This window comes from Pseudomonas sp. ACN5, from assembly GCF_002303975.1.
Lineage (GTDB): Bacteria > Pseudomonadota > Gammaproteobacteria > Pseudomonadales > Pseudomonadaceae > Aquipseudomonas > Aquipseudomonas laurylsulfatiphila.
In genome coordinates this window covers 1-223,287 of sequence record NZ_MRCP01000012.1, presented here as the reverse complement: position 1 = coordinate 223,287, position 223,287 = coordinate 1, and the positions used below count along the sequence as shown (strand labels likewise).

General features: G+C 60.4%; 198 protein-coding genes, 4 tRNA genes and 1 pseudogene. 120 read left to right on the top strand and 83 right to left on the bottom strand.

All coding sequences use genetic code 11. The features are described from left to right. Nucleotides 1-782, top strand: a pseudogene (locus BSF40_RS22295) (AMP-binding protein); the annotation flags it as partial. A 32-nt stretch (nucleotides 783-814) separates the two neighbouring features. On the opposite strand, the gene BSF40_RS22290 reads toward BSF40_RS22295, so the two are convergent. Together BSF40_RS22290 and BSF40_RS22285 are read right to left on the bottom strand one after the other, a co-directional pair. Continuing rightward, the gene (locus BSF40_RS22290) at nucleotides 815-1,588 is read right to left on the bottom strand and encodes a hypothetical protein (protein WP_095966771.1); all 774 of its coding nucleotides are present in this window, start codon (nucleotides 1,586-1,588) and stop codon (nucleotides 815-817) included. Between the two features lie 16 nt (nucleotides 1,589-1,604). After that, a complete protein-coding gene (locus tag BSF40_RS22285) occupies nucleotides 1,605-2,423 on the bottom strand; it encodes a DUF2092 domain-containing protein (protein WP_095966770.1) in 819 nt (272 codons plus the stop codon). A gap of 339 nt (nucleotides 2,424-2,762) precedes the next feature. Here BSF40_RS22285 and BSF40_RS22280 point away from each other — a divergent pair, with 339 nt between their 5' ends. Next, the gene (locus BSF40_RS22280) at nucleotides 2,763-3,830 is read left to right on the top strand and encodes an alpha/beta fold hydrolase (RefSeq protein WP_095966769.1); all 1,068 of its coding nucleotides are present in this window, start codon (nucleotides 2,763-2,765) and stop codon (nucleotides 3,828-3,830) included. A 456-nt stretch (nucleotides 3,831-4,286) separates the two neighbouring features. Here the strand turns inward: BSF40_RS22280 and BSF40_RS22270 are convergent, their stop codons facing one another. Further along, nucleotides 4,287-5,018, bottom strand: a complete 732-nt coding sequence (locus tag BSF40_RS22270) for a hypothetical protein (RefSeq protein ID WP_095966767.1) — start codon at nucleotides 5,016-5,018, stop codon at nucleotides 4,287-4,289. Nucleotides 5,019-6,674: 1,656 nt separating this feature from the next. Here BSF40_RS22270 and BSF40_RS22255 point away from each other — a divergent pair. Beyond that, the gene (locus BSF40_RS22255; protein ID WP_015095071.1) at nucleotides 6,675-6,920 is read left to right on the top strand and encodes a type II toxin-antitoxin system ParD family antitoxin; all 246 of its coding nucleotides are present in this window, start codon (nucleotides 6,675-6,677) and stop codon (nucleotides 6,918-6,920) included. Beyond that, nucleotides 6,913-7,203 carry a type II toxin-antitoxin system RelE/ParE family toxin gene (locus BSF40_RS22250; RefSeq protein WP_007980938.1) on the top strand — a complete coding sequence of 97 codons (291 nt, stop codon included), beginning with the start codon at nucleotides 6,913-6,915 and terminating at the stop codon, nucleotides 7,201-7,203. Before BSF40_RS22255 ends, BSF40_RS22250 begins: the two co-directional genes overlap by 8 nt. Nucleotides 7,204-7,308: 105 nt before the next feature. Here BSF40_RS22250 and BSF40_RS22245 read toward each other — a convergent pair. From BSF40_RS22245 to fdnG, 7 genes are all read right to left on the bottom strand, one after another. Beyond that, nucleotides 7,309-7,404: transfer RNA gene (locus BSF40_RS22245), tRNA-Sec, on the bottom strand. 19 nt (nucleotides 7,405-7,423) lie between these two features. Continuing rightward, the gene (gene selB, locus BSF40_RS22240) at nucleotides 7,424-9,331 is read right to left on the bottom strand and encodes a selenocysteine-specific translation elongation factor (RefSeq protein WP_095966766.1); all 1,908 of its coding nucleotides are present in this window, start codon (nucleotides 9,329-9,331) and stop codon (nucleotides 7,424-7,426) included. Further along, entirely contained in the window at nucleotides 9,328-10,758 is a 1,431-nt protein-coding gene (selA, locus tag BSF40_RS22235; protein WP_095966765.1) for an L-seryl-tRNA(Sec) selenium transferase, read from the bottom strand. The genes selB and selA overlap by 4 nt, the downstream gene beginning before the upstream one ends. Nucleotides 10,759-10,809: 51 nt before the next feature. Beyond that, nucleotides 10,810-11,736: a formate dehydrogenase accessory protein FdhE gene (gene fdhE / locus BSF40_RS22230; RefSeq protein ID WP_095966764.1), complete on the bottom strand. Its 927-nt coding sequence runs from the start codon at nucleotides 11,734-11,736 to the stop codon at nucleotides 10,810-10,812. 3 nt (nucleotides 11,737-11,739) lie between these two features. After that, entirely contained in the window at nucleotides 11,740-12,405 is a 666-nt protein-coding gene (locus tag BSF40_RS22225) for a formate dehydrogenase subunit gamma (RefSeq protein ID WP_095966763.1), read from the bottom strand. Beyond that, nucleotides 12,402-13,337, bottom strand: coding sequence for a formate dehydrogenase subunit beta (gene fdxH / locus BSF40_RS22220; protein WP_095966762.1), 936 nt, complete (start codon nucleotides 13,335-13,337; stop codon nucleotides 12,402-12,404). The genes BSF40_RS22225 and fdxH overlap by 4 nt, the downstream gene beginning before the upstream one ends. Next, nucleotides 13,338-16,403: a formate dehydrogenase-N subunit alpha gene (fdnG, locus tag BSF40_RS22215; RefSeq protein ID WP_141249782.1), complete on the bottom strand. Its 3,066-nt coding sequence runs from the start codon at nucleotides 16,401-16,403 to the stop codon at nucleotides 13,338-13,340. 356 nt (nucleotides 16,404-16,759) lie between these two features. On the opposite strand from fdnG, the gene BSF40_RS22205 reads away from it, so the two are divergent. Both BSF40_RS22205 and BSF40_RS22195 read left to right on the top strand, forming a co-directional pair. Further along, nucleotides 16,760-17,914 carry a MalY/PatB family protein gene (locus tag BSF40_RS22205; RefSeq protein ID WP_095966760.1) on the top strand — a complete coding sequence of 385 codons (1,155 nt, stop codon included), beginning with the start codon at nucleotides 16,760-16,762 and terminating at the stop codon, nucleotides 17,912-17,914. Between the two features lie 696 nt (nucleotides 17,915-18,610). After that, nucleotides 18,611-19,972: a sodium:proton antiporter gene (locus tag BSF40_RS22195; protein ID WP_095966758.1), complete on the top strand. Its 1,362-nt coding sequence runs from the start codon at nucleotides 18,611-18,613 to the stop codon at nucleotides 19,970-19,972. Here the strand turns inward: BSF40_RS22195 and BSF40_RS22190 are convergent. The 3 genes from BSF40_RS22190 to BSF40_RS22180 are packed head-to-tail and all read right to left on the bottom strand — an operon-like array spanning nucleotide 19,950 to nucleotide 25,820. Then, nucleotides 19,950-21,869 (bottom strand): PAS domain-containing sensor histidine kinase, encoded by a 1,920-nt coding sequence (locus BSF40_RS22190; protein ID WP_095966757.1) that lies wholly within the window; start codon nucleotides 21,867-21,869, stop codon nucleotides 19,950-19,952. The genes BSF40_RS22195 and BSF40_RS22190 overlap by 23 nt on opposite strands. 16 nt (nucleotides 21,870-21,885) lie before the next feature. Beyond that, complete coding sequence (locus BSF40_RS22185; protein WP_095966756.1) at nucleotides 21,886-24,171, bottom strand: ATP-dependent DNA helicase; 2,286 nt, start codon at nucleotides 24,169-24,171, stop codon at nucleotides 21,886-21,888. Next, the gene (locus tag BSF40_RS22180; RefSeq protein WP_095966755.1) at nucleotides 24,168-25,820 is read right to left on the bottom strand and encodes a VRR-NUC domain-containing protein; all 1,653 of its coding nucleotides are present in this window, start codon (nucleotides 25,818-25,820) and stop codon (nucleotides 24,168-24,170) included. The genes BSF40_RS22185 and BSF40_RS22180 overlap by 4 nt, the downstream gene beginning before the upstream one ends. Before the next feature lie 211 nt (nucleotides 25,821-26,031). Here BSF40_RS22180 and BSF40_RS22175 point away from each other — a divergent pair, with 211 nt between their 5' ends. Both BSF40_RS22175 and BSF40_RS22170 read left to right on the top strand, forming a co-directional pair. Further along, nucleotides 26,032-26,256 carry a YgdI/YgdR family lipoprotein gene (locus tag BSF40_RS22175; protein WP_095966778.1) on the top strand — a complete coding sequence of 75 codons (225 nt, stop codon included), beginning with the start codon at nucleotides 26,032-26,034 and terminating at the stop codon, nucleotides 26,254-26,256. Nucleotides 26,257-26,393: 137 nt separating this feature from the next. After that, nucleotides 26,394-27,065, top strand: a complete 672-nt coding sequence (locus BSF40_RS22170) for an MliC family protein (RefSeq protein ID WP_095966754.1) — start codon at nucleotides 26,394-26,396, stop codon at nucleotides 27,063-27,065. A gap of 46 nt (nucleotides 27,066-27,111) precedes the next feature. On the opposite strand, the gene BSF40_RS22165 is transcribed toward BSF40_RS22170, so the two are convergent. From BSF40_RS22165 to BSF40_RS22150, 4 genes are read right to left on the bottom strand one after another with little or no spacing between them, the layout of a single operon-like run. After that, nucleotides 27,112-28,197, bottom strand: a complete 1,086-nt coding sequence (locus BSF40_RS22165; RefSeq protein ID WP_095966753.1) for a polyamine ABC transporter substrate-binding protein — start codon at nucleotides 28,195-28,197, stop codon at nucleotides 27,112-27,114. A gap of 44 nt (nucleotides 28,198-28,241) precedes the next feature. Beyond that, nucleotides 28,242-28,583, bottom strand: coding sequence for a cupin domain-containing protein (locus BSF40_RS22160; protein ID WP_015095054.1), 342 nt, complete (start codon nucleotides 28,581-28,583; stop codon nucleotides 28,242-28,244). A 43-nt stretch (nucleotides 28,584-28,626) separates the two neighbouring features. After that, on the bottom strand, nucleotides 28,627-30,033 hold the full coding sequence (locus tag BSF40_RS22155) for an FAD-binding oxidoreductase (protein WP_095966752.1): 1,407 nt from the start codon (nucleotides 30,031-30,033) through the stop codon (nucleotides 28,627-28,629). A gap of 51 nt (nucleotides 30,034-30,084) precedes the next feature. Next, complete coding sequence (locus BSF40_RS22150; RefSeq protein ID WP_095966751.1) at nucleotides 30,085-30,900, bottom strand: AraC family transcriptional regulator; 816 nt, start codon at nucleotides 30,898-30,900, stop codon at nucleotides 30,085-30,087. 264 nt (nucleotides 30,901-31,164) lie between these two features. On the opposite strand from BSF40_RS22150, the gene BSF40_RS22145 reads away from it, so the two are divergent. Then, nucleotides 31,165-31,437 (top strand): DUF1652 domain-containing protein, encoded by a 273-nt coding sequence (locus tag BSF40_RS22145; RefSeq protein ID WP_095966750.1) that lies wholly within the window; start codon nucleotides 31,165-31,167, stop codon nucleotides 31,435-31,437. Nucleotides 31,438-31,599: 162 nt separating this feature from the next. Here the strand turns inward: BSF40_RS22145 and BSF40_RS22140 are convergent, their stop codons facing one another. After that, the gene (locus BSF40_RS22140; RefSeq protein WP_095966749.1) at nucleotides 31,600-34,074 is read right to left on the bottom strand and encodes a UvrD-helicase domain-containing protein; all 2,475 of its coding nucleotides are present in this window, start codon (nucleotides 34,072-34,074) and stop codon (nucleotides 31,600-31,602) included. Nucleotides 34,075-34,353: 279 nt separating this feature from the next. Between BSF40_RS22140 and BSF40_RS22135 the strand changes: the two genes are divergently transcribed. Then, nucleotides 34,354-35,049: a pirin family protein gene (locus BSF40_RS22135; protein ID WP_095966748.1), complete on the top strand. Its 696-nt coding sequence runs from the start codon at nucleotides 34,354-34,356 to the stop codon at nucleotides 35,047-35,049. Between the two features lie 174 nt (nucleotides 35,050-35,223). On the opposite strand, the gene pgm is transcribed toward BSF40_RS22135, so the two are convergent. The 4 genes from pgm to BSF40_RS22115 form a co-directional block, all read right to left on the bottom strand. Continuing rightward, complete coding sequence (gene pgm / locus BSF40_RS22130; protein WP_095966747.1) at nucleotides 35,224-36,870, bottom strand: phosphoglucomutase (alpha-D-glucose-1,6-bisphosphate-dependent); 1,647 nt, start codon at nucleotides 36,868-36,870, stop codon at nucleotides 35,224-35,226. A gap of 111 nt (nucleotides 36,871-36,981) precedes the next feature. After that, entirely contained in the window at nucleotides 36,982-38,382 is a 1,401-nt protein-coding gene (locus BSF40_RS22125; RefSeq protein WP_095966746.1) for a PLP-dependent aminotransferase family protein, read from the bottom strand. A gap of 40 nt (nucleotides 38,383-38,422) precedes the next feature. Then, nucleotides 38,423-39,913 carry a hypothetical protein gene (locus BSF40_RS22120; protein WP_095966745.1) on the bottom strand — a complete coding sequence of 497 codons (1,491 nt, stop codon included), beginning with the start codon at nucleotides 39,911-39,913 and terminating at the stop codon, nucleotides 38,423-38,425. Between the two features lie 568 nt (nucleotides 39,914-40,481). Then, nucleotides 40,482-41,504, bottom strand: coding sequence for a zinc-dependent alcohol dehydrogenase family protein (locus BSF40_RS22115; RefSeq protein WP_095966744.1), 1,023 nt, complete (start codon nucleotides 41,502-41,504; stop codon nucleotides 40,482-40,484). A 269-nt stretch (nucleotides 41,505-41,773) separates the two neighbouring features. Here BSF40_RS22115 and BSF40_RS22110 point away from each other — a divergent pair, with 269 nt between their 5' ends. From BSF40_RS22110 to BSF40_RS22035, 16 genes are all read left to right on the top strand, one after another. Beyond that, entirely contained in the window at nucleotides 41,774-42,688 is a 915-nt protein-coding gene (locus BSF40_RS22110; protein WP_053160139.1) for a LysR family transcriptional regulator, read from the top strand. A 181-nt stretch (nucleotides 42,689-42,869) separates the two neighbouring features. Then, a complete protein-coding gene (locus BSF40_RS22105; protein ID WP_256585637.1) occupies nucleotides 42,870-43,541 on the top strand; it encodes a GntR family transcriptional regulator in 672 nt (223 codons plus the stop codon). Nucleotides 43,542-43,655: 114 nt separating this feature from the next. Continuing rightward, nucleotides 43,656-44,588: a 4-hydroxyproline epimerase gene (locus tag BSF40_RS22100; RefSeq protein WP_095966742.1), complete on the top strand. Its 933-nt coding sequence runs from the start codon at nucleotides 43,656-43,658 to the stop codon at nucleotides 44,586-44,588. Next, the gene (locus BSF40_RS22095) at nucleotides 44,585-45,700 is read left to right on the top strand and encodes an FAD-binding oxidoreductase (RefSeq protein WP_095966741.1); all 1,116 of its coding nucleotides are present in this window, start codon (nucleotides 44,585-44,587) and stop codon (nucleotides 45,698-45,700) included. Before BSF40_RS22100 ends, BSF40_RS22095 begins: the two co-directional genes overlap by 4 nt. Beyond that, nucleotides 45,693-45,929 (top strand): 2Fe-2S iron-sulfur cluster-binding protein, encoded by a 237-nt coding sequence (locus tag BSF40_RS22090; RefSeq protein ID WP_095966740.1) that lies wholly within the window; start codon nucleotides 45,693-45,695, stop codon nucleotides 45,927-45,929. Before BSF40_RS22095 ends, BSF40_RS22090 begins: the two co-directional genes overlap by 8 nt. Continuing rightward, nucleotides 45,926-47,182, top strand: a complete 1,257-nt coding sequence (locus BSF40_RS22085) for an FAD/NAD(P)-binding oxidoreductase (protein ID WP_095966739.1) — start codon at nucleotides 45,926-45,928, stop codon at nucleotides 47,180-47,182. The genes BSF40_RS22090 and BSF40_RS22085 overlap by 4 nt, the downstream gene beginning before the upstream one ends. A 74-nt stretch (nucleotides 47,183-47,256) precedes the next feature. Beyond that, nucleotides 47,257-48,006, top strand: coding sequence for an AraC family transcriptional regulator (locus BSF40_RS22080; protein WP_033052353.1), 750 nt, complete (start codon nucleotides 47,257-47,259; stop codon nucleotides 48,004-48,006). 408 nt (nucleotides 48,007-48,414) lie between these two features. After that, on the top strand, nucleotides 48,415-49,233 hold the full coding sequence (locus BSF40_RS22075; RefSeq protein WP_095966738.1) for a transporter substrate-binding domain-containing protein: 819 nt from the start codon (nucleotides 48,415-48,417) through the stop codon (nucleotides 49,231-49,233). Nucleotides 49,234-49,243: 10 nt separating this feature from the next. Beyond that, on the top strand, nucleotides 49,244-51,022 hold the full coding sequence (locus tag BSF40_RS22070) for an aconitase X (protein WP_095966777.1): 1,779 nt from the start codon (nucleotides 49,244-49,246) through the stop codon (nucleotides 51,020-51,022). Then, on the top strand, nucleotides 51,015-51,680 hold the full coding sequence (locus tag BSF40_RS22065) for an amino acid ABC transporter permease (protein WP_007997725.1): 666 nt from the start codon (nucleotides 51,015-51,017) through the stop codon (nucleotides 51,678-51,680). Before BSF40_RS22070 ends, BSF40_RS22065 begins: the two co-directional genes overlap by 8 nt. Nucleotides 51,681-51,690: 10 nt before the next feature. Next, nucleotides 51,691-52,341 carry an amino acid ABC transporter permease gene (locus BSF40_RS22060; protein ID WP_095966737.1) on the top strand — a complete coding sequence of 217 codons (651 nt, stop codon included), beginning with the start codon at nucleotides 51,691-51,693 and terminating at the stop codon, nucleotides 52,339-52,341. Next, nucleotides 52,334-53,056 (top strand): amino acid ABC transporter ATP-binding protein, encoded by a 723-nt coding sequence (locus tag BSF40_RS22055; protein ID WP_047530195.1) that lies wholly within the window; start codon nucleotides 52,334-52,336, stop codon nucleotides 53,054-53,056. Before BSF40_RS22060 ends, BSF40_RS22055 begins: the two co-directional genes overlap by 8 nt. 117 nt (nucleotides 53,057-53,173) lie before the next feature. After that, on the top strand, nucleotides 53,174-54,202 hold the full coding sequence (locus BSF40_RS22050; RefSeq protein WP_007997730.1) for a proline racemase family protein: 1,029 nt from the start codon (nucleotides 53,174-53,176) through the stop codon (nucleotides 54,200-54,202). A 126-nt stretch (nucleotides 54,203-54,328) separates the two neighbouring features. Then, a complete protein-coding gene (locus BSF40_RS22045; RefSeq protein ID WP_095966736.1) occupies nucleotides 54,329-55,246 on the top strand; it encodes a dihydrodipicolinate synthase family protein in 918 nt (305 codons plus the stop codon). Nucleotides 55,247-55,318: 72 nt separating this feature from the next. After that, nucleotides 55,319-56,713, top strand: coding sequence for a fosfomycin efflux MFS transporter AbaF (gene abaF / locus BSF40_RS22040; protein WP_095966735.1), 1,395 nt, complete (start codon nucleotides 55,319-55,321; stop codon nucleotides 56,711-56,713). A gap of 153 nt (nucleotides 56,714-56,866) precedes the next feature. Next, complete coding sequence (locus BSF40_RS22035) at nucleotides 56,867-58,447, top strand: aldehyde dehydrogenase (NADP(+)) (protein WP_095966734.1); 1,581 nt, start codon at nucleotides 56,867-56,869, stop codon at nucleotides 58,445-58,447. A 248-nt stretch (nucleotides 58,448-58,695) separates the two neighbouring features. Here the strand turns inward: BSF40_RS22035 and BSF40_RS22030 are convergent, their stop codons facing one another. After that, entirely contained in the window at nucleotides 58,696-59,703 is a 1,008-nt protein-coding gene (locus BSF40_RS22030) for an Ldh family oxidoreductase (protein ID WP_095966733.1), read from the bottom strand. Between the two features lie 450 nt (nucleotides 59,704-60,153). Here BSF40_RS22030 and mexE point away from each other — a divergent pair, with 450 nt between their 5' ends. Genes mexE through BSF40_RS22015 form a run of 3 tightly spaced genes read left to right on the top strand, consistent with a single transcriptional unit; the run spans nucleotide 60,154 to nucleotide 66,020 of the window. Continuing rightward, on the top strand, nucleotides 60,154-61,407 hold the full coding sequence (gene mexE / locus BSF40_RS22025) for a multidrug efflux RND transporter periplasmic adaptor subunit MexE (RefSeq protein WP_095966732.1): 1,254 nt from the start codon (nucleotides 60,154-60,156) through the stop codon (nucleotides 61,405-61,407). 12 nt (nucleotides 61,408-61,419) lie between these two features. Continuing rightward, a complete protein-coding gene (locus tag BSF40_RS22020; RefSeq protein ID WP_095966731.1) occupies nucleotides 61,420-64,599 on the top strand; it encodes an efflux RND transporter permease subunit in 3,180 nt (1,059 codons plus the stop codon). Next, entirely contained in the window at nucleotides 64,599-66,020 is a 1,422-nt protein-coding gene (locus tag BSF40_RS22015; RefSeq protein WP_095966730.1) for an efflux transporter outer membrane subunit, read from the top strand. The genes BSF40_RS22020 and BSF40_RS22015 overlap by 1 nt, the downstream gene beginning before the upstream one ends. A 219-nt stretch (nucleotides 66,021-66,239) precedes the next feature. Here the strand turns inward: BSF40_RS22015 and BSF40_RS22010 are convergent, their stop codons facing one another. From BSF40_RS22010 to BSF40_RS21995, 4 genes are all read right to left on the bottom strand, one after another. After that, a complete protein-coding gene (locus BSF40_RS22010) occupies nucleotides 66,240-67,205 on the bottom strand; it encodes an HlyD family secretion protein (protein ID WP_095966729.1) in 966 nt (321 codons plus the stop codon). 4 nt (nucleotides 67,206-67,209) lie between these two features. After that, entirely contained in the window at nucleotides 67,210-67,410 is a 201-nt protein-coding gene (locus BSF40_RS22005) for a DUF1656 domain-containing protein (RefSeq protein WP_095966728.1), read from the bottom strand. Next, nucleotides 67,400-69,535 (bottom strand): FUSC family protein, encoded by a 2,136-nt coding sequence (locus tag BSF40_RS22000; RefSeq protein WP_095966727.1) that lies wholly within the window; start codon nucleotides 69,533-69,535, stop codon nucleotides 67,400-67,402. The genes BSF40_RS22005 and BSF40_RS22000 overlap by 11 nt, the downstream gene beginning before the upstream one ends. A gap of 85 nt (nucleotides 69,536-69,620) precedes the next feature. After that, nucleotides 69,621-73,745 carry a hypothetical protein gene (locus tag BSF40_RS21995; protein WP_141249777.1) on the bottom strand — a complete coding sequence of 1,375 codons (4,125 nt, stop codon included), beginning with the start codon at nucleotides 73,743-73,745 and terminating at the stop codon, nucleotides 69,621-69,623. Between the two features lie 386 nt (nucleotides 73,746-74,131). On the opposite strand from BSF40_RS21995, the gene BSF40_RS21990 reads away from it, so the two are divergent. The 3 genes from BSF40_RS21990 to BSF40_RS21980 all read left to right on the top strand — a co-directional run bounded on the left by BSF40_RS21990 (nucleotide 74,132) and on the right by BSF40_RS21980 (nucleotide 78,468). After that, nucleotides 74,132-75,187: a tetratricopeptide repeat protein gene (locus tag BSF40_RS21990; protein ID WP_095966725.1), complete on the top strand. Its 1,056-nt coding sequence runs from the start codon at nucleotides 74,132-74,134 to the stop codon at nucleotides 75,185-75,187. Between the two features lie 111 nt (nucleotides 75,188-75,298). Next, entirely contained in the window at nucleotides 75,299-76,801 is a 1,503-nt protein-coding gene (locus BSF40_RS21985) for an ATPase domain-containing protein (protein ID WP_095966724.1), read from the top strand. Continuing rightward, nucleotides 76,798-78,468: a response regulator gene (locus BSF40_RS21980; protein WP_095966723.1), complete on the top strand. Its 1,671-nt coding sequence runs from the start codon at nucleotides 76,798-76,800 to the stop codon at nucleotides 78,466-78,468. The genes BSF40_RS21985 and BSF40_RS21980 overlap by 4 nt, the downstream gene beginning before the upstream one ends. 4 nt (nucleotides 78,469-78,472) lie before the next feature. Here BSF40_RS21980 and BSF40_RS21975 read toward each other — a convergent pair whose 3' ends face one another. The 5 genes from BSF40_RS21975 to BSF40_RS21955 all read right to left on the bottom strand — a co-directional run bounded on the left by BSF40_RS21975 (nucleotide 78,473) and on the right by BSF40_RS21955 (nucleotide 84,999). Further along, nucleotides 78,473-78,850, bottom strand: coding sequence for a response regulator (locus BSF40_RS21975; RefSeq protein WP_007970583.1), 378 nt, complete (start codon nucleotides 78,848-78,850; stop codon nucleotides 78,473-78,475). Between the two features lie 77 nt (nucleotides 78,851-78,927). Next, on the bottom strand, nucleotides 78,928-80,109 hold the full coding sequence (locus BSF40_RS21970) for a hybrid sensor histidine kinase/response regulator (RefSeq protein ID WP_095966722.1): 1,182 nt from the start codon (nucleotides 80,107-80,109) through the stop codon (nucleotides 78,928-78,930). Next, complete coding sequence (locus BSF40_RS21965) at nucleotides 80,103-80,696, bottom strand: chemotaxis protein CheB (RefSeq protein WP_095966721.1); 594 nt, start codon at nucleotides 80,694-80,696, stop codon at nucleotides 80,103-80,105. The genes BSF40_RS21970 and BSF40_RS21965 overlap by 7 nt, the downstream gene beginning before the upstream one ends. Continuing rightward, on the bottom strand, nucleotides 80,693-81,508 hold the full coding sequence (locus tag BSF40_RS21960) for a protein-glutamate O-methyltransferase CheR (protein ID WP_095966720.1): 816 nt from the start codon (nucleotides 81,506-81,508) through the stop codon (nucleotides 80,693-80,695). Before BSF40_RS21960 ends, BSF40_RS21965 begins: the two co-directional genes overlap by 4 nt. Next, the gene (locus BSF40_RS21955) at nucleotides 81,508-84,999 is read right to left on the bottom strand and encodes a response regulator (RefSeq protein ID WP_095966719.1); all 3,492 of its coding nucleotides are present in this window, start codon (nucleotides 84,997-84,999) and stop codon (nucleotides 81,508-81,510) included. Before BSF40_RS21955 ends, BSF40_RS21960 begins: the two co-directional genes overlap by 1 nt. A 257-nt stretch (nucleotides 85,000-85,256) precedes the next feature. Between BSF40_RS21955 and BSF40_RS21950 the strand changes: the two genes are divergently transcribed. The 15 genes from BSF40_RS21950 (at nucleotide 85,257) to BSF40_RS21880 (ending at nucleotide 100,476) form a co-directional block, all read left to right on the top strand. Next, complete coding sequence (locus BSF40_RS21950; protein WP_095966718.1) at nucleotides 85,257-85,619, top strand: response regulator; 363 nt, start codon at nucleotides 85,257-85,259, stop codon at nucleotides 85,617-85,619. A gap of 74 nt (nucleotides 85,620-85,693) precedes the next feature. Then, nucleotides 85,694-86,989: a glycosyltransferase gene (locus BSF40_RS21945; protein ID WP_095966717.1), complete on the top strand. Its 1,296-nt coding sequence runs from the start codon at nucleotides 85,694-85,696 to the stop codon at nucleotides 86,987-86,989. A 212-nt stretch (nucleotides 86,990-87,201) separates the two neighbouring features. Then, nucleotides 87,202-88,077 carry a phospholipase gene (locus BSF40_RS21940; RefSeq protein ID WP_095966716.1) on the top strand — a complete coding sequence of 292 codons (876 nt, stop codon included), beginning with the start codon at nucleotides 87,202-87,204 and terminating at the stop codon, nucleotides 88,075-88,077. A gap of 177 nt (nucleotides 88,078-88,254) precedes the next feature. Further along, nucleotides 88,255-89,133: a phospholipase gene (locus tag BSF40_RS21935; RefSeq protein ID WP_095966715.1), complete on the top strand. Its 879-nt coding sequence runs from the start codon at nucleotides 88,255-88,257 to the stop codon at nucleotides 89,131-89,133. A 108-nt stretch (nucleotides 89,134-89,241) separates the two neighbouring features. After that, on the top strand, nucleotides 89,242-90,147 hold the full coding sequence (locus BSF40_RS21930; protein WP_095966714.1) for an AraC family transcriptional regulator: 906 nt from the start codon (nucleotides 89,242-89,244) through the stop codon (nucleotides 90,145-90,147). 95 nt (nucleotides 90,148-90,242) lie between these two features. After that, the gene (locus BSF40_RS21925; protein WP_095966713.1) at nucleotides 90,243-90,662 is read left to right on the top strand and encodes a hypothetical protein; all 420 of its coding nucleotides are present in this window, start codon (nucleotides 90,243-90,245) and stop codon (nucleotides 90,660-90,662) included. Between the two features lie 190 nt (nucleotides 90,663-90,852). Further along, entirely contained in the window at nucleotides 90,853-92,163 is a 1,311-nt protein-coding gene (locus tag BSF40_RS21920) for a sugar ABC transporter substrate-binding protein (RefSeq protein ID WP_095966712.1), read from the top strand. Nucleotides 92,164-92,308: 145 nt separating this feature from the next. Continuing rightward, the gene (locus BSF40_RS21915) at nucleotides 92,309-93,235 is read left to right on the top strand and encodes a carbohydrate ABC transporter permease (protein WP_095966711.1); all 927 of its coding nucleotides are present in this window, start codon (nucleotides 92,309-92,311) and stop codon (nucleotides 93,233-93,235) included. Nucleotides 93,236-93,243: 8 nt separating this feature from the next. Beyond that, entirely contained in the window at nucleotides 93,244-94,074 is an 831-nt protein-coding gene (locus BSF40_RS21910; RefSeq protein WP_095966710.1) for a carbohydrate ABC transporter permease, read from the top strand. 176 nt (nucleotides 94,075-94,250) lie between these two features. Then, nucleotides 94,251-95,354: an ABC transporter ATP-binding protein gene (locus tag BSF40_RS21905; protein ID WP_095966709.1), complete on the top strand. Its 1,104-nt coding sequence runs from the start codon at nucleotides 94,251-94,253 to the stop codon at nucleotides 95,352-95,354. 16 nt (nucleotides 95,355-95,370) lie between these two features. Continuing rightward, entirely contained in the window at nucleotides 95,371-96,843 is a 1,473-nt protein-coding gene (locus BSF40_RS21900) for a mannitol dehydrogenase family protein (protein WP_095966708.1), read from the top strand. A gap of 152 nt (nucleotides 96,844-96,995) precedes the next feature. After that, nucleotides 96,996-98,492, top strand: a complete 1,497-nt coding sequence (gene xylB / locus BSF40_RS21895; protein ID WP_095966707.1) for a xylulokinase — start codon at nucleotides 96,996-96,998, stop codon at nucleotides 98,490-98,492. Nucleotides 98,493-98,505: 13 nt separating this feature from the next. Next, nucleotides 98,506-99,450 carry a carbohydrate kinase gene (locus tag BSF40_RS21890; RefSeq protein ID WP_095966706.1) on the top strand — a complete coding sequence of 315 codons (945 nt, stop codon included), beginning with the start codon at nucleotides 98,506-98,508 and terminating at the stop codon, nucleotides 99,448-99,450. Between the two features lie 272 nt (nucleotides 99,451-99,722). After that, a complete protein-coding gene (locus tag BSF40_RS21885; protein ID WP_095966705.1) occupies nucleotides 99,723-99,989 on the top strand; it encodes a DUF2790 domain-containing protein in 267 nt (88 codons plus the stop codon). 91 nt (nucleotides 99,990-100,080) lie between these two features. Beyond that, nucleotides 100,081-100,476 (top strand): hypothetical protein, encoded by a 396-nt coding sequence (locus BSF40_RS21880; protein WP_095966704.1) that lies wholly within the window; start codon nucleotides 100,081-100,083, stop codon nucleotides 100,474-100,476. Here BSF40_RS21880 and BSF40_RS21875 read toward each other — a convergent pair. After that, on the bottom strand, nucleotides 100,473-100,739 hold the full coding sequence (locus BSF40_RS21875) for a DUF1652 domain-containing protein (RefSeq protein WP_095966776.1): 267 nt from the start codon (nucleotides 100,737-100,739) through the stop codon (nucleotides 100,473-100,475). The two genes, BSF40_RS21880 and BSF40_RS21875, sit on opposite strands and share 4 nt — an antisense overlap. 294 nt (nucleotides 100,740-101,033) lie before the next feature. Here BSF40_RS21875 and eco point away from each other — a divergent pair, with 294 nt between their 5' ends. After that, complete coding sequence (eco, locus tag BSF40_RS21870; RefSeq protein ID WP_095966703.1) at nucleotides 101,034-101,516, top strand: serine protease inhibitor ecotin; 483 nt, start codon at nucleotides 101,034-101,036, stop codon at nucleotides 101,514-101,516. Between the two features lie 31 nt (nucleotides 101,517-101,547). Here the strand turns inward: eco and ilvA are convergent, their stop codons facing one another. After that, nucleotides 101,548-102,561: a threonine ammonia-lyase, biosynthetic gene (gene ilvA / locus BSF40_RS21865; RefSeq protein ID WP_095966702.1), complete on the bottom strand. Its 1,014-nt coding sequence runs from the start codon at nucleotides 102,559-102,561 to the stop codon at nucleotides 101,548-101,550. 247 nt (nucleotides 102,562-102,808) lie between these two features. Here ilvA and BSF40_RS21860 point away from each other — a divergent pair, with 247 nt between their 5' ends. Next, the gene (locus tag BSF40_RS21860) at nucleotides 102,809-103,144 is read left to right on the top strand and encodes a DUF2834 domain-containing protein (RefSeq protein ID WP_095966701.1); all 336 of its coding nucleotides are present in this window, start codon (nucleotides 102,809-102,811) and stop codon (nucleotides 103,142-103,144) included. Nucleotides 103,145-103,270: 126 nt separating this feature from the next. On the opposite strand, the gene BSF40_RS21855 is transcribed toward BSF40_RS21860, so the two are convergent. Beyond that, on the bottom strand, nucleotides 103,271-104,422 hold the full coding sequence (locus BSF40_RS21855) for a PQQ-dependent sugar dehydrogenase (RefSeq protein ID WP_095966700.1): 1,152 nt from the start codon (nucleotides 104,420-104,422) through the stop codon (nucleotides 103,271-103,273). A 65-nt stretch (nucleotides 104,423-104,487) separates the two neighbouring features. Further along, nucleotides 104,488-104,835, bottom strand: a complete 348-nt coding sequence (locus BSF40_RS21850) for a hypothetical protein (protein WP_095966699.1) — start codon at nucleotides 104,833-104,835, stop codon at nucleotides 104,488-104,490. Between the two features lie 193 nt (nucleotides 104,836-105,028). Between BSF40_RS21850 and BSF40_RS21845 the strand changes: the two genes are divergently transcribed. After that, nucleotides 105,029-105,889: a Ku protein gene (locus BSF40_RS21845; protein WP_095966698.1), complete on the top strand. Its 861-nt coding sequence runs from the start codon at nucleotides 105,029-105,031 to the stop codon at nucleotides 105,887-105,889. A 50-nt stretch (nucleotides 105,890-105,939) separates the two neighbouring features. On the opposite strand, the gene lpxO is transcribed toward BSF40_RS21845, so the two are convergent. After that, nucleotides 105,940-106,839: a lipid A hydroxylase LpxO gene (gene lpxO, locus BSF40_RS21840; protein WP_095966775.1), complete on the bottom strand. Its 900-nt coding sequence runs from the start codon at nucleotides 106,837-106,839 to the stop codon at nucleotides 105,940-105,942. 488 nt (nucleotides 106,840-107,327) lie between these two features. Between lpxO and BSF40_RS21835 the strand changes: the two genes are divergently transcribed. After that, entirely contained in the window at nucleotides 107,328-108,914 is a 1,587-nt protein-coding gene (locus tag BSF40_RS21835) for an ABC-F family ATPase (protein WP_033044478.1), read from the top strand. Between the two features lie 262 nt (nucleotides 108,915-109,176). Next, nucleotides 109,177-110,364, top strand: coding sequence for an MFS transporter (locus BSF40_RS21830; RefSeq protein ID WP_095966697.1), 1,188 nt, complete (start codon nucleotides 109,177-109,179; stop codon nucleotides 110,362-110,364). Nucleotides 110,365-110,377: 13 nt separating this feature from the next. On the opposite strand, the gene BSF40_RS21825 is transcribed toward BSF40_RS21830, so the two are convergent. Both BSF40_RS21825 and BSF40_RS21820 read right to left on the bottom strand, forming a co-directional pair. Next, nucleotides 110,378-111,415 carry a dienelactone hydrolase gene (locus BSF40_RS21825; RefSeq protein ID WP_095966696.1) on the bottom strand — a complete coding sequence of 346 codons (1,038 nt, stop codon included), beginning with the start codon at nucleotides 111,413-111,415 and terminating at the stop codon, nucleotides 110,378-110,380. Between the two features lie 166 nt (nucleotides 111,416-111,581). Then, nucleotides 111,582-112,193 (bottom strand): FMN-dependent NADH-azoreductase, encoded by a 612-nt coding sequence (locus BSF40_RS21820; RefSeq protein WP_095966695.1) that lies wholly within the window; start codon nucleotides 112,191-112,193, stop codon nucleotides 111,582-111,584. A 131-nt stretch (nucleotides 112,194-112,324) separates the two neighbouring features. Between BSF40_RS21820 and BSF40_RS21815 the strand changes: the two genes are divergently transcribed. Together BSF40_RS21815 and BSF40_RS21810 are read left to right on the top strand one after the other, a co-directional pair. Beyond that, a complete protein-coding gene (locus BSF40_RS21815; protein WP_095966774.1) occupies nucleotides 112,325-113,233 on the top strand; it encodes a LysR substrate-binding domain-containing protein in 909 nt (302 codons plus the stop codon). Beyond that, entirely contained in the window at nucleotides 113,230-113,589 is a 360-nt protein-coding gene (locus tag BSF40_RS21810) for an MmcQ/YjbR family DNA-binding protein (protein ID WP_095966694.1), read from the top strand. The genes BSF40_RS21815 and BSF40_RS21810 overlap by 4 nt, the downstream gene beginning before the upstream one ends. 8 nt (nucleotides 113,590-113,597) lie before the next feature. On the opposite strand, the gene BSF40_RS21805 is transcribed toward BSF40_RS21810, so the two are convergent. Together BSF40_RS21805 and BSF40_RS21800 are read right to left on the bottom strand one after the other, a co-directional pair. After that, entirely contained in the window at nucleotides 113,598-114,029 is a 432-nt protein-coding gene (locus BSF40_RS21805) for a DUF1294 domain-containing protein (RefSeq protein ID WP_095966693.1), read from the bottom strand. Continuing rightward, nucleotides 114,026-114,856 carry an undecaprenyl-diphosphate phosphatase gene (locus BSF40_RS21800; protein WP_095966692.1) on the bottom strand — a complete coding sequence of 277 codons (831 nt, stop codon included), beginning with the start codon at nucleotides 114,854-114,856 and terminating at the stop codon, nucleotides 114,026-114,028. Before BSF40_RS21800 ends, BSF40_RS21805 begins: the two co-directional genes overlap by 4 nt. Before the next feature lie 233 nt (nucleotides 114,857-115,089). Here BSF40_RS21800 and pnuC point away from each other — a divergent pair, with 233 nt between their 5' ends. The 8 genes from pnuC to BSF40_RS21760 all read left to right on the top strand — a co-directional run bounded on the left by pnuC (nucleotide 115,090) and on the right by BSF40_RS21760 (nucleotide 121,358). Further along, on the top strand, nucleotides 115,090-115,653 hold the full coding sequence (gene pnuC, locus BSF40_RS21795; protein WP_095966691.1) for a nicotinamide riboside transporter PnuC: 564 nt from the start codon (nucleotides 115,090-115,092) through the stop codon (nucleotides 115,651-115,653). Further along, nucleotides 115,650-116,174, top strand: coding sequence for an AAA family ATPase (locus BSF40_RS21790; RefSeq protein ID WP_015095001.1), 525 nt, complete (start codon nucleotides 115,650-115,652; stop codon nucleotides 116,172-116,174). The genes pnuC and BSF40_RS21790 overlap by 4 nt, the downstream gene beginning before the upstream one ends. Nucleotides 116,175-116,520: 346 nt before the next feature. Then, nucleotides 116,521-116,967 carry a hypothetical protein gene (locus BSF40_RS21785; RefSeq protein WP_095966690.1) on the top strand — a complete coding sequence of 149 codons (447 nt, stop codon included), beginning with the start codon at nucleotides 116,521-116,523 and terminating at the stop codon, nucleotides 116,965-116,967. 1 nt (nucleotide 116,968) lies between these two features. Next, the gene (locus BSF40_RS21780) at nucleotides 116,969-117,583 is read left to right on the top strand and encodes an adhesin (protein WP_095966689.1); all 615 of its coding nucleotides are present in this window, start codon (nucleotides 116,969-116,971) and stop codon (nucleotides 117,581-117,583) included. A 64-nt stretch (nucleotides 117,584-117,647) separates the two neighbouring features. Then, nucleotides 117,648-118,475 carry a heme utilization protein gene (locus tag BSF40_RS21775; RefSeq protein ID WP_095966688.1) on the top strand — a complete coding sequence of 276 codons (828 nt, stop codon included), beginning with the start codon at nucleotides 117,648-117,650 and terminating at the stop codon, nucleotides 118,473-118,475. A 61-nt stretch (nucleotides 118,476-118,536) separates the two neighbouring features. After that, nucleotides 118,537-119,217 carry a C39 family peptidase gene (locus BSF40_RS21770; RefSeq protein ID WP_095966687.1) on the top strand — a complete coding sequence of 227 codons (681 nt, stop codon included), beginning with the start codon at nucleotides 118,537-118,539 and terminating at the stop codon, nucleotides 119,215-119,217. A gap of 26 nt (nucleotides 119,218-119,243) precedes the next feature. Further along, nucleotides 119,244-120,005 (top strand): hypothetical protein, encoded by a 762-nt coding sequence (locus tag BSF40_RS21765; protein WP_095966686.1) that lies wholly within the window; start codon nucleotides 119,244-119,246, stop codon nucleotides 120,003-120,005. Nucleotides 120,006-120,050: 45 nt separating this feature from the next. Then, on the top strand, nucleotides 120,051-121,358 hold the full coding sequence (locus tag BSF40_RS21760; RefSeq protein ID WP_095966773.1) for a transporter: 1,308 nt from the start codon (nucleotides 120,051-120,053) through the stop codon (nucleotides 121,356-121,358). 386 nt (nucleotides 121,359-121,744) lie between these two features. On the opposite strand, the gene BSF40_RS21750 is transcribed toward BSF40_RS21760, so the two are convergent. Next, a complete protein-coding gene (locus BSF40_RS21750; protein ID WP_095966685.1) occupies nucleotides 121,745-123,070 on the bottom strand; it encodes a sigma-54 dependent transcriptional regulator in 1,326 nt (441 codons plus the stop codon). A 342-nt stretch (nucleotides 123,071-123,412) separates the two neighbouring features. Between BSF40_RS21750 and BSF40_RS21745 the strand changes: the two genes are divergently transcribed. The 3 genes from BSF40_RS21745 to nhaB all read left to right on the top strand — a co-directional run bounded on the left by BSF40_RS21745 (nucleotide 123,413) and on the right by nhaB (nucleotide 126,835). Beyond that, nucleotides 123,413-123,679, top strand: a complete 267-nt coding sequence (locus BSF40_RS21745; RefSeq protein ID WP_057714735.1) for a hypothetical protein — start codon at nucleotides 123,413-123,415, stop codon at nucleotides 123,677-123,679. Nucleotides 123,680-123,964: 285 nt separating this feature from the next. Further along, nucleotides 123,965-125,254: a hypothetical protein gene (locus tag BSF40_RS21740; protein ID WP_095966684.1), complete on the top strand. Its 1,290-nt coding sequence runs from the start codon at nucleotides 123,965-123,967 to the stop codon at nucleotides 125,252-125,254. 78 nt (nucleotides 125,255-125,332) lie between these two features. Beyond that, nucleotides 125,333-126,835 (top strand): sodium/proton antiporter NhaB, encoded by a 1,503-nt coding sequence (gene nhaB / locus BSF40_RS21735; RefSeq protein ID WP_095966683.1) that lies wholly within the window; start codon nucleotides 125,333-125,335, stop codon nucleotides 126,833-126,835. Nucleotides 126,836-127,079: 244 nt separating this feature from the next. On the opposite strand, the gene zwf is transcribed toward nhaB, so the two are convergent. Both zwf and gnd read right to left on the bottom strand, forming a co-directional pair. Then, the gene (zwf, locus tag BSF40_RS21730; RefSeq protein WP_095966682.1) at nucleotides 127,080-128,594 is read right to left on the bottom strand and encodes a glucose-6-phosphate dehydrogenase; all 1,515 of its coding nucleotides are present in this window, start codon (nucleotides 128,592-128,594) and stop codon (nucleotides 127,080-127,082) included. Beyond that, nucleotides 128,591-129,571 carry a phosphogluconate dehydrogenase (NAD(+)-dependent, decarboxylating) gene (gene gnd, locus BSF40_RS21725; protein ID WP_095966681.1) on the bottom strand — a complete coding sequence of 327 codons (981 nt, stop codon included), beginning with the start codon at nucleotides 129,569-129,571 and terminating at the stop codon, nucleotides 128,591-128,593. Before gnd ends, zwf begins: the two co-directional genes overlap by 4 nt. Before the next feature lie 273 nt (nucleotides 129,572-129,844). On the opposite strand from gnd, the gene BSF40_RS21720 reads away from it, so the two are divergent. The 3 genes from BSF40_RS21720 (at nucleotide 129,845) to BSF40_RS21710 (ending at nucleotide 132,325) form a co-directional block, all read left to right on the top strand. Continuing rightward, nucleotides 129,845-130,027 (top strand): DUF6026 family protein, encoded by a 183-nt coding sequence (locus tag BSF40_RS21720; protein ID WP_095966680.1) that lies wholly within the window; start codon nucleotides 129,845-129,847, stop codon nucleotides 130,025-130,027. Nucleotides 130,028-130,225: 198 nt separating this feature from the next. Next, nucleotides 130,226-131,962, top strand: a complete 1,737-nt coding sequence (locus BSF40_RS21715; protein WP_095966679.1) for a phosphoethanolamine transferase CptA — start codon at nucleotides 130,226-130,228, stop codon at nucleotides 131,960-131,962. A gap of 153 nt (nucleotides 131,963-132,115) precedes the next feature. Then, nucleotides 132,116-132,325, top strand: a complete 210-nt coding sequence (locus BSF40_RS21710; RefSeq protein ID WP_095966678.1) for a hypothetical protein — start codon at nucleotides 132,116-132,118, stop codon at nucleotides 132,323-132,325. Between the two features lie 715 nt (nucleotides 132,326-133,040). Here BSF40_RS21710 and BSF40_RS21700 read toward each other — a convergent pair. The 3 genes from BSF40_RS21700 to zapE form a co-directional block, all read right to left on the bottom strand. Then, nucleotides 133,041-133,532 carry a GNAT family N-acetyltransferase gene (locus BSF40_RS21700; RefSeq protein WP_015094987.1) on the bottom strand — a complete coding sequence of 164 codons (492 nt, stop codon included), beginning with the start codon at nucleotides 133,530-133,532 and terminating at the stop codon, nucleotides 133,041-133,043. A gap of 117 nt (nucleotides 133,533-133,649) precedes the next feature. Further along, a complete protein-coding gene (locus BSF40_RS21695; RefSeq protein WP_095966677.1) occupies nucleotides 133,650-134,231 on the bottom strand; it encodes a DinB family protein in 582 nt (193 codons plus the stop codon). A 15-nt stretch (nucleotides 134,232-134,246) separates the two neighbouring features. Then, nucleotides 134,247-135,365 carry a cell division protein ZapE gene (gene zapE / locus BSF40_RS21690; protein WP_095966676.1) on the bottom strand — a complete coding sequence of 373 codons (1,119 nt, stop codon included), beginning with the start codon at nucleotides 135,363-135,365 and terminating at the stop codon, nucleotides 134,247-134,249. Nucleotides 135,366-135,523: 158 nt separating this feature from the next. Here zapE and BSF40_RS21685 point away from each other — a divergent pair, with 158 nt between their 5' ends. Beyond that, nucleotides 135,524-136,576: an aldo/keto reductase gene (locus tag BSF40_RS21685; RefSeq protein WP_095966675.1), complete on the top strand. Its 1,053-nt coding sequence runs from the start codon at nucleotides 135,524-135,526 to the stop codon at nucleotides 136,574-136,576. A 131-nt stretch (nucleotides 136,577-136,707) separates the two neighbouring features. Here BSF40_RS21685 and speB read toward each other — a convergent pair whose 3' ends face one another. Both speB and BSF40_RS21670 read right to left on the bottom strand, forming a co-directional pair. Then, a complete protein-coding gene (gene speB / locus BSF40_RS21675; protein ID WP_095966674.1) occupies nucleotides 136,708-137,667 on the bottom strand; it encodes an agmatinase in 960 nt (319 codons plus the stop codon). 17 nt (nucleotides 137,668-137,684) lie between these two features. Next, on the bottom strand, nucleotides 137,685-138,776 hold the full coding sequence (locus tag BSF40_RS21670) for a polyamine ABC transporter substrate-binding protein (protein ID WP_095966673.1): 1,092 nt from the start codon (nucleotides 138,774-138,776) through the stop codon (nucleotides 137,685-137,687). A 101-nt stretch (nucleotides 138,777-138,877) separates the two neighbouring features. On the opposite strand from BSF40_RS21670, the gene BSF40_RS21665 reads away from it, so the two are divergent. The 3 genes from BSF40_RS21665 (at nucleotide 138,878) to BSF40_RS21655 (ending at nucleotide 142,194) form a co-directional block, all read left to right on the top strand. Further along, complete coding sequence (locus BSF40_RS21665) at nucleotides 138,878-139,768, top strand: LysR family transcriptional regulator (RefSeq protein ID WP_095966672.1); 891 nt, start codon at nucleotides 138,878-138,880, stop codon at nucleotides 139,766-139,768. Nucleotides 139,769-139,932: 164 nt separating this feature from the next. Then, nucleotides 139,933-141,039 (top strand): enoyl-CoA hydratase/isomerase family protein, encoded by a 1,107-nt coding sequence (locus tag BSF40_RS21660; protein ID WP_095966671.1) that lies wholly within the window; start codon nucleotides 139,933-139,935, stop codon nucleotides 141,037-141,039. 3 nt (nucleotides 141,040-141,042) lie between these two features. Beyond that, on the top strand, nucleotides 141,043-142,194 hold the full coding sequence (locus tag BSF40_RS21655; RefSeq protein WP_095966670.1) for an acyl-CoA dehydrogenase family protein: 1,152 nt from the start codon (nucleotides 141,043-141,045) through the stop codon (nucleotides 142,192-142,194). A gap of 116 nt (nucleotides 142,195-142,310) precedes the next feature. Here the strand turns inward: BSF40_RS21655 and BSF40_RS21650 are convergent, their stop codons facing one another. The 6 genes from BSF40_RS21650 to BSF40_RS21625 form a co-directional block, all read right to left on the bottom strand. Then, nucleotides 142,311-143,084 (bottom strand): enoyl-CoA hydratase, encoded by a 774-nt coding sequence (locus tag BSF40_RS21650; protein WP_095966669.1) that lies wholly within the window; start codon nucleotides 143,082-143,084, stop codon nucleotides 142,311-142,313. Between the two features lie 125 nt (nucleotides 143,085-143,209). Continuing rightward, entirely contained in the window at nucleotides 143,210-144,337 is a 1,128-nt protein-coding gene (locus BSF40_RS21645) for an acyl-CoA dehydrogenase (RefSeq protein WP_095966668.1), read from the bottom strand. A 141-nt stretch (nucleotides 144,338-144,478) separates the two neighbouring features. Continuing rightward, nucleotides 144,479-145,672, bottom strand: coding sequence for an acetyl-CoA C-acyltransferase (locus BSF40_RS21640; RefSeq protein ID WP_095966667.1), 1,194 nt, complete (start codon nucleotides 145,670-145,672; stop codon nucleotides 144,479-144,481). Nucleotides 145,673-145,684: 12 nt separating this feature from the next. Continuing rightward, nucleotides 145,685-146,446, bottom strand: coding sequence for an SDR family NAD(P)-dependent oxidoreductase (locus BSF40_RS21635; RefSeq protein WP_095966772.1), 762 nt, complete (start codon nucleotides 146,444-146,446; stop codon nucleotides 145,685-145,687). Between the two features lie 13 nt (nucleotides 146,447-146,459). Further along, nucleotides 146,460-148,124, bottom strand: a complete 1,665-nt coding sequence (locus tag BSF40_RS21630) for an AMP-binding protein (RefSeq protein ID WP_095966666.1) — start codon at nucleotides 148,122-148,124, stop codon at nucleotides 146,460-146,462. Nucleotides 148,125-148,260: 136 nt separating this feature from the next. Beyond that, nucleotides 148,261-149,184, bottom strand: a complete 924-nt coding sequence (locus BSF40_RS21625; RefSeq protein WP_095966665.1) for a carbon-nitrogen hydrolase family protein — start codon at nucleotides 149,182-149,184, stop codon at nucleotides 148,261-148,263. Between the two features lie 84 nt (nucleotides 149,185-149,268). On the opposite strand from BSF40_RS21625, the gene BSF40_RS21620 reads away from it, so the two are divergent. Continuing rightward, on the top strand, nucleotides 149,269-150,177 hold the full coding sequence (locus BSF40_RS21620) for a LysR family transcriptional regulator (RefSeq protein ID WP_095966664.1): 909 nt from the start codon (nucleotides 149,269-149,271) through the stop codon (nucleotides 150,175-150,177). A 9-nt stretch (nucleotides 150,178-150,186) separates the two neighbouring features. On the opposite strand, the gene BSF40_RS21615 is transcribed toward BSF40_RS21620, so the two are convergent. After that, nucleotides 150,187-150,441, bottom strand: coding sequence for a hypothetical protein (locus BSF40_RS21615; RefSeq protein ID WP_007970091.1), 255 nt, complete (start codon nucleotides 150,439-150,441; stop codon nucleotides 150,187-150,189). Nucleotides 150,442-150,605: 164 nt separating this feature from the next. On the opposite strand from BSF40_RS21615, the gene BSF40_RS21610 reads away from it, so the two are divergent. After that, a complete protein-coding gene (locus BSF40_RS21610; protein ID WP_015094973.1) occupies nucleotides 150,606-150,923 on the top strand; it encodes a YqjD family protein in 318 nt (105 codons plus the stop codon). A gap of 135 nt (nucleotides 150,924-151,058) precedes the next feature. Here the strand turns inward: BSF40_RS21610 and BSF40_RS21605 are convergent, their stop codons facing one another. Beyond that, nucleotides 151,059-152,099 carry an Ldh family oxidoreductase gene (locus tag BSF40_RS21605; RefSeq protein ID WP_015094972.1) on the bottom strand — a complete coding sequence of 347 codons (1,041 nt, stop codon included), beginning with the start codon at nucleotides 152,097-152,099 and terminating at the stop codon, nucleotides 151,059-151,061. A gap of 235 nt (nucleotides 152,100-152,334) precedes the next feature. Between BSF40_RS21605 and BSF40_RS21600 the strand changes: the two genes are divergently transcribed. Both BSF40_RS21600 and BSF40_RS21595 read left to right on the top strand, forming a co-directional pair. Then, nucleotides 152,335-157,161, top strand: a complete 4,827-nt coding sequence (locus BSF40_RS21600) for a DUF6543 domain-containing protein (protein ID WP_095966663.1) — start codon at nucleotides 152,335-152,337, stop codon at nucleotides 157,159-157,161. Between the two features lie 236 nt (nucleotides 157,162-157,397). Continuing rightward, a complete protein-coding gene (locus tag BSF40_RS21595; protein WP_095966662.1) occupies nucleotides 157,398-158,399 on the top strand; it encodes a FecR family protein in 1,002 nt (333 codons plus the stop codon). 57 nt (nucleotides 158,400-158,456) lie between these two features. On the opposite strand, the gene BSF40_RS21590 is transcribed toward BSF40_RS21595, so the two are convergent. Next, nucleotides 158,457-160,805 carry an acylase gene (locus tag BSF40_RS21590; protein WP_095966661.1) on the bottom strand — a complete coding sequence of 783 codons (2,349 nt, stop codon included), beginning with the start codon at nucleotides 160,803-160,805 and terminating at the stop codon, nucleotides 158,457-158,459. A gap of 249 nt (nucleotides 160,806-161,054) precedes the next feature. Here BSF40_RS21590 and BSF40_RS21585 point away from each other — a divergent pair, with 249 nt between their 5' ends. Then, entirely contained in the window at nucleotides 161,055-161,426 is a 372-nt protein-coding gene (locus tag BSF40_RS21585) for a hypothetical protein (protein WP_015094968.1), read from the top strand. An 8-nt stretch (nucleotides 161,427-161,434) separates the two neighbouring features. On the opposite strand, the gene BSF40_RS21580 is transcribed toward BSF40_RS21585, so the two are convergent. Further along, the gene (locus BSF40_RS21580) at nucleotides 161,435-161,623 is read right to left on the bottom strand and encodes a hypothetical protein (protein WP_015094967.1); all 189 of its coding nucleotides are present in this window, start codon (nucleotides 161,621-161,623) and stop codon (nucleotides 161,435-161,437) included. A 562-nt stretch (nucleotides 161,624-162,185) separates the two neighbouring features. Between BSF40_RS21580 and BSF40_RS21575 the strand changes: the two genes are divergently transcribed. The 7 genes from BSF40_RS21575 (at nucleotide 162,186) to BSF40_RS21545 (ending at nucleotide 167,264) form a co-directional block, all read left to right on the top strand. Continuing rightward, nucleotides 162,186-162,632: a DUF411 domain-containing protein gene (locus BSF40_RS21575; protein ID WP_095966660.1), complete on the top strand. Its 447-nt coding sequence runs from the start codon at nucleotides 162,186-162,188 to the stop codon at nucleotides 162,630-162,632. Continuing rightward, nucleotides 162,632-163,066, top strand: a complete 435-nt coding sequence (locus BSF40_RS21570) for a YqaA family protein (RefSeq protein ID WP_095966659.1) — start codon at nucleotides 162,632-162,634, stop codon at nucleotides 163,064-163,066. Before BSF40_RS21575 ends, BSF40_RS21570 begins: the two co-directional genes overlap by 1 nt. An 85-nt stretch (nucleotides 163,067-163,151) precedes the next feature. Further along, on the top strand, nucleotides 163,152-164,189 hold the full coding sequence (locus tag BSF40_RS21565; RefSeq protein WP_095966658.1) for an alpha/beta fold hydrolase: 1,038 nt from the start codon (nucleotides 163,152-163,154) through the stop codon (nucleotides 164,187-164,189). 13 nt (nucleotides 164,190-164,202) lie between these two features. After that, nucleotides 164,203-165,156: a D-2-hydroxyacid dehydrogenase family protein gene (locus tag BSF40_RS21560; RefSeq protein WP_095966657.1), complete on the top strand. Its 954-nt coding sequence runs from the start codon at nucleotides 164,203-164,205 to the stop codon at nucleotides 165,154-165,156. 261 nt (nucleotides 165,157-165,417) lie between these two features. Then, nucleotides 165,418-165,954: a tetratricopeptide repeat protein gene (locus tag BSF40_RS21555; protein ID WP_095966656.1), complete on the top strand. Its 537-nt coding sequence runs from the start codon at nucleotides 165,418-165,420 to the stop codon at nucleotides 165,952-165,954. A 66-nt stretch (nucleotides 165,955-166,020) separates the two neighbouring features. After that, nucleotides 166,021-166,503, top strand: coding sequence for an RNA polymerase sigma factor (locus tag BSF40_RS21550; RefSeq protein ID WP_310650742.1), 483 nt, complete (start codon nucleotides 166,021-166,023; stop codon nucleotides 166,501-166,503). Then, the gene (locus tag BSF40_RS21545; protein ID WP_095966655.1) at nucleotides 166,503-167,264 is read left to right on the top strand and encodes an anti-sigma factor; all 762 of its coding nucleotides are present in this window, start codon (nucleotides 166,503-166,505) and stop codon (nucleotides 167,262-167,264) included. The genes BSF40_RS21550 and BSF40_RS21545 overlap by 1 nt, the downstream gene beginning before the upstream one ends. A gap of 46 nt (nucleotides 167,265-167,310) precedes the next feature. On the opposite strand, the gene BSF40_RS21540 is transcribed toward BSF40_RS21545, so the two are convergent. The 3 genes from BSF40_RS21540 to BSF40_RS21530 all read right to left on the bottom strand — a co-directional run bounded on the left by BSF40_RS21540 (nucleotide 167,311) and on the right by BSF40_RS21530 (nucleotide 169,701). Continuing rightward, on the bottom strand, nucleotides 167,311-167,586 hold the full coding sequence (locus BSF40_RS21540; protein ID WP_095966654.1) for a hypothetical protein: 276 nt from the start codon (nucleotides 167,584-167,586) through the stop codon (nucleotides 167,311-167,313). 110 nt (nucleotides 167,587-167,696) lie between these two features. Continuing rightward, nucleotides 167,697-168,995 (bottom strand): ATP-binding protein, encoded by a 1,299-nt coding sequence (locus tag BSF40_RS21535; protein ID WP_095966653.1) that lies wholly within the window; start codon nucleotides 168,993-168,995, stop codon nucleotides 167,697-167,699. Nucleotides 168,996-168,999: 4 nt separating this feature from the next. Beyond that, on the bottom strand, nucleotides 169,000-169,701 hold the full coding sequence (locus BSF40_RS21530; protein ID WP_095966652.1) for a response regulator transcription factor: 702 nt from the start codon (nucleotides 169,699-169,701) through the stop codon (nucleotides 169,000-169,002). Between the two features lie 294 nt (nucleotides 169,702-169,995). On the opposite strand from BSF40_RS21530, the gene BSF40_RS21525 reads away from it, so the two are divergent. From BSF40_RS21525 to BSF40_RS21480, 10 genes are all read left to right on the top strand, one after another. Next, nucleotides 169,996-171,153 carry an efflux RND transporter periplasmic adaptor subunit gene (locus tag BSF40_RS21525; RefSeq protein WP_095966651.1) on the top strand — a complete coding sequence of 386 codons (1,158 nt, stop codon included), beginning with the start codon at nucleotides 169,996-169,998 and terminating at the stop codon, nucleotides 171,151-171,153. A 15-nt stretch (nucleotides 171,154-171,168) separates the two neighbouring features. Beyond that, nucleotides 171,169-174,267, top strand: coding sequence for an efflux RND transporter permease subunit (locus BSF40_RS21520; RefSeq protein ID WP_095966650.1), 3,099 nt, complete (start codon nucleotides 171,169-171,171; stop codon nucleotides 174,265-174,267). Between the two features lie 178 nt (nucleotides 174,268-174,445). Beyond that, nucleotides 174,446-175,087 (top strand): DUF1345 domain-containing protein, encoded by a 642-nt coding sequence (locus BSF40_RS21515; RefSeq protein WP_095966649.1) that lies wholly within the window; start codon nucleotides 174,446-174,448, stop codon nucleotides 175,085-175,087. A 76-nt stretch (nucleotides 175,088-175,163) separates the two neighbouring features. Next, entirely contained in the window at nucleotides 175,164-176,003 is an 840-nt protein-coding gene (locus BSF40_RS21510; RefSeq protein WP_095966648.1) for an AraC family transcriptional regulator, read from the top strand. Between the two features lie 53 nt (nucleotides 176,004-176,056). Then, nucleotides 176,057-176,665 carry a LysE family translocator gene (locus BSF40_RS21505; protein WP_095966647.1) on the top strand — a complete coding sequence of 203 codons (609 nt, stop codon included), beginning with the start codon at nucleotides 176,057-176,059 and terminating at the stop codon, nucleotides 176,663-176,665. Between the two features lie 140 nt (nucleotides 176,666-176,805). Next, entirely contained in the window at nucleotides 176,806-177,831 is a 1,026-nt protein-coding gene (locus tag BSF40_RS21500; RefSeq protein ID WP_095966646.1) for a LacI family DNA-binding transcriptional regulator, read from the top strand. A gap of 145 nt (nucleotides 177,832-177,976) precedes the next feature. Then, complete coding sequence (locus BSF40_RS21495; RefSeq protein WP_095966645.1) at nucleotides 177,977-178,759, top strand: sugar phosphate isomerase/epimerase; 783 nt, start codon at nucleotides 177,977-177,979, stop codon at nucleotides 178,757-178,759. Next, a complete protein-coding gene (locus BSF40_RS21490; protein WP_095966644.1) occupies nucleotides 178,752-179,780 on the top strand; it encodes a sugar kinase in 1,029 nt (342 codons plus the stop codon). The genes BSF40_RS21495 and BSF40_RS21490 overlap by 8 nt, the downstream gene beginning before the upstream one ends. A gap of 48 nt (nucleotides 179,781-179,828) precedes the next feature. Next, nucleotides 179,829-181,127 (top strand): MFS transporter, encoded by a 1,299-nt coding sequence (locus BSF40_RS21485; RefSeq protein ID WP_095966643.1) that lies wholly within the window; start codon nucleotides 179,829-179,831, stop codon nucleotides 181,125-181,127. A gap of 21 nt (nucleotides 181,128-181,148) precedes the next feature. Beyond that, nucleotides 181,149-182,126, top strand: coding sequence for a D-glycerate dehydrogenase (locus tag BSF40_RS21480; RefSeq protein WP_095966642.1), 978 nt, complete (start codon nucleotides 181,149-181,151; stop codon nucleotides 182,124-182,126). A gap of 145 nt (nucleotides 182,127-182,271) precedes the next feature. On the opposite strand, the gene BSF40_RS21475 is transcribed toward BSF40_RS21480, so the two are convergent. From BSF40_RS21475 to BSF40_RS21465, 3 genes are all read right to left on the bottom strand, one after another. Further along, nucleotides 182,272-183,459: a pyridoxal phosphate-dependent aminotransferase gene (locus tag BSF40_RS21475; protein WP_095966641.1), complete on the bottom strand. Its 1,188-nt coding sequence runs from the start codon at nucleotides 183,457-183,459 to the stop codon at nucleotides 182,272-182,274. Between the two features lie 227 nt (nucleotides 183,460-183,686). Beyond that, complete coding sequence (locus BSF40_RS21470) at nucleotides 183,687-184,829, bottom strand: glycerate kinase (RefSeq protein WP_095966640.1); 1,143 nt, start codon at nucleotides 184,827-184,829, stop codon at nucleotides 183,687-183,689. A gap of 239 nt (nucleotides 184,830-185,068) precedes the next feature. Beyond that, nucleotides 185,069-186,190, bottom strand: a complete 1,122-nt coding sequence (locus BSF40_RS21465) for a sugar diacid recognition domain-containing protein (RefSeq protein WP_095966639.1) — start codon at nucleotides 186,188-186,190, stop codon at nucleotides 185,069-185,071. Between the two features lie 170 nt (nucleotides 186,191-186,360). On the opposite strand from BSF40_RS21465, the gene BSF40_RS21460 reads away from it, so the two are divergent. From BSF40_RS21460 to rarD, 3 genes are all read left to right on the top strand, one after another. After that, entirely contained in the window at nucleotides 186,361-187,671 is a 1,311-nt protein-coding gene (locus BSF40_RS21460) for an MFS transporter (RefSeq protein ID WP_095966638.1), read from the top strand. A 184-nt stretch (nucleotides 187,672-187,855) separates the two neighbouring features. After that, nucleotides 187,856-188,869, top strand: a complete 1,014-nt coding sequence (locus tag BSF40_RS21455; protein ID WP_095966637.1) for an aldo/keto reductase — start codon at nucleotides 187,856-187,858, stop codon at nucleotides 188,867-188,869. A 212-nt stretch (nucleotides 188,870-189,081) separates the two neighbouring features. Next, on the top strand, nucleotides 189,082-189,963 hold the full coding sequence (gene rarD / locus BSF40_RS21450; protein ID WP_095966636.1) for an EamA family transporter RarD: 882 nt from the start codon (nucleotides 189,082-189,084) through the stop codon (nucleotides 189,961-189,963). 125 nt (nucleotides 189,964-190,088) lie between these two features. Here rarD and hppD read toward each other — a convergent pair whose 3' ends face one another. Together hppD and BSF40_RS21440 are read right to left on the bottom strand one after the other, a co-directional pair. Continuing rightward, the gene (hppD, locus tag BSF40_RS21445) at nucleotides 190,089-191,165 is read right to left on the bottom strand and encodes a 4-hydroxyphenylpyruvate dioxygenase (RefSeq protein WP_095966635.1); all 1,077 of its coding nucleotides are present in this window, start codon (nucleotides 191,163-191,165) and stop codon (nucleotides 190,089-190,091) included. Between the two features lie 250 nt (nucleotides 191,166-191,415). Beyond that, nucleotides 191,416-192,360 (bottom strand): DMT family transporter, encoded by a 945-nt coding sequence (locus BSF40_RS21440; RefSeq protein ID WP_095966634.1) that lies wholly within the window; start codon nucleotides 192,358-192,360, stop codon nucleotides 191,416-191,418. A gap of 78 nt (nucleotides 192,361-192,438) precedes the next feature. Between BSF40_RS21440 and BSF40_RS21435 the strand changes: the two genes are divergently transcribed. The 3 genes from BSF40_RS21435 (at nucleotide 192,439) to BSF40_RS21425 (ending at nucleotide 195,564) form a co-directional block, all read left to right on the top strand. Beyond that, on the top strand, nucleotides 192,439-193,311 hold the full coding sequence (locus tag BSF40_RS21435; RefSeq protein WP_095966633.1) for a LysR family transcriptional regulator: 873 nt from the start codon (nucleotides 192,439-192,441) through the stop codon (nucleotides 193,309-193,311). Between the two features lie 124 nt (nucleotides 193,312-193,435). After that, complete coding sequence (locus BSF40_RS21430; protein ID WP_095966632.1) at nucleotides 193,436-194,968, top strand: EAL domain-containing protein; 1,533 nt, start codon at nucleotides 193,436-193,438, stop codon at nucleotides 194,966-194,968. 233 nt (nucleotides 194,969-195,201) lie between these two features. Beyond that, entirely contained in the window at nucleotides 195,202-195,564 is a 363-nt protein-coding gene (locus tag BSF40_RS21425; RefSeq protein ID WP_008065377.1) for a histone-like nucleoid-structuring protein, MvaT/MvaU family, read from the top strand. A 164-nt stretch (nucleotides 195,565-195,728) separates the two neighbouring features. On the opposite strand, the gene BSF40_RS21420 is transcribed toward BSF40_RS21425, so the two are convergent. Beyond that, nucleotides 195,729-196,247 (bottom strand): DUF4946 domain-containing protein, encoded by a 519-nt coding sequence (locus tag BSF40_RS21420; protein WP_095966631.1) that lies wholly within the window; start codon nucleotides 196,245-196,247, stop codon nucleotides 195,729-195,731. A 144-nt stretch (nucleotides 196,248-196,391) separates the two neighbouring features. On the opposite strand from BSF40_RS21420, the gene gloA reads away from it, so the two are divergent. Then, complete coding sequence (gene gloA, locus BSF40_RS21415; RefSeq protein WP_095966630.1) at nucleotides 196,392-196,913, top strand: lactoylglutathione lyase; 522 nt, start codon at nucleotides 196,392-196,394, stop codon at nucleotides 196,911-196,913. A gap of 163 nt (nucleotides 196,914-197,076) precedes the next feature. Here gloA and ahpF read toward each other — a convergent pair whose 3' ends face one another. The 3 genes from ahpF to BSF40_RS21400 form a co-directional block, all read right to left on the bottom strand. Then, nucleotides 197,077-198,639 carry an alkyl hydroperoxide reductase subunit F gene (gene ahpF / locus BSF40_RS21410; RefSeq protein ID WP_095966629.1) on the bottom strand — a complete coding sequence of 521 codons (1,563 nt, stop codon included), beginning with the start codon at nucleotides 198,637-198,639 and terminating at the stop codon, nucleotides 197,077-197,079. Between the two features lie 133 nt (nucleotides 198,640-198,772). After that, on the bottom strand, nucleotides 198,773-199,336 hold the full coding sequence (gene ahpC, locus BSF40_RS21405; protein ID WP_007975937.1) for an alkyl hydroperoxide reductase subunit C: 564 nt from the start codon (nucleotides 199,334-199,336) through the stop codon (nucleotides 198,773-198,775). Between the two features lie 138 nt (nucleotides 199,337-199,474). Then, nucleotides 199,475-200,413 carry a site-specific integrase gene (locus BSF40_RS21400; protein WP_095966628.1) on the bottom strand — a complete coding sequence of 313 codons (939 nt, stop codon included), beginning with the start codon at nucleotides 200,411-200,413 and terminating at the stop codon, nucleotides 199,475-199,477. A gap of 291 nt (nucleotides 200,414-200,704) precedes the next feature. Between BSF40_RS21400 and BSF40_RS21390 the strand changes: the two genes are divergently transcribed. Next, nucleotides 200,705-201,715, top strand: a complete 1,011-nt coding sequence (locus BSF40_RS21390) for a DNA-binding protein (RefSeq protein WP_095966626.1) — start codon at nucleotides 200,705-200,707, stop codon at nucleotides 201,713-201,715. On the opposite strand, the gene gorA is transcribed toward BSF40_RS21390, so the two are convergent. Together gorA and galU are read right to left on the bottom strand one after the other, a co-directional pair. Beyond that, a complete protein-coding gene (gorA, locus tag BSF40_RS21385; RefSeq protein ID WP_095966625.1) occupies nucleotides 201,712-203,070 on the bottom strand; it encodes a glutathione-disulfide reductase in 1,359 nt (452 codons plus the stop codon). The genes BSF40_RS21390 and gorA overlap by 4 nt on opposite strands. Before the next feature lie 130 nt (nucleotides 203,071-203,200). Then, nucleotides 203,201-204,040, bottom strand: coding sequence for a UTP--glucose-1-phosphate uridylyltransferase GalU (gene galU / locus BSF40_RS21380; RefSeq protein ID WP_007975949.1), 840 nt, complete (start codon nucleotides 204,038-204,040; stop codon nucleotides 203,201-203,203). Between the two features lie 290 nt (nucleotides 204,041-204,330). Here galU and BSF40_RS21375 point away from each other — a divergent pair, with 290 nt between their 5' ends. From BSF40_RS21375 to BSF40_RS33595, 3 genes are all read left to right on the top strand, one after another. Next, nucleotides 204,331-204,519, top strand: coding sequence for a hypothetical protein (locus tag BSF40_RS21375; protein WP_095966624.1), 189 nt, complete (start codon nucleotides 204,331-204,333; stop codon nucleotides 204,517-204,519). A 137-nt stretch (nucleotides 204,520-204,656) separates the two neighbouring features. After that, complete coding sequence (locus BSF40_RS21370) at nucleotides 204,657-204,938, top strand: hypothetical protein (RefSeq protein ID WP_015094930.1); 282 nt, start codon at nucleotides 204,657-204,659, stop codon at nucleotides 204,936-204,938. A 17-nt stretch (nucleotides 204,939-204,955) separates the two neighbouring features. Continuing rightward, nucleotides 204,956-205,150: an amidohydrolase family protein gene (locus BSF40_RS33595; protein WP_141249773.1), complete on the top strand. Its 195-nt coding sequence runs from the start codon at nucleotides 204,956-204,958 to the stop codon at nucleotides 205,148-205,150. A 102-nt stretch (nucleotides 205,151-205,252) separates the two neighbouring features. On the opposite strand, the gene BSF40_RS21360 is transcribed toward BSF40_RS33595, so the two are convergent. Further along, complete coding sequence (locus BSF40_RS21360; protein ID WP_095966622.1) at nucleotides 205,253-205,609, bottom strand: hypothetical protein; 357 nt, start codon at nucleotides 205,607-205,609, stop codon at nucleotides 205,253-205,255. A gap of 201 nt (nucleotides 205,610-205,810) precedes the next feature. On the opposite strand from BSF40_RS21360, the gene BSF40_RS21355 reads away from it, so the two are divergent. The 5 genes from BSF40_RS21355 (at nucleotide 205,811) to ada (ending at nucleotide 208,962) form a co-directional block, all read left to right on the top strand. Then, a complete protein-coding gene (locus BSF40_RS21355) occupies nucleotides 205,811-206,113 on the top strand; it encodes a DUF1883 domain-containing protein (protein WP_007912251.1) in 303 nt (100 codons plus the stop codon). 37 nt (nucleotides 206,114-206,150) lie between these two features. Then, nucleotides 206,151-206,318 (top strand): hypothetical protein, encoded by a 168-nt coding sequence (locus tag BSF40_RS32750; RefSeq protein WP_007985513.1) that lies wholly within the window; start codon nucleotides 206,151-206,153, stop codon nucleotides 206,316-206,318. A 117-nt stretch (nucleotides 206,319-206,435) separates the two neighbouring features. Next, nucleotides 206,436-207,140, top strand: coding sequence for a 2OG-Fe(II) oxygenase (locus tag BSF40_RS21345; protein ID WP_095966621.1), 705 nt, complete (start codon nucleotides 206,436-206,438; stop codon nucleotides 207,138-207,140). Further along, nucleotides 207,130-207,810, top strand: coding sequence for a DNA oxidative demethylase AlkB (alkB, locus tag BSF40_RS21340; RefSeq protein WP_095966620.1), 681 nt, complete (start codon nucleotides 207,130-207,132; stop codon nucleotides 207,808-207,810). Before BSF40_RS21345 ends, alkB begins: the two co-directional genes overlap by 11 nt. Before the next feature lie 87 nt (nucleotides 207,811-207,897). Continuing rightward, on the top strand, nucleotides 207,898-208,962 hold the full coding sequence (ada, locus tag BSF40_RS21335; RefSeq protein WP_095966619.1) for a bifunctional DNA-binding transcriptional regulator/O6-methylguanine-DNA methyltransferase Ada: 1,065 nt from the start codon (nucleotides 207,898-207,900) through the stop codon (nucleotides 208,960-208,962). On the opposite strand, the gene BSF40_RS21330 is transcribed toward ada, so the two are convergent. Then, on the bottom strand, nucleotides 208,963-209,946 hold the full coding sequence (locus tag BSF40_RS21330) for an MDR family oxidoreductase (RefSeq protein ID WP_095966618.1): 984 nt from the start codon (nucleotides 209,944-209,946) through the stop codon (nucleotides 208,963-208,965). A 213-nt stretch (nucleotides 209,947-210,159) separates the two neighbouring features. Between BSF40_RS21330 and BSF40_RS21325 the strand changes: the two genes are divergently transcribed. From BSF40_RS21325 to BSF40_RS21290, 8 genes are all read left to right on the top strand, one after another. Further along, a complete protein-coding gene (locus BSF40_RS21325; RefSeq protein WP_095966617.1) occupies nucleotides 210,160-211,227 on the top strand; it encodes a nitronate monooxygenase family protein in 1,068 nt (355 codons plus the stop codon). Nucleotides 211,228-211,351: 124 nt separating this feature from the next. Further along, on the top strand, nucleotides 211,352-212,119 hold the full coding sequence (gene modA, locus BSF40_RS21320) for a molybdate ABC transporter substrate-binding protein (RefSeq protein ID WP_095966616.1): 768 nt from the start codon (nucleotides 211,352-211,354) through the stop codon (nucleotides 212,117-212,119). A gap of 1 nt (nucleotide 212,120) precedes the next feature. Beyond that, nucleotides 212,121-212,801: a molybdate ABC transporter permease subunit gene (modB, locus tag BSF40_RS21315; RefSeq protein WP_015094922.1), complete on the top strand. Its 681-nt coding sequence runs from the start codon at nucleotides 212,121-212,123 to the stop codon at nucleotides 212,799-212,801. A 3-nt stretch (nucleotides 212,802-212,804) separates the two neighbouring features. Then, the gene (gene modC, locus BSF40_RS21310) at nucleotides 212,805-213,884 is read left to right on the top strand and encodes a molybdenum ABC transporter ATP-binding protein (RefSeq protein WP_095966615.1); all 1,080 of its coding nucleotides are present in this window, start codon (nucleotides 212,805-212,807) and stop codon (nucleotides 213,882-213,884) included. A gap of 75 nt (nucleotides 213,885-213,959) precedes the next feature. Continuing rightward, entirely contained in the window at nucleotides 213,960-214,985 is a 1,026-nt protein-coding gene (locus BSF40_RS21305) for a DNA topoisomerase IB (RefSeq protein WP_095966614.1), read from the top strand. 72 nt (nucleotides 214,986-215,057) lie between these two features. Continuing rightward, nucleotides 215,058-215,279 carry a hypothetical protein gene (locus BSF40_RS21300; protein ID WP_095966613.1) on the top strand — a complete coding sequence of 74 codons (222 nt, stop codon included), beginning with the start codon at nucleotides 215,058-215,060 and terminating at the stop codon, nucleotides 215,277-215,279. A gap of 129 nt (nucleotides 215,280-215,408) precedes the next feature. Continuing rightward, nucleotides 215,409-215,639 carry a hypothetical protein gene (locus BSF40_RS21295; RefSeq protein WP_007975977.1) on the top strand — a complete coding sequence of 77 codons (231 nt, stop codon included), beginning with the start codon at nucleotides 215,409-215,411 and terminating at the stop codon, nucleotides 215,637-215,639. A gap of 207 nt (nucleotides 215,640-215,846) precedes the next feature. Continuing rightward, nucleotides 215,847-216,131, top strand: a complete 285-nt coding sequence (locus BSF40_RS21290; RefSeq protein WP_007975979.1) for a hypothetical protein — start codon at nucleotides 215,847-215,849, stop codon at nucleotides 216,129-216,131. Nucleotides 216,132-216,164: 33 nt separating this feature from the next. Here BSF40_RS21290 and BSF40_RS21285 read toward each other — a convergent pair whose 3' ends face one another. Beyond that, a complete protein-coding gene (locus BSF40_RS21285; protein WP_095966612.1) occupies nucleotides 216,165-216,821 on the bottom strand; it encodes a TetR/AcrR family transcriptional regulator in 657 nt (218 codons plus the stop codon). Nucleotides 216,822-217,000: 179 nt separating this feature from the next. Here BSF40_RS21285 and BSF40_RS21280 point away from each other — a divergent pair, with 179 nt between their 5' ends. Beyond that, nucleotides 217,001-217,843 (top strand): NAD(P)H-binding protein, encoded by an 843-nt coding sequence (locus tag BSF40_RS21280; protein WP_095966611.1) that lies wholly within the window; start codon nucleotides 217,001-217,003, stop codon nucleotides 217,841-217,843. 93 nt (nucleotides 217,844-217,936) lie between these two features. Beyond that, nucleotides 217,937-218,131 carry a hypothetical protein gene (locus tag BSF40_RS21275; protein ID WP_095966610.1) on the top strand — a complete coding sequence of 65 codons (195 nt, stop codon included), beginning with the start codon at nucleotides 217,937-217,939 and terminating at the stop codon, nucleotides 218,129-218,131. A 122-nt stretch (nucleotides 218,132-218,253) separates the two neighbouring features. On the opposite strand, the gene BSF40_RS21270 is transcribed toward BSF40_RS21275, so the two are convergent. The 7 genes from BSF40_RS21270 to BSF40_RS21235 form a co-directional block, all read right to left on the bottom strand. Then, complete coding sequence (locus BSF40_RS21270) at nucleotides 218,254-218,859, bottom strand: hypothetical protein (protein WP_095966609.1); 606 nt, start codon at nucleotides 218,857-218,859, stop codon at nucleotides 218,254-218,256. Between the two features lie 526 nt (nucleotides 218,860-219,385). Then, nucleotides 219,386-220,933: a phospholipase D family protein gene (locus BSF40_RS21260; RefSeq protein ID WP_095966608.1), complete on the bottom strand. Its 1,548-nt coding sequence runs from the start codon at nucleotides 220,931-220,933 to the stop codon at nucleotides 219,386-219,388. Between the two features lie 251 nt (nucleotides 220,934-221,184). Then, nucleotides 221,185-221,271 (bottom strand) — tRNA-Leu (locus BSF40_RS21255). A 195-nt stretch (nucleotides 221,272-221,466) separates the two neighbouring features. Then, nucleotides 221,467-221,540 (bottom strand) — tRNA-Cys (locus tag BSF40_RS21250). A gap of 47 nt (nucleotides 221,541-221,587) precedes the next feature. Further along, nucleotides 221,588-221,663, bottom strand: a tRNA-Gly gene (locus BSF40_RS21245). 63 nt (nucleotides 221,664-221,726) lie between these two features. Beyond that, nucleotides 221,727-222,287, bottom strand: coding sequence for a CDP-diacylglycerol--glycerol-3-phosphate 3-phosphatidyltransferase (gene pgsA / locus BSF40_RS21240; RefSeq protein ID WP_007992985.1), 561 nt, complete (start codon nucleotides 222,285-222,287; stop codon nucleotides 221,727-221,729). 32 nt (nucleotides 222,288-222,319) lie between these two features. After that, nucleotides 222,320-223,287: excinuclease ABC subunit UvrC (locus tag BSF40_RS21235; protein ID WP_141249771.1), on the bottom strand; the 968-nt coding region annotated here is incomplete at its 5' end.

Sequence of the window (223,287 nt, the reverse complement as noted above, 5' to 3'; positions counted from 1 at the left end):
CGGAAGCCTGGGACTGGTACTACAAGAACGTCGGCAAGTCCCGTTGCCCGATCGTCGACACCTGGTGGCAGACCGAAACCGGCGGCAACATGATGAGCCCGCTGCCGGGCGCCCATGCCCTCAAGCCGGGCTCGGCGGCGCGTCCGTTCTTCGGCGTGGTGCCGGCCCTGGTGGACAACCTGGGCAACATCATCGAAGGCGAGGCCGAGGGCAACCTGGTGATTCTCGATTCGTGGCCGGGCCAGGCGCGTACGCTGTATGGCGACCACGACCGCTTCGTCGACACCTACTTCAAGACCTTCCGCGGCATGTATTTCACCGGTGACGGCGCCCGTCGCGATGCCGATGGCTACTACTGGATCACCGGCCGGGTGGACGACGTGCTCAACGTCTCCGGCCACCGCATGGGCACCGCCGAGATCGAAAGCGCGATGGTCGCACACCCGAAAGTCGCCGAAGCGGCGGTGGTCGGTGTGCCGCACGACATCAAGGGACAAGGCATTTATGTCTACGTCACCCTGAAAAACGGCGAGGAGCCGAACGAGCAACTGCGTCTGGAACTGAAGAACTGGGTGCGCAAGGAGATCGGGCCGATTGCTTCGCCGGATGTGATTCAGTGGGCACCGGGGCTGCCGAAGACTCGCTCGGGCAAGATCATGCGGCGGATTCTGCGCAAGATTGCGGCGGCTGAGTACGAAGGGTTGGGGGATATCTCCACCCTGGCGGACCCGAGTGTGGTGCTGAACCTGATCAATACGCACCGCAGCATGAACGTCGCCTGACAGTTCGGGCCCCATCTATGAGCGCCCGGGGCTCAAGGCATCGGCACGACGGTGTAATAAACGCCGTTGGCGCCAAAGGACGGTCGCAACCAGGAATTGCCGCACTGGTAGTACGTGGTATTGGAGAAACTTATCAGGCCACAACCTGGGGGCAGTGAGGCGTACGTCGCGCCCATGGGCATTGTCGGTGGTGCGGAGGCCACCATGCCGGCGTTATAGCTGGCGTTCTGGTCGGCGACCGTCGCTGCTGCTTCACCGACGACCACGCCCGCCGCAGCGGCAGCGGCCGGATTGACGCCCTCGTTATAGCCACAGTTGTAGCAGCCACTGCTGGCAATCACGGCGGTTGGCGGATGGTAGTAAGCGGTCCCGTAAGGCACGGCACGGTAGGCGGTTGTGCCATAAACGGGGGGACGGTAAGCCGTCGTGCCATAGCCATCCGCGTGATAGCCGGCGGCGGTAGCGCCATTTTCACCTTGCGCATGCCAGGCACCTTCACCACCCGACGCCGTTCCACCTTCCGCGCCCGTGCCGTGCCAGGAGCCCTCGCCACCGGACGCCGAGCCGCCGCGATAGCCGGTGCCGCTCCAGCTCCCATCACCTCCGGAAGCCGAGCCGCCGCGATTGGTTTCGCCACTCCAACTGCCGCCACCGCCCGAAGCCGAGCCGTATTCACCCGAATGACTCCATGAGCCCCCTCCTCCGTACGTGCGCCCGAAGCCGGAAGCGTGGGACCAGGCCGCTGCCTGGTCGCAGGTGAGCACAGCGACAAGCAGGCCGGCGAATTTCAAGGTAGATCTGTTCATGGGTCAGTCTCCTTGTTCAGGGTTTCGCCACGGGTTCTTTTACCCCCTGCGGGGCACGAAGATCGGGCGGTGGGGCAAACTCAATGCGGTGGGCCGTTTCGATGTGGTCAGGCCTGAAAAAATCGACAGGCATCGCCGACTGGAGCTTCCAGTCACTGAAATCGACTTGATGCCGGGATCGTGTCGGATCATCGAGAAACACGGCGCGCAACCGGCGTGGCAGCTTGTCCTGCACGCCGATCCAGGCCTGCACGAACACGCTGTCGCTGGTGTAGGCGATCACATCGGTGGTGGTGTCACCGACCACCGTGCTTTGGCCGACGTAAAACGCCACACGCAGGTCCCGGGACAAATCCTTGTAGGGATCGGCGACGATCACGTCGGTAAACGGAAAATAGATCGCGGCACCCTGGTACGCGGCCTCCAGGGTTGCATCAAGGGTAGGCGGTGCGTCCGCCTGGGCCAGCAAGTCGCCTTTACGTTCGAAGGCATAGGCTTTTTTGCCATCGTAGTAAAACTCGGTGGCGGGGCCGTCGCCGGAAGTCAGCACACGAAGGCGATCCGGTCGTTGCACGTTGACCAGGTCCACCGTGCCATAGGCCAGGGGAGGCCCTAGCCGGCTGGGCTTTTCGTAGGTCGTGACGGCTTTGAAACTCATGCCCTGAGTGCCTGCGAGCCTGGCACTCATGCCCTTTAGAACCTCCAGCGCCCTGGGTTCCAATTGCACCGCAGGCGGATTGGCAGAGGGAGCTTGTGCGGCGTGCAGCGGGATGGCGAATAGACCTATGGCTAGACCGAGACAGAACAACCGGACAGGCGTTTGGAAGCTAGGCATCGATTGTTCTCCACGGAAACCTGCGGGGCGATCACGGGTCGTCAGACTCAGTAGCAAAGCTCAGTTACAGGGTGACTGCCATGCATTCGGGAAAATAGTTTGAACAAATCCGGTCAGAAACCCGCGCATAAGCTTCAGCAGCGCGAACCTCGCGAGGCAGTACGACTTACGCATGACGCCGCTGTGTATCACACTGTGTCAGCTCGACGTCCCGATACACAGTCTTTCATCCAGCCGGTGATTGGACACAGGCCGGATACGTTGCCGCGTTTCAATGCAAGCAAGGTTCGCAGGGGCTCAGACCGATCCCTGCCCCATGGCTGGTAATGGAGACATCCCATGAAGATGGCACTGCGCAACAGCAACACCGGCAAGACTCGCCGCCACCTGGTCGGCCCATCGATCCTCGCCCTCACCCTGTTCGGTGTGCTCGGCGCAGCCCATGCGCAAACGGCCACCACCGTGCAGCCGGCTGCGACCCCTGCCCAAGCCACTCAGGCGGCGCCCTCGCCGTTCGGCCCGCTCAAGCATGTCAACGCCGGGCTGCTGGACGTGGCGTACGCCGAAACCGGCCCGGCCGACGGACCGGTGGTGATCCTGCTGCACGGCTGGCCGTACGACATTCACAGCTATGACGAAGTCGCGCCGTTGCTCGCCGCCAAGGGCTACCGGGTACTGATGCCCTATGCGCGCGGCTATGGCGATACGCATTTCCTCTCCGACAAAACCCTGCGCAATGGCCAGCCGGCTGCGCTGGCCAGTGATGTCATCGACTTCATGGATGCGCTGAAGATCAAGCAAGCGGTGCTCGGTGGTTATGACTGGGGTGCGCGTTCGGCCGGCATTGTCTCGGCGCTGTGGCCGGAGCGGGTCAAGGCGCTGGTCTCGGTCAGCGGTTATCTGATCGGTAACCAGGCGGCCGGCAAGAATCCGCTGCCACCCAAGGCTGAACTGCAGTGGTGGTATCAGTTCTACTTCGCCACCGACCGCGGTCGCGCCGGATACGCGAAAAACACCCACGACTTCGCCAAGCTGATCTGGCAACTGGCTTCGCCGAAATGGGCGTTCGATGACGCTACCTTCGACCGCAGCGCCAAGGCGCTGGACAATCCGGACCATGTCGACATCACCGTGTTCAACTACCGCTGGCGCCTGGGCCTGGTCCAGGGTGAAAGCCGCTACGAAGTGCTTGAGCAGAAGCTGGCCACGGCGCCGTCCATCAGCGTGCCGACCATCACCCTTGAAGGCGATGCCAACGGCGCACCGCACCCGGCCCCCGAAGACTATGCCAAGCGCTTCACCGGCAAATACGAATTCCGGCTGATCAACGGCGGCATCGGCCACAACCTGCCGCAGGAAGACCCGCAGGCGTTCGCCAAGGCTGTGACCGATGCGGATCATCTTTAACCTTCGCGTATTTATCCAGTAGCAAACGCGGTGCACTTGAGTCCATCGCCAGCAGGCTGGCTCCTACAGTTTCAGCGTGGGCGCGGTCCCTTGTGGGAGCTGGCTTGCCAGCGATGGGCGTTAACGATAACGCGTGTTGACTGAATAAACGCGGTGCACTTGAGACCATCGCGAGCAAGCTCGCTCCTACAGTTTCAGCGTGGGCGCGGTCCTTTGTGGGAACTGGCTTGCCTGCGATGGTCGTTAACGATAACGCGGGTGAACTGGATGAACGCGGCGCATTTGAGTCCATCGCGAGCAAGCTCGCTCCTACAGTTTCAGCGTGGGCACGGTCCCTTGTGGGAGCTGGCTTGCCTGCGATGGTCGTTAACGATAACGCGGGTGAACTGGATGAACGCGGCGCATTTGAGTCCATCGCCAGCAGGCTGGCTCCTACAGTTTCCTGCCATTCGTTTGCTACGAGTAATGGATCTCGCTCAAGTCGATCGACACCAGCAACGCCTCCTTGTTGACCTGCCCATCGGCCTTGCGCCGATAGGCTCGTCGCTTGCCCGGCATGTGCAAGCCGTCGGCCTGGACGTAGTCATAAACCAGTTGGGCAGCGGGCATGCCACCGCTCACATCGACGTTGTAGTCGTGGCGGCGCAGCAGAAAGTCATCGCCGAAATAGAAGTCCTGGATGGCGCTATGGGTTGCGATGCTGTCGGGGAAGTGCACCCGCAAATGCCGCCAGAGCTCGGCGCCCTCTTGCAAGGGATCGATTTCCTCGCTGGTTACGCCCGGCAAGGTGAACAGGAAGGGCATGGTCAGGTAGGACCACATCGCATAGCCGTTGAAGTAGGCCCGGTGCAACGGGTCCCAGGCCGTGTGTTCACCATGGCCCTTGAAGGATGCCCGGGGTGCCTGGCGCTCGGCAATCACCTTGCCCGCGGTATTCTCGATGGCGATCCGGTTCGGCGTATAGGCCGTGAATTGCCCCGGTGCACCGAAGGGTGTCACCGAGGCTCTTTGTTCATGCAGCCACACGGTCATCTGGCGTGGCGCGCTGTCCTGGGTCAACCCTTTCATGCCCCAGAGCGACCCGCCGGTGACGATCGTGGCGCAGACCTTATTGAAACTGTTCCAGCGCGCCAGGCCGCCATGAGCGGTCAGTATCCGGTCCAGCAGTTCGCGATCCTGGGCAGGCATGATTGCGTCCCCTCCTCGTCCGTTGGCGCTTGCATCACTTTCAGAATAATGGATCGCCGGCCGCGTGCCGGACCGGCCGATGGACAGCCGGATTGAGACGAGCGCATCGTTGGTCCGGCGTTGTCGGCGATTGACCAGTCTGTAGGAGCGAGCTTGCTCGCGATGGTCTCAAGAGCGCCGAGTTGAGCCAGTAAACAAGCGTTATCGTTAACGACCATCGCTGGCAAGCCAGCTCCCACAGAAGACCTCGTCTGTAGGAGCGAGCTTGCTCGCGATGGTCTCGAGAGCGCCGCGTTGAGCCAGCAAACAAGCGTCATCGTTAACGACCATCGCTGGCAAGCCAGCTCCCACAGAAGACCGCGCCTGTAGGAGCGAGCTTGCTCGCGATGGTCTCGAGAGCGCCGCGCTTACCCAGAAAACAAGCGTTATCGTTAACGACCATCGCTGGCAAGCCAGCTCCCACAGAAGACCGCGTCTGTAGGAGCGAGCTTGCTCGCGATGGTCTCGAGAGCGCCGCGCTTACCCAGAAAACAAGCGTTATCGTTAACGACCATCGCTGGCAAGCCAGCTCCCACAGAAGACCGCGCCTGTAGGAGCGAGCTTGCTCGCGATGGTCTCGAGAGCGCCGCGTTTACCCAGAAAACAAGCGTTATCGTTAACGACCATCGCTGGCAGGCCAGCTCCCACAGAAGACCGCGCCTGTAGGAGCGAGCTTGCTCGCGATGGTCTCGAGAGCGCCGCGTTGAGCCAGCAAACAAGCGTCATCGTTAACGACCATCGCTGGCAAGCCAGCTCCCACAGAAGACCGCGTCTGTAGGAGCGAGCCTGCTCGCGATGGTCTCGAGAGCGCCGCGTTGAGCCAGCAAACAAGCGTTATCGTTAACGACCATCGCTGGCAAGCCAGCTCCCACAGAAGACCGCGCCTGTAGGAGCGAGCTTGCTCGCGATGGTCTCGAGAGCGCCGCGTTTACCCAGAAAACAAGCGTTATCGTTAACGACCATCGCTGGCAGGCCAGCTCCCACAGAAGACCGCGTCTGTAGGAGCGAGCTTGCTCGCGATGGTCTCGAGAGCGCCGCGTTTACCCAGAAACAAGCGTTATCGTTAACGACCATCGCTGGCAAGCCAGCTCCCACAGAAGACCGCGTTTGTAGGAGCAAGCTTGCTCGCGATGGTCTCAAGAGCGCCGCGTTTACCCAGAAAACAAGCGTTATCGTTAACGACCATCGCTGGCAAGCCAGCTCCCACAGAAGACCGCGTCTGTAGGAGCGAGCCTGCTCGCGATGATCTCGAGAGCGCCGCGTTTACCCAGAAAACAAGCGTTATCGTTAACGACCATCGCTGGCAAGCCAGCTCCCACAGAAGAGCGCGTCTGTAGGAGCGAGCCTGCTCGCGATGATCTCGAGAGCGCCGCGTTTATCCAGAAAACAAGCGTTATCGTTAACGACTATCGCTGGCAAGCCAGCTCCCACAGAAGACCGCGTTTGTAGGAGCGAGCTTGCTCGCGATGGTCTCGAGAGCGCCGCGCTTACCCAGAAAACAAGCGTTATCGTTAACGACCATCGCGAGCAAGCTCGCTCCTACAGTAGACCTGCTCGATACCGCACCAATAGTATGATAAATTTCACACAGTCGACCATCTCGTGGAGGGCCCGATCATGGGAACCGTACGAAAAACCATCACCGTGACTGACCAGCAAGACAACTGGATCAAAGCGCAGATAGAAGCGGGCCATTACACCAACGACAGCGAATATATTCGCGATCTGATCCGTCGTGAACAGGAGCGCAGCGCTGAACTCGAAACGATTCGTGCCGCCCTTCGGGAAGGTGAATCCAGCGGAAAACCCCGCCCATTCGATCCAGTTGCATTCAAACAGAGAATGTTAGCCGCGCATGGCTGAATATCGTCTAACGCCTGCCGCAGAGGGCGACCTTGAGGCAATCTGGAGTTATACCGCTCGCCAGTGGGGCCTGGACCAGGCCAATCGCTACATTGACATCCTTACCTCAGCATTTGCGCAATTGGCCGAGCACCCAAAAAAAGCGCCGGCCTGCGACACTATCCGTCCTGGCTACCGGCGCTGCAGTGTAGAGCGGCACATGATCTATTTTCGAATCACGGCGTACGGAATTGCGATCATCAGGGTCCTTCATGATCGGATGGAAGCGCAGCGCAATCTCTAACTCTCCATTTCGCACCCCATGTAAGAACTGGACGAATGTATTGCTTCGACCAACCGCCATCGCGAGCAAGCTCACTCCTACAGAGTCAGCAAGCCTGGGGTTGTTTGGCGGAAGGCAGCCGGAGTCGAACCTGCCCGGGAACGGATGCCGTCCCCAACCGGGTTTGAAGCCCGGCCGCGCCACCGGGCGCGATTGCCTTCCTTGAAATCCTGCCCCTGAATCAGGGCTCATTGCGCTGGGCCAACGCATTGTCCGGGCGAACCAGGCGACGATCGCCAAATCGCCGGGTCAGGCCGATGCGGTCGAAGTATTCCAGTATCTGGATACTGCGCTTGCGCCCCAGGCCCACCGCATCACGAAACGCCGCCACCTGAATCACCGGGTTGGCGTCCGCCAGTTGCAACAGCATAGCCGCCAATCGGCGAATCATGCTGTCGGTGTAAAACAGGTCGCGCACCACTTGATGCATCAGGCCCAGGCGCGCCATCTTGCGCAGCAGCCCGCGCACGGCCGCTTCCTCATGCCCCAGGTCGCGCACCCACGGCGGGGCGAATGCGGCCTGTTCGAACAGCGGTTGCAATTGCAGCCACAGGGCTTCGTCCTCTTCGCTCAAGCGCACCTGGTGCCCGGGCAGATGCAACCACGGGCCACTGCTGGCGATGTCGCCGCTGGCCAGCAACTCATCGAGCAGGCTGATGAATGTCCCGCGCCCTTGAGTGCTGCCGGCAAATCGGCGCAAGCGATCGCGGTCCGGCCCCATCTGGTCCGGTTCCAGTTGATGAAAGCGTGCGAGGTGCTCCAGCACGGCGGCCTTCAAGCCCTGCCAGCGGCTGGCACTGAACAGCAACGCGCCCTGGCGGGTGTCGATCAAGCGCACGTCAGCGGGCAACACCCAACGGCTGCGCGGTCGGTTGAACTGCCGCTCCAGTCGCTGCGGATCGAGCCCGGTGTCGCTGTGGGCCAACAATGCCGGTAAAACATCCTCCAGCTTCGTGCTGCTCGCCAGTGCCACCAGCTGCGCCAAGCGTTCGGGGCTGCGCCGTTGCCGGGTGGGTGCAAACGGATCGAGTACCCGACCGCCGCCCAAGGTACGTTGGGCACTCTGGTCGCGCAGGATCAGCCGATCGCCTTTCACCGCGTGCACCGGCGTATTGAGCAGCAGTTGTGCAAACATCCGCCCACCGGGCGCCAGGCTGGCGCCTTCAAGCAAGGCGACTCTGCCGGTGACGTCCTGGGTGCCGAGGTGCACGTGCACTGGTTGAAAGTGTTCGAAGGCCCGGGATTCGCCGGCAAGCAACTGCATGTCGATGTCCAGCCGCTGGGTGGGTGCGTACAAGCCGTCGGCCAGCAACCAGTGACCGCGATGAATGTGCTCCAGCGCCAGCCGCTCGGCACTCAGGTTCAGCGCCACGCGCTGGCCGGCACAGGCGTGTTCGGCGGCCTGGTTTTGTGCGTGCAGGCCGCGAATGCGCACCGGTTTGCCTTGTGGCCCCAACAGCAAGGTATCGCCCACCGCGACCTGGCCGGACAGCGCCGTGCCGGTCACCACGATACCGGCCCCGGCCACGCTGAAGGCCCGGTCGATCGCCAGGCGAAAACCACCTTCGGTGTTGCGTTGCGACACTTCACGCTGAGCATCGAGCAACGCCTTGCGCAAGGTTTCGATGCCCTCGCCGGTCACGCTCGACAGTGCAATCAGCGGCGCATCGGCATAGGGTCCGGGCGCCAGCAAGGTACGGATCTGCTCACGCACGTCTTGCACCCTGGCGCTGTCGACCCGATCGCACTTGCTGATCGCCACCAGCGCCTGCGGGATGCCGAGCAACTCGACGATCGCCAGGTGCTCGCGGGTCTGCGGCATCACCCCGTCATCGGCGGCCACTACCAGCAACACCAGATCGATGCCCTGTGCCCCGGCCAGCATGTTGTGGGTGAAGCGCTCATGGCCGGGAACGTCGATGAAACCGGTCAGTGGCGCCTCCGGCTCCAGCGCGGCATACAGGTAGCCGAGGTCGATGGTCATGCCGCGCTCACGCTCTTCCCGGCGCCGGTCGCCCGCCTGCCCCGTCAGCGCCTGGAGCAGCGCCGTCTTGCCATGGTCGATGTGTCCTGCGGTGCCGACAATCACCCTGCCCGGCCCTCCACCTGCAATTGATCGAGCTGCGTCAGCCAGGCCGGTTCGTCGTCCAGTTGCCGCAGGTCCAGCCACAGGGCGTCATCGTCAATGCGCCCGAGCACTGCAATCGGCAAGGCGCGAAAGGCCTCCTCCAGATTCAGCAAGGATCGCCCGCGCAAACGCTTCGACGTGAGTGGGCGAATACACAGCGCCGCGCTGGCCAGCCGCGCCACCGGTTGGCTGCCGCTGCCGATCATGCCCAGTGACGGCATGGCACTGACGCTCCAGCCGTCGCCCAACACGTGGGCCAGCGCCGGTTGCAAGCGCTCAGCCTGGGCGATGATATCGGCCTGTGGTCGGGTCAACAGGCGCAGGCTTGGCAGACGCTCGGCCAGTCGGTCCGGGTTTCGGTATAGACCCAGCACCGCTTCCAGGGCGGCCAAGGTCATTTTGTCGACCCGCAGCGCACGCTTGAGCGGGTTTTTCTTGATCCTGGCGATCAGGTCCTTGCGGCCGACAATCAGCCCGGCTTGCGGGCCGCCGAGCAGTTTGTCGCCACTGAAGGTGACAATGTCCGCGCCATCCAGCAGCGCCTGACGCACCGTCGGCTCGGCGGGCAGCCCCCAGCGGGTCAAGTCCAGCAGGCTGCCGCTGCCGAGGTCTTCGAGCAGTGGCAAGCCGTGCCGGTGTGCCAGTTGCGCCAGTTCAGCGGTCGGCACGCTGGTGGTGAAGCCTTGAATGCTGTAGTTGCTTGCGTGCACCCGCATGATCAAACCGCTGCGCGGGCCGATGGCAGCCTCGTAGTCGCGGGCATGGGTGCGGTTGGTGGTGCCCACCTCGACGAGCTTTACACCGGCACGGGCCATGATGTCGGGAATGCGGAAGGCGCCGCCGATTTCAATCAGTTCGCCCCGGGAAATAATCCCTTCCTTGCGCGCCCCCAGGCTGTTGAGGGTCAGCAGTACCGCGGCGGCATTGTTGTTGACCACGGTCACCGCTTCGGCGCCGGTCAACTCGCGAATCAAACCTTCGATCAGGTCGTCTCGATCGCCGCGCTTGCCGCTGCGCAGGTCAAATTCCAGGTTGAGCGGATAACGCGCGGCCATTTGCACCGCCTCGATCGCCTCTTCGGGCAACAACGCCCGCCCGAGGTTGGTGTGCAGCACCGTGCCGGTGAGGTTGAACACCCGCCGCACATGGCTGCGATGTTGGATCGCCAATCGCTCGCCGACCCGGCCTGCCAACACCTCGGCGCTGACTTCTTCAGGTTCGAGCAAACCCTGCCGTGCCCCTTCGCGCAACTCATCCAGCAACAGCCGCAAGGCACCCAGCAAGGCGTCGCGTCCATGGCGCTCGGCCAGCGGCCGGCACGCCGGGTGACGCAACAGACTGTCGATGGAAGGTAGACGCAGGGGTTGGCTGGCACCGCGTGCAGACATCTGGCACTCCTGGAAACGAATGACCCTCGCGCCAGAGTGTAGACGCTGCGTTTATTCGTCTCCCGGCGCCAGCAGCAGATTCGGCGCCAGGCGCTGATAACCGTCCTGGGCCAGGCGCATGTCGAGCATCAGGCTGGACAGGTCGGCCGATAACGCTTCGGCATCCGCATCGTTTTCCAGGTAGAGCAACTTCAGATAGCTGTTGCAACCGGGACAGACTTCGGCGCGCAACGGCGCCTGGTTGGCGGCATGGCGATCATCTTCGAGGCTGAGGTATTCCAGGCCCTTGCTCTGCTCGCAATACACGCACTTGACCCGCACCACGTGCCACTCGCAGGCGCACAGCGAACAGACCAGATAACGCAAGCCGTTGTGCTTGCCGCGATGGCGGATGACCCCGGCCATGGCCGGCGAGCCACAGGCCGGGCACTGGCTGAGGCTGTCGCCGGGGGTCAGTGCCAGGTTCAGCGTACTCAACAGCCAGTGGCTCCAGGCGGTTTGCAGCGCCGCACCGAGAAACGGCACCAGCGCCGCCGGTACCAGCGAATACTGGCCGCTGACCAGTGCCACCGCCCAGGCGCGGCGTTGCCCGGCACCGGCCAGGCGCAGGGTGTCCACGGCATCGGCCACGGCGGATTGTGGCGGTGCGCCATAGCGTTGCAACAAGGCATCGAGGTAAAGCTGCCAGTCGTCTTCGCGCGCCAGGCTGTCGGCCGCAAAGGGCGGCAAGCCGTGCTGCTGGCACAATTCGATGCGCTGCCGGTCCAGAGGCTCGCCAAGCGGCGGATCGTCCAGCACCTGTTGCTGCACCCGGCACAACCCGGCAATCAGGCGCAGATAATCGGCCAGCGGGTGCCCTTCGGCCAGGGTTTCCAGACGCTGGGCGCGCAGGCCGAACAGGTCAGGCGGTGGCAGGTACAGAAACGGCGGCGAACTGGCCGCCGCTTCGATTTCTCCAGGTTCGAGGATGGTTGGCAAAGGTCAGCCCTTTTTGGTGATCGGTCGCGTAGGCGCTTCGTCGCGGGTCTCATCTTGAGTCACTTGGCGATACCAGAGTTCGTGGTGCTTCCTGGCCCAGGCGCGGCTGACCCGGCCGTGCACCATGGCGCTGACCGAGCCTTTGATCCAGATGCCGGCGTAGATGTGCACGATGATGCTCAGGATCAGCACGAAACCGGCCAGCGCATGCAGCAACATCGCCCAGCGTATAGCGGTGATGCCGAAATACTCGCTGAAGTAGGCACGCCAGATCACCAGCCCGCTGAACAACAGCACCAGCATGCACAGCAGTAAAGTCCAGAACAGCAGCTTCTGCCCGGGGTTGTATTTGCCGATGGGCGGGACACCCTCCTCTTCATTTTTCATCACCCGGTCGATGCGCCTGAGCCACAGGCGATCGTTGGCGATGAAGTAGTTGGCACGCCAGAAGCGAAACACCAGGCCAAGGAACAACAGGAACATCAGCACGCCCATGAACGGGTGCAGGATGCGTGTCCATGGCCCGCCGCCGAACAGGTTGCTCAGCCAGAACAATGCCGGGTGGAACAGTGCCAGACCGGACAGCCCCGCCATGAGGAACAGAATCGCCACCAGCCAGTGATTGGTGCGCTGGTTGCTGGTGTAGCGCAGGATCGTCTTGTCGCTCATGGCCTGCCCTCCCCACGGGGATCGAAGGTATGCACCGACGGATCGACTTCGTGCACGGCGTTGTCCGGCGGCTCGGGATGTTCATCCTCTTCGACGATTTGCGGGCCGACCCGCACGTAGTGGAAGAACCCGGCCAGCACCGCCGCGCCCATGGCCAGCAGCGCCAGGGGTTTACTGATGCCTTTCCACAGCCCCACCAACGGGCTGATCGCCGGGTGATCGGGCAAGCCGGCGTACAACCTTGGCGTATCGGCATGGTGCAGCACGTACATCACGTGGGTGCCGCCGACGCCTTCGGGGTCGTACAGGCCGGCGTTTTCAAAGCCTCGGGTTTTCAGATCGACGATGCGTTCGGCTGCGTGCTCCTTCATGTCGTCCTTGGAGCCGAACACGATGGCGCCCGTCGGGCAGGTTTTCACACAGGCCGGTTCCAGCCCGACCGCCACCCGGTCCGAGCACAGGGTGCACTTGTAGGCCTTGTGATCCTTCTGCGAGATCCGTGGAATGTTGAACGGGCACCCGGTGATGCAGTAGCCACAGCCGATGCAGTGGTCCTGATCGAAATCGACGATGCCGTTGGCGTGCTTGATGATCGCCCCGGGGCTGGGGCATGCCGCCAGGCAACCGGGCTCGGCGCAGTGCATGCAGCCGTCCTTGCGAATTAGCCATTCCAGGTTGCCGGCATCGGTCTCGTGCTCGGTGAAGCGCATCAGCGTCCAGGTTTCCGCGCTGAGGTCCTGCGGGTTGTCGTAGGTGCCGTGGTTATGGCCGACCTCATCGCGCAGCTCGTTCCATTCCGAGCAGGCAACCTGGCAGGCCTTGCAGCCAATGCATTTGGTGGTATCGATCAGCTTGGCGACTTCCTCCATGCCGCGCACCGAGGGCGCGGGTGTGGTGGTGGCCGAGCGGGCAATGATGTCTTGGCTGGCCATTTAGACTTTCTCCACGTTGACCAGGAATGACTTGGATTCCGGGGTCTGTGTGTTGCCATCGCCGAGGAACGGCACCAGGGTGTTGGTCAGGTAGCCGTGTCGCGTGAGCCCGGTGAAGCCCCAGTGCAGCGGAATGCCGATCTGGTGCACCACCTGGTTGTTGACCTGCAGCGGACGAATCCGCTTGGTCACCACTGCCACCGCTTCGATGAAGCCACGCTTGCTGCTGACCCGTACCTTATCGCCTGCGACTATGCCTTTTTCCTTGGCCAGCACTTCGCCGATCTCGACGAACTGCTCCGGCTGGGTAATCGCGTTGAGCTTGCAATGCTTGCTCCAGAAGTGGAAATGCTCGGTCAGCCGGTAACTGGTGGCGGCGTACGGGTAATCCTTGGCCACGCCGAGGGAGTCCCACACCGAATCGAAGATTCGCGCTGCCGGGTTGCTGGTGGCTTTCTTGTTTTGCGGGTGCAGCGGATTGATGCCGATCGGTGTCTCGAACGGCTCGTAGTGCTCGGGAAACGGGCCTTCGTTCATCTTGTCGACGGCGAAGAATCGCGCCACGCCTTCGGGGTTCATGATGAAGGGGTTCATCCCGGCTTCCGGCGGCACGTCGGCCTTGTAGTCCGGCACATCGGTGCCGGCCCAGGCTTTGCCGTTCCACCACACCAGGCGTTTTTTCGGATCCCACGGCTTGCCTTGCAGGTCCGCCGAGGCGCGGTTGTAGAGAATCCGCCGGTTGGCCGGCCAGGCCCAGGCCCAGCCCTGATGCTGGTGCATGCCATACGGGTCGTTGTTGTCGCGGCGGGCCATCTGGTTGCCCAGTTCGGTCCAGCTGCCACAGAAAATCCAGCAACCGGAGGCCGTACTGCCGTCATCCTTGAGCTGGCCGAAACCGGCCAGTTGCGCGTTGGCCTTGATCGCCGCGCCGGTGGCGTCGGTGAAGTCGGTCGTCGCCGAGCCGTTGATTTCCTTGGCCAGCTCCTCCGGCGAAGGTTCGTCGGCGATCTTGTACGGCCACGTCAACTTGAGCAGCGGGTCGGGATACGCGCCGCCATTGGCCTGATAACGCTGGCGCAGACGCAGGAACAATTCGCTCATGATCCGCACGTCGGTGCGTGCTTCGCCAGGGCCGTCGGCGCCTTTCCAGTGCCATTGCAGCCAGCGGCTGCTGTTGACCAGCGAACCGTCTTCCTCGGCAAAACAGGTGGTGGGCAGGCGGATCACTTCGGTCTGGATGTCGGCGCTGTTCACGTCGTTGTACGGCCCGACCTTTTGCCAGAACTCGGAAGTCTCAGTGGCCAGTGGGTCCATCACCACCAGCCATTTAAGCTTGGCCAGTGCCGCCATCACGCGATTTTTATCGGGCAGCGCGGCGATAGGGTTGAAGCCCTGGCACATGTAGCCGTTTACCTTGCCTTGCCCCATCAGGTCGAACACCTTGAGGATGTCGTATTGGGGGATGTCCAGTTTCGGCAAGTACTCGTAAGCCCAGTTGTTCTCGGCGGTGGCGTTGGCGCCGTACCAGGACTTCATCAGGCTGACATGGAACTTGCTGTAGTTCTGCCAGTAGGACAGTTGCCCCGGCCGCAACGGCTTCTGGGTGCGCTTGACGATGTAGGCGTTGTAATCCTGTTCGGCATCGCCAGGTAGCGTGAGGTAGCCCGGCAGTGAGTTGGACAACAGCCCCAGGTCGGTCAGCCCCTGGATGTTGGAGTGCCCGCGCAAGGCGTTTACGCCGCCGCCCGGCATGCCGACGTTGCCCAGCAGCAGTTGCACCATCGCCGCGCTGCGGATCATCTGCGCGCCAACCGAGTGCTGGGTCCAGCCCAGTGCGTAGAGGATGGTCATGGTCTTGCCCGGTTGCGAGCAAGTGGCGATTTCCTCCCAGATTTTCTGCATGGCATCGACCGGCATGCCGCAGATCTGGCTCGCCAGTTCCTTGGTGTAACGGCTGTAATGCTGCTTCATCAACTGATAGACGCAGCGCGGGTCCTGCAGGGTCGGGTCGACCTTGGCAAAACCGTCTTCACCGAGCTCATAGCCCCAACCGGACTTGTCGGTGTAGAGGCGCTTGGCCGCGTCGTAGCCGCTGAAAATCCCGTCCTCGAAGCCATAGCCGGCTTTGACGATGAACGACACGTCGGTGTAGTTGCGCACGTACTCGTGCTGGATCTTGTCCTCGGTCAGCAGGTAGTTGATCAGCCCGCCCATGAAGGCGATGTCGGTGCCGGTACGGATCGGCGCGTAATAGTCGGCCACCGAGGCGGTACGGGTAAAACGCGGGTCGACCACGATCAGCCGCGCCTTGTTGTGCGCCTTGGCTTCGGTCACCCATTTGAAGCCGCACGGGTGCGCTTCTGCTGCGTTGCCGCCCATCACCAGAACCAGATTCGCGTTGGCGATATCGGTCCAGGTATTGGTCATGGCACCACGGCCGTACGTCGGGGCAAGACTTGCCACCGTCGGGCCGTGTCAGACACGCGCCTGGTTATCGAACCCCAGCATGCCGAGGCTGCGCACCACCTTGTGGGTGATGTAGCCCGCTTCGTTGGACGCCGCCGATGCCGCAAGGAAACCGGTGGTCAGCCAGCGGTTCACCGTTTGACCCTGCTCGTTCTTCTCGATGAAGTTGGCGTCGCGGTCGGCCTTCATCAGGTCGGCGACGCGATCGAGGGCTTCATCCCAGGAGATGCGCGTCCACTCGGTGCTGCCGGGCTTGCGCACCTGCGGGTATTGCAGGCGGCCGGGACTGTGAATGAAATCCAGCAGGCCGGCGCCTTTGGGGCACAGGGTGCCGCGGTTGACCGGGTGGTCGGCGTCACCTTCGATGTGGATGATGTTTTGCGCGACATTCTTTGCCGCATCGCCCTGGCTGTACATGATCAAGCCGCAACCGACCGAGCAATACGGGCAGGTGTTGCGGGTTTCATGGGTGTGGGCGAGCTTGAAATGACGCACCTGTTCGGCAAAGGCAAGCGTCGGGGCCATGCCCAACGCACCCAGGCTAGAGCCTGCAAGGCCGATACCGGCGACCTTGAAGAACTGACGACGGCTGAGATCCATCGTGCACTCCTGATCAGGTGGAACCCGGTACATGGCCGGGCTTTTTCGAACAACCACGGTAGCGGCAGTCTGGCTGCCGACAGTTGAACTTTAGTCAATGCTGTCGAATCTGCGATGAAACCCGACCGTCGGGCGTTAGTCGGCGTTCCCGGCTATTGGCACAAAACCTGTGGGAGCGGGCTTGCCCGCGAAGGCGTAGTGTCAGCCAACACTCATGCTGGATCTGCCGGCCCCTTCGCGGGCAAGCCCGCTCCCACAGGGGGTGTGGTGTCAGTCATCGCGAGCAAGCTCGCTCCTGCAGGGCATTGGCGCTTATCATGGCGGGCATGATTAACCGGCCTTTACGAGATTTGCGCATGACTTTCGATTTTGATCAGGTGTTCGACCGCCACAATACCGGCAGTACCAAGTGGAGCCGCTACCCGGCGGACGTGTTGCCGATGTGGGTCGCCGACATGGATTTCGCCGCGCCGCCGGTGATCATCCAGGCCCTGCAAAAACGACTGGAACACCCGATGGTCGGTTACAGCGTGGCCCAGAATGACCTGCGCGAGGCTATCGTGGCCGACCTCTGGAACAAATACGCCTGGCGTGTCGAGCCCCAGGAGCTGATTTTCCTGCCGGGCGTCGAGTCGGGCTTCAACATGGCGTTGAAGGCCCTGGTGCAGGCGCCACAGAACGTCGTTGTGCAGGTGCCGAACTACCCGCCGCTGCGCCATGCCCCCGGACATTGGGGCCTGAACAAGGTCGAACTGAATTTCGAAGCGCAGGCCGATGGCACCTACAGCACGCCGCTGGATACCCTGAGCCAGTCGCTGCAGGGCGGTGGCGCACTGCTGCTGAGCAATCCGCATAACCCGCTGGGCAAAGCCTTCCCCCGCGCAGAGCTGCAAGCCATTGCCGACATTTGCCTCGAGCATGATGCCTGGATCATTTCCGACGAGATCCACGCCGAGTTGTGCTTCGACGGCCGCCAGCACATTCCGATGGCCACGCTGAGCCCGCAAGTCGCCCAGCGCACCATCACGCTGATGTCGGCGAGCAAGGCCTACAACATCGCCGGCCTGAAGACCTCGTTCATGATCATCCAGGACCGCCACCTGCGCGAGAAGGTCAACCACGCCCGTTGCGGCATGGTCGACAGCGTCAACCCGCTGGGCATGGAAGCCACCCGGGTCGCCTACAGCGAAGCTGCGCCATGGCTGGCCGAACTGAAGGTCTATCTGCAGGGCAACCGCGATTTCCTCGCCGAAGCGGTACGCACCCGCCTGCCGGGCATCACCATGAACCTGCCGCAAAGCACCTACCTGGCGTGGCTTGACTGCACGGCACTGGGGCTGGACGACCCGCAGCAGTTTTTCCTGGAACAGGCCAGGGTCGGCTTGAGCGCCGGCCTGGATTTCGGCGATGACTGCAAGCAGTTCGTACGCCTGAATTTCGGCTGCCCACGCTCGCTGCTCGAAGAAGGCATCGCGCGGATGGAGCTCAGCTTGCGCCATCTCAAGGCCTGACCTCCCCCTCAACAACACCCCGGATCCGTGTAGGAGCGAACTCGCTCGCGATGAACGCCAGCGCAACGCGTTTATTCAGACAGAACGCGTTATCGTTTACGTCCATCGCGAGCAAGCTCGCTCCTACAAGTCATCTGCATCGCGCGGATGGAGCGCAGCTTGCGCCATCTCAAGGCCTGATCCAGCCCTCGACAACCACCCGGATCCCTGTGGGAGCGGGCTTGCCCGCGATGAACGCCAGCGCAACGCGTTTATTCAGACAGAACGCGTTATCGTTTACGTCCATCGCGAGCAAGCTCGCTCCTACAAGTCATCTGCATCGCGCGGATGGAGCGCAGTTTGCGCCATCTCAAGGCTTGATCCAGCCCCTCGACAACGACCGGGGTCCCTGTGGGAGCGGGCTTGCCCGCGATGAACGCCAGCGCAACGCGTTTATTCAGACAGAACGCGTTATCGTTTACGTCCATCGCGAGCAAGCTCGCTCCTACAAGTCATCTGCATCGCGCGAATGGAGCGCAGTTTGCGCCATCTCAAGGCTTGATCCAGCCCCTCGACAACGACCGGGGTCCCTGTGGGAGCGGGCTTGCTCGCGATGAACGCCAGCGCAACGCGTTTATTCAGACAGAACGCGTTATCGTTTACGTCCATCGCGAGCAAGCTCGCTCCTACAGTAATGGTTGTTTCGAGATCCGGACCATGAGCTTCATTACCTGGGTGGCGGTGTTGGGGGCTGTGTTGCTGACGCTGGCACTGACTTCGTCGTACCTGCGCTGGATGCCGGTCACCACTTCGGCGGTGTGTCTGGTACTGGGCGTCGCCATCGGTCCGGCGGGCTTGGGCTTGCTCAGGCTTGATATCAAGGATGCCGCTTTCTGGATGGAGCATCTGTCGGAAGTAGCGGTACTGTTTTCGCTGTTTGTCTGCGGGTTGAAGTTGCGCCTGCCCCTGGGCGATCGCCGATGGCGGGTGGCATTTGCCCTGGCGGGACCGATGATGATCCTGACCATTGCCGGTGTAAGCCTGTTGCTGCATTTCGGGTTTGGGTTCCCGTGGGGGCCGTCGCTATTGATCGGGTCGATTCTGGCGCCCACCGATCCGGTCCTGGCCTCTCTGGTACAGGTCAGCGATGCCAAGGATTACGACCCGGTCAGGTTCGGGCTAACCGGTGAAGCCGGTTTCAACGATGGCATTGCATTCCCCTTCGTGATCCTCGGCTTGTTGTTTCTGCAACACAGCGACAATACAGGTGCCTGGCTCGACGACTGGATCCTCAAGAGTCTGCTATGGGCCGTGCCCGCCGGACTGCTGACCGGCTACTGGATGGGGCGCGGCATTGGCCGCCTGACCTTGTTCATGCGCATCAAGAACGCCGACAGCACCTTCTCACCCAATGATTACCTGGCCCTGGCCCTGATCGCACTGGCCTATGTCGTGGCCGAAACCATTCAGGGCTACGGGTTTCTCTCGGTGTTTGCCGCCGGCCTGGGCTTGCGCCAGGCCGAGGTCAAGACAAGCGGTGGCACCCACGCACCGGCCGAACACCTGGTCCAGGCGGTGGTCGGTCATCAGCATGTCGAACCCGAAGCGGCCGTGGCCGGTAACGTGGACCACCTGCAAGACACGCAAGTCGCTGCCGGGATCATGATGGGCGACATGCTGTCGTTCGGCAGCCTGGTGGAACGGGCCATGGAAGTGTTTCTGGTCACCTTGCTCGGAGTCGTGCTGGTTGCACACTGGGACTGGCGGGCGCTGGTGCTCGCGCTGGTGCTGTTCGGGATGATTCGCCCGCTGGCAGTCTGGCTGATGCCCTGGGGTTCGCTGCTCAACGGCCCGCAGCGCTGGTTGATCGGCTGGTTCGGCATTCGCGGCATCGGCAGTTTTTACTACCTGTTCTACGCCTTGAACCACGATCTGTTGCCTTCGGTGGCCACCTTGTGTGCCGACCTGACGCTCTCGGTGGTGGCCCTGAGCATTCTGGTCCACGGCATCAGCACCCAGCCAATGCTGGCCCGCTATGAACAGCACAACCGCCGCGTCACTTCATCGCCAAGGCAATGATTTCCACCAGGTTGAGTTGGGTAAAAGGTTTCGACAAACGCGGCAGATGGGTGGCAAAGCCTTCCAGCCGCTCGGCATAACCGGTGGCGAGGATGATCGGCACGTCCGGTCGCATGCTCCTGATGGCATTGGCCAGTTGTGCGCCACTCATCTGTGGCATGGCCATGTCGGTGATGACCAGATCGATCTGCGGTTCACTGCTGAACAGTTCCAGCGCCCTGGCACCGCAAGGCGCACTGATGACCCGATGCCCGAGGTCCTCGAGCAGCAGGCAGGTGCTGGTCAACACCAGGCTGTCATCGTCCACCACCAATACGCTCAGGCCGGGTCCGGTCACGGCCGGCGTTTCGGCTACCGGTTGCACGGGCGAATCCCCGGTGGCGACCGGCAACCAGAGTTCGGCGGTGGTGCCATGGTCCTTCTGGCTTTTGAGGATGAATCGTCCGCCCAGTTGTTCAATAAAACCGTGAACCATCGACAACCCCAGGCCCGTGCCTTTGCCGACGCCCTTGGTGGTGAAAAACGGGTCCATCGCCGAAACCAGCGTGGTTTCATCCATGCCCTCGCCGGTATCGGCAATGCTCAGGCAGACGTAGCATCCCGGGGCCAGTGATGAGGTGGTGCTGTCGGTCACTTCGCGGTTTCTGGCGCTGAAGTTGATGGTCCCGCCGTTGGGCATGGCGTCACGGGCGTTGGTAGCCAGGTTCAGTACGGCCAGTTCCAGCTGATTGAGGTCCGCCATCACCGGTTCGAGATCTTCGGGGAAGTGCGTTTCGATTTTCACCAAAGGTCCCAGGGAGCTGCGCAACAGCCCGGAAATGCCTTCCACCAAGGCCGGTATCCGCACAGGTTCCGACTTGAGTTCCTGGCGTCGGGCAAACGCCAGCATGCGCTGGGTCAGGGAAACGCCGCGCAAGGCACCCTGGGTAGCGTTGTCGATCAAGCGGGTTAATTTGGGATTGTCCGTCACCCGTTTGCGCACGATTTCCAGATTGCCGAGGATCACCGTCAGCAGGTTATTGAAATCGTGAGCGATCCCGCCACTGAGCTGGCCGATGGCCTGCATTTTCTGCGCCTGGAACAAGGCCTCCCGGGTTTGCTCCAGCACCTGCTGCGCTTGCGTGACGTCAGTGATATCACGGGTAATCTTGGCAAAACCGAGCAAGGTGCCGGTGTCACCCCAGATCGGATCGACGATGACGTGGGCGAGGAACCGCGTACCGTCCTTGCGCATCCGCCAGCCCTTGTTTTCAAAGCGCCCTTCACGCACGGCGATGTCCAGCGTCCTTTGTGGCTCGCGGGCTTCGCGATCCTCCGGGGTATAGAAGATCGAAAAATGCTGGCCAATGACTTCTTCCGGCAAGTAACCCTTGATGCGCTGGGCACCAAGGTTCCAGTTGCTCACGCGTCCGTCCGGCGAAAGCATGTAGATCGCATAGTCGGTCACGCTCTGCACCAGCAGGCGGAACTGCTGTTCGCTTTGCTTGAGGATTTCCTCGGCCACCCGGCGGTCGGTCAGGTCGCGGGTGATCTTGGCGAAACCCAGCAAGGTGCCCGACGGGTCGAAGATCGGATCGATGACCACATGGGACCAGAAATGGCTGCCGTCCTTGCGCACCTGCCAGCCTTCGCCCTCGAAACGCCCTTCACCAAGCGCCGTGTCCAGTGTCCGCTGGGGCAAGCCGGCACGGCGATCCTCATCGGTGTAGAAGCGCGAGAAATGCTCACCGAGGATCTCGGCCTCTTCATACCCCTTGAAACGCCTGGCGCCGGCATTCCAGCTGGTAATGATGCCGTCTGGATCAATCATGTAGATCGCATAGTCGATCACCGCATCGATCAATAGCCGAAAACGACCGTCTTCGATGGCACTGACCTTGGTTCGATCTTCGCTCATGGATCCCACCGCTTCATTATTTCTCTGGAGTATGCGTCATGTCGGGAATTTGGAAAGCCCACCAACGCGGCAACAATTGTTTGACCTTGCTCTGGCCAAAACGGTCGTCGATCAACATCACCACCCCTTGATCCTGTTGCGTACGGATGACCCGTCCGGCGGCCTGCACCACTTTCTGTACACCGGGAAACAGGTAGGTGTAGTCGTAACCGGCGCCAAAGATGGCGGCCATGCGCCGTTTCAGTTGCTCGTTCACCGGATTGAACTGGGCCAGCCCCAACGTGGCGATAAATGCACCGATCAACCTGGCACCGGGCAAATCGATGCCTTCACCAAAGGCCCCGCCCAGTACTGCGAAGCCGACCCCCTGGCCGTCGGCGTGGAATTGGTCGAGAAACTGCTGGCGTTGCGCCTCGCCCATGCCTCGGGACTGCGACCACAGGCTGATGTGCGGATGTTTCTCGGCGAGTAGCTGCGCCACCTGCTGCAAATATTCGAAACTGCTGAAAAACGCCAGGTAATTACCGGGACGCTTGCAGAACTGCCTGGCGATCAGGTCCACGATCGGTTCGAGAGAGGACTGGCGATGCACGAACCGCGTGGAGATCTGGTTGACGATGTGCACTTGCAGTTGATCGGCATGAAACGGCGACTCGACGTCGATGCACACCGTGTCCGCCGGCGTTCCCAGTAAATCGGCGTAATAGTGCCTTGGGCTGAGGGTCGCGGAAAACAGCACGGTGCTGCGCGCGGCAGTCAGGCGCGGGCGGATGAACCCTGCGGGTACCACGTTGCGCAGGCACAGCAGCGAGAGATTGCGCTTGCGTTCGAGGTCGCGCTTGCTGATGTCGAACAGGAACTGCTCATCGAACAGTTCGGCCACCCGGCAAAACTGCAGCATGTCGAAGTAGAAGCCTTGCAGTGCGCTGTCCAGCCCTTGTGGATGATCGTTCAGGTAGTCACCGATGCTGGCGCTGCACGATGACAGTGCCTGAAGGAGCTTTTCCGGCGCCTTGTCATAGGCTTGATAGGCGCCGGTTTGCGCTTCATGCAGGGCATTCCACTCGCGGTTGATTCGCTGCATCGGCTTTTTCAGCACCTCGGGTGCGGTTTTGCGCACAGCGTTGAAGGTCGCCTGATCGAGGCTGGCGCTGTACATCTGCCGGCCGCGCTCCACCAGGTTGTGGGCTTCGTCGACCAGCACCGCGACCTTCCAGTGATTGGCCTGGGCCAGACCGAACAACAAGGCGCTGAAATCGAAGTAATAGTTGTAGTCGGCAACCACCACGTCGGCCCATCGCGCCATTTCCTGGCTCAGGTAATAGGGACAGACATCGTGTGCCAGGGCAACCTCGCGCAGGGCGCCCTGGTCCAGCAGGCTCAGTTGACTGGCCGCCTGCCGCGCAGCCGGCAGGCGATCGTAGAAACCCCGGGCCAGTGGGCAGGACTCGCCGTGGCAGGCTTTGTCCGGATGTTCGCAGGCCTTGTCCCGGGCAATCATTTCCAGCACCCGCAACGGTGGCGCATCGGCGCTGGCCAGCAGCACTTGCGCGGCGTCCAGGGCCAGCTTGCGTCCCGGGGTTTTCGCTGTCAGGAAGAACACTTTGTCCAGCTGCTGCGGTGCCAGTGCCTTGAGCATGGGAAACAGGGTGCCCAGGGTCTTGCCGATTCCCGTGGGCGCCTGCGCCATCAGGCAGCGCCCTGTGCTGACGGCCTTGAACACCGACTCGGCCAGATGGCGCTGCCCCGGCCGAAAATCGGCGTGAGGAAAGGCCAGGCGCTGCGCCGCGAGATTGCGTCCGTCACGATGGACGACTTCCTGTTGCGCCCATTGCAGGAAGCGCGCGCATTGCCGTTCGAAGAACTGTTGCAGCTGCGCGGCCTCGTGGGGTTCGACCAGGCAGGTTTCCTTTTCACTGACGATGTCGAAATACACCAGCGCCAGGTTGATCCGGGGCAGATCCAGTTGGCGGCACATCAACCAGCCGTAGATTTTCGCCTGGGCCCAATGCAGCTGACGGTGGTTGGCCGGTTGTTTGCTCAAGTCACCGCGGTAGGTCTTGACCTCTTCCAGGCAGTTTTGCCCCGGGTCATAGCCATCCGCCCTGCCCTTGACCGTCAGGGTCTGAAACTGGCCCTCAAGGGCGACTTCACTTTGGTAACCCTCGCTGCGCCGCGAGGCCACCGTACGGTGCCCGACAATGCCCTCCAGCGCAGTGGGCGACGGCGTGAAGCGCAGGTCGAGGTCGCCGGTCTTGGCGGTGAACTCACACAGCGCCCGCACCGCAATGCTGTAGCTCAAGCGTCCTGCTCCGCCCATTGCACGTAGCACACGGCGATGGGCATCTGGTGTTCGTGGCAGAACTCCAGCCAGCGCAACTGGTTGTCCTGCAGGCGATCGCCCGGGCCCTTGACTTCGATCATGCGGTAGGTCTTTTGCTGCGGCCAGAACTGGATCAGGTCCGGCATGCCGGCGCGATTGGCCTTGATGTCCAGCAAGAGGCGATTGAACCAGTGCTTGAGATGCTCGGCGGGGAGGCAATCGAGGGCTTGCTCCAGCAACTCTTCGCTGAGCACACTCCAGAACACGAACGGCGACTGCACGCCCCACTTGGCGGCATAACGTTGGCGGATGGTCTGCCGATAGCGCCCGTCTTCCAGTTCGGCCAGGCACGCCTGGAACAGTTCGGCCCGGCGGGCCTGGAAATCTTCGCTGAGCAAATCCACCGGCCCGCGCTGGAACGGGTGAAAAAACGCACCCGGCAAAGGCGCGAAGATCGCCGGCCAGCACAACAGGCCGAACAGCGAGTTGATCAGGCTGTTTTCGACGTAGTGGATCGGTGCCGAATCCTCAGCCAGATGCGCCTGAACGTAAAACTCGACCGACACTGCCGGATCGACTCTTGGTAGTTGCAGGTCCAGACGCTGCATTTCCCGAGGCGCCGCCCGCTTGATCGGCGGCCCGCCGAGCTTGCGTCGCAGGCGCGGCAGCACGCGGTGCAACTGCTGGTGTTCGGCGGCACTCTCCGGTGCCTGTTCGGCCTGCTCGGCCAGATCCAGCGCCAACTCGAACTCCCCGCTGCGCTCCAGCACGCGAATGAGCCGCGCCCGCGCACCCGGATAAGCGCATTCACGGTAGAGATCCAGGGCCATGGCGAAATCCGCAATGCGTTCGCAATGCTGGCCCATCTGGAACAACAGCTTGCCGCGCCGGCGTTGCAACCAGGGATTGTCCAGCGCCAGGCCCTTGATGCGCCCGGCCACCTCTTCCAGCGCTTCACCGGCTTCGAACTGTTGCTGGTACGCGTGCAGCAGGACACAGGCATCCACGTCCTCGCGGCTGCGCAAGCCGCGGGACTCGGCGCTGAATTCGACTTTTTCGTAGGTGTAGATACCCAGGTCGGCCAGCACGAACTCCGACCAGTCCTGATACAGGTTGCCGAAGAACATCAGGCGCAGGCGATCGCACAACTCCATGATGGTCAGGCTGAGCAGGCGCTCATCGAGCCACGGGCACCAGTCGTTGAAGCTTTGCGCCTGGGGAAATTGTTCGCTCAGTGCTGGCAGCCAATCGGTTTTCCTGCCTTTGGGTTGATCGATGACAGCGCCAAAGGTCTGGAGGATTTCACCCTTGAGCAGCAGTTCGAACAGTTCCTCGACCGCCAGCGGCATGCGCTCATCGACCCAACCGAGTGCCAACAGCGGGCCGGAGGCGCTGAGGATATCGCCGATTTCGTCGTAATGCAGTTTGCCGGCCCTGAAATGAATGCCCTTGCGCATGACCATTCTGACCAGTAGTGCCTGCGATTCACGGGGCAACCGCTTAAACTCATTAATGAAACGCAACTCGTCAACGCTCAGTACATCGGCAAAGCGCTGCTCAAGCCAATCAAGCACTTGCAGGAAGTTGTTCAAGTAGTAGAACGGATCGTCGAGGGGATTTGCGGTCACAGGAAATGGGCCATGGCGAGCGAGTACTGGTTATGCGTACAGATACCAGTTCCACCCTGCCCGGTGCAATCGGAAAAGGATAAATGGAGGCGCTGTACGGAATATTTCCCGGGCAGTAGAACTTTCTGCCCCCAGGCGGCACCAACCGCCATAGGCATGCAGTGACAGGCGCGAATGGATGGCACTGCTTCACAACGAACGGGAGGTGATCATGGACATCAAGACTTTGGGCTTACCCCTGGCCGTCGCGGCCCTGCTGATGCTGGCCGGTTGCTCGACGCCCACGGTGGTGACCCTGCAGAACGGCACTCAGTACCTGACCAAGGACATGCCGAAGACCAAAACCAAGGACGGATTCTTTGAGTTCGAGGACATTTCGGGAGCGATGGTGAAAGTCAGGGCCGACGAAGTGGCGACGATTCGTGAGGAAGACTGACGTTTCTCCTGGCACGATGTGGCAGGTTTCGAGCACTGCCTTACACTCGATAGACCCCGTGCGACCGAATGAATGTGCAACGCCTGGACACAGGCGTTGCAATACGGGCATCACGCATAGACTCAGGTGACGCCGAAATGAAAATGGTCATGCCACTTCTGGCCTCTGTGCTCGCTGTCAGCGCGTGCGTGACGGCGAGCCTTTGTGACGCCGCGACAAAGGCAAAGCCAAAACCCTTGCCAACTTACAAAACCAGTTTCGATTGCACCACGCCCCAGGCATCCACCGAAAAGCTTATCTGTCACGACGCTCAGCTGGCGCGCATGGACCTGGAACTCGATCGTCTTTATCGCCTGGCGCTCACCGACGAACATTCAGTGCCGCGCCCGAATAAAGTCGAGATAGATCATCGGTTCTGGATGGAGTCCCGTAACCAGTGTGGTGCCGGGCCGCAAGCCAAGGGGTGCGTCATCGCCAGTTATGCCGAGCGTGCGTTCCAACTGCGCCAGGGTTCGGCCATTGCCAGAACCAAGGACCCCAGCAGGCTCTCCGAAGGCCCCTTGGCTTATCGTTGCGCAGGGTTCAACGCATTGGTTGCCGCGACCTTCTTTACGGTCGAACCGGGCGTGGTGTTCCTCAAATGGGCCAACGCCTCGGTGACGCTGAACCAGGTGCCGAACAATTCCGGAACCCAGTACAGGGGCAAGGATTACAAAGGCAGCTACAGCTTCTGGCAAATCGGCGATGAGGTTTTTTTCCAGATACCCGGCTCAGGCCAGATGAGTTGCGCAGCCGAGCCGGTCGGCTGACAAGGATGGCAACGGGACATCCTGTCCCGATTGCCTGATCAGGCCTTCAGCTGCCGGTGCGAATCTTGTTCCACACGCGTGTGCGAACCCGGTCGATGTTCAATGGCATGGCTTCCAGGGCAAACAGTTTCCCCATCATTTCCGGGCTTGGGTAAACCTTGGTGTCGTTCTTGATCGCCGGGTCGATCAGGCTGTCAGCCTGCTCGTTGCCATTGGCGTAGTGCACGTAGTTGCTGACGCTGGCCATGACCTCCGGGCGCAGCAGATAGTTCATGAAGGCGTAACCGGCCTTTTCGTCGGGAGCGTCGACCGGCATCGCGACCATGTCGAACCAGATGGCGGCGCCTTCCTTGGGAATCGCATAACCGATGTCGATGCCATTGTTGGCTTCCCTGGCACGGTTTTCCGCCTGCAGGATGTCGCCGGAGAAACCGACCGCGACGCAGATATCGCCGTTGGCCAGGTCACTGGTGTACTTGGACGAGTGGAAATAGCTGACATAGGGCCGCACTTTCAACAGTAAGGCTTCGGCCTTTTTGTAGTCGTCCGGGTTCTTGCTGTGAGGCGCCAGCCCGAGGTAATTCAACGCCGCCGGCAGCAGTTCGGGACCGTTATCGAGGATGGCCACGCCGCACTTCTGCAACTTCTGCATGTTCTCGGGCTTGAAAATCAAGTCCCAGGAGTCCACCGGGGCGTTGTCGCCCAGCACCGCCTTGACCTTGGCAATGTTGTAGCCGATGCCAGTGCTGCCCCACAGGTACGGGAAGCCGTGCTCGTTGCCCGGATCGTTGGTCTGCAAGGCCTTGAGCAATACCGGGTTGAGGTTTTTCCAGTTCGGCAACTGGCTCTTGTCGAGCTTCTTCAGTGCGCCGCCCTCAATCTGCCGCGCCATGAAGTGGTTGGACGGAAACACCACGTCGTACCCGGATTTGCCGGTCATCAGCTTGCCATCGAGGGTTTCGTTGCTGTCGTAGACGTCGTAGGTGAAGCCGATGCCGGTTTCTTTCTGGAAGTTTTTCGTGGTGTCCGGCGCGATGTAATCCGACCAGTTATAGATTTTGACGGTTTCGGCCGCCTGACTGATCGATGCAACAAGCAGCAGCGGAGCCAGGGTCAGTGTCTTTCGGAGCATGAGTCGATTCCTGTAGGTTGTTTTTGTTGGCAGGCAATCAAGGATCAGAAAATCAGGACGTAGGTCTTGCGCACGGTTTCCTGGATATCCCAGATCCCGAGGCTGTTGGCCGGCAACATCAGTGCGTCGCCCGCTTCTATGTGCAGCGGTTCACCGCCGTCCGGGGTGAAGGTGCAGCGGCCCTGGATGAAGTGGCAGAATTCCTGGGCGACGATCTGCCGCCGCCAGCGCCCCGGGGTGCATTCCCAGACGCCGGTCTCGACGCCGTCGTCGCGTTCGACGCTGGTGGTCGAAGCCACGGCCACGGGCGTGCCGAGGGGCACGGCGACCGGGTTGGATTCCTCCAGCTTCAGGGTTGCGGTGTGTTTGAATTGCGTGATGCTCATGGGATTACCTGTCGATATGGCCTGTCGATGAAGAGCGCGCCGTTTAGTGCATGAAACCTTCCATGAAACCGGCCACCCCGCTGGCCAGCTTGCGCCGCCAGGGCGCGGTAGCCGGGTTGGCCAGGGTCTGGTCCTCATGGACAAAGCTGCGGATGATTGCGTTGTAGCCAAGCCAGCGGATCGGTTCCGGCTCCCAGGCCCTGAGCGCGTCGAGGCCCCGCTGCGGGATGACCCACGGCTGGCGCACCAGATCGGTGTCGCGCCCCAGGATCAGGTCGGCCAGCGTTCGTCCACCGAGGTTGCTGGCGCCAACGCCCTCCCCGCCGTAGCCGCCAGACAAGGCGATGCCTTTGGTCCGGTCGCAGAGCATGTGCGGCTTGAAGTGACGGGACATGCCCAGGTTGCCGCCCCAGGAATGAGTGATCTGCACGTTCTTCAACTGCGGGAACAGTTCGCCGAACAGGTAGCGCCGCAGGTCCTTTTCATCCGTGGTCAGCTCGAAGTCATGGCGCAGCTTGCCGGCGAACTGATAGCCGCCACGGGCGCCAAAGATCAAACGGTTGTCAGCGGTGCGCTGGCCGTAGGTCACCTGGCGACTGGCCTCGCTGAATGCCTGGCCACGGCTCAGGCCGATTTCATCCCAGGTGGCCGCCGACAAGGGCTCGGTCGCGACGATCAGGCTCTGTACCGGCATCTGATAACGCCCCAAGGGCGGCAAGGTGACGGCGTAGCCTTCTACTGCCGGAACGACCCAGTGACAGCGCACCGACGCTTTCGCCGTGCGCAGGCTGCCGGATTGCCAATGGGTGACCGGGCTGTTTTCGTAGATCCTGACCCCCAGGCGCTCCACCATCCGGGCCAACCCGCGTACCAGCCTGGCCGGGTGGAGGGTCGCCACGTGTGGCGCATAGATGCCGCCATAGGGTTTGGCGACGCGGATCTGCTGCGCCAGTTGTTCCGGGCTCAGCCAGCGATAGTGGTTGTCGTCGAGGCCCTGGCGATGGAGATCGTCCAGGTGGTGACGCAGGCTGGTCGCCTGCTCCGGATAACGCGCAGCGCAATACAGCACCCCGCCTTTACGGAAATCGCAGTCGATGCCCTCACGTTCGAGGACAGTCTCCACTTCATTCGGAATGCCATGCAACAAATCATAGGAAGCGCGGCGCTCTTCGACCGGCAAACCGGCCAGCAGACGATCTTCACCCAGCAAGTTGCCCATCAGCCAGCCGCCATTGCGCCCCGACGCGCCGAAACCGGCGGTCTGCGCTTCGACAATGGCGATGTTCAGCTGCGGTTTCTGCTGCTTGAGGTAGTACGCGGTCCAGAGACCGGTGTAGCCCGCGCCGATGATCGCCACGTCCACATCCAGGTCCCGCTCCAGCGCCGGACGCGCCAACAAAGGCTCGTCGAGCTGGTCCATCCACAAACTGATAGTGCGCCACGCCGGCATGCAAGACTCCGCCACTGAAAACTTCGATGGCGTCGATCCTAGTGCGTGGGCTCAGGCGCTGTCTTGCGCGCGTGCACGCAAAGAAATTTGTTTGACGTAAGCCTTGGGTGACTGACCGGTGTGCTGGCGGAAACAGCTGTAGAACGCCGACAGCGAATTGAATCCGGCGGCGAACGCCAGTTCATCGATACGCAGCGGTGGCGTGGCGCCATCCAGTGCCGCGAGCAAGTGTTGCAGGCGCGCCTGGTTGACGTAGCGGTAGAAGCTCTGGCCCAACACCTGGTTCAACAGATAGGAAATCTGGTTACGGCTGTACCCGCACTCCTTGGCCACCCGTTGCAGGTCGAGTTCCGGGTCGAGATACGGCTGCTGGCGCTGGAAATACTGCTGCAGGTCATCGGCCATGAAGCTCAACTGACGAGGCGACAGGCCCAGCCGGCTGACCGCCGGGCGTTGGCTGTGGGTGGCTTTGCTGACGGGTTGCTCATGCACCAGCGAAGCGTATTCATTGACCCGCCAGATCAGCCCGTCCTTGACGGTGATCGCCTCGCTGGCGCGGAACGACACCAGTCCTTCACCACCGCGCAGGGTGATGCGGTACTGAATGAAGGCGGTGTTGCCGTCCAGTCGAATGCGGTCGGAGTGCTCCAGCGCTTCATCCGGATCCCGGGGCATGCTGCTGCGCACATAGTCGCGCAATTCGGCCAGGCCCATGACCCGGTTCTGGAAAAAGTCGTTGTACTGGACTTCAGGGTGATAGAGCGCCATGACGCCGTCCAGGTCCCGGTGTTTCCAGCGCAAGTGATAGCGCATGACCGTCTCGCCCGTGGCCTGGGTTTGCAGCGGGCCATCATCCTCGGCGTGCATTGAAAGTCTCGACGCAAAAAACCGAGCTTGCCCAACTTCCGCTTTGTCTTCAACGACTAAACGGATGTGGGTTTTGGGCCGCCAATATCAAGGAAGCGTGACCTGAATCAAAAAAAGGGCGGCAATCGCCAAACGACCTGAAAAAACCACATTCTTTTCACATCCGGATGCTACTTTTAAAGACTGTCACTGGTTGAGCCATTGAAGGTTCTTCCCTCCTACCATGAGCTAAAGGAAGCGCTCGATAATGAAGGCGGGCAACACATGAATAGAGGGTTCAGTAAGGTCACGTTTCCAAACGCCTGCCAGCTGATGCGCTGGCATTTTCATCCCATGGGTTTCGAGGCGAGCATGGACGCGCCGGGCAGCATGATTGCCCGTCTTTTCGATCGTGCCACTGGCGAGACCATGATCGCCATTGCCGGTATTCCTTGCGCCACCGTCATGAATGCCGCGGATGTAGAACGAATAATCGAAGCGGTGGAGGATGAACTTGAAGCCTTCGTTCCACCAGAGGCCCTCAGGAGTTATGCCTGAAGCCTGTCCACTCCCAAAAGAGCCCACATCACGTGGGCTTTTTGTTGAGCGCTATTCCCTGTAGGAGCGAGCTTGCTAGCGATGGACTCAAGAGCGCCGCGTTTAGCCAGTAAATACGCGTTATCGTTAACGACCATCGCGAGCAAGCTCGCTCCTACAAAATCAGGCCGTGGTTTGGCTTTTACGATGATCGACAAAGAACGCCTTGCCCTTGCCGATCCGGTCGGACGCCTTGGGCAGGTTCGCGGCCTGGGTATCTTGCGCATCGACGTACCAGTAGCAATGGCTGACGGCACGGGTAATACCCACGTACGCCAGGCGCAGGATCTCGTCCTTCTGGGCATTGTCGTAGGGTTCGCTGTCACCGGCCTTGCCCAGGCCCGCCATCCGGTAAACCTGATTCTTGTAGGGCGAACTGGTCAGGTGTTGGCAGTCACCCAGCAAAAACACCGCATCGGCCTGGAGGCCCTTGGCACTGTGATACGTCAGTTGTTTGAGCCTGCGAGCTGTATGGGGCAAGCTCGAATCAGCATTAAGCACTGGCTGAATATGCTCTTCTATCAATGACTTATCGCTACTTTTTCGATAAAGCATCAAGATTGAATCACCCTTTCGGTAATGCTCCATCAGGCGCTGCGCCATGCCCTGGTCATCACGATCGAGGACGTTCACCGGCAGCAATGCCTTGGGCTCACCGCTGGCCTTGGCTTTCTTCCCGGCAATCGCCGGTGCTGCGCGCACGATGTGCTCGGCGGCATCGATGATGTGCTGATGGCTGCGGTAGTTGTCACTGAGCATGACCTTGGTGGTGCTCGGCGACGGGAACTCCTTGTTGAACTCCATGAAGTAGCTCGGCGAACTGCCGCGCCAGCCATAGATGGATTGCCAGTCATCGCCCACACAGAGCAGCGAGGAACGCTGGGCACCGCGTCCGACGTGCATGGCCGGCCCGCGACTGCGGATCTCCGCCAGGCTGGCCCTGATCCAGGAGACGATTTGCGGCGAGACGTCCTGGAATTCGTCGATCATCAGGTGCGACAGCGGCCGCAGCAGCTCATCACTCAGCAGCTTGAGGTTCTCCGGCGAATGCTCGCTGAACAGGGCGAACATCCGGTTGTAGGTCATGATTGGCGGTTTCTGGTCGAGCAAATGATCTTCCAGCGCCCGCCAGTAAAGGCTCAGGGCCTCGAAGAAGAACCGGTCGGGATCGTCCTTGGCGAAGCTCATCTGTCCCACCGCACTCGGCACATCCAGCCCGAGGTTTTCGATGAACCCGGCGGCGGCGACAAAGCAATCGAGCAACGGCGCGGAAGCGAGCTCGCCCTTGACCTTGTAATCGAAGCCCGGCCCGGCGCTGGCATCGCCGGCGAGCGATGCCAAAACACGCTTTGATGATTCGTAACTATCCAGCCATATCAAAGGTTTACGGCAGAAAGCTTGAAACAGGGTGCGCTTTACTGCCCATTCTGCGCGCACCGTCAGCTTGGCATTGGGCCGCGTGACCTGCGGGTTCTCCCGAGGATCGAACCCCAGCACCACCCAGGCGTCCAGCGTCGGGATGTAGCCGTGACAGTGGAATGTCGAGCCGTTGATATCGAACGACTGGCGATTCGGTTCGATGCCCTTGATGGGCCAGGCACCGGCACGAAACCACAGGTCTTCAATGGCGTCGCACAACTCTTCATCACGCTTGGCCGCCAGTTCGGTGACGCCCATGCGTTTCTGCACATCCGGATGATCCCGCTCCAGTTCCTTGAGTTGCAAGGCATGCCGGGACAAAGGCTTGATCAGCTCGCGAAAACGCTCGTCGTTACTGTGCAGGCGGTGATAGCAAGCGTTGAACTGTTGGCGCTGAGCGTCGTTGATACGCAGGTCGAACGGATTGCTGTCGACCTCCTCGTCACCCTGTGCAGCCCGCAGGCTGAGGTTCTCGAAGGCCTGTAGTCGCTCGAAACCCGGAAGACTGCGCACCATCGGCAGGATCCGCGAGTGAAAGGTGCGCACCAGGTCCCGTGCCTCCTTGAAACTGATCGCGCGGCCCCAGAGCGCAAACAGTTCGATCAGCTTGTTGATGAAGTCCTTGCGCGATTCACGGGTGAAGGTCACCACCGTCATCGAACTCAGCTCGAAGCCCAGGTAATGGCTCAACAGCAAGATGCGCAGCACCAGCGTGGTCGACTTGCCTGCGCCGGCACCGGCGATCACCGAGGTGGATGGCGTGTCGCTGAAGATCATTTTCCACTGTGCGGCGCTGGGCTGGGCATGGGCCGGCAACAACCGGGCGACATCTGCCTTCATGCGCTTCTTCAACTCGGCGCTCAACGGCAGGCGCCAATCGTCGAACAGCAGGTCATCGACATTCGGGGGCCGGTGTTCAGTGGAGCGCGCGTCGCGGATCAGCAGGACCTGCCGCCCCTCCTCCAGCCCCTCGAGCTTGCCTTCCCTGTAGCCGTAATCGACCCCGGCGCTGTGACCACTGCGAAAACCGTCGGCCTGGCCATGCAACCACGACGCACGATGCTGTGCGTGCAGGCGGGTCAGGCTGTAACCGAAGAATCGGGCTAGCAGTCGCTTGATCAGCGGCATCTCGGCCAGGGGGCGAAGTTCAGGCGGAAGATCGGGTGTGTGTTGCGGCACGCGGACTGACTCCAGGGTGTGAGGCTGTTGGGCGCTATGGTGTCTGCATTTGCCATTGAGTTCTAGTCAATTGCTTATGACTCATTGGCTTATGCGATGAAGTGAAGGTGGGATGAGAAAGTTTTGAGCCTACTTCATATCAAATCATTCGATGGGAATGCCGCATTTTTTACGCTTTTTATCGATTGTTTCCTGTTGGATGATGGCCGTCATCAACCACCGGTCTCGCTTCGTGGCTCAGGCGCCCCGCCCCATGACGAACCTTTTCTGGAGACGATCATGCTTGAACTCAGACCTTTCAAAACCCTTGGCGGTGCTCACCACGGCTGGCTGGATGCGCATCACCATTTTTCGTTCGCCGAATACTACGATCCACAGCGCATGAACTGGGGCAACCTGCGGGTCTGGAATGACGACGTGATCGCTCCCGGCACCGGCTTCCCGCAGCACCCGCACCGGGACATGGAAATCATCACCTATGTCCGTGAAGGCGCCATTACCCACCAGGACAACCTGGGCAACAAGGGCCGGACCGAAGCGGGCGACGTCCAGGTCATGAGCGCCGGTACCGGGATCGCCCACAGCGAGTACAACCTGGAAGCGACGCCGACCCGGATTTTCCAGATCTGGATCATCCCGAATGAGACCGGCCTGGCACCGTCCTGGGGCGCCAAGCCGTTCCCGAAAGGCGATCGCGAAGGTTTTGTCACCCTGGCCAGCGGTAAACAAGGCGACGAGCAGAGCCTGCGCATCCGCGCCGATGCCCGGCTGGTGGCAGCCAATCTGAAGGCCGGTGAAACGGCCGAATACTTGTTGGACAGCGGTCGTCGTGCCTACCTGGTCCCGGCCACCGGGGTCATTGAAGTCAATGGCTTGCGCGCACAAGCTCGAGACGGTGTCGCGGTAGCCGATGAGCAGGTGCTGCGGGTGACGGCCATCGAGGACAGTGAGATCGTGTTGGTGGACCTGGCGTGACCTGCTGAGGGCAATCGCAAAAAAAGGGGCGACCGTGTTGGTCGCCCCTTTTTTATTGTTGCAGCGAATCCTTTGTGGGAGCGGGCTTGCTCGCGAAGGCGGTGTTTCAGTCAGCATTGATGTTGAAGCTGATACCGCTTTCGCGAGCAAGCCCGCTCCCACAGGGTTGAGTGTTTATTTCGCGGAGATGGCACCATCCACCAGCGTTTGCGCCTCGGCCACCAGCTGCTTGAGGTGGTCGTCGCTGACAAAGCTTTCGGCGTAGATCTTGTAGATGTCTTCCGTGCCCGACGGACGCGCTGCGAACCAGCCGTTTTCGGTCATGACCTTGAGACCGCCAATGGCCTGATCATTGCCCGGCGCATGGCTGAGGATGCTCTGGATCGGCTCGCCGGCCAGTTGGGTCGAGGTGACCTGTTGCGGCGACAGCTTGCTCAACAGGGCTTTCTGCTCCGGGTTGGCCTTGGCGTCGACCCGTACCGAGAACGGTTCACCCAGTTCATCGGTCAAGGCACGGTACGCCTGGCTCGGGTCGCGACCGGTCCGGGCCGTCATCTCGGCAGCCAGCAGGGCCGGAATCAAACCGTCCTTGTCGGTACTCCAGACGCCGCCGTCCTTGCGCAGGAACGAGGCACCGGCGCTTTCTTCGCCGCCGAACCCCAGGGAGCCATCGAACAGTCCATCGGCAAACCACTTGAAACCGACCGGCACTTCGTACAGGCGACGGCCCAGGCGTTTGGCCACGCGATCGATCAAACCGCTGCTGACTACGGTTTTACCTACGGCAGCATCGGCGCGCCATTGCGGACGATTCTGGAACAGGTAGTCGATGGCAACGGCCAGGTAGTTGTTCGGTGCCAGCAAACCACCGGACGGCGTGACGATGCCATGGCGGTCATGGTCAGGGTCGCAGGCAAACGCCACGTCGAAGCGCTCTTTCAGGCCGATCAGGCCTTGCATCGCATGGCTGGACGATGGGTCCATGCGGATCTGGCCGTCCCAGTCGACGGTCATGAAGCGGAAGGTCGGGTCGACCTGTTTGTTCACCACATCCAGGTCCAGACGGTAATGCTCGGCAATCGCCGACCAGTAGCGCACCCCTGCTCCACCCAGCGGATCGACGCCCAGGCGCAGCTTGGCATCACGGATGGCGTCGAAGTCGATCACGTTGATCAGGTCGGCGACATAGGTGTTGAGGTAATCGTGACGATGGGTGGTGCTGGCCTTGAGTGCCTGCTCGTAGCTGATGCGCTTGACGCCTGCGAGCTTGTTGGCCAGCAATTCGTTGGCCTTGGCTTCGATCCACTTGGTGATGTGGGTATCGGCCGGACCACCGTTGGTGGGGTTGTACTTATAGCCACCGCTTTGTGGCGGGTTGTGCGACGGCGTGATGACGATGCCGTCCGCCAGGCCGCTGGTGCGACCACGGTTGTAGCAGAGAATCGCATGGGAAATGGCCGGTGTCGGGGTGTACTCGTCGCCAGCGGCGATCATCACGGTCACGCCGTTGGCCGCCAGCACTTCAAGGGCGCTGGCACCGGCCGGCGTGGACAGCGCATGGGTGTCGATACCGACAAACAGCGGGCCATCGATGCCCTGAGCTTCACGATACAGGCAAATGGCCTGGCTGATCGCCAGCACGTGCCATTCGTTAAAACTCAAGTCGAACGAGCTACCGCGGTGCCCCGACGTGCCGAAGGCAACGCGCTGGGTCGAAATGGCGGCATCAGGCTGGCCGGTGTAATAGGCCGTGACCAGTCGCGGGATATCGACCAACAGTTCTGCCGGTGCCGGCTTACCCGCAAAAGGACTGAGTGTCATGCAAAACCTCTGGAATTGAGTGGTTCAGGAATTGAGTCGCAGTTTACTGGCAGTTTGACCGCAACGCGATGGGATCGATCCAGCACAGTGGAGGTTGTTATTTTTTGTCACTCACTCGATCGATTCCAGGCGCAGCGCATCCCCCAGCAATCCCAGCGCGGCCGCCAGGTTGTGATCGCCGCCGAAGGTATGACTGAGGCGCAAATGCTGCCCGTGCAGACCGTGGAGGCTGAACAGTTCGCCCGGCGCGATGACCACCTGTTGCGCCAGCAGGCGCTGGAACACACGGCGCACATTGACCCGGCGCAACGAACGCACCCAGATCGTTGCACCGCCTTGCGGCTCGACTAAATGCAAGGCATCTCCCAGTCGCTCCTGCAACAACTGGGTCATTTGACTCTTGCGCTCCTTGAGTAGCCGTCGCAGCACCAGCAGGTGTTGATCGATGCGACCGCTGCTGTACAAACGGGCGATGGCTTTCTGGCGAATCGGCGACAGTCGAAACGAACGCAGCAGGAAGTGCCGTTGCAGCTCGGCGCTCAAGTGCCTTGAAAGCAGGTAGCCGTAGGGCGCTTCCGGTCCAATGATTTTCTCGAACGCGGAAAACACCATCAGCCGTTCAGGATCCAGCAAGTCGCGAAAACGCAGGCCGCCCGGGTCGAATCCGAGCTCGCCATAACAATCGTTTTCCAGTACCCAACTGTCATGCGCGGCCAACAGCCGGGCAATGGCCTGCCTGTTTTCCTCAGGCGCCAGGCTGCCACGGGGCATGTTGAGGGCCGATGACAGTATCACCAGTCGTACCGGCTCGGTCTCCAGCAAGGTTTTCAGCCGGTGCGGATCCAGGCAACCATCGGCTTGCACAGGCCACTCGATCACCCGCACACAGGCGGCTTGAAACAAACGCAGGATCGTCCAGTCGCACGGTGATTCAACCACTACCGTGGCGTCTTTCAAGCCCAGCACGGCGATGAGGATTTCCAGGACGCCGCGCAGGTCGGCACCGATGTAGACATCATCGGCATGCCAGTAACGCATGGGTGACGTGGTGTAGCGTGCGGCCAGGGCGGTGCGCAGCTCGAGCTCGCCGCAGGGTTGCGAGGGCGACTGCGGCTGCCTTGGATACTGGCGCAGCATCTCTCGCTCCAGCAGCAACAAGGGACTGTCGAGCGGCTGCAACAAAGCCGGCTCATCGGCGCTCAGGACCAGCATCCCCGGACGCCTGGCATTGACATAGACAGCTTCGAGCAGATCGCTGCCGCTGTCCTGCGGGTTGAAAGACGACACTGGCAACGCGTAATAACCCGACTTGGCCACCGAAAACACGCGCCCTTCCTTCTCCAGCAGCGAATAGGCGTACTGAATGGTCGAGATCGACACATTGAGGCGCTCTGCCAGCTGCCGCAGCGACGGCAGGCGGATGCGTGAATCCCCTTCGGACTCATTGATCAAGCTGCCCAGATACCGATAAACGGCCTGATAGGCGAAATCCGTTTCTCGTGGACCTTTCATGGCTGAAGGCCGACCGCACTGGCTGATAGTCCGCTCACCCTCAGTGACCCGCTGACCATTCATCCACCAACGTGTTGCCAGTGTCAGGATCGCCCGCTGCCTCTTGCAACGCGGCGCACTGGATCTGCGCTTCGAGCCCCCCTTCGTCGCTGCCTGGCGCCCGTTCCATGCGATAAAGCCGGCCAATCAGGCTGACGGGCAATCCGCTGACATCAATCATCCATTGCATGATCTGTTCGGCGACCGGCTGCCCCTGCATGGCCCGGTGCAACTCGGGCATGGCCACCAGCATGCCCGGATGGCACTGACGCAAAAATCGCTCAAGCCCCGCACCCTCTTCGATAAACGGCGCAAAAAGCAGACACACCAGTTGTGCTTCGCTCAGGCCCAGGTTCTTTTGCGCCTCGGCCGCCGCTCGGGCACGCTGATCGCCCAGTGTCGCCGGGTTGCCGAACACCTCGATGGCCTGCTCGCACAAACGCTCGGGCAAACGCTTGCGGCGCATCATCACCAGGGCGCGTTGCAGGTATTGCGCAACGCCTGACTCATAATCGCGGCCCTGCACGAAGCTCGCTTGCAACCCACGTACGTGCGCCGAGATCGACGCGCTGACGAATTCGTTGTCGCTGATCTGCGCGGACAGTTCGTCAGGCTGGAAGCCGAGAAATTCAGTCAGCAATGACCAGCGCTCCTCCAGGTTGCTGACCAGCAGGTCGTGAATCTCGATGCAGGTGGTACGACGGCAGGTCTCAAAGCGCTCTTCAGGACGCCATCGGGCCTGGACGTCATCGGCATAGAACGCCTGATAACAGTCGCTGCCCAGCTCATCAAGCAATGCAAACAACCCCGTGTGGCCGGCCTCGCCCACCGGCGAAGGCTTGAGCCCTGCCTTGGTGGCGGCACGCTTCAAGCCGTCGATGAACTGTTTCTGCTGACGCGGCGTGTCACTGACGAGCAAAGCGTCGACGCCACCGTCCCAGCGGGCGATTTGGCCGTAGAACTCGCCCGTGGCCAGATATCCGTCATCCCACAGGTCGAACCCGCCGTGCCACGCCCGGCGATGACCGATCAGCAACAGGTTCAGGCGGCTGGATTCGCGACCAGCGTCGGAGATCCGCGTCAGGTGATCGAACGGCAACACTTCCCGATCATCGACCATCAACACCTCGACCCGAGGATCGTCATAGACGAACAGTGCGCTGTTGGTCCGGTGCATGTTTTCCACGGCCGCCCGGCTTGTCCCGTTCAACCGCAACGAGGCGATGCGCAACTGAAATGTCGCCGGCGCCCGCGTGGCGATGGTCAATTGCGCCGCACGCAACAGCGCCAGGCTGTAGCAGTTGTCGCGGGCCCCGGACTGAACCGCCAACACCTTGAAATCGCCAATGCGCTCCATGCCCCCCGCCGCCACTGCCAGACGCTGAATCAACAACTGCAATGCAGTGCGCTCGGCACGGGAGAAGAAACCCAGCAATCGCTGCAGCACTTGTTGATAGACATAGTTCATCGCTTGGTCATGGATGCTGGTCATCTTTATTTACCTGGTACTCGTAAGTTCAATATCGCGCGGACAACACATTCCGCTGGACTGTCTGCACAAATGGAGTCATCGACTTTATTGCCAAATGCTAGCACTTGAATTGTCTGGCAATCATTTGAATTGATCGTAACAGTCCTGCTTTCGCAAACTGCAGACATGACTGTAACGCGCGGCTGGCAAGGGTTTTATCAACTGAAGGCGGCGTCCTAGGAAGCGTCCTACAACGTCCCACAGACACTTAACACAAGAAATAAGGAAAGAAGTTGTTGCTGTCTTTCTGGCTATTACACAACAACTAACTAAATTGGAGGCGTGCACCGAGGGCGCACATTGAAAAGTTTTAGCCTGACACCCAGCCATGACTCATTCCTTGAGATGAAAGTAATCATTCAATTATCAGGGCTTAGTGGCTGATTAGAAGCTACAGATTACGGGCAAAAACCAGTTCAGTTGCTGGACCGGCCTGCGGATCGACGGTTTTTTTGGGGGGGGCACAAACGAAAGAGTCCGTGTGGGCACGGACTCTTGGGGGGGGGTGCGTCGACTCTTGGGGTAAGTGCTATGCCGGTTCGACCTGTAGGGCGACCCGCTCGCGACAAGGGCATTCGTCCATGTAGCGGTGTGCCTCGACCACCTCGGCAAACGGGAAGACCCGAGTCTTGAGCGGCAGCAGCACGCGGTCAGCGGTCAACTGGTTGATGTCGCGCAAGGCGCGTTGCAGTGCGACCTGGTCCTGGATGATGCCCAGTTCCGGCTTGCCGGTGAAGTTGCCGATGCAGTGCACGAAGAACTGAATGTTTTTCTGGAACGCCGCGCAGGCCGGGAATGGCGTCTGGTTGCCACCTTGCAGGCCGTACAGCACCAGGCTGCCGCGAGGCGCCAGCACATCGCCCAGCAACGACATCTGAGGACCGCCCAAACCATCGAAGACCACATCCACACCGCGGTTATCGGTGATCTTGTTGATCCGTATCAGCAGATCTTCTTCCTCGGTAACGATGACTTTTTCGGCGCCCAGCGACAACAGATACTCACGTTCCTCCGCTGACTTGGTTGCGGCAATCACACGAACACCCAAGGCCTTGCCCAGTTGTACGAACGAAGGTCCGGCGCAATGGCTGGCGTCGGTCACCAGGGCGAATTGCCCGGGCTTGACCCGTGCCAGGTCGGCATAAGCAAAATAGGCGACCAACAGCGGCGTGTAATGCACGCTGGCTTCGATCGGGCTCAGCACGTCCGGGTAACGGGTCAGCGACGAGCGCGGCAGGACAATCAGTTCTCCGTAGACCGGATAGTCGTTCGGGCTTTGGGCCGGGAAACTGGCGACCTTGTCACCGATCGCCAGGTCATCCACACCCTCACCGACAGCCGTGACGATACCGGCCATTTCCTGGCCAAGGCCCGAAGGCAGACGGGCGTGGGACGACGCCAGGTTCTGGCGCCAGAGCGTGTCGTACCAGCTGATGCCAATGGCCTCGACGCGCACCTGCACTTCGCCCGGTGCAGGCAGAGCCGCCGCATGCTCTTCGCATTTGAGCACCTCGGCTGGACCAAACTTGTGAAAACGGATCGTGCGGGACATCACAAACCTCGCCAAATGAACCTCTAATGCCATGAACTCTAGCTGGGCTTTCAACCCAACACTATCAGTGGGTATTAATAGTCGACATGCCTGTCATTGATTCCGCAGCGGCGGCGACATTGTCAAATGCCGCAAGATACCGAAGCCTCCTTTGCAGGAAATCTGAATTACCCGGTGCAGAGTACCAGCCTTTCCCCTTAATATTCCTGCTGGCCATTGTTCTCATATGGCCGCCCACGTCAAGTTTGCTGACTCTGCCAGGACTCCAGATGAATCGTAATGACCTGCGTCGTGTCGACCTGAACCTGTTGATCGTTTTTGAAACATTGATGCACGAACGCAGCGTGACCCGTGCTGCGGAAAAACTGTTCCTCGGCCAGCCGGCCATCAGTGCGGCGCTCTCGCGCCTGCGCGGGTTGTTCGATGACCCGTTGTTTGTGCGTACCGGCCGCAGCATGGAGCCGTCCGCCCGGGCGATCGAGATCTTCGCCCTGCTCTCGCCGGCTCTGGATTCGATTTCCACCGCGGTCAGCCGTGCGGCCGAGTTCGATCCTGCCACAAGTACCGCCGTGTTCCGCATCGGCCTTTCGGACGACGTCGAATTCGCCTTGCTGCCCATGCTGCTCAAGCGCCTGCGCGCCGAATCGCCGGGGATCGTGCTGGTGGTGCGTCGGGTCAACTACATCCTGATGCCAGGGTTGCTGGCCTCCGGCGAGATCTCCATCGGCGTCAGTTACACCACCGACCTGCCGGCCAACGCCAAGCGCAAGGTACTGCGCCGCAGCCAGCCCAAGCTGTTGCGCGCCGACACCGTGCCGGGGCCATTGAGCCTGGATGATTACTGCGCGCGCCCCCATGCACTGGTGTCGTTCGCCGGCGACCTCAGCGGCTTTATCGATGAAGAACTGGAAAAGCTCGGGCGCAAACGTCATGTGGTGCTCGCAGTGCCGCAGTTCAACGGCTTGAGCACCTTGCTGGCCGGTACAGACATCGTCGCAACCGTGCCGGACTACACGGCCGATGCACTGACGGCCGCGGGCGGTGTGCGCGCGGAAGATCCGCCGTTGCCGGTGCGCAGCTTTGAACTGCACATGGCGTGGCGCGGGTCGCAGGATAATGATCCGGGGGAGCGCTGGTTACGGTCGCGGATTCAGATGTTCTTTGGGGATCCGGATAGTCTCTGAGAAGGGTTGGCTGCCTGATCGGCTATGCAGCGGGCAATCCTTCCAGCGTAAACCATGGCAAACGGTGAAATGGGCGCGGCGCAAGCCTGAATGAAAACGGGCGCACCGACGTCGAACCGGGGAAGATCAGCAAAAGAATTTCGTATACCCTAGCGCTATCTCACTCCAAATGACCGCCGCCGTGAACCTACCCAAACTCAACGCACCCGACCTCGGTAACACGCCTTCGACGTCGGAAATCATCACCCGCCATCTGCGGGATGCGATTGTCGCCGGGCATTTTGCCGAGGATGAACCGATCCGCCAGGACGACATCGCCCGCCAGTTCAATGTCAGCAAGATCCCGGTGCGCGAAGCCCTCAAGCGCCTGGAGGCCGAAGGGTTGGTGATGTTCCAGCGCAATCGCGGGGCGATGGTCACGCGGGTTTCCGATGCGGAGCTGGCGCAGATGTTCGAAGTGCGGATGTTGCTGGAGGACAAGATTCTGCGCCTGGCCATTCCGAACATGACCGAAGAGACCTTCGCCCGTGCCGAGCGCATCTGTCAGGAATTCATTGGCGAGGACGACGTGGGGCGCTGGGCCGAGCTCAACTGGGAGCTGCATTCCTGCCTGTACGAGCCTGCGCAGCGACCGTTTCTGGTGAGTCTGATCCGTTCGGTCAACGACAAGCTGGAGCGTTATCTGCGCATGCAGATGAGCTTGTCGGCCGGTAAGGAACGGGCCGATCACGAACACCGCGAGATCCTGGCGGCCTGCCGCGCCGGGGATGTGGAACTGGCGGTGAAGCTTCTGGACGAGCACATTGCCGGCGTCTGCACGACCCTGTTCGAGCACCTGCCCCACCCCCACTGACCGCTGTGGATGCTGTGCCGATTTCGTCATCGACGCAGACTAAATCCATCAAGCCGACACCCCGCCGCACGGGCCACTCTTGCGTTCACTCAACCGAATGGACGTGGCCCTCCCATGAAACGCATCTCTGTGATCGACTCCCACACCGGTGGCGAACCGACCCGCCTGGTGACCGCCGGCTTTCCTGAGCTGGGCACCGGCAGCATGGCCGAACGGCGCAAGGTATTAGCCGAACAGCATGATCAATGGCGCGCCGCCTGTATGCTGGAACCACGGGGCAGTGACGTACTGGTGGGCGCCCTGCTCTGCACGCCGGTGGACCCTGGCGCCTGTGCCGGGGTGATTTTCTTCAATAACACCGGTTATCTGGGCATGTGCGGCCACGGCACCATCGGCCTGGTGGCGTCGTTGGCGCACCTGGGCAAGATCGGCCCCGGCGTGCACAGCATCGAAACGCCGGTGGGCACGGTGCAGGCAACCCTGCACGAAGACCATTCGGTGAGTGTGCGCAACGTGCCAGCCTACCGTTATCGCGAGGCGCTGGCGGTGCAGGTACCGGGCATCGGCCAAGTGGTCGGTGATATCGCTTGGGGCGGCAACTGGTTTTTCCTGGTCGCCGAGCACGGCCTGCGGGTGGCCGGCGACAACCTCGAAGCGCTGACCGCTTACACCTTCGCCGTGCAGCAGGCACTGGAAGCCCAAGGCATTCGCGGTGAAGACGGCGGCTTGATCGATCACGTCGAGTTGTTCGCCGATGACGATCACGCCGACAGCCGCAACTTCGTGCTCTGCCCCGGCAAAGCCTACGACCGTTCGCCCTGCGGTACCGGCACCAGCGCCAAACTGGCATGCCTGGCGGCCGACGACAAGTTGCAACCGGGGCAGATCTGGCGCCAGGCCAGCGTCATCGGCAGCGAGTTCGAGGGTTCCTATGAACTGCAGGGTGAGCGCATCGTGCCGACCATTCGTGGTCGCGCGTTCATCAGTGCCGAGGCGAGCCTGATCATCGAACAGGACGACCCGTTCGCCTGGGGCATTCGTCCATGAACGAGGGCCAGGTGGCCGATGTGATCGTGATCGGCGCCGGCATTATCGGCGCCGCCTGTGCCCAGGCGCTGGCCCGTCGCGGCTTGCAGGTGCTGGTACTGGACGCCGGTCTGCACGGGGCCACGGCCGCCGGCATGGGTCACTTGCTGGTACTCGACGACAACCCCGCCGAACTGGCCCTGAGTCAGTATTCATTGCAGCGCTGGCGCGATCTGGGCGCAGACCTGCCCGACAGCTGTGCCTACCGCTGCAACGGCACGCTGTGGCTGGCGGCCAATGCCGAAGAAATGGCGGTGGCCCACAGCAAATTCCTGAACCTGCAAGCTCAGGGCGTGGCTTGTGAACTGATCGGCGCCAGTGCCCTGCGCCAGCGCGAACCGGAACTGAGCGAAGGACTGGAAGGCGGCTTGCTGATCAATGGCGACGGCATTCTATACGCCCCGGCGACGGCCGGATGGATGCTCGAAACACCGAACATCCGCCAGCGCCGGGCACGCGTCAGTGCGGTCGATGGCAACCGTGTCTGCCTCGATGATGGTCGTTGGTTGAGTGCCGATGCCGTGGTATTGGCCAACGGTATTCAAGCCAACGAGCTGTGCCCGGAATTGCCCATCGTGCCGAAAAAAGGCCACTTGCTGATCACTGATCGCTACCCCGGCAGCGTCACCCACACGCTGGTCGAACTGGGTTACGTCACCAGTGCCCACAACGCCACGGGGCCGTCGACCGCCTGCAATATCCAGCCGCGCCCCACCGGACAACTGTTCATCGGGGCCTCGCGGCAATTCGCAACCACCGACCCGCAGGTCGAAGGCTGGATGCTCGCCAAGATGCTCAAGCGTGCCGCCGAGTACATGCCGGGGCTGGCCCGGCTCAATGGCATCCGTGCCTGGACCGGTTTCCGCGCCGCCAGCCCCGACGGCTTGCCGCTGGTGGGTCAACATCCACGACATCAAGGCTTGTGGCTGGCAGTCGGTCACGAAGGACTGGGCGTAACCACCGCCCCCGGCACCGCCGATCTACTGGTGGCGCAACTGTTCAACGAAACCCCGCCACTGGCCGCACAACCTTATCTGCCCCAGCGTTTTCTCGGAGAACCGGTCTATGCCTGAATTGTTGCTGGACGGCCACGCCCTGAAAGTCGCCGAAGGCACCAGCATCGCCGCTGCCCTGGCGTTGGCCAGTGACGGCTGCACGCGCACCTCGGTCAGCGGTCAGCGCCGTGCGCCGCTGTGCGGCATGGGCATTTGCCAGGAATGCCGGGTGACCATCGATGGCCGGCGTCGCCTGGCTTGCCAGACCCTGTGCCGTGACGGCATGCAGGTGGAGACTCGCCCATGAATGAATACGCTGATCTGTTGATCATTGGCGCGGGCCCTGCCGGGATGAGCGCCGCCCTTGCCGCCGCCCCCAGCGGCGCCCGCATTGTCATGCTCGACGACAACCCGCTGCCGGGCGGGCAAATCTGGCGCGACGGACCTCAAGCCAACGTGCCCGGTCAGGCCCGGCGCCTGCGCGAGCGTCTGGCGTCGTGCAACAACATCCGCCATCACGCCGGTACTCGGGTGATCGCCAATCCCGGCGCGAAACAACTGCTGGTGGAAGATGACGACCATGGCTGGTTGATCGGCTACGACAAACTGATTCTGTGCACCGGCGCCCGTGAATTGCTGCTGCCCTTCCCCGGCTGGACCCTGCCGGGTGTCACCGGTGCGGGTGGTTTGCAGGCACTGATCAAGGCCGGTTTGCCGGTGCAAAACGAGCGCGTGGTGATCGCCGGCAGCGGCCCGCTGTTACTGGCCAGTGCCGCCACCGCCAAACAGCATGGCGCGCAAGTACAACGCATCGCCGAACAAGCCAGCCGCAGCGCCGTCGCCGGTTTCGCCGCGCAACTGCCGCGCTGGCCCGGCAAATGGCTGCAATCGTTCAGCCTGTTCGACCACCGCTACCGCACCGCCACCCACGTATTGGCGGCGCTTGGCACCGACCGAGTGGAAGGCGTGCGCCTGCAACAACAAGGCAACATCGTCGAACTGGAATGTGATCGGCTGGCCTGTGGATTCGGGTTGATTCCGAACATCCAGTTGGGTCAGGCACTGGGTTGCGCCATCGAAGATCAAGCCATCGCGGTGGATGCCTGGCAGGCCAGCAATCGCGCCGATCATTATGCGGCGGGCGAATGCACAGGGTTCGGCGGCAGTGAGCAGGCCTTGGTGGAAGGTGCGATTGCCGGCCACGCTGCGGTCGGCAATCTGCAAGCCGCCAGGCAATTGTGGCCGCGCCGGGCGCGCTGGCAGGGTTTTGCCAAGGCGCTGAACAGCGCGTTCGCCCTCGACCCGCGACTCAAGTCCCTGGCCCAACCCGACACCCTGGTTTGCCGCTGCGAAGACGTGCCCTACGCGGCATTGACCGGTCACTCTGACTGGCGCGAAGCCAAACTCGCCAGTCGCTGCGGCATGGGCGCCTGCCAGGGCCGGGTGTGTGGCGGCGCAGTGCAGCATTTGTTTGGTTGGCAGCCCTCGGCACCGCGCCCCCCCTTCAGCCCGGCGCGGATCGAAACCTTGATGTCCCTGGACGATACCCCGCCGGCGTGATGACCACGCCTGGGGTTTCGGCCACGGTGCCGAGTCTCTATGATCCCGGGGGTCACCCTCAGACTCCCGGCGCCATGTATCCATCGCTCACCACCTTCAAACCTTGCGACCTGCCGACGCTGCTGAACAGCCTTCAGCCCATCGCGCCGTTGCTCGATACCTTGTCGGACGTGGTGTTTTTCATCAAGGACTGCGAGGCCCGCTACGCCTTCGTCAACCAGACCCTGGCCCGGCGTTGTGGTTTCAAACACAGGGACGAGCTGCTGGGGCGCACCGCCGAAATGGTCTTCCCGGAACGCTTCGGTCCGCTGTACACCGAGCAGGATCGGCGCGTGCTGTCCAGCGGTCGCGAACTGGCCGATCAGCTGGAGCTGCATTTGTATTATGGCAATCAGCCGATCTGGTGCCTGACCCACAAACTCGCCTTGAAGGATGAACAGGGTCGAATCGTGGGCCTGGCCGGAATCTCCCGCGACCTGCAATCGCCGCAGTCGAACCATCCGGCGTTCCAGAAACTCGCCGCCGTGGATGCCCATATCCGCCGCCACTTCGCCCGCTCCATCAGCCTCGCCGAACTGACCGCCATCGCTGGCTATTCCGTGGCGCAATTGGAGCGGCACTGCAAACGGGTGTTCCAGCTCACCCCACGGCAAATGATTCACAAGGCGCGCCTGGAAGAAGGTTCGCGGTTGTTACTGCACACCGAATTGCCGATTACCGAGATTGCCTTGCGCTGTGGTTACACCGACCACAGTGCCTTCAGCCGGCAGTTTCGGGCGCTGACCAGTTTGTCGCCGAGTCAGTATCGCGATAACCAGCGTTAGGCGGGTGATGAAGAGTGTTCTTGCGGGCCTCATCGCGAGCAAGCTCGCTCCCACAGGGGATTGCATTTACCTTGCGCACGCGGTCAATTGTGGGAGCGAGCTTGCTCGCGATGAGGCCCGCCCATCCACCACAAAACCTGCAATGAACCGATAAGCAGGCACGCACCTCTCACCTGCCAGTGTTCCTTAAAGGTGCGTCCACGCTACCGCTGCTCCCATACGTAACACCTGTCCTCACTGCCTTGGCGTCAACTCGCTACGGGTTGCACCGCTACAAAACCTCTACGCCAAGGCCTGACAACTAATTCACCCCTCGGACTGGAAATAGGCACGCTGATTGCTATTGTTAATATCGTATACGAAATCCCCAATACGATATTCAACAGCACTTCACGTCACGAGGCCTCTATGAAAAACCCCGCATTTGCCGTAGCCCTCAGCGCTGTTCTCAGTACCTCCTTTATCGCCACTGCCCAGGCCGACAAGCTCGACGACATCATCGGTTCGGGCAAGCTGCGCTGCGCCGTGACCCTGGACTTCCCGCCCATGGGCTTTCGCGACGCCAGCAACTCGCCGGCCGGCTTCGATGTGGACTATTGCCGCGACCTGGCAAAGATCCTCGGGGTCGAGGCCGAAGTGGTGGAAACGCCGTTCCCGGATCGCATTCCGGCACTGGTCTCCGGGCGGGCTGACGTGATCGTCGCGTCCACCTCCGACACCCTCGAACGCGCCAAGACCGTTGGCCTCACCGTGCCCTACTTTGCCTTCCAGATGGTGGTGCTGACCCGCGACGACACCGGCATCAACAACTTCGACGACCTCAAGGGCAAAGCCGTGGGCAACACCAGCGGCACCTATGAGGCCATCGCCCTGGAGAAAGACGTGAAGAACTGGGGCTCGGGCAGTTTCCGAGCCTACCAGTCGCAAAACGATACCCTGCTGGCCGTCACCCAAGGCCACATCGATGCCACCGTGGTCACCAACACCGTGGCCGCCGCCACCCTCAAGTCAGGCAAATACAAAAACCTGAAAGTCGCCGGTAACGCCCCTTACGTCATCGACTACGTGTCCCTGGGCGCCAAGCGCAGCGAGTACGGCCTGCTCAATTACCTCAACCTGTTCGTCAACCAACAGGTGCGCACCGGTCGCTACAAGGAGCTGTTCGTTAAATGGGTCGGCACCGAGATCTCGCCGACCAACCTGACCGTGCCTCAGGTCTACTACTGAGATGTCCGGCATGCCTGGGCCAATGTCTCTGAGCGGGCGCAGCCTGGTGGCGGGTGCCGCGCAAGGCGCCCTGCTGTTCGCCGATGTCGGCTTGAGTTTCTGGGGCGGAGTCGATCCCTGCACGGGTGAAGTCATCGACCGCCATCACCCGCTCAGCGGCCAACACCTGGCCGGCCGCGTGCTGGCGATTCCCAGTGGTCGCGGCTCGTGCACCGGCAGCAGCGTGTTGATGGAACTGATCAGCAATGGCCATGCACCGGCGGCATTGGTGCTGGCCGAAGCCGACGAGATCCTGACCTTGGGCGTGCTGGTGGCGCAGACCATTTTTGCCCGTTCCCTGCCGGTGCTGTGCATCGGTCGGGAGGCCTTCGCCGCCTTGCGCGGCCAGGCCTTCGCCCGGGTCGAAAACACAACGCTGAGCCTGTTCGATCACCTGCCGGGCGACGCCTGGCAGGCGCTCGACAGCCCATTACCAGACACTGACAGCATCGCCTCGATCAGGCTCACCGAGCACGATCGGGCGCTGCTCGATGGCCGGCATGGCAAGGCCGCGCAAATGGCCATGCAGATCGTCCTGCGTATGGCCGAACTGCAGGGTGCCGACCAGTTGGTGGATGTCACTCAAGCACACATCGACGGCTGCATTTACACGGGACCTGCGAGCCTGCGCTTTGCCCGGCAGCTGGTGCAATGGGGAGCAAAAGTGCGAGTGCCCACCACGCTCAATTCAATTTCCGTCGACCAGCGCCGTTGGCGTGAACTGGGTATCGACCCGGCACTGGGTGAACCGGCCAGTGCCTTGGGCGATGCCTATATGGCGATGGGCGCACAGCTCAGTTTCACCTGCGCGCCGTACCTGCTCGACACTGCACCGAAGGCTGGCGAGCAAATCGTCTGGGCGGAATCCAACGCAGTGGTCTACGCCAACAGCGTGCTCGGTGCACGCACCCTGAAATACCCGGATTACCTGGACATCTGCATCGCCCTCACCGGTCGTGCCCCGCTGATCGGCTGCCACCTGGACGCGCAACGCAAGGCTCGGTTGCAGATCGAGTTGCCTGCCCTCGGTGAACTGGACGATGCCTTCTACCCGCTGCTGGGTTACCACATTGGTGCCCTGGCCGGCAGTCGCGTGCCGCTGGTGCTGGGACTGGAAAAACGCAAGCCGAGCCTGGACGACCTCAAAGCCTTTGGCGCGGCCTTCGCCACCACCTCTGCGGCGCCACTGTTCCACATCGCCGGGGTCACCCCGGAGGCCATTGACCCGGCGCAGGTGCTGGATGCGGACACTTCCATCGCCGTGGAAAAAATCCGCCTGAAGGACCTGCTGCGCAGTTGGCGCGAACTCAACAGTGCTCGCGATAACCGGGTGGATGTGGTGTCGCTGGGTAACCCGCACTTTTCCCTCAGCGAGTTCGCTCACCTGGCGCGACTGTGCCGGGGACGACAAAGACACCCGGATGTGGTGCTGGCCATCACCTGCGGCCGTGCCGTGTTGGAGCAGGCCCGCGAGGCCGGGCACATCGCCGTGATCCAAGCGTTTGGCGCGACCCTGGTCACCGACACCTGCTGGTGCATGCTCGGCGAACCCGTAATCCCTCTGGCAGCTAAAAACCTGATGACCAACTCGGGCAAATACGCCCACTACGCACCGGGCCTGGTCGGCCGCAAGGTGCACTTCGCCAGCCTTGCCGAATGCGTCGACGCGGCCTGCACCGCAACGGCCAGTGGACGTTTGCCGGCCTGGTTACAACCTGCTGCCCTACTGGAGAGCCCTGCGCATGTTTGACTACAGCTTCCAATGGCGCTCCGCCCTGCGCGCCCTGCCGGACATGCTTGCCGGTGCCATCGTCACCTTCGAAACCGCCGCGCTGTCGATGATCTTCGGCGTGCTGATCGCCCTGGCCCTGACAGTGATGCGCGAGGCCAAACACCCGTTACTGCGCGGGTTCGGCAACGGTTGGGTATCGATTGCCCGCAACACCCCGTCGCTGTTCCAGATCTACATCCTCTACTTCGGCCTCGGCTCGCTGAACCTGCACGTCAGTTCCTGGTTCGCCCTGCTGGCCGGGATCACCTTCAACAATGCCGGGTATCTGGCGGAAAACTTTCGCGGCGGCCTCAAGGCCGTGCCTGACACGCAGGTGCGTGCGGCGCGTTCCCTCGGCATGAGTGCCTTCCAGGCCTACCGCATGATCATCGTCCCCCAACTGCTGCGGATCGTGTTCTACCCGCTGACCAATCAGATGGTCTGGGCGGTGTTGATGACGTCGCTGGGGGTGATCGTCGGACTAAACAATGACCTGACCGGTGTGACCCAGGAATACAACGTCAAAACCTTCCGCACCTTCGAGTATTTCGCCATCGCAGCGGTGCTGTATTACTTGATTGCCAAGGCGATCGTCGCGGCAGCCCGGCTGATGGCCTGGCGGTTGTTCCGTTACTGAGGAGCTGTCCATGTTTTCCACCGATTTTTCCTCGAATGACCTGATGTTCCTGCTCAACGGTGCGTGGGTCACGATGCAACTGACGTTCTGGTCGATCATTCTCGGTTCCTTGGCCGGGTTGTTATTCGGCCTGCTGCGGGCCTTGTTGCCACGGGCCAGCCTGCCGTTGGCCTGGGTGCTGGACGTGTTTCGCAGCGTGCCGTTGCTGATCCAGTTCGTACTGTTCAACTCACTCAAAAGCATCATCGGCCTGAACATCAGCGCCTTCAGCGTCGGCTGCATTGTGTTGGGGGTTTACGCTGCGGCGTACTTCACCGAGATCGTGCGGGCCGGCGTGCTGGCGGTGCCGTTCACCGTGCGCCGGGCCAGCCGTTCGCTGGGGCTGAGCTTCTTGCAGGACTTGCGCTGGATCGTCCTGCCGATGGCCACCCGGGTAGCGTTCCCCGGCTGGCTGAACCTGGTGCTCGGTGTCATGAAAGACACCGCGCTGGTGATGTGGATCGGCATCGTCGAACTGCTGCGCGCCTCGCAAACCATCGTCACCCGCATCCAGGAACCGTTGCTGGTGCTGTGCATCGCGGGCCTTATCTACTACGTCATGAGCCTGGTGGTCGCACGCCTGGGCGCTCGTCTGGAAAGAAGGTGGCAAGAAAATGATTGAGATCGACAACGTACATAAATCCTTCGGCAACCTCGAAGTGGTCAAGGGCGTCAACCTGACGGTGAACAAGGGCGAAGTGGTGTCGATCATCGGCGGCTCCGGCTCCGGCAAATCGACCTTGCTGATGTGCATCAACGGCCTGGAACCGATCCAGAAAGGCAACATTCGCGTTGACGGCGTCGAGGTCCATCACAGCGCCACCGACCTCAATCGCCTGCGGCAGAAAATCGGCATTGTGTTCCAGCAATGGAATGCCTTCCCGCACCTGACGGTGCTGGAAAACGTCATGCTCGCGCCGCGCAAAGTGCTGGGCAAAAGCAAGGCTGAGGCTGAAGAACTGGCGGTGAAGCAACTGACCCACGTCGGCCTGGGCGACAAGCTCAAGACTTTCCCTGGCAAGCTGTCCGGTGGACAGCAACAACGCATGGCCATCGCCCGCGCCCTGGCCATGTCACCGGACTACATGCTGTTTGACGAAGCCACCTCGGCCCTCGACCCGCAGTTGGTCGGTGAAGTGCTGGACACCATGCGCATGCTCGCCGAAGACGGCATGACCATGGTGTTGGTGACCCACGAAATCCGCTTTGCCCGGGACGTGTCCGACCGTGTGGCGTTCTTCCGCAATGGCCTGGTGCATGAGATTGGTTCGCCGGATCAGGTGATCGGCAATCCGGTGCATGCGGAAACTGCGGCCTTCCTGAAATCAGTGAAGTAGCGGATGGCCCCTTCGCGAGCAAGCCCGCTCCCACAGGGTTTAATGGTGTACACAAAATCAGTGTGGGAGCGGGCTTGCTCGCGAAAGGGCCCTAACAGACAAAACAAGGAGCAAGCCATGCGTTCATCAAAAGTCATTCATGTAGTCAGCTGCCACGCCGAAGGCGAAGTCGGCGACGTGATCGTGGGCGGTGTCGCCCCGCCGCCCGGCGCGACAGTGTGGGAACAGTCGCGCTGGATCGCCCGGGACGAAACCCTGCGCAACTTCGTCCTCAACGAACCCCGCGGCGGCGTATTCCGCCACGTCAACCTGCTGGTCCCGGCCAAGGACCCACGGGCGCAGATGGCCTGGATCATCATGGAACCGGCGGACACCCCGCCGATGTCCGGCTCCAACTCGTTGTGCGTCGCCACCGTATTGCTCGACAGCGGCATCCTGCCCATGACCGAGCCGCAAACCCGCCTGGTGCTGGAAGCGCCCGGCGGCCTGATCGAAGCCGTGGCCGACTGCCGCGATGGCAAGGTGCAACGGGTGGAAGTGAAAAACGTGCCGTCCTTCGCTGATCGCCTGGATGCCTGGATTGAAGTCGAAGGCATCGGCTCGCTGAAGGTTGACACCGCTTATGGTGGCGACAGTTTTGTGATTGCCGATGCCCAAGGCCTGGGTTTCTCCATCCGCCCGGATGAAGCGGCCGATCTGGTCGCGGTCGGGCTGAAAATCACTCGAGCGGCCAACGAACAACTGGGCTTCGTGCATCCGCTGAATCCCGAGTGGTCGCACATTTCCTTCTGCCAGATCGCCGCGCCCATCGTCCATGAGAACGGCATCGCCACCGGCGCCAATGCGGTGGTGATTCAACCGGGCAAGATCGACCGTTCCCCCACCGGTACGGGTTGCTCGGCGCGCATGGCGGTGTTGCAGGCCAAAGGCTTGATGCAGGTTGGCGAGCGCTTTGTCGGCCGTTCGATTATCGGTTCGGAGTTCCACTGCCGCATTGATTCGCTGACCGAAGTTGCCGGCCGCGCCGCGATTTACCCGTGCATTTCCGGCCGGGCGTGGATCACCGGCACCCATCAATTGCTGCTCGACCCAAGCGATCCGTGGCCACAAGGCTATCGCCTGTCCGACACCTGGCCCGGCGCCTGATCACGCAATCCCTGCCCCCCAGACCAACGGCCAGTAAAAACCCCTGAAAAACCAAAAAAAGCACTAGCCGAGCATTGTCATTTTAAATATCGTATACGAAATACAATTAACGAACCGGAGGTAACAATGAGCAAGCGCATTAACTGGAGTGGCGTCTTCCCAGCGGTGACCACTCAATTCAACGATGACTTCTCCATCAACCTGGAAAAAACCCATCAGGTGATTTCCAACGTGATCCGCGACGGCGTGTCGGGCCTGGTGGTCTGCGGCTCGGTGGGTGAAAACACCTCGCTGACCGCCGAAGAGAAAATCGCCGTGACAGAGGTCGCTGTCGATGCCGCCCGTGGTCGCGTACCGGTGATTTGCGGCGTGGCCGAGTTCACCAGCCTACAAGCGGCCAAGGTCGCCAATGCCGTACGCCGGGTCGGCGTCGATGGCGTGATGCTGATGCCGGCGCTGGTCTACGGTTCCAAGCCGTTCGAGACCGCCGAGCATTACCGCTACGTGGCGAAAAACGCCGACGTGCCGCTGATGGTCTACAACAACCCGCCTATCTATAAAAACGACGTCACCCCGGACATCCTGATTTCCCTGGCCGACTGCGACAACGTGGTGTGTTTCAAGGATTCTTCCGGCGACACCCGCCGCTTCATCGACGTGCGCAACGAAGTCGGTGACCGTTTCGTGTTGTTCGCCGGCCTCGACGACGTGGTGCTGGAAAGCATCGCCGTGGGTGCCGAAGGTTGGGTCTCGGGCATGTCCAACGTGTTCCCGAAAGAAGGCGAAACCATCTTCCGCCTGGCCAAGGCCGGTCGTTTCGCTGAAGCCATGCCGATCTACGAATGGCTGATGCCGATCCTGCACCTCGATGCCCGTGCCGACCTGGTGCAGTGCATCAAACTGTGTGAAGCCATTGCCGGTCGCGGCAGCGCCTTGACCCGTCCGCCACGCCTGGCCCTGCCGGAAGCCGACCGCGTATTCGTCGAGCAGATCATGGCCAAGGCGCTGGCCAACCGCCCGGAACTGCCGGACGTCGGTCTCTGAGTGATTGCCGGGCGGGTCTTTACTGGCCCCGCCCGGCTGCCCGTTTTTTGCGTTTCAACAAGGTACGTCAGCATGTCGAATCCTCAACACACGCAAAGCGCAACCACACCCTCGGGACTCAAACGCGTGGTGGCCGCCGCCATGGCTGGCACCGTCGCCGAATGGTATGAATTCTTTCTCTACGGCACCGCCTCGGCATTGGTTTTTGGCAAGCTGTTCTTCCGCCAGACCGACAGCCCCATCGACGGCATCATTGCCGCCTTCGCCTTGTACGCGGTCGGCTTTCTCGCCCGGCCGTTAGGCGGCTTGGTATTCGGTCACTACGGTGACAAATTCGGCCGCAAACGCCTGCTGCAACTGAGCCTGGTAGTGGTCGGCATCACCACCTTCCTGATGGGTTGCCTGCCTGGCTTCGACCAGATCGGTTACGCAGCGCCAGTGCTACTGGTGCTGTTGCGGTTGATCCAGGGCTTCGCTTTCGGTGGCGAATGGGGCGGCGCGATTCTGCTGGTGTCTGAACACTGCCCGGACAATCGTCGGGGCTTCTGGGCCAGTTGGCCGCAAGCCGGGGTGCCGGCCGGCAACCTGGTGGCCACGCTCGCCCTGCTGCTGTTGTCGTCGAACCTGTCAGAGCAACAGTTCCTTGCCTGGGGCTGGCGCGTGGCGTTCTGGTTCTCGGCGGTAGTGGTGTTGATCGGTTACTGGATTCGCACCAGCGTCGATGACGCGCCGATCTTCAAGGAAGCCCAGGCCCGTCAGGCCCAGACCAAACAGCAACAGTTCGGTGTGGTGGAAGTACTGCGTCATCACTGGCGTTCGGTGCTGGTGGGAATCGGCGCTCGCTTTGCCGAGAACATCCTCTACTACACCGTAGTGACGTTCTCGATTACCTATCTGAAACTGGTGGTGCACAAGGACACTTCGCAAATTCTGCTGCTGATGTTCGGCGCGCACCTGGTGCACTTTTTCCTGATTCCCCTGATGGGCTATCTGTCGGACATCATCGGGCGCAAGCCGGTGTACCTGACCGGCGCGGTGCTCACAGCGTTCTGGGGTTTCATCGGTTTCCCGATGATGGACACTGGCAACAACTGGCTGATCATGGCCGCCATCACCCTGGGCCTGGCCATCGAGTCGATGACTTATGCACCTTACTCGGCGCTGATGGCTGAACTGTTCCCGACCCACGTACGCTACACCGCTCTGTCCCTGTGCTACCAGGTGGCGCCGATTTTCGCCGGTTCCCTGGCACCGCTGATCGCCATCACCTTGCTCAACAAGTACCACAGCTCGACTCCGATCGCCTGGTATCTGGTGGGCGCCGCGCTGATTTCCGTGGTGGCTGTCGGCCTGACCCGCGAGACCCGTGGCAAGTCATTGCGCCAGGTGGATGCCGAGTCGGCGGCGCGGGTTGCTGCGCTGGACCCAGCCTCAACTGGCCCACGCCGGGCCGACTCTCTGGCGTAGGAGCGAGCTTGCTCGCGATGGACGTCAACGATAACGCGTGTTGTCTGAATGGAAGCGTTGTCCTTGCGTTATTCGTCGGAACGCCGCCCGGAGCAAGCCCGCTCCCACAGAGGTTTTGTGTTGCTACCCCATTTTTCGACAGGAGCTTTTTTGATGCCTGAGATCCTTGGCCACAACTATATCGGCGGAGCGCGCAGCGCCGTCGGCGACATCATCCTGAGCAGCCATGACGCCAGCACCGGCGAAGCACTGCCCTACTCTTTCGTGCAAGCCACCGCGCAAGAAGTCGACGCCGCCGTCCAGGCCGCTGCGGCCGCCTATCCAGTCTTTCGTAATTTGCCGGCGACGCGCCGGGCGCAATTCCTTGAAGCCATCGCCGCGCAACTGGATGCCCTGGATGACGAGTTCGTTGCCCTGGTGACCCGTGAGACCGCCCTGCCCAGCGCCCGGATTCAGGGCGAGCGCGGCCGCACCAGCGGCCAGATGCGTCTGTTCGCTCAGGTCCTGCGTCGGGGCGATTTCTACAGCGCGCGCATCGACCGCGCCCTGCCGGAGCGTCAGCCGCTGCCACGGGTTGACCTGCGCCAGTACCGGATCGGCGTCGGCCCGGTGGCAGTGTTCGGCGCCAGCAATTTTCCGTTGGCCTTTTCGACTGCCGGCGGCGATACCGCAGCGGCCCTGGCCGCCGGTTGCCCGGTGGTGTTCAAGGCCCACAGCGGGCACATGGCAACCGCCGAATGCGTGGCCAATGCGATCCTGCGCGCCGCCGAGCAGACCGACATGCCCAAGGGTGTGTTCAACATGATCTACGGCGCTGGTGTCGGTGAAGCGCTGGTCAAGCACCCGGCGATTCAGGCCGTCGGCTTCACCGGCTCGCTCAAAGGTGGCCGTGCCCTTTGCGACATGGCCGCTGCACGGCAACAACCCATCCCGGTGTTCGCCGAGATGAGCAGCATCAATCCAGTGTTGGTATTGCCCGAAGCCTTGCGCGCGCGGGGCGAGAAAATCGCCGGTGAGCTGGTGGCATCGGTGGTCCAGGGTTGCGGGCAGTTCTGCACCAATCCGGGGTTGGTCATTGGTATTCGCACCCCTGAATGGACGGCGTTCACTGCGCGACTCAGCAACCTGATGGCCGAACAACCGGCGCAAACCATGCTCAATGCTGGCACCCTCGGCAGCTATGAAAAAGGGGTGCGGGCCTTGCTCGAGCATCCGGGCGTGACGCATCTGGCGGGCCACGACCAGCAGGGACATCAGGCATGGCCGCAACTGTTCAAGGCCGACGTCAGCCTGCTGCTCAATGGGGATCCGCTGCTACAGGAAGAAGTGTTCGGGCCGACCACCCTTGTCGTTGAAGTGGCGGACAAGGTTGAGCTGCGGCAGGCATTGAACAGCTTGCACGGGCAACTGACCGCGACGTTGATTGGCGAAGCATCGGATCTTCAGACCCATGGGGACCTGCTGATACTGCTGGAGCAAAAAGTCGGCCGGGTACTGTTCAACGGTTACCCCACCGGGGTCGAAGTCTGCGATGCCATGGTCCATGGCGGGCCTTACCCTGCAACCTCCGACGCCCGTGGCACATCGGTTGGCAGCCTGGCCATCGAGCGATTCCTGCGTCCGGTGTGCTACCAGAACTGCCCGGACGCCTTGCTACCCGACGCCTTGAAAAACGCCAACCCGCTGGGGATTGCACGGCTGGTGGATGGCAGCAGCCAACGCGAGCCAATCTAGAAACCACACAAATGACTGTAGGAGCTGCCGCAGGCTGCGATCTGTTGATCTTGAAAATCAACAGCAAAAGATCGCAGCCTTCGGCAGCTCCTACGCAAAATATGTGATCACCACCCATCAAATGTGGGAGCGGCGGTGCGGCGATCCGACTTGCTCGCGAAGGGGTCATCGGGTCCAACATCTTGGTTGATTGACACACCGCCTTCGCGAGCAAGCCCGCTCCCACAGGATTGAGCACTTTGATTCAATCAGGCGAGCAAGGCCATTAGGTCGTTGTACAGCGCCTCGGGAATTTGCACGCCTTCCACCAGGCTGCGTGCCCTCGCCGCGTATCGTCGTTGCGACGGCAAGCGTGCGCCCTGCCCTTCAATGCCCTGGAACAACGTTTCGGCCCGGGCCAAATGCTCTTCAGTGGCGTCCCCCAGAAAGCGCCGAGGGTCCAGGGCGATGATCAACTCGCCATGGTACGGCGACGACTTGCTGCCGCCGTCGTAAGCCAACGACTCGGCACTGGTCAGGTCACCGATCAGCGGCCCGGCAATCAACTCCACCATCGCCGCCAGCGCCGAACCCTTGTGCCCGCCAAACGTCAGCATCGCGCCGCTATCAAGCACCACGTTGGCGTCGGTGCTCGGCTGGCCTTGGGCGTCCACGCCCCAACCTTCGGGAATCGCCTTGCCGGCACGCCGGTGCAGTTCGATATCACCCCGGGCAATCGCGCTGGTGGCGAAGTCGAACACAAACGGATCTTGCCCCGCACGCGGCCAACCGAAGGCAATGGGATTGGTGCCGAACACCGGCAGTCGTCCTCCAGCCGGCGCCACCCAGGCGTGGCTCGGATTACACGCCAGTGCCACCAGACCCGCAGCAGTCAGCTGCTCGATCTCCACCCACAACGCCGAGAAATGGACACAGCGGTTGATTGCCAGCGCCGCAATGCCGTTGGCCCGGGATTTCTGCGCCAGCAACGGCAACCCCGCCTGAAACGCCAACTGCGAAAACCCACCGCCGGCATCCACCCGCACAATCGATGGCGCCTGGTCGATCACCTGTGGCTCGGCATCGGCTGACACCTTGCCGGCCCGCAGGGAATTCACACACCCCAGAATCCGGTACAAACCGTGGGAGGCACAGCCATCACGTTCGCCAACAACCACCGTCGCCGCCACCGCTTGTGCATGGGCCAGATTAAAACCGTTGTGCAACAAGATCGATTCAGCCAACTCACGAGCTTCGATCAGGGTCAGTCGGATCATGGTCATCTCCTTGGACAGACCGGTCAGAGTGGTCTATCCGAGGCGTCATGGCTTGATGGGTTTGGGCCGTGGCGGTGACGAAATTGGCACAGTGCAGGCCGTTGGACCCTGTTAAATCAATGGCTGATGACGGGTCCCTGATCCTGATTGTGTAGAAGGCTGCTGGCCTCTTCGCGAGCAAGCCCGCTCCCACAGGGTTCACACTGTACCTTGTGGGAGCGGGCTTGCTCGCGAAGGGCGCGACTCGGTCCCAAGCCTGATCTTTGCAGACGAGGCAACACACAATTGTCATCAATCCAATTGATCGCCGATTAATCAAAGGTGCAATCTAGAGGGCTGGCTCGGGTCTTATATCATTCCGAATGATAGTTACCTTCGCCCCATTCGATTCGTGAGATACAAACCCGCCGCGCATCATTCGCCAATCTCAATACATTGGCGGATGCATCCATGGAACAGTCATTCAAACATTTGCGCTTCCCGTTGGCTTTGTTGGCCGTCGTGGTGATCAGCGCTTGCGGCAAGGCCCCGGAAACCGCCGCCACGATGCCAGCAGCCAAGGTCAGCGTGGCCAAGGTGCTGGAACAACCGGTCAACGAGTGGGACGAATTCACCGGGCGCCTGGAAGCGCCGGAAACGGTCGAGATTCGTCCACGGGTCTCCGGCCAGATCGATGAAGTGGCCTTCACTGAAGGTGCCCTGGTCAAGAAAGGCGACCTGCTGTTCCAGATCGACCCGCGTCCGTTCCAGGCTGAGGTCCGCCGCCTCGAAGCCCTGGTTGCACAATCGCGCGCCAATGCCACCCGTAGCGAAAACGAAGCCCAGCGCGGTGAACGCCTGCGCACCAGCAACGCCATTTCCGCCGAGCTGGCCGACTCGCGCACCAGCGCTGCCCAGGAAGCCCGCGCCGCTGTCGGTGCCCTGCAAGCGCAGCTTGACCTGGCCAAACTGAACCTGAGCTTCACCCGCGTCACCGCACCGATCAGCGGCCGTGTCAGCCGTGCGGAAATCACCGCCGGCAACCTGGTGACGGCCGACACCACGCCGTTGACCAGCGTGGTCTCCACCGACAAGGTCTATGCCTACTTCGACGCGGACGAGCGTGTGTTCCTCAAGTACACCGAGCTCGCTCGCCAGGGCAAACGCGGCGCCACCACCCCGGTGTATATGGGCCTGTCCAATGAAGACGGCAACCCGCACCAGGGCGTGATGAACTTCGTCGACAACCAGGTCAACCCCAAGACCGGCACCATCCGTGGCCGCGCCGTGTTCGACAACAGCGATGGCAGCTACACCCCGGGCCTGTATGCACGCCTGAAACTGGTGGGCAGCGGCACCTACAGCGCCATGCTGATCAACGATGAAGCGGTGGGTACCGACCTGGGCAAGAAGTTCGTGATCGTGATGGACGGCGACAACAAGACCGCCTACCGCGCGGTGGAACTGGGGCCGAAGATCGAAGGTTTGCGCATCGTGCGCAGCGGCCTGAACAAGGACGACACCATCATCGTCAAGGGCCTGCAACGGGTACGTCCCGGCTCACCGGTCACCCCTGAAGTGATTCCGATGGCCAGCGAACAAACCCTCGCGGCACTCGCACAACAACGCCAAGCGCTGGAAGCCAGCAACCTGCCCCAAGTCGCGCCCGCCAGGGTCGCGCCGGGCACGGCTGTGAAACTGGCTGCCACGACCCCACGCGGTTAAGGGATTTTTACGATGAATTTTTCCCAATTCTTCATTTCGCGGCCGATCTTCGCAGCGGTGCTGTCGCTGCTGATTCTGATCGCCGGTGCGATCTCGCTGTTCCAGTTGCCGATCAGCGAATACCCGGAAGTGGTGCCGCCGACCGTGGTGGTGCGCGCCAACTTCCCGGGTGCCAACCCGAAAGTCATCGGTGAAACCGTGGCCGCTCCCCTGGAACAGGCCATCACCGGCGTGGAGAACATGCTGTACATGTCCTCGCAGTCGACCGCCGACGGCAAGATCACCCTGACCATCACCTTTGCCCTGGGTACCGACCTGGACAACGCGCAGGTGCAGGTGCAGAACCGCGTGACCCGGACCGAGCCGAAACTTCCCGAGGAAGTGACGCGCATCGGTATCACCGTGGACAAGGCATCGCCGGACCTGACGATGGTGGTGCACCTGACCTCGCCGGACAAACGCTACGACATGCTGTACCTGTCCAACTACGCGATCCTCAACATCAAGGATGAGCTGGCGCGACTGGGCGGTGTCGGTGACGTGCAACTGTTCGGCATGGGCGACTACTCGCTGCGGGTCTGGCTCGACCCGAACAAGACCGCTTCGCGCAACCTGACCGCCACTGACGTTGTCACCGCCATTCGTGAACAGAACCGCCAGGTGGCCGCCGGTGCCTTGGGTGCACCCCCTGCCCCGAATGCCCAAAGCTTCCAGCTGTCGGTCAACACGCAGGGCCGCCTGGTCAGTGAGGAAGAGTTCGAGAACATCATCATTCGCTCTGGCGACAATGGTGAAATCACTCGCCTCAAGGACATCGCTCGCGTCGAGCTGGGTTCCAGCCAGTACGCCCTGCGTTCGCTGCTGAACAATCAGCCGGCGGTGGCGATCCCGATCTTCCAGCGCCCGGGCTCCAACGCCATCGAGATCTCCAACGAAGTCCGGGCAAAAATGGCCGAGCTGAAGAAGAGCTTCCCCGAAGGCATGGACTTCAGCATCGTCTATGACCCGACGATCTTCGTGCGCGGCTCCATCGAGGCGGTGGTGCACACCCTCTTCGAAGCACTGATCCTCGTGGTACTGGTGGTGATCCTGTTCCTGCAGACCTGGCGCGCCTCGATCATTCCGTTGGTGGCCGTGCCGGTTTCGCTGATCGGTACCTTTGCCGTGATGCACCTGTTCGGTTTCTCGCTCAACGCCCTGTCACTGTTCGGCCTGGTACTGGCCATCGGTATCGTGGTGGACGACGCCATCGTGGTGGTGGAGAACGTCGAGCGGAACATCGAGCTCGGATTGACCCCGATTGAAGCCACCAAGCGCGCCATGCGTGAAGTGACCGGTCCCATCATTGCCACGGCGCTGGTGCTGTGTGCGGTGTTCGTTCCTGCTGCGTTCATCTCTGGGCTGACCGGGCAGTTCTACAAGCAGTTCGCCCTGACCATTGCGATTTCCACGGTGATCTCGGCCTTCAACTCCCTGACCCTGTCGCCGGCGCTGGCTGCTGTGTTGCTCAAGGGCCATGACGCACCGAAAGACCGTTTTTCCAGGGTGCTGGACAAGATGTTTGGCGGCTGGCTGTTCCGTCCGTTCAACCGTTTCTTTGAGAAGGCCAGCCATGGTTACGTCGGCACCGTTGCCCGTGTGATCCGCTCAAGCGGCATCGCCCTGCTGCTGTACGCCGGCCTGATGGTCCTGACCTTCTTCGGTTTCTCCAGCACCCCGACCGGTTTCGTACCCGGCCAGGACAAGCAATACCTGGTGGCCTTCGCGCAACTGCCGGACGCATCGAGCCTGGACCGCACCGAAGACGTGATCAAGCGCATGTCCGACCTGGCCCTGAAACAGCCTGGCGTGGAAAGCGCGGTGGCCTTCCCTGGCCTGTCGATCAACGGTTTCACCAACAGCCCGAACGCCGGCATCGTGTTCGTGACCCTCAAACCGTTCGACGAGCGTAAAGACCCTAGCATGTCCGCCGGTGCGATTGCCGGTGCCTTGAACGGCCAGTACGCGAACATCCAGGAAGCCTACATGGCGATCTTCCCGCCGCCGCCGGTGCAAGGCCTGGGCACCATTGGTGGTTTCCGCCTGCAGATCGAAGACCGGGGCAACCTGGGTTACGACGAGCTGTACAAGGAAACCATGAACATCATCGCCAAGAGCCACAATGTGCCGGAACTGGCCGGCCTGTTCACCAGCTACACGGTGAACGTGCCGCAGGTCGATGCCGCCATCGACCGGGAAAAAGCCAAGACCCACGGCGTGGCCGTCAGCGACATCTTCGACACCCTGCAGATCTACCTGGGTTCGCTGTATGCCAACGACTTCAACCGTTTCGGGCGCACCTATCAGGTCAACGTTCAGGCCGAACAGCAGTTCCGCCTCGAATCCGACCAGATCGGCCAATTGAAAGTGCGTAACAACAAAGGCGAGATGATCCCGCTGGCGACCTTCATCAAGGTCAGCGACACCTCGGGCCCTGACCGCGTGATGCACTACAACGGCTTCATCACCGCTGAAATCAACGGTGCGGCAGCCCCCGGCTACAGCTCCGGCCAGGCCGAAAAAGCCATCGAGAAACTGCTCAAGGAAGAACTTCCGAACGGCATGACCTACGAATGGACCGACCTGACCTACCAGCAGATCCTGTCCGGCAACACCGCGTTGTTCGTGTTCCCGCTCTGCGTCCTGCTGGCGTTCCTGGTATTGGCGGCGCAGTACGAAAGCTGGAGTCTGCCACTGGCGGTGATCCTGATCGTACCGATGACCTTGCTGTCGGCCATCACCGGTGTGATCGCCTCCGGCGGAGACAACAACATCTTCACCCAGATCGGCCTGATCGTACTGGTGGGCCTGGCGTGCAAGAACGCGATCCTGATCGTCGAGTTCGCCAAGGACAAGCAGCTGGAGGGCCTCAACCCGCTGGCCGCGGTACTGGAAGCTTGCCGTCTGCGTCTGCGGCCGATCCTGATGACCTCCTTCGCGTTCATCATGGGGGTTGTGCCGTTGGTGTTCTCCAGCGGTGCCGGTGCCGAAATGCGTCACGCCATGGGTGTGGCGGTGTTCTCCGGGATGCTCGGGGTGACCTTCTTCGGTCTGTTGTTGACGCCAGTGTTCTACGTATTGATTCGTAACTTTGTCGAGCGTGGCCAGGCGCGCAAAGCCGCCAAGGTCGCCCTGAAGCTGGAGTCGCACTGATGAGTTTGAAAGCCTTCCTGCCGAGCCTGCTGGTCCTGGCCTTGAGTGCCTGTGCCGTGGGTCCGGATTACCAGACGCCCAACACCGAGGCGGCCAACATCACGGCCGCCACCGACGGCGCCGCCGGCCAGAAGAACTTTGACCGCTCGCGTTTCGAAGGCATCTGGTGGCAGCAGTTCGAAGACCCGACCCTCAACCAGTTGGTGACGCAATCGCTCAAGGGCAACCGTGATTTGCGCGTCGCTTTTGCCCGCTGGAAAGCCGCACGGGCGATCCGCGATGACATCAGCAACGACAACTTGCCGGTCGTCACCAGCCGTGTCAGCAGTGACCTGGGCAAGGGCCAGATTCCTGGCCAGACCACCGACCGGGTCAACAGCGAACGCTACGACCTGGGCCTGGACATGGCCTGGGAGATCGACCTGTTTGGCCGTATCCAGCGCAACCTGGAATCAGCGAATGCCGAGCAACAGTCGCTTGAAGCCGATCTGTACCAGCTGCAGGTGAGCATGATTGCCGAACTGGTGGATGCCTACGGTCAACTGCGCGGCGCGCAACTGCGGGAAAAGATCGCCCTGGCCAACCTGGAGAACCAGCAGGAGTCGCGCAAGATCACCATCAACCTGCGTGATGCCGGTGTCGGCGATCAACTCGATGTGGAACGTGCCGATGCGCGACTGGCGTCGGTCGAAGCCAGCGTGCCGCAATTGCAGGCCGAACAGGTTCGGGAGAGGAACCGTATCGCCACGCTGCTGGGGGAGCGTCCGGACAAGCTGACCGTGGACCTGAGCCCGAAAGACTTGCCGGCGATTGCCAAAGCCTTGCCGATCGGTGATCCGGGTGAACTGCTGCAACGCCGGCCGGACATTCGCAGTGCCGAGCGCCAATTGGCGTCGGCCACGGCGCGGATCGGCGTGGCCAAGGCCGACCTGTTCCCGCAAGTCAGCCTCAGCGGCTTCCTTGGCTTCACCGCCGGGCGTGGATCGCAAATCGGCTCCTCGGCGGCCAACGCCTGGGCGCTGGGCCCGAGCATCACCTGGGCGGCGTTCGACCTGGGCAGCGTGCGCGCCCGTTTGCGCGCCGCCGACGCCGATGCCGAAGGCGCACTGGCGACTTACGAACAGCAAGTGTTGCTGGCCCTGGAAGAGTCGGAAAACGCTTTCAGCGACTACGGCAAGCGCCAGCAGCGCCTGATCTCGCTGATTCGCCAGAGCGAGTCCAGCCGTTCCGCAGCCGATCTCGCCGAGATTCGCTACCGCGAAGGCACCGCCGATTTCCTCGTGCTGCTCGACGCCCAGCGTGAACGCCTGGCGGCTGAAGACACCCAGGCCCAGGCCGAAGTCGATTTGTATCGCGGCATCGTCGCCATCTACAAGGCCCTCGGGGGCGGCTGGCAGCCCGAGACGGTCGCCAGCAATTAGCCCGATGGTTTAAGGCGCTCCTTTGGTTGGCCGCAACCAACCAATTCCTTTGCCCTGCGTCTCATTCGGTCGCGGGGCTTTTTTTGCCTTTTAAAAGGCAATGAATTTTCTTGTAGGAGCGAGCTTGCTCGCGATGGACTCAAGAGCGCGGCGTTTAGTCGGTAAGCACGCGGTATCGTTAACGACCATCGCGAGCAAGCTCGCTCCTACAGAGGGCGGTTATTGTTGGTCTTTGGGTTTTTGGTTTTCCTGGACGGTCACGGTGGCCGTGGTCCCCGCCCTGAGTTTGTCTTTACCGGCATAGTCGGCATCGATCTCGATCCGCACCGGCACCCGCTGCGCCAGTTTGATCCAGGTGTAACTGGGGTTGATGTTGGCCAACAGACGACCGCCCGGCAGGTTTTCCCGGTCGGCAATGGCAAAGGCAATGCTCTGCACTTTGCCGCCGAAGGTTTCGCCACTCATCAACTCGATCCTGACCCGGTCGCCCTCGCCGATCCGCGGCAACTTGGTTTCTTCAAAGTAACCGCTGACATAGAACGAATCGCTGTCCACCAGCGCCAGCAGTGGCCCCCCGGCCGAGGCGTAGTCGCCCTCCCGGGTCAGCAGGTTGGTGACATAGCCCGTCACCGGGGAGACGACATGGGTGCGCTGCAAATCGAGCTCCGATTGGGTCAAGGCCGCGATGGCCAGTTGCACGTTGGCCTGGGCCAACACCAGGTTGGCCTGATTTCGCAGCAGATCCGCCTGGGCCACCGACACATCGGTGTTGGCTTTTTCCCACTCTTCGCCGGAAATCGCCGAACGGTCCTTGAGCGTGCGCCGCCGTTGCTCCTCGCTTTGACGTTGCTTGAGCAATGCCTCGCTGGCGGTAATGGACGCCTGGGCCTGCCCGAGCGAGGCTTTCGACACCTCGACGGCACGCTTGGCATGCTCCACCGCCAGCGTGTAACGCGCCGGATCGATCTCCAGCAGCGCCTGACCCTTGTTCACATGTTGGTTGTCCTGCACGGCCAGGCTGACGATTCGCCCCGAGACATCGGCGGACAAGGTCACCACATCGGCACGCACCCGGGCATCCCGGGTCCAGGGGGCACGGGTGTAATGCTCCCAGGCGAACCAGCCCAGGACCAAGGCCAGCAGTACCACCGCCAGCGTCGTGAGTCGGGGAAGGATGTTCTTCAAGGCATCAGACTCCCATCACCAGTATCAAGGTGGCGCAGACGCAGACGTACAACGCGCCTTCGAACAAGGCCTCATGCCAGACGAACTGCAGCACACCGAAGCGCCGCAGCACCCAGTCCAGCAGCAGGAAAATCGGCAAACCCAGCAGCAACGCCTGGGCAATCGGGGGCAAATAGGCGCCACCCACTTCCAGATCAATGGGCAAGGACAGGGTCTCCTTCAATGCCGGAGGGTTGAAAGTAGCCGCGATAACGCTCGACGAACGACACCACGATCAACAGCGCCACGCGCATACGGAACACTGACCACAAGCGCTCATGGACATCGGTATGCAGGGCATCCAGTTCGTCGCCCAGGGCGTGCAGGCTATCGAGCACCTGTGCCACTTCGACCCCGGGCCGGCCGGCGACCAGCCTGCCCGTTTCCCGGACGGTGGAAAACAGGCGACTTTGCAGATCCGGACTCAACAGTGCGTTGTTCTGCCCCTGCTGTCTGAGCTGATTCAAGGCAATCCCCAGCGCCATGCAGGCCAGGCTGACTTGAAACCGCTCATGGGATTGTGGCTCCTGCGTTGCCGGCAGCAGCCCCAGCATCATGGTCAGGCGATCAACCATGCGGCTCTCGAAAGCAAATTGCTGTTCATCGGTCGGCGCGGTTTTCAGCAAGGCGTACACCTGCTCGCCGTTCTCTTTATAGAGCCGCCCCATGCGCAAATCCGGCCTGAACGGAAAGATCAGCGCATAGACGCTCAACGCCAGCACGGTCGCGCAGGTATAGGCCCCGGCAAATTCGAACCACTGGATGGCGGTGTTTTGACCGATCCCTACGTTCAACGGACCGAGCAGCAGAAACGTCGTGAGTCCCAGACCAATGCCAGTGCCTGTCGTGGCCGGACTGGCCAGCCCCACCGCAACGGCATAGAGCAAGGGCGCCAACAGCAAGGCAAGCATCTCGAAATTGCTGATCATCGGCACGAACATGAACTGCAGGAGCGCCGAGGCCAGCAGTGCCAGCCCAAATCCCCTCGCGTAGCTTTGCACGGCCAGCAGCGGCCTCGGAAAGGTCGACATCAGCGAGCAAAGGATGCCCACCAGCACCATCCCGCCCCGCGCACCGTCCCAGCCGGTTTCGATCCAGATCAAGCCGCAAATCAACAGCGCGGAAAAAGCCCGGATGGCATTCATGGTCGCCAGGGTGAAGTCCAGATGCAGCGGATTTTCCCGCCCGCGAAACACGCTGCTGGCCGGTCGCCCGCTCTGGATGGCGTCACTCAATTCCAGAATCTGCTCCAGCTGCTGCAGCAGGCGAGCCTGCTCCCAGCGCAGTGACCAGGCCAGCGAGCGCAAGGTGGCCGGCAACGGCTCGGTCAATTGTTCGGCTCTGTAGGCCAGCTCATCAAAGCGTTGTTGCAACGACGTGAAATGATGGCGCTTGTCACTGGACAGCGAACGCCCCTCCCGCGCCAGCTCATCGAGAAACGCCAGTTCTTCGGCCCGCAAACGTTGAATTTCCTCGGGCAACTCGCCCTCCCAACGCTCGGTCAACAGCAGCCGCTGGTGGCGCAGGGCTGTCAACCGCGCGGTCAACAACACCAATTGGTTGCCCAGTAGTTGCACCAGGCCGTTGGCACTGCGCAACCGCGGCGCATCGAAGTACATGTGCCGGCGCACGCCCTCCAGACCGCTGATCTGGCCCAATAACTGCATTTGTCGCTGCTGGAAATCGGCTTCGCTCTCTTCGGTGCGGATGACGGCACTGGCATGGGTGGCCAGCAACCGGGTGATCTGGTCGATCCTGGCGAAGTAGTCACGGGCGACGGTTTCAGGCCTGGCGGTCAGCAGGCTGACCAGACACACGCAGGCCACCGCCAGCAAGGTCTCGGTGACGCGGGTCACCGCCAGCAGAAACATGCCGTCCTGATCCGGCACCGCCAGCAAGGCCACCACCACGGCGGTGTAGCCGCTGAGGACAAATGCCTGGGAACTGGTATAGCGCAACAAGGTGCCACCGGCGGTGCACAACGCCAGCCACAATGCCAGGGTGGTGATGAACGGCAGCGGAGCCTGGGGAAAGATCGCCATGATCAACACCGCCACGGCTGCCCCCAACGTGGTGCCGATCACCTGGCCAAAACTGCGGGCCAGCACCATGCCGCCCAGTGGCTGGCTGATGATGACCACGGCCATGATCGACCACTTGGGTTGGTCCAGATCGAACAAAAACGCCAGGTACAGGGTCAACAAACCGGCCGCGATGGTTCGCAAGGCAAACAGCAACACCCCGGGGCCGGGGTTGAGCATCGCTTTGAAGTATTGCAGCAGCGCTTGCATGGGAAAGCCTGTCGGACTGTCTCCAGCAAGCGTAGTCATTTGTGCGGCGCCTCGACAGGAATCCCTGCCGAGGCGATATTCAGGTTTATTGGTTGGCTCGCTCGCCGCTCAGAGGGAAAGTAATGCCTGTACTATTAGTTGCTGCTTTCTGCATCGGAAGTTTAACATTTGAACCATGTTTAGGAGTGCTTAGTGCAACACTTCTGCCGATGGCTGTTGGGTTGGGGTAGAAGATCTTGTTAGCGTCATAAGCGCCTAGTATTTTTTCCGGCGGAATGTCATTTGGGTAGTTGATTTCGTAGGCCTTTTTCCTAAGTTTTGAACCAGGATTAGTTGCCAGCTCTTTATTATAATACATATGAAAACCTTCTATATCTCGACCATCAACGACATACGTATATCCTCCTCTTTTGCCCCCATAATAAGCCGCCCCCAGTCTACCACCACTGTAATAAGCAGAGGTTGATATTCCCTTCCCGTCCAGACCAAGTGCGTTTGCATCTCCGCCAAAACCACCCTGCATTCCATTAATCTGCTTTATATCCGTATATTCCTTGCGCAACTTGAAGCCCTCCTCAAAAATTTCGCTTGGCGGACGCATATCCCCTCGCATGACGACCCCCCTATACACATAACCCTTTGATGGCCCACCAAAATACGTCACCCCTGTTCTATCCATTAATTTTTGCGCAACCTTCGGTCCACGATTCAATCGCATAAACTTGTTTGCAGTTCGATGATTTATAAACTTCCAGTCAACCTTTGAAAGTATCTCCAAGATATCCTTCTCCACAGGAGCGACCCATCTAGGTATTTTTTTTACTGCTTCCAGAATGGGATTTTTTGGCTTTTTTTCCGATAAATATTTAGCTACATCATCTGACACACGCCCTGACGAAGCCATCCGCTCGATTACTTCATTGCCAATTTTTTTGTATGAAGACTTGGGAATAGCTTTACCAGCCACTTTCCCTATAAATGGCCCGACAAGTTCGAAAATGGCTCCACGTAACGCATTGGCCTTGTGTTGCGCTGCCAGGCCCGGATCGTCCTCCAGTTCACCTCGTACATAAGTTGCCCCTACCGAGCCAAAGCCTAACAACATCGACATTCCCGCTGCTAGAGCACCAGGGCCAGGAATAAATGCGGTGCACATCGACAGCATGGCAAGTGCATCGGACACCAATGCCAAAATGGCATCTGTCATGCGCTCGGCGAAGGTTGAGGTCAACGTGTCTATGGCAGCCTTGACCTGATCACCTTGTCTTTTGTAAAGCTCCTCATAAATCGCTTCGACATCACTGTCTGGCCATCCAAACAGAATAGGTTCATAGGATAACTTTCCATCTATCTTTTTTGCGAAAAATGAAGGAAGGTTAAATATGTTAAAAAAATCCAATGGTTCCAGTTCTAATTTTTCAGGATCGATAAAACCCAGGCTGTACTTGAAGTCATATTCGCCCCGCCCCAAAAGTTCATTCAGAGCAATTCGCATGGACAAATTACCTCGCAGCTCTGGAAACTGCTCGATTGACTTCGTTCTTTGTCTCAATTCGGGAGGGTGCTCGATCACCGTGCTGTTCCCACCCAAAAAAACGAACAACCCCCCTGAATTACTCCAGTCTTGCAAATAAACGGCGTTACTCACTTTGTGAGGAGTACTGAGACCACCATCACGAATCGAGATCGTTTGCGCCTTGATCTTGCCATCAAGAAACTTCTTTGCAATATTCTTGTTTTGCGCCGTGCCCTTACCTTCCTGCAGGAATACTTTCAGGGCGCGTTCCAGTTCTTTTTGCTTGCCAACCCTCCAAAAATCAAAAACATCTGGCTGTGAAAGTATTCCCTGCGCGTGCTCGTTATACAATTCCAGAAGATCCATCTCATCAACTTGCGCAATAAACTGCGACGTGTAACGATCAGGCCACGATATGGTAATTGATTTGCCGTTCGCTTCTTTTTTATGTTGCCCCGCAAATAATTGTGCCAGATTATATCTTTTCCTAATATGCTCTCCAGGCGTGTGCTTCTCTGGCAACCCTCGAAACCAAACTGTGAATTTGGTTTTATAATTCAGCGTTGACTTTATGTCCTTCGGCAGATTCGAACCAGCAATGGTTTCCTCGATGACTGTCCGTATAAAAACTGAAGGATCGGAAACCTTTTGCAGGCCTTCAAGCGTATTGATGAATCTGTCAGCTGCCTGACCAATCGTCATACCAGGAGCTATTTCCTCGTCCGGGCGACCTGTTGCGCGAGCGTTTAATGAGTGTTGTCCCGCCTCGACTAGCCAACGAGCAGAAGCATGTGCGGATACGCCTTTTTCATTGGTTTGCATGTTACCGCCCAGGCTTCGTTTCCTGCGTACGACACCATGGATGTCATCAGTTTCCAACTGAGCTGAAGCATGCTCCGTGGTTGAACCTCCTCCTGAATATTCCTCGAACTCCTCGAATTCTTCGTGAGCATCGGCAGCCGCCAACTGGATAATTTCTTCGAGATAATCCTGGTAAGTTACATCGGCACTACCCTGGACGGTCTGCTTTAAAAGCGCCTCGATATCTTCTATCAGTTGTGGATCGTCGCCCGGATCAAGATAGTCGGATTCGCTGATACGCTGTAGAACCCTGTCTGCAAAGTCTGGCTGTTCATCAAGGAGCTCAGTGATGCCCTCTATTGTATTTTCATGAACAACGAATGCTTCATCAGGTTCAAAGTCCGGTTTTGAGTTCGATTGTCTTGCTTCGGCAGTTTCGTCATTGGCAGGCAGATGCCAACTGATGTAAAGGTTGCTGATCGCCACGTAGGCAGCAAAGACTCCCACGGCACCACGCGAATTGCGCTCTATCAAGTCTCCCGTTCGGCTCAGGACCGCGACGCCCGTGCTGAGCAAACGCCCACTCATTGCACTCAGCCAATTACCCAGTTGATTTCCCAATGCGTCCATGTCGGGCATACCGGACCAGAATGAATCGGATGGCAGAGCTTCGGTTGTCGGGCTGTAGACTTTTTCATTCAGCAGAACTTTAACCTCTGCCAGCTCTGCGGCATAAGCGCTGTTCCAGGGCGTAATGCTGTTGATGGCCCGGGTTAAAACGCCGTCCAACTGCGCAGCAAACTGTTCGAACGAATGGGAGGCGGCATCGGGTTGATGTCCCGACAAATCAACCGAGGATGCCGGCAGATCTTCGGTTGCCCCCCTGCTCGTCTGGTCGTCTTGTGTCGAAGCCGGTCGACCGATTGCAATATGCCTGCTGTCCAATCTCAACGCCCCGAACGAATCCAGCACATTGCAGGCCCACAAAAGCCTGGCAGCAAAGCCCTCGGGAATGCTCGAGCCTTTTGTGCTGACGTTCAAGTAAAAGTCGGCGTTGCGCTCGAATGCCTGCAAGGTCGATAGCAGAGGCGTGGATTTGTCGGTGGTTGGCTTTGCATCTTGCGCGGGTTCCGATGAGTTTATCGGCGTTGAAAATGAATTCGGTGGCTCGAGCGGGCTTTCCAGCCAGCGGGGGTCGATCAGCCACTCCTGCCAAGTCTGTTTATACTCTTCAGCGGGTTTAAGCTGATTGCAGATCGCCTCGACCTCTATCGCAAAGCGGTTCGGCCAGCGCACTCGCTCGCTTTGTAGCGGCCTGCGCAGTTCATCAAGGAACTTGACCAACTGCTGATGCGCGTCCTTGGGAGAAGGCCGAACAACGCACGCGTCTTCAAGCATCATCAGGGCGCTTTCACCTGAACGACGAATATAGGTCCGGGCTTGCTGTGTAATTTGCTTGAGAGCCGTCCACTGAGAGTCTGTAAGCAACTCGTTGTTTGCGATTCGTTCATTCACCAGCGCTGTTGAACGATCCAGCTGAGACTGGATAAAGCCAATCACCCGCTCGGTGTTTTGTCCACTCGTAAACCCAATGTTTTCACCCAGCTCCGACTGCCATTGGCCGGGCGGCAAATGACAAACCACATCAACTATTGTTTTCAAACGATCGTCGGTCGTCGACCCCAATGGTCGGATCGAACGTAACATTGCGGCTGCAAATAGATCGGCAATGGCTTTGCCAGTGTTCGTTTGCAAAATACCGCTTCTCAGAACAGCTAGTACTTCTTGCTCGGTAAGAGACGCCGTCTGCAATTGCGCCTTGAGTTCTGACCACTGCTGTTCGAGATCATCCTGACTGGTGAAGCGATCTTCGAAGGCGTTGCGTGCGAGCATTGGGGGTGGAATATCGGCATTAGTGCCCGTGGACCTTGCAGGTGCACGACCGGACCTGTGCAGAACCAGGGGCGTGTTCTCGGTATGCCGGACCTCGTCGAAAACCAACGTTCTATTCATTTGATCGCAGGATAAAGAGGTTGTGGATGGCGCATGTCTGATGCTTGTGACGCTAGGAGGGAGAGGCACTCGGGATTTTCCGTTTCAGTTGACTCAGTTCTCGCGAGGCTACGCACTGTCACGGTAAACGACTTGTAAAAAACGCTACTGAACCGCCCACCAGGAACATGGTGACGGCATCTCAGAGCCACACAGGTTTGACTCCCTTCCCAGACTGATCGAAGCTGGCACTCTTTTGCTGATGCCTCATCTCCCGGATTTTTTGCATGTCCCAGTCCCGCCGCTATCTGTTTATCAGCCTCTTCGCCCTGCTCGTCATCGGCCTTGCATGGTTTTCCCTGCGCGATACCACCCCGGTGGTTCCCGAAGCCATCAAGCACGGTTACAGCGAAGCGCTGGCAGCGGCCCGGGGCGGTCAACCAGGTGCTGCGCGGGTGCTCTATCAGCAGTTGAAGCGTCCGGACCTGTCCCCCAAGCGCCGTGTCTGGTTGCATGCCGAGCTGCCCAATTATCCAAGCTCGGTGGCCCTGAAACTGGCGGATGCCGACTTGCAGAACGAGTCGCCCGAAGTGCGTATCGCCGCGATCAGGAGCGTCAGCGCCCTGGTACCGAACGGCCAGCGCAGTCTTTTGCTGGGGCCATTGCTCGACGACAGCGAACAGAGCGTGCGGCTGGCGGCAATCAATGCGCTGCTGGGGTTGTCCCCGGACGAACTCGGCCTGTATTTCGGGCCGCTGGAGCAAGCCATCGATGCCTGGGAGCTGGTGCTCAAGAGCGAGCCGCAAAGCGCCGAAAACCAATATCAGCTGGCCCGGCTGCACCTGCACAACGCCGAACTCAAGCAAGCGCAACAGGCGCTGGACAATACCCTGCGCCTGGCGCCGGACAACCTGCCGGCGCTGGTGCTGCAAATCGAAGTGCTGGACAAACAGGGCCAGAACGACGCCGCCCGGCAACTATTGGCCAGGCAACTGCAGGCACAGCCCAACTCGGCGTATCTGCAACATGCCCTGGGGCTCTGGCTACTGCATCACGACCAAAGCGAATTCGCCCTGCTCGGCCTGTCCAAGGCCGTTGAGCTTGAGCCGGATAACCGGGATTACCGCTACGACCTGGCGACCACGTTGCGCGGTGAGCAGGAACTCGAAGCGGCGCAGATACAGTTGCAGGAAATCGTTCAGCGCCATCCGAACGATCGCAAGGCACGGGTGCTGCTGATCAACTACTGGAAGGAAAGCGGGCAGCTGCAAAACGTGCAGATCCTGACCGCACAGCTCGAACAGATGAACCCTGATGATCCGTCGTTGCAGCAGGGGCTCTGAATACAAAAAAGGTTGAACGCTCGTCCGGGCCAGGGGTCAAGTGAAAAGGCAGCCCGTTGCGGCTCTTGCAAGTGGCTGCCTCATTGTTCCTGGCCACAAGAGGACTCTTATTTGTCTCTAATCAACGAATTGAACCGTACCAAGGCGGCCACCGGTATCGAAGGCCTTGACGATATCCTCGATGGAGGATTGTCCCGCGGTCATGTGTTTCTACTGGAAGGCGAACCGGGAACCGGCAAGACTACCGTGGCGCTGCACTTCCTGTTGGCCGGCGCGCAAGCCGGCGAGCGCTCGTTGTACATCACGCTGTCCGAAACCGAACGCGAGCTGCGCCAGGGCGCCTTGTCCCATGGTTGGGAGATGGACGACAACGTCCACATCTTCGAGCTGACGCCTCCGGAAAACCTGCTCAATGCCGAACAGCAGCAGACGCTGCTGTATTCCTCCGACCTTGAACTGGGCGAGGCCACCCGGCAGATTTTCGAAGTGGTCGAGCGGGTCAAACCGACCCGCGTCGTCCTGGACAGCCTTTCCGAAATTCGCCTGCTGGCACAAAGCTCGCTGCGTTATCGTCGGCAGATTCTGGCCATCAAACATTATTTCGTGCGTTATGACGCCACGGTCTTGCTGCTCGACGACTTGACCACCGAGTCACTGGACAAGACCGTGCACAGCGTCGCCCACGGCGTGATTCGCCTGGAAGAGTTGACGCCCAATTACGGTGCCGAGCGACGGCGCGTGCGCGTGGTGAAGTACCGCGGCCAGAAATACCGGGGCGGCTTTCATGACTTCACCATCGCCAGCGACGGCGTGCATGTATTTCCGCGTCTGGTGGCCGCCGAACATCGCGGTCAGTACCTGCGCCAGCAATTGACCAGTGGCATCCGGGAAATGGATGCGCTGCTGGGCGGCGGTATCGAAACCGGTTCCAGCACTTTGATTCTCGGTCCGGCCGGGACCGGCAAATCACTGATCTCAATGGTGTTCGCCGCCGCGGCGGTGGCCCGGGGTGAAAAAGCCGCGCTGTTCATCTTCGATGAAGAGCTGGGGTTGCTGTACGAGCGCATGAAGAACATCGGCATCGATTTGCAGGCCCTGCAAGACAGCGGCAATCTGCTGGTCGAACAGGTGGACGCCGCCGAGCTGTCTCCCGGCGAGTTCTCCCACCGGGTCCGGCGCTGTGTCGACGAAGGCAATATCAAAACCGTGGTGATCGACAGCATCAATGGCTATCAGGCGGCAATGCCGGAAGAGAACGCCCTGGTGCTGCACATGCACGAGTTGTTGCTGTACCTCAATCGAAAAGGCGCCGCGACCTTCATGACGGTGGCCCAGCATGGCCTGGTCGGCGACATGCAGGCCCCGGTCGACATCACCTACCTGGCCGATACGGTGATCTTGCTGCGTTACTTCGAGGCCCTGGGCAAGGTACGCCGGGCCATTTCGATCATCAAGAAACGCACCGGCAGCCATGAATCGACCATCCGTGAATACCGCATCAGCGCCCAGGGCATGACCATCGGTGAACCGCTGGAAGCCTTCCAGGGCGTACTGCGCGGGGTGCCCACCTATCTCGGGGCCAGCAACCCCTTGCTTGCGGAAGATATCCGGTGACCGCGCTGCTGGCGACACCCGAGCGCACCCTCATCCTTGCGCCGCGAGGGCGTGACAGCCAGATTGCCTTGATGATGCTCAACGAAGCCGGGTTTCACGGGGTGATCAGCCAGGACCTGCCAGGGCTGTGCGCCGAGTTGGAACTCGGTGCCGGCCTGCTGCTGATTTCCAGCGAAGCGCTGCTGGGTCGTGATCTCGAACCGCTGATCCGGCTGATTGAACAACAGCCCGCGTGGTCGGACCTGCCGATCGTGTTGATGACCCACCATGGTGGCCCGCAACAGAATCCGGCATCCCGTTTCGGTCCGCAATTGGGCAATGTCACCTTCCTCGAACGGCCCTTTCACCCGATCACACTGATCAGTCTGGTCACCACCGCCTTGCGCGGACGGCGACGACAGTACGAGGCCAGGGATCGGCTGATCGACCTGAGCCAGAGTGAATTGCGCCTGCAAAACACCCTCGAAACCCTTGAACAGCAGGTGGAAGAGCGCACCGCGCAACTGCGTCACAACGAAGAGGCGCTGCGCCAGTCGCAGAAAATGGAAGCCGTCGGCCAGCTCACCGGCGGTATCGCCCATGACTTCAACAACATGCTGACCGGCATCATCGGCAGCCTGGAATTGTTGCGTCGACGCCTGGCCCGAGGCCGTACCGAAGATCTGGACAGCCTGATCGACCTGGGGGTGACCTCGGCCAACCGCGCGGCCGCCCTGACTCACCGCCTGCTGGCGTTTTCCCGCCGCCAGTCGCTGGATTCCAAACCCGTGGAAATGAACGCCCTGGTGATCTCCATGGATGAACTGCTGCAACGCAGCATCAACGAAAGCATTCGCCTGGACATGCAACTCGATGAACAACTGTGGGTGGCCGAAGCCGACCCCAATCAACTGGAAAGCGCCCTGCTCAACCTGGTGATCAACGCCCGCGATGCCATGCCCAATGGCGGCAGGCTGGTGGTCTCTACCTCGAACCGGCACCTTGACGAGGACTTTGCTCAGTCCCAGAGCAATCTCGATGCCGGTGACTACGTCGTGCTCAGCGTCACCGACACCGGTTGCGGCATGGCGCAAAGCATCGTCAACCGCGCCTTTGACCCCTTCTTCACCACCAAGCCCATCGGCCAGGGCACCGGGCTGGGTTTGTCGATGATCTATGGCTTCAGCAAGCAGTCAGGCGGTCATGTCGTCATCCACAGCGTAGTCGGCGAAGGCACCACGGTGAGTCTGTTTCTGCCACGCTTCGGGGGTGATCTGCCTCAGGAGCATCCGGTCAATGTCGGACACTCGCCCTTCGCCAACAATGGCGAGACGGTATTGATCGTCGAGGACGATCCGGCGGTACGAGTGCTGGTCAGCACGGTGTTGAGCGACCTGGGTTATGACTTCGTCGAAGCCTGTGATGGCGATAGCGCGGTGCCGATACTCGATTCGGCCCAGCGCATCGACCTGCTGATCAGCGATGTCGGCCTGCCCGGCATGAACGGCCGGCAACTGGCGGAAATCGGCCGGCAGCTGCGGCCCGATCTCAGGGTGCTGTTCATCACCGGCTACGCCGAGCACGCCGCCGTGCGCGGCGGGTTCCTCGATCCGGGCATGCAGATGATCACCAAGCCGTTCACCTTCGACCTGTTGACGGCGAAGGTGCGGGAGATGATCAGCGCCTGAATGCTTACGAAAGCATGTCCTGCATCAGTTCCTGCAACTTATCCAGATCGAATGGCTTGTCCAGGATCGGCGCCTTGCGCGTGATCGGGCTGTCGGTCTCGCGGATTTCCTGGGCATAGCCGCTGATGAAGATCACCTTGAGTTCCGGTCGCAGCTTCACGGCGGGTTCGGCGATCTGCACGCCGGAGATTCCACCGGGCAGGCGGAAGTCGGTGATCATCATGTCCAGGTGGGGTTTGCTCGCCAGGATTTCAAAAGCCTGTTCGCCGTTTTCGGCCTGCAATACGCGATAACCCTCGCCCGACAGGTAAGCGGACAGCACCATCAGAATCGAGGGATCGTCCTCGACAACGAGTACTACGTCTTGTGCATCTTCGCTCATGGGAAGCCTTTGTTCGGTCAATTGCTGCTGATACGACCGTGGGGTCGATCAGAGGTTGCGTTTATCTGGCTGTTTTCCTACAGCGGCAGACAAACGCGAAACAAGGCGCCCTCGCCAATCCGGCTCTGGACGGTAATTGTACCGCCATGGGCGGTCACGATCTGTTCTGAAATAAACAATCCCAGACCCAGTCCGGCGACGGCCTGCCTGGCCGATACGCGCTCGAACTGCTGGAATATGCGCGTCTGGTTTTCTTCGCTGATCCCGATCCCCTGGTCGCGCACGTCTACCAGCGCCAGGCCTCCTTCACTGTATACCTTCACCGAGACCGGGCTCTTGGCCCCGTAGCGCAAGGCATTGGTCAACAGGTTGGATATGACCTGTTCAATACGAAATTCATCCCAGTTTCCGATCACCGGTTGCTCGGCATCGAGGCTGACCGACGTCTCGGCGGCGTCGATCTGCCGGGAAAAGTTGTGCAGCAAATCGCGAACCAGCGTCGAAAGATCGAACCGTGTCGGTCGGATCGACAGCTTGCCGGTGCGAATGCGCGAGACATCGAGCATATCCTCGATCAGGCGAATGAGGCTTTTGATCTGCCGCTCGTCGCGGTCGACCATGGCGTGCATCTTGTCCAGGGTGAAGGCGGCGGCGTTGTCCCGGGCCAGGTGCATCTTGCGCAGCTGGGTTTCAAGGATCAGGCCGTTGAGCGGCGTGCGCACTTCGTGGGCGACGATGGACATGAAGTCATCGCGCATGCGCACCGCCTGCTCCAGTTCCAGCTGGGTGTTCTGCAGTTGCTCGAGCAGGGCTTCCTGTTCGCGGCGACTTTGCTCAAGGGCCAGCACTTGTTCCTTCATCGCCTTGCTCTGGCGATACAGGTCGACGAACACATTGACCTTGCTCTTGACCGCGTGGATGTCCAGTGGTTTGTGCAGGAAGTCCACGGCGCCGCTTTCATAGCCTTTGAACGCGTAGTTCATTTCACGCCCGGCGGCGCTGACAAAAACGATCGGGATGTTCTTGGTTTTTTCGGTGCCGCGCATCAACTCCGCCAGTTCGAAGCCATTCATGCCAGGCATCTGCACATCGAGGATGGCCATGGCGAATTCGTGCTGCAACAGCAGTGACAAGGCTTCGTCGGCGGACAGCGCCTTGTACACAATCCGGTCTTCACGCCTGATCAGCGCTTCGAGCGCCAGCAGATTTTCCGGCAGATCGTCCACGATCAGCAGTTTGGCCTGGATATTACTCAGCATGCGATTCGTTCCATCTCGACAAGCAGACGGCCGATGCCGCGTACAGAAAGTATGTGGTCTGGCCGGTGCATATCCAGCGCAGCCCGGGGCATGGTGGCGACCTGAGCCTCTTGCGGGTCTTGCACGATGGTGATGCCACCGCGCTGTTTGACCTGGGCCAGCCCGTGCGCGCCATCGCGGTTGGCGCCTGTGAGCAAGACTGCAACGAGCCCGGCGCCGTAGGCATCGGCAGCCGATTCGAACAGGTAATCGATGGCGGGACGCGAATGATGCACTCGAGGCTCCAGGCTCAGGGAAAAGCTGCGGTCCCGCTCCACCGACAGGTGATAACCGGGCGCAGCGAAATACAGCGTGCCGGCCTCGACCGAGGTCTTGTCGCACGCCTCCAGCACCGGCATGGCCACCCGGCGGGCAAACACATCCGCCAGCTGGCTGCGGCGTTCGTCCGGCAGGTGCAGCACGACAATGATCGGCAACGCAAAACCTTCGCGCAGCGGGCCGAGGATGTTCAACAGCGCCTCAACGCCACCGGCGGAGGCTCCGATCACGATCGCTTCGATAGCTGGCAGGCTCGTTGCACTGTTCATGTTTTTCTATAGATCCGTTCTTGTTTGACCAACGGCTCGAACTGATCGCCAAAAGTCGAGAAATCCGGGGTTTCCTTGCTGCCCAACACCAGGAATCCGCGATGACAGAGGGACTCATGAAACAGTCCGAACGCTCGATCCTGAAGCTTTTTATTAAAATAAATCAATACGTTACGACATGAAATTAATTGAGTTTCGGAGAACACACTGTCCGTCGCCAGGCTGTGATCGGCGAAGGTCACGTTTTCGCGCAGTGTCTTGTCGAAAATCGCGTACCCATAGGCCGCCGTATAGTAGTCGGCAAATGAACACTGGCCACCGGCCTGCTGGTAATTAGCAGTGTAGGCACGGACGTTCTCCATCGAGAAAATCCCTTGCTTGGCTTTTTCCAGAGAGCGCGGATTGATGTCGGTCGCGTAGATGATGGTACGGTCGAGCAAGCCCTCTTCGCGCAACAGAATGGCCATCGAATACACCTCTTCCCCCGTACTGCATCCGGCGATCCAGATCTTGATCGAGGGGTAGGTTCGCAGCAGCGGCACCACTTCCTTGCGGATGGCCAGGAAGTGCGAGGGGTCACGAAACATCTCGCTGACAGGAATGGTCAGCAACTGCAGCAGTTGCATGAAAGCGGCCGGATCGTGCAGGACCTTTTCCTGCAGCGCCGAGATGGTCTGGCACTCGAACTGACTCAACGCATGATTGACCCGACGCTTGATCGACGCGCCGGAGTAATCGCGAAAATCGTAGCTGTACTTGAGGTAAATCGCCTCGATCAACAGGCGCAATTCGATTTCGCTGCTTCGCTCCACTAGATGCGTTCCATCTTCGGCAACCACACGCGAATCAGCGAAAACAGGCGGTCCAGGTCGATGGGCTTGGCCAGGTAATCGTTGGCGCCGGCTTGCAGGCAGCGCTCCTGATCGTCCTTCATGGCCTTGGCCGTCACCGCGATGATCGGCAATTTGCGCCAACGCGGGACCTTGCGGATTTCAACGGTGGCTTCAAAGCCATCCATCTGCGGCATCATCACGTCCATCAACACCAGATCGATGTCCTCCACTTCATTGAGTCGTTCAATCGCTTCCCGGCCATTACGACCAATGACCACGACTGCGCCCTTTTGCTCCAGCGCGCTGGTGAGGGCGAAAATGTTGCGCACATCGTCATCCACCAGCAGCACCTTGCGTCCTTCGAAGACCCGGTCGCGACTGCGGGCGACCTTGAGCATCTTCTGCCGGTCATGGGACAACTGCGATTCGACTTTGTGCAGAAAAAGTGTCACCTCGTCCAAAAGCCGCTCTGGCGAACGCGCGCCCTTGATGATGATCGAACGCGAATACTTGCGCAGTTCAGCCTCTTCATCGCGGGTCAGGTTGCGCCCGGTATAGACGATGACGGGTGGAAAGGAGCAGATGTCTTCGGTGGACATGCGCTTGAGCAGGTCGTTGCCGAGCATGTCAGGCAGCTTGAGGTCGATGATCATGCAATCGAAGACCGACGCGCGCAGCAGGTCCAGTGCCTCCTGCGCCAGGCCAACGGCGGTGATCTCTATGTCATCGTCGCCGATCAGGCGGGCAATGCTGTCGCGCTGCAGGTCGTCGTCCTCGACCAGCAGTACACGTTTGACCTTCTGGGTCAGCTTGGCCTCCAGGCGCGCAAATACGTCCTTGAGTTCCTCGCGGGTGGTGGGTTTGACCGCATAGCCAATGGCGCCCATGTGCATCGCCGCTTCGACCCGGTCCTCGACCGAAATCACATGCACCGGGATGTGCCGGGTTTCGGCGTGCTCCTTCAGGCGTTGCAGCACGGTCAGGCCGGAATGATCCGGAAGCCGCATGTCCAGCAGGATCGCGTCGGGGATGAAGGCCTTGGCCAGGTCGTAGCCTTCGTCGGCGCCATGGGCCACCAGGCACTGATAACCCAGCTCATGGGCAAGATCGTAGAGGATGTGCGCAAAGTTCGACTCGTCCTCCACCACCAGAATGCAGCGGCTGGTGAACGGCCCCTTGTGGCGATCGTCGTCGAAACGCGCAATGTCGACTTCGGCCACCAATGGCGACAACGTGGGCGGCACTGCATTCGGTACAGCCGCCACCGCAACGGCCCGCATCGGTTCGACAGGCACCTCGCCCGGTTCCACGTACTGCTGCGGCATGACCAGGGTAAACACACTGCCCTGCCCCGGTTTGCTGGTCACGCTGATGGTACCGCCGAGCAGCGCGGCCAGATCGCGGGAGATCGACAAGCCCAGCCCGGTACCGCCGTAGCGCCGATTGGTGGTGCCATCGGCCTGACGGAAGGCTTCGAAAATGCTGTCGTGTTGATCCGCCTCGATGCCGATCCCCGAATCGCGGATGCTGAACGCGATGCCGTCATTCGGCGCCGCAGCGACGGACAGGCTGACACTGCCGCTTTCAGTGAACTTCACGGCGTTGGACAACAGGTTCTTGAGCACTTGCTCCAGGCGCTGGCGGTCGGTGAACAGCATCGGCGGCGCGCCGTCCAGCAAGTCCACCTGGAAATCCAGGTGCTTGTCCATGGCCAACGGCTGGAACAGGCCCCGCAGGCCATCGACCAGGCGTGCCACGCTGGTGTTCTCCGGACGGATTTCCAGCTTGCCGGCCTCGACTTTGGAGATGTCCAGAATGTCGTTGATCAGATTGAGCAAGTCATTGCCGGCGGAATAGATCGACTCGGCGAACTTCACTTGCTCGGCCGTGAGGTTTTCTTCCGGGTTTTCCGCCAGCAGCTTGGCCAGGATCAACGAACTGTTGAGCGGCGTGCGCAGCTCGTGGGACATGTTGGCGAGGAATTCGGACTTGTACTTGCTCGAACGCTGCAATTCCAACGCGCGCTCTTCGAGCTGGATCTGCGCCTGATTGAGTTCGGAGTTCTTCAGGTCCATGGCGTCGCGTTGCTCAGCCAGCACTTGTGCCTGCTCGGCGAGTTGTTCGTTGGTCTGCTCCAGCTCCACCTGCTGGGTTTCCAGGTGCGCCTGGGACTCCTTGAGCACCCGCGACTGTTCTTCGAGCTCCTCGTTGGTGGTCTTGAGCTCTTCCTGCTGCACCTGCAACTCTTCATTGAGCTGTTGGGTTTCGGCCAACACTTCCTGCAAGCGCTGGCGATAGCGTGCGGCCTCGATGGACGTGCCGATGTTGCCGGCAATCAATTCCAGCAACGCGACATCGCGGTCATCCAGCGGACGCAGGAAACCCAACTCGATCACACCATTGACCCGGTCGTCGTCGCTGGTCGGTACCACCAGCACACTGCGCGGCAAACCGTCACCGAGGCCGGAGCTGACCTTGAAATAATCCCCCGGTACCTCGTCCAGGCGAATCAGCCGCGCCTGCTGCGCCACCTGACCGACAATGCCTTCATCGCTGTAAATCTGCTGCTCGCGCTCTTCCTGTTCGCGGGAAAAACCGTAGCTGGCGATGCGTCTGAGACCGCCGTGGTCTTCCCGAACATAGATCGCCGCCACGGCGGTACCGAGGTACTGCGCGCAAAACTGCAGGATGTTGCGACCCAGCAGGTTCAGGCTCAACTGTCCCAGCACCTGCTCAGCGAGCTCGGTCTGGCCGTTGCGCAACCAGGCCTGTTGCTCCAGGCGCTGGGCACTGGCTTGCTGGGCTGCGAGACTGACGCTGTAGCTTTGTGAAAGGCTGAGCAAATCGCGACGCCCGACATACGCCAGCAAACCACTGACGCCGGCAATGAACAACAGATAGAGGCTGATACTCCAGACAGTGGTGCGCCGCACCTCTTCATTGCGCGTGGTGCGCAACTGTTGTTCGGAGTCGATCACCTCCTCGAACTGCGTGCGAATTTCATCGGTCAGGCGTTTGCCCCGCCCGGCCTTCACCACCGAGCGATAATCACCGCTGCTGCGCTGCAAATCGATCAACGATTGCGCATAGCTGGCCCACTCCTGTTGCAACGCCTGCAAACGCAGCAAGCGGTCGGTCTGCACCGGGTTGTCGGCGGTCAGCTCGAGCAAGGTGTTGAGGGCCACGGCAATCCGCGGCTTGGCGGTTTCGTAAGGGTCGAGGAAGTGCTCGTCGCCACTGAGCAGGAAACCGCGCATCCCGGTCTCCAGGTCCACGGTCAGCTTGACCGCTTCATTGGCGTTATTGATCACCCGGTCGGTGTGTTCCACCCACTGGATCGTCGACAGCAGATAGGTGATCAGCGAAACGAAGAACACCGCGCTGATAAGGCCCAGCCCCAACGGCAGGCTGATATTGCGGCTCAGGAGTTTACGAAATCGTTGCTCATCAACCGAGGACGCAGAGGTCATGGGGCAGGCCTTGTCGAACTGTCAGAATGCAAGGAGTTTGCCCCAAAACTGGCACATGGATCCATTTTTCTGACATGTTTTCGCGCATAGGCCTACATTGCGCTGCGCCCACGCTAAACGGCGGGTTATCCTTGCTGATCTGCGTTGCATGCTTTTTTGCGCCACCTCGGGAACTTGTCTGGATCTGCCACTTACTGATGCTAGAGGCCGGTGATTTCCAGCGACCGGCAATGCCAAACTTATTCAGGAAGTCGACTATGTCATCCGCCAACGCCTACACCATCCTCGTCGTCGAAGACGATGCCATCGTGCGCATGCTGATTGTCGACGTACTGGAGGAGCTGGAGTTCAAGGTGCTGGAGGCTGACGGCAGCGTGCAGGCGCTGGAGACGCTCGGGGACTCGAAGCAACGCATTGACCTGATGATGACGGATGTCGGCCTGCCGATCATGGATGGTCGCGAGCTGGCCAAAGAAGCACGTGTCTTGCGTCCTGCCCTGCCCATTCTGTTTGCCAGCGGTTATGCCGAAAGCATCGACGTCCCCCCCGACATGCACGTGATCGGCAAACCCTTCTCCATTGATCAGTTGCGCGACAAGGTCAAAGGCATTCTCGGGTGACCTGGCGATCCACTGTGGTTTAATGCGCGCCGTTTTTGTCCCTGCCCTGTCTTCGCTTCAAGGAAATTCCGTACATGATTGAGCCCCGCGCAACCAAAGTCCTGGTCATTGGTTACGTCTGGCCCGAGCCCCGCTCTTCGGCGGCCAGCGGGCATGTCATGCAGATTCTCGAGGTCTTCCTGGAGCAAGGCTGGGAGATCACCTTCAGCAGCCCGGCAGGTTTCGGAGAACAGCGCGCAGACCTGACGGCGCTGGGTATTCGTGAAGTCCCCATCGAGCTGAACAACAGCAGTTTTGACACCTTCATCAGTGAACTGGCGCCGGACATCGTGTTGTTCGATCAATTCATGATGGAGGAACAGTTCGGTTGGCGGGTCGAGAAGTATTGTCCCGATGCGTTGCGCGTGCTGGAAAGTTGCGACTTGCAAAGCCTCAGGCAGGGTCGGCATCAACGCCTCAAGGAGCGCTTGAAGGCCAGCGAGGACAACAATGACTTCAGCGGCCTGTTCGCCCCGGCGTCGCGTGAAGAGTTTGAACACATGGCCAATACCGATCTGGCCAAGCGCGAAATCGCCTCGTTTTATCGTTGTGATTTGACGCTGATGGTTTCCGAAGTGGAAATCGAATTGCTGGTCGAGCAGTTCAGAATTCCGCGCAACTTGCTGCACTGGTGCCCATTGATGGTCGATCTTCCGGCCGGCGCGCCAGTAGGGTATGAAGATCGCGCGCATTTCCTGCACATCGGCAACTTTCGCCATGCGCCCAACTGGGATGCGGTGCTCTGGTTGAAAACCGCGATCTGGCCGCTGATTCGCGCGCAACTGCCTGATGCGCAGTTGCACATCTATGGCGCGTACACCCCGCCCAAGGCCACTGCCCTGCACAACGCGGCACAGGGCTTTCATGTACTTAACTGGGCAGAAGATGCCTTGCAGGTGATGTCCAAGACGCGGGTGTGCCTGGCACCGCTGCGCTTCGGTGCCGGCATCAAAGGCAAGATCGTCGATGCGATGCTCTGTGGAACACCCAATGTCACCACGCCAGTGGGCGCGGAAGCCATGCACGATCAAGAGCCCTGGCCCGGTGCCATAACCCGTACGGCGCGCGAATTCGCCGACAGCGCCGTGCGGCTTTATCAGGACAAGGCGCAGTGGCTTGTCGCCCAGGCCCAGGCCCGTCACCTACTGAGCAGCCGCTACCCGCAGTCCACCCATGGCCCTGCGTTGATCGAAAAGCTGATCGAATGCCAGAGGTATCTGCCACAGATCAGGCGCGATAACTTTACCGGCAGCATGTTGCGCCATCATCAACACAAAAGTACCCAGTACATGGCGCAATGGATCGAGGAAAAAAATCGCAATCAAGCATAAATTTTGTAGCGCTCGTCCACATCCCCATCAAAACGCCGACAGGATACTCACTGAATTCCGTCGGCGTTTTGCATTTCAGGGTGGCTAACCTATTCAAGGCACTGCGACGCTGTAGATAAGTAACACCCCTCCCTTTGTCACTCCGGATAGTTTCGGGCTGCCTGGAACCTGAAGCCTTCAGGTTGCCAGTGCATTCAGACAAAGGAACAACCATGACAGTCAAAAAAACGGAATTTATCTACAAACAGAACTGGATGAGCAACATCCTCGACGTAGACAGATTAAAACTCACCGATATTGTCTGGCCCTGCACCCATAACGCCGGCATGGACAAAAAAGCACCTGATTTTGATGATGTGACCGGTAACTGGACCACTTGCCAGAGCGATTCATTTGCCTGGCAACTGGCCAATGGCGCACGGGCCTTGGATATTCGCCTCGAATACGCGGAAGATCCGCAAGCGGTTTTTTACTTTCAGCACAGTGGCCATCGCTCGGGTCGGGTACTGGACGAATTGATCGAGGCAGTGCTGTCGTTTCTTGATCGCAACCCGGATGAATTCCTCGTACTGGACTTTCATGAACTCAGGGATGGCGGCAAGCCTTTCGATTATAAGAAGCTCAACGAGCAACTGGTGCGGCGACTCGGGATGCGGGTCATACTTCCTGCCAACAGGCATGCCACCGTGGGCGAACTCAAGCGCTCCAGTACAAGTCGGCGAATTGTCATGGCAGCGCAGTTCAGGCCTGGTCTGGACGATAACTGTTTCTGGCCGCGCATCCCCCACAAATGGCGCGACAGTACATTCACCGGTTCCGGCGATCTGCGGACCTATATTGCGAAAACCCTGGAAGATGCGCCTTACGACACATTTTTTTGGTCATTGTCGGCCACTGCGTACACGCTATTTGGCGGACCAAGGAATATCAAAGAAAAGATCAACGACTGGTTCAATACCACCGGAGACTGGGTGACGCGTTGCAGCATCATCAATACCGACTTTTTCGACACATCTGAAATTGTCCGTTACTGCTGGAGTGCCAGCAGCATGAAGGCTGTTTACGGCCCCTCACTGCACAAGACATGATCGAGGCGAGAAACAATAAAGTGCGCAGGACCGGCACTCGCTGGCCTGCCGCTACCCAACATCCCGTATGAAGTTGATGATTGACCGCGCGCGTCCCACGACAAAATACTTGATCGCCTTCAATCAACACTACGTTGGCGCAACTTGTTATTCATCAATCAATGCAAGGACGCATTAATGAACAATACGACCCGAGACGATTACGCACTCAATAACTGGATGAGCGCTACACCGGCAATCGATAACCTCTCGCTTGGTGAACTTACACTACCCGGCACGCACAATGCAGGGTGCGACTGGCAAGCGAGCTATGCACTGATCCCCGGCGCGCACTGGCTGGCCTGCCAGCACGACTCGTTCGCAGCTCAACTGAACAACGGTTCACGCGCACTGGATTTACGACTGGACTTTGACGGCGCGGCCCCAGAGTTTGAAAAATTCCGATTCCAGCACAATGGCTATCGCTCATCTCGTAACCTGTTAGCTTTATTTGCTGCAGTGAATCTGTTTTTGCGCGATAACCCTGACGAGTTTGTGATTCTGGATTTTCATCAACTCAAGGACGGGCAACAATCGTTCGACTATGCACTCTTCAACGAGATGATGCTCCGTTATCTTGGCGAGAGAATAATCCCCACCGGCAATAGAGACCTGCCACTTGGCGAGCTAAAGAAAATCAGCGGCAAGCAACGAGTTCTGGTAGCGGCCCAACAACATCCGGAGTTAAATCCCGCCTGGTTCTGCGAGAAAGTCGAACACAAATGGAGCGGAATTGGCGACACAAATGTCAAGGAACTGGAGCAGCACATCACGAACGTGTTGAGGTCGCCACCTCCCCGTACCCGCTTGTGGTCACTGTCCGCCACAAGCTACTCAAAAGCTGGAGGCCCCGTCGATATCCATGATGAACTGGATAACTGGTTTGACCCTGCCACCCACAACCGAAGCGAAAGGTGCAACATTATCAATGTCGATTTCATGGAGGAGTCGCAGCTGGTTGCCTACTGCCGTAGCGCGAGCTTGATAAATGCCAGAAAAGCCAGAAAAATCAGATAATCCCGAAAGCCGAGAAGGCTCCTGTCAGGTTACGCGACATCGACAACTGGCATTAACCCCCCCACAAGAGGCATGATCAGGACGCGATAACAAGAAAAGTGTATCGACATGCCCCGTATTGCCAGAGTCACCGATCCTTCCTACGAATTGATGGACGACCACAACGGCTTGTCCATCATTTACCGCCAGCATGGTTTCCCCTGCCCGCTGGTGCGCTGGCATTTCCACAAGGAATACGAGCTGCACCTGATCGTCGCCAGCTCCGGCAAGGTGTTCATTGGCGACTACATCGGCAACTTCTATCCGCAAACCCTGTTCCTGACCGGTCCCAACCTGCCGCATAACTGGATCAGCCAGGTGGCCGAGGACGAAGTGGTGCCCAAGCGCGACATGCTGGTCAACTTCACCGACGAGTTGTTCGACAGCGGCTATCAAGTGTTCGCCGAGCTCAAGACCCTGGCACCCTTGCTGGAGCGCGCGCAATACGGCATCGAGTTTCGCAGCAAGCACACCATTGCCCAAGCCATGCAGTTGATGCAGCGTATTGCCGACACCAGCGGCATGACCCGGCTCGGGCACTTTTTCATCCTGCTCGAATTGCTCGCCGCCACCGACGACTACCAATTGCTCTCCGGCGCCACGACGCCGCAGTTGGCCGACGAGAACAACATCGATCGTACCAACCGTGCGGTGGATTACATCTTCGCCCATTACGGCCGGGAATTGCCGCTGGAAGAAGTCGCCGAACATCTGGGCATGAAGCCCACATATTTCAGCCGCGTATTCAAACAGGCCACCGGGCGCAATTTCATCGAATTCGTCAATCGCCTGCGCATCAGCAAGTCCTGCGAGTTGCTGGCCGATGGCAACAAACCGGTCACGGACGTGTGCTTCGAATCGGGCTTCAACAACATTTCCAACTTCAACCGGCGCTTCCAGCAGCTCAAGGGCATGACGCCTTCGCATTACCGGCGATTGGTGGTGCAGCGGCTGACCGAGCAAAACCAGGGATAGCCGCTGGTCGGAACTGGTAGTTTTGACAGTGGTTTGGCCGTGATGGGTTATCCATGCTTGCAGCACCCCAGCCATCCACATCGAGACCTCAGACCATGCGCCCCGATTCCTCGCAAGATTCCGTCACTCCAACAATCATCGACGAATACGCACGCTTCAACAAACCGGGAGAAACCCAACAGTGGACGGGCGAAGGTGAAATAAAACAGGATGACATCACCGAAGAGAACTGCTGGTTTTCAACCCGCGCCCGGCGGGATTTTGGGGAGCAACTTACGCCGTCGATTGACGTCCGGGTGCTGATCCGCCTCCGCGGTCTTTTTCCCGGCGAAACATTGATTGCTGAGCATCCCGCTGGTGTCCACGAGATCCAGGGGCTGCCTTTTCGTCAGCACAGTTCGTACCTGATTACAGGTGCAAAAGCCGATGCGGATGGAAAATTCTTCGTGCAGTTTAAATTGGCCACCGGACAAACCATGTCGATTGATTCAATCCATGTGCGAGCGCCCGTGTGAGCTGCAAAGCAAGGATTAGCATTTCAGCAACTCTCCATCAGTGCAAAATAGTATCAGCCAAAGTGCTGCCAACGCTTTGTCATCGTCCGTATTGAAGGTTGTAATCAGTGCACATTCTTCCTGCCTTCGGAAGACACAAAAACAATAACTGTCCTTCTGTAACCCGCCGGGTGCAGAAAAGGAGTGCACGATGCAACCTTCGGCAAAAACCCTGCTTGCCCTCACCTGCATGACCCTCAGCAGTGTCAGCCTTGGCGCCCAGACCCTGACCATCGCCACCGTCAACAACAGCGACATGATCCGCATGCAAAAGCTCTCGAAAACCTTCGAGGCCGAGCACCCGGACATCAAGCTCAATTGGGTGGTGCTCGAGGAAAACGTCCTGCGCCAGCGCCTGACCACCGACATCGCCACCCAGGGCGGGCAATTCGACGTGCTGACCATCGGCATGTACGAAGCGGCACTCTGGGGTGCCAAAGGCTGGCTGGAGCCGATGAAGGATTTGCCGGCCAGCTATGCTCTGGACGACGTGTTCCCGTCGGTGCGCGAAGGCCTGTCGGTCAAAGGCTCGCTGTACGCCCTGCCGTTCTACGCCGAAAGCTCGATCACCTATTACCGCACCGACCTGTTCAAGGACGCCGGCCTGAGCATGCCCGAGCGCCCAACCTGGGAACAGATCGGTGAGTTCGCCGCCACACTCAACAAACCGGACCGGGAACAGTACGGCATCTGCCTGCGCGGCAAGGCCGGTTGGGGCGAGAACATGGCGCTGGCCACCACCATCGCCAATGCCTATGGCGCGCGCTGGTTCGACGAACAGTGGCAGCCGCAATTCATCGGGCCCGAGTGGAAGAATGCGCTGAACTTCTACGTCGAGACCATGAAGCAATCCGGCCCGCCGGGTGCATCGAGCAACGGATTCAACGAAAACCTGGCGCTGTTCAACAGCGGCAAATGCGCGATCTGGGTCGATGCCAGCGTCGCCGGCTCGTTCGTCACCGACAAGAGCCAGAGCAAGGTCGCCGATCACGTCGGTTTCGCCTATGCGCCGCATCAGGTCACTGACAAGGGTTCGGCCTGGTTGTATTCCTGGGCGCTGGCCATTCCGGCCAGTTCCAAGGCCAAGGACGCGGCGAAAACCTTCAGCGCCTGGGCCACTTCCCGGGAATACAGCGCACTGGTCGCGGAAAAAGACGGCATCGCCAACGTGCCGCCCGGCACCCGGGCCTCGACCTACAGCGAGGCCTACATGAGTGCCGCGCCGTTCGCCAGGGTGACGCTCGAATCGCTCAAGGCCGCGGACCCGGGCAAGCCGACGCTCAAACCGGTGCCTTACATCGGCATCCAGTTGGTGACCATTCCCGAGTTCCAGGGCATTGGTACCCAGGTCGGCAAATCCTTCTCGGCGGCGCTGATCGGCCAGACCACGGTCGACCAGGCGTTGGCGGCGGCCCAGCAAATCACCGAGCGCGAGATAAAACGCGCCGGGTATCCCAAGTAACCCCGTCACCAATGTGGGAGCGGGCTTGCTCGCGAAAGCGGAGTTCCAGTCGCAAAAGATGCATCGGATGTACCAGCCTCTTCGCGAGCAAGCCCGCTCCCACAGTTGATCTTCATCTGCCCGTACTCAACCGGTTCTGATCACCATGAATACATCAACTGCCAAAGCTCACATGGACATTGCCCAGCCGCAGCGCAAAAGCCGCGTGGCCAATCCCGGCTGGTTTCTGGTCAGCCCTTCGGTGGCACTGCTGCTGTTGTGGATGATCGTGCCGCTGGGCATGACCCTCTACTTCTCGACGATTCGCTACAACCTGCTCGATCCCGGCGAGAACGCGTTCGTCGGGCTGGAGAACTTCACCTACTTCCTCACCGATTCAGGCTTCCTGCCCGGCGCCACCAACACCCTGTTGCTGGTGGGCAGCGTGCTGTTGATCAGCGTGGTGTTCGGTGTGCTGATCAGTGCACTGCTGGAGGCCAGTGAGTTTTTCGGTCGCGGCATTGTGCGGGTCATGCTGATCTCGCCGTTTTTCATCATGCCCACGGTCGGCGCGCTGATCTGGAAGAACCTGATCTTCCACCCGGTGTCGGGGATTCTCGCCTACGTGTGGAAACTGTTCGGCGCACAACCGGTGGACTGGCTGGCGCACTACCCGCTGCTGTCAATCATCATCATTGTCTCCTGGCAATGGCTGCCGTTCGCCATCCTGATCCTGATGACCGCCATGCAGTCCCTCGATCAGGAACAGAAAGAGGCCGCTCGCCTGGACGGTGCCGGCCCCATCGCGATCTTCTGGCACCTGACCCTGCCGCACCTGGCGCGGCCGATCGCGGTGGTGGTGATGATCGAAACCATCTTCCTGCTCTCGGTGTTCGCCGAAATCTTCACCACCACCAACGGCGGCCCCGGCTACGCCTCGACCAACCTCGCGTACCTGATCTACAACCAGGCGCTGGTGCAGTTCGATGTCGGCATGGCCTCGGCGGGCGGTTTGATCGCGGTGGTCATCGCCAACATCGCGGCGATCATTCTGGTGCGGATGATCGGCAAAAACCTGACCGACAAAGCCTGAGGCCTGCCATGACTCTTCAACAATCCCGTCGTTTGCAAAGCCTGTTGCTCGGTACGTTGGCCTGGGCCATCGCGATCCTGATCTTCTTCCCGATCTTCTGGATGGTACTGACCAGCTTCAAGACCGAAATCGAGGCCTTCGCCACGCCGCCACAGTTCATCTTCACACCGACGCTGGAGAACTACCTGCACATCAACGAGCGCAGCGACTACTTCAGCTTCGCCTGGAACTCGGTGGTGATTTCCTTCAGTGCCACAGCCCTGTGCCTGCTGATCGCGGTGCCGGCGGCCTACTCCATGGCGTTCTACGAAACCCGGCGCACCAGAGGCACGCTGCTGTGGATGCTCTCGACCAAGATGCTGCCGCCGGTGGGCGTGCTGATGCCGATCTACCTGCTGGCCAAGAGTTTCGGCCTGCTCGACACGCGGATTGCGTTGATCGTCATCTACACGCTGATCAACCTGCCGATCGTGGTCTGGATGATTTACACCTACTTCAAGGACATCCCCAGGGACATCCTCGAAGCCGCGCGGCTGGATGGCGCAACGCTGGTCCAGGAGATGCTCCGGGTATTGCTGCCGATCGCCAAGGGTGGCCTGGCGTCCACGGTGCTGCTGTCGCTGATCCTGTGCTGGAACGAGGCCTTCTGGTCGCTGAACCTGACCTCGTCGAAAGCCGCGCCACTGACTGCGTTGATTGCCTCGTACTCAAGCCCCGAAGGGCTGTTCTGGGCCAAGTTGTCGGCGGTCTCGACCCTGGCCTGCGCGCCGATCCTGATCTTCGGCTGGATCAGCCAGAAACAGTTGGTCCGCGGCCTGTCGTTCGGCGCTGTGAAATGAAAGCCCCCTGACCGAACACGATACCTGTGGGAGCGAGCTTGCTCGCGATGGACGTGAACGATAACGCGGGTCGTCAGGAAAAACGCGTCGCCTGCCAGTTTTTCGCAAGCAAGCTCGCTCCTACAGAAAAGCCTGCCCGGCTCAATCTGAATAAAAACAACCGGAGGCCCATCACCATGGCCAACCTGAAAATCAAGAATCTGTACAAAGGCTTCGAAGGTTTTTCCATCATCAAGGGCATCGACCTTGAAGTGAACGACAAGGAATTCGTGGTCTTCGTCGGCCCGTCGGGCTGCGGTAAATCCACGCTGCTGCGCCTGATCGCCGGGCTCGAAGAAGTCAGCGGCGGCACCATCGAACTCGATGGCCGCGACATCACCGAAGTGAGCCCGGCCAAGCGCGACCTGGCGATGGTGTTCCAGACCTACGCCCTGTACCCGCACATGAGCGTACGCAAGAACATGTCGTTCGCCCTTGACCTTGCCGGCGTGGCCAAAGCCGAAGTGGAGAAAAAAGTCAGCGAAGCGGCGCGCATCCTCGAACTGGGGCCGATGCTGGAGCGCAAGCCCAAGCAACTGTCCGGCGGCCAGCGCCAGCGCGTGGCGATTGGCCGGGCCATCGTGCGCAACCCGAAAATCTTCCTGTTCGACGAACCGCTGTCCAACCTAGACGCCGCCCTGCGGGTGCAGATGCGCCTGGAATTGCTGCGCCTGCACAAAGACCTGCAAGCGACGATGATCTACGTCACCCACGATCAGGTCGAAGCCATGACCATGGCCGACAAAGTCGTCGTACTTAACGGCGGCAAGATCGAGCAAGTCGGCTCGCCACTGGATCTCTACCACCAGCCCGCCAACCTGTTCGTCGCCGGTTTCCTGGGCACGCCGAAAATGGGCTTCCTCAAAGGCAAAGTCACCCGCGTCGACAGCCAGGGCTGCGAAGTGCAACTGGAGGCCGGCACCCGCATCAGCCTGCCCTTGGGCGGCAGGCATCTGAGCGTCGGGAGTGCAGTGACCCTGGGCATTCGCCCGGAACACCTGGAACTGGCCAAGCCCGGCGACTGCACCTTGCAGGTCACCGCCGATGTCAGCGAACGCCTGGGCAGCGACACGTTCTGCCACGTCCGGACTTCCTCCGGCGAAGCCCTGACCCTGCGCGTCCGCGGCGACCTGGCCAGCCGCTACGGCGAAACCCTGAGCCTGCACCTGGACGCGCAACACTGCCATTTATTCGATGCCGACGGCATGGCGTTGACTCGCCCGTTGCGCGTTGCCGCCTGATCCCAGAGAGCCTGTGATGAAACTCAATAAACAGAACCTCAGCCGCCTCGCGCCTGGAGTGGCCCTGCCCGCCTACGCGTTGGACGATACCCGTCAGGGCATTGCGCACATCGGCGTCGGCGGCTTCCATCGCGCCCACCAGGCGTTTTATACCGATGCGCTGATGAACACCGGAGAAGGCCTGGACTGGGCCATTTGTGGCGTCGGCTTGCGCGCCGAGGACCGTCGCGCCCGTGACGACCTCAAGGATCAGGACTACCTGTTCACCCTGTTCGAGCTCGGCGATGGCGACGACACCGAAGTGCGGGTGATCGGGGCCATCCGCGACATGCTGCTGGCCGAAGACGACACCCGGGCGTTGATCGACAAACTGGCCAGCCCCGAGATCCGCATCGTCTCGCTGACCATCACCGAAGGCGGTTACTGCATCGACGACAGCACCGGTGAGTTCATGGCGCACTTGCCGCAGATCCAGCATGACCTCGCGCACCCCGACACGCCAACGACCGTGTTCGGCTTGCTCTGTGCCGCACTGGCCAGGCGCCGCGCCGCCGGCACAGCGGCCTTCACCCTGATGTCCTGCGATAACCTGCCGCACAATGGCGCCGTCACCCGCAAGGCCCTGCTGGCCTTCGTCGCCTTGCACGACAGCCCACTGCGCGACTGGATCGACGCCAACGTCAGTTTCCCCAACGCCATGGTCGACCGCATCACGCCGATGACCAGCACCTCGCACCGCCTGCAACTGGCGGACCAGCATGGGGTGGACGATGCCTGGCCGGTGGTCTGCGAACCTTTTGTGCAATGGGTGCTGGAAGACAATTTCGTCAACGGTCGCCCGGCCTGGGAAAAGGTCGGCGTGCAGTTCACCGACGACGTCACGCCCTACGAAGACATGAAGATCAAGCTGCTCAATGGCAGCCATCTGGCGCTGACCTACCTGGGATTCCTGAAGGGTTACCGTTTCGTCCACGAAACCATGAACGATCCGTTGTTCGTACGCTATATGCGCGCCTACATGGACCTGGACGTGACGCCGCAACTGGCCCCGGTGCCGGGAATCGACCTGACCGAGTACAAGAACACCCTGGTGGCGCGTTTCTCCAACCAGGCGATTGCCGACCAGCTTGAACGGGTGTGTTCGGACGGCTCTTCGAAGTTTCCGAAATTCACCGTGCCGACCATCAACCGCCTGATCGCCGACGGCCGCGAGACCAGGCGCGCGGCGTTGGTGGTGGCGGCTTGGGCCTTGTATCTGAAGGGCGTGGATGAACATGGCGACACGTACAGCATTCCCGATCCTCGTGCCGGGTTCTGCCAGGCGCTGGTGGCCGATGATGTGCTGATCACCCAGCGGTTGCTGGCTGTCGAAGATATTTTTGGTACGGCGATACCCCGCTCGGCGGAGTTTGTCGCGGCGTTCGAGTGGTGCTGCAACAGTTTGCGCGAGGTGGGGGTGTCGCGGACGCTGGAGCGGGTGTTGGCGTAAGTCCTGCGGCGGAGCTGCTGCCGTCTTCGCGAGCAAGCCCGCTCCCACAGGAAAGCGCCATTTCAAGTTCTGCGCATGACCTGTGGGAGCGGGCTTGCCCGCGAAGGCAGCCTGACAGGCGACATCCATGTTGAATGATCCAAGGATCCACTATGCCAAACCAACAACGCTTCCTCGGCATCGACTGCGGCACCCAGGGCACCAAGGCCATCATCCTCGACGCAGTCAGTGGTGAAGTGCTCGGCCAGGGCGCGGCCAGCCATAGCCTGATCAGCGCGGCCAATGGCCGTCGCGAACAGGACACCCATCAGTGGCTGGAAGCCTTCGCCACGGCCACCCGCCGCGCGTTGCTCGCGGCCAGGGTCGATGGCCAGTCGATCCTCGGCATTGGCGTGTCCGGCCAGCAACATGGCCTGGTGCTGCTCGACGAACGGGGCCAGGTGCTGCGTCCGGCCAAGCTCTGGTGCGACACCGAAACCACGCCGGAGAATGACCGTCTCCTGGCCCACCTCGGCGGCGAACAGGCTTCGCTGGAGCGCCTCGGCGTAGTCATCGCGCCGGGCTATACCCTATCCAAGCTGCTCTGGACCAAAGAGCAACATCCCGAGGTGTTTTCCCGGATCGCCCGTATCCTGCTGCCCCACGACTACCTCAACCATTGGCTCACCGGCCGCAGTTGCAGCGAATACGGTGATGCCTCGGGCACCGGCTACTTCAATGTGCGTACCCGGCAGTGGGATGTGCAGTTGTTGCGCGACATCGACCCCAGTGGACGCCTGCAAGCGGCGCTACCCGAACTGATCGACGCGCACCAGGCTGTCGGCACGATTGTGCCGGGGATTGCCGAGCACCTGGGCATCAATCCGCGGGCACGGGTGTCCAGTGGCGGCGGCGACAACATGATGGGGGCCATCGGCACCGGCAATATCCAGCCCGGTGCAATCACCATGAGCCTCGGCTCGTCAGGCACGGTGTACGCCTATGCCGATCAGCCGAACATCGCCCCGGATGCCGCAGTCGCCACGTTCTGTTCTTCCAGCGGCGGCTGGCTGCCATTGATCTGCACCATGAACCTGACCAATGCCACCGGCCTGATTCGCGACCTGCTGGACCTCGACATCGATCAGTTCAACGCACTGGTTGCCAAAGCGCCCATCGGTGCCGAAGGCGTGAGCATGTTGCCGTTCTTCAACGGCGAGCGGGTGCCCGCCCTGCCCCATGCCAGCGGCTGCCTGTCGGGCCTGACCATGAGCAACCTGACCCGGGCCAACCTGTGTCGCGCGGTCGTCGAAGGCACGACGTTCGGTTTGCGTTACGGACTGGACCTGCTACGCCACAATGGCTTACAAAGCCGCAGCATTCGGCTGATCGGTGGCGGTTCGAAAAGCGCGGTGTGGCGGCAGATCGTCGCCGACATCATGAATACCCCCGTGATCTGCACGGAACAAAGCGAGGCCGCGGCCCTGGGTGCGGCGATCCAGGCGGCCTGGTGCGTATCCCGGGGAACCGGGAACGAACTCAGCCTGGCGGACTTGTGCGAGCGCTGCGTGAAACTCGACCCGGCCAGTGAAACCCTGCCGGTCGCCGACAATGTACGAGCCAGTCAGCAGGCTTATGAACGCTATCGACAGCAAGTCGCAACCCTTTGAAGAGTGAACAACTATGTACCTGGTGTGTGGCGAAGCGCTGTTCGATTTTTTCAGTGAAAACGACGCCGGTGGTCTGGCGTCCAAAGTGAATTTCAAAGCCATCGCCGGTGGCTCGCCGTTCAACGTGGCCGTGGGATTACGCCGGTTGGGCGTGGATTCGGCGTTGTTGGCCGGGTTGTCCACCGACTACCTGGGCCGGCGCCTGTTGCAGGTGCTGCAGGATGAAGGTGTGCGCCAGGACTTCCTGCTGGATTTCGCCGCGCCGACCACCCTGGCGATGGTCGCCGTGGGCGCCAATGGCTCGCCGCAATACAGCTTCCGTGGCGAAGGCTGCGCCGATCGACAGTTGCAGCCGGAGCACCTGCCGGCACTCGGGCCTGAAGTGCGCGGCCTGCATATCGGATCGTTTTCCCTGGTGGTGCAGCCGATTGCCGACACCCTGTTGGCATTGGTGCGCCGGGAAAGCGGCAAACGCCTGATCAGCCTCGACCCGAACGTGCGCCTGAACCCGGAACCGGACATTGAACGGTGGCGTAACCGGATCGCGATGCTGGTGGAATTGGCCGACCTGATCAAGGTCAGCGACGAGGACCTGCATCTGTTGTACCCAGGCCAGGACCCGGCGCAAGTGATCGAGGGCTGGATGCAGCATCGCTGCCAGCTGGTGTTCCTGACCCGGGGTGGCGAAGGCGCGACCGTGTTCAGCCGGGCCCACGGCTCGTGGTCGACTCCGGCCTGCGCGGTAAAAATCGCCGACACCGTGGGCGCCGGCGATACCTTTCAAGCGGCGTTGATTGCCTGGTTGACCGAACAGCAACTGGATTCGGTGGCGGGAGTAAAGCAACTTGGCCGCGAGCAGATTGACGGCATGCTGAAGTTCGCGGTGCAGGCGGCGGCGTTGACGTGCAGCAAGACCGGGCCGGATCTGCCTTATCGGGAGCAGCTGGATCTGCGCTGAATTCGAGGGCCTCTTCGCGAGCAGGCTCGCTCCCACAGGGTAGTGGGAGCGAGCTTGCTCGCGATGACTTTCTATCAGGCGCTCGATGGTCTTAACTGATACACAGGATCGCGCCTTCGCGACAGGCGGCGTTCAGCCGGGTTAACCCTCGTTTAACCGCGCGGTCCAACACTTCACTGGACCGCACGCCCTCAGACTGTTCTGACGCCCGGTGCGGCAGGTTCGACAAGCCACACATCGAACTGACTTTCCGTACGCACTGGAGATCGCTGATGAACACTCGCACCTTGCTGATTACCGCCGCCCTCGCCTGCACCGCGTTTGCCGGCCTGGCCCAGGCCAATGACACCGCTACCTCTCAAGCCGTGCCCTATCACTACGGCATGCCATTGCATGTCAGCAAAGTGATTTCACTGACCGAGCCGGACACCCTGGAATGCAAAGTGGTGAAGGCCGACATGAAGTACCTCGATGAAACGGGAAAACCCGCAGAGATCACCTACCGTAAACTTTCCGACGCCTGCGAGAACCAAGGCTGACCGAAACGTCTGATTTGACACCAGGCAGTATTCCTTTGAGGGCCGTGGCGCTATGCTCTAGCGCCTCCCTCACTGCCCGCAAGGATTGGCCATGCAGTTTTCGTTTCGCACCTTGTCGATGTTTACCGCCGCCTTATGTCTCTTGCTGAGCCTGGTCTGGGGTTTGGCACCTCAATGGCTACTGTCGCTCTGGGGGATCGAATTCTCATTCGTGGCAGGATTGGTCGCGCGCCGCACCGCGGTGCTGTTCGCAGCGTTTAGCGTGATCTCTTATCTGGTTCGCAACGCCCCCCCTTGCGCAACCCGCAATGCGCTAAGCCTCGGCTTCGTCGTCGGCTGCTGGGGATTGGCCGTGCTGGGTTTTGCCGAATGGCTCGCCGGCCATGTCGGGCCGGGCATGTTGCTGGCTGTCGGGCTTGAACTGGCGCTGGGCCTGGCATTCTTCCAGACCCGGCGCGTGTCGGTGGAGCTCGAAACGGCAGGTTAAAGCGCCCTGCCCAGCATCGAGTGTGGCTCGACTGCTACGTGATGCTGTCTGGAACGCAGTTGGGTGATCAACTCGTTTATTTCCCGACAACCATTGAGTCCGGAGGCATCGATGCCGGTGACATTTAGATCGAGATGATCGGTTTGCCCATCGGCATAAACCTTCACGGTCATCAACAGGTCCGGTGACAACGTGCACTCGCAACGCTTGGGTAAAAAGCTGGTTTCGATGATACGGCGAAGTTCCAAGGCAGAAAGAAACATGGCGACCTTCTCCTTTGTGAGACTGCCAATCAACATCAACGCTCGCTCGTATGCTCTCTCATATAAAAGCCCGGCAAGCTTCAAGGACAGCTACAGCATAAAACATACCCCGGATTTCGGAGCGCAGCTCATCGGCAATTCAAGGGTTTAGGTCAGTCACCTGTAAAACCTGCCGTGCAGCTTGCATTATACGCCCCTGGCGCCCCCTGCAATTTGCACGCTGGGCGCCGCGGATTTGCATTCGTACCACTCGACAGTGAAAATGCCGCCCTTCACTTCAAGCAAGGAAGCATCATGAATTCTTTGACCGTTAACGCTGGCGCTGCGCTGTTCGCACTGGGCCTTGCCAGCGTGGCACATGCCGCCAAACTCGAAGACACCGCGCCCTATCCGAAAGCCGGGAGCGGGTTTATCCGCCAGGTGATTCACCTGGCGCCACAGCCCCGGGAAGACGACTTCCAGGTCGAGATCCTGGCCGGCAAAACCATGACCGTGGACTGCAACCGCCCGCGTCTGGGCGGCATTCTCGAAGAGAAGAACCTCGAGGGTTGGGGCTACCCCTTCTATCGCCTGGAAAAAGTCATTGGCCCGATGAGCACGCTGATGGCCTGCCCGGACGGCACGAGCAAACAGGATTTTGTGCCGGTGGTCGGTGACGGCTTCCTGCTGCGTTACAACAGCAAGCTGCCGCTCGTGCTCTACGTGCCCAAGGACATCGAAGTGCGCTACCGAATCTGGTCGGCGTCGAACAAGGTCGAGAAGGCCATTCAGGAATAACCCGGGCATCTGTTATTGGCCTGCACCAGGGTCATGCCGGCGCGCTGCTCAACGCGGCGCGCTCGGCCACATGCCCCAGGCTGTCAAAATTGATGTTGGCACCGGAATCGATGGCGACCAGGGTCTGACCACGGACCCCGCTTTGTGCCACGTACTGCTTGATTCCGGCCACGGCCAGTGCACCGGAAGGCTCGGTGATCGAGCGGGTATCGTCGTAGATATTCTTGATGGCGGCGCAAAGCTCGTCATTGCTGACCGTCACCACCTCATCAACGCAAAACCGGCAGACCTCAAAACCGTAAGCGCCGATCTGCGCCACCGCCACTCCATCGGCAAAGGTGCCGACCCTGGGCAGGATGACTCGCTCACCGGCCAGCAACGCGGCTTGCAGGCACGCCGAATGCTCCGACTCGACGCCGACGATGCGCACCTGCGGCTGCAAGTATTTGATGTAAGCGGCGATGCCGGCGATCAGCCCCCCGCCCCCCACCGGCACGAAGATCGCATCCAGCGGACCTTGATGCTGACGCAGGATTTCCATGGCGACCGTGCCTTGGCCGGCGATCACATCCGGATCGTCAAAGGGCGAAACAAAGGTGCGCCCGCTTTCCCCGGCCAGCTCCAGTGCATAGGTGAGCGCAAACGGAAAACTTTCGCCATGCAATACCGCATCGGCGCCCCGGCTACGAACTCCGATCACCTTCAATTGCGGCGTCGTGGAAGGCATTACGATGGTGGCACTGATCCCCAACTCCCGCGCTGCCAGCGCCACACCCTGCGCATGATTACCGGCAGAAGCCGTGATCACGCCGCAAGCCTTTTGCGTGTCGCTCAGTTGCACCAGCTTGTTGTAGGCGCCGCGGATCTTGAAGGAAAAGGTCGGTTGCAAGTCTTCACGCTTGAGCAGGATCTGGTTGCCCAGTGCCTCGGACAAGGCCGGTGCCGTTTGCAACGGCGTGCGCACCGCCAGTTCATACACCGGCGCGGCAAGGATTTTTTTGACGTAGCGTTCAAGCAGGGCTTGCTGGTCGGTTGTAAAACTCATGGTCGTCTCCTGACATGGATCGGGGCCCAGGAGACAGAAAGTAAAAACCCGCCTCTAGGGCGGGTTGGGTGCTGCAGTCGTGAGCTAGCCCGCCAGATGAGGAATGGCGGTAATAATGCTTGGCTGGCAGCGCAATACGGTGGAAGTCATGGCTCGAAATTAGCCGGGCGTTGATGGCAAGTCAATGGCAAATTTGTGCAGATCCCTCTAGGCTGCCGATTCCAGTCATTGCCCAAGGAAGGAACACATGAATGCCATTGCCCTGCCCCTTATCGCCCTGATCGCCTTTTCCGGCTATACCCTTTCGGTGATGTTCCAGGCCGAACAGTCGCTGATCGACTTCGGCATCAGCCTGATGTCACGTCCCGATACTGCGCAGGTGGTGATCGATCTGTACTTGCTGGCGACGCTGGCGGGTATCTGGATGTACCGGGATGCGCGAAAGCGCGGGCTGTCGACGCTTTCGGTGGTGCCTTATCTATTGATCACCGCTGTGTTTGTGTCGGTCGGGCCATTGTTGTATCTGGTGGTACGCGGGGTTCAGGATCGCCGAAAATTGCCTGCTACGACTCGACAGTTGTAGAAGCCTTGAAATTGCTTTCGCGAGCAAGCCCGCTCCCACACTGGGGCTGTGTTGTTCACTGGTTTTGCGCCCTCACACTGAAATCCTCTGTGGGAGCGGGCTGCTCGCGAAGGCGGCGTGTGAGATTTACTTCAATCCGACTTTATACAACGCACCATCCTCTTCATCGGTCAACACATACAAATACCCGTCCGGCCCCTGTCGCACGTCGCGAATGCGCTTTCTCAACGCCCCGAGCAACCGTTCCTCGTGCACCACCTTGTCGCCATTGAACTCGAGACGAATCAGCTCCTGGCTGACCAACGCGCCGATGAACACATTGCGTTGCCAGGCCTTGAACCGATCGGCATCGTAGAACGCCATGCCGCTCAGGCCCGGGGACTTTTCCCAGACATGGTTCGGGGCAACGGTACCTTCAACGGTTTCACCCCTGGCTTCGGGAATCGGTTTACCGGAATAGTTGATGCCATGGGTCGCCAGCGGCCAGCCGTAATTCCTGGCGCGCTCGATGATGTTGATTTCATCGCCGCCCAGAGGGCCATGTTCGTTTTCCCACAGCGTGCCGTTCCACGGGTTGAGCGCCGCACCTTGCGGGTTGCGCTGACCGTAGGACCAGATTTCCGGGCGTACGTTGGTCTGGCCGACAAAGGGATTGTCCTTGGGTACCGTGCCGTCCGGGTAGATTCGCACCACCTTGCCTTGCAGCTTGTCGAGGTCCTGGGCGGTCGGGCGCTCGTTGTTTTCCCCCAGCGTCACGAACAGATAGCCGTCGCGATCGAACACCAGCCGCGAACCGAAATGGTTGCCTTGCGAGAGTTTGGGTTCCTGGCGCAGGATCACCTGGAAGTCCTTGATCGCCGTCAGATCGTCGGAGAGCCGGCCGCGCCCCACCGCCGTACCGGCCTTGTTGTCCTCTCCACCCCCTTCGGCATAGGACAGATAGACCATCCGGTCCTTTCTGAAATCGGGTGACAACGCGACGTCGAGCAAGCCGCCCTGGGCCTTGGCCCAGACCGTTGGCACGCCATTGAGCGGCGCCGACAGCTTGCCGTCGGCGGTGACCAGCCGCAGGTTGCCGGGCCGCTCGGTGACCAGCATGTTTTTACCATCCGGCAGGAATGCCAGCGCCCAGGGGTGCTCCAGCCCCGTCACGACGGTGGTCACCTCGAGTGTGCCTTCTTCGCTTTTCATTGTCTGGGTGGGCGCGGCAAGCACAGGGACAGTGGCGGCGATCAATACGCTGGTACAGAGGATTGCCAATGAGTTTTTACGCAACATGCAGACTCCTTTTCTGATGATCATGAGGTCTGAAAAAAAACCTGGGCACACGTCATGCCGGCCGCTCAGCGGTTGCCGGTGCCGGCGTCTCGTGGCGCAGGATTGGGAATGAATGTCGGTGGGCTGGCGGGAGCGCTCCGCTCGGGGTAGCGATTACCGATGCCGCCGTTGTCCAGTGTCGGCGGGCGCGGGACCGGCACGGTATTGGGCCCGCGAATGGCCGGGGCACTGGGTCGGGTGCCTTGCATGCTGTTGGGGTTGGCCCGGTTGATCGGGCTGCTGTAAGGATTATTGTTGGTGTTGCCCGGCAGATTCTGGGCCATGAGCAGCGAAGCAGAGGTATCGGCCTCGACCATTGAGCCCAGTACAGCACTCAGGGCCAGCGCAATGGCGCCAGACACGTATCGGTTCATGGCGGTGCCTCGCTACGTCACGTGGATAAGGACTTCGATATCACGCTACGCCCGGGGTTCGTATTTGTTAACAAAAACCTCCCCGGCAAGATGTAACACGACGTTGATCCGGTTAAAGGAACGGCCCCAAAGACCACGGAAACTTTTGCTCGAGGCCGCAGGTCACCTGAACATCACACGCGAGTAGACGACCATGGCACGGGCAATCTGGAAAGGCGCAATCAGCTTCGGACTGGTGCATATCCCCGTGGCGCTGGTCTCGGCAACGTCTTCCCAGGGCGTCGATTTCGACTGGCTCGACAGCCGCAGCATGGACCCGGTGGGCTATAAGCGTGTCAACAAGGTCACGGGCAAGGAAGTCACCAAGGAGCACATCGTCAAGGGCGTGCAATACGAAAAAGGCCGGTACGTGGTGCTCAGTGAGGAGGAGATCCGCAGCGCTCACCCGCTCTCGACCCAGACCATCGACATTTTTTCCTTTGTCGACGGCGAGCAGATTCCCTTGCAGAACATCGACACACCCTACTACCTGGCGCCCGACAAGCGCGGCGGCAAGGTCTATGCCCTGCTGCGCGAAACCCTGAGCAAAACCGGCAAGGTCGCCCTCGCCCATGTGGTACTGCACACCCGTCAGCACCTGGCCGCGCTGATGCCTCTGGAGTCGGCGCTGGTGCTGGTGATGTTGCGCTGGCCGGCGGAAGTCCGGAGCCTCGATGAGTTGGCGCTGGGCAGCGAAGTGACCCGGCCGGAACTGGCCAAGGGCGAGCTGGACATGGCCAGGCGCCTGGTGGAGGACATGAGTGCCCAGTGGTCGCCGCAGGACTATCGGGATGGTTTCGAGGACAAGATCATGGCCCTGGTGGACAAGAAGGCGCACGAAGGCAAGATTGAAGACGTCGAAACCGCCTCTGGTGAAGAGCTACGTAAAACGGCGGATGTCATTGACCTGACCGAACTGCTCAAGCGTAGCCTGGGCAGCAAGGGTGCCGGCAAAGCAACGGCCAGGCCCAAGGCGAACAGCAAACCGGCGGCGAAGAAGAAAGCCGGTCAGTGATTGGCTGGATGTACCGGCCTTATCGTCTGGACGCCGCCCGGACATACCACTCAGATCAGAATGATGACCACCAGCAACCCCGCGAAGATCGACCACTTTTCGAGGTAGTAAAGCTTGCGGTTGCGTTTTTTCAGTTGTTTGCCGTGCAGGCGAACCTTGTAGATCTTGCCGAACAGGCGGTTGAGGCCGCCGGTCTTGTCGCCCGCCTCGTTTGGCGCACCCGCCGCCGACATGACATGGCGACTGAACCAGCGATTGAATGCTGCTGCCCACCTGTATTTCATTGGCCGCTCGACGTCGCAGAACAAAATGATGCGGTTTTGCTGCGTGGTGTTTTCTGCGTAATGAATGTAGGTCTCATCGAACATCACCGCTTCGCCATCGCGCCAATGGTAGTCCTGGCCATCGACATTGATGTAGCAACCCTCGGCGTTTGGGGTTTCCAGACCCAGGTGATAACGGTACGAACCGGCATACGGGTCGCGGTGGCGCACCAGTCTGGATCCCGGTGGCAACTCGGCGAACATTGCCGCCTTGATCGAACCAATGCCCTGCACCAGCTCGGTGGTGCGCGGGCAGAGCTTCATGGCCGATGGATGGCTGTCGCCGTACCATTTGAGGTAAAAACGCTTCCAGCCGGTCTTGAAAAACGAATTGAAACCGACGTCATCGAACTGGTTCGAACGCTTGATCTGGCCGGCACGAAGCAAATTCTGGCCTTCGGCACGAATTTCTTCCCAGTGCGCCTGCAGCGGACTCAGGTCGGGGAAGTCGGCCGGGTCGAGATAGGGTTTGTTGGGGATTTTCGAAAACAGATAAAGAAAGCAATTGATCGGCGCCAGAAACGTCGAGTGATCACTCAACTGGCGGCCCAGCTTATGGCGCACTTGGCCACGCAGGTGGACATACGCAATAGAGACAACGTAGATAACGGCAATGATCAGTTTCACGGAAATCGTCACACGTCAGAAGAAAACAAACTGCGCCCTTTACCGGAATGCCGGTCTCCGGGTCTTGTGCAGCGGCTGAAAACGAAACAGCGGCCCTGTAGCACCATTGAGCTACACCGACGATCGGCGCTTAGCCGACAGATGGCATTTTAGCCACAGTTTGTAACCGATAGTTAACCTGTAACTGTGAAAAACTGTCCACAAAATCCGTCGAAACGTCACTGCGGCCTCAACGCCCTATCGTTTAAAGAGCCAGACCAGTACAATCGCCGCCAAACTTTACGCGCCCCCAGGTTGAAAGCGGGAAATTCCCCTTTCAGCGCACGTCGACTCGGGTCAGGCGCGCCACATGCTGCTGTCCACTTAATGCCAGATTGAACTTCCACTGCCGATCGGGATGAATGTCCCGCGGACCGGACAGTGGAAACGGGTACTGAACCGGTACTGCCGCAACCCTAGCTACTCTGAATGCTTCGCAGGAAAAACCTTTGATTTCTACAGCTAACATCACGATGCAGTTCGGCGCCAAGCCGCTCTTCGAAAACGTTTCGGTCAAGTTCAACGGTGGCAACCGTTACGGCCTTATCGGCGCCAACGGTTGCGGCAAGTCGACCTTCATGAAGATCCTCGGCGGCGACCTGGAGCCGTCCGGCGGCCAGGTCATGCTGGAGCCAAACGTGCGTCTGGGTAAATTGCGCCAGGACCAGTTCGCCTACGAAGAATTCACCGTGATCGACACCGTGATCATGGGTCACGAAGAGCTGTGGAAGGTCAAGGCCGAGCGCGACCGCATCTATTCTTTGCCGGAAATGAGCGAAGAAGACGGCATGGCCGTGGCCGAGCTGGAAACCGAATTCGCCGAAATGGACGGCTACACCGCCGAATCCCGCGCCGGTGAACTGCTGCTGGGCCTGGGTATTCCCCTGGAACAGCATTTCGGTCCGATGTCCGAAGTGGCTCCGGGCTGGAAGCTGCGCGTATTGCTGGCCCAGGCGCTGTTCTCCGATCCGGAAGTGCTGTTGCTCGACGAACCGACCAACCACCTGGACATCAACACCATTCGCTGGCTGGAATCGATTCTCACCGTGCGTAACAGCACCATGATCATCATTTCCCACGACCGTCACTTCCTCAACAGCGTCTGCACCCACATGGCCGACCTGGACTATGGCGAGCTGCGCCTGTTCCCGGGCAACTACGACGAGTACATGACCGCGGCGACCCAGTCCCGCGAGCAACTGCTGTCGGACAACGCCAAGAAAAAAGCCCAGATCGCCGAACTGCAAACGTTCGTCAGCCGCTTCTCGGCCAACGCCTCGAAAGCCAAGCAGGCCACTTCCCGCGCCAAGCAGATCGACAAGATCCAGCTGGCCGAAGTCAAGCCATCGAGCCGCGTGAGCCCGTTCATCCGCTTCGAACAGACCAAGAAACTGCACCGCCAGGCCGTGACCATCGAGCAGATGTCCAAGGGCTTCGACGGCAAGACCCTGTTCAAGAACTTCAGTTTCACCGTCGAAGCCGGCGAGCGCGTGGCGATCATCGGCCCGAACGGTATCGGCAAGACCACCCTGCTGCGTACCTTGATGGGTGAGCTGACCCCGGACGCCGGTTCCGTGAAGTGGACCGAAAGCGCGGAGCTGGGCTACTACGCCCAGGACCACGCCCATGACTTCGAAGACGACGTCAGCCTGTTCGACTGGATGGGCCAGTGGACCCAGGGCGAGCAGATCATTCGTGGCACCCTGGGCCGCATGCTGTTCTCCAACGACGAGATCCTCAAGTCGGTCAAGGTCATTTCCGGTGGTGAGCAAGGCCGCATGCTGTTCGGCAAGCTGATCCTGCAAAAGCCGAACGTTCTGGTGATGGACGAACCGACCAACCACCTGGACATGGAATCCATCGAGGCGCTGAACCTGGCGCTGGAAAACTACCCGGGCACGCTGATCTTCGTCAGCCACGACCGTGAGTTCGTATCGTCCCTGGCCACCCGCATCATCGAGTTGAGCCCGAACGGCGTGACCGACTTCAGCGGCACCTATGACGACTACCTGCGCAGTCAGGGTGTGGTGTTCTAAGGGCAGCTAAAAGCCTTTAGCTGCAAGTGAAAAGCCCTGTCCATGTGACGGGGCTTTTTGTGTTTCATGGCCAGGATTTTGTTGGGTACCGAATCCTTCGCGAGCAAGCCCGCTCCCACATTTGGGATGCATTTCCCCTGTGGGAGCGGGCTTGCTCGCGAAGAGGCCCTCGATACCAGCAATAATTAGTTAGCCTGCTTCCTTTTACCCCACCACCGCGCCATGATGCAGTTCTCCCACCGCCGCCCGCGAAAGAGCCCTCATGTCTGTGCAGCAAGTGCCCCCGCAAAGCGCCATGGCGATCACCCTGCAGATCGTCTCCATCGTGTTCTATACCTTTATTGCCTTCCTCTGCATCGGTTTGCCGATTGCGGTGTTGCCGGGTTATGTCCACGAGCAATTGGGGTTCAGTGCCATCGTGGCCGGGCTGACCATCGGCTCGCAATACCTCGCCACCCTGCTCAGTCGCCCCATGGCCGGGCGCATGTCGGACAGCGTCGGCACCAAGCGGGCGATCATCTATGGCTTGTCCGGGATTGTGCTCAGTGGCCTGCTGACGCTGCTGTCGACCCTGTTGCAAGGTTTTCCATTGCTCAGCCTGCTGATCCTGATCGCCGGGCGCTTGTTGCTGGGCATTGCCCAAGGCTTGATCGGCGTCGGCACCATCAGTTGGTGCATGGGTCAGGTGGGCGCCGAGCACACCGCGCGGTCGATTTCCTGGAACGGCATCGCCTCCTATGGTGCGATTGCCATTGGTGCGCCGCTGGGCGTGGTCATGGTGCAACAACTCGGTTTCGCCAGCCTGGGCATCGCCCTGTCGCTGCTGGCCCTGGCTGCACTATTGCTGATTCGCAACAAGCCCTCGGTGCCGGTGGTACGTGGTGAACGCTTGCCGTTTTGGGCGGTGTTCGGGCGCATTGCCCCGTTTGGCGCGAGCCTGAGCCTGGCTTCCATCGGCTACGGCACCCTGACGACTTTTATCACCCTGTATTACGTCAATCGCGGCTGGACCGGTGCCGCCTATTGCCTGACCGTGTTCGGGGTCTGTTTCATTCTGTCGCGGCTGCTGTTCATTTCCGCCATCAACCGATTTGGCGGGTTCACCTGCGCCATTGCCTGCATGTGCATCGAGACGGCGGGCCTGGTGCTGCTGTGGCTGGCACCATCGACCGGGTACGCGCTGATTGGCGCCGGCCTGACCGGCTTCGGCCTGTCGCTGGTGTACCCGGCGCTGGGCGTCGAGGCCATCAAACAGGTGCCCAACTCCAGCCGGGGGGCAGGATTGAGTGCCTATGCGGTGTTTTTCGACCTGGCGCTGGCGATTGCCGGCCCGTTGATGGGCGCGATCGCATTGAACATGGGGTATTCGTGGATTTTCTTCAGTGCGGCGCTGTTGTCGGTGACCGGACTGGGACTGACCCTGCTGCTCAAGCACCGCGCCATGGCTTGACCCTCAGCAGGAGCTATTGATCAGCCGTCTGCATCCCGGCCCGGGTCGCCCTGCCCAGGGTGCGCGAGAAGAAGCTTCCGGCTTCAGAGATCAGATTGCGATGAATGTCTTGCCGATCGACGCCATCGGCATCGGTACACAGCGCGGGCATGATCGCTATCTGCTCGTCATTGCACGGCGCCATGAAGACGAAGTGCCCTGCTCCCGCCAGTAACTTGAAGTCAGGCGCCGTCGGCAACTTGCGCGCCAGTGCCGCGGCGTTCTTGTCCACCGCCACCAGCTTGTCGCCATCACCGCTGTAAAGCAGCACCGGCACGTGCACATCGGCCAGGGTGTGGCGACCGAACTTCAGGCTCAACGGCGCCATCAGCATCAAGGCGTGCACGCGTGGGTCCGCCACCGGTTGCAGGTCGTCGCGGTCGACAATCAATTCGCCTTGGGTATTGCAGGCGTCGCGGTCGTCCGGACGTTCCTGGCAATAACGGCGCAGGCGATCCAGGTCCGGCGTGGCGCCGGACAGAATCAATGCGGTCTCGCCACCGGCCGAATAACCAATGACGCCAACCTGATCGGCGTTGACGAAGGGAGACAACATGCGGTCGCCCAGGGTGGCAGTGATGGCTTCGGAAATCTGGATCGGCCGGCCATACAGGTTACTCAAAGTACCGAGGCGGCTGTGGTCCCTGGAGTTGTCACCGGGGTGGATCACCGCCACCACGACGAAACCTTTGCGTGCCAGCGAGGTGGCGAGGTCGTGCAAGGCCAGGGGGGTTCCGGTGTTGCCGTGGGACAGCATCAGCATCGGGAACCGGCCTATCGCGACCTTGGTGTCCTCCCCGGCTTCGACGGTGTAACCCTCGAGTTTGCTGGTGTGCTCCCAATCACTGGAAGGATAGAAGGCGATGGCGCGCATCGGCTGAAGGTCCAGTGGGTCGAGAAACGTCATCTCATGAAAGCCGACGCTCCAGTGCGGATGCGGTGCAGGCGCGGCGTGCACTGTATTCAGGCTGCAGAGCAGGCAAATCAGTAAAGTTGCACAAAGACGCACCATGAGATGCCCACCTTGTTACCGGACTTGAGACGTACCCCCTGAACAGCATAAGTCGGGCCACATATTGAAACGACCAGAAACAAAAAACTCCGTAGCTGGTACTTGCGTAACCAGAATACAGAGTTTTTTTGGTTTACCGGAACGGTTGCTAACTTTTACGCAAGCCTTACGCTGCGGCGAACAACTGCTCGTTGATTTGCGCGTGAGCAGCGCTCATCGCTTTGCTGCGAACGTCGTCACCGTAAGCCAGACCTTCGGCGCGGACGATTTCGATGTCGGTGATACCGATGAAACCGAACAGCAACTTCAAATATTCTTCGTGGGCAACACCGGTTGCCTGGCCGGCGTGCATGCCGCCGGAAGTCGAAACGATCACCACTTTCTTGCCGCCGCACAGGCCTTCAGGGCCGGCTTCGGTGTAGCGGAAGGTCTGGCCGGCGACGGCGATGCGGTCGATCCAGGCCTTCAACTGAGTCGGGATGGTGAAGTTGTACATCGGTGCAGCGATCACTACGGCGTCGGCAGCCAGGAATTCGGCCAGGGTCGAGGCGCTCAGTTCGGCTTCGTGCTGTTGTGCGGCGTTGCGCAGTTCAGCGGTGGTGCCGGCGGCGACCAGGGTAGTGGAAGAGAAATGGCTGATGGCATCAGCGGCCAGGTCACGGTAGGTCACGACGGCGGTCGGCTCGGCGGCTTGCCAGGCCTTGACGACATCACCGCTCAACTGACGGGAAGCCGAGTTGTCGCCCAGGATGCTCGAATCGATGTGCAGCAGTTTCATGTGGGATCTCCAAGTGAGGATCGCCCACAAGGGCGATCTGATGGGACTAATCCTACAGACGAAACCAATAGCTGATTAGTCGGCAACAATGCGATAGTTCGTTCCACAGATAGAACAGTCGGATGCACATCATGCAAGACCTCAACGACCTGTATTACTTCGCCAAAGTCGTGGAAGCCGGGGGATTCGCGGCAGCCGGACGCTTGCTGGGCATCCCCAAGTCCCGACTGTCGCGGCGCATCGCCGAACTGGAAGAACGCCTGGGTGCACGCTTGCTGCAACGCACCACGCGACAGCTGAAACTGACCGCTGTGGGTGAACGCTACCTCAGGCACTGCCAGGCGATGCTGCTGGAAGCGGAAATGGCCGACGAGGCCGTGGCCAGCATGTCCAGTGAACCCCGCGGGCGTTTGCGGGTGTCCTGCCCGGTCGGGTTGGCCCACGAAATATTACCGGGGGTGATCAGCGACTTTCTGGAACGGTTTCCGCAAGTCCAGCTGGAGGTCATGCTGCTCAACCGCCGGGTTGACCTGGTCAACGAAGGCATTGATGTTGCCCTGCGTGTGCGGGAGCTGGGCGACGAAGACCCGCTGCTGGTCACCCGCCGCCTGCGTCAGGCGCAGATGCTGATGGTCGCCAGCCCCGGTTTCCTCAAAGGTCGTGAGATCAATCACCCCGAAGATCTGAAAAACCTGCCGGTGCTCGGCGCCTTGGAAGCCGACCGCCTGGTGCACATCCGCCTGCTGGATCAAAAGGGCAAGAGTTGTGAACTCGCGCTCGAGGCCCGGCTGGGCATCGATGACTTTATCGTGCGCAAGGCCAGCACCCTCTCCGGCATCGGCTTTACGATGCTGCCCATGATGTATTGCGAACAGGAGCTGGAAAACGGCTCCCTGGTGCAGCTGTTGCCTGAGTGGTCGTTGCCCGGTGGCTGGTTGCAGGCGGTCTATCCTCATCGACGCGGGGTGATGCCGGCGGTACGCGCCTGGATTGATCATCTGGTCGAATCATTCAATGCCTGTGGGGAACGGTTGATATGAAAACTGGACGGATGAGCGAAGAGGATGTCGCGAAATTTTGCCTCGCCCTGCCCGGTGCTCGGGAAGATTACAAATGGGGAGGTGTGCGGGTGTTTTCGATTGCAGGGAACAAGATGTTCGCCTTGCAGGGCCTGAGGGGTGATTCCCTGGCCTTCAAGGTCGACAAGGATCTGTTTCTCGGTCACTGCGACCGCCCGGGCATTCACCCGGCGCCGTATCTGGCCCGCGCCCAGTGGATCATCATGCAAACGCCCTACCCGCTCGGTGGCGAAGAACTACAGGGATTGCTGCAGCGTTCCCACCAATTAGTGGTGAGCAGACTGCCCAAGCGCACTCAAGTCGGACTGTTGCTGTAGGGCGTTGTTTATCGGGTCAAGGCGAACAAATGTGCGCCGAGAAACAGGTGATCGATCCAGAACACCTGGTGCAACAGCACGATGATCCAGAACACCAACTGGAACGAGACTTTGCGGGTTTTGTGGCGAAACGCCTGCTGGGCCAGCAATGCACCGGGCCAGCCGCCGGCGAGCTCCAGCGCATGCAGGACATTCTCCGGCGTCCGCCATTGATTGGCGCGCGCCTTGCGCTTGTCGCTCCAGTACAGAAAAAACGTCACGACGCTGACAATGCCGTAGGCCGCCAGGGGAATCAGCGACACCCCGTGCAGCCATAACGACACCGAACCCGACAGCGGCAACGCGCACAGGATTGCAAACACCAGCCACTTCAGCCGTGAATGGCGAACCTGTCCCCCGGGCTGGCGCCCGGGGTTATTGCGCGAGCTTGAGTCACTCACGGCTTGACCGCACTCCAGTCGACCCAGCCGAACTGCCAGGTCGCCAGGATGATCAGGCCGAACACAATGCGATACCAGGCAAACGCCGCATAGCTGTGGTTGGCGATGAACTTGAGCAGCCCGCGGACCGCAATCATCGCAAAAATGAACGCCGTGACGAAGCCGATGGCGAACACCGGGAAATCCGCCGGGACAAACAGTTCACGGTACTTGTAGCCCGAGTACACCGCTGCGCCGACCATGGTGGGCATCGCCAGGAAGAACGAGAACTCGGTAGCGGTCTTGCGCGACAGACCGAACAGCAAACCGCCGATGATCGTCGAGCCCGACCGCGAAGTCCCCGGGATCATCGCCAGGCATTGGGTGAAGCCGACTTTCAAGGCATCTTTCCAGGTGATGTCATCCACGGATTCGGCGTGTACTTCATGCTGGCGGCGCTCGGCCCACAACATGACGATCCCGCCCACGACCAGCGCCGTTGCCACGGTGATGGGATTAAACAGGTAATGGTGGATCAGGTCGGCGAAGATCACGCCCAACACCACGGCCGGCAAGAACGCGATCAACAGGTTTGCGGTAAACCGCCGGGCGCCCGGCTGGGTTGGCAGACCGATGACCACGTCGAGGATCTTGCGTCGAAACTCCCACACCACCGCCAGGATGGCACCCAACTGAATGATGATGTTAAACGCCATCGCCCGCTCGCCCCCGAAGCCGAGCAAGTCGGCCACGATGATCTGGTGGCCGGTACTGGAAATGGGCAGGAACTCGGTAAGTCCTTCTACAACCCCAAGAATCAATGCCTGAAAGGCGGTCCAAAGATCCATCAATCCCCCAAAGGGCTATGCGCGCCGGCATGCCCCGTTAATATTTTTTCAAATGCTTTTTGCGATCAGCCTGGCTGAGGTCTCCCGCGCATCAAGGATCACCACAGAACCGTTAAAATCCTGTGAAAAAACCACCTTGAATCAGCTTTACCCGTGCGGGGGGCGAAATCCTATCAGACAAGTCCGATCGGCGGTTACAATCCGCCCCTCTTTGATTTCCCCAAGGTATCTCCATGTCCGGGCTTGAACTGTTTGCCGCCGCCCTCGGTGTCATTGCCGTCTGGCTGACGGTCAAACAGAACCCCTGGTGCTGGCCTATCGGCCTGGTCATGGTGCTGCTCTACAGTTGGATCTTTTTTGAGGTGAAACTGTATTCCGACATGCTGCTGCAAGTTGTCTATGCCGCCTTGCAGCTTTACGGCTGGTGGCAGTGGACACGGGTTGGCGACACGACCCATGGTCGCGAAGTCAGTCGCCTCGACGCTCGAACCGTGGTGTTGAGCCTGGTCATTGGTGCCGTCGGCAGTCTGTCGCTGGGAGCCGCCATGGCCCACTGGACCGACGCTGCACAGCCCTGGCTTGATGCGGCGCTGACCGGGTTCAGCCTGGTGGCGCAGGTCTGGATGGCGCAAAAACGTGTCCAGTGCTGGCCGTTGTGGATCGCTCTGGATGTGATATTCGTCGGGTTGTTCGTCTATAAGGGCCTGTACCTGACCGCCACCCTGTACGGGTTGTTCGCCGTCATCGCCGTACAGGGCTGGCGCGAATGGCGTGCCGACCCGGCATTGCGCGCATGAAAGTCCTGGTCCTCACAGGCCCTGAATCCAGCGGTAAAAGCTGGTTGGCCGCCGAGTTGCAACAGCGTTTCGGCGGGATGCTGGTTGACGAGTACGTGCGCTGGTTCATCGAGCAGAATCCGCGGGACACCACGCTGGCCGACATTACGCCCATCGCCCGCGGTCAATTGGCATGGGAAGACCAGGCGCGGGCGCAACAGCCACCTTTGCTCATCCTCGACACGCACCTGCTGAGCAATATTCTCTGGAGCCAGACCCTGTTTGGCGATTGCCCCGCCTGGATTGAACAAACGCTACTGGCCCGGCATTACGATTTGCACCTGCTGCTGTCACCGGAGCACGTCGAGTGGACGGATGACGGCCAGCGTTGCCAGCCCCGATTGAGTGAGCGCCAGGCATTTTTCGAGCAGACCCTGGCCTGGCTTGAACACCACGCACAACCGGTTCAAGTGCTGCACGGAGATTGGGCAGAACGCCGAATCCAGGCACTGAACGCCGTGACCCGATTGCTCGGCGCCTGACCCGCGTTTGGGGCAATTCCCCCATCTTCCCCCTGCGGCGGGGGGGATAGTGTCCGATCCTGAAACACCCTCCCTGCCTGAAACCATCCATTTCAACGCTCCTCCTCGTTTGCTCGCCGGAGGTGTTAAGGCATTGTTACAACAACGCTAGAACCCTTGTTCCAGAGGGGTTTGTCCGCAATTACGGGCTGCCAGCGCAGGGATTCGTCTCACCGTTGGTACACCCTCGACAAAGGGTTCCCGAACCAAGTCTGTAAGCCATTGAATCACCTCGATATTCAAAAGGCGGCACAGCTTTCGCTGTATTCCTCACACAGCTGACCGTGGCCAGCTTACAAATGAAGGAATGAATGTCGTGGAGATATTCAAAAAAAAAGGCTTGATGTGCCTCCTGCTGATCGCGACCGCTACTGGCACTGTTCTCAGTTTAAACGTTCAAGCCGAAGGCAACGGTGTCATCGTGCTTGACCGTACCGTTCACCCAACGCTCATCGGTCGCAGCGGCGGCAGGGATCCGAACCCGGCCACCATCAGCGCCAACCCTTCTGCCCGCGTCACCGGCGAACTCAGCGACGCCGACATCGCCGGGGTAACCACCGGAACGACCCCTCATAACAGCTTCGGGCAAAACCCGGGCGGCATGCACGGCCTGAATGTCATCACCAACCCCAACGGTTTGCCCGGCATGTCCGTCGGCCACGGTGGTGGCAGCGGCGGCACCATTTCCGGAACCATCAACCGCGCCATGAGCAGCGGCCTCAGTCCACTGGGCAGAATAACGGGGGGGCAATGAGATGGATCGTTCCCTTTTTTTACCTGCCTTTTTACCTGCCCAGTTATTTGCCCTGTTACTTGCCCTGCTCGGCGGCACCAGCGTGATGGCCGATTCGGGCGTCAGTTCGGTGAACAACGCCACCCTCCTGGATTCCGGTACCCAATACCGAGGCAACTTCAGCGTCAACCAGGCGGCGGGTGATCAACAGCAGCAGGCCAACGTCCGCGCGATCGCCATTGGAACCGAAACCGGGGCGACCACCAGCGTCAGGCAGAGCATCACCACGCCAGCCAATCCGTCGATGGATGCGACGGCCAATATCGGTGGCACCTCTTTCAGTAATGGCAACGGCGTACTGGGCGTCAACCAGAGTGCCGGGGCGAACAACCAGATGGCCAACGCCCTGCGCATCAGCATCGGCGCTGCACCACAAGCCATCGACGACAGTGCTCTTTCTCAACAGAACGTGGCGTTGCTACCGAACTCGGGAGCAACTGGCACCCCAAACGGCAGTCGCCAGGTCGTGACAAGCGACCAGGCCTTCACCGGTAGCCGGGGCGTGATCCAGGTGAACCAGAGTGCCGGGGTGGGGAACCGAATGGCTAACACCCTGAGTATCCGGGTCTCTGACTGACCCCGACACAGTGCCAATGGGGAAGTATCAACACTTGACCAACTAATGAGCACGGAGAATCACCATGAACCCGACAACTGCTCTCAAACCACTGGCTTTCGCCCTGGCAGCAGTGATGGCATTTGCAGCCCAGGCGGATCCCGTGCAGGGCAATGGACAGGGCAACAACCCACAGCCTGATAGCCCGTCGCTGGATCAGATTCTGCAGATTACCTCAGGCGCCGGGGCCGCCGTGCTGGACTCGCAAGAAAGCAGTGACAGCAGAGTAGTGAACCGGGGTACCCAAAACGACGCCAAAATCGAAAACTCCCTGAACAACTCCAACGGCAACATGGGCGCCAACGTTGCAGCGGGTAACGGCAACCAGCAAGACAACGCCGCCGCCCTCGCCACGGCTGACGAAGCCTTCATCTTCGGCTCCGCCGTAACCGTCTCCAGCGCGACTCAGAGGAGCACCGGCAACACCGCCAGGAACCACTCCAACACCAACAACACATCGCTCAATAACGCGGGCAACAGCGGTTCCGGCAACATCGGCATCAACGTGACCACCGGCGACTTCAACCAACAGAAAAACAACCTGGCAATTGCCGTTTCCGGCGGCCGTGTAGCAGTAGCCGCGGCGGCGGCCAACCAAAGCACGTCCGGGCTGAACGTCACCAACAACGCCAGGACTGAATTCGTACCCGTGGGTGTACTCGGTCTGTCCGGCATAACCACTCAACAAGTGATGACGCCAGAAGGCTGGAGACCTCCTGTAACCAACAATGCTTCGATCACGAGTTCGATGAACAACTTCTCCGGCAACGGCGGAGCCAACGTATCGTCCGGCGTCGGCAACCAGCAAAGCAACTCGCTGTCCATCGCCGCAGGCTGTAAATCATGCCCATAATCGCGACCGCCATGAAAGCCCCGGCGACGGCGCTTTTCCTTGGTCTGAAGGCGTATCGTCCATGCGTAAGACGGCCCTTTTCGTTCTGCTGTGCCTGTCAGGCCTGACCCAGGCTGCACAGATGCCGGTTGCCGCCCTGCCGGGCGGCGTGCTGGTGTACAAGCACGTACAGAGTTTGCGTGAGCGCAAGTTCAGCGACATCGTCGAACAGAAAACCGATTTCAGCTGCGGCGCCGCCGCGCTGGCAACGATCCTGCGCCAGGCCTATTGGCTCGACGTCGATGAGGAGCACATCATCAAAGGCATGCTGGTCTTCGCCGACCAGGACCTGGTCCGTACCCAGGGTTTTTCCATGCTGGACATGAAGCGCTACATAGAAAGCATCGGCATGCGCGCCCGGGGTTACAAGATCCCGCCTGAAAGACTCGATGCCGTGACGATTCCGGTGGTCGTACTGATGGAAACTCGTGGCTACAAGCACTTTGTAGTGTTGCAGCGGGCGGACAAGAACTGGGTCTACATCGGTGACCCGGTGCTCGGTCACAAACGCTACTCCCATGATGATTTTGTCAAAGGCTGGAATGGCATTGTCTTCGCTATCATCGGTGCCGGTTACGACAAGACCAATGCGTTACGCAGTCCACCGGAACCGCTGACTGCCAAGAACAAGATGGATAATTTCAACCCGGTCAAAGATGCTGAATTGATGGAATTTGGTTTCATACAGAGCGACTTCTTCTAATCGCCAATAAGATGACAGGGGGCAGGATGCTCCGGGAGCAGCAAATGAAAACCTCGTATTGGGTGGTCACTGCCTGTCTGGCAGCGACCACTTCAGGTTTTGCTGATGAGTTCAGACCCATCGAAATCAAGGACCAGGAACTGGCCGAGTTGCGTGGCCGGTATGTGATGCCGGGGCGGATCATCAGCTTCGGTGTTGTCATGAGCAGTACCTGGCGCAACGCCAGTGGTGACCTGATCGGGGCAACCACCTCGATGCGTCTTCAAGCCGAAACGGTCAAGCCCGAGTTCTACGTATCAACCATCAAACACAGCGGTAAAGGCGGTTCGCCCAACTCGGGTACCGGTCGTGTAACCGGTGGCGCCGGATTGAGCACCTCTCAGGGCATTACCCAGGTCACACGGGCTGCAGGCGATGGCAACCGCTCAAACAACAAAATCGCCATCAACGTCAAAGAGGCCAGCACGGCCCCAGCGCCGGTGCAAAGCCGGGGCCAGGCGCTGATAGCCGGTCAAACCATCACCGGAAGCAATGCTGCAGGGAGTGTCTCCGTGTCCGCGACCGGCGGCGGTGTTCAGCTGGCCATTACTGCCAACAACAACCAGGGCTCAAGCCTGCAACAAGTCGCCCAGGGCGGATTACTTCAAGACACCCGGTTGCTGGGCAACAGTAATGTGGTCAACAACATGACTCGACTCAACGTCGTGCTCGACAATAAAAGCCCGAGTGCCGGTGCATTGGGCTACAACCTGAACCAACTCACTGCATTACGGACCTTGGGGTATTGAGCTACGCTAAGTCACGACCATTGGGCACAAATGGACGGCTTTTTCATGTACCGATCGGTATCACTGCGTGCAGCTATATGCTTGTGCTCTCTACTTCCGGTGGCGATGGTGCAGGCAGCACCTGACCCGGAACTGGTGGCTCTCAAACGAGAGCTTCTGGAGTTGAAACAACGATACGAAGTCCAGCAAAAAGCGCTGGCGGTTCTTGAGCAACGGGTCCGCCAGGTCGAAGAACAGCCCGCTGCCCCCCCTCCCAAACGCCTGGCCAAGTCACCAGCGGACCTGAAGGGCAATCCAAACGTCGCCACCGGCACCGGTGCCGCGGCGGCTTCAGGGGGGGCCGCCGGAGGCAGCGGCAGTTCGTATGGACAATCGCTGGCCGATGACTCACAACCGGCGCAAAGCGTTTCAAACCTGTATGACGAGGCCAGCGGGTTCTTCGGCGGTGGCAAGTTCAGCGTCGAAACCGGGATAACCTACTCCAGGTACGATACACGCCAACTGGTCCTCAACGGTTTTCTCGCCCTGGACTCGATCTTTCTCGGTGCCATCAACCTGGACCGGATCAAGGCTGACACCTGGACGCTGGACCTCACCGGCCGCTACAACTTCAACAATCGCTGGCAGTTCGACCTGAACGTGCCGGTGGTCTACCGCCAGTCCACGTACCAGTCCGGTGGCGGCAATAGCGGTGCCGCCAACGTCACGACCGAAGACACCGTCAAGCAAGACCCGACCATTGGCGACGTCAACTTCGGTATCGCCTACAAATTCCTCGACGAGTCGGCCAACACGCCGGATGCCGTGTTGACCTTGCGCGTCAAGGCACCGACCGGCAAAGACCCGTTCGGCATCAAGCTGGTTCGGGTAGACGAAAACTCCAACCTGGCCGTGCCTGAATCCTTGCCTACCGGTAACGGCGTCTGGTCGATCACGCCGGGGATCTCTCTGGTCAAGACCTTCGATCCGGCGGTGCTGTTCGGCAGCCTGTCGTACACGCACAACCTGGAGGAGTCTTTCGACGACATCAGCTCCAACCCGGCGCTCAAGACGCCGGGCAAAGTACGTATTGGCGACAGTTTCCAGATTGGCGCCGGTATTGCGTTCGCCTTGAACGAAAAGATGAGCATGTCGTTCTCGGTCTCTGACCTGGTGCAACGCAAAAGCCAGCTCAAGGAAGATGGCGGGGATTGGCAATCGGTGGTGTCCAGCGATGCCAACGCCGGTTACTTCAACATCGGCATGACCATTGCGGCCACCGACAGACTGACCATCGTACCCAACCTGTCCATTGGCATGACGGATGACGCCCCCGACTTCCAGTTCAGCCTGAAATTCCCTTACTACTTCTGACCAGGCTCTTCACGCAATCCAGGGAAACTGTAGGAGCCAGCTTGCTGGCGATGGGCTCAAGCGCGCCGCGTTTATCCAGATCACACGCGTTATCGTTAACGACCATCGCTGCGATGCGGCGACCCGACAAGCCAGCTCCCACAAGGGGCCCTGCCCACGTTAAAACTGTAGGAGCCAGCTTGCTGGCGATGGGCTCAAGCGCGCCGCGTTTATCCAGCTCACACGCGTTATCGTTAACGACCATCGCTGCGATGCGGCGACCCGACAAGCCAGCTCCCACAAGGGGCCATGCCCACGCTGAAACTGTAGGAGCCAGCTGGCGATGGACTCAAGCGCGCCGCGCCCCCAATTTCCATTGCAGCGGTCTTTTTGTTTGAAGCAGGAGTTCAACGAATCTGATGCTTGTGCAACAACCGGTAGAAAGTCGGGCGCGACACGCCCAATACTTTGGCGGCGACACTCAGGTTATCGCTGTGACGGCTCAATACATCGCACAACGCCTGGCGTTCGGCCCGGGTCTTGTATTCTTCGAGGGTGCCCATCGGCGCGGCAATTGCGTGTTGACTGATCAACCCCAGGTCACGAGCCTCGATCTGCCGGCCTTCGGCCAATACCAGTCCGCGACGTACGCGATTGGCCAGTTCACGCACATTGCCTGGCCAGTCGTGTTTGCCCATGGCAATCAGGGCGTCTTCGCTGAAACTGCGGGGGCGACGTCCGGTTTCACGGCTGTAGAAATGGGAAAAGTGATTGGCCAGCATCGATAAGTCGCCATGGCGCTCGCGCAGCGGAACGGTCAGCACTTGCAGTACGTTCAGGCGGTAATACAAGTCTTCGCGAAAGCGTTTCTTCGCGATAGCGGCTTCAAGGTCGACATTCGTCGCCGCCAGCACCCGCACATCGACCGGAATCGGCTGACTGCCGCCCACCCGCTCAATGTGCTTTTCCTGGAGGAACCGCAGCAGATTGGCCTGCAACTCCAGCGGCAGGTCACCGATCTCGTCGAGAAACAGGGTGCCACCGTTAGCGGCTTCTATTCGTCCGACCTTGCGTTGATGTGCGCCGGTAAACGCACCTTTCTCATGACCGAACAACTCGGACTGGATCAAGTGTTCGGGAATCGCACCACAATTGATCGCGATGAAGGGTTTGCTGTGACGCTGGGACAGGCGATGCAGGGTTCGTGCGACCAATTCCTTGCCAGTGCCGCTTTCACCGCGAATCAATACCGGAGATTCGGTCGGGGCCAGTTTACTCAACAGTTTTCGCAGTTCACGCACAGGTTTACTGTCGCCGAGCAATTCGTGCTCGGACTGGTCAACATGCACCGTACCCTGCCCACGCAACCGCACCATGCCAAATGCCCGGCCCAGCGTTACCTGAACCCTGGACACATCGAATGGCAAGGTATGAAAGTCAAAAAACCACTCACAGACAAAGTCGCCGACATTTTTCAGTCGCAGCACTTCCTGGTTGAGTACGGCTATCCACTCTGCGCCACTGCGGCTGATCAACTCCTTGACCGGCTCCGGGTGCTCAAGGTGATACGGCTGCAGGCGTATCAGGCCCACGTCACAGGTTCGCTCAGCGGCGTGCTCCAGCGTGCAGCTGTCAACCTCCCAACCGATATCGCGCAGTCCAGGGAGCAGACGATAGCAATCGTCACAGGGGTCCACCACTAATAGACGTCGTGAAGCTGGCGCATCGCTCATGACTGTTCCTTGACGCCAAATTTTAGAAAATTTATTAAAAACAATCATTTGGCGGGCCTGACTGTAACGTTAGCAAGAACTTGACAGCCCCTTGTACCGTTTGACTATAGGACTGAAAGAAATACAGTTATAAAAAACGCCTTTGATAGTTACCTAACGACTCTTTCCTTTCATTCAGCTTTCAATGCCGGACTCATTCTTGAGCCAATGAAATAAAGTCGAAATTTCTTTTGATTGCGTGTGACCCGGACCCCGGTTGCGGGCATCAGTACAAGTAACCAGCCGAACGGTAAGCCCAACCGACGGCACATCACTTGATTGGGCATACAGAGAGAAGACCCTATGAACGCCCCGCTCCGTATCAACGAAGCACTTCTGATTGCCGACCGCGCATTCAAACCATTCAAATGCGTGGCCTGGGCTCCACAAGACGGTAATGGCGAACTCAGCCTGACCGTTATCGATCGCACCAGCACCCGCATTGGCCGCAAGCAGATCCCGAGCAGTGCTTATTCCGATCCTGCACAACTCGAACTGTTGCTGGAACAGGCCCGCGCCGAATTGAGCGAGGAAGGTTACACACTGCAGTCGTGGTCGATGCCGCACTAATCGTTTTGCGGATTACTCCGGAGTAATCCGCGCCCTCCCCCGTCTTTTAGTTGGGCTGATGGTTCTCGCCCATACGCACTCATTGCCCCGTTAGTTTGAGCTTTTGTGCGCCTGATACTTTGCAGGCTTGCCATTGGTTCGAAAAGACACTGTTGTGGCACACAGCGACTCTCCGTCTGTTAGTTCATACCGTTGTGCATCTCCCCATTCAGGGATTGAATATTCTTCTTATAAAGTCGCCACCCAAACTTCTGGATAAGGACGACTCGCAAGGAGATGCGGTTCATGCCAATCCAGTCCGCCATTGCCCGCCCCGCCGTCCGGAACACTGCCGGCACTCTCGATACGACGTTTGCAGGCAACGGTAAAACCCAGGTGTATTTCGCCGACAGCCTTTGCAGCATGGCCAACGACGTCGCAATCGATGCCCGGGGCCGTATGCTGGTGGCGGCAAAGGTCGTCATGGCCGAGGGCAGCCGCTTTGGTCTGGCCCGCTTGCTGGAGGATGGTTCGGCAGACCTTGCGTTCGGCAGGCAAGGCAGCGTCATCGGGCAATTCGAACCCGGATTCGAAGCCATGGGCGCCAGGGTTCTGGTCATGCCCGACGGCAATATCCTGTTGGCCGGCCTGCAATACGATAACGCACACCGCACGCTCCCGGGTCTGGCACTGTTCGATCAAGAGGGGCGCCTGGTTCGAAGCTTTGGCGATAATGGCCACCGCGTCGTGCGATTGCCTGGTGGTCTGTCCCTCGGTATGCGCGATATCTGGCTGCCTCCCGGTGTGCCGGGCGCTGAAGCCTGCGATGTGGGCGTACAGCGAGACGGCCGGATCCTGATTCTGGCCAACCATCACTTCGAACAGGCCGATCACGTGGGCCTGTTGATACGACTGGATGTCGAAGGCTCGCTGGACTGCTCGTTCAATGGCCGTGGCTTTGTGGTGGTCCGGCACCTGCTGATGAATACCTGGCTCAGCAGCCTGACGGTACAAGGTGACGGCCGGGTTCTAGTGGGTGGGTCGATCAACTTTCCTGAAGAAGGCTTGCTGGCGCGCTACCACGCCGACGGCCGCCTCGACGACAGTTTTGCCGTGGATGGATTCCTGACGTTCAAGGCGCGTGGGTATGGCGCCCGGGTCAGTCAGGTGGTCCAGCAAAGCAACGGTGACGTCTTGTGTTTTGGCAGCAGTCGCGAACCGATGCACTGCCTGACTTTCAAGATGCACAGCAACGGCCGCCCCGACAACCACTGCAACGCAGGCCAGCCGCAACGTCTGGTAATTGGCCACAAAGGCTGCCAGTGGAATACCGCGCAGTTACAGCCCGATGGCGGTGTGCTGACGGCGGGCGCAACCTTCGGCGGCATCGAAGCAGACTTCATTGTCGGGCGATACCTGCCCAACGGCCTTCCCGATCGCCGTTTCGGCAAAGGCAGCGGCTATACACGTACTCGCCTGGGCCCGAGCCTGGATACCGCCACCTGTGTCGCGGCGCAGGCCGACGGAAACATCGTCGTCGGCGGCTATTCACTGCATGGAAACTACAAGGCGGTCATCGCTCGCTATCAGGGGTAGGCACATGCATTTTTCCTGCGCTTGATCTTCTCACCCGCTTGCGGCAACTTGCGCGCTTCTTAAAACAAGGAGCAGCCGATGTCCGGTTCAATGGCCCAGGCGTTCGCGCACAACTTTCTCGGGCATTCGCCCCGTTGGTACAAGGCCTGCATCGTCGGCTTTCTGATTCTCAATGCCCTGGTAATGTGGACCGCAGGCCCGGTGGCGGCTGGCTGGCTGCTGGTGCTGGAGTTCATCTTCACCCTGGCCATGGCGCTCAAGTGTTATCCGTTGATGCCCGGCGGCCTGTTGTTGGTCGAAGCCCTGCTGCTGAAGATGACCACGCCCCAGGCGCTGTATGACGAGTTGCTGCACAACTTCCCGGTGATCCTGCTGCTGATGTTCATGGTGGCCGGTATCTACTTCATGAAGGACTTGCTGCTGTACCTGTTCTCGCGCCTGCTGTTGGGGGTTCGCTCCAAGGCCGCGCTGTCCCTGATGTTCTGCTTCCTGTCGGCCTTCCTGTCGGCGTTCCTCGATGCCTTGACCGTGACCGCCGTGATCATCAGTGCCGCCGTAGGCTTTTACTCGGTGTATCACCGCGTCGCCTCGGGTAACGACCCGCGCCAGGACAGCGAGTACAGCGACGACAAACATCTGCCCACCCTGCATCAGGGCGATCTCGAACAGTTCCGCGCCTTTTTGCGCAGCCTGCTGATGCACGGTGCCGTAGGCACCGCACTGGGCGGTGTGTGTACGCTGGTCGGCGAGCCGCAGAACCTGCTGATCGGCCATGAAATGGGTTGGCATTTCTACGAATTCTTCATCAAGGTTGCACCGGTATCCCTGCCGGTACTGGTTGCAGGCCTGGTGACATGCGTCCTGCTGGAAAAGCTGCGCTGGTTCGGATACGGCACGCTGCTGCCGGATAACGTCCGTGCCGTGCTGGCCAACTACGCCGCCGAAGACAATGCCGAGCGCACCGCCCGCCAACGTGCCGCGCTTCTGGCACAGGGCGCTGCCGCATTGATTCTGATCGCCGGGCTGGCGTTTCACATCGCCGAAGTGGGCTTGATCGGTTTGATGGTGATCGTATTGATCACCGCGTTTACCGGCATCACCGACGAACATCGCCTCGGCACCGCGTTCAAGGACGCCATGCCGTTTACCGCCTTGTTGGTGGTGTTTTTCGCCGTGGTCGCGGTGATTCACGACCAGCAATTGTTCTCGCCGTTGATCCAATGGGTACTCGCGCTGCCGGCGGACCAACAACCGGGCATGCTGTTCATTGCCAACGGCCTGCTGTCAGCCATCAGTGACAACGTGTTCGTCGCGACTATTTACATCACCGAAGTGAAGCGCGCATTCATGGCAGGTGAGATGACCCGCGAACATTTCGAGACGCTGGCCATTGCGATCAACACCGGCACCAACCTGCCAAGCGTGGCGACGCCCAACGGCCAGGCGGCGTTCCTGTTCTTGCTCACCTCGGCGATTGCACCGCTGGTGCGCCTGTCTTACGGGCGAATGGTCTGGATGGCGTTGCCGTACACCGTTGTAATGGGGATATTGGGCTGGTATGCGGTGAGTTACTGGCTGTAACCCCGCATCCCTGTAGGAGCGAGCTTGCTCGCGATGGCGGCGGCACATTCACATCCCAGTGCCTGACAGACCGCTATCGCGAGCAAGCTCGCTCCCACATTACCCGAGGCGGTGCCAGACATTATGCGGTGAGCTACTGGCTGTAGCCCCCAACCCTGTGGGAGCGAGCTTGCTCGCGATGGCGTCGGCACATTCACATCCAAGTGCCTGACAGACCGCTTTCGCGAGCAAGCTCGCTCCCACATTACCCGAGTCGGTGCCAGACGCGACCGTCACGGGTGAGCAATTCTTCGCCGGCCTTCGGGCCGTTTTCCCCGGCAGCATAGCTCTGCACGCTGGCGTCCTGCTGCCAGGCATCGAGGAAGGGCTGCACGGCGCGCCAGCCGTTTTCGATGTTGTCGGCGCGCTGGAACAACGTCTGATCGCCGGTCAGGCAATCGTAGATCAGGGTTTCGTAGCCCGTGGACGGCTGCATCTCGAAAAAATCCTTGTAGGCAAACCCCAGTTCGATGTTGTCCATTTTCAGGGCCTGACCGGGACGCTTGGCCAACAGGTCGAACCACATGCCTTCGTTCGGCTGGATCTGAATGCGCAAATAAGTCGGCTGCAGTTCATCGACCTCGGTATCGCGAAACTGAGCATAGGGCGCCGGCTTGAAACAGATGACGATCTCAGTGTCACGCACGCTCATGCGCTTGCCGGTGCGCAGGTAGAACGGCACCCCGACCCAGCGCCAGTTATCGATCATGACCTTGAGGGCCACATAGGTTTCGGTATTGCTGTCGGGTGCGACCTTGTCTTCCTGGCGATAGCCCGGCAGCGCCTTGCCGTCGATTTCACCCGCGGCGTATTGACCGCGTACCGAGTTGGCGCGGGCCTCCTCGACCGTCCAGGGCCTGATCGCGCCGACGACCTTGGCTTTCTCGCCACGCACCGCATCGGCGCCGAACGCGGCGGGAGGTTCCATCGCCACCATCGCCAGCAACTGGAACAGGTGGTTGGGCACCATGTCGCGCAGCGCGCCCGTGTGCTCATAAAAACTGCCACGGGTTTCCACGCCGACGGTTTCAGCGGCGGTGATCTGCACGTGGTCGATGTAGTGATTGTTCCAGAACGCTTCGAACAGACTGTTGGAGAACCGGCTGACCAGAATGTTCTGTACGGTCTCTTTGCCCAGATAGTGATCGATCCGGTAGATCTGCTTTTCCGTCATCACCTTGAGCAGGCAGGCATTCAAGGCCTCAGCCGTTTGCAGGTCGGAGCCGAAGGGTTTTTCGATCACCACCCTTCTGAAGGCCTCGGGGGTCTCTTCCAGCAAGCCGGCGGCACCGAGTCGGCGCGCCACCTCACTGAAGAAACGCGGCGCGGTGGCCAGGTAGAACACCGCATTGCCGGTTCCGCTGTCGGCGATTTTCGCCGCCAGCGCTTGATAAGTGCTGTCGTCCAGGAAATCGCCCTGGACGTAGCTGATGCCTTTGGCAAGTTTGGACCAGACCACTGGATCAAGGGTGTGATCACCCTTGCCAGCCATCTCGTTGCGAATGAAGTCTTCGAGCTTTTGCGCAAAACCTTCATCGCTGATGGCGTTGTGGTCAACGCCGATGATCCGCAGTCCATCCCCGAGCAGCCCGTTGCGCTTGAGGTTATACAGCGCCGGCACCAACAGACGCTTGACCAGGTCGCCATGGGCGCCAAACAGAAACAGCGTCGTCGCGGGTGCAGGCTCAGCCTTGGATTTCCTGCGGATCACGTGGGTCATTTTTTCGAGGTCTCCACGTGGCCGCCGAAGCCGAAGCGCTGGGCCGAGAGAACTTTGTCGCCAAAGGTGCCCTGGCCGCGCGAGCGGTAGCGGGAAAACAGCGAGTTCGACAGCACCGGCACCGGCACCGCTTGCTCCATTGCCGCCTCGATGGTCCAGCGGCCTTCACCGCTGTCGGCCACCGACCCGGAGAAACCGTCGAGCTTCGGATCACTGGCCAGGGCGTCGGCCGTCAGGTCGAGCAACCACGAGGACACCACGCTGCCACGACGCCAGACTTCGGCGATGTCGGCGACGTTCAGGTCGAAACGCTGGTCGGCTGGCAAGCTCTCGCTGTTTTTGGTTTGCAGGATGTCGAAACCTTCAGCGAAGGCCTGCATCATTCCGTATTCGATGCCGTTGTGGATCATCTTCACGAAATGCCCGGCGCCGGCGGGACCGGCGTGAATGTAGCCACGCTCGGCACGATCGTCGTCGGACTTGCGGTCCTTGGTACGCGGGATGTCACCCATGCCCGGGGCCAGGGTTGCAAACAGCGGGTCGAGACGCGTAACGGTCGCGGCATCGCCGCCGATCATCATGCAGTAGCCACGCTCCAGGCCCCAGACGCCGCCGGATGTACCGACGTCGATGTAATGCAGGCCCTTTTCCGACAGGGTCCTGGCCCGGCGGATATCGTCCTTATAGAAGGTGTTGCCGCCGTCGATGATGGTGTCGCCGGCTTCGAGCAAATTGCTCAGGGTGTCGATGGTCTCTTCGGTCGGCGCGCCTGCCGGCAGCATGACCCACACCGCACGCGGCCTGGCCAGGCCAGCGACCAGCGCAGGCAGATCGGCGACGCCGGTGGAACCCTCAGCGGACAGGGCTTCGACAAAGGCGGTATTGCGGTCGTAAACAACGGTGGTGTGCCCGTTGAGCATCAGGCGCCGCGCAATATTGCCGCCCATGCGGCCCAGTCCAATAATCCCGAGTTGCATGTGCTGATGCTCCCTACTACAAATAAAAAGTGTGTCAAAGGTTATAGCCCAACGCGACTCATGAGGTTAGTCCAGAGCGTTGGCGTGAAGTTTCCGGGCATTGTGCCCGATCCTGATGGATAACGTCGGGAATCAAACCGAAGACACAACGACAATGAAAAATAAAAAAGTTCCCTTCGGGAGCAAAAGAAATCAAAATTGGCGCCGATAGTAGATCAGCCGTTGATTTCGACGCGGCTCTACAGTTGAGACACGCCATTTGCGAGGTGAGCAATGGGCACAGTACATACCGCACTGCCAGCACAAACCCTTTACGTCACTATCCGTCGCGATGAATTGCGTCAGTTGAAGGACGAACGCGATCAATTGAAACAGGAGCTGGCGCAGTTGCGACTGCTGCTGCAAACAGGTCAGACGCAACCCCTGGTTGCGGTGCAACGCGCCCCACTCGCCTGATTCCCCCGTCTCAAGCGGGAGCAGTCTGCACTGCTTCCGCACCGGCTCACGCCCTGCCGCCTCCGGCAACTCACGAAATTTTCACAATTGTCTCACGATAATTACAAGCTCCAGGCTGCCCGGTTCCGTGCGGCCCTCGTTCGTCGTCCGCGATCTCCAAGTCCCGGCGGTGTAGTGAATTCTCGGCTGGAGCGCTGAATGTCTTTGTTCGAACGCAGCAAAACGACTGCGGCAGGTTTTGATTGGGCCGGATTCGTCTGGCTGTTTGTATTCTTCTGGTACTTTTCCGGCATTACCCAACTGTTGATCCAGCTGACGGGCACCTCCGGGTTTTCCGGATTCCGCCAGGCCTTCGTCATGAGCGCTATCTGGCTGGTGCCGATGCTGCTGTTCCCCAAACAGACCCGTGTCATGGCCGCCGTGATCGGCATCGTGCTGTGGGCGTGTTCCATGGCGAGCCTGGGCTACTTCTTCATTTACCAGCAGGAATTTTCCCAGAGCGTCATCTTCATCATGTTCGAGTCGAACGTGGCTGAAGCCGGCGAGTACATGACCCAGTACTTTGCCTGGTGGATGATCCCGGCGTTCCTGGCCCACACCGCATTTGCCTATTTCCTTTGGACTCGCCTGCGCCCGGTGTACCTGCCCCGTGGCAAGGCTATCGTGGCGGCGCTGGGCATTGTCGTAGCGGTGGTCGGTTATCCGCTGATCAAGCAAACCTTGCGCACCGGCAGTTTCGCCGAAGGCTTCGACAAGTTCGAAACCCGCATCGAGCCGGCGGTGCCATGGCAGATGGCCGTGGCCTATCACCGTTATCTGGAAACCCTGGCCGGCATGCAGGACATGCTCAACAGCGCCAGCAGGATTGCACCGCTGCACAACCTCAAGGACGCCATGGCCAACACGCCTGCGACCCTGGTGCTGGTGATCGGCGAGTCCACCAACCGTCAGCGCATGAGCCTGTACGGTTACCCACGGCAAACCACGCCGGAACTGGACAAGCTCAAGGATCAACTGGACGTTTTCGACAACGTCATCACCCCGCGCCCCTACACCATTGAAGCGCTGCAACAGGTCCTGACCTTCGCCGACGAAGAAAACCCGGACCTGTACCTGTCGACGCCATCGCTGGTCAGCATGATGAAACAGGCCGGTTACAAAACCTTCTGGATCACCAACCAGCAGACCATGACAAAGCGCAACACCATGCTCACGACCTTCTCCGAACAGGCCGACGAGCAGGTGTACCTGAACAACAACCGCAACCAGAACGCCGCGCAGTACGACGGCGACGTGATCGAGCCGTTCAACAAGGCCCTGGCCGACGGGGCACCGCGTAAACTCATCGTCGTGCATCTGCTCGGCACGCACATGAGCTACCAGTACCGCTACCCGTCGACCTTCGACAAGTTCCAGGACCGCAATGGCATTCCGGCCGGCGTACGTGACGATCAGGTGCCGACGTACAACAGCTATGACAACGCCGTGCTGTACAACGACTTCGTGGTGTCCAGCCTGATCAAGGACTACGCCAGAACCGATCCGAACGGCTTCCTGCTATACCTCTCCGACCATGGCGAAGACGTGTTCGATTCCGCAGGTCACAACACCTTGGGGCGTAACGAGAACAAGCCGACGGCACCGATGTACACCATTCCGTTCATGGCCTGGGCTTCACCGAAATGGCGGGCAAGCCATGACTGGAACCTCGCCGGCGATCTGTCGCGTCCTTACAGCAGCTCGCACCTGATCCACACCTGGGCCGATCTGGCAGGCCTGAGCTTCGACGAACTCGATCGCAGCAAGAGTCTGGTCAGCGACAGTTTCAAGCCCCGGCCATTGATGATCGGCAACCCCTATGAGCGCGAGCAGCGCGCGTTGATCGACTTCAGCCTGATGAAGCCGAAAACGTCACCCGCGGTCGTTCAGCAGTAATCCTTTCAGGGGCCGCTTGCGGCCCCTTTTTCATGGTAAGGCCAGCGGTGAAGTTAATTCCCATTTAAGCGAATCGGCGGATAATGCCATTTCGACACTGCTTCATTGATTCATGGACGAAAGGCATCCGACATCTTTAGTGGGAGGCATACCATGAAACGCACCGCCGCGATCCTCGCCGGCCTGATGGCGCTGGGTTCGACCAGCGCATTCGCCGAAGGTGGAGCCGAACGCATGCGCTATTACTTCGAAAGTCTGCGACTGACCCAGCAAGCAGCCCTCGGCCATCCGATCCAGAGCACCGAACTACGGGTGCCTGACGATCAAACCGCACAAATGACGGAAACCTACAGACCGAAATGATCCTCTGACTGCGGCTCTACAGTCGCAGAAGACCGTTTGGGCGTCCTGATGGATGCCCTTTTTTTGGGTTCTTCACGCATACCCGGAAAACTGTAGGAGCCAGCCTGCTGGCGATGGACTCAAGCGCGCCGCGTTCATCCGGTCCAAACGCGTAATCGTTAACGACCATCGCTGGCAAGCCAGCTCCCACAAAGGACCGTGCCCACGCTAAAACTATAGGAGCCAGCTTGCTGGCGATGGACTCAAGTGCGCCGCGTTTAACCAGCCCAAACGCGTAATCGTTAACGACCATCGCTGGCAAGCCAGCTCCCACAAGGGGCCAAGCCCACGCTGAAACTGTAGGAGCCAGCCTGCTGGCGATGGACTCAAGCGCGCCGCGTTCATCCGGTCCAAACGCGTAATCGTTAACGACCATCGCTGGCAGGCCAGCTCCCACAAGGGGCCATGCCCACGCTAAAACTGTAGGAGCCAGCTTGCTGGCGATGAACTCAAGTGCGCCGCGTTTAACCAGCCCAAACGCGTAATCGTTAACGACCATCGCTGGCAAGCCAGCTCCCACAAGGGGCCAAGCCCACGCTGAAACTGTAGGAGCCAGCCTGCTGGCGATGGACTCAAGCGCGCCGCGTTCATCCAGTCCAAACGCGTTATCGTTAACGACCATCGCTGGCAGGCCAGCTCCCACAAGGGAGTGCAACCAAAAAAACGCTCTGTCGAGTTAGAGGCTCTTGGTCCAGAACAGCATGCGTCCATGGGCCGGGTCGAACATGCCGGCGGCGAAACCGGCTTTTTCATACGAGCCCTGCGCCACTGCATTGCCTTCCAGCACTTCCAGGGTGAGCTTGCAGCAGCCACGCTGACGGGCGATGTCCTCGACCTTTTGCAGCATCTTCTGACTCAAGCCCAAGCCGCGAAATTTTTTCACCACCGACACGTCGTGCACATTGACCAACGGCCGGCAGGCAAAGGTCGAGAACCCCTCGAAGCAATTGACCAGCCCGGCCGGCTCGCCCCCGACAAAGGCCAGCACACTGAAAGCGTGGGGACGCCTGGCAAGCTCTGCCGGGAGTTGCTCCAGTACATGGGCCGGCAACGGCTGGCCGCCGCCCATCGGGTCCTCGGCGTAGTGGTTCAACACCAGACAAATAGCCTCGGCATGCACCGGATTGGTGTAGCTGGCCTGAAGCACAAGAATTTCTGCGGAGTCCATTTCCATCCTCGATCACACATGAAGTAGCCCCCAGCCTGTATTTCACGCTGAAGTACCGGCGGACCATAGCGCGAGCACCCGGGTATCTACAATCACCACCGCGCAATTCTTTGGCGTTCAAACGCCCCAGATCAATGCTTCCGTCCACCCCAGCTCGGCAAAATCCTCGGCCCGCAAGTGCGACTCGCCGGCGCAGAAAAACTCGTCGAGTTGCGGTGGCTTGACCGAAGTGCCGCTGAGCATGGCGTGAACCTGACCGCGATGATGGATCTGGTGTTCGAACAAATGGGACAGCAGGCGCAAACGGCTGTCGTGTTGCGGTGTGTCGCGGGCGATGGTCACGATTTTGCCAAGGCTGGCGTCGCGCAGCTGCTCGCAGTAAGCGATCAATCGGCGGTCGACATGGGCCTGTTCACGAACAAGGTCCGCCGCGATGAGGCAGGGTTCGTCTTCCTTGAAAAACACCCGGCAATCGGGATGCGGATCGTCGCCGCGCATTTCGCGCTCCAGCGCATCCACATAAAACCAGTCGCAAGTGAGGATGTGGTTGAGGGTTGCGCGGATGCTGGGGAAGAAGCTGACCCGGGCGGCGATCAACTCCTGCGGGCTCAACTGCCTCCAAGCCTTGGCCAGTCGGTGGTTGGCCCAGGCATTCTGATAAGCCATGGTCAGCAGGTGGTGCGACAGGGGCTGATTCATGTGTGCTGCTCCCGATCAGAGGTCGGCAAACCGTTGCAACTGCATTTCCTGCAATCGACTGAGGGTGCGGCGGAACGGGAATTCCAGATAACCCTCGGTATAAAGCGCTGCCATCGGCACTTGTGCCTCAAGGTACAGCGGCACCTTGCGGTCGTAGCACTCGTCCACCAGCGCGATGAAACGTCTTACGCCGTCGTCATGCACCGATAATTGTGGCAGCTCGCGGTCCCCCGCTTCCACCCGCTCGACACCGTCCTCGGTACCGCGGGCGATGCGCCCGGCACGTTTTTGCGCGCTGAGGTTGGGTACATCCCCCAACAGAATAGCGTCGTAGGTATCGCACAGGGCGATGAAATCCATGGCCGCGAAGGGTTGCTCGCACAGCGCGGCGTAGCGGGTCCAGAGCACGGTCGGGCTGGCCTTGACCACTTCCAGCGAGCGGTAACCGACCGGGACCGGCTCGCACGATGCCCACTGGCCGTCGCTCAACGTCTGGAACACCTCACCCAGCGCACCGGGCTTGCCTGGTTCAGCCACCCAATAGCGCTGCGAAACGGCCCCCGGATGCAGGCGATGGTCTTCTGCGCCATTCACCGCGATCACCTGCATGTGTTGCTTGATCGCGGCGATGGCGGGCATGAAACGGTCGCGATTGAAACCGTCGGCGTACAACTGGTCCGGCGGCAGGTTGGAGGTGCAGACCACCACCACACCCTGCTCGAACATCACCTGGAACAGGCGCCCGAGAATGATCGCGTCGCCGATGTCATTGACGAACAACTCGTCGAAACACAGCACGCGCACGGCTTCGGACAACTCGCGGGCCAACGCCTTGAGCGGGTCGGCGGTGCCGGTCAGTTGAAACGAACGCTGGTGCACCCAGCCCATGAAGTGGTGAAAGTGCTGGCGCCGCGCCGGTACTCGCAGGCTTTGGTAGAACTGGTCCATCAACCAGGTTTTACCCCGCCCCACCGGCCCCCACAGGTACACGCCGCAAACGGGAGAGCGGCCTTCATGCAGCGCTTCGTGGCATTTTTGCAGCGCCCACACGGCATGCTCCTGGGCCTCGTCCTGGACGAAGCCCTTTTGCTCGATCGCGTGCTGCCAGGCGCTTAAGGGGGATTCGAAAGTCATGGGCGGCAGTATGCCATTGCGCAGTGATGGCGTGACCGGCGATCGGCGGTTTTGTGCTGGAAAGAAATGCACCTTGACGACTTAAATGATTAGCATCATATTTTATACATGTCATGCATCATTTATAAATCCTGCCGTCATCCCTCTGGAGCTATCCCATGCATTACAAAGTATTCGGTCGTAAAACCGGCTTGAGAGTGTCCGAACTGGCCCTGGGCGCCGGCAATTTCGGTACCGGCTGGGGCCATGGTGCCGAGCGTGACGAAGCCAGGCGCATTTTTGATGGTTACCTGGAAGCCGGCGGCAACTTCATCGATACCGCCAATGGTTATCAGGGCGGGCAGTCCGAGGCCATGCTCAGCGAATTCATCAATAGCGAACGGGATAGCCTGGTCATCGCCACCAAATACACCCTGGGGACTACACCGGCGGCCGGTATTTCCCACACGGGCAACAGCCGCAAGAACATGGTGCGCGCCGTCGAAGAGAGCCTGAAACGGCTGAAGACCGATCACATCGACCTGTTCTGGGCCCACATGAGCGACGGCGTCACCCCCATGGAAGAGATCCTGCGCGGTTTCGACGACCTGGTCAGTGCCGGCAAGATCCACTATGCCGGGCTGTCGAACTTCCCCGCGTGGCGCATCGCCCGCGCCGACCTGCTGGCTGAAGTCCGTGGTTTTGCGCCGATCGCTGCGATCCAGGTCGAGTACAGCCTCGCCGAACGCACCGCCGAGCGCGAGCAACTGCCGATGGCCGAAGCCCTTGGCCTGGCCGCGACGCTGTGGTCGCCGCTGGGTGGTGGCTTCCTGACCGGTAAATATCGCAACAGCGAAGGCGACAACCGCGCGAACAAGCTCGGCGTGCTGATTCATGCTGAAAAAAGCGCCCGCGAAACCGCCCTGCTCGACACCTTGATCGACGTCGCCGCCGAACTCGACGCCAGCCCGACCCACGTGGCGATTGCCTGGTTGCGAGAAAAGGCCAGCCGCTCGACCACGGCGCTGATTCCGATCCTGGGTTCGCGGACACGTGAACAACTGGACGCCACGTTGGGCGCGCTGAATGTGCAGTTGAGTGCTGAGCAGGTGGCACGGCTGGACGGTGTCAGCGAGGTGGCCCAAGGCGTGCCGCACGAATCCATTGCCGGTTCGTTCGCGCGGTTCAGTGGTGGTCAGGTCCTCGACCTGCCAATCGTTCCAGTCGCCTGACACCAATCCAAACTGTGGGAGCGGCGGTGCGGCGATCCGACTTGCTCGCGAAGGCGTCGTATCAGTCGACATGGTTGTTGAATGACACACCGCTTTCGCGAGCAAGCCCGCTCCCACATTTCGACCCTGTACTACTTATCGACCTTATGCCTGGCCGCATACAGACACAACATCTCCATCGCCAGCGTCGCGGCCGCCAGTGAGGTGATCTCCGCACTGTCATAGGCCGGCGCCACTTCCACCACGTCCATGCCCACCAGATTGATCCCGCGTAATCCGCCGAGGATCTCCAGCGCCTGCACCGTGCTCAAGCCGCCGCATACTGGCGTTCCAGTGCCAGGCGCGAACGCCGGATCTAGGCAGTCGATGTCAAACGTCAGGTACACCGGGTTGTCGCCGACCCGCGCGCGAATCGCCTCGACAATCGCTTCGCAGCCACGGCGATGCACTTGCCGTGCGTCCAGCACTTGAAAGCCCTGATGATCGTCATTGGTGGTGCGCAAACCGATTTGCACCGAGCGCGACGGGTCGACCAGCCCTTCCCTGGCTGCGTGCCAGAACATGGTGCCGTGGTCGATGCGCTTGCCCTCTTCGTCCGGCCAGGTGTCGCTGTGGGCGTCGAAGTGGATCAGCGACAATGCCCCGTGCTTGCGGGCATGGGCCTTGAGCAGCGGATAAGTGATGAAGTGGTCGCCGCCAAAGGTCAGCATGGCCGTGCCGGCGTTGAGGATGTGCTCGGCGTGGGCCTCGATGCATTCCGGCGTCGATTGCGGCGAACCGTAATCGAATTTGCAATCGCCAAAATCGATCACCGCCAGATGGTCGAACGGATCGAAGGCCCACGGCCAGTGCCGTTCCCAGGCGATCCCGGCGGAGGCGGCGCGAATGCCCCGTGGTCCGAAGCGTGCGCCGGGGCGGTTGCTGGTGGCGGTGTCGAACGGCACACCGCTGACCGCCACGTCGACCCCGCGCAAGTCACGACTGTAGCGGCGACGCATGAAACTGGTGATACCGGCGTAAGTGCTTTCGGCGGCCGTGCCATAGAGGCTGTCACGGGTAAGGGCTTGATCGTTCTGCATCGGGACGTCCATTGAAGGCTCCTTTATTGTTATTGGCGACTACGGAAAGTGGTCCACAGGCGGGTGCGCTGACGCAGGTCCTTGAGGTTCATGCTGCGATCGGCGTACAGCCGCTCACGTACATCAGCCAGGGGGTAGATGTCCGGATCGGTGCGCACCGCTTCATCCACCAGCCGCGTGGCGGCCTGGTTCGCCGTGGCGAAGAACAGGGTGTTGGTCAGTGCCGCCACGGACTCGGGGCGCAACATGAACTCGATAAAGGCACGGGCGGCTTCGGGGTGCGGCGCGTCCATGGGAATCGCCAGGTTGTCCTGCCAGACGAGGGTGCCCTCCCTGGGAATCCGGTAGGCAATTTCATAGGGTTTGCTGGCCTTGCGTGCCTGGTCGGCGGCCATGCTCGCGTCTCCGTTGTAGGTCAATGCCAGGCACACGCTGCCATTGGCCAGGTCGCTGATCTGCCGCCCGGTGGCGACGTACAGCACGTTAGGCTGCAGCTGATGCAACAATGCCTCGGCGGCTGACAGATCGTTCTTGTCGGTGCTGTAGGGATCTTTACCCAGGTAATGCAGAGCGAGCCCGATCACCTCCTGGGGCGAATCGAGAATGGCGATGCCGCAATCCTTCAACTTGCTCGCGTACTCGGGCTTGAACAGCAGATCCAGGCTGTTGAGCGGTACGTCCGGCAAGCGCTGCTTGAGCGCCTCGACGTTCATGCCCAAACCCAGGGTGCCCCAGGTATAAGGCACACCGTAGCGGTTGCCGGGATCGACGGCGGCGAGCTTTTCCAGCAAATCCGGATCGAGGTTGGCGTAACCCTTGAGGCCTTCGTGGGGAATCGGTTTCAACGCCCCGGCCGCAAGCCCCCGCGCCAGTACGCTGGAGGACGGCACCACCACGTCATAACCGCTGCCGCCGGTGAGCAATTTGGTCTCCAGTACTTCCGAAGAGTCAAAGGTGTCGTAGCGCACATGGATGCCGGTTTCCTCCTCGAACCGTTGCAGGGTTTCGGGGGCGACGTAATCGGCCCAACTGTACAGATTGACCACCTTGTCCTCGGCCTGGGCCGATGCGGCCATGGCAAGGAATAACGCGGGTAAACACAGCTTGAACATGGGAGCCATGACGAACACCTGACCGGAGGAAGTGGTTGCAGGATGCGTCGTCGGTTACATTGGTGAAATATCAAGTTAATTAACCTGACTTTATGACGGAGTAATGTTTGATGCTCGGCCAACTGCATGATCTGGACCTGCACCTGTTGCGTCTGTTTGTCAGCGTGGTGGAGTGCGGCGGATTCAGCGCCGCCCAGGGCCAGCTGGGGTTGAGCCAGTCGAGCATCAGCCAGCAGATGGCCAAGCTGGAAACCCGCCTCGGCTATCGACTGTGCAGTCGCGGTAAAGGCGGGTTCAGGCTCACGCCCAAGGGCGAACAACTCCTCAGCGCGACCCGTGGCTTGTTCCAGTCCATCGAAGCCTTCCGCCATCAATCCAACGGCGTAGCCGGGCGCTTGATCGGCGAAGTGCGCCTGGGCCTGTCCGAGGCGCTGGATCAATCGGTGCTGCAGCGGGTGGCCGAGGCGATCCGGCGTTTTCGTGAACGGGACGAATCGGTGCGCATCGAGCTGATCAGCGCCATGCCCGGCGAGATGGAGCGCTTGCTGCTGCAACAGCGGCTGGACCTGGCCATCGGCTACTTCTCGCAGGTGCAAAGCGCGTTTGACTACCGCGAACTGTTCATTGAAACCCAGCACCTGTATTGCGCTCCCGGCCATCCGCTGTTCACCAACGCAAACCCGGACGATCAGGACCTGCAGGCCAGCGACCGGGTTGGTCACCCCTACCGTTTCCTGCGCAGTGACGAGCCCTTTCAGGGCGAGCGGTGTTCGGCCCGTTCGGAACAGGTCGAAGGCACCCTCGCCTTCATCCTGTCCGGCAAGCATATCGGTTATCTGCCCAGCCACTTTGCCCGCACCTGGGAAGACAAGGGATTGCTGCGGTCGGTGCGCAGCGACATGAGTTTCGACGTCGCGTTTCACCTGGCCCGGCACCGGGCGCAGGTGGCCGGGGATGCGCAGAAGGCCTTCGAAGAGGATCTGCTCGCGGCGTTTGTCTGAATCCACCGTGGTCTACGCTGTAACAATGCCGGACATCTACATGCAAAAATGCACAGATGACCTGCACTTATCCGGCTTGTACACGGCAAATTTGCACTGTTACGATCCGCCATCGCTCGCGCGCGAGCATCTCGATAAAGAACAATAAAAGCAGGGAGTTAGTGATGACTGCTCAGGTTACATCGAATGGGCCGCTGTCCATGGATGCCATGCAAAACGAAGTGCTGGCCGAGGTTCGCAACCACATCGGTCACCTGACCCTCAACCGCCCCGCCGGCCTCAATGCCCTGACCCTGGACATGGTGCGCAACCTGCACCGCCAGCTCGACGCCTGGGCCCACGACCCGCAAGTGTATGCCGTGGTCCTGCGCGGTGCCGGCGAAAAAGCCTTCTGCGCCGGCGGCGACATTCGTTCGCTGCATGACAGCTTCAAAAGCGGCGACACCCTGCACGAAGATTTCTTCGTCGAGGAATACGCCCTTGACCTGGCGATCCACCATTACCGCAAACCGGTGCTGGCCCTGATGGACGGTTTTGTCCTCGGCGGCGGCATGGGCCTGGTGCAAGGCGCGGACCTGCGGGTGGTCACCGAGAAAAGCCGCCTGGCCATGCCGGAAGTCGGTATCGGCTATTTCCCCGACGTCGGCGGCAGCTACTTCCTGCCGCGCATCCCCGGTGAACTGGGGATTTACCTGGGCGTCAGCGGCGTGCAGATTCGCGCCGCCGATGCGCTGTATTGCGGCCTGGCCGACTGGTACCTCGAAAGCGACAAACTGGGCACGCTGGACGAAAAACTCGACCAGCTCGAATGGCACGACACACCACTCAAGGATCTGCAAAGCTTGCTGGCAAAACTCGGCGTGCAGCAACTGCCTGATGCGCCACTGGCGACTTTGCGCCCGGCCATCGACCACTTCTTCGCCCAACCCGACGTGCCGAGTATTGTGGAGCAACTGCGCCAGGTCTCGGTCGCCGACAGCCATGCGTGGGCCGTCACCACCGCCGACCTGCTGGAAACCCGTTCGCCGCTGGCCATGGGCGTCACCCTGGAAATGCTCCGTCGCGGACGCGAACTGCCCCTTGAACAATGTTTCGCCCTTGAGCTGCACCTGGACCGCCAGTGGTTCGAGCGCGGTGACCTGATCGAAGGCGTGCGCGCCTTGCTGATCGACAAAGACAAGACACCACGCTGGAACCCGCCCACCCTCCAGGCGCTGGACGCCGAACACGTGGCGAGTTTCTTCAGCGGATTTGACCGGAACGAGGGCTGAGCCATGCACGATATCGAATTGAGCGAAGAGCAAGTGATGATCCGCGACATGGCCCGGGATTTTGCCCGTGGCGAAATCGCGCCCCATGCCCAGGCCTGGGAAAAGGCCGGCTGGATCGATGACGGTCTGGTGGCGAAGATGGGTGAGCTGGGCCTGCTGGGCATGGTGGTCCCCGAGGAATGGGGTGGCACCTATGTCGACTACGTGGCCTATGCACTGGCGGTAGAAGAGATTTCCGCCGGCGACGGCGCTACCGGCGCTTTCATGAGCATCCACAACTCCGTGGGCTGCGGGCCGGTGCTCAACTACGGCAGCGAAGAACAGAAACAGACCTGGCTGGCGGACCTGGCCAGCGGAAAGGTCATTGGCTGCTTCTGCCTGACCGAACCCCAGGCCGGTTCCGAAGCGCACAACCTGCGCACCCGCGCCGAACTGCGCAACGGCCAATGGGTGATCAACGGCGCCAAGCAATTCGTCAGCAACGGCAAGCGCGCCAAGCTGGCGATTGTATTTGCCGTGACCGATCCGGACCTGGGCAAACGTGGCATCTCGGCGTTCCTGGTACCGACCGATACCGCCGGTTTTATCGTTGACCGCACTGAACACAAAATGGGTATCCGCGCGTCCGACACCTGCGCCGTCACCCTGAACAACTGCGCCATCCCCGAAGCCAATCTGCTGGGTGAACGCGGCAAAGGCCTGGCCATCGCCCTGTCCAACCTCGAAGGCGGCCGCATCGGCATCGCCGCCCAGGCGCTGGGCATCGCCCGCGCGGCGTTCGAAGCGGCGCTGGCCTATTCCCGTGACCGGGTGCAATTTGGCAAGACGATCAATGAGCACCAGAGCATCGCCAACCTGCTGGCCGACATGCACATGCAACTGAACGCCGCACGGTTGATGATCCTGCACGCTGCGCGCCTGCGCACAGCTGGAAAGCCCTGCCTGTCGGAGGCATCACAGGCCAAGCTGTTTGCGTCGGAAATGGCGGAAAAGGTCTGTTCGTCCGCGATTCAGATTCATGGCGGGTACGGGTATCTGGAAGACTACCCGGTGGAGAAGTACTACCGGGATGCGCGGATCACGCAGATCTACGAAGGCTCGAGCGAGATTCAGCGGATGGTGATTGCCCGTGAACTGAAGAACTATCTGGTTTGACCCGGTAAAAATCAAAAGCTTCGCGAGCAAGCCCGCTCCCACACTGGATCCCGGCGTTTATGAGATCCCTTTGTGGGAGCGGGCTTGCTCGCGAAGGCGTCAGCAAATACGCCGCATTACTTACCGACGAACTGCGCCTCACGCTTGGCAATGAACGCCGCCATGCCTTCCTTCTGATCCTGCGTCGCAAACGCCGCATGGAACACCCGACGCTCAAAGCGCACGCCTTCGGACAGGCTCACTTCAAAGGCACGGTTGACGCTTTCCTTGACCATCATCGCAATCGGCAGCGACTTTTTGGCGATCAACGCCGCGACTTTCAGCGCTTCGTCCAGCAGCTCATCGCTTGGCACGATCCGCGCCACGATGCCGCAACGCTCCGCTTCCACGGCATCGATCAAACGCCCGCTCAGGCACATTTCCATGGCCTTGGCCTTGCCCACAGCGCGGGTCAGGCGTTGGGTGCCGCCCATGCCCGGCAACACGCCCAGGTTGATTTCCGGCTGGCCGAATCTGGCGTTGTCGCCGGCCAGGATGAAGTCGCACATCAGCGCCAGCTCACAACCGCCACCCAGGGCAAAGCCGTTGACTGCCGCGATGATCGGCTTGCGGCGGTTGGCGACGCGGTCGCTGTCGCTGAACAGGTCGTCGAGGTAGATCTGCGGGTAGGTCAGCTCGGCCATTTCCTTGATGTCGGCACCCGCGGCAAACGCCTTTTTCGAACCGGTCAGGACGATACAGCCGATGTTCGCATCCGCCTCGAAACCATCGAGGGCCTGGTTCAGTTCGCTGACGATCTGCGCGTTCAACGCGTTCAACGCCTGAGGGCGGTTGAGGGTGATCAGGCCAACGCGGCCGTGGGTTTCCAGCAAAATCGTTTCGTAGCTCATAAACAACTCCTGTTTCACATAAGGCCAGATCCCTTGTAGGAGCTGCCGCAGGCTGCGATCTTTTGATCTTTAAAATCAACGTCAAAAGATCGCAGCCTGCGGCAACTCCTACAGGGGTCTGCTTTTTATAGGTTGCGCGAGATGACCATGCGCTGAATGTCGCTGGTGCCTTCGTAGATCTGGCACACCCGCACGTCGCGGTAGATTCGCTCCAGCGGGAAGTCGTTGAGGTAACCATAACCGCCGAGGGTTTGCAGCGCCGAGGAGCATACCTTCTCGGCCATTTCCGAGGCGAACAACTTGGCCATCGATGCCTCGACCAGGGCCGGCTTGCCGCTGTCGCGCAGGGCCGCGGCGTAGTGCACCATTTGCCGCGCCACGGCGATCTGGGTGGCCATGTCCGCCAGGCGGAACGCCACGGCCTGATGCTCGATGATCGGCTTGCCGAAACTCTCGCGCTCACGGGCGTAGTCGCGAGCCGCTTCAAACGCGGCACGGGCCATGCCCACCGATTGCGAGGCGATGCCGACGCGGCCACCTTCCAGGTTGGCCAGGGCGATCCTGTAGCCTTCGCCCTCCTCGCCCAAACGGTTGGCCACCGGCACCTTCACGTCTTCGAAGAGGATCTGGCAGGTGTCGGAGGCGTGCTGGCCGAGTTTGTCCTCGATCCGCGCGACTTTATAGCCCGGCGAATCGGTCGGTACGATAAACGCGCTGATGCCACGTTTGCCGGCGTTCGGATCGGTCACCGCAAACACAATCACTACCCCGGCATTCTGCCCGGAGGTGATGAACTGCTTGCAGCCGTTGAGCACGTAGTGGTCGCCTTCCAGACGCGCACGGGTTTTCAGGCCGCTGGCGTCGGAACCCGCCTGGGGCTCGGTCAGGGCAAAAGCGCCGAGCATCGCGCCGCTGGCCAACGGCTTGAGGAAGCGCTCCTTCTGCTCGTCGTTGCCGTAGTTGAGGATCGGCACACAACCCACGGAGTTGTGCACGCTCATGATGGTCGAACAGGCGCCATCGCCGGCGGCGATTTCTTCCAGCGCCATGGCGTAGGCCAGGTAACCGGTGTCGCATCCGCCCCACTGCTCCGGCACCAGCATGCCGAAGAAGCCCAGCCCGGCCATCTCGCCGATGGCTTCCTTGGGGAAGCGGTGTTCGCGGTCCCACTCGGCGGCGAAGGGTTTGAGCCGTTCCTGGGCAAAGTCCCGGGCCATGTCGCGGATTTGTTGTTGGTCGTCATTGGGGATCATGGTGAATCCTTGAATCTGGTTACGACGCAGAACCCTGTGGGAGCGGGCTTGCTCGCGAAGAGGCCGTGTCAGTCGACATCATCGTCGGATGACACACCGCTTTCGCGAGCAAGCCCGCTCCCACATGGGATAGCGTCAGGTTCAGTACAGGCATTCCACGGCCATCGCCGTCGCTTCACCGCCACCGATGCAGATCGCCGCGACGCCGCGCTTCAGGCCTTTCTGGCGCAGGGCCGACAGCAAGGTCACGAGAATCCGCGCGCCAGACGCCCCGATCGGGTGGCCCAAGGCACAAGCTCCGCCGTGCACATTGAGTTTCTCGTGAGGGATTTCCAGATGGGTCATCGCGGCCATGCCAACCACGGCGAAGGCTTCGTTGACTTCCACCAGATCGACGTCATTGATCGACCAGCCGGTTTTCTTCATCAGCTTCTTGATCGCACCAATCGGCGCCACCGGGAACAGGCCCGGGGTGTCGGCGAACGCGGCGTGGCCATGGATCACCGCCAGCGGCTTCAGGCCTTGTTTCTGTGCCTGGGACTGGCGCATCAGCACCAATGCCGCCGCACCGTCGGAGATCGAGCTGGAGTTGGCCGCCGTCACCGTACCGCCTTCACGGAACGCCGGTTTCAACGAAGCGATCTTGTCCAGCTTGGCTTTTGGCGGTTGCTCGTCGTTGCTGATCACCACTTGCTCTTTGCCGACCGTCACGGTCAGCGGGACGATTTCGGCCTTGAAGCTGCCGTCCTTGATCGCCTGTTGCGCACGGGTGGTCGAGGCGATGGCGAACGCGTCCTGAGCTTCCCGGCTGAAGCTGTTGGTTTCGGCGCAGTCTTCGGCGAAGGTGCCCATCAGGCGGCCCTTGTCGTAGGCGTCTTCGAGGCCGTCCAGGAACATCGAGTCCTGCACCCGGCCATGGCCCATGCGGTAGCCGGCACGGGCACGGTCCAGCAGGTAAGGCGCGTTGGACATGCTTTCCATGCCACCGGCGACCACCACGTCGGCACTGCCAGCCACCAGCATGTCGTGGGCCAGAATCGCCGCTTCCATGCCCGAACCGCACATCTTGTTCAGGGTGGTGCAGCGGGTCGATTTATCCAGCCCGGCACCCAGTGCCGCCTGGCGCGCAGGGGCCTGGCCAAGGCCAGCCGGCAGTACGCAGCCAAACAGCACTTCGTCGATGCCGTCACTGGAAACGCCGGCACGTTCAACGGCGGCCTTGATAGCGGCGGCACCCAGTTGCGGCGCGGTCAGGCTTTTCAGTTCGCCCTGGAATCCACCCATGGGGGTGCGGACGGCGCTGACGATTACAATCGGATCGTTGGACATTGTCATGACAAATCCTCCTTATTTGGCGGCCATGCGCAAGGCACCGTCGAGACGAATCACCTCGCCGTTGAGCATGCTGTTTTCAATAATATGCCTGACCAGCCCGGCATACTCGCCCGGTTTGCCCAAACGCGGCGGGAATGGCACGCCAGCGGCCAGAGAATCGCGGACTTCCTGGGTCATGCCAGCCATCATCGGCGTCTCGAAAATGCCCGGTGCAATGGTCATTACACGGATGCCGAAGCGCGCCAGTTCACGGGCCGCCGGCAATGTCAGGCTGACGATGGCCCCTTTGGACGCCGAGTAGGCCGCCTGACCGATCTGACCGTCGTATGCCGCGGCAGACGCAGTGTTGATGATCACGCCGCGTTCGCCATCGGCATCCGCTTCGGTTTGCGCAATCGCCGCTGCCGCAAGGCGCAGCATGTTGAAGCTGCCGATCAGGTTGACGTTGATCACCTGGCTGAAACTGGACAGCAAGTGCGGACCGTTCTTGCCGAGAATCTTCTCGCCACGCACGATGCCGGCGCAATTGACCAGACCATTGAGGCCGCCAAAGGCTTCGACCGTCGCCTGCACGGCCGCTTCGGCCGCCGCTTCGTTGCTGATGTCCGCCACCACGCTGTGCGCGCCAAGGCGCTGGGCCTGGGCTGCAACGGCCTCGGCATTCATGTCCACCAGCATCACTTTCGCGCCTGCGGCGACCAGCACCTCGGCCGTCGCTGCGCCGAGGCCGGAAGCACCACCGGTGACGATAAAAATCTTGTTCTGGATCTGCATCATTGTTTCCCTTTCAAGCTGGAAGGTTCTTCGCCGCAGCCTCTTGAGCCTTGGCGATTTCCTGGTTGCGCAAGATAAAGCGCTGCAATTTGCCGCTTGGGGTTTTCGGCAACTCGCTGACAAATTCGATTTCACGGGGGTAGGAATGCGCCGCCAGGCGCTTGCGCACGTGCTGGCGCAGCTCTTCGGCCAACGCAGGTTCTGCGCGGTATTGCGCGCTGAGCACGACGAACGCCTTGACCAGTTCGGTGCGCTCCGGATCGGGTTTGCCAACCACGGCGGCCTCGACCACAGCCGGGTGTTCGATCAGCGCACTTTCCACGTCGAACGGGCCGACCCGGTAGCCGGAGGTGGTGATCACGTCATCGCTGCGACCGACGAAGCTGATGCTGCCGTCCGGGTTCCACTCGACGGTGTCGCCACTCAAGTAGTAGTTGCCGACAAAGGCCTTGGTCGGCCCGCCTTCGTAGCCGGCGAACCAGCACATCGGCGACTGGCTGCGGTCGATGGCCAGGATGCCGGGCTGGCCAACGCCGAGTTCCTTGTATTCGTCATCGAGGACCGCAATGCGGTGGCCCGGCGAGGTAAAACCGGCGGCGCCCATGTGAATCGGGTGTTCAAGGCCATGGTGGTTGCACAGCACCATGCCCAACTCGGTCTGGCCGTAGTGGTCGTGGATGACCACGCCGAGGTTGTCGGCGAACCAGCGGATCACTTCCGGGTTCAGCGGCTCGCCGGCGCTGCTGACGATGCGCAGCTTGCCCTTGATCGACCTGGCGAACTCATCGCCGCCGGCAATCAGCAAACGGTAGGCCGTCGGGGAGCCCGCGAGGTTGGTAATCCCGTACTTGTTGATCACCCGGCAGGTACTTTCGAGGGTGAACGGGCCATCGTAAAAGGTGATTGGATGCCCCATCGACATGGGCCCGGTGACACCGTAGTAAATGCCGTAGGCCCAACCCGGATCGGCGAGGTTCCAGAAGGCGTCTTCCGGGCGCAGGTCAACCGCGTCGCGGATGTAGCTCTGGAACGCAACGATGGCCTTGAGCGGCACCGACAGCGCTTTCGACGGGCCGGTGGTGCCCGAGGTGAACATCATCAGGAACGGATCTTCGCCAGTCAGCAGCACGGGTTCGCAGTGGGAAGAATAGTTGGCCAGTTCGGCCCAGAAACTGCAATCGCCACCCACCAGGCCCTGCCCTTTGGGGCCGGTGACGGTAACGATGGTCGGGCAGTCGGCGACCTCGGTAAGTTTTGGCCGGTTCACCGCATCGGTCACCACCACTTTGGCGCCAGAGCAGCTCAGGCGGTGCTCGATGGCTTTGGGGCCGAACGCGGTGAACAGCGGTTGATACACCGCGCCGATGCGCCAGGCGGCGAACACGGTGATCAGCAATTCGATGTTGCGTGGCAGCAGGCCGGCGACCTTGTCACCCTTCTTCACGCCCTGGGCCAACAGGTAATTGGCGAAACGCGCGGCCTTGTCCTGCAAATCAGTGAAGGTGTAGGTCGCACTGGCGCCGTCGCGCCCCTCCCAGAACAGCGCGATGCGACCCGGCAAGGCATGCCGGTCACAGCATTCGACACAGGCGTTGAGTGCCGTCAGATCGCCTGCGAGTGTGGCGTCGACGGTGTGCTGATAGTTGAACTGATCTGTAACAGACAAGTAATCGCGCATTGCCAGAATCCCTTTGTGTTTCTTATTAGGTTGGGGGGAACCGTAATCAACAGGGAAATACTCGCTCTGCCAGGGGTGGCGGGCAATGGTCAAAGTTATCAAGTTGCCTGACTGGTTTGGCCAAAGCCCTAAGGCATCAGGAAGTGAAGCGCACCCCCGGTTTAGCGCGCTCGTCCACGGTCAGATCGAACACATCCGGGCGAGCGTAGTGACCGACCACGTCATAGTCGTAGCGGGCGCGCACCAGGTCGTCAGTATCGATCTGCGCGGTCAGAAGACCAGCGCCATCTCGCATCGGTCCGGCGAGGATGTCGCCCATGGGTCCTACGATCACGCTGCCGCCGGCGATCAACGGCCGATCCGCCGGCCAGTTGGCGATGTCCAGTCCCAGGGCGTGGGGCGATGCCTGGACCTGACAGGCGCTGACCACGAAACAACGCCCCTCATGGGCGATGTGGCGCATGCTGACCTGCCACATCTCCCGTTCGTCCACGGTCGGCGCGCACCACACCTCCACGCCCTTGGCGTACATCGCCGTGCGCAGCAGCGGCATCATGTTTTCCCAGCACACCACCGCACCGATGCGCCCGACCTGGCTGTCGATCACCGGCAGCGTCGAACCATCGCCCTTGCCCCAGATCAGCCGTTCGGTCCCGGTGGGCATCAGTTTGCGGTGTTTGGCCACCAGCCCGGCCTGCGGATCAAAGTACAAGGCGGTGCAGTACAAGGTGCTGCCGGCGCGCTCGATGACGCCGATCACCAGATTCGCCCCGGTGCGTGCGGACAGCGCCGCCAGCGCCTCGGTTTCCGCGCCGGGCACGTCGATGGCGTTGGCAAAATAGCGCGCAAAGGCTTCGCGCCCTTCCGGCAGCCGATAACCGAGCTGCGTGCCAAAGCCCTCGCCTTTGGGATAACCACCCAGCAGCGCTTCCGGCATGACCACCAGCGCGGCGCCGGATTCGATGATCGCATGTTCATAGGACAGGATCTGTTCCAGGGTGTCGGCCTTGCCACCGGGCAAGGCGCCAATCTGCAAGGCCGCAACGATTGATTTGGGCATCACGAAAACTCCATTCGCATCAGGGATTGCTCATTCTCCGGCGCCACGTGATCATCAATAAAGACCGATTCACTGCTGAATGATATGAACCAAATGAATATCACCAACATCGACCTCAATCTGCTCAAAGTCTTCGAAGCGCTGCACGAAGAGTCCAGCGCCAGCCGGGCCGCCTTGCGCCTGGGGGTGACGCAATCGGCGGTTAGCGCGGCCTTGCGCCGGTTACGCGAGGTGTATGGCGATCAACTGTTCGTACGCACCGGACGCGGCCTGGCGCCCTCGCTCAAGGCCAATCAGCTCAAGCCAGTGGTCAGCGAGGCCCTGAACAAATGCCGGCAGAGCCTGGCGATGGTCGATCCGGCTGCGCAGCAGTACGAAGGTCGCTCGGTCACCGTAGGAATGTCGGACGATTTCGAAATTGCCTACGGTCGACGACTTATCGAGGAAATCGCCCGGAGCGCGCCGCGGTTGCGGCTGATTTTCCGCCAGACCCACAGCCAGATCGTTGCCCAGGCGTTGATGGAGCGCAGCATTGACCTGGCGATCACCGCGGGCGGGTTTGCCGAGCGGCTGCTCAGCCGCCAGGTGCTGGGAGAAGGTGGTTATTTGTGCCTGGCGGACCCGTCGAGCCTGGTCGAGGGCCAGCACAGCATCGGTCTTGAGGAGTTTGTGGCCCGCGAGCACATTCTGGTGTCTTCCGGCGGTTTTATCGGGATTACCGATGAAGGATTGGCGGCGCTGGGCCTGAGTCGGCGGGTGTGCGCCTCGACCACGCATTTTGCCGCGCTGCCGCATTTGCTCAAGGGCAGCCAGGCCGTGGCGACCATTCCGGCCCATGCCGCCCGAAGCATCGCGACGCTCAGCGGCCTGGCACTGCTGCCCTGCCCTTTGGCCTTGCCGCGCTACCCGATCGAACTGGGCTGGCGCACCAGCACCCAGCTTGACCCGGTCGTGTTGAAGGTGCGCGAGGCGATTGTCGCGAGTTTCGCCTGACAGCCGATGTTATTTGTTGGCCGCCATCAGGCGATTGACTTCGCTGCGCACCATGTTGGCGTATTCCGGGGGCGACATGCCGTCCAGTTCGGCGCGTACCCATTCGGCCCACTTGCCTTTGCGCTTGGCCCGTTCACCAAACAACCGTGCGGCCTCGCCCTTGGCTTTGCCCAGGTTGTTTTGCCAGAGTTCGAACAGACGGGATTTCTCGTCTTCAAGCGCAGCGCGCTCGGCGAGGGGTTTGTCGGCCAGATTGAAGCTCATGGGAATTTCCTGCTGCGTAAAATTGGCGACATCTTACACTGTAGGGCGAAATGTCCTGCGCCGGTTTTTCAGCAAGATGACCTTCCCGGGCAAAATAGCTGCAACTTTTCCGACGGCCGCAGACTCCATTGTTCACTGTCCACTTACCCGCAAGGAGTACTTCAATGGCCCGCAAAACCGCCGCGCAAGCTGCCGAAGATCAAATCAAGGATCAAGCGTTCAGCGAACTTCAATCGTTGATCGAAGAGTCGGAAAAACTGCTGAAAAGCAGCGCCTCACTGGTCGGGGAAGAAGCGGACACCCTTCGCGGACAAATCGCCCTGAAACTCCAGCAGGCCAGGGATTCGGTGACCAGCGTGCGCAACCGCACCCTGCCCGCGGTCGAGGCCACTGAAACCTATATCGGCGGGCATCCATGGCAAACCGTGGCGATTTCCGCCGGGTTTGGTCTGGTGGTGGGGTTGTTGCTGGGGCGTCGGTAACCACAGACACACACTGAACCCTGTGGGAGCGGGCTTGCTCGCGAAGGCGGTGTGTCAGCAACTTGGATATTGGCTGACACGACGTCTTCGCGAGCAAGCCCGCTCCCACAGGTTCTATCGCACCTGCCGAGAGGATCAATCCCCCGCCAGCTCCCGCAGGTTCGCCAGCGTCCGGGCATCCAGTTCAATGCCATTGGCCAGCGACCTGGCGCGCTGAAGATGACGCCGGTCACCCGGCAAACGCTTCAGGCCGACACCGTGCATTTGCCGCACCAGTTCCTGGCTGCGTTCGGCAAAACTTTGCCCCGCGGCCTTGTCCGGATCAATCACGATCAGCAATTGGCCCGTCCAGGGCGTCTTGGCGCCTGGGTGGTTGTTCCAGTCGAACTCGAAGGAAAAATTGCCGCCGGTCAGTGCCGCCGCGAGCAACTCGACCATCATCGACAACGCCGAGCCCTTGTGTCCGCCAAAAGGCAGCAACGCGCCGCCCTCAAGAATCGCTTTCGGGTCGGTCGTCGGCTGGCCGAGGCTGTCCACACCCATCCCTTGCGGCAAGCGTTCACCCTGGCGTGCGGCAATTTGCACGTCGCCATGGGCAATGGCACTGGTGGCGAGGTCAAAGACAATCGGTTCGCCGCCAGCCCGTGGCGCGGCGAAGGCAATCGGATTGGTACCGAACAGTGGTCGGTCGGCACCGTGGGGCACCACGCAGGTCATGCTGTTGACCACGCTCAACGCTACCAGCCCTTCATACGCGAAGGGTTCGACATCTGGCCACAAGGCCGCGAAATGGTGCGAATTACGGATCGCCAGCACTGCAATGCCGGCACTTCGGGCTTTCTGCACCAGTAATTCGCGTGCCGCCGCCAGGGCCGGTTGCGCAAAACCGTTATTGGCGTCGACCCGCACAAACCCCGAAGCCACATCTTCGACCACCGGAACGGCCTGGCCATTGACCCAGCCGCTTTGCAGCGTCGAAACATAACCCGGGATCCGGAACACCCCGTGACTGTGGGCGCCATCGCGCTCGGCACCGGCGCAGTTTTGCGCCAGCACCCTGGCAACCTCGGCGGAGGTGCCATGACGCAGAAAAATCTTTTCCAGCAAAGCGCTCAGCGCTTCGAGTGACAGGTGTGACGAGACGGCAGTAGAGGCGTGATCGTGTGGCGCAGACATCTGAAGCTCCAGAATGATTATTGGAGGGAACAACAGCGTACAAAGACCCGCCGATTAACAACGCGCGACGAGCGACCTGTCAACCTTTCGCTCAGGGGGCGATGAGGTATATCCGTGTCACCAATGCCCACGCCCCGTGCGTTATCTATTTACCACCTGCGTCAACGCACTGGCTTTTAGTCTCGATGCTCAACCCACAGGCGCCCTTGAGTGGCACCTTGAGCGAGACTCGACGATGTCTACACCCGTAACTCCGCTGTTTTTCCCCGAAGCACTGACGTTGCCCGGTCTCTGGCGAGAGCTGGGCCAAACCCACGGGCTGACGCAAAAGGATTTCGAATGGTTGCGCCACATCGAACTGGCCAGCCAGGTACTGCGCGATGAGCAGACGCCGCCCATGCTGGCGAAAAAAATCCTTTTGAAGGTCCCTGGCCAGGAACCCCTGGCGCTGGCCGGCAGTTTTTTGCTGACCGCGACACCGGATGACAACGGCGTGATTCTCTACACCCCGTACGCCGGTATACAGAAACTCGCCAGCCGCTCGGTCCTGACCGAACATCTGGCAGCACAACTCAAAGCAGCCGACGAAGACGATGAACTGCTGGCCCTCATGGCGCTGTCACAACGCAAGACGGTGGTGGCTGCCGACGATATCGGGCTGGAATATCAGACCATTGAGGGCGACGTGTTCGAGGACCAGCGCACCACCCTTTCCCGCCATCAACAACTCAACGACCAGGCCCTGCTCGATGAACTCAAGGCGCTACCGTCCCTGACGTCGCTGCTCGATGCTTTGCTGGCTGAACAACTGACCGCGTCTTTTCCCGGCGTGGATCAGAGCCAGACCCGGGTGAATTTCTATCTGGCAGCGACTGCAGGGAACGAGGACGCAAGTCATCCGGCGCGACCTTGGGTCAATTCCCTGTCGCTGAGTGACGCCGTGCTCCTGCACTATCGCCATCAGCGTTGGCCATCCGGGCAGACCCATGAATTTTCCCACCCGAAAAAGTCCCCGGCAAACGCAGACCAGGGACACTGGGAAACGGCGGTCACGACTGTCTCGCGCAAACTGCTCAGCCTGCTGATCGGGCAGCTCGAACAATACTGGAACGCGGCAAGCGCCAATGGCCCCTCGCGTCGCGCACTCTTCGGCCGGGCCATCGCCGATCAGGCGCGCGTGCAACTGCTGCTCAAGCGCGAAGCCGGGATCATCACTGCGGAGCAAAGCCAGGACCTGCACGCGTTGATCTCGACGGCCAGCCGGACGAACACATCGATGACGGTCGAAACCGTGCGCCTGTGGGAGTACCAGGCCAACTATGTTGAGTTGGCCGGTTCACTGATGGTCAGCGCCAGTCATGGGTTTCTCTACACGCCCACCGAAGGTTTGCAGGTGCTCAAGGACTATCAGGACTTGCGCGATACCGTGCGGAGCAAGTTCGGCGCGGCCGGTCACGAGGACGAACTCTATGGCCTGCTGAGCCTGGACGAACGCCAGCGATTCATTGGTTTTGACCGGCCGAATGTGACCGGGGAAGCGATCTCCGGCGCGATCTTCAGCAAGCTCTTCGACGCCATCGTCACCAAGCAACTGCAGAACACGGAATACAGCCTGCAGGTGTTCCGCCACAGTGACGGTGCCGTCGACATCCACGCCCTGTTCGACAAGGCGCTGGATATCCGTTCGATGATCAACGAGCGGCTGCTGAAGCTGGAGACTGACGGACGCTGGAGCACGCGGCCGGTGTTGTCTGGCGACCAGCATCCGTCCATGGTGCTGGCCGATACGGCGGCAGCGTTCGTCAAGAGCTTCAGTGACATCGAAACGCTGATCAACGCCGACTTCGCCGCACAACCGATCGCTTCACTGGCGCTGCAGCGGGTCTACCTGGAAAACCTGCAGCCACGCCTGGCCCATGCACTTTCCGTCGGCATCCGCGGCGAGGCAAGCCTGCGCACCCTCAGCGCGACATTGACGGATGCGGACCGGGCCATCGTCGATACAGTGTTCAACCCGGATCAGGCCGAAAGACATAACCGTCGCTCGTTGAAGGGCTTCCGACCCGATGCCTATTCACTGACCCTTGAGTGCTCCGGTGTGCGGGATGTCCTGCCGCTGGCCCATTGCCTGCTCCTGACCGAGCGCGGCGGACTCGATCCCTCGCATTCCGGCCGAACGATTCTGTGGACGCCCGCCGAGGGGCTGGAGGTGTTTGACAACATCAGCCGTGCCAGGCAAGAACTGAACCGGCGCCTGCTCGACCCGCAACAACGCATGGCGCTACTGGAAAACCTCACCCCGAGCCAACGCCAATTCCACCAACGCTACTCACTGGGTGCGCTGCGGCTGATCGAGGGGTCAGTACTGGAGCAGGTCGCACGCTCATCCATCGATCACTTTCTGGCTCGCTGCGAACACGCGCGCAGCCTGGAACTGAGCGACACGAAGCAGAAAAAGGCGCTGAAAGCGCTGACCACCGCCGGGATCAACACCCATTTGCGCAGAGCCACCTCGATCGCCCGGGCGATCACCCTGCAACAGTCACTGCCCACATGGCTTGGCATGGCCCCGCTTGAAGATCAGCGGCTGCACGTTGAACTGCTGGAGCAATACCGCAACAGCGTCGAGGAGGACAAAGACTACCTGCACGGGATCACTCCCCTCAGGTCGTATGTGCATGAACGGCTGACGACGTTGCTCGGCAATCGCTTCCCGGCCATTACGCTGGACCCCGACGATATTCAAATCATCCCCGACCTCAACCTGACCGGTCCCGCCCGCAGCCTTACCGAGTTCGCCCTGAACCATGTCAATGCCGCGCAAGGCTCCGGATTCCAGGTTTCCCCGACAACCTCCCAGGCGCTGCCCGAGGGGCTGGACCAGGCCGCGGTCCGTCAACTGCTGCAGTCATTGAACATTGTGCAAAGCTACGCAGCACAGGTAACGCAGACATTGTCCAGTGCAACGGCCGATGCTCAAAGCCGGATGCAGCGCTTCGTCAAGCAACTGCCCTGGCAACTGCTGCAACACGCCCACGAGCTGAAGCTGTTGCAAAGGCTATCCGGCTGCGCGTTCGATTTGCTTCGACAGGTGCTCGACATGCCGGACGCCACGGCCCGGGCAGCCGTGCAGGGAGCACACGCGATTGCCCGACCTCTGGAGCTGATCAAGACCACCGGCGCCGCCGCGGTCAAAGCGTTGGGCCTGTACCTGGTGAGCCCCGGCAACGCAAAGGCCGGGCCGCAGGTCCTGTATGCCCCTTACCACCCTGGCGGCTCGCCTTTTATCGAATTCGACACTGAGGCCAGCGTTGTCTCGGCGCTGAACACACCGGGGCCCTTGCAGGACATGTTGCTACGGCGCCTGCCGGACAGCGAGCAGTCCGCCTTCCGCAACCTGTTCAGCTCGACCGTTGGGCAATCGAGTGAGATCACCCTCGGGTCCAACCCCATCGACGGCAACTTGCTCACCCAGCTGTTCCACGACAACACCCGACTGCTGTCGCAAATGCTTGGCAGCCAGTTACACACGGCAAGCCAGGCGGACTGGGAGGCCGTCAAACATCTGTTCGGCGCCAACATCCACCGCATACTTGGCCTGTTGCCGGGCAAACTCGCTTATGCGCAGTTTCTCTGGAACGCCTACAAGGATGCCCTCAACTCCGCAGAAGCCCTGCAGGATCATCACTGGAAAGTTGCGCTGGAGGAGTTCATCGCCGGTGCGGCGCAACTCATCTCATTGGGCAGGCTGTCGCTCGAAGGATGGACCGACACGGCCCAGGCAACCCAGGAAAACCCTGGCGCACCGATCGCCACACCGATCATCGCGCCAAAGTGGTCCGAGATCGATTCGACGGCACCGCTGCGCACACGGCTGCAACCGTTCGAAACCACGGTCGAACTCAAGAACCTGATGAAAAACAGCGCTGACGGCACCTACCTCGATGCGGCGAGCAAAAAAACCTACGCCCCCATCGCCGGTAAGGTCTACGGCGTAGACAAGACCGGGCCGGCCTGGCGAATGATCAAGGACAAGGAACAAGGCCCCGTATTGCTGACGGCGCCAGACAAGCAACTGGTGATCGACCCGGACATCCATACGGTGCACTTCGGCAAGGCCATGTCGACAATGCACAACCAGTTGGCCCATGCCCATGTCGCCAGGGAGGTGCTGAACATCGAGGCCCGGGGGATGGAAGACATTCGCGCCAGGCATCCCGAAAAAGCCCGAATGATCGTGCAGGCCATCGACATGGCGCGCTATTACGCGTTCAACAGCTTGCACAACATGGCGCAACTGCGCACATTCGTCCCCGGTACCCGGCTGGACACCTTCCTCAAAGGTTTCTTTGGTGTCGACCAGGTCAACGCAGCGCTGCTCGACAAGATCAAGGACGCCATCCTCCCCATCTGCAACGCGCTGGTCGACCCTGATGAAGACTGGATGAACTCCCATCGTTTTGTCGTGGGTTCAAACCGGGCCCCGCAGGACAACCTCATCGCGTTTGTCCTGGACAAGGACCGACAGCGCCACGTGCATTTCACCGAAAGGTTCTTCGATCAACAACTCGACTGGTACAAATCCTGTCTGACCGAGCCCTTCAACGTCGACGGCCACAGCCAGGCCGCCACGCTGATACACGAATTCGCTCACCTGTTTTCCGCGGCCGTGGACATTGCATACCTTGAAGCCCGGCGCCCTTTCAGCGACCTGGTAGCGCCGATCACGGCCTACGGTGAAGCCATGAAACAGTCCCAACTGAAATTCCAGCGCGAAGCCTTGTCGCTGAATACGCCGAAGGAGGAACTGTTTGCGCGTTGGAACAGCAGCCTGCAATCGTGGATCAGCCTGGATTCGATCCCGGAGTCTTATCACGTCGGCAAGGCCATTCTGAGGTTAACGGGCAGCAGGACCATGGAGAGGGCAAGGGATGCATTCCTGGACGGGCAAAATGCGAACTTCAGGGCTGACGTCATTTTGCACAATGCCGATTCGCTCGCGTTCCTGATCTGCGAAATGGGCCGGCAACTGGACCCGGTGCCGGTCACACCGGCCTCTTGAACCTGATTCTGACATCACAAAGCGCAGATCCCGGATCTGCGCAGCACATCGGCCGCAATGGCACTGTGATGATTTTTTTGATCTTTTTTCACGCGCCCTATGGATACTGCAAGCCGACAACAGGCTATCCAGGGGCGGAGCGTTGAAAAAAAGTTACACATTGATAGTTAAATGCCATGACTGATGTTCTCGCAGACTGCCCCCAAGGTTAGAATGCACGAAATCAGGATGAGCCAATGACCGAACACACGCTCTCGGAAGCCGACTACGACGCCATCACCGATGCCGCTGCGCATTGGTGCATGCGTCTGCACGCCAATGACTGCACAGAGCAGGAGCGCCACGCGTTCGAACAATGGCGTGATGCACATCCGCTCCATGCCTTCGAGTACGAAGCGATGCTGGAAATATGGGATGTGGCCGGCGACCTGCCCCGCCCCGCACCCGTCCTGCCGCTGGTTCGCCCCCAGCCCGAAGCTCCGTGGCGCCGCCTGGCCATTGCCGCGGCAGTCTGTGCCCTGGCGCTGCCTTTGGCCGGATATGGCGGCTGGCACCTGGGCTGGGTACCGAACGCGTACCAGCATTTCCAAGCCACCGACAATGTTCGTACGGTCACCTTGAAAGATGGCAGCCAGGTGGAGCTGAACCTGGGCAGCGAGCTGACGTACAGCAACTATAAGGATCAGCGGCAAGTCACGCTGAAAAAAGGCGAAGCGTTCTTCAGGGTCAGCCATGACACCCGCCACCCTTTTGTGGTCAAGGCCGCCGAAGGACGGATTCGCGTGACCGGCACCCAATTCAACGTCTGGATGTATGAAGACCAGGTCAAGGTCAATCTGATCCAGGGTTCGGTACTGGTCAGCAGCAACACCGACCTGCCCGGCGACGGTTTGCGTCTCGACCCGGCGATGCAGGCCAGTTATCGTCGCGGCGACTTCACTCCCCGCATCAGCCAGACCTATGACAATGACAGTTCGCTGGCCTGGCGCCAGGGCAAGCTGGTGCTCGACGATCTGGCACTGAGCGATGCGCTGCCATTGATCAATCGCTACCTGGACAAACCGTTGATGGTCGCCGACAACAGCACCGGCTCGATCCATATCGGCGGCATCTACAACATCAAGGATATCAACGGCCTGGTGAAGTCCCTGCCGCGGGTCCTGCCGGTCTACCTGACCCGCAATGACAACGGCAATCTGGTGGTCAACGCGATCCCGCAAAAGCCCCCGAAAAACTAAAAAGGCCGCCACCCGTGCGGGGTGCGGCCTACAGTGTTCCCGTAAAACTCCATTACCTCAATGCGCGACGACCTTGGCATCCTGCTGGCGGATCGTCCGTACCTGATACTGCGGATCGGACGTGATCTGTTGCTCGGTGAAGGGCAGCACGCTCCATTGCTTCTGCGAAAAGGCCTGCGTCTGATCCCGTGAAAATTTCGAAGCGGGGTCACTCGACAACGAGAACGCCAGCAGCCCCTTGGCTTGCGGTCCTTTTTCGTCGAAGGTCACCACTTGCAGGTAGCTCGTGCCACTGACCACCTCGCGCTTGCCATCGCTACGCGGCACGCTCTGGATAGCGTTGTAGACCCCCAACGTACCCGGCCCGCCATGGATCGGCGTCTGTTGCCCGCCGCTGCTGACCACCTGGATGTCGCCCCAGCGAGTGTCCGGCTTGAGGCCTGACGCCTTGACCTGCTCAGCCGAAGCCAGCATCGCTGTGCGCAGCGCCTTGGCCACTGGCGGGTGATCGACGGCGAGTCCACTCGGGGTGTGTTGCGGGTCCTGCGGATCGAACGCCACGCGCCATACGTCCGGCACCGACTCCAGTGCCTCCATGACATTCTGGAAGTGCACAAAACCCAGACCACTGGCCAGGTTGGCCTTGCGGTCCCAAGCCTTGAGGCTGGCGCACAGTGGCGCGAGGGTTTTGGCATCGGCACCGAGACCCGCGGCGCAGAATTGCAGCAGGTCCGGCATCACTTGAGCCGCCTGATAGACCTGATCATCCATGACCATGTGCTGCAAGTCCGCCACCGCGACCTTGCCGCCCCCGGTCAGCGCACTCAAACGGTCCAGGGCAAAGCGTGAACGCAGGCCCAAAGGTTGGCCATCCTGGCTGATCAGCGGCGAATAGCCGGTCAGCGGTTGCGCCGGATTGGCCATCCACGCCGAATCGTTGGAATGCTGGACAAAATCCTTGCGCAGCAGTTGCGGCAACTTGTCCGCTGCATAGATGCCCTGTTGTGGCGCCTGCGGATCGATGTCCCAGGCACAGGCGCTGTTGGAACCGTCGAGAATGATCATCTGCAGGCCGACTCGCGGATCGCTGCATTGTGCCAGCTTGTCGACGCTGACGTTGGGCACCACCGAGAGGTTCATGTACAGCGTCTGCCCCTGATCGTCCGCCGCCAGCGTGTTGACCCACGGAATGCCCTGGATCTTGTGCACCGAGTCCTGGAAATCCTTGAGGTTTTCGGCGCGGTTCATCGCGTACCACTGCTGCAGGACGCGATCGTTATCCAGATTGGCATCGCGCAGGCTGAAGGCGTACTGATGATCCCAATCCAGTTTTCCCGGCCATTGCACCACCGGACCGAACTTCGAGCTGTAGACCACACGGGAAATCGCCTTGACCTGCCCGTCCGCCTGCCTGACGTTGACGGTCACAGTCTGCTGGTCCATCGGCAAGGACTGGCCGTCGAGCAGATAACGGGTCGAATCCTTGGGATCGAGTTGCAGGCGGTACAGTGTGAAATGCCTGGACGAATCCACGGTGTGGGTCCAGGCCAGATGTTGATTGAAACCGATGTTGATCAGCGGCAGGCCGGGCAACGCCGCGCCCATCACGTCCAGTTTGCCGGGAATGGTCAGGTGCATCTGATAAAAACGCATGCCGCCCACCCACGGGAAGTGCGGATTGGCCAACAACATGCCGCGTCCGTTAAAGGAACGTTCGCTGCCGATCGCGACAGCATTGCTGCCGCGGTCCAGGGCAAACCTTTGCAGGCGCGTGGCGGCCACCTGGAACGCTGCCTGGGCGCTCGCCCCCCGGGCCACGGCTTGGGGTGGCGTGGCACCGGCCAGGGCTTCGGCGAACTGGCCGACGCCACCTTCGACCAACAGGCGCCGGGTCAGTTTGACCAGATCCATTGCCGTGATGTCCCGCACCCAATCGCCCTGGCACTGTTGCGGCAGACCCTGGGCACGACGTTCGCTCAGGAAACGGTTGTACCCCGCTACATAACCTTCAACCAACTCACGCACTGGCGGAGTCTGGGCCTGCCAGAAACCGGCGACAGCTTGCGGGGTGTTGAGCCAGGTGAAGAACAGATCGCTGACCAGGTTCTCGCGCGCCTCGACGGTGAACTGATCCGGTCCGAAATAGCGCGAACGCTCGCCGTTCACTGTAGTGATCTCGTTCGCCAGCAGGCACAGGTTGTCCTGGGCGTAGGCATAGCCGATGCCGTAACCCAGCCCGCGCTCGTTGTCGGCGCGGATGTGCGGCACACCGAAACTGGTTCGGCGGATGTCCGCGCTCGTTTGCGCAGACGTATCGCTTGCGCTCGCCGCAAGGCTCAACCCCAGGCTCACCCCCAGAGTCACACCCGCCAGGCTCAACCTGGTTAACTGGCTGGAAATAATCACGCTCGCTCCTGATCGAAAAAACGATGGCCGCTGTTGCGCGCACCCACGCGCGCAGTGCCTCCCTGTAGGGACGAAGCTCACATCAATAATTTAGGGTTTTGCCGCACATTGGCGTGCGAACTGACAGGCTGATCACACGACGTCGACAAAATTTCTACATTCGCGCCTTCATGATTTGGGCAGCTCATACGTCTAATCTTGTAAGAGCGCCCCATTTTTCCTGATCAGGCTCTGAAAAGGAGTTTTGCAATGTACAACTCGCAACTGCCAACGGACGGTAGCAACGCGCCAAAGGGTACTTCCATGGGAGTCGGCGTGTTCGAGCCGCGTACCGATCGCCACGGTAACGAGCGGATCCGGATCCTGCTCAAAAGCTATGGCCTGCGCACCAGCCTGATCCGCCTGAAAGTCATCGATGCCCTGCTGACGGCCGCCGAAAGCGACCGCAGTCTTGGCGTGCGTGGCGTGCACAGCCAATTGCTGGACCTGGACATTCCCCTGTCCTTTCTCAGCGTGCGCGAAGTGCTCAAGCGCTTGTGCAGTGAAGGCGTGATTGTCCTGAACCCCGACAAAAGCTACAGCCTGCATCCACAGGCTGCCGCCATCCTGCGCAACCAGTGAGCGAAGGATCAGGTCTTGACCTTGCGGCGCATCACGCCATTGATGACTACCACAATCACCGCCACGCCAATGGCGATGTACTGGAACATTTTTTCGCTGATGACGCCGGTGTTCTGCAACCAGGAAAGGCCAAACATGATCCCCAGCACCACCAGGGAGATCAGAATCGAGTATTTCAAACGTTGCGACTGAGTCATTGCGGGTTCCTGAATCTGAAAATGTATCCGGTTTGTATCAAGACGCTTGCCAGGCACTTACCCTGTTCCCGGGATAAGCGGCCACAAGCGGGGTCACATGTTACAGCCGATGAAGAGTTTTAGCTTCTTTGCGGCGATAACCATCAGGCGCTGGAGTCGGTCTTTGCGGCGAATGCCACCGCTGGCCTGCGTTATCCGGAGGAAGTCATGAAACTGCTCGACCGCTGAGATAACGAAATATCTGTAGGAGCGAGCCTGCTCGCGAAAAACCTGAGAGCACCGCGGGGTGTCAGGCTCCCCACATCATCGTTGACCTCCATCGCGAGCAACCCCGCTCCTACAGGTATGCGTGAAGAACCTTTTTTGACCCGAGGATCACGTAAACACGCGCCTTCGGCATTTCAACCTGACGATTTTGTAATGTCCCCATCATCTGCCTGACAGCACTGATCTACCATCATCGAATAGCGGATCTTTGTAGTATTTCGAAACACTCCTTGAATGCCTGACCGGAAAAAAGGGTCAGAATGCGTTTTTTTGCCCGTTAGCCGAGACGAATCCCATGCGAAACCCTCTGCGTCTGATCGCCCTGAGCGCCCTGTTCATGTCCTCCCTGGTCCAGGCCGCCGACCTCATTCCGATCGAGGTTCATCGCGACGCCAATTGTGGTTGCTGCAAAAAATGGATCAGCCACCTTGAAGCCAATGGTTTCAAGGTCGAAGACCACGTCGAAGCCAACATGAGCGAGTTCAAGCAACAGCACGGCGTGCCGCCACGCCTGGCGTCGTGCCACACCGCGTTGATCAACGGCAAATTCGTCGAAGGACACGTCCCGGCCGACCAGGTCCTGGCCTTGAGCAAGCGCGACGATCTGTTGGGCGTCGCGGCCCCTGGCATGCCCATGGGTTCGCCCGGCATGGAAATGGACGGCATGAGCGATGCCTACCAGGTCATCGGCCTGAAAAAGGACGGCACTGACGTGGTGGTCGCGGACTACCCCGCCCATTGATGCCAGGCGCGTACCTCGGGCTGTTTTTCGCGGCATTCGGTGCCGCCACGCTGCTGCCGTTGCAATCCGAAGCCGTGTTGGTGGGGCTGCTGCTCAGCGACCGCTACTGGCTCTGGGCACTGCTGGCGATGGCGACGTTCGGCAACGTTCTGGGGTCGCTGCTCAACTGGTGGCTGGGGCGGGGAATCGAACGGTTCCGAGAGCGGCGCTGGTTTCCGGTAAGCCCCCGGCACCTGGAAAAAGCCCGGCTGCATTACCAGCGCTACGGCCATTGGTCATTGCTGCTCAGTTGGCTACCGGTCATCGGCGATCCGCTGACACTGGTCGCCGGGGTCATGCGTGAGCCATTGGGGCGCTTCCTGCTGATCGTCACCCTGGCCAAAGGTGCCCGCTACGGCGCGTTGGCCGTAGCGACGCTGGGCTGGATGGGTTGAACCATCGAGGGCGGCGATTGCCTGTGTTTAATGCCGCCCTAATCGAGCCGATCCAGCATCGGCGGATTTTCCATGGAGCTCACCCATGTCGCGCCACTTCCCCCGCTGGTTACCCGGCCTGTTGTTGACTGCCGCCCTGCCCGCCATCGCCCACGCCGAAGCCCAAGCCCAAGCGCCGGAATACGGCCCCGAACTCCAGGGTTTCGACTATCCCTACACACTCAAGCATTTCGCCTTTGAATCCCAGGGCCAGTCCCTGCAAATGGGCTATATGGACGTCGCCGCCCACGGCAAGGCCAACGGTCGCAGCGTGGTGCTGATGCATGGCAAGAACTTTTGCGGTGCCACTTGGGACAGCTCGATCAAAGCCCTCAGCGACGCCGGCTATCGGGTCATCGCCCCGGACCAGATCGGCTTCTGCAGCTCCAGCAAACCGGCGCACTATCAGTACACGTTCCAGCAACTGGCGACGAACACCCAGCAATTGCTCAAGGCATTGGGCATACAGAAAGCCACCCTGCTGGGGCACTCCACCGGCGGCATGCTCGCCACTCGCTATGCCTTGCAATATCCCGAACAGGTCGAGCAACTGGCACTGGTCAACCCCATCGGCCTGGAAGACTGGAAAGCCCTCGGCGTGCCCTATCGCACGGTAGACCAATGGTATGAACGCGAACTCAAGCTCAGCGCCGACGGTATCCGCAACTACGAACGCACCACCTATTACGGCGGGCGCTGGAAGCCGGAATTCGAGCGCTGGGTCAACATGCTCGCCGGCCTCAACAAAGGCCCGGGGCATACGCAAGTCGCGTGGAACTCGGCGCTGATCTACGACATGATCTTCACTCAACCGGTGTACTACGAGTTCCAGAACCTGAAGATGCCGACCCTGCTGTTGATCGGGACATCCGATACCACTGCCATCGGCAGTGACATCGCCCCGCCCGAGGTCAAGGCGAAGATCGGGCACTACGACGTCCTCGGCAAACACGTGGCGAAGATGATTCCCCAGTCCACGCTGGTCGAATTCCCTGGCATGGGCCACGCGCCACAGATGGAAGAACCGGCACAGTTCCACCAGGCCCTGCTCGCCTGGCTGAACAAGACCAACCCCGTGCGTTGAAGAGGAAAGGCTGATGCCTGTGCAGATTGCAGTGCTTGATGATTGGCAGGATGTGGCGCGGGATGTGGTGGACTGGTCGGCGCTGGACAGCGTCGGCCAGGTGAGTTTCCTCCATGACTATCCCGCCGACAACCAGACGCTGGCCGAGCGTCTGGCCGGGTTCGAGGTGATCTGCGTCATGCGCGAGCGCACCCGCTTCGATGAAGACCTGCTGCGCCGCCTGCCCAGGCTCAAACTGCTGGTGACCGGCGGCATGCGCAACGCCGCCCTGGACCTGAAAGCTGCCGCCGCGCTGGGCATCCAGGTCAGCGGCACCGACAGCTACAAACACGCGGCGCCGGAGCTGACCTGGGCGCTGATCATGGCTGCCACCCGCAATCTGGTGGTCGAAGCCAATGCCTTGCGTGCCGGCCAGTGGCAACAAGGCCTGGGCGGCGACCTGCACGGCAAGACGCTGGCGATCCTCGGCCTTGGCAGCATCGGCCAGCGTGTCGCGCAATTCGGCCAGGTGTTCGGCATGCGCGTCATCGCCTGGAGCGAAAACCTCACCGCCGAACGTGCGGCGCAAGCCGGTGTGACCCGTGTCAGCAAGCAGGAGCTGTTCGAACAGGCCGACGTGCTGTCGGTGCACCTGGTGCTCAGCGACCGCAGTCGCGGCCTGGTGGACGCACAAGCCCTGGGCTGGATGAAGCCCACGGCATTGCTGGTCAACACCGCCCGCGGACCGATCGTCGATGAAGCGGCGCTGATCAAGGCACTGCAGAAGCAACGACTGGCCGGTGCCGCACTGGACGTCTTCGAGCATGAGCCGCTGCCCGCGCACCATCCGTTCCGAACCCTGGATAATGTATTGGCGACGCCCCATGTCGGGTACGTGAGCCAACAGAACTACCGGCTGTTTTTCTCGCAAATGATCGAGGACATCCAGGCCTGGGCGGCGGGTACACCGATTCGCCTGCTGGGTTGAACAAAAATCCCCTGTGGGAGCGGGCTTGCTCGCGAAAGCGGTGGATCAATCAACATTGATGCTGCCTGACACTCCGCCTTCGCGAGCAAGCCCGCTCCCACAGTGATCTTCAGCGCACACAAAACCGTGCCCGTTCGCAATCGGCCGCCAGAACATAATGAATAATTGTTCATGCTGCGGTGTTCTCATCACATCAACCTTGCACTGCGTCTGGCGGGACGCGTCCTGATCTGAACCCCATGAAGCTCTGGAGCAAAGCCCATGAATATTCGTTGTGCAGTTCTGATGACCCCGTTTTTGCTGACCGTTGCGTTGTCCGGTTCCCTCGCCCTGGCCAACGGCGGCGATGACGAGCCGCCCGCCAGACCCAACTGCCCGAAAGGACAGGTGCTCGATACCCGGTCGCAGCGGTGCGTCAAACAGACCAGCAGCCTGGTGCCTGACGAAGACCGCACCAATTATGCCTATCAACTGGCCAAGGACGGACGTTACGAAGAGGCCCTGGCCCTGCTCGACACGCTGAAACAGCCAAATACCGCAAAAGCGCTGAACTATCGCGGCTACGCCACGCGTAAACTGGGACGCACCGACGAAGGTATCGGTTATTACCTGCAATCGGTAAAACTCGACCCGCAATACGCGCAAGTCCGCGAATACCTGGGCGAGGCCTATGTGGTCAAGGGCCGGCTGGACCTTGCACAGGAGCAACTGCAGCAGATCAAATCCATCTGCGGCAATACCCAGTGCGAGGAGTACCAGGACCTGGCCGAAGCCATCAACGGATCATCGAAAACCTGACAACCCGAGCGGACGGAGGTCGCCATCGCCAGCGATCAGGCAATACGAACGGAACTGAACCAGCATCTGGCGCGTTTATGGCGCTACGGCCTGCTGTTGTCCCGGCAACGGCATATCGCCGATGACCTGGTGCAGGCCACCTGCGTGCGGGCGCTGGAGCGGGCCGGGCAATACGAGTCGGGGACGCGCATGGACCGCTGGCTGCTGAGCATCCTGCACTCGATCTGGCTCAATGAAGTCCGTGCCCAGCGGGTGCGGCAAGGCCAGGGCCAGGTGGATGCCGACCAGGCCTTGTCGTTCGATGGAGAGTCCGTGGCCCAGACCCACGTGTTGGCGGCACAGGTCATCCGCCGCGTCGATGCATTGCCCGAGGCCCAGCGTGAAACGGTATTTCTCGCCTACGTCGAAGGATTGTCCTACCGCGAAGTCGCCGACGTGCTGCAAGTGCCCATCGGCACGGTCATGAGTCGACTGGCCGCCGCCCGGGCGAAACTGGCCGAATATCCTCCGTTGCACACGGTGCCCCACCCTTACCGAGGAGAACATTGATGAACGCGAAACCCTCGGACGAACAACTGGTGGCTTATCTCGACAACCAGCTCGATGCCGAGCAGCGCTCGCGCATCGACGCGGCCATCAACGCCGACCCGATGCTGGGCCTGCGCCTGCAGTGGCTGGATCGCAGCAGCCTGCCGTTCAAGGACGCCTACGATGAACTGGCCCGGCAGGCGCCGGTGGATCGCCTGCAAGCCATGCTCGCCACACTGCCCTCACCCGCCCGCCCCGGGCTCAGCCGACGCTGGTTCCTGGCCGCCGCGGCCGGGTTGCTGGCCGGTGGCGTGCTGGCTGACCGTTTGTTCCTCGGCTGGCAAGCGAGTCAGCAGACTCACAGCTGGCGCGGTCTGGTGGCCGATTACATGGCGCTCTACGTGCCGGAAACCCTGGACCACCTGCCCGCTGATGAAGCCACCCAGCGGGCCCAACTGCGGACCATCGACGCGCGCCTGGGCCTGAACCTCGCGCCGGCAAAACTGAGCCTGCCCCGTGCCGAGTTCAAACGGGCGCAAATCCTCGAGTACGACGGCGCCCCCATCGCCCAGATCACCTACCTCGATCCGGCGCACGGCCCCATGGCGTTGTGCGTGACCCGCTCCAACAGCGGCAGCCGCCATTTCGCCCGGGAACAGCGACGCGAACTGAACATCGTGTATTGGGCGGACATGGAGCACGCCTGGATGCTGATCGGGCATCAGCCAATGACGGATCTGGAGGAGATGGCCAAACTGTTGCGGGGCCGGTTGAGCGCTTGAGACGCAGACACAGGTTTGCGGGGACGTAAAAAGCCCCCGCAAGCCATCATGTTGTTCTGCGGCCGACGCCCGACTTCTCAAGGTCTTGTACCCTTGGCGGCACACCATCCACCCCGCTCGTCATCGTGAATCTCACCGCATCGCCGACAAGAAAACAGGCGTTACCCTCTGCGGTCATGTTCGGTCCAATCCGGATCGCCAAGGTGCAACAGCCGCCATCAGGCATGACCATCGCAAATTTTGTCGACAGGCTTTCGACCTTGACGTCCCTGATCGCACTGATCGTGCCCTGCCCGCTGGTTTTTATTATTGGCGCGCCCATTCGTCCCTCCAGCCTCGCCGCCCTGTATTGACTTCAAAGGCTAATGAAACCCGTAAGCGTGGCACCTTGCTACTGTCAAACCTGACAGATGATGCGGCCGTTTGTCGAAATCAGACCGGCAATGGCAACCATAAACGGAACCGCGCCCCGCCCAGCGGAGAGGCTTGCACCGTGAGCGTGCCGCCCTGGGCTTCCAGGGCGCGGCGGCTGATCGCCAGCCCCAGTCCGAAACCACCCGTGGCGCGGTCGCGGCTGCGGTCGAGGCGGTAGAAGGGTTCGAAGATCCGCTCGCGCTCGTCATCCGGAATGCCGATCCCGTCATCATCGACCCAGATTTCACAGCCGCCGGCACAGACCTGCACACCGATCTGGATACGTTTTTCGCAGTAGCGCATGGCGTTGCGCAGCAGGTTTTGCAAGGCGCGGGCGGTCAGGCGCGGGTCGAGGCTGAAGCGTTCGAGCTGGCCGTGGAGCAATACGTCGATGACGATGTCCGGGGATTGTTCGTCGTCGATGCTGCCCAGAATGCTGTCGATGAATTCGTCAAGCGACACCTCGACTTGCTCCGGAACCCGCGCCGGGTTTTGCAGACGGCTGTAGGACAGCAACTCAAGCACAAGCTCATCGAGCTCACGGATGTGATCGACCAGCCCTTGCAGGCGTTCGCGGCTGGTGGCCGGCAAGTCGTCGGACAGGGCCAGCGCCAGGCCAAAATCCAGCCGTGTCAGCGGTGTGCGCAGTTCATGGGAGACTGCGTTGAGCAGATCACGCTGCTGGTTCAACAGGTTCTCGATGTCGCCGGCCATGGTGTCGAAGACGTTGGCCAGACTGCCGATGTTGGAACTCGGGGCAATCTGCGTGCGCTCGCTCAAGTGGCCCTTGCCAAAGCGTTCCGCCGCGCTTTTCAGACGTTCCAGGTCGCGCCAGTGCGGGCGCAACCACAGCAACAGGCACGCGAGCATGGTCGCGCCGATCAGCACGTTGATGCTCCAGTACAACAGGCTGACGTCCATCGGGTCCGGCGGTACGACCATTTGCACCACGGTGCGCTCGTTCAGTGGTGCCACTGCCAAAGTGCGCCAGCCCCAGTCGCCGATCCGCACAATGTTCTCGCCGCGCTGCAATCGCTGCTGCTCATCAGACGTCAGGCTGCTGTCATCGTTACCGCTAAGCACGATGTGCAGCGGATTGAAGTCCTTGTCCATCTCAGCGGCCAGGGCCGGCCACTGTTCGACCGGGGCCGCGTGAAACTGTTTGACGATCAGCGTTTGCAAGCCTCGGGAGTAATCGAGGTTGTAGGTAATGAAGCGCTCATGAAAGACCTTGATCACCAGATCCGGCACCAGATAAATCGCCGCGCTGAACGAGACGATGGTCACCAGGTACAAGCGAAAGAGGATTCTGAACATCGGCTCAGCATTCCCACTCGGAACGGCTGAACAGGTAGCCCTTGCCCCACACGGTCTTGATCTTGCGCGCCTCGCCGGCGTGGTCGTCGAACTTGCGCCGCAACTTGGAAATCGCCACGTCCACCGAACGGTCGGTGCCGTTGAATTCGATGCCGCGCAGGCGTTGCAGGATCTGGTCGCGGCTCAGCACCTCCCCGGCATGCCGGGCCAGCACCACCAGCAGGTTGTACTCGCCGCTGGACAAATCCACCAATTGCTCGCGCCAGGTCACGGTGCGTTCGGACAGGTCGATGCACAGGTTGCCCATCAGAATGCGGTCGTTGGCGGTCTGCGGCTCGCTGAGGCTGCTGCGGCGCAACAGGGTCCGCACCCGCGCCAGCAGCACCCGTGGCTCGCAGGGTTTGGTCACGTAATCGTCGGCCCCCATTTCCAGTCCCAGTACCTGATCGTGGCTGTCGTCGCGGGCGGTGAGCATCAGGATCGGCAAGGTCGCCGAATCGGCGCGCAGCAGGCGACAGACCTGCAGGCCGTCGAGGCCGGGCAGCATCAGGTCGAGGATCACCAGGTCCGGCGGATTGAGCCGCGCACGTTCGCGCACAGGGTCACCGCGACCGATCACGCTGACGGAATAACCGTTGCGCTCCAGGTAGCTGGCAATCAGTTCGGCGAGGGCGGTGTCGTCTTCGACCAGGAGGATGTTGGGCATGGGGTGTTTCCAGAAAAAAGCAGTGGCGCCTGTACCGGCCTCTTCGCGGGCAAGCCCGCTCCCACAGGGATTTGAGGTGAACACAAAGGCTATGAACACCACCGACCACTGTGGGAGCGAGCCTGCTCGCGAAGGCGGCCTGACAGACGCAATAAAATTCAAGGACTGAAGGATATACGCCCTCACTCGTCTCTGAGTAAAACCCTTACACAATTTCACACAGCACCAACAAAGCTTCACCGCTACCCTCGCCTGCGCCCAGTAGGATGCTGGGAGTCTTTATTGGGGTATTACATGTCGAAGAATCTGCTTGCCAGGCTCAGTCTGATTGCTCTGGCGTTGACACTGGGCGCGTGCGACAAGGCCTCGAACGCCGAGGAACAGGCGCCGCTGGCCACGGTTCGCATCGAGACCATCGAAGCACAACCACTGACCATCAGCAGCGAACTGAGCGGACGGATTGCCGCACCGCGCATGGCCGAGGTGCGTGCCCGCGTGGCCGGCGTGGTCCTGCAGCGCACCTTCCGTGAAGGCAGTGACGTGAAACAGGGCGATGTCCTGTTCCGCATCGACCCGGCACCGTTCAAGGCCGATCTGGACAGCGCCGAAGCAGCGCTGCGCAAGGCCGAGGCCAACGCGTTCCAGGCCCGGTTGCAGGAACAGCGCTATGCCCAGTTGATCGACGACAAGGCCATCAGCGGCCAGGACTACGACAACGCCCGGGCCAACGCACGGCAGACCGCCGCCGACGTCGCGGCCAGCAAGGCTGCGGTGGAGCGGGCGAAACTCAACCTCGGCTACGCCACCGTCACCGCGCCGATTTCCGGGCGCATCGGGCGTGCGCTGGTCACCGAAGGCGCGCTGGTCGGGCAGAACGAAACCACGCCGCTGGCGCTGATCCAGCAACTCAATCCGATTCATGCCGACCTGACCCAGTCCACCCGTGAGCTCAACGAACTGCGCCGCGCCTTCCGTTCCGGCCAGTTGCAGCAGGTCGGCCAGGACCAGGCCAAGGCCACGCTGATTCAGGATGACGGCAGCCTCTACCCGCTGCCGGGCAAAATGCTGTTCAGCGACATCACCGTCGACCCGGGCACCGGCCAGATCATCCTGCGCAGCGAGTTCCCCAACCCCGACCTCGACCTGCTGCCCGGCAGTTTCGTGCGCGTGCGCCTGGAACAAGCGGTCAACCGCCAGGGCATCAGCGTGCCGCAACGGGCCATCCAGCGTGACAGCGCCGGCATCGCCCAGGTGTTGCTGCTCGACGCCGAACAGCGCGTCGGCCAGCAACCGGTCGAACTGGGCGCCGTGCAGAACGATCGCTGGATCGTCACCGGCGGCCTGAAAGCCGGCGACCGCATCGTCATCGAGGGCCTGCAGCACGCCCGCCCCGGCGAGAAAGTGCAGATCGACGACTCCCCTCTTCCACTTGCCCAGGTGACTGGTCAGTAAGCAGGACGCTTTTTTATGCCGCAGTTCTTTATCGACCGCCCGGTGTTTGCCTGGGTGGTCGCGTTGTTCATTCTGCTGGCCGGTGCCCTGGCCATTCCGCAGTTGCCGGTGGCGCAATACCCCGACGTCGCGCCGCCGCAGATCGAAATCTATGCCGTGTACCCGGGCGCTTCGGCACAAACCGTGGACGAAAGCGTGGTCAGCCTGATCGAGGAAGAACTCAACGGCGCCGATCATCTGTTGTATTTCGAATCCCAGAGCAGCCTCGGCAGCGCGACCATCAAGGCCACTTTCCAGCCGGGCACCAACCCGGAGCTGGCGCAGGTGGATGTGCAGAACCGCCTCAAGGCCGTGGAGTCGCGCCTGCCGCAAGCGGTCATCCAGCAAGGTTTGCAGGTGGAGAAAGTCTCCTCCGGTTTCCTGCTGTTGATCACCCTGACCTCCAGCGACGGCAAACTCGACGACGTGGCGCTCAGCGATTACCTGGCGCGCAACGTGATGAACGAGATCAAGCGCCTGGACGGCGTCGGCAAGGCGCAGCTGTACGGTGCCGAGCGGGCGATGCGGATCTGGATCGACCCGCAGAAACTGCTCGCCTTCAACCTGACGCCAGCGGACGTCAACGCCGCCATCGTCGCGCAAAACGCCCAGGTGTCGGCCGGCAGCATCGGCGATCTGCCGACCCGCACCACCCAGGAAATCACCGCGACCATTCTGGTCAAGGGTCAGTTGTCGACCCCCGAAGAGTTTGCCGACATCGTCCTCAAGGCCAATCCGGACGGTTCGACCGTGCGCATCAGCGATGTCGCGCGGGTCGAGATCGGTAGCCAGGAATACCAGTTTTCCACGCGCCTGAACGGCAAGCCGTCCACCGCCGTCGCCGTGCAGTTGTCGCCTGGCGCCAACGCCCTGAACACCGCGACCCTGGTGCGGGCGAAGATGGATGAACTCAAGCGCTACTTCCCGGCGAACGTCGAGTACTCGATCCCGTACGACACCTCCCCCTTCGTCAAGGTCTCGATCACCAAGGTGGTCTACACCCTCCTTGAGGCCATGCTGCTGGTGTTTGCGGTGATGTTCCTGTTCCTGCAGAACATCCGCTACACGCTGATTCCGACACTGGTGGTGCCGGTAGCATTGATGGGCACCTTTGCGACGATGCTGGCGCTGGGGTTTTCGATCAACGTGCTGACCATGTTCGGCATGGTGCTGGCCATCGGCATCCTGGTGGACGACGCCATCGTGGTGGTGGAGAACGTCGAGCGCATCATGGCCACCGAGGGCCTGTCGCCCAAGGAAGCCACGCGCAAGGCCATGCAGCAGATCACCGGGGCCATCATCGGCATCACCCTGGTGCTGGTCGCGGTGTTCATTCCAATGGCGTTCATGCAGGGTTCGGTCGGGGTGATTTACCAGCAGTTCTCGCTGTCGATGGCCACTTCGATCCTGTTCTCGGCCTTCCTCGCCCTGACCTTGACCCCGGCCCTGTGCGCGACGCTGCTCAAGCCGATTGCCAAAGGCGAGCACCACAAAAAGAGCGGATTCTTCGGCTGGTTCAACCGCCGTTTCGAGCAACTGACCGCGCGCTACCAAGGCTGGGTCGCCTACGCGTTGAAACGCACCGGGCGCTACCTGCTGATCTACGGTGTGCTGCTGATTGGTCTGGGCCTGGCCTTCAGTCGCCTGCCTTCCTCGTTCCTGCCGGTGGAAGACCAGGGTTACACCATCACCGACATCCAGTTGCCGCCGGGCGCGAGCAAGAACCGCACGGTGCAGGTGGCCGAGCAGGTGGAAGCGCACAACGCCGGCGAGCCGGGCATTCGCGACAGTGTGGTGATTCTCGGATTCAGCTTTTCCGGCAGCGGGCAGAATGCGGCGCTGGCATTCAGCACGCTCAAAGACTGGTCGGAGCGCGGCAGCGACGATTCGGCGGCCTCGATTGCCGACCGGGCCAACGTCGCCCTCAGCCAGATCAAGGACGCGGTGACCTTTGCCGTGCTGCCGCCGCCCGTGGATGGCCTGGGTACGTCCAGCGGCTTCGAGTTCCGCCTGCAGGATCGCGGTGGTCTGGGCCATGAGAAGCTGATGCAGGCGCGCACCGACTTGCTCGCGGCCGCCGAAAAAAGCCCGATCCTGATGAACGTGCGCGAAAGCGCCCTGGCCGAGGCGCCGCAGGTGCAACTGGTGGTCGACCGCAAGCAGGCCAACGCGCTGGGGGTGTCCTTTGCCGACGTCGGCAACGTGCTGTCCACGGCCGTGGGCTCGGCCTACATCAACGACTTCCCCAACCAGGGGCGGATGCAGCGCGTCGTGGTCCAGGCCGAGGGCGACCAGCGCAGCCAGGTGCAAGACCTGCTGAAGATCCACGTGCGCAACACCCACGGAAAAATGGTGCCCTTGTCAGCCTTCGTGCAGGCCAAATGGACCCAGGGCCCGGCGCAGTTGACCCGCTACAACGGCTACCCGGCGATCAGCATTTCCGGTGAACCGACACCGGGCCACAGCACAGGCGAAGCCATGGCCGAGATCGAGCGGTTGGTGGCCCAAGGCCCGGCGGGCCTGGGCCAGGAGTGGACCGGGTTGTCGCTGCAGGAACGCCTGTCCGGCAGCCAGGCGCCGATCCTGCTCGGGCTGTCGCTGTTGATCGTGTTCCTGTGCCTGGCGGCGTTGTACGAGAGCTGGTCGATCCCGACCTCGGTGCTGCTGGTGGTGCCGCTGGGCGTGCTCGGCGCGGTGCTGGCCGTGACCTTGCGCAGCATGCCCAACGACGTGTTCTTCAAGGTCGGACTGATCACCATCATCGGCCTGTCGGCGAAGAACGCGATCCTGATCATCGAGTTCGCCAAGAGCCTGTACGACGAAGGCCACGACCTGGTCGACGCCACCCTGCAAGCGGCACGCCTGCGGTTGCGGCCGATCGTCATGACTTCGCTGGCGTTCATCCTCGGCGTGGTGCCCCTGGCGATTGCCACAGGTGCCAGCTCGGCGAGCCAGCAGGCCATCGGCACCGGGGTGATCGGCGGGATGATCACGGCGACGCTGGCCGTGGTGTTCGTGCCGGTGTTTTTTGTGGTGGTGATGAAGCTGGTGCGCAAACGCCATAAAAGCACCTGAAAAAACACTGGTCCCTGTGGGAGCGGGCTTGCTCGCGAAGGCGGCGTGTCAGTCAACAGGGATGTTGAAGGTGATGGCCTCTTCGCGAGCAAGCCCGCTCCCACAGGGATCTCCACGGTTTCAAGACTGGGGGCAATTGGGCTAAGGTGATTGCATTGCCCCAACCCGTCGAGCCTCCATGCCCTACCTCACCCACACCCACCCTCGCCTGTCCGCCGCCACGACGCTCGGTATCGCGGCGGGCATCCTGGTTCCGGCCGATTCGGTGATCAGCAAAATCCTCATCGGCTGGAATGCCGGAGTCTGGACTTACCTGATCCTGATGTCCTGGCTCACCGTGCGTTCAAAAGCGACCGACGTGAAACGCATCGCCGAAATCGAAGATGAAAACGCCGGGCTGGTGCTGTTGGTGGTGTGCATCGCGGCATTGGCCAGCCTGGCGACCATCACCTTCGAACTGGCTGGCAGCAGAGACCTTGAAACCACGCGCAAGCTCCTGCACTACGGCTTCACTGCATTGACGGTGATCGGCTCGTGGCTGCTGATCGGGGTGATTTTCAGCGTGCACTACGCGCGCCTGTTTTACACCTGGGAAGGCAAAGAGCCGGCGCTGCGCTTTGCTGAAGGCCTGACAACGCCCAATTACTGGGACTTCCTGTACTTCTCGTTCACCGTCGGCGTGGCGGTGCAGACCTCGGATGTCGGCGTGGCGACCCGTGATTTGCGCAAGATCGTGCTGGCGCAGTCGTTGATCGGTTTTCTGTTCAACACCGCCATCCTTGGATTCTCAATCAATATTGCGGCGGGCCTGTTCAACTGATGCCTGCACAAACGTTCTAGTCATCGCCCTTCCAGCAGGCGTTAAATAGCTCGGCAATCCGCCCCGCAGGTGCAACATGAACGCTCACAACTGGATCGACCTGTCCCGGGACGCCGACACCGGCATCGAGACCCTGCGCGCGCATTTCGTAGGTCACGCCTACGACCCGCACTGGCATGACAGTTATCTGGTGGGCGTCACCGAGCAAGGGGTCCAGCAATTCAATTGCCGACGGGCCAGGCACCAGAGCACGCCGGGCAAGGTGTTTTTGCTCGAGCCCGGTGACATCCATGACGGTGACGCACCGACCGCCGACGGTTTTACCTACCGCATGCTGTACCTCGATCCGCAGTGGTTACAGCGCGAACTCGGCGCCGTGTTCGATCATGCCCCCGACAACAGCCAACTGAGTTTCGCCGCCACCTTGGCCTGTGATGCGCGCCTGGCCCAGGCCACCAGCCTGGCGTTTGAAAGCCTGCATCGCGGTGAGCTGAAGATCATCCGCCAGACCGCCCTCGACGCGTTGCTCGAACGCCTGACCAGCCACTTGCATTGGCGCGCCCGCGATGGCCAGGACCCGCGTCTGCCGCGCGTGGCGCAGAAGGCCCGGGACTACCTGCATGCCAACGCGCAATACGACATCGGCCTCGATCAACTGGCGGCCGTCACAGGTGTCGACCGCTTCCGCCTGACCCGTGCGTTCAAGGCCGCTTACGGCATGGCGCCCCACGCGTATCTGGTGCAATTGCGCCTGGCAACCGCGCGGCGAATGCTGGCCCGAGGCGAGCAACCGGCAACGGTGGCGATGGCGCTGGGCTTTGCCGACCAGAGCCATCTGGGCCGCTGGTTCGTGCGCGCCTACGGCCTGACACCGGCGCTGTACCGCAAGCGCTGCTCAAATCTTCCAGACAAGTAACGCGGGGGATTGTGAAGATCGGTTTCACTGATCTTTACCGGAGTTTGCCCGCGATGCTCTCTTCTTTCCCGACGTTGCTGCCCTTCCTGCTCTTTGCCTTTGTGGCGTCCATCACACCCGGACCGACCAACATTCTGGTGCTCAGCAACAGTGCCCGATACGGCTTGGGCGCCGCCCTGCCGATTATCTTCGGCGCCTGCGCCAGTGCCGCGACGCTGGTGTTGCTGGTGGGCACGGGCGTTGGCTCTTCACTGACGGCCTGGCCCGCGTTGCAAAACGTCATGCAATGGGTCGGGGTAGCGTGGCTGAGTTATCTGGCCTGGCAGATCATCCGTTCGCCGGCCGAAGCCATCAGCACGCAGAAAACCGCTGCTCGACTGGGTTGGGTGGGCGCCGCCAGCCTGCAATGGATCAACCCGAAAACCTGGATGATGGCGCTGGCGGTGGTCAGTGTCTTCGCTGGAGCGGGCGAAGATCGGCTCGTCCATGTGATCAATCTTTCATGGGTGTTTTTCCTGGTTTCCTTGCCCTGCCTGGGTGTCTGGGCGCTGCTCGGTGCCGGGTCGAGTCGCTGGTTGCGCTCGCCCCGGGCCATGCAACGTTTCAATCGCTGCATGGGCCTGGTGCTGCTGGGTTCAGCGTGGCTGAGTGTGCTGGCCTGAACGCCACCGGTCAGTGTTTTTTCGACAATCGACAATCCGGGGCTTGACGGCGAATTGGCTTTTGGTGTCTTCTGAAACCGGTTTCAGCGCTATCTCACGAAGCGCTCGACCTTATAAATCCAATAAGAAGGTTTCAGACCGTGAACGATTTCTCCGCCGCCCAGCGCAGCCGCGTGACCATGCTCGACGTGGCCGAACACGCCAAGGTCTCCAAGGCCAGCGTTTCGCGGTTCATTGGCGAAGACCGCGCCCTGCTCTCCGATGCCATAGCCCAGCGCATCGAGCAGGCGATTGCGGAACTGGGCTATCGCCCCAACCAGATGGCCCGCGGCCTCAAGCGCGGGCGCACCCGCCTGATCGGCATGCTGGTGGCCGATATCCGCAACCCTTATTCAATCGCCGTGATGCACGGGGTGGAAACCGCCTGCCGTCAGCACGGCTATAGCCTGGTGGTGTGCAACACCGACCGCGACGACGAGCAAGAACGCCAGCACCTGGCCCTGTTGCGCTCGTACAACATCGAAGGCCTGATCGTGAACACCCTCGGTCATCACCGTGACGAATTGCACGAGCTGCACAGGGAAATGCCCCTGGTGCTGGTGGACCGCAAGGTCGAGCACCTTGAGAGCGACATGGTCGGGCTGGACAATCCGGCAGCCGTTGAAATGGCCCTCGCGCATCTTGAAGAACGCGGCTACCGCGACGTGTTGATGGTGTCCGAACCGTTCGATGGCACCAGTTCTCGGATCGAACGGGTCGCCAGTTTCAAGGCGCAAATTGCCCTGCGCCCGGCCCTCCATGGCAGCCTCATCGAAACCGGCAGTGAACTGACCGCAAAACTTGCAACCTTCCTCGACACGCCCGGCCCCGGCCCGAAAGCGCTGTTTTGCGCGAACGGCATTGCGGCGCTGGCCTGCACCCACGCGTTGCGTCAACTCAAGTGCAACCTGTTCGAGGATGTGGGCTTGATCGCCCTCGATGACCTGGATTGGTATCCGTTGGTGGGTAGCGGGATAACTGCGCTGGCCCAGCCAACCACCGAGATTGGCGCCAGTGCGTTTGAGTGTCTGCTCAAGCGGTTGCGCGGGGATGACGGGGCGGTGCGGACGCTGGATTTTTCCGCGCGGTTGATTGTTAGAGGATCGACTCTCGGAAATTCTCGGTGAATGTTCGGGCCTCTTCGCGGGCAAGCCCGCTCCCACATTTGGAATGCATTCCCCTGTGGGAGCGGGCTTGCCCGCGAAGAGGCCATCAAGATCACCCACTATTTTTTTGAACAAAAATGAAACCGGTTTCAGAGGTAAAACAACAATGAACAAACCCGCCGTTTCCATCAGCCTCTCCAGCTACGGCGCCGACCTGGTGCGCCAGCGCGGCCAAGGCAGTTTTATCGAAGTACTGGCCGCCGCCGGTGCCACGCGCATCGAATGGCGCGAGGAATTGCTGACCATTGAGGACCCCGTTCAACTGGCCAATGCCACTCAGGCAGAAGGCCTGGAGAGCGTGTATTCATCGCCAATGGAACTCTGGTTGGCCGGACAATCCAGGCCCAATCCAGCACTGATCACCGCCCTGCAACGCGCCCGGGCGTTCGGTGCCAAATGGCTGAAAGTGTCCCTGGGCTATTTCACTGACAACTGCGACCTGCACGCCCTCGCCCGGCTGCTGGACGCCAGCCCCGTGCAGTTGCTGGTGGAAAACGACCAGACCCTGCACGGCGGGCGCATCGAACCCTTCCAGCGCTTTTTCACTGAGGTCGAGCAACACCACTTGCCGATCAAGATGACCTTCGATATCGGCAATTGGCACTGGCAGGACCAGTCCGCCGCCAGCGCCGCGCGCCTCCTCGGACGCCACGTCGGCTATGTGCACTGCAAAGCGGTTACGCGTCGCGCCGACGACAAGCTGGTCGCCATCGCGCCGACCGCCAGCGACTTGCATCAGTGGGAACAGCTGCTGGGGCACATGGCCCAAGGCGTCATGCGGGCCGCGGAGTATCCGCTGCAAGGCGATGACCTGGTGCAGCTGACCCGCGAACACGTGGCAGCCCTCGCCTGCCTCGGCCAGGCGCAACGGGAGAGTGCTCATGTCTGAGATCGATATTCTGTCCTTCGGCGAGACCATGGCGATGTTCGTCGCCGAGCAGGAAGGCGACCTGGCCAGCGTTGGCGCCTTCCACAAACGCATCGCCGGGGCTGACAGCAATGTGGCGATCGGTTTGTCCCGGCTTGGCTTCAACGTGGCATGGCTGAGCCGGGTCGGTGCCGATTCGTTGGGCCGGTTCGTGGTCGACACCCTGGAAAAAGAAGGCCTGAATTGTCGTCACGTCGACACCGACACCGCCCACCCGACCGGTTTTCAACTTAAGTCCCGCACCGACGATGGCAGCGACCCGGCGGTCGAGTACTTCCGCCGTGGTTCGGCGGCCAGTCACCTGTCGCCGCACTCGATCGTGCCCGGGTTGCTCAAGGCCCGACACCTGCACGCCACCGGCATTCCCCCGGCGCTGTCGGAGTCGGCGCGGCAGATGTCGTTCGAGTTGATGACCCGCATGCGCGAGGCCGGGCGCAGCGTGTCCTTCGACCCGAACCTGCGCCCGAGCCTGTGGGCCAGCGAACGACAAATGATCACCGAGATCAACCGCCTCGCCGCCCTCGCCCATTGGGTGCTGCCGGGCTTGAGCGAAGGTCGATTGCTGAGCGGTTTCGAAGACCCGGCCGACATTGCTGCCTTCTACCTCGACCAGGGCGCCGAAGCCGTGGCGATCAAGCTTGGGCCGCACGGTGCTTACTACCGCACCCATCTTGATCAAGGTTTCGTCGCTGGCGTACCGGTGGCCACGGTGGTCGATACGGTGGGCGCCGGCGATGGTTTTGCCGTCGGCATGATCAGCGCGTTGCTGGAAAACCAGAGCTTTGCCGAGGCCGTGAAGCGTGCCAACTGGATTGGCAGCCGTGCGGTGCAGAGCCGGGGGGATATGGAGGGGTTGCCGACCCGATCCGAAATGGATGTCGAATTTGCGGCCGCCTTCGCGAGCAAGCCCGCTCCCACAGGTTTTGCGTCTGTGGGAGCGGGCTTGCTCGCGAAGGGGCCAGCACAGTCACTGAAGATCTAAACACCGTTACCTGCTGCAACAAAAACAACAAGCTCAGGAGCACCACTCATGAAAACCGCAACGCTCGCCACCCGCCGCTGGTGGTACATCATGCCCATCGTGTTCATCACCTATAGCCTGGCGTATCTGGATCGCGCCAACTACGGGTTCGCCGCCGCGTCCGGCATGGCGGCGGACCTGATGATCACACCAGGTTTGTCGTCGATGCTCGGCGCGCTGTTCTTCCTCGGCTACTTTTTCTTCCAGGTACCCGGCGCGATCTACGCGCAGAAACACAGTGTGAAGAAGCTGATTTTCGTCAGCCTGATCCTCTGGGGCAGCCTGGCGACCTTGACCGGGATTGTCTCCAATGCCTACTGGCTGATCGTCATTCGCTTCATGCTCGGCGTGGTCGAAGCGGCCGTCATGCCGGCGATGCTGATCTACCTGTGCCACTGGTTCACCCGCGCCGAACGCTCGCGGGCCAACACCTTCCTGATCCTCGGCAACCCGGTGACCATGCTCTGGATGTCGGTGGTCTCGGGCTACCTGGTGCAGCACTACAGCTGGCGCTGGATGTTCATCATCGAAGGTTTGCCCGCGGTGTTGTGGGCATTCATCTGGTGGCGCCTGGCCGATGATCGTCCGTCACAGGCCAAGTGGCTCAACGATCAGGAAAAGCAGGATCTGGAAAGCGCACTGGCCGCCGAACAGGTCGGCATCAAGGCCGTGAAGAACTACGCCGAAGCCTTCCGCTCTCCCAAAGTGATCATCCTGGCCCTGCAGTTTTTCTGCTGGAGCATTGGCGTGTACGGTTTCGTGTTGTGGTTGCCGTCGATCCTCAAGGCCGGCGCGCAGATGGACATGGTCCAGGCCGGCTGGCTGTCGGCGCTGCCGTACCTGGCGGCAGTGATCGGCATGCTGCTGGTGTCCTGGGGTTCGGACAAACTGCAAAAACGTAAACGTTTCGTCTGGCCGCCACTGCTGATTGCCTCGATCGCCTTCTATGGCTCCTACGCCCTGGGTGCCGAACACTTCTGGTGGTCCTACACCCTGCTGGTGATTGCCGGCGCCTGCATGTACGCGCCTTACGGCCCCTTCTTCGCGATCATCCCGGAGATCCTCCCGGCCAACGTCGCGGGCGGCGCCATGGCGCTGATCAACAGCATGGGCGCCCTCGGCTCGTTTGGCGGTTCCTATCTGGTCGGTTACCTGAACAGCTCCACCGGCTCGCCGGGTGCATCGTACCTGTTGATGAGCGGCGCGTTGATGTTCTCGGTGGTACTGACGATTTTCCTCAAGCCCGGCGCCAGCGACCGGGAGCGGCCCTCGGCCACGGTAACGCGCGCCGCCACGGCACATTCCTGAATTGAAATCGAGATCCCGAAAATGAAAAAGCAGGTCGTCCTGTACAAGAAACTCTCGCCGTTATTGATGGCTCGCCTGCACGAGCAGGCCGAAGTGACGCTGATCGAAAACCTTGATGCCGAGGGCCTGGCCAAACTGCGCAATGCCCTGCCCCGCGCTCACGGTTTGCTCGGTGCCAGCCTGAAGCTGGATGCCGAACTGCTCGACCTGGCACCTGACCTTCAAGCCATTGCCAGCGTCTCGGTGGGCGTCGACAACTACGACATCGACTACCTCACCGAACGGCGAATCCTGCTGAGCAACACGCCGGATGTGCTCACCGAAACCACCGCCGACACGGGCTTTGCGCTGATCCTGGCGACTGCCCGGCGGGTGGTGGAACTGGCGAATCTGGTTCGCGCCGGCCAATGGCACCGCAACATCGGCCCTGCGCATTTCGGCAGCGACGTGCACGGCAAAACCCTGGGCATCATCGGCATGGGCCGTATTGGCGAAGCCCTCGCGCAGCGCGGGCATTTCGGGTTTGGCATGCCGGTGATCTACCACAGCCAGTCACCGAAACCGGCGGTGGAACAGCGGTTCAATGCGCGCTATCGAAGCCTGCCGGAACTGTTGCAACAGGCCGATTTCGTTTGCCTGACGTTACCGCTGACCGCTGAAACCCAAGGGCTGATCGGCGAAGAGCAGTTCGCCCAGATGCGTCCCGAGACCATCTTCATCAATATTTCGCGGGGCAAAGTGGTGGATGAAGCGGCGCTGATCGAAGCCTTGCGCACGGGCCGGATTCGCGCGGCGGGGCTGGATGTATTCGACCGCGAACCCTTGAATCAGGACTCGCCGTTGCTGCAGTTGAACAACGTGGTGGCGACACCCCACATCGGCTCGGCCACCCATGAAACACGGGAGGCCATGGCCAGGTGCGCGGTGGACAACCTGTTGGCGGCACTGGCCGGTGAGCGGCCGGCCAATCTGGTGAATGTTGGGGCGTGGCAGGGCTGAGGTATTCGGCGCCTGTTCGGCAGCCTTCGCGAGCAAGCCCGCTCCCACAATGGATTTGCTGTGAACACAGTACTTGTGAACAATAAAGATCAAATGTGGGAGCGGGCTTGCTCGCGAAGAGGCCAGCAAAGACAACACAAATCCTTCAGGCCCGCCGCACCTCCAGCAAATCCGTCGCACACAAAGCAATCCGCCGGCAGGCATCAGCCAGCTTCAGCTGATCCACCACCAACCCGATGCGGATATGTCCCGCCGCACTCGGCCCGAAAGCCTCACCGGCCAGCACCGACACGCCATAACCTTCCAGCAGTCGCTCGGCGAAGCGCTGGGCCGACAAGCCGGTCTGGCGCACATCGACCATCACGAACATTCCGCCGTCCGGGCGTATCGGCTTGAGTCCCGGGCATTGCCCCAGGCTTGCACACACCAGGTCGCGGCGCTGGCGATACTCTTCACGCATCGAGGCCACTTCCGGCAGGTCCCGGTCCAGCGCCAACTGCGCAGCGTTCTGCACGAAATCCGGGATACCGAACAACATGCTCAGCGACAAATTGACCAGGTGACCCGCCATGGGCTTGGGCCCAATCACCCAGCCCACCCGCCAACCACTCATGGCGTGGGATTTGGACAGGCTGTTGATCGTCGCGGTGCGCTCGGCCATGCCCGGCAGGCTCGCCGGGCTGATGTGCTGGCCTTCGTACAGCAAGTCGCTGTAGACCTCGTCACTGATCAGCCACAAATCGTGACGAATGCACAGTGCCGCCAGCTCTTGCCAGATGGCCAGTGGCAAACTGGCGCCGGATGGATTGTTCGGACTGTTGAGCAGTATGGCGCGTGTCTTGGGCGTGATCCGCGCCGCGACATCCAGCGGGTCGACGCGAAACCCGTTCTGCGGGCGCACGGGCACCGGGACCACGGTGGCCGCACACGCGCCGATCACGCCTTCATAGGTCACGTACATCGGCTCGGCGACAATCACTTCATCGCCCGGGTCGAGCAGGCATTGCGCCACCGAATACACCGCGCACTGCGCCCCCGGAAAGACGATCACATGTTCGCCATCCACCACCTGGCCACTGCGTTGCCGATGCCGGCGGGCAATGCTGTCGCGCAGCCCGCGACTGCCGCGCACTTCAGGATAGTGCGTATCACCGGCCAACAAGCTGGCGATGGCGGCCTGGACAATGGGTTGCGGCGTATCGAAGTCGGGGTCGCCAATGGACAACAGCAGGACGTCGACGCCCTGTTCGCGCAAGTGCAGCGCTCGATCGTGAATCTGCCAGGCCGCCGCACCGTCACCGGCGATTCGTTGGGTCAAGGCTGAGTAGCGCATGTTGTTCTCCTGTCGCGCGGGTACTCCAAGCCACAACCCTATCTCAAATCACGAAACGCGCCAGCATGGCGTTCAACTCCACCCTCAAAATTGCCATCGGAGCTATTGTGGCGAGGGAGCTTGCTCCCGTTCGGTTGCGCAGCAACCGCCGAACAAGGGGGCCGCTGCGCAGCCCAACGGGAGCAAGCTCCCTCGCCACAAGGATGTCGTTGATTGACAGGCATCGTTCAATACTTGCGAGCAGCCATCCGCCAGACACGCGCGATGTCGGTTGTCCGCTCACGCAGCAAGCGCGGCGCCTCGGCACAGGCCTGTTCCAGGGTCATCGGCCCGCTTGCCAGGGCGAACGCAGCGTCGATGCCGTGCTCATAAAGCGCCTGATACCCCTCGCCCAGCGTACCGGCGATGACGATGACCGGCACGGCGTGTTGCCTGGCGACACGCGCCACACCGAATGGCGTCTTGCCGCGCAGGGTTTGCGCATCAAAACGCCCTTCGCCGGTGATCACCAGATCGGCGCCTGCAACCGCCTCGGCCAGGCCCACCAGTTCGCCGACCACCTCGACCCCGGCCTTGAACTGCGCGCCCAGGAACGCCTTGGCGGCAAACCCCAGGCCACCGGCCGCGCCACTCCCCGGTTCGTCGCGAACGTCGTTGCTCAAAGCGACCGCGCAATGGTCGGCAAAGTGCCCCAGCGCCTGATCCAGTTGTTCGACCTGCACGGGCGAAGCGCCTTTTTGCGGGCCGAAAATCGCCGAGGCGCCGTGGGGGCCGCACAGCGGGTTATTGACGTCGGCGGCGATGTCGAAGCGCACCTGTGGCAGACGCGGATCGATGTCGCTCAGGTCCACGCGGGACAATTGCGCAAGGGCGAGGCCGCCCGGTGACAGCGTCTGTCCCTGAGCGTCCAGCAATTTCACGCCCAGGGCCTGCATGGCACCGGCGCCGCCGTCGTTGGTCGCGCTGCCGCCAATCGCCAGGATCACCCGTTGTGCACCGGCATCCAGTGCGGCACGGATCAATTGCCCGGTGCCGAAGGTGCTGCTGATGCACGCGTCCCGCTGCGCCACCGGGACCAACTGCAAACCGCTGGCCTCGGCCATTTCGATGATTGCGGTGCGGCTCTGCGGCAACCAGCCCCAAGCGGCCTCCACCATGGCCCCCAGCGGCCCGCGAACCAGGGTGCGGCGCAGTTCGCCTTCGCAGGCGGCAAGAATCGACTCGACAGTCCCTTCCCCGCCGTCAGCCATCGGGCATTTGACCAGTTGGGCATCAGGCCAGACCTGCGCCAATCCCAAGGCAATGGCGTCGGCTACGCCTTGAGCGCTGAGGCTGTCCTTGAACGAGTCGGGGGCGATTACGATTTTCATGGGAATTCTCCAGTTCCAATGCCCACATGCTGCCAGCCGCCATGAACAATAACGCCGGTCCGCTGCACAAGCGGTGTTGAGGATTATTGTTCATTTCCACAAAACCCGAGGCAGACGTTTCACCTGTAGGAGCGAGCTTGCTCGCGATGGAGGGTAACGATGACGCGGGAAATCAGACTTACCGCGGCGTCCTCTGGTTTTTCGCGAGCAAGCTCGCTCCTACAGGGGGATTTTGTCGCTCACGAAATTGAGTCTGGCTCGGGCAGCAGTTGCACGCCCAGATACAACGCGAGCATTCCATCAAGCCGCAGCGGATCGACGCCGCTGAGCTCGGCAATCCGTTCCATGCGATAACGCAGGCTGTTGCGATGAATGCCCAGCGCCTCGGCGCAGGCCTGGCTCTGGCCGTCGTGTTCACACCAACTGCGCAGGGTCGCCAGCAACTGACCATTGCTGTCCTTGGCAATGACCTTGCGCAGCGGGTTGAGCAATTCGTCGAGGGCGTCGTCGTTGCGGTGGCGCCAGAGCATCACCGGCAGTCGATAGCGGTTGAGCGTCAACAGCCGGGAGCGCGGCAACACTTCGCGACCGTAGGCCAGCAAGTCACCGACCCGGCGATAGCAGCGACGCAACCCCGCCAGCCCATCGGCTTGCCCACCGACGGCAATGCGCAGGATGTTCCAGCCGAGGCCGTCAAGCTTGTCCAGCAAACGCTCGTTCTCGACCGACTGACTCGCGGGCCGACACCAGAGCAACGAAGTTTTGGCCGAGCTGACGCACCAACTGTCCGGGTGGCGAGTGGTCAACCAGGCACTCAGTGCCTCGACGGTTTGCCCCGCAGCATGTTCCAGACCCAGTTCGAACAGGTACGGCACCCGGGTCATTTGCGGCTTGAGGCCCAACTGCTGCGCTTCATCGATCAGTCGCGGAGAGTCCCCGGCTTCGCTGAGCAGCAGCGCCAGCAGATCATCGCAGCGCTGGCGCCGCCATTGCTGTTCGGCCTGCTGGTTGCGCTGGCCCACCAGCATCTCGGCGGTCATGCGCACCAGTTCGGCATAGGTGCGCAGTTGCTCGGGTTCGCCGGTGATACCCAGCACGCCGATCAGGCGCTGATCGAGCAACAGCGGCAGGTTGATGCCCGGCTGCACACCCTTGAGATGAATCGCCGTCTGCGCATCGATCTCCACCACGCGGCCGTTGGCCAGGACCAGTTGCGCGCCTTCATGCCGGGTGTTGACCCGTTCCGGTTCGCCACTGCCCAGGATCAGGCCCTGGCTGTCCATGACGTTGACGTTGTACGGCAGAATCGCCATCGCCCGGTCGACGATGTCCTGGGCCAGGTCGTGATCGAGTTCGAACATGCAAGTGATCCTTGAAGACGGTGATGGAACGGGTTGTTCACCCGCACAGGCCTTGGTTGCAAACCCTGTGCTCAGGCACAAAGACAGCCGCCCTGAGGGTGGTCGAGACTCTCTGGGCGATCAACGTTACCCTTTGCATCGCAAAAAATCATAATAAAGAGAGAGCCGCCATGACACAGAGCGCCGTAGCGTCCGAGGCCATCGCTGACGACAAAAACGCCGTCTACAAACGCATCACCCTGCGTTTGATCCCCTTCATATTCATCTGCTACCTGTTCAACTACCTCGACCGGGTCAACGTTGGATTTGCCAAACTGCAGATGCTCGATGCGCTGAAGTTCAGCGAAACCGTGTACGGCCTGGGCGCCGGCATCTTCTTTATCGGTTACGTGCTGTGCGGCGTACCCAGCAACCTGGCCTTGACGAAATTCGGCCCACGGCGCTGGATCGCGCTGATGATGATGACCTGGGGCACGCTGTCGACCTGCCTGCTGTTCGTCACCACGCCGACCGAGTTCTATACCCTGCGCCTGTTTACCGGTGCCGCCGAAGCCGGGTTCTTTCCGGGCGTGGTGCTGTATCTCTCGCAGTGGTTCCCGACCTTCCGCCGTGGCCGCATCATGGCGTTGTTCATGTCGGCGATCCCGGTATCCGGCCTGCTCGGCAGCCCCTTCTCCGGCTGGATTCTCAACCACTTCGCCGCGGGCCAGGGCGGTCTCGCCGGCTGGCAGTGGATGTTCCTGCTGCAAGGCATTCCGACGGTGATCCTCGGTGCGCTGGCTTATTTCCTGCTCAGTGACAGTTACGCCAATGCGAAATGGCTGACTCCGTTCGAGCGTTCGGTGCTGGAAGCAGACCATGCTGAAGACCTGGCCAGCAAACCGAAAACCACCACTGATTCGCTGCTGGCGGTGTTCAAGAACCCGGCGATCTGGGCCTTCGGCCTGATCTACTTCTGCATCCAGAGCGGCGTCTACGCGATCAACTTCTGGCTGCCATCGATCATCAAGAACCTGGGCTTTGGCGATAACCTGGTAATCGGCTGGCTCAGTGCGATTCCCTACCTGCTGGCTGCGGTGTTCATGCTGATCGTGGGCCGTTCGGCGGACCTGCGCAAAGAACGTCGCTGGCATCTGGTGGTGCCGATGCTGATGGGCGCGCTGGGGCTGCTGATCGCGGTGAACTTCGCCGCCAACCCGGCCATCGCGATTCTCGGTCTGACCATCGCCACCATGGGCGCCCTCACCGGCCTGCCGATGTTCTGGCCCGTGCCGACCGCCCTGCTCAGTGCCGGCGCTGCCGCCGGCGGCCTGGCGCTGATCAATTCGATGGGCCAGATGGCCGGTTTCCTCAGCCCGTACCTGGTGGGTTGGGTCAAGGACAGCACCGGTTCGACCGATGCGGCGCTGTACCTGCTGGCGGGGGTGATTGTCTGCGGCAGTCTGCTGGCGTTGCGCATGACCCGTACACTGCGCACCTGATCCCCACAAATCAGGTGTGGGAGCGGGCTTGCTCGCGAAGGCGGAGTGTCAGACAACAATATTGTCGACTGATACACCGCCTTCGCGAGCAAGCCCGCTCCCACATTTGATTCGATTTGCGTTTGCTCCAGGGTGCAGTTCTGGTATCTGATTGAGCCTTTCCCACTGGTAAAAGGATTTGCTCATGAGCTATCGCACACTGGGTCATTCGGGCCTGCAGGTGTCCACCCTGACCCTGGGCACCATGATGTTCGGCGAACAGACCAGTACCGAAGACTCCCTGCGCATCATCGACAAGGCCTGGGACCAGGGCATCAATTTCATCGACACCGCCGACGTCTATACCAACGGCCGTTCCGAGGAAATCGTCGGCGAGGCCATCGCCAGCCGCCGCCATGAATGGGTGCTTGCCACCAAGGTCGGTTTCGGTCCCATGGACGGTATCCCCAACCGCAGCGGTCTGAGCCGCAAGCATCTGTTCAACGGTCTCGACGCCAGCCTGACGCGCCTGGGCACCGACTACCTAGACATCTACTACCTGCACCGTGAAGACCACAACACACCGCTGGACGTCACGGTATCGGCCATCGGCGACTTGATTCGCCAGGGCAAAATCCGCTATTGGGGCCTGTCCAACTACCGTGGCTGGCGCATCGCTGAAGTGATTCGCGTGGCTGACAAGCTTGGCGTTGACCGGCCGGTGATCAGCCAGCCGCTGTACAACATCGTCAACCGCCAGGCTGAAACCGAGCAAATCACGGCGGCGCAAAACTACGGTCTGGGCGTGGTGCCCTACAGCCCGCTGGCGCGCGGGGTACTCAGCGGCAAATACGCGCCGGATGTGAAACCGGACGCCAACAGCCGTGCCGGTCGCCAGGACAAACGCATCCTGGAAACTGAATGGCGCGTCGAATCCCTGCGCATCGCCCAGCAGATCCAGCAATACACCCAGGAGCGCGGCGTCGGCATCGTCGAGTTCGCGATTGCCTGGGTGCTGAACAACAGCGCCGTGACCTCGGCCATTGTCGGGCCGCGTACCGAAGCGCAATGGGACGCCTACACTAAGGCGCAGGCGGTGAAAATCACGGCCGAGGACGAGGCGTTCATCGATGCGCTGGTGACACCGGGGCATGCGTCGACACCGGGGTTCAATGATGTGAGCCATTTTGTGTCGGGGCGTAAACCGCGCATTAGCTGAAGAAATAAAAAACCAATGTGGGAGCGGGCTTGCTCGCGAAGGCTGCTTAACATTCAACATTGATGTTGGCTGGAAAACCGCTTTCGCGAGCAAGTCGAATCGTCGCACCGCCGCTCCCACAATTGGATCGTGTTGATTGATTGGTCAATGTTCGGCTTGAAAAACACGTATCCTCCGCACCCCCGTTTCACCTTCAACCTCGCGAGGACAGCTTGTCTAAAGGTATCGCTCTATCGGTTTCAGCCTCGGTGCTGTTTGCCGTCATGTATTACTACACATCGCTGCTCACCCCCTTAAGCGGCGTGGAAATCTTCGGTTGGCGCATGCTGCTGACCGTGCCGTGCATGACCGTGTTCATGGTGGTGTCCGGTGAGTGGAAGCGCGTGCTGGAGATCGTACGGCGCGCCAAGGCCGATCCGAAGCTGATTGGCGCGCTGATCGCCTCCTCTGCCCTGCTCGGCGTGCAATTGTGGCTGTTCATGTGGGCGCCGCTGAACGGTTACAGCCTGGATGTATCCCTGGGTTATTTCCTGCTGCCGCTGACCATGGTGTTGACCGGACGGATCGCCTATGGCGAACGCCTGTCGTACCTGCAAAAGATCGCCGTGGTGTTCGCCTGCCTGGGCGTGGTCAACGAGGTGTATCAGGTCGGTGGTTTTTCCTGGGCAACCTTGCTGGTCTGCATTGGTTATCCGGCCTACTTCGTTCTGCGCAAACGGCTGGCAGCGGACAACCTCGGCGGCTTGTGGCTGGACATGGCGTTGACGCTGCCGGTGGCCGTCTGGTTCGTTCAGAGCGGTGCACAGGGTTTTGGCGTGTTTGACCAGCATCCATGGTTGTCGCTGCTGATCCCGCTGCTCGGTGTGATCAGCGCGTCGGCGCTGGTGGTCTACATCATTGCCAGCCGCCTGCTGCCGTTCAGCCTGTTCGGTTTGTTGAGCTACGTCGAACCGGTGTTGCTGCTGGGCGTGGCGCTGCTATTGGGAGAGAGCATCAAGGCCGGCGAATGGCTGACCTACATCCCGATCTGGATGGCCGTGCTGGTGCTGGTGTTCGAAGGGTTCAAGCATCTGGTGCGGCAGCGCAGGCCTTAACCACACCCAAAACAAATGTGGGAGCGGGCTTGCTCGCGACAGCGGTGTGTCAGCCAGCTTAGTTGGCGACTGACACACCGCTTTCGCGAGCAAGCCCGCTCCCACAGGTTTATCGGTGTAATGGTTTAGTCCGTGGACAACACGCCACGACGAACCTGATCACGCTCGATGGATTCGAACAGCGCCTTGAAGTTGCCTTCGCCGAAACCGTCGTCACCCTTGCGCTGGATGAACTCGAAGAACACCGGCCCCATCAGGGTTTCCGAGAAGATCTGCAACAGCAGACGCTTGTCGCCCGACTCGGACGAACCGTCCAGCAAGATGCCACGCGCCTGCAGTTCGCCGACCGGCTCGCCGTGGTTCGGCAAACGGCCTTCGAGCATTTCGTAGTAGGTTTCCGGCGGCGCGGTCATGAAGCGCATGCCGATGCTTTTCAGGTGGTCCCAGGTCTTGATCAGGTCATCGGACAGGAACGCAACGTGCTGGATGCCCTCGCCATTGAACTGCATCAGGAACTCTTCAATCTGCCCGGCGCCCTTGGACGATTCTTCGTTCAGCGGGATGCGGATCATGCCATCGGGTGCGGTCATGGCCTTGGAGGTCAGGCCGGTGTACTCGCCCTTGATGTCGAAGTAGCGGATTTCGCGGAAGTTGAACAGCTTCTCGTAGAAGTTGGCCCAGTAGGCCATGCGACCGCGATACACGTTATGGGTCAGGTGATCGATGATCTTCAGGCCGGCACCGACCGGGTGGCGGTCAACGCCTTCGATGAACACGAAGTCGATGTCATAGATCGAGCTGCCTTCACCGAAACGGTCGATCAGGTACAGCGGAGCGCCGCCAATGCCTTTGATCGCCGGCAGGTTCAGCTCCATCGGGCCGGTTTCGATGTGGATCGGCTGGGCGCCGAGTTCCAGGGCACGCTTGTAGGCCTTTTGCGAATCCTTGACGCGGAACGCCATGCCGCACACCGACGGGCCGTGCTCGGCCGCAAAGTACGAGGCGACGCTGTGGGGTTCGTTGTTGAGGATCAGGTTGATCGCGCCCTGTCGATACAGGTGCACGTCCTTGGAGCGGTGGGTCGCCACCTTGGTGAAGCCCATGATCTCGAAGATCGGCTCCAGGGTGTTCGGGGTCGGCGATGCGAGCTCGATGAATTCAAAGCCCATCAGGCCCATCGGGTTTTCGTATAAATCTGCCATGGTTGGCGCCTCATCATTTTTTATCAATTAACTAAGGTTAGTTGTAAGCAATGCTGAGACCGCTGGGTGGCGCACAGGAGATGCCCCGCACACTGCGGGCGAGAAAATCACCGTAGATCAGTTGAAACCCGAATATCTTCATTGTCGACCCAAGGCTCTTGCGGGCGAGGCTTCTGCTGCCAGAAGACGATTATTATTGTATGCGTAACCTGATTCTACACAGCGTAAATCAATTTGTCCGCCTTCTGTATCAAATCCCCTTTTTCCTTACCCGCGCAAGGGGTTTGTTGCAGAGGAAAATCCCCGCCAGTATCAGCCCGCCACCCAGGCACATGGCCAGCGTCAACGGCTCATCGAGCAACAGCGCCCCGAGGATCACCGCTGTCAGCGGGTTCAAGGCAATGAACACCCCGGAACGCGTCGCACCGATTTTACGGATGCCGTCGTAGTAGCCAATGTACGCCAGCGCCGAACCCAGCACGCCAAGATACAGAAGGCTCAACCATTGCCGGGCACCGAGGTGGGCGATCGCGGTGACGCTCACCTCGCCACGGACAAGGCAGGTCATCCAGAGCATGACGGTGCCCAGCAGAATCGACCAGGTCACGGTTTGCACCGGCCCCAGGGTCTGGTTCAGTTCTCTGGAGCACAGCGAGTAGACGCCCCATCCGAGCACGCAGCCGAAAATCAGCAAATCGCCGATCCAGGCATCGGTACCGGCGGCCAATAATTGCGGGTTGCGACTGACGATCACCATGCTCGCGCCTGCCATGCAAATCGCGATACCGGCGACTTTCGTCCGGTTCAAGCGCTCCTTGAACAGCAACCAGGAAGCCAGCCCGATCACCGCCGGGTTCAGCGCCACGATCAAGGATGCCCGTGAAGCGTTGATGTAATGCAGGCCATAAAAGAAGCACAGGTTGTAGAAGAAGATCCCGAAAAAGCCTAGCAGGAGCAATTGCAGCCATTGCCGGGCGCTGGGCCGGAGCAGCGGTATCCGCGCCATGCGTACAAACAGCAGCAATGCCACGCTGGCCAGTAAAAACCGCAGGCTGGCAGCCAGCAGCGGGCTGAGGCCGTCGGCCAGAAAGCGTCCGGCAACGAAGGTACCGCCCCACACCATGCTGACGCCTGCCAGTTTCAGATACACCGGCAGATCCGAGGGTTTTGACAGGGTTTGCTCACAGATCGTCATAAGGCTCCAGGGTCGGATATCGGAGAGATGATCTATCATTCGACTAATACTCAGTCATTGTAAAATGAGCAAACACTCATGACCCTCACTCAACTGGAGATTTTCTCCCTCGTGGCCGAACTCCACGGCTTCACGCCAGCGGCCAATCGCCTGGGCATTTCCCAATCGGCGGTGTCCCATGCCTTGAAGTCTTTGGAGCAGGAGCTAGGGGTCGAGTTGTTGCGCCGGCATCAAACCCGGGTCGAGCCAAGCGACATTGGCCAGCAGTTGCTGCTTCGCGCCCGAGCGATGCTGGGCCTGGCCAACACCCTGCGCCAGGAAGCGGCCGATGCGCGGGGCATGAAACGCGGCACGTTGCGTATCGGCTCGTTCGGGCCGACTTCATCGATCAAATTGTTGCCGTTGATTCTGCAGCAGTACCGCGCCGCCCATCCCGGCATAGAAGTGCATATCGATGAAGGCCCTGACCGCCAGGTACTGCAGTGGCTGGAGGAGCGACGGATCGACATCGGCTTCGTGGTGTTGCCCGAGGAGCGTTTCGACACGGTCGCGCTGATCGAAGACCAGATGGTCGCGCTGCTGCCCGCCGACCACCCGCTGGCGGTTCACGACAGCCTGAACCTGAAGGACCTGTGCGCCTTCCCGTTTGTGCTGACCGAGGCCGGTTCTTCGGAGCTGGTTTCACGCCTGTTCACTGCGGCCCGACTGACGCCCAACATCCGTTATCGCTGCTCACAGCTGATGAGCACCCTCGATGTCGTCGCTCGCGGCGACGGGGTGACAGTAATCGCCGAAAGTTCATTACCCCATCAATCAGACAGCCGCTATGTGAAAAAACCGCTGTCGCCGACGGTGGTGCGCCAGGTCGGCCTGGCGGTACTCGATCGACGCCAGGCATCACCCGCGACGCTGGCCTTTATCGAACTGGCCGCAAGCCTCGACCTGCGTTGAGCGGCATAGCTACCAGCACAACTACCAAGGGCCAACTATCATGGCCATTACCCGAACTCTTTATGGGAGGCGTATCGCCCTGCCAGTTGTTGAGAGCCTTACTTCTTCGTGACGGGACTCGCGAATGCCGCTGAAAGCCAAAACCCGCAGTCGCAGCACAAAAGTTGCTGTCACCCTGATCAGCGGATTGCTCCCGGTGCTGCTAGGGGCCATCATTCTTTACATGCAGGCAGGGCGTGCGCTCAAACAAGACACCGAAAAAACCGCCGAGGAAGCAGTTCGTCAGTTCGACTTGATGCTCGACAACGCCGCTCAGGCCGCACGCGAACTGCTGCCGATGGCTGGCCAAAGTTGCGGTGACGTCAAACTGGCGCTGCGCGAGCAGGTCACTCGTCGCCCATTCGTGCGCTCGACCAATCTGGTGTGGGACAACAACCTCTATTGCAGCTCGCTGTTCGGCGACTACCAGGAGACGGTCAGCCCCGGCGACTACACCCAGGGCGCTTTGTGGCTCATGAACGGCAATCCGGTGACGCCCAACACCGCCTTGCTGGTGTACCGCCTGAGCGAAGGAAAAAAAGGTGCGCTGACGACCCTCTATGGTTATCACTTGGGCAACGTTCTGCGCTTGATCGGCCGCCAGACCTTGCTGGTGCTGCAAGTTGGCCCGGACTGGATGTCCGCCGATGGCAAGGTTCACACAGGTGCCACGCCTGAACTCCCCGTTGCGCAGAGCCGCTTGACCTCCGGGCACTATGCTTTTGCCGTGGAAGCCGGTTTCCCCAAAGGCGAAACCTGGCGATACATGAGTAGCGAGTATCCCCCCCTGTTCAGTCTGCTGATTTTCTTCGGTGTGATTGCCGGGTCAATTGGTCACTTCCTGCAAAAGCGCTCCTCGGCCCCCACCCAGGAAATGCAACGGGCACTGGAAGCCGCAGAGTTCATTCCGTATTTCCAGCCCGTGGTGCATGGCGACAGCAAAAGCTGGTCCGGCACTGAAGTGCTGATGCGCTGGAAACATCCGAAGGAAGGCCTGGTGCGTCCGGACCTGTTCATCCCGTTTGCCGAGCACTGCGGGCTGATCGTACCGATGACCCGTTCGCTCATGCGACAAACCGCCGCCCTGCTCGCGCCGAAATCCGCCGGATTCAACAAACCCTTTCACATTGGCATCAACATTACCGCCAGCCATTGCCAGGACCTGGATCTGGTCAAGGATTGCCGCGAGTTTCTCGATGCGTTCGAGCCGGGCTCGATCTACCTGGTACTGGAACTGACCGAACGCGAACTTATCGAGCCAACGGCGATCACCCTGCAACTGTTCGAGCAACTTCGCGAACTGGGCGTGAAGATCGCCATCGACGATTTCGGCACGGGTCATTCAAGCCTTGGCTACCTGCGGCAGTTCAATGTCGACTTCCTGAAAATAGACCAGAGTTTTGTCGCCATGATCGGCATCGACACCCTCTCCAGCCACATCCTCGACAGCATCATCGACCTGGCCGTCAAACTCGACCTTGCCATGGTGGCCGAAGGTGTCGAAACCCGTGAGCAGAGTGATTACCTCAGCGCTCGTCAGGTCAACTTCCTGCAGGGTTATCTGTTCGGCAAACCCATGCCCGGGGCAGAATTCATTAGTGCATTAAGCAACCATTAACTCGAAAATTTAATCGATAAAACAACGACTACAGGCATAAATTTGAATCAAGACACTACCAACGTTACATGAAGAAAAAGACAGGATTTACTCTTGGCCAATTAACTACTACAATTTTTCCTGCCTGCGCTAATTTGGCAGGTGAGCCACTATCACCGAGTCGCTTCAAGGCTCTTGGCTTATAGCTTTGTTTGCGGTTGGTATCAGCCAAACACACTATTGGAGTAAAGATATTGTCCAGACTCGCTGAATTTCGTGCAGCCGAAAAGGCCCTTCAAGAACAGCTCAAGCAGTTGGAATCCCTGAAGAACGATGCCGGGCTCAAGAAAGAAATCGAATTCGAAGAGAAGCTCCAGGGCTTGATGAAAACCTATGGCAAGAGCTTGCGCGACATCATCGCCATTCTCGACCCTAACCCGGCAAAATCCGGCCTGCAGCAAGCAGCACCGAAAACCCGCCGCGCTCGCGTGGTCAAGGTTTATCAGAACCCGCACACCGGCGAGCTGATTGAAACCAAGGGCGGCAATCACCGCGGCCTGAAAGCCTGGAAAGAACAGTACGGTGCAGCTACCGTCGACTCCTGGCTGCGCGGCTAACTCTCGCGGCGACAAAAAAAGCCCTGCTTATGCAGGGCTTTTTCATGGGCTATCTAAATGCCTGCGGCGAGCACAAGACAACTACCTGACCGCCAACTACTTTGTGCTTAATCCATTTGGATATCTAAAATTTTTTTCATGCATCGAAAAAGCACTGTCGCCAACTAAAGTTTCAAGCTGTTACGGGCTGCGTCTATTTCATCCTGGCTCGCCTTATAAGCCTCGGCCTGCCCTGCATAGGAAAAAACATAGGCCTTATCCGCATCCACCGCGGCCACCAATGTTTGCGAAAGCACATGCCTGCCGTTTTGCGTCACGGTGCAGGTTGTTTCCAGCGCGGCCAATCGACTCAAGGTAGTCGAATGAATTCGCGTACAGACACTTTGATACCCACCCTGAAAGAAGTCTTTTTGAACCGACTTGCGCATCTCCAGCAATACGCCTTCGAGGTTTACCTGATGATCGCTTTGCACCGGGCTCATGGTCAGCTCCATCACCAGGAGCGGCGATCCGTCCTGATCATTTTTCACCGCCCGCTGGCGACTCACACCCGACGCAGAGTCAGGGACGGCTTCGATCTGCCAGCCTTGCGGCCAGGTCACCACTGGCGCGTCGGCACGCGCAGCGCCCGCCAGCGAAAACACGCCCAGCAGGATAAACAGCAGGTTAAGGAATCGAATCATTGCAATCGGCACTCACGGATCAAGCCGTAAAGTCTGGGCCCAGGCCGGCTGTCAGGCAATAGCCGACCGTTTGGGTTTGGTGATGTCCGCCCCCTTGCGTATCATTGTCACCATTCGTTAGCCCACATATTTCCCGGAGGGCCCATGAGCCTGCACGAATTGAACACCTTCCCCGGCGTCACCGCCCAGCCGGACACCGCTACGCAGAAATTTGTCTTCAACCACACCATGCTGCGGGTCAAGGACATCACCAAGTCCCTGGACTTCTACACACGCATCCTGGGTTTTACCCTGGTGGAAAAACGCGACTTCCCGGAAGCCGAGTTCAGCCTGTATTTCCTGGCACTGGTCGACAAAAACCAGATCCCGGCCGATGCCGCCGCGCGCACCGAGTGGATGAAATCGATCCCTGGCATTCTCGAACTGACCCACAACCATGGCACAGAGAACGATCCGGACTTCGCCTACCACAATGGCAACACCGACCCGCGTGGTTTCGGCCATATCTGCATCTCGGTGCCGGACATCGTCGCCGCCTGCGAGCGCTTTGAAGCACTGGGCTGCGATTTCCAGAAACGCCTGAGCGATGGCCGCATGAAGAGCCTGGCATTCATCAAGGACCCGGACGCCTACTGGGTCGAGATCATCCAGCCGGCGCCTCTGTAGGAGCGAGCTTGCTCGCGATAAACCTGAGAACACCGCGGGGCACCTGCCAACCCGCGTTATCGTTGACGACCATCGCGAGCAAGCTCGCTCCTACATGAGTGATGTGCAAGACACAAAAAACCCCATGATCGTTCATGGGGTTTTGTGTTTTCAGCGCCGGGTTTTATGCCGGGGCGGACGTGCGGATCAGGTGATCGAAGGCGCTTAGCGAAGCCTTGGCGCCCTCGCCCACCGCAATCACGATCTGCTTGTACGGCACAGTGGTCACGTCGCCGGCGGCGAACACACCCGGCACCGACGTTTCACCGCGAGCATCGACAATGATCTCGCCACGGGGTGACAGCTCGATGGTGCCTTTGAGCCAATCGGTGTTGGGCAGCAAACCGATCTGCACAAAGATCCCTTCCAGCTCCACGCTGCGCACTTCGTCGCTCTGGCGATCCTTGTAGCGCAGGCCGTTGACCTTCTGACCGTCGCCGGTGACTTCAGTGGTTTGCGCACTGGTGATCACGGTGACGTTCGGCAGGCTGTGCAACTTGCGCTGCAACACCGCATCGGCGCGCAACTGAACGTCGAACTCCAGCAGCGTGACGTGGGACACGATACCCGCCAGGTCGATGGCCGCTTCGACGCCGGAGTTACCGCCGCCAATCACTGCCACGCGCTTGCCCTTGAACAGCGGACCGTCGCAGTGCGGGCAGTACGCCACGCCTTTGTTGCGGTATTGCTGCTCGCCCGGGACGTTCATTTCACGCCACCTCGCTCCGGTCGCCAGAATCAAGGTCTTGGCTTTGAGCGATGCGCCGCTGGCGAAGTGAATCTGGTGCAACTCGCCATTTTTGCCGGGCACCAGTTTGTCGGCACGTTGCAGATTCATGATGTCCACGTCGTACTGTTTGACGTGCTCTTCCAGCGCAACGGCCAGTTTCGGTCCTTCGGTTTCCTGCACCGAGATGAAGTTTTCGATGGCCATGGTGTCCAGCACCTGACCACCAAAACGCTCGGCCGCGACACCGGTGCGAATGCCTTTACGGGCCGCATAGATGGCCGCCGAAGCACCGGCCGGGCCACCGCCGACCACCAACACATCAAAGGCATCCTTGGCGCTGATTTTCTCGGCCTGACGCTCAATGCCGCTGGTGTCGATCTTCGCGAGGATTTCTTCCAGGCCCATGCGGCCCTGACCGAAATTCACACCATTGAGGTAGATGCTTGGGACCGCCATGATCTGGCGCTCATCGACTTCAGCCTGGAACAGTGCACCGTCGATGGCGACGTGGCGAATGTTCGGGTTCAGTACCGCCATCAGGTTCAGCGCCTGGACCACGTCCGGGCAGTTCTGGCACGACAGCGAGAAGTAAGTCTCGAAGTTGAACTCGCCTTTGAGCGAACGGATCTGCTCGATCACCTCGACACTGGCTTTGGACGGATGACCGCCGACTTGCAGCAAGGCCAGCACCAGCGAAGTGAATTCATGGCCCATCGGGATGCCGGCGAAACGCAGGCTGATGTCGGCTCCCGGGCGATTGATCGAGAACGATGGCTTGCGTGCATCATCACCGTTGTCGAGCAACGTAATCTGGGTGGAAAGACTGGCAACGTCTTTCAACAGTTCGAGCATTTCCTGGGATTTCGCACCGTCGTCGAGGGAAGCAACGATCTCGATCGGCTGGGTGACCCGTTCCAGGTACGATTTCAACTGGGCTTTAAGATTGGTGTCCAACATACGGGCGATTTCCTTTTTGCTTTTGCGAAGACATAAAAAAACGCCCGAGCGAATCTCGCCCGGGCGTTTTTATTGGGCGGTGCAGCTTGCTTAGAAGGTGCGGAAGTCCGCCCTGATGAAGCGCGTCACAGACTTAGATCTTGCCGACCAGGTCCAGGGACGGCGCCAGAGTGGCCTCGCCTTCTTTCCACTTGGCAGGGCAAACCTGGCCTGGGTGAGCAGCGACGTACTGGGCAGCCTTGATTTTGCGCAGCAGCTCGGAAGCGTCACGACCTACACCGCCGTCGTTCAGTTCAACGATCTTGATCTGGCCTTCCGGGTTGATCACGAAGGTGCCACGGTCAGCCAGGCCTGCTTCTTCGATCAGCACGTCGAAGTTGCGGGAGATGGCGTGGGTCGGGTCGCCGATCATGGTGTACTGGATCTTGCCGATGGCTGGCGAAGTGTTGTGCCAGGCAGCGTGGGCAAAGTGGGTGTCGGTGGAAACGCTGTAGATCTCGACGCCCAGCTTCTGGAAGGCGTCGTAGTTGTCAGCCAGGTCTTCCAGCTCGGTCGGGCAGACGAAGGTGAAGTCGGCCGGGTAGAAGAACACGACAGACCACTTGCCTTTCAGGTCAGCGTCCGAGACTTTTACGAAGTCGCCATTTTTGAATGCGTCAGCTTTGAACGGTTTAACTTGGCTGTTGATGATAGGCATCGTTGACTCTCCGTCAGGGGTTAAGAAGTTGATGGAGAGAACTTTACCCACTCGACGAACGGAAGGCTCATTGGCAAACCTGATGCTGCTGATTGGCTTTCGCTATTAGCCGACTGTATTTATAGAAGAAAACGATCTCTAGGACTCGATCGGCTTTTCCGTGAGGCGCGCCATCCCCAGGAACGGACTGGCTTCGATGTAGCGCATGGCCGACTTCATGTCCTTCCAGCCCACATAACTCATCAGCGACTTCAGATCCCAGCCACTTTGATGCGCCCAGGTCGCAAAGCCGCGGCGCAAGGAATGGCTGGTGTAGAGTTCACCGGCAATGCCTGCGCGCGCCAGCGCCTGGCGCAATAAGGGAATCACGCTGTTGGCGTGCAACCCCTCCTCACCCAGATGCCCCCAGCGATCGATGCCACGAAACACCGGCCCACGCACCAGTGCCGCTTCGGTGATCCATTCGATGTAAGCCTGCACCGGGCACAACCGCTGCAAGGCCGGCGTCTGATAAGTCTTGCCGAGGTTGTCGCGATCACTCTTGCTGCGCGGCAGATAAAGGCTGATGCCGGAACCGGCGCTGGCCTGCACGTGTTCAACCTGAAGCCTGCACAACTCGTCGCTGCGAAAGCCGCGCCAGAAGCCCAGCAGGATCAACGCCATGTCGCGCCTGGCCCGCAGCAATCCCGGTCGGTCGCCTTCGGCCCTTGCGATTTGCACTTCCAGCTCCAGACGACTGACCACCTGCTCCAGGTGTTGAAGCTGCAAGGGTTCGGCCTGTTTTTCCTGGGCCGGATGCAACGCACGGATGCCCTTGAACACCTTGCGCACCACCGGCGCCTTGGTGGGGTCGGCAAAACCCTGGCTGTTGTGCCACTGCGCCAAGGCCGACAAGCGCAGTTTCAGCGTATTGATCGACAACACGCCGGCATGAGCCACCAGATAGCGCGCCACGCTGTCACCGGTTGCCGGCAGAAAACCGCCCCACGTGACTTCGAAGTGTTCGATGGCTGCCCGATAGCTGCGACGGGTGTTGTCGCGAGTCGCGGCTTGCAGATAGCGATCCAGATCGCTCATAGGGCATGAACCTGTTTTGACCGACTGTAGGAGCGAGCTTGCTCGCGATGATCGTTAACGATGACGCTGGTTGGCAGGTGCCCCGCGGCGGTCTCGGGTTTTTCGCGAGCTGGCTCGCTCCTACAGGGTTTGTGTACGGAAATAGCGCGAGGAATACCTCGAAACTGCGATCACACGGGGTAATACCAGTATATCCCGTGTTAATTACATTCAGCATTTAACTTTATCAATTGAATGGTACAATGTGTATTTACGTGGTACGTACCACATTAACAAAACCCGGGAGATCTCATGGCACGCGGCGGTGTAAATAAAGCGGTGGTGCAAGCCGCTCGGTTGGCGATCCTTGCCCGTGGCGAAAACCCCAGCATCGATGCCGTACGGATCGAAATGGGCAATACCGGCTCGAAAACCACGATTCATCGCTACCTCAAAGAGCTCGATGACAGGAACGAGGCGGTCGAAACGCCAGCAGAACCGATTGACGATGAACTGATGGCGCTGGTGGCGCGGCTCGCCCAAAGACTCAAGGAGCAGGCACAGGAACCCATCGACCAGGCGCGCACGCAGTACGAGGAACAACGCAAGGCTTTGGAAAAACAGCTCGACGAAGCGCAAGAGGCCAACAGCGAACTGCACCAGCAATACGAGTTCCAGAGCCTGGCACTGACTCAGGAATCCGAGGCCCTGCAAGAAACCCGCGCCATGCTGCAAACGGAGCAAACCCGTAACGCCGGGATGAACCAGGCGCTGGCCGATTTCGAATTGCGCTTGAAAGACAAGGATGAGCAGATCCGCTCCCTTGAGGAAAAGCACCTGCACACCCGCGACGCACTGGAGCACTACCGCAATGCGGTCAAGGAACAGCGCGAACAGGAAATGAGTCGCCACGAAGGCCAGGTGCAACAGCTACAGATGGAACTGCGCCAGGCACAACAAAGCGCACTGGTACGCCAGGATGAAATCACCCAGTTGCACCGCGACAACGAACGCTTGCTGACTGAAAACCGCGGCACACTGCGCGAGCTGAGCCTGCTGCAGGAACAGCTCAAGCAAAGCAATACCCGCCAGGATCAGTTGCTGGAACAAGCCACCCGCGTCGACGGCGAGCGCACCCTCCTCCAGGAACGCCTGCGCGTCGCCTTGCTGGAAAGTCAGGCACTCAAGCAGAACGTCGATGAGCAGTCGCAGCTCAACAAGTCACTGGAAATTGAACTGACCAGGACCCGGACGGATCTGGAAGAACGCGTACGTCTGGCCGCGACCCTTGCGGCAGCGGCAGACGCAGCGAAGGACGATTAACCGGCGACCGGCGTGCGCATGGTGACGAACTCTTCGGCGGCCGTCGGGTGCACGCCGATGGTTTCGTCGAAGTCGCGCTTGGTGGCGCCAGCCTTCAAGGCAATCGCCAGGCCCTGGACGATTTCACCGGCCTCCGGGCCGACCATGTGGCAACCCAATACCTTGTCGGTCCTGGCATCCACCACCAGCTTCATCAGCGTGCGCTCCTGGCACTCTGTCAGGGTCAGCTTCATTGGCCGGAAGCGGCTTTCGAAGATCTGCACGTCGTGGCCGGCTTCGCGGGCCTCTTCTTCGGTCAAACCGACGGTGCCGATGTTCGGCAGGCTGAACACTGCCGTCGGGATCATCTTGTAATCCACCGCACGATACTGCTCAGGCTTGAACAGACGTCGCGCAACCGCCATGCCTTCAGCCAGCGCGACCGGTGTCAGTTGAACACGACCGATCACATCGCCCAGCGCCAGGATCGACGGCTCGGCGGTCTGATACAACTCATCGACTTCGACAAAGCCCTTCTTGTCGAGCTTGACCCCGGTGTTTTCCAGCCCGAGATTGTCCAGCATCGGACGACGCCCGGTGGCGTAGAACACACAATCGGTTTCCAGCTGGCGGCCGTCCTTGAGCGTGACTTTCAGGCTGCCATCGGCCTGCTTGTCGATGCGCTCGATGTCCGCGTTGAATTGCAGGTCCATGCCACGCTTGGTCAACTCTTCCTGCAAATGCTTGCGCACCGAACCGTCAAAGCCGCGCAGGAACAGTTCGCCGCGATACAACAACGTGGTCTGGGCACCCAGACCATGGAAGATCCCGGCGAACTCGACCGCAATGTAGCCACCGCCCACCACCAACACCCGCTTGGGCAGCTCTTTGAGGAAGAATGCCTGGTTGGAACTGATGGCATGCTCGTGCCCCGGAATCTCCGGAATCTGTGGCCAGCCTCCAGTCGCGATCAGAATATTCCTGGCGGTAAAGCGATCGCCATTGATCTCGACCTGATGCGGATCGACGATTTTCGCGTGCCCCTCATGCAAGGTCACGCCGCTGTTGACCAGCAGGTTGCGATAAATGCCATTGAGGCGATTGATCTCGCGGTCCTTGTTGGCGATCAGCGTCGCCCAATCGAACTGCGCTTCATCCAGGCTCCAGCCAAAACCGGATGCCTGCTCGAAGTCCTCGGCGAAGTGCGCACCGTAGACCAGCAATTTTTTCGGCACACAACCGACGTTCACACAAGTGCCGCCCAGGTAGCGACTCTCGGCCACCGCCACTTTCGCACCAAACCCGGCAGCAAACCGCGCAGCCCGCACACCGCCGGAACCGGCACCAATCACATAAAGGTCAAAATCGTAGGCCATTTTCAATCTCCTCGGCAGGTGACCAGCATACCTGCGGACATTTGTGGAGCAAGCGCTGAACACGATATGAGGCCGGAAAATGAAAAAGCCACCCGAAGGTGGCTTTTCATTACAAACAGGTCGCCAGCTATCAGTAAGCCTTGCCCGTCTTGTAGAAGTTCTCGAAGCAGAAGTTGGTCGCGTCGATATAGCCTTCAGCGCCACCGCAGTCGAAACGCTTGCCTTTGAACTTGTAGGCAATCACGCATCCATCCTGCGCCTGTTTCATCAGGGCGTCAGTGATCTGGATCTCGCCACCTTTGCCTGGCTCGGTTTGTTCGATCAGGCTGAAGATGTCCGGCGTCATGATGTAACGACCGATGATCGCCAGGTTCGATGGGGCATCTTCCGGTTTTGGTTTCTCGACCATGTTGCGCACGCGGTACAGGTCGTCACCAATCAGGTCGCCTGCAATCACGCCGTACTTGCTGGTTTCCTGCGGGTCCACTTCCATGATCGCGACGATGGTGCAGCGATACTGTTTGTACAGCTTAACCATCTGCTTGAGTACGCCGTCACCTTCCAGGTTGACGCACAGGTCATCTGCCAACACCACGGCGAACGGCTCGTCGCCGATCAGCGGGCGACCGGTCAGGATCGCATGACCCAGGCCTTTCATTTCTGTCTGGCGAGTGTAGGAGAACGAGCACTCATCCAGCAGGCGACGGATGCCGACCAGGTATTTTTCCTTGTCGGTGCCCTTGATCTGGTTTTCCAGCTCGTAGCTGATGTCGAAGTGGTCTTCCAGGGCGCGCTTGCCGCGACCGGTGACGATGGAGATTTCGTTCAAGCCGGCATCCAGTGCCTCTTCGACGCCGTACTGGATCAGTGGCTTGTTCACCACCGGCAGCATTTCTTTGGGCATGGCTTTAGTCGCTGGCAGGAAGCGAGTACCGTAACCGGCTGCTGGGAACAAGCATTTCTTGATCATATAAGTCCTTGTAAGGCTGTGCGTGTACGAGTTTCGGCGCAGTCTAATCAGGCGGCGAGCACCTTACAATGCCCCGCTCTGGCTAACCGATGCCAACATAGAGAAATAATCTTGCCGATAGTTCCCTGCGGGAGTGCGCAGGTCACTGCGCAACCTCTTATACATAGCAGAGACTTGCGCAATTGCACGGTTTCGCTGACCCGGAACGCCCCACCATACGCCCATCGCCCCCCCGTTGCATGCGTTTGCCGGTATCATGGCGCGATTGAACCAGACAACGAGGCAAATAGATGTCGGAAGCAAAAAGCGTCAACGGATTCCTGATCAACAAGGTGAAAGACGGCCAATGGTGGGTGGCCAGTGTCGCCGGTGAACATATCGCCGGGCCTTTCCCTTCCGAAGCCCTGGCAATCGAGGTGGCCTCGGTGCTGGAGCTTGAGCACCCGGAACCCAAGCGACGCGGCAAGGACAAGAGCTGATCGACGTTCGATGCGAAAAGCCCTGCCATGGCGCAGGGCTTTTTAATGAACACCGAAAAAGAAGTGGCCTTTGGCTATAACCTTTTGAGTCCGACGCTGTCTCAGCCTTAGCCCACCCCCCTGACGATGATCAAACCATGAATAAAATTTTGCCTTTGCTAGCGGTATTGGCCCTGAGCGGCTGCGCAACGTCGGAAGAAACCTACCTGGGCAACGGAGAGCAGGGTCTGACGATCGATTGCTCGGGAGAGGCGAATTCCTGGGCCGCCTGCTACGAAAAGGCCGATGCCTCCTGTGCAGGTACCGGCTACCGGATTGTCGGCACCGACGGCACGCCAGCGCTCAAGGTCAGTGAAAAAACCCTCGGCGCCGATATCGGCAATTACAAGAACCGCAGCGTCGTGGTGGTCTGCAAATAAGGCGCTCGGCCCTACAGATGAATTTCGGCGAACTTGATCCCGAGTCCGCGCACTGTTTCGATCAAATCGTCGAGTTTGCCAAAGGACTCGACTTCGTCATTGTCATCCACCAGGAAATAGCTGCGCCCGGCGCTTTTCTTGAAAAACACGATCCATTCCCCCAGCTCCGCTGGATTCTGGATCACATGGGTGGCAGTGATAAGTCCCTCTGAATGGCGCTCCCGGACCTGCTCTCGTTTCATAGTCGACTCCAGAAATGACGATGCCGCCAAAGCCAGGCTTTGGCGGCATCGGTGCTGTGGGTCGATAGTTTATCAGCCGGAAATGCACTCGGTGGCAGCCTTCTGTACATCCTTTGGACGCACCGGGACGTTGGACATGCTTTCGTGCAGCTTGATGCTGCTGCCACCGGAGCGCTCTTCAATGTCGAAAACGGCTGACGGCCCCGTGGAATACTTGAGCGGCACGATCACACGCAGGCCATCCTTGTGCGGTTCGATTTGCAAGGCGCCACGACTGTCGGTCAGTTTTTCGCTGAGGCATTGCGCATATTCATGGGGGTTCTTGCCAGAAATCACGCTCATGGTCGGCAGTGACTCGTTGATGTCAGAGACGTTCGCACAACCACTCACCAATGCCGCCAGCGAAACAACCCACAAACCCCACTTCATACAAAACCTCCGATAAAGAGGCTCGGACAACGCAGATGCGTTTTTTCTCCGAGGCAAACTGCTTTATCGCTCATCAAAGGTGAAATTAGCGTTTTTTATTGTCAAGGCGGCCGGATAATAAGGCCTTCGGGCTGATAAACTGCGCCCATCGCCCATGCTATCGTTTTGATTTTGTAGAAAAAGCCCTTCTGGAGGCGCCCCATGAAATTTATCCATCAGCGCGAGCACCTCAATGAAGACGACATCGTCGTCATTCAATGCTCCCAAATGTGCAACATCCGTTTGATGAACGACGCCAACTTCCGCAGCTTCAAGAATGGCGGCCGTCACACCTATCACGGCGGTGCGTTCGACACGTTTCCGGCGCGCATCACCGCCCCCAGCACCGGTTTCTGGAACATCACGATCGACACCGTCAACCGCCGCGCTATCAGCGTGACGCGCAAGCCCACCCTGACGCACTCGATCAAAATCATTCGCCGTTCCAGCACGAAACTGAGCTGATCAGCACACCCGAAACACAAGACAGGCAGATACGACCGTGGCCCAAACGACCAAGTACGTCATCAAATACAAACTCAACGGCGAGCGCCGCTTCGAGTTTGCCCAGCTTGAAAACGGCACCGCAGAAGAAGCCAAAGCGGCGCTGGATGCCATTCATGGACAGGACGACGTCATCAGCGAAATCAGCGTCAGCAAAGCGCTGTAACGCAATCCGGAGCGACAATGGACGTCGGCTCCCGTTCGCAGTTCGACCGCAAGCGCCGGAGTGCCTGCTGCATTCAAGTCCTCCAGACTGGCCACCTCAACCACTAGAGGCCCGGCAATGAGCGAGCAATATCTGGACCGGCTGGACTGGCCCCGACTGGAACAGCAACTCGACCTGGACGGTTACGCCGTCATCCCTTCACTGCTGAGCCACAAGGCTTGTGATCAGGTCAGCGCCCTGTACCCCCGGACCGAGTCCTTTCGCTCGCACGTGGTGATGGCTCGTCACGGCTTCGGCCGCGGCGAGTACAAGTATTTCAGCTACCCGTTGCCGGACCTTGTGGCGCGCTTGCGCAGCGCGCTCTACCCGCGCCTGGCGCCCATCGCCAATCGCTGGCATGAACAAATGGGTTTGCCGCAGCGTTTTCCTGACACTCATCCCGCCTTCCTCGAGCGCTGTCATGCCGCTGGTCAGAACCGTCCGACCCCCTTATTGCTGCAATATGGTCCGCAGGACTACAACTGCCTGCATCAGGATCTGTACGGTGAGCACGTTTTCCCGCTGCAAGTGGCGATTCTGCTGTCGGACCCCGATCAACACTTCACCGGTGGCGAATTTGTCATGACCGAACAACGCCCGCGGATGCAGTCACGGCCGATGGTCATCGACCTGAAGAAAGGTGACGGGCTGATCTTTGCCGTCAACCAGCGGCCGGTCAAAGGCACTCGCGGTTACTACCGCGTGACCCTGCGTCACGGCGTGAGTCGCCTGCACAGCGGCAAACGGCATACCCTTGGAATCATCTTTCACGATGCGACATGAGTCCATGAACCCGCTGACTTTCGATCTGTTTGCCGATGCAGAGCCCGAGCAAGAGCCCAGGCGCGAGCAGATCGGTGAACAATCCTGGGTGCTCAGAGGCTTCGCCCTGCCGTGGCTCGAGCGTTTGCTGCCCGCTCTGGAGGCAGTGCTGGCGGCCGCGCCGTTTCGGCAGATGCTCACGCCCGGCGGCTTTACCATGTCGGTCGCCCTGAGCAGTTGCGGCACATTCGGCTGGACCACGGACCGCACCGGATACCGCTACACCCGTCACGATCCCCAGACCGGTCAGCCCTGGCCATTGATGCCCGAGGTGTTTCTCCAACTGGCACAAGCGGCAGCGCAGGCAGCGGGTTTCAGCGGTTTTGTGCCCGATTCCTGCCTGATCAACCGCTACATCCCCGGGGCAAAAATGTCATTGCATCAAGACAAGGACGAACATTCCTACGCAGCCCCCATCGTTTCGGTATCGCTGGGCTTGCCGGCGATGTTCCTGTTCGGCGGCTTTGCACGCAGTGACAAAAGCCAGCGCATCCCCCTGCTGCATGGTGACATCGTGGTCTGGGGTGGCGTGGATCGCCTGCGTTATCACGGCGTATTGCCGATCAAGGACGGCCTTCACCCAAGACTGGGCGAGCAACGCATCAACTTCACCTTCCGCACCGCCGGATGAAGACTTCGAATTTGACCGCAAGCGCCGGAGTGTGTGGGAATTGCCCCATGGTTAATCTGCAGGCAACTCCTCAAAGGACGTGACGCCATGACAACCCGATCGACCAGGATCACCACCGAAAACGATCCGCGCTGGGCCGCCGTGGTCGCGCGCGACCCCAAGGCTGACGGGCAGTTTGTCTATGCCGTGAAGACCACAGGCATCTACTGCAACCCCAGCAGCCTTGCGCGCTTGCCCAAGCCACACAATGTCGAATTCTTCGATAGCGCCGAACAGGCCCGGGCCGCGGGGTATCGTCCGAGCAAGCGCGCGGCAAAGGATCAGAGCGAACTCGCCGCGCAGCATGCCGCCACCGTGGCCGCTGCCTGCCGCCAGATTGAAGGCGCCGAAACGCTACCCACCCTGGGCGAACTGGCCGAGGCTGCGGGATTGAGCAGCTTCCATTTCCATCGCGTGTTCAAAGCCGTCACCGGCCTGACGCCCAAGGGCTACGCCGATGCCCATCGTTCACGCAAGGTGCGCGAGCGCCTGGCAGACGGCGGCTCGGTGACCGATGCCCTGTATGACGCCGGCTTCAACTCCAACAGCCGGTTTTACGAAACGGCAGACCAGTTGCTCGGAATGAAACCCGGGGACTACCGCGCGGCCGGGCAAAACAACGACATTCGTTTTGCCGTGGGCCAGTGTTCGCTGGGGGCGATTCTGGTGGCGCAAAGTGAACGCGGGGTTTGCGCGATTTTGCTCGGTGATGATCCGCACCAACTGGTTTGTGATCTGCAAGACAAGTTCCGGCGAGCCAATTTGATTGGCGCCGATCAGGCGTTCGAAGCGTTGATTGCCAAGGTCGTCGGCTTTATTGAAGCCCCGGCGATTGGCCTGGACCTGCCATTGGATGTACGCGGCACCGCATTTCAGGAGCGGGTCTGGCAAGCACTGCGGGAGATTCCCGTTGGCAGCACGGCGAGCTACGCCGATGTCGCGCTACGCATCGGTTCGCCAAAAGCCGTTCGCGCCGTCGCTCAAGCCTGCGGCGCGAACAGCCTGGCCGTGGCGATCCCGTGCCATCGCGTGGTGCGCAGCGATGGCAATCTCTCGGGCTATCGCTGGGGTGTCGAGCGCAAACGCCAGTTGCTGGAGCGCGAATCGCGGTAATCAGCGATTCACATCCACCACCACGCGCCCGCGCAACTGCCCGGCAAGCAAGCGCGGTGCGGCCTCAATGGCTTCGCTCAAGCCAATTTCGTGACTGATCAACGGCAACAGGTTGAAGTCCAGGTCCTCGGCCAGGCGACTCCAGGCCTCCACGCGCTTGGCTTTGGGCTGGGTCACGCTGTTGATGCCGGCCAGGGTCACACCGCGCAGAATGAAGGGCGCAACGGACGCCGGAAAGTCCATGCCCTGCGCCAAACCGCAGGCCGCGACGGTGCCATTGGCCTTGGTGCTGGCGCACGCATTGGCCAGGGTGTGGCTGCCGACCGAATCAATGACGGCCGCCCAGCGCTCCTTGGCCAAGGGTTTGCCCGGCTCGGATAGCGTGGCGCGATCGATGATTTCGCTGGCGCCCAGTTGCTTCAGGTAGTCGTGCTCCGACGTACGTCCGGTGGACGCGACCACTCGATAGCCAAGCTTGCTCAGCAACGCGATGGCGAAACTGCCGACGCCACCGTTGGCGCCGGTGACCAGGATTTCACCCTGCCCGGGCGTCACACCGTTATGTTCCAAAGCCAGGATGCACAGCATGGCCGTGTAGCCGGCCGTACCGATGGCCATCGCCTGGGCGGCGGTGAATGCCTTGGGCAGCGGGATCAGCCAGTCACCGTTCAGGCGAGCTTTTTGCGCCAGGCCGCCCCAATGCCCTTCCCCTACGCCCCAGCCATTGAGCAGGACATGGTCACCGACCTTGTAGTCCGGATGCCCGCTGACCTCGACCACACCGGCCAGGTCGATGCCCGGTACCATCGGGAATTTGCGCACCACCGGACTGCTGCCGGTGATCGCCAGGCCATCCTTGAAGTTCAGCGTGCTGTAGGCGACACGCACCGTGACATCGCCCTCGGGTAACTGATCGTCCTGGATCTCTTGCAGTGTGGCCCGGTAACCGCTGTCGTCTTTGTCGATCAAAATACCTTTGAACATTAAGGCCTCTCAATGGAATCAGTCGCGTTGTGGTGCATTTGAAATAACACATGGCAACGGATTGTCGTACCCGACTTTAAGCCAATCAACCGACCCGTCGGGCACCGAAGAAAGCCCGGTGAACTCAAATGACGACTGGCCTTGCGCCAATCGTTGCGTTACAAATCCTGTTCTACCGTCCCTGCCCTGCTTCAACGTCGGAGAACACAGCACATGAACCCATGGCCAGATACCCGCATTCTTGACCTGCTCGGGATCGAACTGCCGATCATTCAGGGGCCGATGGCCGGTGCCACAAACTCGTCCATGGTGATTGCGGCCTGCAATGCCGGCGGCCTCGGCTCGATGCCCGCGGCGATGCTCAGCATCGATCAACTGCGCGAAGAGCTGAAAACCATCCGCCAACACACCCGGCACCCGATCAACGTCAATTTCTTCTGTCATCAGCCTCCAGCCCCTGATGAGCAACGCGCGCAGGACTGGAAAAATCTGCTGCAACCCTACTACCAGGAACTCGGCGCCGATTTCGATGCGCCAACCCCGGTGTCCAATCGAGCGCCGTTCGATGACGCGGCCTGCCAAGTGATCGAAGAGTTTCGCCCCGAGGTGGTGAGCTTCCACTTTGGCTTGCCGGAAAAGTCCCTGCTCGACCGGGTCAAAGCCACCGGTGCGAAAGTGTTGTCCTCGGCCACCACCGTCGAAGAAGCCGTGTGGCTGGAGCAGCATGGCTGCGATGCGATCATTGCCATGGGCTATGAAGCCGGAGGCCATCGCGGGATGTTTCTCAGCGATGACCTGAGCAGCCAGGTGGGGACTTTCGCCCTGGTGCCGCAAGTCGTCGATGCAGTGAAAGTACCGGTGATTGCCGCTGGCGGCATCGCTGATGCACGAGGCGTCGCCGCTGCCTTCATGCTGGGGGCGTCGGCGGTACAGGTGGGCACCGCATACCTGTTCACCCCGGAGGCCAAGGTCAGCCCGTCCCATCACAAAGCGTTGCGCACCGCCAAGGAAAGCGAGACGGCGGTGACCAACGTGTTCACCGGTCGCCCGGCCCGGGGCATTCTTAATCGGGTGATGCGTGAACTGGGCCCCATGAGCGCCAAGGCCCCGGCCTTCCCCCTGGCCGGTGGCGCGTTGATGCCGTTGCGGGCCAAAGGTGAAGCGGAATTCAGCAACCTCTGGGCCGGCCAGGCATTTACTCTCGGCGTTGAATTGACCACCGAGGCACTGACTCGAAAACTGGCTGAAGAAGGATTAGCGAGGCTGCTAGGTCGCCTCTGAGCATAACCTGCGTTAAAATTGTATACAATTTTAACGCAACACATTCCGTTTAAAGGCAATTCGCTATATATTTCTCTACATAACGATTCACCCCTGCTGCAATAGCCTTTAACGGAGCCGTTTCATGACCCTTCGCGCCTCACGTTTTACCCCTGCATGCCTCACGAGCCTGCTCGCCGTATTCGCCTTCGGCTCAGCCCAGGCGGACGAAGTCCAGGTGGCTGTCGCTGCCAACTTCACCGCGCCCATCCAGGCCATCGCCGCTGATTTCGAAAAGGATACCGGGCATAAACTGGTCACCGCCTTTGGTGCCACCGGCCAGTTCTACACCCAGATCAAAAACGGCGCGCCGTTCGAAGTGTTCCTCTCGGCAGACGACAGCACCCCGAAAAAACTCGAGGCCGAAGGCGATACCGTCAAGGGTTCGCGCTTCACCTACGCAGTCGGCACCCTGGCGCTATGGTCGGCCAAGGAAGGCTACGTCGATGCCAAGGGCGACGTGCTGAAAAAGAACGAGTACCAACACCTGTCCATCGCCAATCCGAAGGCCGCGCCTTATGGCCTGGCGGCGACCCAGGTACTGGCCAGGGAAGGTCTGACCGACAAGGTCAAGGACAAGATCGTTGAAGGCCAGAACATCACCCAGGCCTATCAGTTCGTCTCCACCGGCAACGCCGAGCTGGGTTTTGTCGCGCTGTCGCAGATCTACAAGGACGGCAAGATCACCAGCGGTTCGGCCTGGATCGTTCCGGCCAGCCTGCACGACCCGATCAAGCAGGACGCCGTGATCCTCAACAAGGGCAAGGACAACCCGGCCGCCAAGGCATTGGTTGACTACCTCAAGGGGCCTAAGGCGGCAGCTGTCATCAAGTCCTACGGCTACGAAATCTAAAATGTCGCTATCGAGTGCCGATTTTTCCGCCATCTGGCTGACCCTGAAACTGGCGTCCCTGACGACCGTCATCCTGCTGATTGTCGGCACTCCGATTGCGTTATGGCTTTCGCGCACCCGCTCCTGGTTGCGCGGTCCGGTCGGGGCGATTGTCGCCCTGCCGCTGGTGTTGCCACCGACCGTGATCGGTTTTTATCTGCTGCTGGCGCTAGGCCCTCACGGATTCATTGGCCAGTTCACCCAATCACTCGGTCTTGGCACCCTCACGTTCAGTTTTGCAGGGCTGGTCATCGGCTCGGTGTTGTATTCGATGCCCTTTGTCGTCCAGCCGCTGCAAAACGCTTTTTCCGCCATTGGCACGCGCCCGCTCGAAGTGGCCGCAACGTTGCGGGCCAATCCCTGGGACACCTTTTTCAGCGTGACCCTGCCCCTGGCCCGCCCCGGTTTCATTACCGCCGCCATTCTCGGTTTCGCCCACACGGTCGGCGAGTTCGGCGTGGTGCTGATGATCGGCGGCAACATTCCCGAGAAGACCCGCGTGGTCTCGGTGCAGATCTACGATCACGTCGAAGCCATGGAATACGCCCAGGCCCATTGGCTGGCCGGGGCGATGCTGGTGTTCTCGTTTGTTGTCTTGCTGGCGCTGTATTCCAGCCGAAAAACCAAAGCGGGCTGGAGCTGAGCGATGATTCACATGCGCCTGAAACTGGATTACCCAGGCTTCGCCCTGGACGTCGACCTGCAACTGCCGGGCCGTGGCGTCACGGCGCTGTACGGTCATTCCGGCTCGGGCAAGACCACTTGCCTGCGCTGCATCGCCGGCCTGGAACGGGCCGATCAGGGTTTTATCCAGGTCAACGATGAAGTCTGGCAAGACAGCGACAACAAGGTTTTCGTCGCGCCGCACAAACGCACGCTGGGCTACGTGTTCCAGGAAGCCAGCCTGTTTCCTCATCTGTCGGTGCTGGCCAACCTGGAGTTCGGCCTCAAGCGCATCCCGAAGTCGCAGCGTCGGGTCGACATGGCCCACGCCACCGAATTGCTCGGCATCCGCCATTTGCTGGACCGCCATCCGCAACACCTTTCAGGCGGCGAGCGACAGCGCGTCGGCATCGCCCGCGCTTTGCTCACCAGCCCGAAACTGTTGTTGATGGACGAGCCCCTGGCGGCGCTGGATGCCCAACGCAAAAGTGAAATCCTGCCTTACCTGCAGCGGCTGCACGACGAGCTCGACATTCCGGTGCTGTACGTCAGCCACTCCCAGGATGAGGTCGCGCGGCTGGCCGACCATATCGTGTTGCTCAGCCACGGCAAGGCACTGGCCAGCGGTCCGATCGGCCAGACCCTGGCGCGCCTCGACTTGCCTCTGGCCATGGGGGACGACGCCGGTGTGGTGATCGAAGGTCGTGTCAGCGCCTATGACGCCGACTATCAATTGCTGAGCCTGCAATTGCCCGGCACCAGCCTGAACATTCGGGTACCGCATACGCCCATGGATGCAGGCCAGGCACTGCGCTGCAAGGTCCAGGCGCGGGATGTCAGCCTGAACCTGCACAGTGCCGGGCAAAGCAGCATTCTCAATCGCCTGCCGGTCACTGTAGTCAGTGAAATGAACGCCGACAACGCCGCCCATGTGCTGATTCGCCTGGACGCCGCCGGTACGCCGCTACTGGCGCGGATCACGCGCTATTCCCGCGATCAACTGAACGTCCACCCTGGCCAGCAACTCTGGGCACAAATCAAAGCGGTCGCAGTACTGGCGTAAATCCGCCGGCACGACTGCAGCGGGGCGCGGTCCATGGCTGTAACGCCCCGTGATTCCTCGCCCAGGACGCCTGTCATGCCCGATGCACTGCCGCCTGACTTGCATTATGTCGATGACACCCAACCGGGCATCACCCGCAGGAAACTGCGGGGAAAATTCGCCTATTTCGACCCGGCTGGCCAGCGCATCACCGACCCGGAGGCAATCAAACACCTCAACGCACTCGCGGTGCCACCCGCCTATACCCAAGTGTGGATCTGCGCCGATCCATGCGGGCACCTGCAGGCCACCGGCCGGGATGCCCGGGGTCGCAAACAATACCGTTATCATCCGCGCTGGCGGGAGGTGCGCGACGCCGACAAATACTTGCGCCTGCGTGAGTTCGGGCTGGCCTTGCCGAAACTGCGTCAGCGACTTGAAGCCGAATTGGCGGCACCGGGATTCAGTCGCGACAAAGTCATGGCCACGGTCATCACCCTGCTGGACACGACGTTGATTCGTATCGGCAACAGCCAATATGCCCGGGACAACCGCTCCTACGGCCTGACGACCTTGCGCAGCCGCCATGTGGAGATCAACGGCAGCGCCATCCTGTTCCAGTTCCGCGGCAAAAGTGGCGTCGAGCACCAGATCACCGTGAAAGACCGAAGACTGGCGCGGATCATCAAACGCTGCCAGGACATTCCCGGGCAGAACCTGTTTCAGTATCTGGATGAAAACGGAGACCGGCACACCGTCTGTTCATCCGACATCAAAAGCTATTTGCAAACCCTCACCGGCGCCGATTTCACCGCCAAGGATTACCGCACCTGGGCCGGCAGCGTCCTGGCCCTGGCGATGTTGCGCAAACTGCACTGGGAGCCTGAAACGGATGCCAGGCGGCACCTGGTGGAAATGGTCAAGAATGTGGCCAGGCAGCTCGGCAATACCCCGGCGGTGTGCCGCAAATGCTATATCCACCCCGCGGTGCTGGATGGCTTTCTTCTCGGTGACCTGGCGCAACTGCCAAGAACCAGGGCGCGCAAGGGGCTATCGGCCGAGGAGGTCAGACTGGCGAACTTCCTTGAGAGAATGCCCGTCGCGCCTGAACCGACGAGTTGACCTGCCTATTTTTTGCACGATCACCAATGACTTCTATAGTTGAACTGAACACGAATCCGCTGCGGAGACGCCATGGAAGACATTTTCGTCGTGAAGCGTTGCAACAAGATCATCATCCATGGCCGCCGTGCGGGTGAAAATGACCATCTGCCTCCGGATGCCGCGGTCTGGTATCGCATCGCCGATACCCGCACCCAAGGCTTTATCGGCGATGGCTACGACACTGAAGAAGACGCTCAGCGAGTTTGCCGGCAGTTGAACGCCAAATCACAAGTGACAGCCCGACAAGTTTGAGGGCCTGTCACCATTTTTTAACGGGTCTATACTGAAATGGCTGAAGGAACAGCGACCCCAACGGCAGAAAGCTCGCTCCCAGCGGGCTTTTTGCTGCCACACCAGGTTTCTTGAACGGAGGTGTCTCCCATGTCCGAAAAAGAGTCCATCACCACCCTGCTCACCTTGCTGGACTCCCGTCAGGCGCGCCTGGCTGCGGCCTGCAAGGAAATCGCCGACTGGGTCGATCATCAAGGCGGACACCCCACCGCCCTCAGAATTCGTGATCGCCTGAACGACATCGAGAAGGACACGCCGCTGATCCGGCACACGCTGTCTTCTCTCCAGCCTGTCGACCGGCCTCTGCCTCGGTTCAGATGATCCGCCACGGACTCGCGGTACGAGGACAGGCCCGATTCGGGCAGCATGACCGGTGGCACTGACGCCTCCGGATAGCTGTCTGCCTGCCGAGTTTTTCCCCTCTCTTGCAACCCGACCTCGTGCCGGGATTTTTTGTTGCGCAAAACCAATCGAACGTCACCGCTCACGTGGGGTCAACCGATCACACGTCACCAAGGAGACGTTCCAATGGTCACTCATTTCAAAGTCAGCGGGCACCTGGCCTGCGGTCACCACGGCAACAACCTGGTATCGACCCGCGAACTCAATCGGGTGAAATGCAGAAGCTGCCGAAACACCGACGCCTACAAAGAAGCCCGCAAGGCTGAACGCAACGCCGCCCGCCGCGCAGCACGCAAAGCCAAAGCCGTGCACACCGCCGATAACTGGCGTTCAGCCTGGACCGAACGACTGACCGCGATGGCCGGCCTGCAACGACTGCCACGGGGATTTGCCGGCCAACCTTTCGTCTAAGCAATTGAAACAGCTACCAGGCTTTTACTGCGATCAGATGTCCCTGCACGCTGGCTCCATGACCTCGCGCAGGGACATGCGCTTGAACGCCTCGACCAGCGCGCGCCCTTCCCCTGGCGTACAAGTGACAGCCAGCCGCATGGTCGCCTCGCCCAGGTGCCAGATCAAAAACGCGGATTGCCGGACCTTCAGCTCATCGCTTTGCGGATATACACGAAGCATGGCCTGGGCCAGCAGCGCTCCGGCCACCCGACTCTCCTGCAGCTCCAGCTGCAACAACTGCTTGTCGGCCTGCATGCCGGACCAGATGTCACGCATCACCGGTGTCGCCATCACGATTTCGTAATACAGATCGAGCAACTGCGAATAGGCGGCCTGCAAACCCTGGGCATCCTCGACAGCCTCCAATGCCTGTTCAATGCAACGACGGCTCTCAGCGTTGTAGCGTTCGGCGAGCGTTCGGATGACGGCGCTCTTGTCGGGAAAATACTGATAAAGAGAACCGATCGAGATTTCCGCGCGCTCGGCGATTTCACTCATCTTGAGCTGATCGCTGCCCTTGTCTGCAATCAATTGAGTCGCCGCGGTCAGAATCCGCTCCTGACGCTCGCGACTGCGCTGTTGCGTGGGATTACGCCGAACAGCTTCTGCAGCAGGCTGTTCGAGGGCTTCAGGGGGCTTTTTGCGCACGAGTGAATTTCCCGATCAATAACGTGACATGTACTCACCTTAGCATCGCCCATCCCCATGCCAAACAACAGATGTCCACCCGTCGGGCGATTCGATCCGATGGGTTGACGCACAAACATGAGGATCTATCATATTTTTAATGTGAGCATTACTCACATTAACCGATGGAGATGAACGCGATGAACACCGCTCAGCAAACCCTGCTGGTCCTCGGCGCCACCGGCAAAACCGGTCGGCGAATCATCCAACGACTCGAAGCGGCCGGCCTGCCCGTTCGCCAGGGTTCCCGCGATGCGAATCCTCCTTTCGACTGGGAGGATCGATCAACCTGGGACGCGGTAATCGAGGGGGTTCATGCGGCCTACATTTCCTTCCAGCCCGATCTCGCCGTTCCAGGTGCTGTCGAAACCATCCAGGCTTTCACCGATCTGGCGGTGAAAAGCGGAGTCCGCAAACTGGTGTTGTTATCCGGGCGCGGCGAAGTCGAAGCAGAACAGGCCGAACGTGTCGTACAGGACAGCGGGATTGACTGGACGATTCTGCGGGCCAGCTGGTTTTGCCAGAACTTCAGCGAGGCGCACTTTCTTGAACCCATCGTGCAAGGTGAACTCGCACTCCCCGTCGGCCAGGTCGCCGAACCCTTTGTCGATGCGGACGACATCGCCGAGTGCGCCGTCGCCGCATTGACCCAACCCGGGCACACACACCTGCTCTATGAATTGACCGGTCCTCGGGCGTTGACCTTTACCGACGCCGTGGCCGAGATTGCCCGTGCCACCCATCGCAACATCGAGTTCGTGGCCATACCGGCGCACGCCTATCGACAGGCAATGGAACAGGAGCAACTTCCCCCGGCGTTGATCGATCTGGTGCTGTACCTCTTCACCACCGTGCTTGACGGCCGCAACACACCCGTGAGCGATGGCGTACAGCGGGCACTGGGACGGCCGGCGCGCGACTTCAGCGACTACGTGCAGCGCACCGCGGCTGCGGGCATCTGGGGTAACGGGCGTCCGATGTAACGCATTGGCGAGAACAGGGTTCGTCGGCTAGGGTGTCTTGCGTATCGAACTGCGGTGCCTTTATTGGCAGGAGCCTGATCAAGGAGAAAACGCATGTCACTCAATCGTAGTGCGGAACAAACCTACCGCCAGTGGTCCACCCCGATCCTGCTGGAACTCAAGGAGCGAGAGCATCAATTGACCCCGTCCGACCGCCAGGCGTTGGAAAACGTATTGCTGGAAAGAAGGCTGATCAACACCGGCAACCCGACCGGCAGCGATCGTCGCAAGACCGGCCCGGCTTCCTGAAAAAAATCCGGCAACCACCATCAAGACAGAAATGATGGCGCAGAAACCGCAAGGGCTTGCATCGGCTTTCGCTGGCAAGCCCTTGATCCCCCATAACGCCCGCTAGCGGAGTCTCTGCCGCGCTAGAACCACCCACCGCGATCATCTTCCAGCGCCTGGCGACACTGCTTGAGTTGGGCGTTGTAAATCTCCGATTGCTGTTGCACTTTCCGGGCAACCTGCATCAGCCACGGTTTACTGCGATAGGAATTGCGGCTAAAGCCCCCACGCCCCTCGTGATAAGCCAGGTACTGATTGTAGGTGTCCCATTTGGAGATTCCGAGCTGACGTTGCGTGCCCGTGGTGTACCAGCCGATAAACATGATCGCGTCGTCGAAACTGTCACGTGAACCGCCGTTGCCGGTACTGTCCTTGTACTCACCCCACACCGGGTCCTGAGCCTGCGCATAACCGTAGGCCGAACTGACTCGCCCCCAGGGGATCACCCAGAGCAGGTAGTCACGCGGCGGCAATGCGTCCGCCACGTAGCTGCTTTCCTGCTTCATGATGGCCATGGCCACATGCAGTGGTGTCCCATATTCACTCTGCATTTCCAGCGAGTCCTCGTACCAGTCTGGATATTCACGATAAATACTGCAGAGATTGTCTTGATCCTTGGGTGGCGTGGTCGTGCAACCTGTCAAAAACATGAACAACAAAGCCAACAGCAAAAAATTTCGTTGTGTCATTCATCACGCTCAAAAATAAGGTTCTTCGCACAATCCCGGGTAACTACTGTAGGAGCCAGCTTGCTGGCGATGGACTCCAGTGCGCCGCGTTCATCCAGTTCATACGCGCTATCGTTAACAACCATCTCTGGCAAGCCAGCTCCCACAAGGGTCCGTGCCCACGCGGGAAACTGTAGGAGCCAGCCTGCTGGCGATGAACTCAAGTGCCCCGCGTTCATCCAGTTCACACGCGTAATCGTTAACGACCATCGCTGGCAAGCCAGCTCCCACAAGGGGCCGCGCCCACGCTAAAACTGTAGGAGCCAGCCTGCTGGCGATGGACTCCAGTGCGCCGCGTTTATCCAGTTCACACGTGTAATCGTTAACGACCATCACTGGCAAGCCGGCTCCTGCAAGGTGCCTGAGTCAGGCAATTGCAGGCAAAAACGTCAGAAGACTTTCAGCTTGATCGCGTCACCCTTATCGAAAGGGTTCTTTGTAAATCCCTGTTGCACGACGAGACCAGAGGGGGACTCCGGGTTTCGATTCAGAGCATCTTCTCCAGGCCGACCTTGTCGCTGAGCCAGGCTTTAAAGCTGCGCCATTTGCCGCCGGGTTCCTTGCTCAAGGTATGTTGGCGGCCGTCGTCCTCGGTGAACCAGACGACTTCACCGTTTTCCAGTCGGGCCTGGTAACTCATGGCCGGCGCCATGCCATCAAGCGCCGCCTGGCGCACATAGCCGGCCAGTTCGGGACTGTCGACCAGCACCCCGACTTCAGTGTTCCAGAACACTGAACGCGGGTCGAAATTGAACGAGCCGATGAACACTTTCTGCTTGTCCAGGATCATGGCCTTGGTGTGCAGGCTGGAGTCCGAGCCACCACTGAATCCAAACGAAGAGCTGCGGCCGGGATCGTCCGGCTGACGCCGCAGCTCAAAGAGTTTCACGCCATGTTCGAGCAGCGTCTTGCGATACGGTGCATAGCCGCCATGCACCGCCGGCACATCGGTGGCTTCCAGTGAGTTGGTCAGCAGGCGCACATCAACGCCGGCATCGGCACGGCCCAGTAGATAGTCCATGCCCGACTGTTGCGGGACGAAGTAGGCCGAGATCATGATCAGCTCGTTACTGACGCCATCGAGTTCAGGCCGCAGTTGTGTGGCCATCAATAACGCGCGTGCAGGTTCGCCGTCAGCCAGGACCTTGCTCGGAGCGTCCCACATCGCCGTGCTATGGGCCCAGATCAGCTGCTTGCGCCAAGTCTCGAGTTGCGGTCGAGTCTGGTAGGTCATGAGATGGTCGTACAACGCCCTGTGCTCGGTACGTGAGGACTGGAGCGACTGCTCCAGACGTTGGCGGCTCTTGAGCAAGTCCTGTGCTGTCGGCTTGTTGATCTGGAAGTCACTGATCGACTGGCTCAAGGCGCTGTTCCAGTACTGATCGAAGCTGTGCCCCAACTGCTCGGCGACCGGGCCGATGCAAAGCAGGTCCATGTCGGTGAAGTTGAGATCGGGCTTGGCGTCGAAATATTCATCCCCCAGGTTGCGTCCGCCGACGATGGCTGCGCTGTTGTCAGCCAGCCACAGTTTGTTGTGCATGCGTCGGTGTTGTTGGGAAAGATCAAGCAAGCGGCCCATGGTTCGAGTGACGATGGTGCTGCGGCCCAGATGCAAAGGGTTGAAGACGCGGATATGGATGTTCGGGTGCACCGCCAGGGTAGCGATGACTTCTTCCTGGCCGTCGGTGGCCGTGTCATCGAGCAGCATACGTATCCGTACGCCGCGATCGGCAGCCAGCAGCATTTCATTAACCAGTGCCCGGGTGCTGAGACCGTTATGCACGATGTAGTACTGCAGATCGACGGATTTCTGCGCATTGCGGATCAACTCGGCGCGCGCCCGGAATGCTTCACTGCTGTTGGGCAGCAAGCGAAAACCCGAACGCCCCTCATGCGCGGCGGCCTGAGCCTGGATCGAACGCCCGAAAGCCGATTCACTGGCGGGGATCGCCTCGCTGAAGTCATGGGGCAAGCGCGTGGTGGCGCAGCCGACTAGCAGCAGCGCGAACAACATGGCGCAGAGGAACCGGGACATGGGCTGGCCCTCAACATCGACGGGTGTAGATAGGGACCCGGCATCCAGCCAGTACCGGCTGCCGAGAACATGCAGCCCTCGATAATCCGCACGACTTGTTCCAGTAAAGCCCGTTTCAGGCAGCGTGTCGAAATCTACCGGTTCCCTGCAGAGCATGCAGTCGGGCAGTAGCGAATTGCGAAAAAGATTTTTTGATGGCGGAAAAAACTAAGGGCCTGCATGAGGTATCTCACGCAAGCCCTTGATATTCATGGTGCCCGAAGCCGGAATCGAACCGGCACGCCCTTACGAGCGGGGGATTTTAAGTCCCATGCGTCTACCAGTTTCGCCATTCGGGCGGTAGCGCGGTGAAGCGTCCAGGTTGTGCCAAATAACGATCTGGCAATTCTGACGCCTGTGCAGCAGAGGTGGAAATATATACATCCCGCCCCGGTGAAGCAAGTTCGCAAATACCCTTTTCAAGACTAAATCTTGCAGGCTGCTGAAAATAAAAAAGCTCCGTAAATCATAGATCTACGGAGCTTGTTTATTAGTGGAGGCCGAGGTCGGAATCGAACCGGCGTAGGCGGATTTGCAATCCGCTGCATAACCATTTTGCTACTCGGCCTCAAAACATTTGATATCTAGTAGCGCGATATCAAATGCGTACAAACTTGGAGCGGGAAACGAGACTCGAACTCGCGACCCCGACCTTGGCAAGGTCGTGCTCTACCAACTGAGCTATTCCCGCGTCTTGGTGTGGCGCATTCTATAGAATCCAGAAGCCCCGTCAACCCTTTGATTCAAAAAAGTTTTATTTCTTTTCAACGTCGGTCTTCAGATGTGGCCAGGCAGCCCGCAGGTACTGGACCATCGACCACAAAGTCAGGCCGGCCGACACCATCAGCAAGGTGTAGCCCAGCAAGACCCAGAAACTGAAATCCTTGGGATTGGCCAGCAGGATCACCAGTGCGAGCATTTGCGCGGCGGTTTTCCATTTGCCAAGGTTCGATACGGCGACGTGGGCACGTGCGCCCAGTTCGGCCATCCATTCGCGCAGGGCCGAGACGACAATCTCGCGACCGATGATCACGGCCGCCGGCAGCGTGAGCCACAGGTTTCCGTGTTCCTGCACCAACAGTACCAGCGCAACCGCGACCATCAGCTTGTCGGCAACCGGATCGAGAAAAGCCCCGAACGGTGTGCTTTGTTCCAGGCGGCGGGCCAGGTATCCGTCCAGCCAGTCGGTGGCGGCAGCAAAAGCGAAGACCGAGGCGGAGGCCAGGTAGCTCCACTGGTAAGGCAGGTAGAACAGCAAAATGAAGATCGGAATGAGCAGAACGCGTAGAACGGTAATCAGATTAGGGATATTCATCGGCACAACTGGCTACGAGGTGAGGGGGCATTCTACTCGCTGTGCAGATTTGCATAAATCAACTCTGCGAGCTTTTTACTGATCCCGGGGGTTTTGGCAATTTCTTCGATGCTTGCACGAGACAGCTCCTGCAATCCACCAAAATGTTTTAACAAATCCCGCCGACGTGTTGGACCGACGCCAGCGACGCCTTCCAGTGTAGACGTCCGACGGGTTTTTCCACGCCGGGCGCGGTGCCCGGTAATGGCAAATCGGTGGGCTTCGTCGCGAATCTGCTGGATCAGATGCAGCGCAGGAGAATCGCCGCGCAAGGTGAACTCATGCGCGGCATCGTTCAGGTACAGGGTTTCGAAACCGGCCTTGCGTGTCGCGCCTTTTGCCACGCCGAGCAGGATCAGATCAGGTACGGCCAGTTCATCGAGTACGTCACGGGCCATGGACAACTGGCCTTTACCGCCATCCACCAGCAGGATATCCGGCAGCTTGCCCTCCCCGTCCTTCAGTTTGCTGAAACGTCGGGTCAACGCCTGGTGCATCGCCGCGTAATCATCGCCGGCCGTAACGCCTTCGATGTTGTACCGGCGGTAGTCGGACTTGATCGGGCCTTCGGGGCCGAAGACCACGCAGGACGCCACCGTCGCCTCGCCACTGGAATGACTGATGTCGTAGCACTCCAGGCGTTGTGGAGGCTCATCCAGCTTCAGCACCTCGGCCAATGCATCGAAGCGCGCCGTAATGTGCTGACGATTCGCCAGGCGCGCATTCAGCGCCTGCTCGGCATTGGTCACGGCCAATTGCTGCCAGCGCGCTCGCGTACCACGCACGCGATGGCTGATGGTCAGTTCACGACCGCGCAGCTCGTCGATGGCCGCGATCAGTGTTGGAAAGTCATCGTGGACCACATTGACGATCAACTCGCTGGGCAAGTCGCGTTCAGGGCTGCTGATGAAGTATTGGCCGAGAAACGCGGCCATGACTTCAGAAACATCTTCTTCAATAC

What these genes read in the sequence shown, in the direction of transcription:
- BSF40_RS21685 (WP_095966675.1), top strand. Translation starts at nt 135,524, where the DNA reads ATGCATTACAAAGTATTCGGTCGTAAAACCGGCTTGAGAGTGTCCGAA.
- BSF40_RS21540 (WP_095966654.1), bottom strand. Translation starts at nt 167,586, where the DNA reads ATGGGCGCGCCAATAATAAAAACCAGCGGGCAGGGCACGATCAGTGCG.
- BSF40_RS22170 (WP_095966754.1), top strand. Translation starts at nt 26,394, where the DNA reads ATGAAAATGGTCATGCCACTTCTGGCCTCTGTGCTCGCTGTCAGCGCG.
- BSF40_RS21845 (WP_095966698.1), top strand. Translation starts at nt 105,029, where the DNA reads ATGGCACGGGCAATCTGGAAAGGCGCAATCAGCTTCGGACTGGTGCAT.
- BSF40_RS22225 (WP_095966763.1), bottom strand. Translation starts at nt 12,405, where the DNA reads ATGAGCGACAAGACGATCCTGCGCTACACCAGCAACCAGCGCACCAAT.
- gloA (WP_095966630.1), top strand. Translation starts at nt 196,392, where the DNA reads ATGAGCCTGCACGAATTGAACACCTTCCCCGGCGTCACCGCCCAGCCG.
- BSF40_RS21535 (WP_095966653.1), bottom strand. Translation starts at nt 168,995, where the DNA reads ATGTTCAGAATCCTCTTTCGCTTGTACCTGGTGACCATCGTCTCGTTC.
- BSF40_RS21570 (WP_095966659.1), top strand. Translation starts at nt 162,632, where the DNA reads ATGCCAGGCGCGTACCTCGGGCTGTTTTTCGCGGCATTCGGTGCCGCC.
- BSF40_RS21855 (WP_095966700.1), bottom strand. Translation starts at nt 104,422, where the DNA reads ATGTTGCGTAAAAACTCATTGGCAATCCTCTGTACCAGCGTATTGATC.
- BSF40_RS21635 (WP_095966772.1), bottom strand. Translation starts at nt 146,446, where the DNA reads ATGCAGATCCAGAACAAGATTTTTATCGTCACCGGTGGTGCTTCCGGC.
- BSF40_RS21710 (WP_095966678.1), top strand. Translation starts at nt 132,116, where the DNA reads ATGAAACGCACCGCCGCGATCCTCGCCGGCCTGATGGCGCTGGGTTCG.
- BSF40_RS22125 (WP_095966746.1), bottom strand. Translation starts at nt 38,382, where the DNA reads ATGAAAGGTCCACGAGAAACGGATTTCGCCTATCAGGCCGTTTATCGG.
- BSF40_RS22065 (WP_007997725.1), top strand. Translation starts at nt 51,015, where the DNA reads ATGTTTGACTACAGCTTCCAATGGCGCTCCGCCCTGCGCGCCCTGCCG.
- BSF40_RS21330 (WP_095966618.1), bottom strand. Translation starts at nt 209,946, where the DNA reads ATGTTCAAAGGTATTTTGATCGACAAAGACGACAGCGGTTACCGGGCC.
- BSF40_RS21800 (WP_095966692.1), bottom strand. Translation starts at nt 114,856, where the DNA reads ATGGATCTTTGGACCGCCTTTCAGGCATTGATTCTTGGGGTTGTAGAA.
- BSF40_RS21810 (WP_095966694.1), top strand. Translation starts at nt 113,230, where the DNA reads ATGAAAACTGGACGGATGAGCGAAGAGGATGTCGCGAAATTTTGCCTC.
- BSF40_RS21890 (WP_095966706.1), top strand. Translation starts at nt 98,506, where the DNA reads ATGTACCTGGTGTGTGGCGAAGCGCTGTTCGATTTTTTCAGTGAAAAC.
- BSF40_RS22290 (WP_095966771.1), bottom strand. Translation starts at nt 1,588, where the DNA reads ATGAACAGATCTACCTTGAAATTCGCCGGCCTGCTTGTCGCTGTGCTC.
- BSF40_RS21900 (WP_095966708.1), top strand. Translation starts at nt 95,371, where the DNA reads ATGAAACTCAATAAACAGAACCTCAGCCGCCTCGCGCCTGGAGTGGCC.
- BSF40_RS21390 (WP_095966626.1), top strand. Translation starts at nt 200,705, where the DNA reads ATGGCACGCGGCGGTGTAAATAAAGCGGTGGTGCAAGCCGCTCGGTTG.
- zwf (WP_095966682.1), bottom strand. Translation starts at nt 128,594, where the DNA reads ATGACCCACGTGATCCGCAGGAAATCCAAGGCTGAGCCTGCACCCGCG.
- BSF40_RS21275 (WP_095966610.1), top strand. Translation starts at nt 217,937, where the DNA reads ATGTCACTCAATCGTAGTGCGGAACAAACCTACCGCCAGTGGTCCACC.
- BSF40_RS21975 (WP_007970583.1), bottom strand. Translation starts at nt 78,850, where the DNA reads ATGAGCGAAGATGCACAAGACGTAGTACTCGTTGTCGAGGACGATCCC.
- BSF40_RS21790 (WP_015095001.1), top strand. Translation starts at nt 115,650, where the DNA reads ATGAAAGTCCTGGTCCTCACAGGCCCTGAATCCAGCGGTAAAAGCTGG.
- BSF40_RS21630 (WP_095966666.1), bottom strand. Translation starts at nt 148,124, where the DNA reads ATGCGCGATTACTTGTCTGTTACAGATCAGTTCAACTATCAGCACACC.
- BSF40_RS21740 (WP_095966684.1), top strand. Translation starts at nt 123,965, where the DNA reads ATGCCAATCCAGTCCGCCATTGCCCGCCCCGCCGTCCGGAACACTGCC.
- BSF40_RS21595 (WP_095966662.1), top strand. Translation starts at nt 157,398, where the DNA reads ATGACCGAACACACGCTCTCGGAAGCCGACTACGACGCCATCACCGAT.
- BSF40_RS21485 (WP_095966643.1), top strand. Translation starts at nt 179,829, where the DNA reads ATGAAAACCGCAACGCTCGCCACCCGCCGCTGGTGGTACATCATGCCC.
- BSF40_RS21760 (WP_095966773.1), top strand. Translation starts at nt 120,051, where the DNA reads ATGTACCGATCGGTATCACTGCGTGCAGCTATATGCTTGTGCTCTCTA.
- BSF40_RS21990 (WP_095966725.1), top strand. Translation starts at nt 74,132, where the DNA reads ATGTCCCAGTCCCGCCGCTATCTGTTTATCAGCCTCTTCGCCCTGCTC.
- BSF40_RS22080 (WP_033052353.1), top strand. Translation starts at nt 47,257, where the DNA reads ATGTATCCATCGCTCACCACCTTCAAACCTTGCGACCTGCCGACGCTG.
- BSF40_RS21525 (WP_095966651.1), top strand. Translation starts at nt 169,996, where the DNA reads ATGTCGAAGAATCTGCTTGCCAGGCTCAGTCTGATTGCTCTGGCGTTG.
- fdxH (WP_095966762.1), bottom strand. Translation starts at nt 13,337, where the DNA reads ATGGCCAGCCAAGACATCATTGCCCGCTCGGCCACCACCACACCCGCG.
- BSF40_RS22020 (WP_095966731.1), top strand. Translation starts at nt 61,420, where the DNA reads ATGAATTTTTCCCAATTCTTCATTTCGCGGCCGATCTTCGCAGCGGTG.
- BSF40_RS21435 (WP_095966633.1), top strand. Translation starts at nt 192,439, where the DNA reads ATGACCCTCACTCAACTGGAGATTTTCTCCCTCGTGGCCGAACTCCAC.
- BSF40_RS21475 (WP_095966641.1), bottom strand. Translation starts at nt 183,459, where the DNA reads ATGCGCTACTCAGCCTTGACCCAACGAATCGCCGGTGACGGTGCGGCG.
- BSF40_RS22195 (WP_095966758.1), top strand. Translation starts at nt 18,611, where the DNA reads ATGAGCTTCATTACCTGGGTGGCGGTGTTGGGGGCTGTGTTGCTGACG.
- BSF40_RS22270 (WP_095966767.1), bottom strand. Translation starts at nt 5,018, where the DNA reads ATGCCTGCCCAGGATCGCGAACTGCTGGACCGGATACTGACCGCTCAT.
- BSF40_RS21400 (WP_095966628.1), bottom strand. Translation starts at nt 200,413, where the DNA reads ATGAGCGATCTGGATCGCTATCTGCAAGCCGCGACTCGCGACAACACC.
- BSF40_RS22255 (WP_015095071.1), top strand. Translation starts at nt 6,675, where the DNA reads ATGGGAACCGTACGAAAAACCATCACCGTGACTGACCAGCAAGACAAC.
- BSF40_RS21455 (WP_095966637.1), top strand. Translation starts at nt 187,856, where the DNA reads ATGAGCTATCGCACACTGGGTCATTCGGGCCTGCAGGTGTCCACCCTG.
- BSF40_RS21935 (WP_095966715.1), top strand. Translation starts at nt 88,255, where the DNA reads ATGAACAATACGACCCGAGACGATTACGCACTCAATAACTGGATGAGC.
- BSF40_RS22120 (WP_095966745.1), bottom strand. Translation starts at nt 39,913, where the DNA reads ATGACCAGCATCCATGACCAAGCGATGAACTATGTCTATCAACAAGTG.
- BSF40_RS21260 (WP_095966608.1), bottom strand. Translation starts at nt 220,933, where the DNA reads ATGTCCCGGTTCCTCTGCGCCATGTTGTTCGCGCTGCTGCTAGTCGGC.
- BSF40_RS22090 (WP_095966740.1), top strand. Translation starts at nt 45,693, where the DNA reads ATGCCTGAATTGTTGCTGGACGGCCACGCCCTGAAAGTCGCCGAAGGC.
- BSF40_RS21700 (WP_015094987.1), bottom strand. Translation starts at nt 133,532, where the DNA reads ATGGACTCCGCAGAAATTCTTGTGCTTCAGGCCAGCTACACCAATCCG.
- zapE (WP_095966676.1), bottom strand. Translation starts at nt 135,365, where the DNA reads ATGACTTTCGAATCCCCCTTAAGCGCCTGGCAGCACGCGATCGAGCAA.
- ilvA (WP_095966702.1), bottom strand. Translation starts at nt 102,561, where the DNA reads ATGAGTTTTACAACCGACCAGCAAGCCCTGCTTGAACGCTACGTCAAA.
- BSF40_RS22145 (WP_095966750.1), top strand. Translation starts at nt 31,165, where the DNA reads ATGAATAGAGGGTTCAGTAAGGTCACGTTTCCAAACGCCTGCCAGCTG.
- nhaB (WP_095966683.1), top strand. Translation starts at nt 125,333, where the DNA reads ATGTCCGGTTCAATGGCCCAGGCGTTCGCGCACAACTTTCTCGGGCAT.
- BSF40_RS21560 (WP_095966657.1), top strand. Translation starts at nt 164,203, where the DNA reads ATGCCTGTGCAGATTGCAGTGCTTGATGATTGGCAGGATGTGGCGCGG.
- BSF40_RS21300 (WP_095966613.1), top strand. Translation starts at nt 215,058, where the DNA reads ATGGAAGACATTTTCGTCGTGAAGCGTTGCAACAAGATCATCATCCAT.
- gnd (WP_095966681.1), bottom strand. Translation starts at nt 129,571, where the DNA reads ATGCAACTCGGGATTATTGGACTGGGCCGCATGGGCGGCAATATTGCG.
- BSF40_RS21510 (WP_095966648.1), top strand. Translation starts at nt 175,164, where the DNA reads ATGAACGCTCACAACTGGATCGACCTGTCCCGGGACGCCGACACCGGC.
- BSF40_RS22155 (WP_095966752.1), bottom strand. Translation starts at nt 30,033, where the DNA reads ATGCCGGCGTGGCGCACTATCAGTTTGTGGATGGACCAGCTCGACGAG.
- BSF40_RS21360 (WP_095966622.1), bottom strand. Translation starts at nt 205,609, where the DNA reads ATGAAGTGGGGTTTGTGGGTTGTTTCGCTGGCGGCATTGGTGAGTGGT.
- BSF40_RS22280 (WP_095966769.1), top strand. Translation starts at nt 2,763, where the DNA reads ATGAAGATGGCACTGCGCAACAGCAACACCGGCAAGACTCGCCGCCAC.
- BSF40_RS21515 (WP_095966649.1), top strand. Translation starts at nt 174,446, where the DNA reads ATGCCCTACCTCACCCACACCCACCCTCGCCTGTCCGCCGCCACGACG.
- BSF40_RS21780 (WP_095966689.1), top strand. Translation starts at nt 116,969, where the DNA reads ATGGATCGTTCCCTTTTTTTACCTGCCTTTTTACCTGCCCAGTTATTT.
- BSF40_RS21910 (WP_095966710.1), top strand. Translation starts at nt 93,244, where the DNA reads ATGACTCTTCAACAATCCCGTCGTTTGCAAAGCCTGTTGCTCGGTACG.
- BSF40_RS21615 (WP_007970091.1), bottom strand. Translation starts at nt 150,441, where the DNA reads ATGAGCTTCAATCTGGCCGACAAACCCCTCGCCGAGCGCGCTGCGCTT.
- BSF40_RS22165 (WP_095966753.1), bottom strand. Translation starts at nt 28,197, where the DNA reads ATGCTCCGAAAGACACTGACCCTGGCTCCGCTGCTGCTTGTTGCATCG.
- BSF40_RS22075 (WP_095966738.1), top strand. Translation starts at nt 48,415, where the DNA reads ATGAAAAACCCCGCATTTGCCGTAGCCCTCAGCGCTGTTCTCAGTACC.
- BSF40_RS21460 (WP_095966638.1), top strand. Translation starts at nt 186,361, where the DNA reads ATGACACAGAGCGCCGTAGCGTCCGAGGCCATCGCTGACGACAAAAAC.
- BSF40_RS21270 (WP_095966609.1), bottom strand. Translation starts at nt 218,859, where the DNA reads ATGACACAACGAAATTTTTTGCTGTTGGCTTTGTTGTTCATGTTTTTG.
- BSF40_RS22035 (WP_095966734.1), top strand. Translation starts at nt 56,867, where the DNA reads ATGCCTGAGATCCTTGGCCACAACTATATCGGCGGAGCGCGCAGCGCC.
- BSF40_RS21860 (WP_095966701.1), top strand. Translation starts at nt 102,809, where the DNA reads ATGAATGCCATTGCCCTGCCCCTTATCGCCCTGATCGCCTTTTCCGGC.
- BSF40_RS21955 (WP_095966719.1), bottom strand. Translation starts at nt 84,999, where the DNA reads ATGACCTCTGCGTCCTCGGTTGATGAGCAACGATTTCGTAAACTCCTG.
- BSF40_RS22175 (WP_095966778.1), top strand. Translation starts at nt 26,032, where the DNA reads ATGGACATCAAGACTTTGGGCTTACCCCTGGCCGTCGCGGCCCTGCTG.
- BSF40_RS22070 (WP_095966777.1), top strand. Translation starts at nt 49,244, where the DNA reads ATGCCTGGGCCAATGTCTCTGAGCGGGCGCAGCCTGGTGGCGGGTGCC.
- BSF40_RS22285 (WP_095966770.1), bottom strand. Translation starts at nt 2,423, where the DNA reads ATGCCTAGCTTCCAAACGCCTGTCCGGTTGTTCTGTCTCGGTCTAGCC.
- BSF40_RS21695 (WP_095966677.1), bottom strand. Translation starts at nt 134,231, where the DNA reads ATGAATCAGCCCCTGTCGCACCACCTGCTGACCATGGCTTATCAGAAT.
- BSF40_RS22205 (WP_095966760.1), top strand. Translation starts at nt 16,760, where the DNA reads ATGACTTTCGATTTTGATCAGGTGTTCGACCGCCACAATACCGGCAGT.
- BSF40_RS21505 (WP_095966647.1), top strand. Translation starts at nt 176,057, where the DNA reads ATGCTCTCTTCTTTCCCGACGTTGCTGCCCTTCCTGCTCTTTGCCTTT.
- BSF40_RS21480 (WP_095966642.1), top strand. Translation starts at nt 181,149, where the DNA reads ATGAAAAAGCAGGTCGTCCTGTACAAGAAACTCTCGCCGTTATTGATG.
- BSF40_RS22110 (WP_053160139.1), top strand. Translation starts at nt 41,774, where the DNA reads ATGAATCGTAATGACCTGCGTCGTGTCGACCTGAACCTGTTGATCGTT.
- selA (WP_095966765.1), bottom strand. Translation starts at nt 10,758, where the DNA reads ATGTCTGCACGCGGTGCCAGCCAACCCCTGCGTCTACCTTCCATCGAC.
- BSF40_RS22015 (WP_095966730.1), top strand. Translation starts at nt 64,599, where the DNA reads ATGAGTTTGAAAGCCTTCCTGCCGAGCCTGCTGGTCCTGGCCTTGAGT.
- BSF40_RS22190 (WP_095966757.1), bottom strand. Translation starts at nt 21,869, where the DNA reads ATGAGCGAAGATCGAACCAAGGTCAGTGCCATCGAAGACGGTCGTTTT.
- BSF40_RS21355 (WP_007912251.1), top strand. Translation starts at nt 205,811, where the DNA reads ATGAAATTTATCCATCAGCGCGAGCACCTCAATGAAGACGACATCGTC.
- BSF40_RS21650 (WP_095966669.1), bottom strand. Translation starts at nt 143,084, where the DNA reads ATGAGCTACGAAACGATTTTGCTGGAAACCCACGGCCGCGTTGGCCTG.
- BSF40_RS21945 (WP_095966717.1), top strand. Translation starts at nt 85,694, where the DNA reads ATGATTGAGCCCCGCGCAACCAAAGTCCTGGTCATTGGTTACGTCTGG.
- BSF40_RS21770 (WP_095966687.1), top strand. Translation starts at nt 118,537, where the DNA reads ATGCGTAAGACGGCCCTTTTCGTTCTGCTGTGCCTGTCAGGCCTGACC.
- pgsA (WP_007992985.1), bottom strand. Translation starts at nt 222,287, where the DNA reads ATGAATATCCCTAATCTGATTACCGTTCTACGCGTTCTGCTCATTCCG.
- BSF40_RS21915 (WP_095966711.1), top strand. Translation starts at nt 92,309, where the DNA reads ATGAATACATCAACTGCCAAAGCTCACATGGACATTGCCCAGCCGCAG.
- BSF40_RS21970 (WP_095966722.1), bottom strand. Translation starts at nt 80,109, where the DNA reads ATGCTGAGTAATATCCAGGCCAAACTGCTGATCGTGGACGATCTGCCG.
- BSF40_RS21765 (WP_095966686.1), top strand. Translation starts at nt 119,244, where the DNA reads ATGCTCCGGGAGCAGCAAATGAAAACCTCGTATTGGGTGGTCACTGCC.
- BSF40_RS21825 (WP_095966696.1), bottom strand. Translation starts at nt 111,415, where the DNA reads ATGGTGCGTCTTTGTGCAACTTTACTGATTTGCCTGCTCTGCAGCCTG.
- BSF40_RS21640 (WP_095966667.1), bottom strand. Translation starts at nt 145,672, where the DNA reads ATGACAATGTCCAACGATCCGATTGTAATCGTCAGCGCCGTCCGCACC.
- modC (WP_095966615.1), top strand. Translation starts at nt 212,805, where the DNA reads ATGATTCACATGCGCCTGAAACTGGATTACCCAGGCTTCGCCCTGGAC.
- BSF40_RS21605 (WP_015094972.1), bottom strand. Translation starts at nt 152,099, where the DNA reads ATGTCTGCGCCACACGATCACGCCTCTACTGCCGTCTCGTCACACCTG.
- abaF (WP_095966735.1), top strand. Translation starts at nt 55,319, where the DNA reads ATGTCGAATCCTCAACACACGCAAAGCGCAACCACACCCTCGGGACTC.
- BSF40_RS21665 (WP_095966672.1), top strand. Translation starts at nt 138,878, where the DNA reads ATGCTCGGCCAACTGCATGATCTGGACCTGCACCTGTTGCGTCTGTTT.
- BSF40_RS21775 (WP_095966688.1), top strand. Translation starts at nt 117,648, where the DNA reads ATGAACCCGACAACTGCTCTCAAACCACTGGCTTTCGCCCTGGCAGCA.
- BSF40_RS21565 (WP_095966658.1), top strand. Translation starts at nt 163,152, where the DNA reads ATGTCGCGCCACTTCCCCCGCTGGTTACCCGGCCTGTTGTTGACTGCC.
- alkB (WP_095966620.1), top strand. Translation starts at nt 207,130, where the DNA reads ATGCGACATGAGTCCATGAACCCGCTGACTTTCGATCTGTTTGCCGAT.
- BSF40_RS22000 (WP_095966727.1), bottom strand. Translation starts at nt 69,535, where the DNA reads ATGCAAGCGCTGCTGCAATACTTCAAAGCGATGCTCAACCCCGGCCCC.
- BSF40_RS22135 (WP_095966748.1), top strand. Translation starts at nt 34,354, where the DNA reads ATGCTTGAACTCAGACCTTTCAAAACCCTTGGCGGTGCTCACCACGGC.
- BSF40_RS21290 (WP_007975979.1), top strand. Translation starts at nt 215,847, where the DNA reads ATGGTCACTCATTTCAAAGTCAGCGGGCACCTGGCCTGCGGTCACCAC.
- BSF40_RS22095 (WP_095966741.1), top strand. Translation starts at nt 44,585, where the DNA reads ATGAACGAGGGCCAGGTGGCCGATGTGATCGTGATCGGCGCCGGCATT.
- BSF40_RS21965 (WP_095966721.1), bottom strand. Translation starts at nt 80,696, where the DNA reads ATGAACAGTGCAACGAGCCTGCCAGCTATCGAAGCGATCGTGATCGGA.
- galU (WP_007975949.1), bottom strand. Translation starts at nt 204,040, where the DNA reads ATGATCAAGAAATGCTTGTTCCCAGCAGCCGGTTACGGTACTCGCTTC.
- BSF40_RS21950 (WP_095966718.1), top strand. Translation starts at nt 85,257, where the DNA reads ATGTCATCCGCCAACGCCTACACCATCCTCGTCGTCGAAGACGATGCC.
- BSF40_RS21375 (WP_095966624.1), top strand. Translation starts at nt 204,331, where the DNA reads ATGTCGGAAGCAAAAAGCGTCAACGGATTCCTGATCAACAAGGTGAAA.
- BSF40_RS21920 (WP_095966712.1), top strand. Translation starts at nt 90,853, where the DNA reads ATGCAACCTTCGGCAAAAACCCTGCTTGCCCTCACCTGCATGACCCTC.
- BSF40_RS21345 (WP_095966621.1), top strand. Translation starts at nt 206,436, where the DNA reads ATGAGCGAGCAATATCTGGACCGGCTGGACTGGCCCCGACTGGAACAG.
- xylB (WP_095966707.1), top strand. Translation starts at nt 96,996, where the DNA reads ATGCCAAACCAACAACGCTTCCTCGGCATCGACTGCGGCACCCAGGGC.
- modB (WP_015094922.1), top strand. Translation starts at nt 212,121, where the DNA reads ATGTCGCTATCGAGTGCCGATTTTTCCGCCATCTGGCTGACCCTGAAA.
- BSF40_RS21610 (WP_015094973.1), top strand. Translation starts at nt 150,606, where the DNA reads ATGGCCCGCAAAACCGCCGCGCAAGCTGCCGAAGATCAAATCAAGGAT.
- BSF40_RS33595 (WP_141249773.1), top strand. Translation starts at nt 204,956, where the DNA reads ATGAATTTCGGCGAACTTGATCCCGAGTCCGCGCACTGTTTCGATCAA.
- BSF40_RS21850 (WP_095966699.1), bottom strand. Translation starts at nt 104,835, where the DNA reads ATGAACCGATACGTGTCTGGCGCCATTGCGCTGGCCCTGAGTGCTGTA.
- BSF40_RS21280 (WP_095966611.1), top strand. Translation starts at nt 217,001, where the DNA reads ATGAACACCGCTCAGCAAACCCTGCTGGTCCTCGGCGCCACCGGCAAA.
- BSF40_RS21660 (WP_095966671.1), top strand. Translation starts at nt 139,933, where the DNA reads ATGACTGCTCAGGTTACATCGAATGGGCCGCTGTCCATGGATGCCATG.
- ahpC (WP_007975937.1), bottom strand. Translation starts at nt 199,336, where the DNA reads ATGCCTATCATCAACAGCCAAGTTAAACCGTTCAAAGCTGACGCATTC.
- BSF40_RS21430 (WP_095966632.1), top strand. Translation starts at nt 193,436, where the DNA reads ATGCCGCTGAAAGCCAAAACCCGCAGTCGCAGCACAAAAGTTGCTGTC.
- BSF40_RS21645 (WP_095966668.1), bottom strand. Translation starts at nt 144,337, where the DNA reads ATGATCCCCAATGACGACCAACAACAAATCCGCGACATGGCCCGGGAC.
- BSF40_RS21885 (WP_095966705.1), top strand. Translation starts at nt 99,723, where the DNA reads ATGAACACTCGCACCTTGCTGATTACCGCCGCCCTCGCCTGCACCGCG.
- BSF40_RS21655 (WP_095966670.1), top strand. Translation starts at nt 141,043, where the DNA reads ATGCACGATATCGAATTGAGCGAAGAGCAAGTGATGATCCGCGACATG.
- BSF40_RS21620 (WP_095966664.1), top strand. Translation starts at nt 149,269, where the DNA reads ATGAACCAAATGAATATCACCAACATCGACCTCAATCTGCTCAAAGTC.
- BSF40_RS21715 (WP_095966679.1), top strand. Translation starts at nt 130,226, where the DNA reads ATGTCTTTGTTCGAACGCAGCAAAACGACTGCGGCAGGTTTTGATTGG.
- BSF40_RS21465 (WP_095966639.1), bottom strand. Translation starts at nt 186,190, where the DNA reads ATGTTCGAACTCGATCACGACCTGGCCCAGGACATCGTCGACCGGGCG.
- BSF40_RS21625 (WP_095966665.1), bottom strand. Translation starts at nt 149,184, where the DNA reads ATGCCCAAATCAATCGTTGCGGCCTTGCAGATTGGCGCCTTGCCCGGT.
- BSF40_RS22250 (WP_007980938.1), top strand. Translation starts at nt 6,913, where the DNA reads ATGGCTGAATATCGTCTAACGCCTGCCGCAGAGGGCGACCTTGAGGCA.
- BSF40_RS21520 (WP_095966650.1), top strand. Translation starts at nt 171,169, where the DNA reads ATGCCGCAGTTCTTTATCGACCGCCCGGTGTTTGCCTGGGTGGTCGCG.
- BSF40_RS21420 (WP_095966631.1), bottom strand. Translation starts at nt 196,247, where the DNA reads ATGATTCGATTCCTTAACCTGCTGTTTATCCTGCTGGGCGTGTTTTCG.
- BSF40_RS21820 (WP_095966695.1), bottom strand. Translation starts at nt 112,193, where the DNA reads ATGAAACTGCTGCACATCGATTCGAGCATCCTGGGCGACAACTCGGCT.
- BSF40_RS21830 (WP_095966697.1), top strand. Translation starts at nt 109,177, where the DNA reads ATGTCTGTGCAGCAAGTGCCCCCGCAAAGCGCCATGGCGATCACCCTG.
- BSF40_RS21470 (WP_095966640.1), bottom strand. Translation starts at nt 184,829, where the DNA reads ATGAAAATCGTAATCGCCCCCGACTCGTTCAAGGACAGCCTCAGCGCT.
- BSF40_RS22055 (WP_047530195.1), top strand. Translation starts at nt 52,334, where the DNA reads ATGATTGAGATCGACAACGTACATAAATCCTTCGGCAACCTCGAAGTG.
- hppD (WP_095966635.1), bottom strand. Translation starts at nt 191,165, where the DNA reads ATGGCAGATTTATACGAAAACCCGATGGGCCTGATGGGCTTTGAATTC.
- pgm (WP_095966747.1), bottom strand. Translation starts at nt 36,870, where the DNA reads ATGACACTCAGTCCTTTTGCGGGTAAGCCGGCACCGGCAGAACTGTTG.
- BSF40_RS21880 (WP_095966704.1), top strand. Translation starts at nt 100,081, where the DNA reads ATGCAGTTTTCGTTTCGCACCTTGTCGATGTTTACCGCCGCCTTATGT.
- ahpF (WP_095966629.1), bottom strand. Translation starts at nt 198,639, where the DNA reads ATGTTGGACACCAATCTTAAAGCCCAGTTGAAATCGTACCTGGAACGG.
- BSF40_RS21305 (WP_095966614.1), top strand. Translation starts at nt 213,960, where the DNA reads ATGCCCGATGCACTGCCGCCTGACTTGCATTATGTCGATGACACCCAA.
- BSF40_RS22085 (WP_095966739.1), top strand. Translation starts at nt 45,926, where the DNA reads ATGAATGAATACGCTGATCTGTTGATCATTGGCGCGGGCCCTGCCGGG.
- BSF40_RS21875 (WP_095966776.1), bottom strand. Translation starts at nt 100,739, where the DNA reads ATGTTTCTTTCTGCCTTGGAACTTCGCCGTATCATCGAAACCAGCTTT.
- BSF40_RS21575 (WP_095966660.1), top strand. Translation starts at nt 162,186, where the DNA reads ATGCGAAACCCTCTGCGTCTGATCGCCCTGAGCGCCCTGTTCATGTCC.
- BSF40_RS21995 (WP_141249777.1), bottom strand. Translation starts at nt 73,745, where the DNA reads ATGCTCGCACGCAACGCCTTCGAAGATCGCTTCACCAGTCAGGATGAT.
- ada (WP_095966619.1), top strand. Translation starts at nt 207,898, where the DNA reads ATGACAACCCGATCGACCAGGATCACCACCGAAAACGATCCGCGCTGG.
- BSF40_RS21785 (WP_095966690.1), top strand. Translation starts at nt 116,521, where the DNA reads ATGAATGTCGTGGAGATATTCAAAAAAAAAGGCTTGATGTGCCTCCTG.
- BSF40_RS21555 (WP_095966656.1), top strand. Translation starts at nt 165,418, where the DNA reads ATGAATATTCGTTGTGCAGTTCTGATGACCCCGTTTTTGCTGACCGTT.
- speB (WP_095966674.1), bottom strand. Translation starts at nt 137,667, where the DNA reads ATGGACGTCCCGATGCAGAACGATCAAGCCCTTACCCGTGACAGCCTC.
- BSF40_RS21545 (WP_095966655.1), top strand. Translation starts at nt 166,503, where the DNA reads ATGAACGCGAAACCCTCGGACGAACAACTGGTGGCTTATCTCGACAAC.
- BSF40_RS22045 (WP_095966736.1), top strand. Translation starts at nt 54,329, where the DNA reads ATGAGCAAGCGCATTAACTGGAGTGGCGTCTTCCCAGCGGTGACCACT.
- BSF40_RS21930 (WP_095966714.1), top strand. Translation starts at nt 89,242, where the DNA reads ATGCCCCGTATTGCCAGAGTCACCGATCCTTCCTACGAATTGATGGAC.
- BSF40_RS21815 (WP_095966774.1), top strand. Translation starts at nt 112,325, where the DNA reads ATGCAAGACCTCAACGACCTGTATTACTTCGCCAAAGTCGTGGAAGCC.
- modA (WP_095966616.1), top strand. Translation starts at nt 211,352, where the DNA reads ATGACCCTTCGCGCCTCACGTTTTACCCCTGCATGCCTCACGAGCCTG.
- BSF40_RS21580 (WP_015094967.1), bottom strand. Translation starts at nt 161,623, where the DNA reads ATGACTCAGTCGCAACGTTTGAAATACTCGATTCTGATCTCCCTGGTG.
- BSF40_RS21720 (WP_095966680.1), top strand. Translation starts at nt 129,845, where the DNA reads ATGGGCACAGTACATACCGCACTGCCAGCACAAACCCTTTACGTCACT.
- mexE (WP_095966732.1), top strand. Translation starts at nt 60,154, where the DNA reads ATGGAACAGTCATTCAAACATTTGCGCTTCCCGTTGGCTTTGTTGGCC.
- BSF40_RS21925 (WP_095966713.1), top strand. Translation starts at nt 90,243, where the DNA reads ATGCGCCCCGATTCCTCGCAAGATTCCGTCACTCCAACAATCATCGAC.
- BSF40_RS21325 (WP_095966617.1), top strand. Translation starts at nt 210,160, where the DNA reads ATGAACCCATGGCCAGATACCCGCATTCTTGACCTGCTCGGGATCGAA.
- BSF40_RS22050 (WP_007997730.1), top strand. Translation starts at nt 53,174, where the DNA reads ATGCGTTCATCAAAAGTCATTCATGTAGTCAGCTGCCACGCCGAAGGC.
- BSF40_RS22115 (WP_095966744.1), bottom strand. Translation starts at nt 41,504, where the DNA reads ATGTCCCGCACGATCCGTTTTCACAAGTTTGGTCCAGCCGAGGTGCTC.
- BSF40_RS21440 (WP_095966634.1), bottom strand. Translation starts at nt 192,360, where the DNA reads ATGACGATCTGTGAGCAAACCCTGTCAAAACCCTCGGATCTGCCGGTG.
- BSF40_RS21495 (WP_095966645.1), top strand. Translation starts at nt 177,977, where the DNA reads ATGAACAAACCCGCCGTTTCCATCAGCCTCTCCAGCTACGGCGCCGAC.
- BSF40_RS22160 (WP_015095054.1), bottom strand. Translation starts at nt 28,583, where the DNA reads ATGAGCATCACGCAATTCAAACACACCGCAACCCTGAAGCTGGAGGAA.
- BSF40_RS21940 (WP_095966716.1), top strand. Translation starts at nt 87,202, where the DNA reads ATGACAGTCAAAAAAACGGAATTTATCTACAAACAGAACTGGATGAGC.
- BSF40_RS21670 (WP_095966673.1), bottom strand. Translation starts at nt 138,776, where the DNA reads ATGGCTCCCATGTTCAAGCTGTGTTTACCCGCGTTATTCCTTGCCATG.
- BSF40_RS22150 (WP_095966751.1), bottom strand. Translation starts at nt 30,900, where the DNA reads ATGCACGCCGAGGATGATGGCCCGCTGCAAACCCAGGCCACGGGCGAG.
- BSF40_RS22030 (WP_095966733.1), bottom strand. Translation starts at nt 59,703, where the DNA reads ATGATCCGACTGACCCTGATCGAAGCTCGTGAGTTGGCTGAATCGATC.
- BSF40_RS21905 (WP_095966709.1), top strand. Translation starts at nt 94,251, where the DNA reads ATGGCCAACCTGAAAATCAAGAATCTGTACAAAGGCTTCGAAGGTTTT.
- BSF40_RS22060 (WP_095966737.1), top strand. Translation starts at nt 51,691, where the DNA reads ATGTTTTCCACCGATTTTTCCTCGAATGACCTGATGTTCCTGCTCAAC.
- BSF40_RS21585 (WP_015094968.1), top strand. Translation starts at nt 161,055, where the DNA reads ATGTACAACTCGCAACTGCCAACGGACGGTAGCAACGCGCCAAAGGGT.
- BSF40_RS21370 (WP_015094930.1), top strand. Translation starts at nt 204,657, where the DNA reads ATGAATAAAATTTTGCCTTTGCTAGCGGTATTGGCCCTGAGCGGCTGC.
- BSF40_RS21530 (WP_095966652.1), bottom strand. Translation starts at nt 169,701, where the DNA reads ATGCCCAACATCCTCCTGGTCGAAGACGACACCGCCCTCGCCGAACTG.
- eco (WP_095966703.1), top strand. Translation starts at nt 101,034, where the DNA reads ATGAATTCTTTGACCGTTAACGCTGGCGCTGCGCTGTTCGCACTGGGC.
- gorA (WP_095966625.1), bottom strand. Translation starts at nt 203,070, where the DNA reads ATGGCCTACGATTTTGACCTTTATGTGATTGGTGCCGGTTCCGGCGGT.
- BSF40_RS21295 (WP_007975977.1), top strand. Translation starts at nt 215,409, where the DNA reads ATGTCCGAAAAAGAGTCCATCACCACCCTGCTCACCTTGCTGGACTCC.
- BSF40_RS22100 (WP_095966742.1), top strand. Translation starts at nt 43,656, where the DNA reads ATGAAACGCATCTCTGTGATCGACTCCCACACCGGTGGCGAACCGACC.
- BSF40_RS21745 (WP_057714735.1), top strand. Translation starts at nt 123,413, where the DNA reads ATGAACGCCCCGCTCCGTATCAACGAAGCACTTCTGATTGCCGACCGC.
- BSF40_RS21600 (WP_095966663.1), top strand. Translation starts at nt 152,335, where the DNA reads ATGTCTACACCCGTAACTCCGCTGTTTTTCCCCGAAGCACTGACGTTG.
- BSF40_RS21750 (WP_095966685.1), bottom strand. Translation starts at nt 123,070, where the DNA reads ATGAGCGATGCGCCAGCTTCACGACGTCTATTAGTGGTGGACCCCTGT.
- BSF40_RS21490 (WP_095966644.1), top strand. Translation starts at nt 178,752, where the DNA reads ATGTCTGAGATCGATATTCTGTCCTTCGGCGAGACCATGGCGATGTTC.
- pnuC (WP_095966691.1), top strand. Translation starts at nt 115,090, where the DNA reads ATGTCCGGGCTTGAACTGTTTGCCGCCGCCCTCGGTGTCATTGCCGTC.